This window comes from Polaromonas sp. DSP2-3-2b2 (assembly GCF_049895905.1).
Lineage (GTDB): Bacteria > Pseudomonadota > Gammaproteobacteria > Burkholderiales > Burkholderiaceae_C > Polaromonas.
Window position 1 is genome coordinate 229245 of record NZ_JAFCTH010000001.1, and the last position, 174663, is coordinate 403907.

The following is a 174663-nucleotide window of genomic DNA, read 5'->3' on the forward strand; positions in this document are numbered from 1 at the left end:
GTGTCGATTCAGCCCATATTTTTCCGCCTTGCCGTCGGATGACGCGACTGACGGTGGTCAGTCCAATGCCCGTCCCCGGAAACTCCGAGACTGCATGCAAACGCTGGAACGGCTTGAACAGCTGATCTGCATAGGCCATGTCAAAGCCAATGCCATTGTCACGCACGAAAAAGACAGGTGGTTTTCCAGGTTCTGATTGTTGGCCAACCCTGATCTGGGCCTGGATTTTTTGCGAGCTAAACTTCCACGCATTTTCCAGCAGGTTTTCCATCACCACCCTGAGGAGCCGTGCATCGCCATACGCCTGCAGGCCGCTTTCAATGTGAGTTGTAACCTGGCGCTCAGGTTCGCGCGCCTGGCGCTCGTCCAGAATACTGCGGGCCATCAGCGACAGGTCTACGGTCTCGCTACGCATCAGCGTCTGCGACACCTGGGCGAGTGCCAACAGGACTTCAATCGTTTGCTCTATCTGTGCCGCACTGGCCTGGATACTTGCCAAGTAGCGCTGTGCCTTTTCACTCGCGTTGCCAGCCAGGTCTTTGGCCAGCAAATTGCTGTATCCGCTAATGGTGCTGAGCGGTGAGCGTAAATCATGAGAAACCGAATACGAAAAAGCTTGGAGTTCCTGATTTGACAGACGCAGAGCCATCTCGGTCACCTTGATTTCCGTGATGTCTTGCAAAACGCCGAAAAGACGCACCACCTTGCCGTTCTCCAGCGTGGCACGGCCCTGGGTGCGCACCCAAATCTGCTGCCCTTTTGCTGTGATCAGCGGCAGTTCCAAATCCCAGGGGGTGGCATTTTGAAGCGCGGCTTTTATCGCAGCCTTGACAACAGGCTGAGCCTCAGGCGCGTAAAAACTCACAGGATCTTCAAGCCCTGTGCCCCCCATCGAGGCGTCAAGCTCATGGATATGGTAAATCTCTTCAGAGTAGTACGGCGCCTTGGTCTGCATATCCATTTCCCAGCCGCCCACCCTGGCCAGAGCCCCGGTGCGGTTGAGCAAGTCGACCTGACGGGTAATGACCTGTTCGGAACGCTTGCGGTTCGTGATCTCCCTCACTATGCCGGTGCGGCGATGGGTTATATCATCCGACCCGTTGTCTTCAACCCAACCGAGCAGTTGAATCCATCGCACTTTGTCGCACGACGTGATGACCCGGAACTCGGCTTCCAGCGGCATGCCAGCCAGAACGGCAGCGTCGCGCTCGAGTACAAACGCCTGGCGGTCGTCCGGATGGATTCGTTGGAGAAATTCATTAAAGGTACCGTTAAGCATGGCACGCTCCAGGCCCATCATGTGGTGGGCCTCATCGCACCACCACATTCGCTGAGTAGCGAGGTCGATCTGCCAGTAGGCGATGCGCGCCACGCGCTGCGCCACCTGGAGCCTGCGGTGGCTCTCGCGCAACTGGGCTTCATTTCTCGCCTGCTCGTGCTGCAGCCGATGCATTTCTGTAACGTCGCGAATAATCACTGTGAACAGCTTGCCTTGGGGCGTGTCGAGCAGTGAGATCGAGGCGTCCAAGGGAAACTCTTCGCCGTTACGGCGCAGCCCATAGACCACCCTGTTAATGCCCATGCGCCGGGAGGACACGCCGGTGTTGCCGTACCGCTCGACATGCTGGGCATGCGCTTGGCGAAAATGCACGGGAATCAGTTTTTCGAGGGGTTGACCCACAACTTCCAGGCTGGGCCAGCCGAATATTTCCTCGGCTGCATGGTTGTAAGCAACTATTCTTTGCTGACCGTCGACTGTGATGATCGCATCCATGGCTGAGTGCAACACGCCTGCCAAAAGTTCTGCCGCGTTGCCCCGGTCGTTGCTTTCCGGATCACGGCGGTCGATGGAGGTAAAGAGCATGGTTCTTTCTTATTACTGATAGAGGGCCGGACTTGCTTGAACCCCGTTTTTCCGCCAGTTGCTGACCGGCGCCTGGTGATGAGGTTTGTTTGCGTTCTGCCCCACGAACATTCAAACCGTGGGGTAATCAGTCACCTTTAAAAGGTTTCCCAGTCCCCGCCACAAGCCAGTGGCCTGGCACTGGCCAGAGGCTGATAGTGGCGTGCAGCAATGCCGTGCCTGGCTGGTGGCGGTTGCCCCGGCCCCGGACGTTTGACACTTGGCCTGCGCTGGGGTGCAGTCAAGTGGTGGGGTTTCCCGTTGTCCGACTTGTACACATTGACCCCATCCAACAACTCGGTGGCCTGCTCCTGCAGTGACTGCGCGGCCGCCGCCGCCTCTTCCACCAGCGCGGCGTTTTGCTGCGTCACCTGGTCCATCTGCGTGATCGCCTGGTTGATCTGCTCGATACCTGAGGTCTGCTCCTGGCTCGCTGCAGTGATCTCGGCCATGATGTCGGTCACGCGCTTGACGCTGTCCACGATCTCGTCCATCGTCTTGCCCGCTTCCACGACCTGCTTGCCGCCGTCCTCAACCTTGTCCATGGAGTCGCCGATCAAGGTCTTGATCTCCTTGGCCGCCGCCGCCGAGCGCTGAGCCAGGTTTCGGACCTCCGCCGCCACCACCGCAAAGCCGCGTCCCTGCTCACCGGCCCGGGCCGCTTCCACCGCCGCATTCAAGGCCAGGATGTTGGTCTGAAAGGCGATGCCGTCGATCACGCCGATGATGTCCATGATCTTTCTGGAAGAGGTGTTGATGGCGCCCATGGTCTGCACCACCTGGGACACGACATGGCCGCCCTTGACGGCCACGCCCGAGGCCGAGACCGCCAGCTGGTTGGCCTGGCGGGCGTTGTCGGCGTTTTGCTTGACGGTGGAGGTGAGTTCCTCCATCGAAGCGGCGGTTTCTTCAAGCGAACTGGCCTGCTGCTCGGTGCGGGAAGACAGATCAAGGTTGCCCTGGGCAATTTCATTGCTGGCCATGGACACGCTCATTGCTCGCTCGCCCACATCATCCACCAGAGCCCGCAGGTTCAGACCTGCTTGGTTGACAGCGCGCAACAACATGCCGATTTCATCAACTCGGTTTAGATTAATGTTGCTGCCAGCTTGCCCGCTGGCAACTTTTTGAGCCTGCTCCAGGATGGCCGCCAGCGGGGATGCCACCTGCATCACCAGCAGCTTGGTGCCGAGCAAAGCGCCCGCAAGCAGGCCCACTGTCAACACCGCCAACGGTACGCCAGAGACTCCGCCCCCCAGAGCGGCAACCCCCGGTATCGCCACCATCAGCGCTGCGGCCAGCCGGATACGCCAGCGGACCGGCATCACCTGAAACAGCGAGGCCCAAGCCATCAATCCTTTTCTGACAATGATGCCTTTGTGAAAGGTAAGTCCGCGCGCGCGTCCCTCGCGAAGTCGCCGGTATAGGTCTTCGGCTGCGCTCACTTCATGTGCCTCGGGTTTCGTGCGCACCGACATGTAGCCGGTGACCACGCCAGCTCGCTGAACAGGGGTTGCGTTTGCCCGAACCCAATAGTGGTCTCCGTTCTTGCGCCGGTTCTTGACCAGCGCCGTCCACGACTCGCCCGCCTTGAGTGTGGCCCACATGTCGGCAAAGGCCTCGGCTGGCATGTCCGGGTGCCGGACAGTGTTATGAGGTAGACCCATGATTTCTTCACGACTGAATCCACTGACTTCAATGAATGCCGCATTGGCATAAGTGATGTGACTTTGTGTATCGGTCGTGGACATCAACGTCACTCCGTCCGAAAACGGATAGTCGCGCTGCGTGACGGGCTGGTTGTTATTCATCGGTCTTTTTGTTTCAGGATTTCAGGGGCAATTTCAAAATATCAGACTGCGCTTGATGCGCATGTCAATGAGGGGAACGATGATCTGCACAAGATCAAAACCTCCCTTTTGGAGCGCTGTAGCCTTGGGGTTTTTATTCACCCTGTCGGCTCTGCGCACTTGTGGTGTCAAAAATTCATAGTTTCCTTACCCTTCGCTACCTTGCTTGAATACCTTCGGTGCGGTTTTTTCATGGCTGGTGCGCGGGCATCTAGCGCTATTTGACTTCGTCTCTTTAGGTCTAGGCGGCAGGGCATCTTGATTTAAAGAACTGACCACCTCAGTTTTTTGTAACTTTAAATATTTTGTACTACTAATGGTAACTACCTATAGCTATTTTAGCTAGGACAAAAAATGAAAAAACACCTATTTGACTATTTCCGCCGTCTCTGAGGAGACAGGAATCGCCAAGGAAGTCTTGAGGAAATGGGAAGAACGCTATGGATTTCCAATCCCTGACAGGAATGGTGCTGGTGTGCGTCTGTACCGGATTGAGCACACCAGGCGTCTCAAACTCATCAAAACACTGTTGGAAGAAGGTATGCGGCCCGGAAAAATCGTACCGCTGGACGAAGTGCATTTGAAAGAGCTCATCGCAACCCACGGCCTCCCAGTCGTTCAGCGGCCAATCTCCGTTGAAATGGGATGCGTTGTGCAATGGCTGCAGGCCCATGATCCCGGTTTGCTAAAGGATCAACTCCACGGTGAAATTGTGCGGCGCGGATTACGCGATTTCATCCAAAACGCCATGCCGGCCCTGAACACGGCAGTTGGTAATGCGTGGGTTAACGGTGACATTTCCATCAAGGATGAGCATCTCTACACTGAAACCGTGCAGGCGTTGGTCCGAAAAGGTCTCTCAGTCCACACCAGTTCGGCAGGGTCGCCGCGCATCCTGCTCACTACGGCTACCGGTGAATTGCATACTTTGGGTCTGCTGATGATTGAAGGTTTGATGACGCTCGAAGGCGCGACCTGTATCGCGCTGGGCGCGCAGCTTCCCTTGGGAGAAATAGCGTCGGCAAGTCAGGCGTATCAGGTCGATATTGTTTGCCTGTCATTCAGTCTGGCATTTCCGCGAAAGAAATTTGGTTCCGTCCTGCGAGAGTTGCGCATGCTTTGTCCTGGAGACATTGAGGTCTGGGCCGGTGGTGCAGGTGTTGCCAGAATTGAGAAAGTACCCAGAGGCGTTTCGGTCATCCCGACCTTAGGAGGTGCACTTGAGGCTTTAAAAAGTTATCACAGGCGACAACTCGCTTGACATTCACCGATTTGAGGCCTGTGCGCTCAGCGGCCCAGCCTTGGCGGACGCACCATTGAGCCTCCAAATACCCCAAAACCAGATCAAACCATCTCTGCCCCAATCCACCCGCGCAGGCTGTTCAAGAACGCCCAGCCCTGCACGCGCGGCACATCGTCCAGCCGCACCACCGATTCGACCAGCTGGCCCTCGCGCAGCGCCAGCGCCCGGCCGATACCGGACAACAGGCCGCAGACCAGCGGCGGCGTGACCCAGCGACCATTGATCAGCATCGCCACGTTGCCGCGCGTGCATTCGGTGATTTCGCCTTCTGCGTTCCAGAGCACGGTGTCGAACACGCCGGGCGCGATGGGCGTGAAGGCGTCGTAATGCGCGCGGTGGGTGGTCTTGAAGCGCACGAACTCGCCGTGGGCTTCCAGCAACGGACGGTCGGCCAATTGCAGGCGAACCTGATCGGGCGATGCGTCCATGGCAAACGCTTCGGCGCGTGGCCGGCCCTGCGCATTGAGGAGCAGGCGCACGCGCCACAAGCCTTGCACGTGCGCTTGCGCCAGTTCGCGCAGGCAGCTTTCGACCTGGACCGCATTCCACGCGTAGCCGAAATGCGCGGCAGCGCTGGCCAGTCGCTCCAGGTGCTCGGCGGCGTGGCGCAGCTGGCCGCCGTCCAGCGCCAGGGTTTCCAGAAGGTCGAACGGCATGCTGGCGCGCTCCAGAAATTGTCGTTTGTTGCGCCATTCCTGCCATTCGGCGTCAGGCATTGCGCTAGACGTGATACCGCTGCCAATACCGCAGCGCAGCACGCCCGACTTGACGGTGACGGTGCGAATCGGCACGTTGAAGGTGGCGTGGATGCCCTGCCCCGGCTCACCTGGCTCACTCGGCCGCACCACGCCAATCGCGCCGCAGTACACGCCGCGCGGCCCGGCTTCCAGCGCGCGGATCATCTGCATGGCGCGCACCTTGGGCGCGCCGGTGACCGAGCCGCAGGGAAACAGCGCGCCGAACACGTCGGCCAGCGTGGTGCCGGCGCGGGTTCTCGCCTGCACGTCTGACGTCATCTGCCACACGGTGGGCAGCGCCTCGGCGTGGAACAAAACGGGCACCCGCACGCTGAAAGGCTCGGCGATGCGCGAAATGTCGTTGCGCAGCAGGTCGACGATCATGACGTTTTCGGCGCGTTCCTTGGGCGATGCGCGCAGGGCGTCGGCCTGCGCGGCGTCGGCTGGCAGCGTGGCGCCGCGCGCGGCCGTGCCTTTCATGGGCCGGGCCAGGATGCTGCCCTCCCGCCAGTCGAAAAACAGTTCGGGCGACACCGACAGCAGCTGTTCATCGCCGGTGTCGATGAAGGCCGCGTAGCCGCCCGGCTGGGCGCGCTGCAGCGCGGCGAACAGGGCTTGCGCCGCGCCCGCTTCGGGTTCGCCAAACCACTCGCCCCGCAGCGGCGCGGTCAGGTTCACCTGGTACAGCTCGCCGGCGGCAATGGCTTGCTGGATGTGCGCCACGGCCGCGCCAAACGCCGGACGCGGGCAGGTGTCGAGCCATTCGACGCGGGCGGCTGCGGCGCTGTCATCTTCAGGCCAGGGCAAGGGCACGTCATGCACGGCAAACCAGGCCAGCGGGCCATCGGCGGGATGCACGATCAGCGCGGCGTCAAAAGCCGGGGCGGCTTCATAGCGCACAAAGCCAACGCACCAGCATCCCTGCTCCGCAGCGGCCTGAACCGCATCGAGCACGGCGCGCACCTCGTGCGGTTCATGCGCCACCAGCACGGCGCGCGGCATGCCAAAGGCATGGCGCAGGCGCGGCGCGGCGCTGTCCTGCGGATCGGAAAAGTCGATGCGTGCGGAAATAATGGTCAAATCAGCCTTCTGCGCTTGCCTGGTATGCGCAAGCAGCTATTAAAACAGGAGTTCCACGTGCTTATGCTGCGCCGATATGGGGCACCAGCCCGGCGGTCGGCTGGCCGTTCCTGAGCGCCGCCGTGAAGGCCAGCATGCGGTCAATCGGCAGGCGCGCGTGCAGGCCGAGCGCCGGGTCGATGTGGACTTCATTGCTTCCGGTTTCCAGCACCTGCGCCAGCCCGGCTAGAGAGTTCATCGCCATCCACGGGCAATGCGCGCAGCTTTTGCAGGTGGCGCTGTTGCCGGCTGTGGGCGCTTCGATGAAGACCTTGCCGGGGTTGAGCGTGCGCAGCTTGTGCATCATGCCGTTGTCGGTGGCGACGATGAACTCGGGCGCGTCCATATCTCGCGCGGCCTTCAGGATGGCCGAGGTCGAGCCGACCGTATCGGCCAGCGCCACCACGTCGGCGGGCGACTCGGGATGCACCAGCACCTTGGCCAGCGGGTGCTCCTTCATCAGCGCCTGCAACTCGAAGGCCTTGAATTCGTCGTGCACGATGCAGGCGCCGTTCCACATCACCATGTCGGCGCCGGTCTCAACCTGGATATAGCCGCCCAGGTGCCGGTCGGGCGCCCAGAGGATTTTCTGGCCTTGTTCCTTCAGCGCACGCACGATGTCCAGCGCGCAGCTCGACGTGACCACCCAGTCGGCCCGCGCCTTGACCGCTGCGCTGGTGTTGGCATAGACCACCACCGCGCGGTCGGGATGCTCGTCACAAAAGGCGCTGAACTCGTCAATCGGGCAGCCCAGGTCGAGCGAGCAGGTGGCGTCCAGGTCGGGCATCAGCACGCGCTTTTCGGGCGACAGGATCTTGGCGGTTTCGCCCATGAAGCGCACGCCCGACACCACCAGCGTCTGCGCGGCGTGGTCGCGGCCGAAGCGCGCCATTTCGAGCGAATCCGAGACGATGCCGCCGGTTTCCTCGGCCAGGTCCTGCAGGTCGGGATGGACGTAGTAATGCGACACCATGACGGCGTTTTTGGCTTTGAGCAGGCTGCGGATGCGGTCTTTCAGCGCGGTGCGCTCGGCTTGAGACGGCTCGACCGGCACGCGCGCCCAGGCGTGGCGGGTCGAGCAGGCGCCCGCGCCGGGCGTCAAAGGCTGCTCGTAATTGACGTCAATGCGGGACAAAACGGCACTCATCAATTTCCTCCTTGCGGCGCATCAAAGCGCATCGAAAAATCTATGGCCTGCACATCCTTGGTCAAGGTGCCGATGGAAATGCGGTCCACGCCGGTCTCGGCCAGCTCGCGCAGGCCGGCCAGCGTGACGCCGCCTGAAATCTCCAGCACCGCCCGCCCGGCGTTGAGGCGCACGGCTTCGCGCAGCGTGGGTAAATTCATGTTGTCGAGCAGAACCATCGTCGCACCGGCGTCCAGCGCTTCATGCAGCTGCGCCAGCGTTTCCACCTCGATCTCGACAAAATCAGCCTGCGCGGCGATTTTTGCGGCTTGCTGCAGTACCTGCGCAATGCCGCCGGCGGCTGCAATGTGGTTTTCCTTGATCAGCACCGCGTCGTACAGGCCGACCCGGTGGTTGGTGCCGCCTCCAGTCAGCACCGCGTATTTTTGCGCCAGGCGCAGGCCCGGCAGCGTCTTGCGGGTATCGACGATGCGCGCCTTCGTGCCCTCGACCTCGGCGACATACGTGGCCGTCTTGGTGGCCACGGCGCTCAGCAGTTGCAGGAAATTGAGCGCCGTGCGTTCGGCCGACAGCAGCGCCCGGGCCTGGCCGCGCATTTCAACCACCACCTGATTGGGCGCGCAACGCTCGCCGTCGCGCACATGCCAGACCACGGCGGCCTCGGGATCAAGCTGCCTGAGCGCCGACTCGAACCAGGCCGTGCCGCAAAGCACCGCGCTTTCGCGGGCCAGCACATGAGCGGACGCCTGGCTTGTCGGGTCAATCAGGGCGGCCGTCAAATCGCCGGCGCCCACATCCTCGGCCAGCGCGCGCATGACATCGGACCTAGCCAGCAAGGCCAGCACCTCGGCATCGAAAACAAACGACTTTTTCATAAACATTTCAGGTAAAAGCTTGCACAAAGCGGTGTATTAAAATAATTATTAATTAAAAAATACTGTATTTCCCGCCCAAAGCGTACAGCCCCATGGCGATGGGCATTGCAGCAAATACCTGCCAGCACGTCTTTTGCGGTTTTTTTGATCGCTTAACTTTACTCCTGCCATCCTCCATGTTCAGAACCCTGCTCAAATCGAAAATCCACCGCGCCGCCGTGACCCACTGCGAGCTGAACTACGAAGGCTCGTGCGCCATCGACGAAGACCTGCTGGACGCCGCCAACCTGGGCGAGAACGAACAGGTCCACATCTGGAACATCAACAACGGCGAGCGCTTCATCACCTACGCGATACGCGCCGAACGCGGCAGCCGCATCATCTCGGTCAATGGCTCGGCGGCGCGGCGCGCAGCCGTGGGCGACCTGGTCATCATTGCCGCCTTTGCCCAGCTTGAAGAAAAGGAAGTGGCGGGATTCCAGCCCAAGCTGGTGTTCGTCACCCCGGACAACCGCATCCAGGAAGAGCGCTCGACCATCCCGGTGCAGATGGCTTGACCCAGCTGCCCACCCAGGAGCCCCGGATGGACAACCCGTCAATGATCGCGCGCAGCCTGCGCCATGTGTGGCACCCGTGCACGCAGATGAAGCTGCACGAGTCGCAACCCCCGGTGCCGATTGCCCGGGCCGAAGGCGTGTGGCTGTACGACTTTGAGGGCAAGCGTTACCTTGACGGCATCAGCTCCTGGTGGGTCAACCTGTTTGGCCACAACCACCCGCACATCAAGGCCGCACTGGTTGACCAGCTGGACCGGCTCGACCACGTGATGCTGGCGGGTTTCACGCACCAGCCGGTGGTCGAGCTGTCGGAGCGGCTGGGCATGCTGACCGGCCTGGGCCATGCCTTCTACGGCAGCGACGGCGCCAGCGCCACTGAAATTGCGCTGAAGATGAGCGCGCATTACTGGCGCAACACTGGCCGTCCGGAAAAATGCCGCTTCATCGGCCTGGCCGGCGGCTACCACGGCGAAACCGTGGGCGCGCTGGCCGTGACCGACATCGCAATTTTCCGCGAAGCCTACGCGCCGCTGGTGCGGCTGGCCGCCACCGTGCCGAGTCCCGATGCCCGAAACGCCCAGTCGGGCGAAAGCGCCGCCGATACCGCCCGGCGCGCGGCCACCGGCCTGCAACACTGGCTGGAGCAGCACCATGCGCAGACCGCCGCGCTGATCGTCGAGCCGATGGTGCAGTGCGCCACCGGCATGGTGATGTACGACGCCGCCTACCTGCGCGAGGCGCGCGCGCTGTGCGACCGCTACGAGGTGCACCTGATCGCCGACGAAATCGCCACCGGCTTTGGCCGCACCGGAACGATGTTCGCGCACCAGCAGGCCGGCATCCTGCCCGACTTCATCTGCCTGTCCAAAGGGCTGACCGGCGGCACCCTGCCGCTGTCGGCGGTGCTGACCACCGACACGGTCTATGGCGCGTTCTACGACGACGACATGGCGCGCGGCTTTTTGCATTCGCATTCCTACACCGGCAACCCGCTAGCCTGCCGCGCTGCGCTGGCCACGCTCGAATTGTTTGAACAAACCGACGTGCTGGCGCGCAACGCCGAACTGGCGCTGCTGCTGGACCTGGCGTTTGCGCCGCTGACGCAACATCCCTCGGTGCGGCACGCGCGCCGGCTCGGCATGGTCTGGGCCTGGGACATTGATGAAACGGCCGTCGGCCACGCACCGCTGCCCCACTTTGCGCGCCGCTATGCCCGGCACGCCCTGGCGCACGGCGTCGTGCTGCGCCCGATTGGTCACACGCTGTACGCCATGCCGCCCTATGCGATGGATGCAGGCACGGCGGCCCATCTGGCGCACGGCGCACTGGCGGCGCTTGAGGCCACGCTGGCGGAAACATGACGCGCTTGATCCCATCCACGCCTGAAACGCTGTCCCTGTTTGTCACCGGCACCGACACCGGCGTAGGCAAGACGCTGGTCAGCGCCGCCTTGCTGCACGCCTTGTCGAAACACCATGCGCGGGTGGTTGGCATGAAGCCGGTGGCGGCGGGAACGCAGTGCATCAACGGCGTGCCCGCCAACGACGATGTGCTGGCCCTGCGCGCCGCCTCCAGCCTGGCCGTGCCGCCCGAACTAGACAACCCGGTGCTGCTGCCCGACCCGGTGTCGCCGCACATCGCCGCCGCGCGCGCCGGCGTGCAGATCGACATTGCCCACCTGGTCGCCTGTCACCGCGTGCTGGCGACGCTGGCCGACGCCGTGGTGGTCGAGGGCGCGGGCGGCTTTCAGGTGCCGCTCTCGGCGACCGAAACCGGCGCCGACCTGGCGCAGGCACTGGGCCTGCCGGTGGTGCTGGTGGTCGGCCTGCGGCTCGGCTGCCTGAACCATGCGCTGTTGACCGCCGAAGCGATTCGCGCCCGGGGGCTCACACTGGCCGGCTGGGTCGCCAATCACGTCGATCCCGCCATGCTGGCGCAGGAAGACAACATCGCCTTTTTGCGCCAGCGGCTCCAGGCGCCCCTGATCGCCAGCATTCCCCACCAGTCCGCGCCTGATCCGCGCGCTGTGGCTTTTCAGCTTCCTGCTGCGTGGCAATAAAGCCATGGCTTCTATGACAACTTCCTGGCTTGACGAATTTCCGGCCCGCATCAAGGAACTCGACGCTGCCCACCTGCGCCGCCAGCGCCGGGTGGTCACGCCCGACGGCGGCGCCCGCCTGAAGGTGAACGGGCAAATCATGCTGGCCTTTTGCAGCAACGACTACCTCGGCCTGGCCACGCATCCGGCGCTGGTGCGGGCGGCCTGCGACGCGGCCAATGCCTGTGGCGTGGGATCGGGCGGCTCGCCGCTGGTCAGCGGCCACAGCGCCGCCAACGCGGCGCTGGAGCACGAACTGGCCGCCTTTGTGGGCCTGGAGCGCGCGCTGTATTTCTATGCCGGTTACGCCACCAACATCGGCATCATTCCGGCGCTGGTGGGCGCCGGCGACGCGATTTTTTCGGACGCGCTGAACCATGCCTGCCTGATTGACGGCGCCCGGCTCGCGCGCGCCGAGGTTCACCGCTACGCGCACGCCGACCTGGCCGCGCTGGACCGCGAAATGGCGCAAAGCGTCGCCCGCCGTAAGCTAGTCATCAGCGATGCGGTGTTCAGCATGGACGGCGACAGCGCGGACATTGCCGGCCTGCTGGCGCTGTGCGAGCGCCACGACGCCCTGCTGCTGCTCGACGATGCGCACGGCTTTGGCGTGCTGGGTCCGCAAGGCCGTGGAAGCCTGGCGGCGGCGGGCCTGCATGGCGCCCACGCATCTTGCCGCGTGCTCTACATGGCCACGCTGGGCAAGGCCGCTGGCGTGGCGGGCGCCTTTGTGGCGGGCGACGACGCGCTTGTCGAATGGCTGCTGCAAAAAACCCGCAGCTACACCTTCGCCACCGCCGCCCCGGCGATGCTGGCAAGCGCCTTGCGCGCAAGCTTACAAATTATTGAGCAGGACGATTGGCGGCGCGCACATTTGCAGCGCCTCATTGCGCGCCTGCGCAGCGGCTTGACGGCCGGCCTGCGGGGCAGCCACTGGCGGCTGTCCGACTCGCAAACCGCCATCCAGCCGCTGTTGATCGGCCGCAACGACGAGGCCCTGGCGGCGATGGAGGGCCTGCGCCTGGGCGGCATCTGGGTGCCCGCGATTCGACCGCCGACCGTGCCCGAAGGCACGGCGCGCCTGCGTATTGCCTTGTCAGCGGCGCATACCGAGGCCGATATCGACTTGTTGATCGACGCCGTGGCCGTATTGGCCAGGGCCTCCCGTTGACAGCGGGATGACGCCCTTTTCAACCAGACCTCACAACCATTTCGAACCAAGGAATTCTTCCATGTCCACCGCTGTAGAACAGACCATCACCCTGCACCGCGCCCCTGCCTCGCCAGCGCCAAAAACCGGCGACGAACGCTGGAGCATCGACGCGATTGAAGCGCTGTTCAACCTGCCCTTTCCCGAACTGATGCACCAGGCGCAAACCGTGCACCGCGAGAATTTCGACCCCACGCGCGTTGAATTCGCCACGCTGCTGTCGGTCAAGACCGGCGGCTGCGCCGAGGACTGCGGCTACTGCCCGCAGGCCGCCCGTTACGACACCGGCGTGGAGGCCAGCAAGCTGATGGAGCCGGCCGAAGTGCTGGCCGCCGCCAAGCTGGCGCAAGCCGCCGGCGCCACGCGCTTTTGCATGGGCGCGGCCTGGCGCTCGCCCAAGGAGCGCGACATTGAAAAAGTCGCCGAGCTGATCCGCACCGTCAAGGCGCTGGGGCTGGAAACCTGCGCCACGCTGGGCATGCTCGAAGACGGCCAGGCGCAAACGCTGCAGGACGCCGGCCTGGACTACTACAACCACAACCTCGACAGCGCGCCTGATTTTTACAGCGACATCATCACCACGCGCCAGTACCAGGACCGGCTCGACACGCTGGCGCGCGTGCGCAGCGCTGGCGTCAAGGTCTGCTGCGGCGGCATTGTCGGCATGGGCGAAACCCGCCGCCAGCGCGCCGGCCTGGTAGCCGAGCTGGCCAACCTCACGCCCTACCCGGAATCGGTGCCGATTAACAACCTGGTCAAGGTTGAAGGTACGCCGCTGGCGGACCAGGCCGACTTGGACCCGTTCGAGTTTGTCCGCACCATTGCGGTGGCGCGCATCACCATGCCAACGGCGCGCGTGCGCCTGTCGGCCGGACGCCAGCAGATGGGCGACGCGGTGCAGGCACTGTGCTTTCTGGCTGGCGCCAATTCAATCTTCTACGGCGACAAACTGCTGGTCACCGGCAACCCCGACACCGACGCCGACCTCCAGCTGCTGAAGCGGCTGGGCATGACACGCGCGGCGCCGCAGGCGGCGTGATGTACCGGGCGGGCCTCGTCTCTTGAGACCCGCCCTGATTACCCTGCCAGCGGATTAAACTCCCGCTCATTCAGGAGAGTGCCCATGATTTCAGACAACGCAGCCGCCCCCGTTTCCGCATCGCCCGGCGCTACGCCCTACGGCACGCTGCCACCCGCCTCCACGCCGTCCGCGCGCAAGCCCATGAGCCTGCCGCGCCTGCGCGAAATGCACATGCACGGCGACAAGATCACCATGCTGACCGCCTACGACGCCACCTTTGCCGCCGTGGCCGATGCCGCCGGCGTCGAATGCATCCTGGTGGGCGACTCGCTCGGCATGGTCTGCCAGGGCTTGAGCAGCACAGTCGGCGTGACGCTGGAGGCCATGCGCCACCACACCGAATGCGTGGCCAACGGCCTGCGCCGTGCGCACGCCACGGCCTGGCTGATTGGCGACCTGCCCTTTGGCAGCTACCATGAATCGAAAGAGCAGGCGCTGCGCAGCGCGGTCGTGCTGATGCAGGCCGGCGCGCACATGGTCAAGCTAGAGGGCGGCGGCTGGACGACGGACACCGTGCGCTTTCTGGTCGAGCGCGGTATTCCGGTCTGCGCCCACCTCGGGCTGACACCGCAAACCGTGCATGCGCTGGGCGGCTACCGCGTGCAGGGCAAGACCGAAGAATCGGCCGCGCTGCTGCGCCGCGAAGCCAGCGCGCTGCAGGATGCGGGCGCGTCCATGCTGGTGCTGGAAATGGTGCCGGCGGCGCTGTCGGCCGAGGTCACGCAACTGCTCACGCGCTGCCCGACCATCGGCATTGGCGCGGGCAATGGCACGTCGGGCCAGGTGCTGGTGCTGCACGACATGCTGGGCATGAACCTGGGCAAGATGGCCAAGTTTGTCCACAACTTCATGGACGGCGCGCCCAGCGTGCGCGGCGCCATGGAGGCCTATGTGCGCGCCGTGAAGGACGGCAGCTTTCCGGTGAACGCCACCCACGCGTGGTAGCCGCCCGCCCCTGCACCTGCTTGCTCACGCTTTCAACCCGCCTTCATCCAGACCGGCCGCCCGAGGCCTTTTCCAGGGAACATAAAAAATGCACATCGTCCACACCATTGCAGAACTGCGCCAGCAGCTGAGCGGCTTCAGGCGCCCGGCCTTCATCCCCACCATGGGCAATCTGCACGAAGGCCATATCGCGCTCGTCAAGCAGGCCAAGCCGCTGGGCGACGTGACGGTGTCGAGCATTTTTGTCAACCGCCTGCAGTTCGCTCCGCACGAAGACTTTGACAGCTACCCGCGCACGCTCGATGCCGATGCCCAGCGGCTGGAGTCGGCGGGCTGCGACGTGGTGTTCGCCCCGCGCGAGAAAGACCTGTATCCCGAGCCGCAAACCTTCAAAGTGCATCCGGCAACCGACCTGAGCGACATCCTGGAGGGCCATTTCAGGCCCGGTTTCTTCATTGGCGTGAGCACCGTGGTGATGAAGCTGTTTTCCTGCGTCTTTGCCGGCATGCCGGGCGGCGTCGCGGCCTTCGGCAAGAAGGACTACCAGCAGGTGATGGTGGTGCGCCGCATGGTGCAACAGTTTGCATTGCCCATCGAGATTCTGGCCGGCGAGACGCAGCGCGCCGACGACGGGCTGGCCCTGTCATCGCGCAACAGCTACCTCACACCCGAGCAGCGCCAGGAAGCGGTGCATCTTTCGCAAGCCTTGCGCGCGCTGGGCGAAGCCGCGCGCGCGGCACCCGGCCTGCCCGACCTGGCCGCGCTGGAAGCCCAGGCCATGCAGGCGCTGGCCCGGCGCGGCTGGAAGCCCGACTACCTGACGGTGCGCCGGCGTGCCGACCTGATGCCGCCGCACGGCCTGCTGGCCGGCAAACCGCTCGTCGTGCTGGGCGCGGCCAAGCTGGGCAACACCCGGCTGATCGACAACCTGGAGATTTGAGGCGGGGCGGTAAGCTTAGAACCGCCACAATTGATTTTTTTTGATAGCTGCTTGCACATACGCCATAAGCGCTGAAAGCACTTTTACCTGGGTTTCTTCGAGCCGCCTCCAATCACCGCACCTGCTACGCCAGTAAACGCTTGCACATGTATCGGCAACTGGCACTGATGTATAAAACGCCTCAAGGCATTCCCGCCGCTTTCATGGAGTTTCACTATGGCCATTGCACATGCCGCCCCCGGACAACTCGTTGATGTCCAGCCCCTGGGCAACAAGCTGTCCGAATCACGCAATGTCGCCTTGTTCAAGACCGATGAGCTCGAAGTTATTCGCCTGGTCATGCCGGCGGGCAAAACCATGCCGTCGCACTGGGTCAAGGGCGAAGTCACGATTCACTGCCTGGAGGGCGCGATCGCCCTGACGGCAGGCGGGCATACGCGGCAGATGAAGGCGGGCCAGCTGGTCTGGCTGGAAGGCGGTGTTGACCATGCACTGGCAGCGGTGCAGGATTCGTCGCTGCTGCTGACCATCGCGCTTCGAAAATAATGATCAAATAGGCCTTATCCGCAATAGGGACTAGCGCTAGCAGCTATATATTTAGGGGCTTAGGAAGCAGAGGCGATTAAAGCGGGTTGCTTCTGAGCAAGGCCAGCAGGGCATGATAAAGGCTTTGATGGCGGTGATTGAAGCGGTACTCCGTCTCTTTCAGATGCAGATAGAACGTATGCCGGGGCACGCCGTTGAACTGCACCAGACGACGCTTGGCGTAGCTCCAGAAGCTCTCGATGCCGTTGACGTGAACACTGCCCCGAGCAAACTCGTTGTTGCCGTGGTTGACCCGCAAGTGTTTGTCAAAGCCCACATCGACCAGGCCGTCATAGCCGCGCCAGCGGTCTGTGTGAATCACGCTGGCAATATCGGCCTTGCCCCGGATGATGGCTTGAAGCACGGCTTTGGAGGCGTTGGGCACGATCTCGGTGTATACGTTCTGGCCCCGCTTGAGCAGCCCAAAAACCACTGTTTTGCCCCCCGCGCCCCGACCCCGCAGGCCACGCACTCGGCGAGGACCGAAGTACGACTCATCGGCTTCGAGTTCTCCGCCCAGCGGTGAAACCTGCTCGCAGTGCTCGGCCAGGCGGCGTCGCACGCGCAGGTAAATGGTGTTGACTGAGCGCACTGACACGCCGCTGAGTTCGGCGCAATCGGTGGCCGTCAAGTCCATGGCGAAATAGCGCATTACTTGACGGAATTTGGCTTCACTGATTTTGGAATGCCTGAAATACCGGTTTTTCTGAATCACGATAGGAACTTAGCTTAGCTGTCGATAAGCTCTGGTTCCTAAGCCCCTAAATAGATAGCTGACAGCACCCACTACTCAAACCGTTTCAGGCATTTCAGACGCGTTCGGCGACCCAGGACTGCACGGACTTGAGTGCCGCTTCCAGACCGGACGGGTCGGTGCCGCCGGCCATGGCCATGTCGGCTTTGCCGCCGCCCTTGCCGCCAACCTGGCTGGCCACGAAGTTGACCAGTTCGCCGGCCTTGACCTTGCCCGTACTGTCGCTGGTCACGCCGGCAGCAATCTGCACCTTGTTGCCATCGACCGCCGCCAGCACGATGACGGCTGTTTTCAGCTTGTCCTTGAGCTTGTCCATGGTTTCGCGCAGCGTCTTGGCATCGGCGCCTTCGAGTCTGGCAGCCAGCACCTTCAGACCGTTCACATCGACGGCTTGCAGCATCAGCTCGTCGCCCTGCGATGAAGCGAGCTTGCCCTTGAGCGCGGCAACCTCCTTTTCGAGCGACCTGACCTGCTCCAGCACCTGGCCGATGCGATTCTGCAACTCGGACGGGCTGGCCTTGAGCGTTCCAGCTGCCGACTCCACGGTCGATTCGAGCGACTGCAAATAGGCCAGCGCGTTCTGGCCGGTGACGGCTTCGACACGGCGCACGCCCGAGGCCACGCCGCTTTCGGACACGATCTTGAACAGGCCAATGTCGCCGGTGCGGCCGACGTGCGTGCCGCCGCACAGTTCCTTGCTCGAGCCGATGCTAAGCACACGCACGGTGTCGCCATACTTTTCACCGAACAGCATCATCGCGCCCGATTGCTGGGCCGCTTCCATGTCCATTTCGCTGGCGTCGGTGGCGATGTTGGCGAGGATTTCGGCATTAACCAGGGCTTCGACCTCGCGGATCTGCGCGTCGGTCATGGGCGCGTTGTGCGCGAAGTCAAAACGCGTGCGTTCGGCATTGACCAGGCTGCCCTTTTGCTGCACATGGGTGCCCAGCACTTCGCGCAAGGCCTTGTGCATCAAATGGGTCGCGCTGTGGTTGCGCACCGTGGCGGCGCGCACGGCCGCATTGACCCGTGCATTCACATGGTCGCCCACGGCCAGCGTGCCTTCGGCCTGCGTGCCGTGGTGGCCGTACACATCGGCCTTGATCTTGAGCGTGTCGCTGACAGCAAAGCGGGCCGAGCCGCTGATGAGTTCGCCCTCGTCGCCGGCCTGGCCGCCGCTTTCAGAATAGAAAGGCGTCGAATCCAGCACCACCACGCCTTCTTGACCGGCTTTCAGGGCTGCCACGCTGGTGCCGTCTGCATAGATAGCTATGATTTTTGAGGTCTCTTCGAGGTGTTCGTAGCCGGTGAAAATGTTGCCCGTGCCGGTGTAGTCGAGCGCCTTGTCCATCTTGAACTTGCCGGCGGCTCTGGCCTGGGCTTTTTGTTGGTTCATGGCCACGGCAAAGCCAAGCTCGTCCACGCTCAGGCCACGCTCGCGGCACACGTCGGCCGACAAGTCCAGCGGAAAGCCATAGGTGTCGTGCAGCTTGAAGGCGACTTCGCCCGGCAGCACCTTGACGCCATCGGCCAGCGCGGCGTCCAGAATCTGCATGCCGGTTTCCAGCGTCTCGAAAAAGCGCTCTTCCTCGGCCTTGAGCACGGCGGTGATGCGCGGCGCATCGGCCGCCAGGCGCGGATACGCATCGCCCATCAGCCCGGCCAGGTCGGCCACCAGCTTGTGGAAGAACGGCGTCTTCTTGCCCAGCAGATAGCCGTGGCGAATCGCGCGGCGGATGATGCGGCGCTGCACATAGCCGCGTCCTTCGTTCGACGGGTTCACGCCGTCGCTCACCAGGAAGGACGTGGCGCGGATGTGGTCGGCAATCACGCGCAGGCTCTTGTGGCCCAGGTCAGCCTCGCCGGTTTCGCGGGCGGCGGCCTTGACCAGCACGTCGAAAATGTCGATTTCGTAGTTGCTGTGGACATGCTGCAGGATGGCGGCCAGGCGCTCCAGCCCCATGCCGGTATCGACACAAGGAGCCGGCAGCGGCGTGACCGAGCCAGTTTCGTCCATGTTGAACTGCATGAACACGTTGTTCCAGATCTCGATGAAGCGGTCGCCGTCTTCGTCCGGGCTGCCCGGCGGGCCGCCGGGGATGTGGTCGCCATGGTCGTAGAAGATTTCCGAGCACGGGCCGCACGGGCCGGTGTCGGCCATCATCCAGAAGTTGTCGGACTTGTAGCGCCCGCCCTTGTTGTCGCCAATGCGGATCACGCGCTCGGGTGGCAAGCCGATTTCCTTGGTCCAGATGTCGTAGGCTTCGTCGTCTTCTTCATAGACCGTGGCCAGCAGGCGGTCGGCAGGCAGCTTGTACACCTCGGTCAGCAATTCCCAGGCCCATTTCAGCGACTCGCGCTTGAAGTAGTCGCCAAAGCTCCAGTTGCCCAGCATCTCGAAAAAGGTGTGGTGGCGCGCGGTGTAGCCGACGTTTTCCAGGTCGTTGTGCTTGCCGCCGGCGCGCAGGCAGGCCTGCACCGAGGTGGCGCGCACATACGGGCGCTTGTCGGTGCCCAGGAACACGTCCTTGAACTGGACCATGCCCGAGTTGGTGAACATCAGCGTCGGGTCGTTGCCCGGCACCAGCGAGCTGGACGGCACGACGGTATGACCCTTGGAGGCGAAGAAGTCGAGGAAGGTCTTGCGGATGTCGGCAACGGTGAAAACAGGTGTGCTCATGGGGTGGGATCAATTCTCAGGAAATAGCGTTCGATGGGTCTCAGGCAGCTGCGATTGCAGGCAAGCTACTGATTTTAGGCGGCTTTGAGGGTCACGAGGAAACGCAGCAAGGCATCGTCGTCGGACCAGGCCACGTTGAAGCGCAGCCACGGGCTGGGCTCCAGATCGACCGAAAACAGATGGCCCGGCCCGAGCAAAATATCTTGCTCGACCGCCTTGTAGGCCAGCTCGCCGGCGTTCTGGATGGCCGGGTGGCGCGCCCACAAAAACATGCCGGCCTTGGGTTCGCAGAACAGCTCGAAGCCAATTGCCAGCAACAGGCTGGCCAGGCGCCGCTGGCCCAGCGCCAGCCGGTCACGCAGCGTCTTGATGTGCTTGCGCCAGCGGCCGTCCACCAGCGCGCCGTAGGCCAAGCGCTCGGTGAACTCGGACGAGGTCAGGCCCGAGACCATCTTCAGCCGCGCCAGGTCTTCCAGCAGTTCGGGGGCGGCCGCGAGGTAGCCGGCGCGGATGTTGGGCGAAATGGTCTTGGAAAAGCTGCTGATGTAGATCACCCGCTTCAACTGGTCGAGGCTGGCCAGCGACGGGCGCGACTCGGGATCAAGATCGGCGTAAATGTCGTTTTCCACCACCATGAAGTCGTATTTTTCAGCCAGCTGCAGCACCCGGTGCAGATGCGACAGCACGGCGGTCGAGCCGGTCGGGCTTTGCAGGCGCGGCTGGGTGAAAAACACCCTGGGCCGGTGCTGGATGATGCGCGCCTCTAACGTCTCCAGGTCGTAGCCCGCCGGGGTGCGCGGCGCGCCCACCAGCCGGGCGCCCAGAAAGCGCAGCGAGAACAGCAAGTTGGCGTAACCCGGCTCATCGACCAGCACGGCGTCGCCCGGCCGCACCAGCTGGCGCGCAGCCAGGTCCAGGCCCTGGCTGGAACCCTGGGTCAGCAGCACCTGCTCGGCATTGACCACGATCTCGCGGCTGGCCAGCAGGTCGCGCACCACCTGGCGCAGCGGAGAATAGCCCTTGGGCTCGCCGTAGCCGCCCAAGTCCACATCCTCGGCGGCCAGGTTGCGCAGGCTGCGGCGCATGCCTTCGGTGAACAGCCAGTCGCCGGGCAGCCAGCCGCAGCCCGGCTTGCTGCGCAGCGCGCGGTTTTCAAAAATGCGCCGCAGGTACCACATCGAGTCAAAGCTGTACTGGCTTGATGCGCCCAAGGGCAGCGCGGCCGGGCTGACGCGGCTGCGCACGAAAAAGCCGGAATTGGCCTGCGACTGGAAATAGCCGAGCGCCACCAGCCGGTCGTAGGCATCGACCACGGTGTAAACGCTCACGCCGTGGGCATGGGCAAACTGGCGGATGGACGGCAGCTTGGCGCCGGGGCGCAATGCACCATCATCGACCATCTGGCGGAATCCCCCGACGATCTGGGTGACCAGCGCGACGGTTGACTGGGGATCAAGAACGAACATGGAAGGGGCTAGCCCCAACAAAGGGCAAAGGGTTTGTATGTACAGGTGGTGCTGGCAGCACAGTACACCGCGAAGCAGGGGTTATCTGTATATGTTAACGCCGGGCAGCCGTCACTAAAGTACAGGCATACGCTCGGCAGCCGATGGCGAGCCCGGATTTCAACCACCGAAAAGGATGTTTCCCATGCACCGTGAACCTCATTTGACCAACGCCGCCCTGTTTGCCCGCCGCGAGGCCGCTATTGCACGCGGCGTGGGCCACAGCCACCAGATCTTCATCGCCAAGGGCGAGAACGCGGAAATCTGGGACGTCGAAGGCCGGCGTTTCGTTGATTTTGCCGGCGGCATTGCAGTGCTGAACACCGGGCACCGCCACCCGGCCGTCATCCAGGCGGTGAAGGACCAGCTCGACAAGTACACGCACACCTGCTTTCAGGTGCTGGCCTACGAGCCGTATGTGGAACTGGCCGAGCGCATCAACGCCAAGGCGCCGGGCGACTTCACCAAAAAAACGCTGTTTTTGACCACCGGCTCCGAAGCGGTCGAAAACGCCATCAAGATCGCCCGCGCCTTCACCGGCCGCTCGGGCGTCATCTGCTTTTCCGGCGGCTACCACGGCCGCACCCTGCTGACGCTGGCCATGACCGGCAAGGTCGTTCCGTACAAGACCGGTTTCGGCCCTTTTCCGGCAGAAGTCTTTCACGCCACCTTCCCAAACGCGCTGCACGGCGTGACGGTCGATGACTCCATCGCGTCGGTCGAAGCGATTTTCAAGAACGACATCGAGGCCAAACGCGTGGCCGCCATCATCATCGAGCCGGTGCAGGGCGAAGGCGGCTTCACCGTGGCACCGCCCGAAATGCTGCAGCGCCTGCGCGCTTTGTGCGACCAGCACGGCATTTTGCTGATCTGCGACGAGGTGCAGACCGGTGCCGGACGCACCGGCACCTGGTTTGCGGTGGAGCAAAGCGGCGTGGCGCCCGACCTGATCACCATGGCCAAGTCGATGGCCGGCGGCTTCCCGATTTCCGCCGTGGTCGGCCGCGCTGAAGTCATGGATGCGGCAGCGCCCGGCGGCTTGGGCGGCACCTACGCCGGCAGCCCGATTGCCTGCGCCGCCGCACTGGCCGTGCTGGACGTGTTCGACAAGGAAAACCTGCTCCAGCGCAGCCGCGATGTTGGCGAGCGCCTGACCAAGGCCCTCAAGGCCATGGCCGAACGCCACGCCTGCATCGGCGACGTGCGCGGCATGGGCGCCATGGTGGCCGTTGAGCTGTTCAAGAATGGTGACGTGAAGCAGCCCGACGCCGACCTGGCCAAGCGCATCACGGCCGAGGCCACGGCACGCGGCCTGATCTTGCTGACCTGCGGCACCTACGGCAACGTCATCCGCATCCTGGTGCCGCTGACCGCCAGCGATGCGCTGCTCGACGAAGGCCTGGGCATCATGGCCGACTGCTTTGACGCCGTCGCCTGATCGGTCCATGATTGATGCTGCATACCGTTCGGCTGACGTCGCCAGTCGTTCTGGCTTGCAAGTTGCTCTCATGTTTTCGGCACGGCAACCGCCTTTAGTCCTCCAGAACCAGGCCTTACACGAATGACAAGCAACTCCACACTGGTAAGTTTCACCGGCGTCCAGAAAACCTACGACGGCATCAACCTCGTCGTGCGCGACCTGAACCTGGACATCCGCCAGGGCGAATTCCTGTCGCTGCTCGGCCCCTCGGGCTCGGGCAAGACCACCACCTTGATGATGCTGGCCGGGTTCGAGTCGCCCACGGCGGGCGACATCATGCTCAACGGCCGGCAGATCACCGGCACGCCGCCGCACAAGCGCAACTTTGGCATGGTGTTTCAGAACTACGCCTTGTTTCCGCACATGACGCTGGCCGAGAACATCGCCTATCCGCTGACGGTGCGCAAGCTGCCGAAGGCCGAGAGCGAAGCCAAGGTGCTGCAGGCGCTGGACATGGTGCAGCTGGGCCGCATGGGCAGCCGCTACCCCGGCCAGCTTTCGGGCGGCCAGCAACAGCGCGTGGCCCTGGCGCGCGCGCTGGTGTTTGATCCGCAGCTGGTGCTGATGGACGAGCCGCTGGGCGCGCTGGACAAGCAGCTGCGCGAGCACATGCAGATCGAACTCAAAGCATTGCATCGTCGGCTGGGCGTGACCTTTGTCTATGTGACCCACGACCAGACCGAAGCGCTGACCATGTCCGACCGGGTGGCGGTGTTCAACGACGGCGCGATCCAGCAGATCGACGTGGTGGGCAGCCTGTATGAAGCGCCTAGCAACCGCTTTGTGGCCGGCTTTGTCGGCGACAGCACAGTGCTGCAGGCCGAGGTGACGCGGCTCGACGGCGCGCACTGCGAGGTTCGCCTGCCCAGCGGCGTGGTGCTGCGCGGCCTGAACGTCAACGCCTGCGGCGTCGGCGACACGGTGCAGTGCGGCACCCGCCCTGAACGCCTGAAGATTGCCGAAGCCGCTGGCAGCAACACCTTCCAGAGCAAGGTGCTCGACGTGATCTATTTCGGCGACCACCTGCGCCTGCGCTGCGAGCTGCCCGGCCAGCCGGACGCGACCATCAAGATGCCGCTGGGCCATGAACAGCTGCCCGAGCCCGGCCAAAGCATCCATGTCCATGCGCCGGTCGAGCACCTGCGCATGTACCGCTGAGCTGCTTGCCTGCCTGATTCCCCTTCCCGATTTTTTTCACCCTGCCAACCTGTCACCAAAGGAATTCCCGATGAAACTCAAGCCCCTGATCATTGCCATTGCAGCCGGTGTCTGCCTGCCGGCCATGGCCCAAAGCCAGCTGACCGTGGTCAATTTTGGCGGCGCCAATGGTGCGGCGCAGAAAAAAGCCTATTTCGAAGCCTTCGAGAAATCGGGCGCCGGCAAGATTCAACAGGTCGAATACAACGGCGAGCAGGCCAAGATCAAGGCCATGGTCGAAACCAAGAAAATCACCTGGGACGTGGTTGAGGTCGAAAGTCCGGACGTGAACCGCGGCTGCGACGAAGGCCTGTTCGAGAAGATCGACTGGTCCAAGGTCGGCAGCAAGGCCGACTTCCAGCCTGCGGCGGTGCATGAATGCGGCGTCGGCACCTTCATCTGGTCCACCGTCATGGCCTACAACGCCGACAAGCTCAAAACCGCGCCCGGCACCTGGGCCGACTTCTGGGACACCCAGAAATTCCCCGGCAAGCGCGGCATGCGCAAGGGCGCGCGCTACAACCTGGAATTCGCCCTGATGGCCGACGGCGTGAAGACCGCCGACGTGTACAAGGTGCTGGCCACCAAGGACGGCGCCGACCGCGCCTTCAAGAAAATGACCGAACTCAAGCCCAGCATCCAGTTCTGGGAAGCCGGCGCGCAGCCGCCGCAGTTCCTGGTCGCCGGCGACGTGACCATGACCACCGCCTACAACGGCCGCATCGACGCCGCCCAGCGCGAAGGCAAAAACCTGGCCATCACCTGGACCGGCGGCATCTACGACCTGGACTACTGGGTCATGCCCAAGGGCGGCGCGAACAAGGACCTGGCGCTCAAATTCATCAGCATGGCTTCCAGCCCCGATGCACAGGCCGAATATGCCCGCAACATCTCCTACGGCCCGACCAACAACAAGGCCCTGGCCAAGCTCGATGCCAAGGTGCTGGCGCTGCTGCCGACGTCGCCCGCCAACAGCAAGGACGCGCTGCAGTTCAACATCGCGTTCTGGGCCGACCAGGGTGAAGCGCTTGAAAAGCGTTTTGCCGCGTGGTCCGCACAGTAAGCGCCGGGTAGCGGACAAAGAAGGACACATGCAATGAACGCAACGGCTTCCCTTCCCATGATGCCCATGGCAGCCGATGGCAACACCGGGCCGGCGCTGGCCGCCCAGCTGCGCCGGGTGGAGCGCCGCAAGCGGATGCGCGCCATTGCCATGACCCTTCCGCTGCTGATTTTCCTGGCGGTTACCTTCCTGGTGCCGCTGGGCGCCCTGCTCGTCAGGGCGGTTGAAAACCCGGAAGTCGCCGGCACCCTGAGCCGGACCGGCGATGCGCTGGCCGGCTGGGACCGCGAGGCGGCGCCGCCCGATGCCGCCTATGCCGCATTGCTGGCCGACCTGGCGGCCATTCCCGAAACCGCGCAGGCCGGCGTGCTGGCCCGGCGCCTGAACAGCGAAGTCAGCGGCGCCCGCTCGCTGATCATGGGCACCTACCGCGCCCTGCCGCTGGGCGAGAACCTGAGCCCGCTGCAGGCGAAAGAAAAACTGCTGGCCCACGACCCGCGCTGGGCCGAGCTGCCCTATTGGTGGGCGATTGCCAAGAACAGCTCGCGCTGGACACCCGACTACCTGCTGGCATCGGTCGATCTGAAACGCGATGCGCAAGGCCATGTGGTGCGCGTCGGCGCCGAGGAAGCCGCGTTCAGCGACATCCTGGTGCGCACCTTTTCCATCAGCGCGGTGGTCACGCTGATCTGCATTTTGCTGGGCTATCCGCTGGCCTACTGGCTGGCCACGCTGAACGAGCGCAAGGCCAACCTGATGATGATCCTGGTGCTGCTGCCGTTCTGGACCTCGGTGCTGGTGCGCATTGCCGCCTGGATCGTGCTGCTGCAGACCAACGGGCTGGTCAACCGCTTTTTGATGTTCACCGGCCTGACCGGCGAGCCGGTGCCGCTGCTGTTCAACCGGCTGGGCGTCATTATTGCCATGGTGCACATCCTGCTGCCCTTCATGATCCTGCCGCTCTACAGCGTGATGAAGTCGGTGCCTGGCAACTACATGCGCGCCGCCGTGTCGCTGGGCAGCACGCCGCTGGCCGCGTTTTTCCGGGTGTATGTGCCGCAGACCTACCCCGGCGTGGCCGCCGGCGGCTTGCTGGTGTTCATCACCTCGATCGGCTACTACGTCACGCCGGCCCTGCTGGGTGGCCCGGGCGACCAGATGCTGAGCTACTACGTGGCCCAGTACACCAATGTGGACGTGAACTGGGGCATGGCCTGCGCGCTGGGCTCGGTGCTGCTGGCCACCACCTTGATTTTGTATGCGGTGTACCGCCGCTTTGCCAAAGCCGAACTGAGCCTGGGCTGAACACACCATGAAAATCTCAACCTTCCCGGCCTATTACACCCTGCTCGACAAGCTTGGCTGGTATGGCCTGCGCGTGCTGTGCGGCGCAGTGCTGCTGTTCCTGCTGCTGCCGATCATCGTCATCATTCCGCTGTCGTTCAGCAACTCGTCCTTCCTGTCGTACCCGATTCCGGGCTGGTCGCTGCGCTGGTACGAAGAACTGTTTGCCTCCCAGGACTGGGCGCGGGCCACGCGCAACAGCTTCATCGTGGCTCCGCTGGCCACCTTACTGGCCACGGCGCTGGGCACGATGGCCGCCGTCGGCCTGGCGCGGGCGCAGTTTGCCGGCAAGGGCCTTCTGACCGCCCTGCTGATCTCGCCGATGGTCGTGCCCATTGTGGTGGTGGGCGTCAGCACCTACCTGTTCTTTGCACAGATCGGCCTGTCCGATTCCTACACCGGCCTGGTGCTGGTGCATGCGGCGCTGGGCGCGCCGTTTGTCGTCACCACCGTGATGGCGACGCTGCAGGGCTTCAACCAGAACCTGGTCAAAGCGAGCCTGAGCCTGGGCGCCGGGCCGCTGCAGACCTTCTTTCGCATCACGCTGCCGGTGATTGCACCCGGCGTGATCTCGGGCGCGCTGTTTGCCTTTGCCACGTCATTCGACGAGGTGGTGGTCACGCTGTTCCTGGCCGGCCCGACGCAAACGACGCTGCCGCGCCAGATGTTCACCGGCATCCGCGAGAACATCTCGCCAACGATTGCCGCCGTGGCGACCTTGCTGATCCTGTTCACCGCCTGCCTGATGATGACGCTCGAATGGCTGCGCGGACGCGTGAAGAAATGACGAAACAGGGCGGAATCCGCTCGGCGGTTTTTTGCTGCTGAATCAATAGCTGCTTGCGCTTACTGCGTAAGCGCAAGAGGCGTATTTGATGCTTAAAAGTTGTTCGCCGGTCAACCCAGGCACCCTGACCTTCACTTTTTTTTGAAAACGACCCTCCATGACCTTCAACCAACCCTTGAGCGGCAACGCCATGCCGCGCTTCGGCGGCTGGGCCAGCATGATGCGCCTGCCGATGCGCAACGAGGCGAACGGCCTGAACGCGGGCTTCATCGGCGTGCCGCTGGACATCGGCACCAGCCACCGGCCCGGCGCGCGCTTCGGGCCCCGGCAGATCCGCGCCGAATCGAGCCTGATCCGCCCCTACAACATGGCCACCGGCGCCGCGCCTTTCGATGCGCTGCAGGTGGCCGACCTGGGCGACGTGGCGATCAACACCTACAACCTGCAAAAGTCGGTCGAGATCATCGAGGCGCATTACCGGCCTGTCATCGACACCGGCTGCATTCCGCTGACGCTCGGTGGCGACCACACCATCGTGCTGCCCATCCTGCGGGCTCTGGCTCGCCGGCACGGGCCAGTGGCGCTGGTGCATGTCGATGCGCATGCCGATGTGAACGACGACATGTTCGGCGAGCCCATCGCCCACGGCACGCCGTTTCGCCGGGCGGTGGAAGAAGGCCTGCTGCAAGGGAATAAAGTCTGGCAGATCGGCCTGCGCGGCACCGGCTATGGCATGGATGATTTCGACTGGCCGCGCCAGCAGGGCTTCACCGTGGTGCCGGCGCACGATGTCTGGTACCAGTCGCTGGCGCCGCTGATGGCCCGGGTGCGCGAGTCCATCGGCCAGGCGCCCTGTTACCTGAGCTTTGACATCGACGGCATCGACCCGTCTTTTGCCGGCGGCACCGGGACGCCCGAGATCGGCGGGCTGAGCGTGCCGCAGGCGCTGGAGATCATTCGCGGCTGCCGTGGTTTGAACCTGGTCGGCGCCGACCTGGTCGAGGTGTCGCCGCCCTATGACACGTCCGGCAACACCGCTTTGCTGGGCGCCAACCTGCTGTATGAAATGCTGTGCGTGCTGCCCGGTGTTCACTACCGGTAACACCCTCCAGCCACGCAAACCAGCGCCGCGCTGTATCCTTGCGGGCTGATTTCGACTCCCGGCCGCTTCGCTTTTGCCGCATCGGCCAGCTCCTTAGAAAGAACATCCATGGACATGAAAACTTCCCCCCTTGCGCTGCTCAACGACCCCAGCCTGCTCAAGACCGATTCACTGGTCAACGGCCAGTGGCTGGCCGGCGCTTCGCGTTTTGAAGTCTACGACCCGTCCAATGGCCAGAAGCTGGCCGATGTGGCCAATCTCGGCACAGCGGACGCCGAAGCGGCGATTGCCGCCGCCAATGCCGCCTGGCCCGCCTGGCGCAACAAGACCGGCAAGGAGCGCCACGCTGTCCTGATGAAGTGGTATCAGTTGCTCATGGCCAACCAGGAAGACCTGGCCCGCATCATGACCGCCGAGCAGGGCAAGCCGTTTGCCGAAGCCAAAGGTGAAGTGGCCTACGGCGCCAGCTTTGTCGAATGGTTTGCCGAGGAAGCCAAGCGCGTCAACGGCGAAACCCTGCCGCAGTTTGACAACAGCCGCCGCCTGATGGTGCTCAAGCAGCCCATCGGCGTGTGCGTGGCCATCACGCCCTGGAACTTCCCGCTGGCCATGATCACCCGCAAGGTCGCGCCCGCGCTGGCCGCTGGCTGCACGGTCGTCATCAAGCCGGCCGAACTCACGCCGCTGACCGCGCTGGCGGCGGCAGAGTTGGCGGTACGCGCCGGCATTCCTTCGGGCGTGCTTAACATCCTAACGACCGACGACAGCGCGGCAGTCGGCAAGGTGTTCTGCGCCAGCGACGTGGTGCGCCACATCAGCTTCACCGGCTCGACTGAGGTCGGCCGCATCCTGATGGCCCAGAGCGCGCCGTCGATCAAGAAGCTGTCGCTCGAACTTGGCGGCAATGCGCCCTTCATCGTGTTCGACGATGCCGACATCGACTCGGCCGTCGAGGGCGCCATGGCCAGTAAATACCGCAATGCCGGCCAGACCTGCGTCTGCGCCAACCGCATCTATGTGCAGGAAGGCGTGTACGACCAATTCGTGCACAAGTTCGCCGAGAAGGTGAAACTGCTCAAAGTCGGCAACGGCTTTGAGGACGGCGTCGGCCAGGGCCCGCTGATCGAGGACGCAGCGATTGAAAAAGTGCAGCGCCATGTGCAGGATGCGCTGGCCAAGGGCGGCAAGCTGCTGGCCGGCGGCCACAAGCTCGAAGGCCAGTTCTTCGAGCCGACGGTGATTTCCGAGGCCACCAGCGACATGCTGTGCGCCAGGGAAGAAACCTTCGGCCCGTTCGCGCCGGTGTTCCGCTTCAAGCTGGAACAGGAAGCGATTGACGCGGCCAACAACACCGAATTCGGCCTGGCCAGCTATTTCTACAGCCGCGACATCGGCCGCATCTACCGCGTGGCCGAAGCGCTCGAATATGGCATGGTCGGCATCAACGCCGGCGTGATCGCCACCGAGCATGTGCCCTTCGGCGGCGTGAAACAGTCCGGCCTGGGCCGCGAAGGCTCCAGCCACGGCATGGAAGAGTATTTGGAGATGAAATACCTGTGCATGGGCGACATGCACAAGTAAAAAGGCAGGCCGCAGTTCAAGCGCTGCGTCCTGCACAGGCAACTTCAAACGTCATGGCGCTACTGATTTAATAGCTAATTGCGCAAGCGCATTATGCGCAAAAGCCCTATTTTCATAAAAAAGGCTTGCGAGGCGCTGGCGGCTTGCTCCTATAATCCGAGCTATCGCGGGTGTAGTTCAATGGCAGAACGGCAGCTTCCCAAGCTTCATACGAGGGTTCGATTCCCTTCACCCGCTCCAGACACAAAAAAGGCCCTCACGGGCCTTTTTTACTGGGTGCTGAAATGTTCAGATCAGCGTCACGCCGGTCTTGGCCTGCAGTGCTTCACGGGTCACGCCGGGCGCCAGTTCAATCACCTTCAGACCCAGCGGCGTCACGTCCATCACCGCCAGGTCGGTGATGATGCGGTCCACCACGCCCACGCCGGTCAGCGGCAGCGTGCATTGCGGCAGGATTTTCAGGTCCACGGTGCCGTCTTTCTTTTTGGCGACGTGTTCCATCAGCACGATCACGCGCTTGACGCCGGCGACCAGGTCCATTGCGCCGCCCATGCCCTTGACCATCTTGCCAGGAATCATCCAGTTGGCCAGGTCGCCCTGCTCGCTGACCTGCATCGCACCCAGGATGGAAAGGTTGATCTTGCCGCCGCGAATCATCGCAAAGCTGTCGTGGCTGCCGAAGATCGACGAACCCGGCAGCGTGGTCACGGTCTGCTTGCCGGCGTTGATCAGGTCGGCATCCACCGCATCTTCGGTCGGAAACGGGCCGATGCCGAGCATGCCGTTTTCCGACTGCAGCCAGACTTCCTTGTTGCTGGGAACAAAGTTGGCGACAAGCGTCGGAATGCCGATGCCGAGGTTGACGTAGAAACCGTCTTCGAGTTCCTGGGCAGCGCGGGCTGCCATTTGGTCTTGGGTCCACGGCATGCTTCAGGCTCCTTGTTGGCCGCTGGCGGCCTTGATGGTGGACGGGACGGGTTCGTCTGCGGTGATGACCGCGGCCTGGGCAATGGCCGCCTGGGCCTCGACCTTGGCGGCGGCGGCATCGACGGGTGCTTCGCTCACAGTGCGTTTTTCAATGCGCTTTTCAGGGTTCGGGTTGTGCACGATGCGGTGCACATAGATGCCCGGCAGATGCACCTGATCAGGTTCCATGGCGCCGGTTTCCACGATCTCTTCCACCTCGACGATGCAGATCTTCCCGGCCATGGCCACGGCCGGGTTGAAGTTTCGGGCGGTCAGGCGGAACTGCAGGTTGCCCGACTTGTCGGCCCGGTGCGCCTTGACCAGCGCCACGTCAGGCACCAGGGCGCGTTCCATGACATAGGTTTCGCCGTCGAACTCACGCAGTTCCTTGCCTTCGGCCACCAGGGTGCCAACACCGGTCTTGGTGAAGAAGGCCGGAATGCCGGCACCGCCGGCGCGCAGCTTTTCAGCCAGCGTGCCCTGCGGCGTGAATTCGAGTTCGAGTTCGCCGGCCAGGTACTGGCGTTCGAACTCCTTGTTTTCGCCCACGTAGGACGAGATCATTTTTTTGATCTGGCGTGTCTCCAGCAGCTTGCCCAGGCCGAAACCGTCGACGCCGGCGTTGTTGGAGATCACCGTCAGGTCCTTGACGCCGGAATCGCGCAGCGCATCGATCAGCGCCTCGGGAATTCCGCACAGACCAAAGCCGCCGACAGCGAACAGTTGTCCGTCCTTGACGACGCCCTTGAGGGCTTCTGCGGCAGAGGGAAATAGTTTCTTCACAAAAATGTCTCCTGGTTTCGTTCAGCCTTCAGGACGTGCTCGCACGCCTGTTCCGTCCATTACGATACTACCTATTACGCTACGTAGTTCCTCTTAAAGGTTTGCCCTGATGTCCACCGATTACCAACTGGCTTTCGATCTGGCACCGGTAGGGCTGGTATTGTCCTGCAACCGTTCGATTCTCGATTGCAACCAGCATGTCTGCGAAATGTTCGGCACCACGCGCGAGCAACTGGTGGGCCAGTCCTTCCTCATCCTTTACCCGAGCGCCGATGAATATGAGCGCATCGGCGCGCGCATGCTTCCCATCATGAATGCCACCGGCTTGTATTCGGACAACCGCATCATGAAGCGGGTCGATGGGCGAACAAAAGGCGAAACCTTCTGGTGCCACGTCACGGGTCGGGCGCTGAACCGCCATGCGCCGCACGAATCGGGCATCTGGACATTTGAAGACCTGAGCGCCAGCCGCCCGGTGACGGCCGAACTGACGGCTAGAGAGCGCGAGGTGGCGGCCCATCTGATGCGCGGCCTGACCTCCAAGGAGATCGGCCGCGCCTTGGTCATCAGCCACCGCACGGTGGAAATTTACCGCGCGCGCCTGATGCGAAAGTTCAAGGCATCGACCACGGCCGACCTGGTGCAAAGGTTGATGAGCGGGGATTGAACGCTGTTCCCTGGCAGGCAGTTGCCGCCGGCCAGGGAACAGCGGATTGAGGCGTTCAGGCGTTGTCGAGGTCGGGCTCGTGCCGGATCGATTCGCGGGCGCGGTGGTCGCGCAGCTTGCCCACGGTGTGTTCCAGCACGCGCTTGAGCTTGTCGCTGGCGCCCCGGAACGCTTCGTCCTGGTTGGCGCCATGGTGGTTGACCGCGACAGGCTCGCGGTTGGCCATCCGGGCTTCGATCATGCAGCGTGTGTGGTCGGGGCTGACCTTTTCGCCGTTTTCGTCGCTCATGTGCACTTCGATGCGGGTGATGTCGTCCTTGAAACGGCTGAAGGATGCATTCAGTTCGGCGCTGGCCCAGCGTTCAAACGATTCGCCCGTGTCAATGCTGTTGTTGGAGTTGATCTGAATTTGCATCTGCTTGTTTCCTTTTCTGGAGAAAGCGCAGCCTCTGGCCAGGTGGCCGTGCTGCGGGGTGACACCGCCAAAAAGGCGGAAGAGAAAAACCATTATGTTCCCGCAGGCCGAGGTGGCCTGTAGTCCACATTCTCCGCCGGGATGTTGGGCCAGGATGACGCCACGGGAAAGGGCTTTGCGCCGAAGCTGCTAGCCTTTCAATAGCTTGAAAAGCACATGGGCATTGCGCAGGAGCACTAAAACTCTTGAAACCCCAGCGTTGCGATACGACCGGGAAAGCTTGATCCGCCGTCAAGCTTTCTTCGGGGCTTCCACCACTTCGGCGGCCGTGCGAAAGGCTTCGACCGCCGTCGGCACACCGCAGTAGATGGCCGCGTGCAGCAGCACTTCCTGCAACTCGGCCGGTGTGGCGCCGTTGTTAAGCGCGCCGCGCAGATGGCCCTTGAGTTCGTTCTGCTTGCCCAGCGCCGTCAGCATGGCCACGGTGATCAGGCTGCGGGTCTTGAGGTCCAGGCCGGGCCGCTGCCAGACATCGCCCCAGGCCTTGGCGGTGATGTGCTCCTGAATAGGCCGGGTGAAGTCGGTCATGCTTGACAAGGCGCGGTCGACAAAGTCTTCGCCCATGACCTGCTTGCGGGTGGCCAGGCCTTTGTCGTAATCGCTGTTTTGGGGTGCGTTCATGCGGGAGGCTCCTTGCAAAAAAGCCTCCAGCATAGCGGCAGCGGCTACAGGCCGCGCTGGCGCTTGACGTTGGCTTGTGCTTGCCGACCAAGTCCCAAATCCTGGTGGGTTGAAAAGCTGCGATAGGATTCATCGTGCAAGCCTTGTTCAATCAAGTAAATCCAATTGAAACGACTTGAGCGCTCGTTATTTAAAACCAGAACTGGAGAACCGCATGCCTCGTTACCCCGCCCCCGACCTCAATCAACTGCCCGACGACATCAAGGCCAAGGTGCTGGAGGTGCAGGAAAAAGCCGGTTTCGTGCCCAACGTCTTTCTGGCGCTGGCGCGCCGGCCGGCCGAATGGCGGGCCTTTTTTGCCTACCACGATGCGCTGATGCTCAAGGAGGAAAGCGGCAACCCGAACGGCTCGCTGACCAAGGGCGAGCGCGAGATGATCGTGACCGCCACCAGCGCTGCCAACCATTGCCTGTACTGCGTGGTGGCGCACGGCGCGATTTTGCGGATTTATGAAAAAAAGCCCATGGTGGCCGACCAGGTGGCAGTCAATTACCGCAAGGCCGACATTTCACCGCGCCAGCGCGCGATGCTCGACTTTGCCATGAAGGTCTGCCTGCAGTCCGACCAGATCGAGGATGCCGACTTCGCTGCCTTGCAGGCCCACGGCTTTGACGACGAGGACGCCTGGGACATTGCGGCGATCACCGCGTTTTTCGGCCTGTCCAACCGCATGGCGAGCTTCAGCGGCATGCAGCCGAACCCAGAGTTCTACCTGATGGGCCGTTTACCGAAAGCGCCGAAGGCGGCTTGATTGCTACTGAATCAATAGCTGGCAGCGCATACCCGTATTGCGCAAACTGCCTGTTTGACTATATTTTTCAACCCACGGCCCGCAACGCCAGCACCGCATTCGTTCCGCCAAAGGCGAACGAGCTCGACAGCATGCTGCGCACCGCAACGCCCTCGCGGGCGGCGTTGGGCACATAGTCCAGATCGCACTGCGGATCGGCCTGCTGCAGGTGCATCGTCGGCAGCGCGACCGAATGCTGCATTGCCATCAGCGACAGCACGCATTCGAGCGCCGACGTGGCGCCGAGCAGATGGCCGTGCAGCGCCTTGGTCGCGCTGATCGGAATGCGGGCCGCGCGGCTGCCGAACACCGCCTTGATGGCGGCGGTTTCGATGCCGTCATTGGCCGGGGTGCCGGTGCCGTGCGCATTGATCGCATCGACCTCGTCCGCCGCCATGCCGGCCGATTGCAGGGCGGCGCGCATCGCCGCTGCCTGGCCCTCCACGCTGGGCCGGGTGATGTGACCGGCGTCGGTGAACAGGCCATAACCGGCCAGTTCGCCGTGAATCAATGCGCCGCGCGCCAGCGCATGGTCCCACGGCTCTAACACCAGCAGGGCCGCGCCCTCGCCTAGCACCATGCCGCTGCGGTTTTTGGAAAAAGGCTTGCACGATGCCGACGGGTCGTCCGGGTCGATGCTGGCCACGGTCCGCAGCGCCTCCCAGGCTTTCAGGGAACCGAAGCACAGCGGCGCTTCGGCGCCTCCGGCCAGCGCGAGGTCGATGTCGCCACGCGCCAGCCGAAGCCAGGCCTCGCCAATGGCCACGGCCGACGACGAGCAGGCAGTCGAATAGCTCAGGTTCGGCCCGCTCCAGTTGTGCTCGATGCCGATCCAGGCGGCCGGCGCATTGTGCATTCCCGTCAAGACCATGAAGGGCTTGATGCGGTCGGAATTTTCGCCATACAGCGTCTGGTAGCCGTCGTCGATGCTGCCGATGCCGCCCATGCCGGTGCCGACGAAAACGCCGGCGCGGTGACGCTCCGCCTCTGACAGCCCAAGCCGCGCATCGGCCAGCGCCTGACGGGCCGCCACCAGGGCGAACTGGCTGACGCGGTCCAGCATGCGCAGCTGGGGCGGGTCGAAATGCTTGGCGCCATTGAAGACCACCGTGGCGCCCAGCGGCGCGGCCAGCCGGTGGGCAAACGGAACATCGAGCCGGTGAACGGCGGATCGGCCAGCGCGCGCGGCGGCAAACGCCTCTGCCGCGCCGTGGCCCAGCGGCGACACCACGCCCATGCCGGTGACGGCAACCCGCCTCACGGCGCGGCGGAAGAAGTGGCTTGAGGCAAGGCGGCCGGCGGCGCGATGCCCGGCGCGTCATCAGCCAGGCCCCGCTGCCTGGCCACCAGTTCATCAATGAAGCGTGCCACGTCGCCAACGGTGAGCAGTTGCACCGGTTCGGGCGGCAGGCTGATGCCGAACGCGTCTTCGACATTGAACAGCAGGTCGGCAACGCCCAGCGAATCGATGCCCAGGGCTTCAAGCGGCGCGTCTGGCGTGAGCTGCCCGGCTTCGAGCTTGTAGTCCTTCATCAGGATGGCGCAGAGCCGGTCGAACGTCGTGGTGCTTGGCATGTCTTTCCTTTGCTTTATCCGGGGTCACGGTGGACGGGAGTCGCTGCGGTGGGCCTGGCGCAGGATGCGCCGGCGCCTGCCGCCAGCCAGCTGACCGTGGCCGGGCTGACCGCGCAGCGGACCTTGCCACCCCGGCGCGCCCCATGGGTCAGCAGCGCGGGCCAGCGTTCCAGCAGCCCCAGCCATGGCGCTGTCAGGGCGGGCCGCATGGCCAGGTGCGCAAAGCCTGTGGCCAGCCGAAGGCGCGGCGCGAAATGATGGCGCCATTCGGCTGCATAGCGCTGGCGAACGCCGGACTGCCAGGCGGTGTTGGCCAGGCCATCGCACGGCCCATCCGGACACAGCAGCTGCGCGCACAGCAGCCAGGCCGACTGCATGGCCATGCTCATGCCTTCGCCAATGATGGGATGCGCCTCGCCCGCCGCATTGCCGATGCGAAACAGCGTATCGCCCGCGCGCAGCCTGATGCCCGGATCAATCGGCCCGGTGGCCAGCCACGCGCCTTCGCGCCGCGCCGGACCCAGCGCCTGCGCAACGCCAAGGCATGCCTGGGTCAAAAAGGCCTCGACCGCCTCGCCCGCGCTCAAGCCCGGGAACTGGCGGCGGCAGGCTTCCAGCCGGTCCTCGCGGATGCAGCAGGCCAGCGTGGTGATGCCCTGGTCGGCCAGCACCATGCCGCCATAGCCGCCTTCGAACGACAGCACCGGCAGCAGGCCGGGCGCCAGGCGGGCATGGCGGAAATTGGCCTTGAAGGCGAACAGGTCGCCAGGCCGGCGCGCCAGGCGCCGCTCAGCCCGGCCTGTGGGCAGCGGTTCCCAGGAGCCGTGCGCGGCAATCAGCACCGGCGCGTGCAGGCGCTCCCGGTGGTCCGAACCGATGGCGCGGATTTCGCACCAAGGGTCGCCCGCACTGCCGTCGAGCGCCTGCACCGACCAGGGCTGCAGCACTACCGCGCCGCTGGCAAGGGCTTGCGCCAGCAGCAGCGCGTCGAACGTCTCGCGGCCAAGCGCCCTGCCCCACGCGCGATTCGGCTGGTCTGCCGCTGGCAGGTCGGCGATGAGCGTGCGCCGTCCCTGCATCAGCGCAACCTGGCGCAGTTCCGGCCCGGCGCTGGCGTCGAATTCAGCGCCGATGCCCAGGGCATCGAGCAGCGGCAGGTTGCTGGCCGCCAGGCATTCCCCGCAGACCTTGCGGCGCGGAAAACGCTGCTTTTCCACCAGCGCTACCGACCAGCCGGCCCGCGCCAGCAAAATGGCAGCGGTCGAGCCGGCAGGCCCGGCGCCGATGATGATGGCGTCGAAGCGAGTTCTCATGATGGCACTTCAGCCTCGCCCAGACCGCTTCGTTCGGCAAAAAAGCAGTGGCTGAACAGGCCCGCCGGCGATTCGCCGAGGGTCCAGAACGAGCGATGCCCCGGCCACAGCGCGCTGAGTTCCTGATCGCGAAAACCGGCATGAACACTCAGCACGGCGTCCTGGCGCGTCACCGCATTGGCGCCGATCGCGCCAACCAGATGGCTGCCCGCCAGGGCGAGCCGCGCACGGCGCGGCTCGCAGGCCAGAAAACGCCGTGCGCGCGATTCAATCGCCGTCAGCAGCGTGGCCAGCGCAGGGCCTTCGAAATGGTGCAAAAACAGATTGGCGACGATGACATCCCAGCGCGCGCTCGGCTCGCGCACTGCCGGCGAATGGCTCAAAGCCCAGTCGAACACGTCAATGACCTGGGTGCTGGCGATCCAGCCGAGACGGGCATAGCCATCAAGGGTAGAGCGGGTCACCAGGTCCTGCCGGTCCAGCAGCGTGATGTCAACCGCCGGCCGGCGCGCTCCCAGCGTGCGGGCGACGCCGAGCATCAGGCTGCCGTCGCCCGCACCGAGTTCGAGCAAGCGAAGTGGCGCGCCCGCCGGACGCGACGCCAGCAGGCGCCGGAGCGCCCGCGCCATGATGCCGCGCGTGCCCATGAGCCGGTGGATGCGCTGCAGGTCGCGGCGCGAGCGCAAGGCGGCCGGGTCGTCTTCAGCCAGTCCGTCGAGTGCTTCGGCGGCAACGATGCGGGGAAGGGTCATCATGCGCTTTGTACTTCCAGCAAGGCGCCATGACAGCTAAAGCCCGCGCCGAAGGACGACAGCCACCACCAGCCGCCGGGCGCCTTGTCCTGCAGCGCGGCCTGCAACACGAAATAGACGAAGGCGCTGGACAGATTGCCGTATTCGCGCAGCATGGCGGCGCTGTAGCGCAGGTCGGCGGGTGCAAGCTCCAGGCGGCGCTCCAGCGCCAGCAGCACATCGCGCCCGCCCGCATGCATGATCCAGGCGCTGATGTCCTGGCGGCCCAGGCCGGCCCGGTTCAGCACGGTGCCAAGTACCTGCTGCGCATGATCGGCTGCCAGCGCCGGCACCTCCCGCGTCAGGATGTTGCGCAGCATGCCGGCGCGCTGCTCGAATTTCAGCGCATCGCGCCGCGACGGCTCCAGCAGCGATGCGCTGTCCTTCCATTCGACCTGCCGGCCGGCCACGCCAGGCCTGCACGACACCACCGCAGCGCCGGCGCCGTCGCCGAACAGGCAGGCGCTGATCAGCACGCCGGGGTCGTTGTCGAGGAACATCGCGGCACTGCTGACCTCGACGCAGACCGACAGCACCCGTTCGCAGGCAGCCGAACTGAGCAGCGCATTGCCCAGCTGCAGATTGGGCAGCGCCGCCGCGCAGCCCTGGCCGACCAGATCGAAGGCCTGGACATCGCGCCGCAAGCCGAGTCGTTCGGCCACATGACCCGACAGGCCAGGGCACAGATACCCCGTGCAAGTGCTGACCACCACCGCATCGATGTCCTGTGCAAGGCAGCCGGCGCTGGCCAGGGCACGCACCGCTGCCTCGGTGGCCAGCGCCGGCGCATGGTCCAAGAACCGTTTGGATAAGGTATCGGGGTCGATACAGAACACATCGGCCAGTGAATCGACGGCCAGCCAGCGCGCTTCGATGCCGTTGTCGCGCTGCAGCACGGTGCGCGCCACCCAATGCGCCCGGGCATCGAGCCGTTCAAACCAGGCGGAATGCTGGAACGCATCCAGGCACTCGGCCTTCGTGTAGCGCGATGCAGGCGTGGACGTTCCGATTCCGAGAAAAAACATGGGTCAGCGTGCCTTGTTGCGAGACAGGCAAGCAGGATACGACCTTTCAGAAATTCTTCGGGCAGCCATTGGGTGCCTCAGGCGGTAGGACAGTGCCGCCAGGCGCATCAGCGACTGCGCTGGCAATCTGGTCCACGCCGGGCGGCAGGATCAAATGAAGGCATGCCTCAATCCATTGCGCAACGCCTTGGCCTATGGCTGCCAGAACAAGCGCACTCCAATAGAAGTGGCCACCGCCCGGCTTGACTGGAAATGGGCATTCCAGACGTGATTCGGGGCTTCAGGCAATTGCTGCCTGAAGCCCCGAATCACGTCGATCAGATGCGTCTATTGCTGCAGGGGCCTTCGAGCCTTAGCAAGCATACCGGGACCAGAAATAGGTACTGATGGTCGGGTTGTAGCCCGGATTGGCGAAGTTGGCCTTGTACTTGTAGCCGTTTGAATAAGTCACCACGCTTCCGGCGGCATATTGCTTGCCTTGTGTCCAAGTCGAGCTGCCGCATGTCGGTGCGGGTGCCGGAGTGGGCTTCGGGGCTGGCGCCGGTGCAGGGGTTGGCGCCGGAGCGGACGACATCGCGCAAATGTAGTTGGACCAGAAGTAAGTGCTGACCGTCGGGTTGTAGCCGGGATTGGCGACCTTGGCGATGTACTGGCTGCCATTTGAATAGGTCACGATGCTGCCGGCGGCATATTGCTTTCCCTGAACCCAGGCCGAGCTGCTGCACGCGGGAGCTGGCGTTGCCGGGGTTGTTACTGTCGGTGTCGTTACGGCCGGGATCGCTACTGTCGGAGTCGGCGTTGGTGTTGGCGCAACAGAACCACCAGCTGTCTTGAAGATGTTCAGGAACTGGTAGTTGGACTGCGCGACGCCACTGAACGAGGCCAGATCATTCGAGGCGTTCGAGGATTGCGCCTGGTCGCGCTGAAATGACCAATAGGACAGCAGGCCGATTCCATTGGCCTTGACGAAGTCGGCAATCGTTTTCGCATCCACCAGCGAGAAAGTCGAACCGTCATCGTTTTTTCCGATCATCGGCGTCATTCCCATCATGGCGTGCAATTGCGCCTGGGTCTTGTTCGGATAAAGGGTCGCCATCTGACTGACCGTGGCACGGAAGGTCATGATGGACGCCTGCGCCACCGTCGAAGGCACGACCATGGTCCTGAGGTTTTCAAGGCCAAAGCTCATGGTCATCACATTGACCATGCTGATCCGCACGCCCGCGCCAATGGTCGTCTTCAAGAGATTCATCGAATTGGCATCGACACCGCGCAGCCAGCCAGGCAAGGTGAAGGAAGTGTAGAGATCAGGGTACTTGGCCTGAAGGCGGAGCAAGACACGGGTCCTGCGGGCGGTGCCCTCGACATCGAGCAACTGATGGCCCTCGACATCCCAGTCAATCCGGCGGGTTCCCGAATCGACGATCAGCTTGTCCAGCAGGTTGAAAAGCTGGTTGTCATCCTTGCAGGCAATCTCTGCATACACGCCGTTTTGTCCACCGAACGAAATGATGAGCTGCCCACCCGCGCCGACATAAGTGCGCGCATCCGGGAGCTTGTTCAGTAAATCCTGGCCAAGAGCGCAACTTCCCTTGGTGATGGCAAAGGCAAGCGTCGCGCTGTCCAGCCCTGCGACGCGTTTCGCCTCGGTCAGGGTGCCGCCGCTCCATGCATGGAAGTAGGGAGCGATTTCAAGCGCACTGGCTGACTGACCCAGGCTCAGCAAGACTGCGGCAGTTACAGCGCCGGCGACCTTTGAGAAGTTACGTTTTTGCATAAAAATCCATTCAAATGTAAAAGTCGTCGGAATTCCACCGAACAAAAAACCAACTGAGCCGTTTGTTTTCACTTTTTGAAGTGATTTCGATCTACCAAATACGACCCGGACCAACTAGCAATCCACTAGGCTGAAGTGCCAGGTTTTTGAAAACCCTGACTTAAGCCCAAAGCTTGGCTGGATCGTAATAGGTACCCAAGCGACTTTGATTTACATATTTTTGAATGAATTATTCATTTAACCCTACACAAAATGTAGGCTAAATCTTACAAATTTATCAACTTTTAAAGATGTTTTTTGCAATTTTGCGCTTGTCATGCTTCGTTTCGAACTCGGAAGATTGATCTTTAAAAGAACGAATTGAGAGTGAAATTCAGCTCGCCCAGGCGCAGATAAAGTTGTTATGCGCCTAGGAGAATCAAGCAAAGTAGACGCTTTAAGAGCGCTTCTCTAACTCGTTAATAAAAATGCTAAATAACGTTAATTTGTAACTCAGTAACAAATTTTCTTGTCTGCATATAAAGCAAAATATAAATTTAATAAAACAAGTTATTTATTGTTTCAATTAGTAAAATAAACTTATAAAGAAAAACTGATTTTTTACATAAAAGTTTTTAGTTACTAATAAGTCGTATATCTTCTTTAAAAAAATCAATTTTTAAGAAAACAACACCTATTCGTGACAATTTGTATTGTCTTTGCTGCCGCTTGTAGGACAAAACGTCATCGCTTAGGCAAAAGCCGATCAGCCAAGCCTGCTTTTTGAATCAAAAGGTGCGGAAAGTTAGGTTTACGATCTGGCTTATGCCGTAGTGTGAGAGTGCTGACCCGTCAGAAAAAGCCAGTCACCAGCTTGTTGAAGTCCCTGGGGGAAAATCATGCGGGAGGATGTTCTGGCGATATCGAGGGGTAAAGCCCATGTCGCTGATGACGTCAGTGCCTCGCAATGCAAGACCGGGCGTTGATCGACAGGAATGCGGGCAGGCTGGCGCTGAATGGCCAGACGCGCGGCAAGCGGCATGCCATCAGCGAATGAGGCAATGCCGGGTCCGTATTCAAAATGACTTGCCGCATGCCGGGGCAAGCAGCGCAGCGCCAGGCCCACTACAGGCCTTAAGCTATTTTTTTGATAGCTGCAAGTGCCCGTCCAGACTGCGACGAGTGCACTTTTTATGCCTAAACTAGCCCTCGACTCGCTGGCGCATCCAGTCCGGCAGGGTCTTTGCCTTTTGCGCGGGAAAATCCACCCAGATGGTGGTCGCGCCACCGGCTGCACAGATGACGCCGGGTTGTTCCGCGCGTTCCATGGTGGCCCAGCTTTCAAAGGTTGTTCGCCCCGGATCGCTGACGTACATCTTGATCAGCACATCGCCCGGGTATTCGAGTTGCTTGTAGAAGTTGCAAAACGCATTGACGATCACCGGGCCTTCACCTTGCGGATCAGGCTGGCAGCCAATGGCATACATCCAGTCAATGCGGATGGTTTCAATGTAGCGGAAGTAGGTGCCATTGTTCAGGTGCCCCATGGCGTCCATGTCGCCCCAGCGGATGGCAATACGCATTTCATGAACCAGTTTTTTCTTCTCGGGAATTTCAATTTTCATGACTCAGTCTGTGTTGTGAAGCGGCTCAGCGATGCGCCCTGATGGAAGCGAGGATGCCGACGGTGAACAGTGCGCAGGCACCAAACTGCCCCGGCGTTGGCCAGTGCCCATCCCAGGCAAAAGAATACAGCAAGGCAAACAGCGTTTCGCTCACGATGAGCTGGCCGCACAGGCTGGCGCTGAGCTGCTGGCTGGCGACATTCCACAAAATCGTCGCCAGCCAGGTCGAGCCAAAACCAGCAACCACGCACAGCAACACAAAGTGCATCGAGTCGCCGCGCGCAGCCACTGCCTGCATGCCGGAACCGGCGGCGAGCCACATCAGCAGTGCCCCCAGGCCAGTGGCCACGCCCAGCCAGTTGGCCCACTCGGTGGCATTCACTTCAGGATGACGCTTGAGCCAGGCGGAATTCAACAGCGCAAATGCGGTCCAGCTCAGCAGCGACACCAGTGCGTAGCCCATCCCGCGCCAGAAATGCAGGCCCTCGCCATTGGACACACCCGGGGTGGACGCCATCATGAGCAGCAGCCCGGCCCCTGTCAGCGCCAGGCCCGGCAGCAATGCGAACCAGCGCAGGCCGTGCGGCTTGCCCAGCAGCATGAGCCACAGCGGAATCGTACCGATAAGGAGCGAAGGCATTTCGGTGCCGGCATCGCGAATCGCCAGCACCAGAAGAAGGTAGTAGCCGCTGAAGCCCAGCACGCTCATGCCGAGCGCGGCCACCATCTGGCGCATCGTGGGCCAGCGCCGCCGGCCCAGACCAAGCAGCATGCCGAGCACCGCCACCAGGCCATAAACCGCAAAGCGACCGGAAGTCAGGTCCACCGAGGAATAGCCCCCTGCTCCCATTGAAAGCATGCGCGGCGCCACAAAAACCAGGCCCCAGAGCGCACCGGCTGCCAGGCCGGCAAGAATTCCGGTCAGCAATTGAATGCAGCCCTGGTTCTGGCTGGTTGCGTTTCCCAATCATCTTGGGGCAAGCGCGATGTCGCAAGCACTGACGCACCATGGCAAGGCGCAGCAGCCACTGATCGGTTGATCTGAAAATGCAATGAAATCGCGGGTACCTCAGGCGGCAAGATCGCTGTCCGCCGCCATAAAACCGCAGCTCGCTAAAAGGCTTTTATCGAACAGGCTCGTCACTGACGCGACACGGCCTGATAAATTCGTACGCATACTAAATGCCATCGGCAGACACCTCAAAATTCGGGGATTCGACAAGCGGGCAACCCATTTGCAGCGCAATTCACGACATAAAATCGCCGGAAACCACACGGCCTACAACTTTTACTCAATCATTATCAGCGAGTGCCCCCGATGCAAGCCCAAGAAATCCTGACCCAGTTCGGCCCTAGAGAATCGATGGACTACGACGTGGTCGTGGTCGGCGGCGGCCCGGGCGGGCTGTCGGCAGCCATTCGCCTCAAGCAGCTCGCCGCCGAGCACGGCACCGAGCTGTCGGTGGTCGTGCTCGAAAAAGGCTCCGAGCCCGGCGCGCACATCCTGTCGGGCGCGGTCATGGACCCGAAAGCCTTGACCGAGCTGATCCCCGACTGGAAGGCGCTGGGCGCGCCCTTGACGCAGCCGGTCACGGCCGACGAGGTGCTGTTCCTGAGCGAGACCGGCGCGACCAAAACGCCGGCGTTCTTCGTGCCCGACTGCTTTCACAACGACGGCAACTTCGTCATCAGCCTGGGCAACGTCACGCGCTGGCTGGCGACTCAAGCCGAAAGCCTGGGCGTGGAAATCTTTCCCGGCTTTGCCGCCGCCGAAGTGCTGTACAACGACGACGGCTCTGTCCGGGGCGTGGCTACGGGCAACCTGGGCGTGGGCAAGGACGGCGAGCCCACGGACAACTTTCAGCTGGGCATGGAGCTGCTGGGCAAGTACACGGTGTTCGCCGAAGGCGCGCGCGGCCACCTGGGCCGCCAGCTGATCAGCCGCTTCAAGTTAGATGAAGGCCGCGACCCGCAGGCCTACGCGCTGGGCGTGAAGGAGCTGTGGGAGATCGACCCGGCCAAGCACCAACCGGGCCTGGTCGTGCATACCGCCGGCTGGCCGATGACGAGCGACACCTACGGCGGCGGCTTTCTCTACCACCTGGACAACAACCAGGTCACGCTGGGCTTTGTCACCGGGCTGGACTACAGCAATCCCTACCTCAGCCCTTTCGAGGAAATGCAGCGCTGGAAGACGCACCCGGCGATCCGCAAATACCTGGAGGGCGGCAAGCGCATCGGCTACGGCGCGCGGGCACTGACCGCCGGCGGCGCCTTGAGCCTGCCAAAAACCGTGTTTCCCGGCGGCGCGCTGATCGGCTGCGAGGCGGGTTATCTGAACGCGGCGCGCATCAAGGGCAGCCACGCGGCGATCAAGACCGGCATGCTCGCGGCCGACGCGGCGTATGAAGCCGTCACGGCCGGGCGCCAGCACGATGAACTGGGCAGCTACCCCGAGGCGTACGCAGCGAGCTGGCTGGCGCAGGAGCTGAACCAGTCGCGCAACTTCAAGTCGTGGTTCAAGAAGGGCCTGTACGTGGGCGCGTTGATGACGGGCGTGGAGCACTGGCTGCTGCCGCGCATCGGCGTGAAGAGCCCGCCGTGGACGATCCACCGTCACAAGCCCGACTACGCGATGCTCAGGCCGGCATCGGAGTGCCAGCCCATCGTCTATCCCAAGCCGGACAACAAGCTGACTTTTGACCGCCTGACCTCGGTGTTCATCAGCAACACCAACCATGAAGAACACCAGCCCGCGCATCTGACCCTGAAGGACGCCAGCGTGCCGGTCAGCATCAACCTGGCCCGATTCGCCGGCCCCGAGAGCCGCTACTGCCCGGCCGGCGTCTATGAATACGTGAAAAACGCCGATAACACAGACCGCCTGCAGATCAACGCGCAGAACTGCGTGCACTGCAAGACGTGCGACATCAAGGACCCGACGCAAAACATCGTCTGGGTCACGCCCGAGGGCGGCGGCGGGCCGAACTACAGCGGCATGTAACGCTGGACTGGACGGGAGTTTGGACGTTCAGAGCCGTCCCGGCATCCAGTCGCCGTTTCCCGTATCCCGGATTTTTCGGAGGTTTTCTTTGTAAAAACTCTACAATAAAACTGCACAAATGCAGCTTTATGTTTCCCCAAACCGTTGGTTTGTAACCTGAAAATAGTTCGTGGGCCATTCGGACTATTGCAGATTAAAGCCTCGGCCAACAAACTTGAGCTTGTTCAAGTAATGGGAAATTCATGTGCAGAGCACCGTTTTCGACCGTATTCATGGCTGCCCTGCTCGGCGCGTCATTCTCTGTGCCTGCGCACAAGTCGGCGGATGCCAGTATGGCACCCGCAGCGGTTGCCAGCGTCAACGGGCCTTCCGGCATTGAGCATTTGGGTACCGACAAGGCGTCCCGATCAAACACGGTATTGACTCCCAGACAAAATCCGGCTTCAAGCCAGATTACTTTGTCAGCCGATCTGGACGTGGACCGCATTGCGCCCAGCCCTTTGCTTAACCCCACCGCAACTACGCGGACCCATTCCGGATGGCGCTACACAGCGGCCCTGCTTGGCACCCTGGGAATCATCGGCACCATCGCCGTTCGGCGCCGCAAACCGGGAAAGCCCTGGGCATGAGCGGACTCGGCCAGTCTGGCGTCACCGCAGTCAAATGGAGCGCTGTCTCAACGCTGGCACGTTTTGTTCTGCAGCTGGTCGCCCAAGTCATCCTGGCCAGAACCCTGGGTCCAGAGATTTTCGGGATTTTTGCCATCGGCATGGTCGTGCTGACCTTTGCCACTTTTTTTTCAGGATTCGGCTTTAGCTGGAGCCTGCTTCAGCGCACCACGCTGTGCGACGAGGACGTGCGTTTTGCATGGACATGGCAATTGGTCGTCGGCCTGATCACCATGCTGGGCGTCTATCTGCTGGCGCCAACACTTGCCGCTTACTTCAGGGAACCCAGAGCCCAATCGGTCATTGAGTGGCTTTCGGTTGCTTGCCTGCTTTCCGCCGCGGCCGCGCCTGCCACTTACCTGTTGCAGCGCGACCTTAACTTTCGGGCCGGTGGACTGATCCAGGTGGGCAGCTACATGGCGGGCTATGTCGCCGTCGGCGTGCCGATGGCGATTTCAGGCTGGGGCGCTACCTCGCTGGTGGCTGCCTGGCTGGTTCAGGCGGCGGTGGTTCTTGTGGCGAGCTATATCGTCAAGCCGCATGCGGTACGCCCTCTTTTCTGGTATGCCGATGCAGCCTCTGCGGTTGGCACGGGCCGGGCGGTCTTCCTGACCAATATCGTCAACTGGATGCTGAACAACCTGGACCGGGTCATGATCGGCCGTCTGCTCAATGCACAGGCACTGGGTCTGTACAACGTAGCCTACAACCTGGCAGCGATGCCCAACAACTTGCTGCTGGGCGCACTGCAACCTGCATTTCTGGCAGCGGGCGCGCGCCTGCAAACCGAACTCGAACGCCTGGGCCGTGCCTATTTCCAGATGCTCGCGACGATTTTCGTTCTGGTGTTTCCGGTTTTCGTGTTTCTGGCGCTCGTGTCAAATGATGTGGTGCAGCTGCTCTATGGATCGAAGTGGAGCGATGCCGGATCGGTCTTGAGCATCCTTTTCCTGAGCATGCCTGCCTACGTGATCTGGGGTCTTTCCACGCCGGTTCTCTGGAACACAGGTCGCAAGTACTACGAGTCGGTATTGCAGTTGCCGATTCTTGCCATGGGCGCACTGGGTTTTTACTTCTTTGCGAATCAGGGAATTCAAGCCGCAGCGACCGTCGCGGCCTTGGTGCTGGTGCTGCGTGCATTGGTGATTGGCACAACTGCGTTTCGGGCGCTTAAGTTGAGCTGGATTGAATTGCTGCCCAATGTGGGGCGCGGAATGATTCTCTGTGCCTTGTGCGCCATTAGCGTCAAGGCAGGTCAGGCGGCCGTATCGGATTACGCAATGCCGCTTCTCTCACTGACAGCCAGTACGTTCATGGCGCTGTGCATGCTGGCATTGCTGCTGGTTGTTCGTCCACAGTTGCTGGGCATTGAAAGCGCGATCATGGTGATCAGATTTTTTCCAGGACTGGCTCCGTTGTTGAGCCGGGCTGGTCCGGGCATGCAACAGGGTCCGATCATTGGCCCTGCAAGCGAACAGCGTCTCTGAGGTCCGCTCCAATGCAAGAAACCATTTCCCTCTTTATTCTCGTCGCAGCCGGAATTCTGGCAGCACTGGCGGCCACCACAGTCATGGCCGGCACCGTTCAACTGACGTCCCGTCGTTCGCATGGCTACCTGCATCTGATTTTTTATGCGATGGTCGTGATGGTGGCGCTCAGTACATTGTTGTCAGATCGCAATCTGTCTTTCGTCAACCTGAATGTGGAGGATGGTCCCGCAGCACCGCGTCATCCCATCATGCAATGGACTCAGCCGCTGCTTTCGCTGTTGATGCTGACGGTCGCGGGCGAGCGAATTCTCAGCTATTGGCTCCGGCGAGAAAAAGCAGTCCATGTGCCTTTAGCGCTGCTGTTGAGTTACATCGTTTTCTGGCTGGGCACCGTAGCATCACCTGCATTTCTCGGGGCGCATCCCAATATCAGTCACGATTACGCCTATCCCCTGGTCATTGGAATTGCAGCGGTAATGGTGACAGGCGTTGAGCGCAACATGGCATTCAAGGCCGCGCGCAATGTTCTGTTTTTATTCATGGTGGCAAGCTTGCTGCTAATTCCGATCAAGTCGAGCCTGGTGCTCGACACCACTTACACGCAGGGCTTGCTGCCGGGCGTGCCGCGCTTGGCCGGTCTTGCAGCGCACCCGATATCTTTGGCGATCTTTTCCCAACTCGGATTGATATGCCTGTTGACAATTCCTTATGAACAGAGGTGGCTGAATCGGCTGGCTTGGGGAGTCGGACTGACGGTGCTTTTTCTAGCTCAGTCCAAAACCACCTGGATTGCTTTTATCCTGAGCTGGATTTGCATTGTTGCTGTGCGGCAAGGTCCAACCTTCTTGCGCCGTGCCGGTGACCCGGTTCGTCCGGAATTCGGTATCGTTTCAATTTTGATGATGATGCTGGCAGTACTGGCCGTGGGCCTGGTGCTGATGTTCGGCGACCTGGGAACTCGCATCAGTGTTTTCTTCAACAGTGCCGAAGGCGCGCAACTTGCTTCATTGACGGGACGCGACAAGATTTGGGCTATTGCCTATGACGAATGGCAACGCAATCCAATATTTGGTTACGGCCCCTTGATCTGGGCAAGCGACTTCCGGATCAGTATTGGCATGCCCAACGCCACCCATGCACACAACCAGTTCATGGACGCCTTGTCGCGCTCGGGTACCGTGGGTGCAGCGGCACTGTTACTTTATGCATTGGTGTTGCTGGTTCTGTCGGTGGGTTATGCCCGCGAAAGCAAAGGACTGACACTGGCATTGTTTGTTTTGCTGGCCTTGCGTTCTGTCAGCGAGGTTCCGCTTTCCCTCTTTGGCTATGGCCCTGAATTCGTTGCCCACGTTCTCTTGCTGATAGGGCTCGCGGCGAGCGCCAATGATGTTCGTATCCGAACATCCCAGGCAGTTCAAGCACAAAAATATACCGGTGCATTTTCAAAATGTCCTCCAGCAAGAAATCCGCTTAGTGCTGCAAAGACACGTGCATGAAGTTTTCCGTTGTGATTCCGCTCTACAACAAGGCGCCTTACATCTGCTGCGCGGTGCAGTCGGTGCTGGCCCAATCGTTTACGGATTTTGAGGTGATTGTGGTTGATGACGGCTCCAGCGATGGCGGGGCCCAATTGGTCAAGGCCATGACCGACCCTCGCATTCACGTGGTGCACCAGGCCAACGCAGGTGTTTCGGCAGCCAGGAACCGCGGCATCGCAATGGCACGAGGCGAATGGATTGCGTTTCTTGATGCCGATGACTGGCATCATCCGCGTCATCTTGAATGTCTGCTGAACGCCCACAAAGCCTGGCCGGACGCAGATGCAGCAGCTACAGATTTCATCATGGTTGCCGATGCGCAGGGCCCCTGGCCGCCACCTTGGCCGACATGTGCTGAAGTTCCCGAGGTGGAAATCATCACGGATTTACCGCGCCGGTGGATGATCGGGCCGTCGCTGTGCAGCAGTTCCGTGGCGGTGCGAAGACAGCGTCTGCAGCAGATGCAGCCATGCTTTCCGCTTGGCGAATCGAAGGCCGAGGATCTGGACTTCTGGTTCCGTCTGGGCGAGCAGACTCCGATTGCCTTGGCACATGCGCCACTCGTGGCGTATCGCATTGATGTCGATGGAAGCCTGTCAGCCCGGCACACGGTGATCAAGGTGCCCCGCTCCATCGAACGCATGGAGGCTCGCGCTGTATCGGGCGTCATGACGGCGGCACAACGCCATTCGGCCTTATGGTTTGTTGCGCAACACAAGTTAACGCTGGCCCGTCTTGCATTGTCATCCGGTGAGCGCGTTCAGGGCCTGAAATGGCTGATCAGGGGACGCCGTGCCGCCACCAGCAAACGCTGGTGGCTGACAGCCGCGATGGCTTGTTTCTGCCCGCAAGCGCTGGTGACCCATTGGGAGCAGTGGCGCACAAGCCGCAGGTCCCTTCACGCCAGCATCTCGAATGTCGGACACTGATATGAAACCCGAAAATTTCTCCAACAACTTTTCGGCAACGGACTGCCGGGTTTCAATCATCATCAAGTCGCTGAATGAAGAAAAGCGGATTTCAGCCGCCATCGAAAGCGCATTGCGTGCAGTCCGCTGGGTGGGCGGCGAGGTCATTCTGGCCGACTCGTGCTCAACTGACAGAACCGTCGAGCTGGCACTGGCGTATCCCATACGCATTGTGAAGCTTGCCAATGCTGATGATCGCTGCTGCGGTGTCGGCCCGCAGTTGGGTTACCAGCATTCGCGCGGGGAGTTCGTCTATCTTCTCGACGGTGACATGCAGATGCTCGAAGGCTTTCTTGAAGTCGCACTGGACTTCATGCTGGCGCACCCCGATGTCGCTGGCGTGGGAGGCCAGCTGGTTGAACTCAACACCGAAAGCCTTGAATACATTGCCCGCAGCGCGCAGACGCGCGCTCATGTGAAACCTGGCGCTGTCGACCGGCTCGACGGCGGCGGACTGTACCGGCGCAGTGCCATTGAGGCGGCAGGATACTTTTCCGACCGCAATCTGCACAGCTACGAAGAGTTTGACCTGGCCATTCGGCTGCGCAGCCTGGGCTGGAAACTATGGCGCCTTTCCATGGACGTCGTTCATCACACGGGGCATGACGCACCTCCCTACCACTTGCTGATGCGGCGCTGGGATACCCACTACCTTTGGGGTCTGGGGGAACTGGTCAGGGCTTCAACGGGTCAGCTTCGCCTGAAGATGGTACTTGAAGGTCTTCGCGAACTTTGGATTTACCTGGGCATTCTTGGATGGTGGGCGTTTTTGCTCAGCATTGCGTTCTGGCCGCTTTCCGGAATCGCGCAGTTTGCCTGGTTTGGCGCATCACTGGCAGCGCCGTTTGCCCTGATGATCTGGCGCAAGCGTTCGTTCTCCAAGGCACTTTATAGCGTCGTTTCCTGGTGCTTCAATGCCGCAGGGCTGGTGCGTGGTGTTCTGCGGCCGCGGCGTGCTGCCAAAGTACCTATACCGAGCCTGATTCTCAGGGAACCACACGGCTTGTCATCTGTTTCAACGCCGGGTGTTCCGCAATGAAGAACCCCGCCCCTACGGACGGGTATCAGAGGCGGCCAACACCCGGCGACACGCCTGCGTTCGCCTTGCAGTGGGATTGCCGCAAGCGGCGGTAAATTCCCCCGCCACGATTGAAGCAATATCGGAATGCAACAGCCTCTCTGTAAAACTAAATTCCTATGGTGCTGATCGAATCGCCAATGATTGATTTTCTCAAATGAGCCCTCTTCAAAAGACCAGGTTTTTCTTTATAAAGCTCTAAAGCAAAGATGCAAATCGAATCCATGCAACGCGCAGTTTTTAGCGAACAGAGGAGCAATTACATTTATATTGCCTGCCCCTGGACGCCCAAGGGCGGAGGCATGTTCAAGGTCGCGGACTATTTGATCCAGGCACAAGACCATAACGCTCTTGGTGCGGCCGCATTGCGACCGCTCGATACACGCGGCGGGGGAAATGCGCTTTATTCGTTCTGGATTCTGGCGACAGCCCTGGCGAAGCTGGTGCGCGGTCGATTCAGCGGACAGTTGGCAGGCGTTCACGTCAACATGGCCGAGCGCCTGAGCCTGTTTCGAAAAAGTGTGGTGGTGGTGACATGCCGTGCGCTTGGCATTCCGGTAGTGCTGCACCTTCATGCCGCGCAACTGCACCACTTCTACCGCAAATTGCCAAGTCCCCTGCAGGGTCTCACACGCTGGGTGTTTTCGCTTCCTGCAACCTGCCTGGTGCTTGGTGGCGAAGCGCACCGCTTTGTCACCGGGGAGTTGCTGGTTCCCGGCAATCGCGTGGAGGTCATGATCAATGGGGTTCCCGAGCCCACCCACCATAGGCGCAAGGCAGGCGACAGCCTTGTCCAGCGGGTGCTTTTTCTCGGTAACTTGTCAGAGCGCAAGGGTGTTTCAGACCTTTTGCAGGCGCTCGCCTTGCCAGGATTTGACATTTCCCGGCTTGAAGTCACGCTTGCTGGCGGAGGCGACATTGCGGCTTACCAGGCAGCAGCACTTCAGCTTGGCATTGGCGGTTTTGTGCGTTTTGCTGGCTGGTCAGATCAGCATCAGGTTTCGCAATTAATGGCTCAGGCCGATGTGCTGGTCCTGCCTTCCTATGACGAGGGCTTGCCTCTGGTGATTCTTGAAGCGCTGGCCAATGGCGTGGCTGTCGTGTGTACGCCGGTGGGTGAAATACCGGCCGTTCTCAGCAATGGTGTGAACGCCTGCTTTGTCCAGCCCGGCGATACCTCCGGAATCGCGATGGGGCTGCAGCGCGTCCTGAATGACCCGATATTGAGGCAGACGCTTGAACAAAATGGACGCAAGCTTTATGAAGAAAAATTCTCCCTCAACCGGTTTTTTGTCAGCCTGGCAAGAATTCATCAACGCCACTTTGGCGCGGCAGGTCAAGTGCGGATAGACAGCACGTTGGCTCAAAAGGAAGCTCTGTGATCGCCAATGCCGACAGCATTCCCAACGAAGCATGCCTTCAGGCTGATGTCTGCATTATTGGGGCTGGTCCTGCAGGCATAGCGCTTGCGCTGGACCTTTCAGAACGCGGATTTTCAGTCCTGATGCTGGAGTCAGGGTTCATGAAAGAAGACAGCAGGACACAGCAGCTTTACGAGGGTGAGGTTGTGGATGACAGACTCCACAGTCCGCCCGACAAATACCGCCAACGCCGTTTTGGTGGCTCTAGCGCCATCTGGGGGGGGCGCTGCATGCCCTTCGATCCTCTTGATTTTGAAACCCGCGACCATGTGCCCCACAGCGGATGGCCCATTTCTTACGGAGACTTGCTGCCTTACTACCCTCGCGCCAACGAACTGTCGGAGGCGGGCCGCTTCAGCTACCGCGCAGAAGATGCGCTCGGGTCCGATGCGCTGCCCCTCATTCGCGGTTTTGACAGCCAGCGCGTCCTTACCAATGGACTGGAGCGCTTTTCCTGCCCGACCCACTTCGGCAGCCGTTACGCAAAGCAGCTTAGCCTGGCGCCCCATGTCCAGGTATTGTTGGGCGCAAATTGCACAGGAATTCGACTGCAGCCGCAGGGCAATGCGGTTCGCACTGTCGAGGTGACCACACTCGCAGGCACTCGCTTTTCAGCAATATGCCGTGCCACCGTTCTGGCCGTTGGCGGCCTTGAAACGGCCAGACTGCTGCTGGCTTCGCGTGATGTGGCACCAAGAGGTATCGGTAATTTTCATGATGTGGTCGGTCGGTACTACATGTGCCACATGGCAGGCAATGTTGGCCGGCTCACAATTTCAGGACCTCCGCAGAATGTGCGGCATGGTTACGAGTTAACGCCCGAAGGAATCTATTGCCGTCGCAGGCTGGCGGTGGCGCCTGCCGAGCAGCGACGCCTGGGATTGGCCAATGCGGTGGCCCGTCTTCATTTTCCGCGCATCACCGACCCGGTCCACCGCAACGGAGTGCTCTCAGGACTCTTTCTGGCGCGCAGGCTGATCAGTTACGAGTATGGCAAACGACTCAATGATGGCAACCGTGCAACAACCGCTGCCGACTACGTCCGACACTTGCTCAATGTGGCCACCGACCCTGTGGACACCACGGCTTTCCTGATGCACTGGCTGAGTCACCGTTCGCTTGCTGAACGAAAATATCCATCGGTTATCTTGCGAAATCGCACCAACCGCTTCAGCCTGGAAATGCATGGCGAGCAAATTCCGCAGGCGCAGAGCCGGGTCATGCTCAGCGATAAAGTCGATGCGCTTGGCATGCCGCAACTCCGTGTTGACTGGCGATACAGCCCTGCAGACATTGACTCGATACGCGGCACCCTGGACGTACTGTCACAGGAGTTTGCAGCGAGTGGCGTCGCCCGGTTCGAGTACGACGCTGAAAGCCTGGAAGAGGACCTGACACGCTTTGGCGCTTACGGCGGCCACCATATAGGCACCACGCGAATGGGCACTGACAAGCGTACCAGCGTCGTCAATGCCCAATGCCAGGTCCATTCAGTCAATAACCTCTTTGTCGCTGGTAGCGCCGTTTTTCCCACTTCAAGCCAGGCCAACCCGACACTCACACTCATCGCCCTGTCGCTACGGCTTGGCCACACGCTGGCGCAAAGATTAGGCACGCCTCGCCCGGCAACAGTCATTGAGGAGGCATTCGCATGAAGATACTTGTATTGGGAGGCTCTGGCCACATTGGCAAGCGGCTGCTTGAAACGCTGGCGAGCGCTTCGAGTGACAGGCCAACTGGAGCGTCACGAGGGCTCGCAGTATCTCCCCCACCAGGGGTGGACTGGATAAAGCTCGACACTTGCAACGTTTCCGAGTTGACAACTGCCCTGCAAGGCTTCGACGCCGTCGTGAACTGCGTCGCAGGCGATGCCCGATCTATCTCACAAGGAACTCAGGCGCTGACACAAGCCGCACGGCAGGCAGGGAATCCGCGCATCGTCCACCTGAGCACCATGTCGGTGTACGGACCGGTGGAGGGCAATGTCCAGGAAAATGCGCCGCTCAACCCCGAACTGGGCTGGTATGGGCGTGCCAAGTGCGAGGCCGAACACTGCATTGGCGACTATGCACGCCAGGGGGGTGAAGCCGTGGTGCTGCGGCCAGGCTGTGTATTTGGACCAAACAGTGAACTTTGGGTAGGCCGAATAGCCCGCTGGTTGCAGGCCGGACGGCTGGGCGATCTGGGTGTAGGGGGCGATGGCTGGTCCAACCTGGTCCATGTGGACGATATTTGCCAGGCTGTGATGGCGGCGCTACGGTTGCCGGTCAAGCCAAAGGAATTACCCGTCTTCAATCTGGCGGCTCCTGACAGTCCGCGCTGGAATGCGTATTTTGTAGATTTGGCGCTGGCGCTGCAGTTCACCCCGGTCAGGCGAATCAGGCGGCATCAGCTCCAGTTAGATAGCTGGCTGGCCAGCCCGCCACTCAAGCTGGCCCAAATGCTGTCAAAGCGCTTCCAGTGGCCAGCTTCAGCATTGCCCGATTACATGCCGCCCGGATTGATGGGCCTCTGGGCACAACATATTCACCTTAATGCGACACAGGCAAGCCAGCGACTTGGCCTGGTCTGGACCACCTACGCCGCAGGCTTGCAAAGTTCGGCTGCCTGGGTGGGCGTGCATGATGATTATTTATCAACGAAAGACCGTGCGGCATGCATGCGTTGAGAGCAGATACCTATCGTTTATTTGGGCGCTTCAACTGGTTGCTGGTGGCTAAGGCGGTGGTGTCGAATCAAGCTTTTTTTGTTCTGGCTACCGTACGTTTTTGCCAGTGGGTCCAATGCCAGTCATTTGTCTTGCGCAAACTTTTTCTGCTTCCGGCAAGGCTCCTGCACTTGCTGGCAGGACTCATTTCAGGCATTGAACTCCCTTGGCGGACAGTGATACAACCAGGATTGGCCCTGACCCATGGGCGAGGCATCGTGGTCAATGTGAATACATCTATAGGAAAGAATGTGACGCTGTTCCACGGTGTCACATTAGGCCAGCGCGACTCTATTGCCAAGGATGGAACCAGAAAGACCATCTATCCAGTCATTGAAGACGACGTGTGGATCGGGCCGCATGCCATCGTCGTAGGCGTGAGAATTGGCAAGGGTAGCCGTATCGCAGGTGGCGCCTACGTTTTTGAAGATGTTCCGCCTCATTGCGTAGTGGTTGGCAATCCGGGAAAGGTTGTTAAAACCGACTGCACTCCAGATGTTGTAAACCGCTGGGAAGGCTGATGGGTATTCCAAATCAATCCGGCTTCCGTCAGCGGGCAGACGACTATTGCGGTTTTTTTAACTGCTAAAAAACATCATCACTTAACAGCAGAGGTGGAAGTCTTCGCTTGCTTTTTGATAGCCTGCCGTTCCAAACGCTGGCTGAAAGCGGGGAAAACCATTGCCCGCGCCAGGAAAACCAGATTGCCGATCACGTAGCGCTGAAAGAGTCTTCGTGGCTCCATTTGCAAACGAAACAGCCATTCCAGGCCACTTCGACGCATCCACAAAGGCGCTCGTGATGTTCTGCCACCCCAGAAATCAATGATCGCACCGCCACAAATGATCAGGCACGGGAAAGCAAGCCTTGACCGTAATGCGATGGCGGCCTCCTCCTGCCGCGGCATGCCCATGCCCAGAACAATCAATGCCGGACGGCACTCAGCAGCTAGCGAGATGTAGGCACTGTCATCAAGAAAGCCGTCTGCGCGTACACATCTGCTTTGGGGTGCAAGGTTCTGCTTAACAAATTCCACTCCAGATTCCAGGTAAGGCTCCTGGGTACCTAAAAAGGCAATGCAGCGACCGTTGAATTGACCCACCACCTCTGGAATCAAGTCGGTACCGTTGAGATTAAGACCTGGCGGTATGTTCAGCTGGTTAAATAGAGTTTCCATACCTGAACCATCGCGAAGTACAGTGTCGGCAGCGCAAAGCGACTCAAAAAAAGATTCGGATTTGGTGAGCAAATTCATTGCATGCGCATTGGCAAACGCCAGAATCAGAGGTTTTTCCGGATGACTCAATTTTTCAAGCAATCCTTGCTTGTTGCCAGGCGTGTGTATTCTCTCGATTTTTTGAACCAGCTTTGACCAACGCCACTTCCAGTTATTGCTACGCTCCATGAAAATTCCTAAATAAACGTAGTATCAAAAATGCGCGTTGAATGTTGAATCCGCTTTCAAATTTGATCGCTGAAAATCAGACTTGGCGTCAATGACAGGTAAAGCTTGGGGAAAGGCATAGAGAAGCGCATAGTTGTCAAACTAGAGCGCATTCGATTTGGCCAGAAAACAATTTTATGCATCAGATATGCCTCTTGCGCAAACGCAGTCTGCACAAGCAGCTATAAATTTCGTAGCAAAAATCGCCGAATTCCCTGAAAGGGGGGTCGGAAGGTCAGGGTGATTCCACGCTTGCATGGCATTGCCGCAACCTTGGACTCAAGTATCGTTAAGTACCGATCCCACCAGAGTGACACCAAATTCGCGCAAACTATGGGTGAACTGCCCGAGCTGCGCCATGGAACTTTTGTCCTGCCGCGCCACGATCAATGCAGCGCCTGTGCGAACCGCGACCGTATGTGCATCGGCACAGGCGCTGGCCGGCGGCGTGTCAATAATCATCACATCAAAATCTTCACCTAGTGCAAGCAACAATGTTGAAAAACTCTGGCGGCCAAGCAGTTCTTGAGGATTGGGAGGAATTGCACCTGCCGTCAGAACCGACAAATTCGGCAATGCATCGACACTCACAATAGCGTCTAATCCGGCCCGTCCCACAAGAATATCCGACAGACCAGCCCGTTGTTTTCCAAGACTGAAAAGCATGTGCTGACGGGGAACCCGCATATCCGCATCGATGAGCAAGGTTCTCTCGCCGAGTTGCGAGAAGACAATAGCCAGATTGGCGGCAATGTAGCTGCGGCCGTCACCAGGACCTGCGCTGACTACGGCCAGACCTTTGTGGTCGACACCGTTGTTAAACCAGCGCAGCATCAACTGACTTCGAAGCATGCGCAACTCCTCGACCTGAGGACTGTCAGGCTGGTACGCCGCTATAAGTTCGTGACTCAGGCTGCTGCCCGAAGGAACATAGGAATAGTGAAACTGGACAGACAAGGCAAACCGCACATCGTCTTCGGTCAGCAGGCCCAAAGCCCTGCCCGCTTCACCAAAGCGCACACCATTTTCCCGCTGATATGTCAATATTTTGTCGGCATTTCCAATGGAAAGCCTGCCCGAATCAATCAATATCGACCCCATGGGTCTCGCATGACCTGTTTCAGCCAGTGAATTGCTACTAATTTTCGCCAAAGGGATAGATCTGACGGTCTGCGAATTTTGCGTTGTCATGCGGGACTTCCATTAGGCAATGCCAGATGGCCTGGACCGCCCGTCGTGCGGCGTTTTCCGCCGTTTGAAGAAATGCTTGCAAGCACGGGAAGGTCTAGCATCTGCATGAGATCCTCGCTTGATCTGATACGACGGTTCATGAGTTCGAGCACCATGGCGTAACCCACGCCAAGCAGGGTTCCTAAAAATGCGGCGATCAGCAGATTCAGCGACAGTTTAGGGCTGGAAGGATCAATCGGAGCCAACGCAGTATTCAATCGAACAACATTCGTCTGATTGGCCAGGCTTTGCAAACGTGTTTGCGACGCACTCTGGCTGACTGTTTCGTAGGCACGTTGGGCGGCTTCCACATCGCGTCGGTAAACGTTAAGCTCATCACGCTGCTTGTTCAGCGCAAGAACCCTTGTCTTTTGCGCGTTGACAGAGGCCTGCAACTCGCGCTCGCGATCTTTACCAACCTGATAGGACGTTTCTATCGATGCAGAAATACGATTAGATTCGCTGGCAAGACGGCTTCTGAGCGATGCAAGTTCGGCTTCAGAACGCTGACGCAAAGGATGATTCACGCCCAAATTTACATTGTTTTCGCTGACTTTTGCTTCGAGACGAGCAATGTCGGCTTTAAGGCCGTTGATCAAAGTGCTCTGCATCACCTCAGCAACCGTGTCGCCGCGCGAATTGCGCTTGCTTTGACTATCAGTGGTTTCACCCTGCACGGCCGTAAGTTGTGTCGAAATTTGAGCTAGCTTGGCAGATTCATAGTCGACTCGCTCATCGGATGAAACGATGCCGGCCTTTTGTTGGTAGTCTGATAAACGGGCTTGAGCATCTTCCAGTTTTGCACGTGAAACCTTGGTCTGTTCGTCAAACCATGTGGCGTACAAGCGCGCAGGTTCAGTTTTCAAGGACAAATTGGTGTCCAGATAAGCTTGCGCAAAGGCATTGGCCACTTGTGCAACATGCTCTGCATTTCCGCCTTTGTAGGTAATGTTGATGACATTGCTTTCCCGTGCAGGTTGAACCAAGAGTCTGCTTTGCAGATCCTTGGCAATCCATGCATCCAGAGAGCCCCTGCCCTCGGTAGCCTCTTGCCAGGCAGCTTTTGTTTCCTCGTCTTCGTCAAGTTTGAGCATCTTTACGACCCGCTGAGCGACCAGATCGCCTCCAATGATGTCTACCTGGGTAGCCATATAGCTCGGAGCGATGACACCGGACATTCCAGCGCCAGCTACTGGATCTGGCGTTCTGACGTCAACCAGCAAGGAGGTCTGGGCAATGTATTTACTTCGCATCAACAAGCTGGCAGCCAATGCAGCAGCTAAAGCAATGGCCAATACCAAGAGAATGACCCGGTAACGGGCCCGAAGAATGAGGAAAAACTGGTGAAGGGTCATAACAATTTAAAAGAGGCTTTCGCGGACATAAATGACATCCTCGGCCTGAATTGAATCGGTTAGCTTCGGAGTGGTTTCCACAACATTGCCATTGAGATCACGCCGATGCAAGCGCAACCGGTTTTGGCTACCACGCACCGTAGGCCCGCCGCCCGAAGCCAAGGCTTGCATCATCGACATGCCGCGCTCAATGCGATAAGGACCAGGACGCTGCGCTTCACCATAGATGTAAAAAACTGGCGCCTTGTTGACGTAAAGGGTGTCGCCGCCAGACAACACGATGTCGTTGTCTGATTTGTCGTTCAAAAACAGCGCAGGAATATCGATGACCTTGCGAAAAGGCTTGTTATTACGCTGACCCGTGACGATGAGCACATCGTCGCCCAAGGCGGTCGTGCCTCCCGCAGCCGCAAGCATATCGCTTACGCGGGTATTGAGTGTTTCCAAAGGAAAGCGGCCTGGTTTGCTGACTTGCCCCAGAACCGCCACCTGACTACCCCGGACCTGCCGGAGAACGATGTTCACTTGCGGAACCTTGACGAAACCGCCGGTGCGCAAGGCATCGGCGATTTTTTTCTCTGCTTCGGAAATAGTTAACCCACCAAGCTGGAGGGTTCCTACTAGGGGATAGCTGATGACTCCGGTTTCTGAGACACGGGCGTCCACGGAAAGGTCAGGACTCTGGTACACCTGAACGCCAATTGAATCGCCCGCACCCAAGCGGTAATCTTGCTGGGTTTGCGCTGCCGCAGCTACCGCCGCCCCCCCCGCTGGAGAAGGCTGGCTCGACTGTGAAAATGCAGTCAAGGCAAAAAGGAAGAAAAAAACCGAAGCAAGAGAGCGAATGAAGATATTCATCGTTGCGCCTTTGGATGAACTATGAAAATGAAGTTACATCTTAAGTTGGCAGGTGAAACATCTGCAATAGCCCTTTCTTCCTAATGCTTCAGCTGTTTACAGAAAAAGCAGCATAAAACGTTCTCAATAATTCTTTGCAAAAAACCAATTTTTACCTGTAATCATTTATATGATAAAACTGATAAAATTTAAAACAGTTTCTTTTGCTACAAACAGCCTATAACTTTAATCATTGAATCAAATCTAAAAACAGGTTCAATTTTTAATTAATTAATCGCCAGAAAACTTTTAAGACAAGTTCAGTCTCTTCAAATGGGCAAGATACATTAAAAAAGCTTCCCGCTCTTTTTTGCAGGAACCTTTGTTTTTAATGGTGGCTAAAAGATGCTTTGCATTCGCCCGCTTCATCCATGGCTTTTGAGGTCCGACAAAATGAACAACATGCACGTCTTTTAAGTTGTTATCAACCTCGCCAGACATCTGGTAACCATGTCGATCAATATAAGCATCAAGATCAGAGAAAAAAAGATTGTAGCCACCATCAAGATGGAGATCCTTACGATCAGGCCAGTCGGAATAGTAAGCATTGATAATATCCTGATCACCTATTTTATTACTGCCAAGTGCGCTCACCTCCTGTAAAGCACGATCTACCACTCCAGTCATTTTTTCGGGAAGTTGATTCTCGGGCTCAATTACCATGAGACCTGAATTGAGTCGTGTCCAGTCAGGATGCTCCAGCTGACCAGCGGCCACAGCAGAGAGATGAGATTTTTCAAATAGCTCATCAATATTTTTCAGGACGATCATGTCGCTGTCAAGGTAAACGAGCTTGGCAAAGCTTGTTAGTCCAAAAAGATGAATCTTGTCAAAAGTATTCCCCCAATGCCCAGAGTTTTCCTTGAAAGTCAGCGGTATTTTTACAGGCAAGGGAAGCCTCACAACATACATGCCTCTGTCTCTCAATTTAGCATCGACCTCCGGAGGAATACTCGAAGAAATTGCAACCCAAAAAGGATAGGAAGAATTGGTACGCTTCACCGAATCGTGCAACACAATCACACCCGGCAAATAGCTCATGGTACTCAACAAAGTTATATAAGCTTTCATTGTTTGTATGTTGCACGTCAAATTAGAGATTTGACTAAAAAAAATGCAACACCAAGCAACAGGAGAAAATATTAAATTCGTGATAGGTAACAATCTTCAGTCCAAAAATGACTATTGCCTGGAACTGTCAGTCTTAGACTAAGACTGACAGTTCCAGGCAATTAATAATTATTGGTTGAAAAATGCAGGTGAATAATTATGAATCGAGCAGAAAGTTAAAAGCTTGCCAGAACTGAAAGGTTAGCACCGTGACTTTTGTAGTCAGCCCCGGACTCATTGGATTTACGCCGGTCTGTGAATACAGAAGTCGTAACTTTGACTGCGCGAATCACTTCCCACTCAAATCCCAGTATGGCTAAATCGGTGGTATCGCGACGATTCGTTGCAACAAAGCCAGGCAAAGGGCCTTTGTAATTTCGCACGCCATGGTCATAACGGAATTTGACTGCTGTTTTTTCTGTAGGCTTCCAGGTTGGAGCGATAAAAAATCGATTCCCCTGAAAGTAACTTATATTGTTGGTTTGGTAATCTCCCAACTCCCGCACCACCCCCCCATTAACAGTGGTCTTTCCGGTTGCCATCCAGGTGGCTTCAAGCTGGCCAACGAATCCAGAAAAATCTCTGGCTGCAAGTCCATCATGCGCCCGGTCGAAATAAGCAAGCCGGGATTGAATAGTCGTTTTCCCAGTGATTGGCCAGACAAGCTTGAACTCATGCTCGCGGTCCTTGAATTCGCTGGCAAATGTAGAAGATGAAACCCGGTTTGGATATTCACCTTGCCCCTGCTTCAGGCGATAGGCGAACGAACTGTCTGACGCAAACACGTATCTGACGCCAGCTTCTACTCCGCGGACCTTTGAATCACCTTCAAACGTAAAAGCCTGGCTGTTCGAACTGCTGCGCTCGAAAACACCCCCCAGAACACGCCATGGACCGTCAATTGCATATTCAGCATCCAGCAAGGTCAAGCGATCGGTTCGGCGATTGAGCTGTCCCTGATTTTGCACATCGGCGGTATTGTCGGTGTACTCCTGCCGATCTGTTGTTAAATTTCCATACAACGCTGGCGTGACACTCCAACGCCATGCGGCTGCATAATTTACGGCCGTAAAGTCAAGCCTTGAGAAATTCTTGTAGCTATAACGGTTGGCATTAACATCAAGCTCAAACCGCTGCAAACCGTAGCTCTTGTCGATTTTCGCGCCAATTGTTGTGACGCCAAAATGATCTGAACGCGAAGGCGAGCCAATGACTGCCTGGCTATCAACGGAATCAGACAAACGAAACACGTTGCTGTCGTATTGCCAGGTTTGGCCGACCCTGAACTGGAATGTGTCCAATTCATCAGCTTGCACGTCTAAAGTCATTACGCCTGCCAGAGCCAAATTCAATACCAGCAATTTACGAATCAACATTAATAGCATCCTATTTCAGGAGAAATTTAAGAAAACTCAAGACAAGCCAGAGTGCAACCGAGTTGTCGCATAGTTACACCTATTACGATCTTAACCTTAATTTAATGATCTCAGCAATAGTTCTTTTGATCCATTGAAAATTATTCTTCAATACGCTGCACTGTCCTTGAAGACCAGCCGGATGGTCTTCAGGACAATGAAAAGATCCAGTTGCAAGGACCAGTTTCTCAAATATTCGAGATCATAATCAATTCGCGCTTGCATCTTGTCCAATGTCTCGGTTTCTCCGCGATACCCGTTTACCTGAGCCCAGCCGGTAATCCCCGGCTTGACTTTGTGCCGCACCATATAACCCTTGATGAGGGTTCTGTACATCTCGTTATGCGCGACTGCATGGGGTCGCGGACCCACGATGCTCATTCGTCCTTGCAACACGTTGAAAAACTGCGGCAATTCGTCCAGAGAAGTCCTTCGCAGGATCGCACCCAGCTTTGTGATGCGTTGGTCATTTTTTTTCGCCTGCTGAATGACACCGCCGTCTTCCGCCACGGCCATTGACCGAAACTTAAAGACGAGGATTTGCTCACCATCAAGGCCATACCGGCGTTGCTTGAAGATAGCGGGTCCTGGGGAACCCAGCTTGACCATGATGGCAATAAGAATCATGACCGGAGAAACAAGCACAAGAATGAGCAAGGACAGGACGATGTCGCTTGCACGCTTCAAAATCCCATTGAGACCCCTGAATGGTGTATCACAGACAGAGATCACGTTGACACCGCATACCGAGTCGCTTCGCCCTTGAATCAGGTCCGTGATGAACATGTCCGGAACAAAATAAATAGAAGCTGTGGTGTCCTTGAGGTCATCAAGAATTTGCAAAACCCGTGGACGTGCAATCATGGGCAGGGACAGGTAGATGTACTGAATCCGGTACTTTTTGACATAACCGGCAAGCTCATCTATTTTTCCCAAAAGCTTGTAGTTGCCCTGTTCGTCCCGCCTTACTTCACTGCGATCGTCAAAAAAGCCTCGTATTTCCATACCCGAATAAGCAGAGTCGCTGATATTCTCGGCTAGCGAAACGCCCTGAGTGTTCATGCCGACGATAACGACCCTCTGGGCAGGGCCTTGCATTTTCAACAGTTTGGCGGTGGTTGCACGAAGCGTCAGGTTTCCAGCGATCTGGGCAAGCGGGGCAATCCATAACCAGTTAATGGTGGCACCTACCGGAAATCTGAAAAGATAATCGGTTGCAAACCCCACCAGAATCAAAAGCCCGGCGATCCAGAACCAGTGGAACAAAATATTGAAAATCATCCGCTCCACGGACAATCTCAATCGCGAGGCACCAGGAAATGTCAGGGAAAAAACAACCACCGAAAGAATCAGATAGGGCGGATTGATCGATCCCTCAAAATAAAATGCCAGAACCCAGAGCGATAAAATTAAAATAGCTGGATCAAGAGCGCTTTCAATCATTCTAAAAAGATAGCTTCTGCCCAGACCCGAGCGTGGCTCCCGGTTATTTTTCCAGGCAGCAGCCGACTTTGTCCCATGAATTTCAACCATTAAAGGTTACCCCGTTAATTTTTGAAACGGCCTGGGCACGATTGAATACATTTAATTTCTGAAAAATCCTCTGCATGTGATTTTTTACCGTAAACCCACTGATATTCAAAATACTTCCAATTTCGGAATTAGTTTTTCCCATGGCGACCCAGTCCATGATCTGGATTTCACGATCGCTCAGGCCAAAGGCTTCGTCCTGGCCGACCCGAAGGGATTTCGGAAAGGGTTTTTGCTGCTGCGGCAGCTGGGTCACCTGGCGCAATGCGCTGTCGATCACCGGCATCAGCACTTTAATGGCGGTGCTGGCAGGCTCCGGCGGAATGGCCTGGCTGCTGAGCAGGACGTAGAGGCACTCACACTGAGCGCGTTCGTCGCGCATGCCGTGAATCAGTCCCCAACGCATGTTGCGCAAGGCGCTGCTGAATGAACCGGGCAGGCTGGCGTTGCCCAGAAGGTATTCAAAGTTGCGAAAGTCCAAGCTGCTTGGCTGCCTGCCTCCGAAAACCCAGCTTTCGTGGAATTTTCCCAACAAAAACGGCAATCCATCAGTGCCAACGGCGTAGGAACGCACGCCCGGCAGCCTAGACACGATGTCGTGCCGGATTGAGCCTTCCTGAAAATTTCCCCATCCCGCAAGCAAAATCTCGTGGGGCATGCATTGCTGAACGTCGCCCTGCAACCATTGAAGTAGGTCGATGTGTCGTCGAATGGCCGCGGCACCTTCGATCAGCTTGAGATAGTGCCCGGAATCGCCAGACACAGGAGTCATATGACTCTGCATTTTTTCTTCCCCTTGAGTATGTTTCGTCGTCTGCGATGCCGATAGCATCGATGAAATGCGGAGCCTTGAGGCGACTTTATATCAAGCCTGCGCACAGGACGTACAACAATTTACAAGGCGTCAAGCATGCCGCAACGGGCCGGGAAACTTCTCCCGAATTGTCCACGTTACTTGTCATCCAAAATCTGCAGATGCATGTAACAACATTGGAACGACTCCATTTGCAGGGCATCAACTGCTTGCGTAACCACGAAATTAGCGGGTTTTTGAGCGAAAACCTGCGCGCGTCAGGACAAGGCCTGCAGCAAGAATGAAAATTCTTGCGGCGCATTGTCGTAATCGAAAAACTTTTGCGACCCATCACCAGCACATCATTCTTGGCGACATTTACGGCGGCATTTTCACGCCGACCGAAGCCGCAACCGTCACGGTGTTTTATGCCATGGTGGTCGGCTTAGTGATTTACCGCGAAATTTCGTGCTGGTGATTCTGGCCTGCCTGATGGTGATAGCCTATGTGCCGCAGTTGTTGCTGGCATTGCGTGACCTGTTGTAGGCCAAATAGAACCTTCGAAAGCGCGGCGTTGCTCGGCTACACTTAAAAGCGTCAGGAGAGAGTTTTCCCAGAGAAAACCGCCGAAGGCGCATGCGCCACCCCCAATGGTGGACTGAACGCTCAGGCAAAAGGACTGGCAACCGCCCCGCTGTATCGACACTGCAGGGCGTTCCCTACTGGAGAGAGGCCGTTGTCAAGGCGGTCCACCGAAGGAGCAAACCTGCATCGCCAGGCGAATCTCTCAGGTAAAGAGGACAGCAGGGGCAGCCCATGGTTTTTGGCCATGGATTCATGTTTGCCCCTGGAGAATGCCATGTCCGTTGCCCCGTCAGCCCCCTTGCTCAACACGCCGCTGAATGATTTGCATGTGGAACTTGGCGCCCGCATGGTGCCGTTTGCAGGTTATTCCATGCCGGTGCAATACCCGGCCGGCCTGATGGCCGAGCACCTGCACACCCGCAACGCCGCCGGCCTGTTCGACGTGTCGCACATGGGCCAGTTGCGGCTGGTAGGGCCGGACGCAGCCGCCGCCTTTGAAAGCTTGACGCCGGTGGACGTGATCGGGCTGGCGCCGGGCAAGCAGCGCTACGGCCTGCTGCTGAACGACGACGGCGGCATCATCGACGACCTGATGTTCTTCAACCGCGATTACGCCAACGGCGGCGACATCTTCGTCATCGTCAACGGCGCCTGCAAGGCGGGCGACATCGCCCATATCCAGGCCAACATCGGCCAGCGCTGCGATGTAATTCCCATGCCCGAGATGGCGCTGCTGGCGCTGCAGGGGCCGCAGGCGGTCACCGCCCTGCAGCGCCTGGCGCCCGGTGTTGAGCAGTTGGTGTTCATGACCGGAGGCCGCTTCAACGTCGCGGGCTGCGACTGCTTTTTGACCCGCAGCGGCTACACCGGCGAGGACGGCTTTGAAATCTCTGTGCATGCCTCAGAGGCCGATACGTTGGCGCGCGCGCTGCTGGCCCAGCCTGAAGTCAAGCCGGTCGGCTTGGGGGCGCGCAACTCGCTGCGGCTCGAAGCCGGCCTGTGCCTGTACGGCAACGACATCGACACCACGACCACGCCGGTCGAAGCCAGCCTGAACTGGGCAATTCAGAAAGTCCGGCGCAGCAACGGCGCGCGGGCGGGCGGATTTCCCGGTGCCGACAAAATCCTGTCCCAGCTGGACAACCCGGCCACCTTGACGCGAAAACGCGTCGGTTTGACGGCGCTGGAACGCATTCCGGTGCGCGACCACACGGCTCTGCACAGCCTGGATGGCGCGCCCATAGGCGAAGTCACCAGCGGCCTGTTGGGCCCCACGATCAACCAGCCTGTCGCCATGGGCTACCTGCAGCCCGATCTGGCGGCCATCGGAACGCGCGTGAATGCCATGGTGCGCGGCAAGCCGGTGCCGATGGAAGTCACGGCGATGCCCTTCGTGCCCACCCGTTATCACCGCGGCTGATTTATCCTTTCCCTTCCTTTTTTCATACACCCTCCTGGAGAACCCGCATGACCGTCAAGTACACCGAAGACCACGAATGGCTCAAGCTTGATGCCGACATTGCCACCGTCGGCATCACCGTTCACGCGCAGGATGCGCTGGGCGATGTGGTGTTTGTCGAACTGCCCGAAGTCGGCGCGACCTTTGCCCAGAAAGACACCGCCGGCGTGGTCGAGTCGGTCAAGGCTGCCGCCGATGTGTACATGCCGGTCAGCGGCGAAGTCATCGAAGTCAACGAAGCCCTGCGCGGCGACCCGTCGCTGGCCAATTCAGACCCGCTGGGCGCCGGCTGGTTTTTCAAGGTCAAGCTTTCAGACGCGTCGCAGCTCGATGCCCTGATGGACGAAACCAGCTATACCGCTTTCTCCGAAAACGCCTGACCCAGGGATCCTGCCATGTTGAAGCCATCCGCCACGCCGCTGGGCGCGCTTGAAAATCCTTCCGAATTCATTGCCCGCCATATCGGCATTGACGATGCCGATGAAGTCCACATGCTCGGCGTGGTCGGCTCGGCCTCGCTGCGCTCGCTGATCGACGGCATCGTGCCGCCCTCGATTGCGCGCAGCAGCCCGATGGCAATTCCGCCGCCTGTGACAGAAGCGGCCGCGCTCAAGCAGCTCAAGGCGATGGCGGCCAAGAACAAGGTGTTCAAGAGCTTCATCGGCCAGGGCTATTACGGCACTTACACGCCCGGCGTGATTCTGCGCAACGTGCTGGAAAACCCCGCCTGGTACACCGCCTACACGCCTTACCAGGCCGAGATTTCGCAGGGCCGCATGGAGGCACTGATCAATTTCCAGACCATGGTCTGCGACCTGACCGGCATGCCGATGGCCAATGCGTCGATGCTCGACGAAGCCACCGCCGCAGCCGAAGCCATGACGCTGGCCAAGCGCAGCGTGAAAAGCAAAAGCAACGTCTTCATCGTCGCCGGCGACTGCCATCCGCAAACCATCGAAGTGATCCAGACGCGCGCCCGGCCGCTGGGCATCGAGGTCAAGGTCAGCAGCCTGTCAAACACCGTGCCGCAGCTCATGGCGCAAGGCAACTACTTCGGCGTGCTGGCTCAGTACCCAGCCACCAGCGGCACCATCCACGACCTGCGGCCGCTGGCGGGCGTGGCGCATGCCAATGGCGCGGCCCTGTGCGTAGCCGCCGACCTGCTGGCGCTGACGCTGCTGGCGCCGCCCGGCGAATGGGATGCCGACATTGTGCTGGGCAGCACCCAGCGCTTTGGCATGCCGATGGGCAATGGCGGCCCGCATGCGGCCTACCTGGCCTGCCGCGACGAATTCAAGCGCTCGCTGCCCGGCCGGCTGGTTGGCGTCAGTGTCGATACCCATGGCCACCCGACCTACCGGCTGGCGCTGCAAACGCGCGAGCAGCACATCCGCCGCGAGAAAGCCACGTCCAACATCTGCACCGCGCAGGTGCTGCCCGCCGTGATGGCCAGCATGTACGCGGTCTACCACGGCCCGCAAGGCTTGAGGCGGATTGCCGAGCGCGTGGCCACCTACACCGCGATTTTTGTCCATGGCCTGCGCGAAATGGGCTATGACATCACCAACAAGGGCGCTTTTGACTCAGTGACGGTCAAGACCGGCGACGCTACTAATTCAATAGCTGATCGCGCCCGCCAGTCGGGCGCAAACCTGCGTTTTCGCTTAAAAAATCACCTTGGCGTGTCGCTCGACGAGACCACCAGCCGCAGCGACATCGAACTGCTCTGGTCGTTTTTTGCCAAGCCCGGCCAGACCGTGCCGGTGGTGAGCCGCTTCGAGCCGGGCATCGCGACCCTGATCCCGGCCGAGCTGCGCCGCACCAGCGACTTCCTGACGCATCCGGTGTTCAACACCCACCACAGCGAAACCAGCATGCTGCGCTACATCCGCAAGCTCTCGGACAAGGACCTGGCGCTGGACCGCAGCATGATTCCGCTGGGCAGCTGCACCATGAAGCTCAATGCCACCAGCGAGATGATTCCCATCACCTGGCCCGAATTCGCCAACATCCACCCGTTCGCGCCGCAAGAGCAGTTGCAGGGCTATGCAGAACTCGACCAGCAGCTGCGCGACTGGCTGTGCCAGGCCACCGGGTATGCCGGCATCAGCCTGCAGCCCAACGCCGGCTCGCAGGGCGAATACGCCGGGCTGCTGGTCATCAAGGCCTACCTTGAAGCCAACGGCCAGGGCCACCGCAACATCTGCCTGATTCCGTCGTCGGCCCACGGCACCAACCCGGCCAGCGCCCAGATGGCCGGAATGACGGTGGTCGTGACGGCCTGCGATGCACAGGGCAACGTGGACATGGCCGACCTGAAGGCCAAGTGCGAGAAGCACAGTGCCAACCTGGCCTGCGTGATGATCACCTACCCCAGCACCCACGGCGTGTTTGAAGTCCACGTCAAGGAACTGTGCCAGCTGGTGCATTCGCACGGCGGGCGCGTCTATGTCGATGGCGCCAACATGAACGCGCTGGTCGGCACGGCCGCGCCGGGCGAATTCGGCGGCGACGTGAGCCACCTTAATTTGCACAAGACCTTCTGCATTCCGCACGGCGGCGGCGGACCCGGCGTCGGTCCGGTCTGCGTCGTGGCCGATCTGGTTCCTTACCTGCCCGGCCATGCCACGGCGGGTATTCATGTCAACGGCGTCGGCGCGATTTCAGCCGCGCCGCTGGGCAATGCCGCCGTGTTGCCAATCAGCTGGATGTACTGCCGCATGATGGGACCCGAAGGACTAAAGCAGGCGACCGAAGTGGCGATTTTGAGCGCCAACTACATCAGCGCGCGCCTGAAAGACCACTACCCGACGCTGTACGCCAGCGAAAACGGCCATGTCGCGCACGAGTGCATCCTGGACCTGCGCCCGCTGAAAGATACCAGCGGCGTAACGGCCGAAGACGTCGCCAAGCGCTTGATGGACTACGGCTTTCATGCGCCGACGCTGAGCTTTCCGGTGCCCGGCACGCTGATGGTCGAGCCGACCGAAAGCGAAAGCCTGGCCGAGCTGGACCGCTTCATCAACGCCATGATCGCCATTCGCGAAGAAATTCGCCAGGTCGAAAACGGCCACTGGCCGCAGGATAACAACCCCTTGAAGCATGCGCCACACACGGCGGCCAGCCTGCTGGGCGCCGACTGGGACCGGCCGTATTCCCGCGAAACCGGCGCCTTCCCGCTGGCCAGCCTGAAGGCGGTGAAATACTGGCCGCCGGTCGGTCGGGTGGACAATGTCTATGGCGACCGCAACCTGTCGTGCAGTTGCATTCCGGTGGCCGACTACGCCTGAACCCGCATGCCTCCCTCTCCTTCTGGGAGAGGGCCGGGGTGAGGGCCAGCGGTGGCCGCAACGGCAATTCCACCTCACTCCATCCACCCTTCACAGAAAACTCCCATGAAATCAACACTCTCCCTGCTCGCCCTCGCCGCTTTTGCCGCCAGCGCCTTCGCCGTCGCACCGCCCGAAACCCTGCCTTCGGGCGTGAAGATCGTCCACACGGTTGATGGCACGGGAGCTCAACCCAAGGCCTCAGACACGGTCAAGGTTCACTACCGCGGCACGCTGGCCGACGGCAAGGAATTCGACAGCTCGATCAAGCGTGGCACGCCCGCCTCGTTCCCGCTAAACCGCGTGGTGCCGTGCTGGACCGAAGGCATGCAAAAGATCAAGGTCGGCGGCAAGGCGACACTGACCTGCCCACCCGCCACGGCCTATGGTGATCGCGGCGCGGGCAATGCGGTGCCGCCCAATGCCACGCTGACGTTTGAAGTCGAACTGCTGGCCATCGAAAAATAAGCTCCGGGCAGCTGTTCAGTCCTGATGGAGCGCGGCCAGCAGCGCCGCGTCAAAAGCTTCGGCCCGCTCGAACTGGACCCAGTGCCCTGCCCCTTCAACCAGCGTCAGCGCCCTGAAACCGGGCGCCAGCCGCAGAGCCGGCTCCAGCGCCTCCATCTTTCCCCGGTACAGCGCATCTTCAGCGCCGTAAATGGCCTGCACCGGGCATTGCACCTGCGCCAGTGACCGGGCCAGCGCATCGGTGCGTGACAGGCTGCGGCCCTTCATGCGGTCGCGCAGCACATTCGCCACATGCAGGCGCAAGGCCGTTTCGGTGATGGATTCGGGATGCAGCAGCATCAGCGCGGACAGGTTGCTTCGGTGCACTTCATCGCGCTCACCCGCATCGTCAAGATGCCGCCAGGCACGCAGCCGGATGGCTTTTTGCGGCGCAATGCCCAGGCCCGGCGCGCCTACCAGCACCAGCCGCGCCACCCGTGCCGCAAACTTCTCGGCGATGAAACCGGCCACCATGCCGCCAAACGAAAAGCCGACCAGATCGCCAGCCGCATCGCCCAACAGGCACTTCAGGCCTTGCTCCACCAGCTCGGGAAGCGCATCGGCATCCGTGCCGTGCAAGGGCGCGGCAGAATCGCCAAAACCCGGCAAATCAGGCACCAGCACCCAGCGTCTGGCGTCAACGAGCGGCGTAATATTGCGCAGCCAGTGTGTCCAGCTGCCGCTGCCGCCATGCAGCAACACCAGTGGCGCCAGGGCCGGATGGCAAGTGTCCTTGCCCCACAGGTGCCAGACCATGGTGCCCGTACCACAAGGGGTTCGCGCGCGGGTTGCGCTTGTCAGGAGGGCTTGCGCCTCAAGGGGTAGTTCAACAGGCGGTTCAGGCGTCATCGCTGGTTTATACCTGCGCGCCAGCGCCTCAATCGAACAGGCTATCAAAGCCATCGCCGGGTTCAAAGCGCTGGTTGCGGTAATACAGCCGCGTCGGGCCGGGCATGGCCAGCTCGCGTACCGGGTGGCGCACATCGCCCGGATAGCAAATCACCCGGCCCCCTTCCAGATCAAACGGCTCGGGCTGGATAAGCGGCGGCAGGCGGCTGCGCGCCTGTGTCAGCACGCTGTCCACGCTGGCATGGCGCGACAGGTGCGCCAGGCTCATGATCTGCGGCGGCGCCAGCGCGATCTGGCCATCCCAGTACTGCTGCAGCGCCATACGCGGACTGAGCCAGATGCTGTCGGTGGTTTCATGGTTGTCATGCACCGCCACCTGCCCGGCGGGAACAGCCGACACGAAAAAGCGGGTGTCGAAGCGCTTGCTCATGACCGAGGGCGCTGTCGGCGTGATCCAGCGCGACCAGGGCACCAGGCTGCGGGTTTGCAGGCGCAGCGACATCCGGGCCAGCACCGCGTTGAAACCGTGGCCTTCGCGCAGCAGCGCGGCCACCCGCGCCGTGTCAATGTCCTGCGCGCCCAAGCCCTGCGCAAACAGCACGCCCGACTCTTCAAAAGCTTCCCGCATGGCCGCCACGTACAGCCCGCCCGCCGTGCGCTCGTCGATGTCGGCCTCGTTCAGGCCGGCATGCAGCACCGGCAAAGGCTGGTCCAGATGCGCGATATCCAGTTCGGCATCAGCCGCATCGACCTTGCCGCCCGGAAACACATAGGCGCCACCCAGCACGTCGGACAAGGTGTGGCGTTTCATCAAAAACACCTCCAGGCCCGCAGCCGCATCGCGCAGCAGGACCACCGTGGCGGCCGGGCGCAGGGGCGTGGTGACGACTTCCAGATTCAATTCCATGCGCTGCTTTCATTGGGACGCCGCACGGTCCAGTCCGTGCGGCCAGGCTGCAGAGGCTATCAGAAGCGCAAGGGAATCAGTCGCGCCCGGCCTGGAAACAGGCGCGGTCCATGAGGCCCAAGTGGGCGACGACCAGCGGCGCCAACTCCATCGGGTCCGGCTTATCGCGCGGCAGGTCGATGTGGCCGCAGACATCACGCAGGCAAAGGCCGCACGAACGGAGTCAATTTTATTTGATCAAATATGCCTCTAGCGCATATATATCGGGCACCTGCAGCTATCAAATAAATAGCTTTCATCTCCACTATTCCTTGTTCACCTTGCCACGCAGTTCCTTGGTGGCCGAGCGCTGGCTCTTGCCTTCGAGCCGGCGCTGACGGGAACCATAGGTGGGTTTGGTGGCGCGCCGGGCTTTGGGCGGGTTGGAAACGCCATCGATCACCTGCTGCAGGCGCGCCAGCGCATCGGCGCGGTTCATTTCCTGGGTGCGGTGCTGCTGCGCCTTGAGCACCAGCACGCCTTCCTGGGTGATGCGGCTGTCGCTCAGGCACAGCAGGCGTTCCTTGATCCCGTCGGGCAGCGACGAGGCCTTGATGTCAAAGCGCAAATGCACGGCGCTGGAGACTTTATTGACGTTCTGCCCGCCCGCGCCCTGCGCCCGGATGGCGCTGAGCTCGACTTCGCGCTCATCAATCAGAAACTTGTGAATCACGGGCATGCAGGTTTTCTTCCGGTGGTTACGTCAACGCCTGCACGGCGACGGTCTGGTCGCTGGCTATCGAGCGCCGCACGGCTTGGACGGTGCGCAGGCGTTGCAGGGCGTCGGCCACGGTGATTATCGGCGCAGCCTGACCGACGATCAGATCGCAAAAATGACCGCGTTGCGCGGTCAGCGGATCGACACCCTTACACGCCAGTCGGTCTGAATGGCAAGCCATGTCGCTACTTATTTAATAGCTGCTTACGCTTTCCAGTAGTGCGCAAACGGCCTATTTCATCACTAATTCATGGTTTTCAGCGCTCAAGCGCCCACGCTGCCGGTCACCGGCAGCACGATGCCGGTGATGTAGCTGGCGCACACCGGCGAGGCCAGGAACACATAGGCGGGCGACAGTTCCTCGGGCTGCGCCGGGCGCTTCATGTCGGTGGCCGCGCCGAATTTCTGGATCGATTCAGCATCCTTGTCCGCCGGGTTCAGCGGCGTCCAGACCGGGCCGGGCGCCACCGCATTGACGCGAATCCCCTTCTCGATCAGGTTGCTGGCCAGCGCCTTGGTGAAGGCATGGATCGCGCCTTTAGTCGCCGAATAATCGAGCAGCTGTGCGCTGCCCTCCAGCCCCGTGACCGAGCCGGTGTTGATGATGCACGACCCGCGTTGAAGGTGCGGCAGCGCGGCCTTGGCCATGTGGAAATAGCCGTAGACGTTGGTGCGCAGGGTTTCGTCGAAGCGCTCTTCGGTGATGTCTTCAAGCGAATCGGCATGCGCCTGGAAGGCGGCGTTGTTCACCAGGATGTCGAGCTTGCCGAATTCGCTGACGGTTTTTTCGACCACCTTGCGGCAGAAGGCCGCGTCCTTCACATCGCCGGCCATCAGCAGGCAGCGCCGGCCCTCGGCCTCGATGCAGCGTTTGGTTTCCTCGGCATCGGCATGTTCGTTCAGGTAAAAAATCGCCACGTCGGCGCCTTCCCGGGCAAACAGCACCGCCACCGCCCGGCCAATGCCCGAGTCGCCGCCGGTCACCAGCGCGGTCAGCCCTTCGAGCTTGCCGCTGCCCTTGTAGCCTTCGGCCATGAACCGGGGCTGCAACTGCATGTCGGCTTCAAGCCCCGGTTTTTCGAGATGCTGCGCGGGGAGCGGCGGCTCGGGCTGCTGGGTCGGGCCGGCCTGGACGGGTGGCTTCTTGCTTTCTGCGCCACCGTCTTTTTCGGATTTCGCGGCGTCCTTGCCGTCTTGTTGCTGCTGGATGCTGCGCTGCTTATAAACGACGGCCTGGGCGCCGTCGTCCGGCAGTGAGCGCGATGGGGTGTTTGCCATGAATGCCTCCTGAATGATCAGAAGGCTCAGTCTACGGCGCTGATTTTTTCCGTGCTGTAGGCAAATTCCCCGCTTCGGCCCCAGAACCGCCAGCGTGGGCGGGTGCGCAGCCCGCCCGCTCAGGCCTGGGGGCGCATGATGTCCGGCGTGCCGACCTTCACATCGCCGCACTGCGCGCGCTGGCGCAGCGCATGCTCCATGACGACCAGCGCCAGCATGGCCTCGGCAGTTGTTTCAAACGCCCGCATAGGAATGTTTGATTGGGCGACTGATTGGCAGTCCTACAGGGAAGCGAAAATGAGCGAACAAAGCCCTATTTGCTGACTTTAGCTGGCGTTTTTTTTTCAGTTTTGGCTGCTTTCTTAAAGTCTTCGGCACTGGGCGCGTCTTTACTGCCTGACTTGTTCATATGCTCGCCACTGCCGCTGGCAATGCGTTCTTGTTTTGCGTGAATATTGGCGTAAAGGCCGGATTTTTTAGCGGTCATGAAATACTGCTGATTCCAGTTACGGGTGGCTGCGATAGCAACCTATAACCCGTCACAAATTAAATGCCGCAAACCACATGCACGGCCGTGGTCGTAGTGGCTGTCGCGGTGTAGGTGAACGCCTTGTGCGTCCTTGCGCTGGGGCAATTGTTGCGGTAACTTGGCAAGCATGAAGCCCGGCTCTGCCTTGCAATCCATCGACATGCCCGAGGGCTTGCTGTATGCCAGCGACCAAATGCCCGGCTTTACCCGCACAAAGCGCGGTAAAAATTTTGTTTATCGGCAGGCCAATGGCCAACAGCTGCGCGACGTCAAACATCTGGCGCGGATCCAGAAACTGGCGATTCCGCCGGCCTACACCGCGGTCTGGATTTGCCCACACCCGCAAGGCCATATTCAGGCCACGGGGCGTGATGCGCGGGGCCGCAAACAGTACCGCTACCACGCCGATTGGCGACTGGTCAAAAGTGAAACCAAGTTTGACCGCCTGCCCGAATTCGGTGCTGCATTGCCGAGCATTCGGGCCAAAGTCAAACGCGACCTGGCTGCTAGTACGGGCGCGGACGCCCAGCGCGGTACCGTTTTAGCCGCAATAGTGCGCTTACTCGACACAACTTTAGTGCGGGTGGGCAACGACGCATACGCCCGCAGCAACGGCTCTTTTGGCTTGACCACACTGCGCAAACGCCATGTTGATGTTCAAGGCAGCCAGTTGCGCCTGCGCTTTCGCGGTAAAAGCGGTGTCCAGCACGACGTAACGCTTGCGGACCCGCGTGTCGCACGTATCGTACGCCGCTGCCAGGCGCTGCCCGGGCAGGAATTGTTCCACTGTGTAGATGATAAAGGCGAGGTGCAAAGCGTCGGCTCATCGGATGTCAACGCTTACCTGGAGGCCGCTTGCAAAGGAAAATTTACCGCTAAAGACTTCCGCACTTGGCACGGCAGCGTGCTGGCTTTGCGGCTGTGGCGCAAGCTTGGAGAAGCGGAGCAGCTACAGCCCACCGCTGCCCAGGCAAACCGGCTGCTGGCTGAAGTGGCTGACCTGCTCGGCAACACGCTAGCGGTATGCCGAAAATCGTATGTGCATCCGCGCGTGTTGGCGTTACTTGCGGGCGAACCTGAAAGTCGTAAAACTTCAGCAGGCGCGACCAAACGCAAGGCGGGGCTGACGGCAAGTGAACAAGATTTTTTAGCGCTGCTGGCGGGTAGCAATTAATTTGCATGTGGTCTCTGAGGTACTTTTCTGCAACTCGATGCGGCGGTGCGGAACATAAGCAAGCCGGGGAGCAGGTCTCCGTTGGCAGATTTGTTACATGGTGAAATCACCCCCGGGGCCCATGCCACATCGGATGCTGCCCTGAGGGTCGCTATTCGGGCGACCAGTGGCAGCGTATGGCACCCGGTGGGAACTTGCCGAATGGGGCTGGGCGCCGATGCGGCGGTGGACGCGGCGTTCAGAGTTCACGGCCTGCGCAACCTGCGTGTGATGGACGCGTCGGTGATGCCGCAGATCACCTCGGCCAACACAAACTTGCCAACCATCATGCTGGCGGAAAAAGCGGCTGACATGGTTTCAGGCCGGTCTGCCGCCCGCTGAGTAAACCATTCCCAGCCCCATGTTTGAATCCCTTCGCAGTCACGCCTATGTTTACCCCATGCGTCTTGTTGCTGCTGGATGCTGCGTTGCTTGTCAACGACGGCCTGGGCGCCGTCGTCCGGCAGTGAGCGCGATGGGGTGTTTGCCATGAATGCCTCCTGAATGATCAGAAGGCTCAGTCTACGGCGCTGATTTTTTCCGTGCTGTAGGCAAATTCCCCGCTTCGGCCCCAGAACCGCCAGCGTGGGCGGGTGCGCAGCCCGCCCGCTCAGGCCTGGGGGCGCATGATGTCCGGCGTGCCGACCTTCACATCGCCGCACTGCGCGCGCTGGCGCAGCGCATGCTCCATGACGACCAGCGCCAGCATGGCCTCGGCAATCGGCGTGGCACGAATACCGACGCAGGGGTCGTGCCGGCCCCGGGTAGCCACTTCGGCCGGCTGGCCGTGGATGTCGATGGACTGGCGCGGCGTGATGATGGAACTGGTCGGCTTGATGGCGATCGACACTTCCAGGTCCTGGCCGGTGCTGATCCCGCCGAGCACGCCGCCGGCATTGTTCGACAGGAAGCCTTCGGGCGTCAGCGAATCGCCGTGGGTGGTGCCGCGCTGCGTCACGCTCGCAAAACCGGCGCCAATCTCCACGCCCTTGACGGCGTTGATGCCCATCATGGCAAAGGCGATGTCGGCATCCAGCTTGTCAAACAGCGGCTCGCCCAGGCCGACCGGCACGCCAGAGGCCACCACGCGGATGCGCGCGCCGCAGGAATCGCCGGCCTTGCGCAGGGCGTCCATGTAGTTTTCAAGGTAGGACACGTCGGCCATGGGGGCAAAAAAAGGGTTGCGGGCTACAAAATCCCAGGACTCGAACGGAATCACGGCCTCGCCGATCTGCGCCATGCAGCCGCGAAAAGTGGTGCCGTATTGCTCCAGCAGCCACTTCTTGGCCACCGCGCCGGCCGCCACCATGGGCGCCGTCAGCCGCGCGGACGAGCGGCCACCGCCGCGCGGGTCGCGCAGGCCGTACTTGTGCAGGTAGGTGTAGTCGGCATGGCCGGGCCGGAAGGTTTCCAGGATGTTGCCGTAGTCCTTGCTGCGCTGGTCGGTGTTTTTGATCAGCAGGCAGATCGGCGTGCCAGTGGTCTTGCCTTCGTAAACACCCGACAAAATTTCGACCGCGTCAGGCTCGTTGCGCTGCGTGACGTGGCGGCTGGTGCCGGGCCGGCGCCGGTCCAGGTCGCCCTGAATGTCGGCTTCGCTGAGCAGCATGCCCGGCGGGCAGCCGTCGATCACGCAGCCAATGGCCGGGCCGTGGGATTCACCAAAGTTGGTGACTGCGAAAAGATTTCCAAAGGTATTGCCGCTCATGGCGGGCATTATCCTTTATGGGTTTGGGTAGGTTCAGCCGGAGCATCAGAAAGGCAGCAGCCTGTTCTAAGCATAGGGACGAGCCGGCATGGCTGACTGGCTGTATTGCAGCGTGAGCGGTCGTTGGTGCTTAGACAATGAACTTCCGGTATCGGCCAGAAGCTGCCGATCGCTTCAGGAAGAAGCGGACACACAACATTCGAGCTAACGGTCTGCGGAGGCAAGCGCCGTAAAGTCCGGGCTGCAATGATGCGCCATGTGCCTCAACCTGGGTTTACGGCGCGGCTCCAGTGGAGCGAGAGATTAGGCGTCACAGTGGACTACCATTCCATATTCGCCGCCCGATCAACCTGACGGATGAGCCCATTGACGAAGGACTCCATTTCGGCAGCAGATCTCATCGCATTTGTGTACGTTCCGTCGGCCGCATGCGTCAGGATGCTCGGAAGGCCGCTTGACAGGTAGTGTTGTGCTGGTGCGCAAGGGCCTGACCACAAAAACTGCAAGAACTGTTCGATTTGGTCAATGGCAGTTCTTTCTTCGAACGGCGGGCGGCCACTTAGACTGAATTTATGGCGATGTTCGCTGGTAAGGAGCACTGGTACAGCTCCGGCCCCAGTATGAAAGCTGAAGGCCTCGCCGCGCTTCCCGAAGGCGCCATGGGCTACAAAGTTTCGCACCTGAGCGCGAAGATCTAGAAGAGTGTCGTAATGCAACTTTGTTTGATCTTCGGCGACATTCAGCGCGGCTTTGAACTTTGTTTTCCAGTCTGCTGCTGCGAGCCGAGCAACATCGCTACCAGTCTTCAGCTTACCCTGCAGAACCGACAAGTGGATGAACGCATGCTCCGTCCAACTAAAAAAGGCCTCGATTGCCGCTTGAGCGTTCCATCTTGCTTCGCTGAGTAGGGCCTGCGAAGGAAAGAACACACTGGTTAACTTCACGTCTGCACTCGGACTACTTTGGTCCACCACTCTTTGGTCCTGTCTCCGAATCGCTTCTTTGACCAGTCTTCGATACGAGTCTCGAAAGTAGATATAGCGATCAAAAAGTACTTCACTCTTGTTGGCCACGTTCAGATCTGAAGTCGCAACAGCCTGTTGAGCTCTCCACTCGAAGTAGGGTTCGGCAGCCGCGACTGCAATTTTGATTTGATCGGCGATGGCACTTGCGTCTTGCTCCGCTTGATCGGTAGGCGTTCCACTGCTTCTGGCGCTTGGCTCAAGGTTCGGGGCGAAGATTCCGAGCCCCATTTTTCGGTGTTCGATTCCAAACAGTCTTCCGCGGTACCTGATGGGCACAGTCCAAGCAGACTTCTCCCACTGCCCAAGTCTTGGAAACCTGAGCGCGTCAACAAAAAGGAAATAGACGAGATAGTAGGCTGGTAGCTTGTGGCTCGCTTTGGTCCTCGCAGACAGAATCAGGCCCGTTCCTTCATTTTTTGTTTGTGGTGTACCAGCTGGTTCAACGTCGACCAGTGCTCGCTTGGCGGCGTCTATCGCGCGGACAACTTGGGGCGGCAATGCTGGGTTCGGTGTGTTCAATGAGTGGACTTCTGGTAAGCAGGCTGTGCGAATATTTAGGTGCAAATAATCTGCAATCGCAGCACGTTTGCACGGGAGAAACTATAGCCTGCGAACCGGTGGAACTGGTGCACTCGACGGGTAAATCCGGGCTATTGGCTAGCTGAGGAGCGTGCGCCACCGACCGCTTTGGGATGTTATGCCCACCGTCGCCTTCGGGTCGGGAACTGCCGACACTCCAAAAACCTGAAGGACTCTTGCCAGTCTGAAGCCGACCCTGCCAACCGAATACCCGAAAGCAACAGGTTTTCCAGCAGCAGCCTGCCCCGCATAGCAAAAAATTAACTGGAACATTTCCTGCTTTGTGCAGCGCAGCATTCCTTGCTTTAACTTGACCGAACAGGAGCTTCCCATGCTGGACCGCACTGCCACCACGTTTTCGCATGTCAAACCCGGTGACACGCCCTTTTTGCCGGGCGGCCTGCGTAATTTTTTTCTCTATCGCGACCTCGGTATTGCTGGAGCGACCCACGGAAAGGTAATAGCGCACCTTGTCAAGGCGAACATGGCACCAGAAAGCGGCACGGGCTGGCACCGCCATGAGGCGGATTTCCAGATTGTCATCATGATGAAGGGCTTGGCGCGCTTCATGTATGGCGACCAGGACACGCTGGTCGAAGCGGGCGATGTGGTGCATCAGCGGCCCGGCATCAGCCACTACCTGTTCGACTATTCGCCCGACATGGAATACCTTGAAATCGTCTCGCCGGCCGACTTCAAGTCGATTGACGTGGAGCCGGTGTGCCCGATTCCGGCGCCCACGCCGTGGACAAGCTGAAGCGCCAGCCTGCCACCGCCCTGAAGCGGATTCGTTTTAACCAGCAAACGGTTTGATGAGCATCAGCTATTTTGATCTGCTGTCATCCCGGACTTGATCCGGGATCCATCTGCCATGGCTTACTTTTCATGCTACGGAGTCATGGATTGCGGGTCGAGCCCGCAATGACAAACGGGTGTCTGAGCCACATATAACACCACGTAAATATGCCTCTATCGCAGAGCCTGCTTGCATAAGCAGCTATATATTCAATAGCAAGTAATTTCCAGCACCTTGCGCGTCATGGTTGCCAGCCGGGGCACGCTAGAACTCCGCGTCCAGCTCGTCGATGTCCTCGGGCTCTTCCTTGGCCTCGGCCACCCACTCCTTCATGGCCGGCAATGCCATGATGCGCTTGCAGTAGGCGGCGCAGACCTTGTCGATGGCCACGTCGTAGGTCAGGAAGCGCGTGACGACTGGCGCGTACATGGCGTCGGCCAGGCACGGTTTCTTGCCGAACAGGTAGGGGCCGCCGTAGGTGACCAGGCAGTCCTTCCAGATTTCCAGCACCCGGTCGATGTCGCCCTGCGCGCGCGACCAGACCTTGAACCCCGGGAAGTGCGCCTTGAGGTTCATCGGCAACGATGACCTCAGCGAGGCAAAGCCGGAGTGCATTTCGCCGCAGATGGCGCGGCAATGCGAACGCGCCTTGATGTCGGGCGGTAAAAGCTGCGCTTCGGGCCTGATTTCATGCAGGTATTCGCCGATGGCCAGTGTGTCCCACACCTTCAGGCCACGGTGCTCCAGCGAAGGCACGAGCATGCTTGACGACAGCAGCAGCATCTCGGCGCGCATGGCCGGATCGTCGAGCGGGATCACCTTTTCCGTGAACTCCAGCCCCGCCAGCCGGGCCATCAGCCAGCCGCGCAAGGACCAGGAACCATAGTTTTTACTGCTGATCGTGAGGACGGCTTGGGCCATGAAACGCTCCTAAAACAAAGGGTGGGCCGAATTTCTTTGCAAAGGTTGTGCCAGTTGCCTTGCGCGGCCGGCCCAGGCCCAAACCGCTCTGGCGCGCAAATTGCCTGCAAATCAAACATCTCTCAGACAAAACCAGGACACCCACATGCTTTACCAGGCCTACCAGCTCCAGTCCGATCTGATGTCGCCATTTCGCCTGCTGGCCCAAAGCACCAGCGCCGCGATGTGGCTGAACAAGACCGAGGGCAGTTTTTTGCGCAAGTGGTCGGCATCGATGGAGGTGTTCTCGCGCATGCGGCTGACGCATTCACGGCCGGCCTACAACCTTGACTCGGTGAACGTGGACGGCCAGGATGTGCCGGTCACCGAGGAAGCGGTCATGACCATGCCCTTCGGCACGCTGCTGCGCTTCAGGAAGGATGCGTCCATCGACCTGCCCTTCCAGCCGCCGATGCTGCTGGTGGCGCCGCTGTCAGGCCACTTTGCCACGCTGCTGCGCGAAACCGTCCGCACGCTGCTGCAGGACCATGACGTGTACATCACTGACTGGCACAACGCGCGCGATGTGCCGCTGGGCGAAGGCGCCTTTGCGCTGGATGACTACATCGACCACATGATCCGCTTCATTCAGACCATCGGTCCGGGGACGCACGTGATCGCCGTGTGCCAGCCGTGCGTGGCGGCGCTGGCGGCCACGGCCCTGATGGCCGAGGACGATGACCCGGCCCAGCCGCGCAGCCTGACGCTGATGGCGGGCCCGGTCGATTGCCGGGTCAACCCCACCGGCGTCAACACGCTGGCCACCAGCAAGCCGATCGAATGGTTCGAGAAAAACCTGATCAGCCGCGTGCCCCTGCCGCACGCCGGCCAGGGGCGCCGCGTGTACCCCGGCTTTGTGCAGCTCAGCGCATTTTTGGGCATGAACCTGGAACGCCACAAGAAGTCCTTCAAGGACCTGTACCGGCACCTGGTCGAGGGCGATGTGGAAAAGGCCGACGTGATCCGGCTGTTTTATGACGAATACCTGGCCGTGAACGACCTGCCGGCCGAGTTCTACCTGGAAACCGTCGAAAAGGTGTTCCAGACCTACGACCTGCCACTGGGCAAGCTCAGCTACCGGGGGCGGCTGGTCAATCCGGGCGCCATTCGCCATACGGCGCTGATGACGGTCGAGGGCGAGCGCGACGACATCTGCGCCGTCGGCCAGACGGTGGCAGCGCAGGACCTGTGCCCGAACATTCCCCTGCACCGGCGCGTCCACCATGTGCAGATCGGCGTCGGGCATTACGGCGTGTTCAGCGGGCGCAGGTGGAACCAGCAGATTTATCCGCGCGTTCGGGAAATGATCCACGCCAGCACGGCCTGACAGGAAACCAGAAGGCGTCAGGACGGGCGGTTGCGGCCCGCCTCCGGCCATCAGTCGCGGTCGGCGCCCTCTTCGGCAGGCCAGTCGCGGATGTAGGCCTTGAGCATCTTGTTTTCAAAATTCTGGCTGTCCACCACGGCCTTGGCCACGTCGTAAAAGCTGATCACGCCCATCAGCATGCGCTGGCTCATCACCGGCATGTAGCGCGCGTGGCGCTCGAGCATCATGCGGCGCACTTCGTCGATCTCAGTGTCGGGCGTGCAGGTCATCGGATGGTCGTCCATCGCCTTGCGCACCAGCGTGCGGCCGATTTCACCGCCATTGTTCACAATGCAGACAATCACCTCGCGAAAGGTCAGCATGCCGACCAGGTCTCCATGCTCCATGACGACCAGCGATCCGATGTCTTTCTCGGCCATGATGTCGGCGGCCTTGGCCAGCGGCTCGTCAGGCTGGACGGTGTAGAGCGTGTTGCCTTTTACCCGCAGGATGTCTGCTACCTTCATCGTTTTTCCTAGGTGGTCTGACAGCAGCGTCTGCCAGCGTGTGTTGCAGGGGTTCCCACCGCGACGCGGTACGGGTATTCAGCGTGTAAGTCGGCTTTAAATATAGCCCACAATGCCTTCGCCAAGGAGAATGATCATCTCGACTTTATCGGTCCTCGATCCGGCGCATTTCCCCGTGGCCCGAACGCAGCCGCAGGCGCTTGATAAATCAGCTTTTTTGCACTGGAGACTTCACTCATGCCCGGTTACTCAGACCCCGGTTTCGACACCCTGGCGCTGCACGCAGGCGCCAGCCCCGACCCGGCCACCGGCGCGCGCGCCGTGCCGATCCACCTCACCACGTCCTTTGTCTTTGAATCGAGCGACCACGCGGCCAGCCTGTTCAACCTGGAGCGCGCCGGCCATGTCTATTCGCGCATCAGCAACCCGACCAACGCGGTGCTGGAAGAACGCATCGCGGCGCTGGAAGGCGGCATCGGCGCGATTGCCACAGCCAGTGGCCAGGCGGCGCTGCACCTGAGCATTGCGACCTTGATGGGCGCCGGATCGCACATCGTCGCCAGCACCGCGCTGTACGGCGGCAGCCAGAACCTGCTGCACTACACGATGCGCCGCTTCGGCATCGACACCACCTTTGTCAAGCCGGGCGACATCGACGGCTGGCGCGCGGCGGTGCGGCCGAACACCAAATTGTTCTTCGGCGAAACCGTCGGCAATCCGGGCCTGGAAGTGCTGGACATCGGGGCGGTCGCGGCCATGGCCCATGAAGCGCAGGTGCCGCTGCTGGTCGATTCGACGCTGACCTCGCCCTGGCTGATCAAGCCCTTCGAGCACGGCGCCGACCTGGTCTACCACTCGGCGACCAAGTTCCTGAGCGGCCACGGCACGGTGATCGGCGGGCTGGTCGTCGATGGCGGCAGCTTTGACTGGGACCAATCCGGCAAGTTCGCCGAACTGACCGAGGCCTATGACGGCTTTCACAACATGGTGTTCAGCGAGGAAAGCACCGTCGGCGCCTTCCTGCTGCGCGCCCGCCGCGAAGGCCTGCGCGACTTCGGCGCCTGCATGAGCCCGCACACCGCGTGGCTGATCCTGCAGGGGATCGAAACGCTGGGCTTGCGCATGGCGCGGCACATGGGCAACACCGAAAAAATCGTCGCTTTCCTCGCCAGCCATCCCCTGGTGTCGCGCGTCGGCCATCCGATGCTCGAATCGCATGCCAGCCATGCGCTGGCGAAAAAGCTGCTGCCGCGCGGCGCGGGCTCGGTGTTCAGCTTTGACCTGAAAGGCAGCCGAGAACAGGGCAAGGCCTTTGTCGAAGCGCTCAAGGTCTTCAGCCACCTGGCCAATGTCGGCGACTGCCGCAGCCTGGTGATCCACCCGGCTAGCACCACGCATTTCCGCATGAGCGACGAGGCGCTGGCGGGCGCCGGCATCACGCAGGGAACGATCCGCCTGTCCATCGGACTGGAAGACCCGGACGACCTGATCGACGACCTCAAACGCGCGCTGAAAGCCGCTGAAAAGGCAGGTGCGTGATGGAACTCAGCATCAACGGCCACAGCACTTATTGCTACACCGGCGGCAAGGCGTTCGATGCCGCGCAGCCGACCGTCGTCTTCATCCACGGCGTACTGAACGACCACAGCGTCTGGATTTTGCAAAGCCGCTACCTGGCACACCACGGCTGGAATGTGCTGGCCGTGGACCTGCCCGGCCATTGCCGGAGCAGCGGCGACGCGCCCTCTTCTGTCGAGGAAGCGGCCGATTTCATCGCCGCGCTGCTCAATGCGGCGGGCGTGCAGCGCGCCGCGCTGGTCGGCCACAGCTGGGGCTCGCTGATTGCGCTCGAAGCCGCGTCAAGGCTGAAAGAGCGCATCAGCCACCTGGTGCTGGTCGGCACGGCCTTTCCGATGAAGGTCTCACCCGCACTGCTGGACGCGTCGCTGAACGAGCCGATGAAGGCGCTCAAGCTGGTCAACGTGTTTTCGCGCAGCACGCTGGCGCCACCGCCCTCGGCGCTCGGCCCCGGCACTTGGGTGTATGGCGCCAGCATGGCGCTGGGCCGCCGCGTGCTGGCCAGCAACACGAAGGTGAACGTGTTTCACCGGGGTTTCCAGGCCTGCGACCGCTATGCCAATGGCGAAGCGGCAATTAGAGCCATCGCCTGCCCGGTGCTGTTCGTGCTCGGCGCGCAGGACCAGATGACGCAGCCCAAGGCGGCGCAAGGGCTGATCGCTGCGGCGCGCAACGCCGGCAAGAACGTTAAACTGGCCAGCTTGCCCGTCGGCCATCACCAGATGACCGAAGCGCCTGACCAGACGCTGTTCGCGATCCGGGATTTTTTGAAAGCATGAACATGCCCCCGGTCCAAGACACTTCGCCAGACGCGGCCGACATTTCCCGCATCATTGAAATGGCGTGGGAAGACCGCACACCCTTCGAATCCATCGCCATGCAGTTTGGCCTGAACGAGGCGGCGGTCATCATCTTGATGCGCCGCCAGCTCAAGCGCTCGTCGTTCAAGATGTGGCGCGAACGGGTGACGGGCCGGGCGACCAAGCACGCAGCCCTGCGCAGCCCGGACATCACGCGGCACCGCGCACGTCATACCCGCCAGGCATGAACGCCTATGCCCGCAGAAGGGAAAATCAGGATTTTTGCTATTGAATAAATAGCTAGTTACGACCTTCTCATAAGCGCAAAAAGGCTTTTTAATGCATAAAACAGGTCTTTGCCGGCCTGCCAGTGCGCCTCAAGCCATATTGCCCAGGATGGCGTTCATTTCGTCTTTTGAAAACGCCCGCAGCATCTCGGTCCGGATATTGCCGGCAGCGCCTATGCTCAGGCCGAATGCGTTGGCGGACTCCTCGTCGTCGGCTTCGATGACCGCCACAAGGTCATACCGGCCCGATGTCCAGTAGAGCTGGCTCATGCTGGCGCCGAATTTTTTGGCCAGTTCCCTGACGGCATCGGCACGCTTGGTGGTGTCTTTGACGTTGCGGATTCCCTGGTCGGTGAAATGGCAAAGGGCAATATAGGTTTTCATGGTTTTTCTTCCTGTCAGCGAGACCTCCGGCATCCATGGGCCGGCAGCGGTCCCGAAACGCCGGCCTGGGTACATCTTCAAGGAATGGTCTCATTGCCCGAAGCAAGCATTGATGAGTCGGTTGCGCGAGCAGATTCGCCGCTCACAGGTTTAGCACTGCCCCCGGCCCGACGCAAGGCCTGCTGCCAATCGGAAAACAGCCTTACCTTGATTTACACGTCCGCAGCCTTGATCCAGTGTTCGGGCGCGGCTTGCAGGGCGCCCAGCAATTGCCGTGTCGCCGGTGCCAGGGGCGCCACTTGCAGGCTGGCGCTTTGCAGTGAATCGAGCAGCCGCGCCAGGGTGTTGGCCTGCGGCGTCAAGGGACCGAAAAACCGCGCGCCCTGCGCATCGGCCATCAGCACCGTCGGGAAGGTTTCCACGTCGATGTCGCCTACCAGGTCGGCCTGGTCTTCAATGTCCAGCCAGGCAAAGCGGAACGCCGGATAGCGCGCCGCCATGAGCGCAAAAACCGCTGCATAGTCGCGGCACAGGCCGCACCAGTCGGCGCACAGGCAGACCACCCAGGTCACGTCGGTTGTTGGCAAGGGCTGGGCGGCAGATGAATCGTTCATGCATTAAATCGGGTTGGAATGAGGCAGCAAGCCAAAAATCGGCACACTCATGTTTTCATAGCGCATCGCGCAGGCGCAGCGTGCGCCAGCTGGCTTTTTCCCATAAATTATGGACGGAAGGCGCGCGATCGAGCAGCAATTGCTGCATCAACGGCGCCAGCGGCGTGCTGTCCGGATCGACCAGCAGCAGGTAGCGCGATGCGGCGTTTCCCTCGGCATCGTTGAGCTGGCCAATCCAGTCGAGTTCAAGCAGGGTTTCCAGCACCGGTTCCAGCTGGGGTCCATTGACTTCGAGCCCTTCGCCAAGTTCGGCGATGTTCAGGCCCATGCGCGCCGTGCCGCGCGCCTGGTGCAGATGCTGCAGCACTTCGATGGCCAGCTGAAACTGCCAGCCATGCGCGCTGCCGCGCCGCGAGACACCGGCCATCAGGCTGGGCAGGCAGGCAGCGATGACCGCGCCCATCAGCACGATCACCCAGGAGACATAAATCCACACCAGCAGGATCGGCAAGGCTGCAAAGGCGCCATAGACCAGCGAGTAAGTCGGCACCGCCGTCAGGTAGGCGCCCAGGACTTTCTTGCCGATTTCCAGCCCAGCCGCCACGAACAGGCCGCCGGCAAAGGCGTGACCCCACTTGACATAAGTGTTGGGCACATAGCGGTAGAGCGCCGCAATGCCGCCGGCCACCAGGAAAAACTGCGCCACGTCGAGCACGAAGCGCAGGCTGACTGGCAAGGCGCCGACCAGCCCGCGGGAGGCCGACACCACATAAGACGTGACCGCCAGGCTGGCCCCCAGCACCAGCGGCCCGAGCGTAACGGCCGCCCAGTAAACCAGCACGCGCTGCGCCAGCGGCCGGGGCTTGCGCACGCGCCAGATGCTGTTCAGCGTGCGGTCAATCGTCAAGATCAGCGCAATCGCCGTGACCAGCAGCACCGCCAGGCCGGCGCCGCCGAGCTTGCTGGCCTGGCCGCTGAACTGCGTCAGGTAGCCCAGCACCTGGCGCGAGATGTTGTCGGGAATCAGGCTCCTGACCAGCCAGGCCTGCAGCGCCGCCTGCAGCGTGGAAAACATCGGAAAGGCGGTGAAGACGGCGAGCGCCACGGTGAAAAAAGGCACCAGCGCAATCGAGGTGGTGAAGGTCAGGCTGCCGGCGGTCAGCCCCATGCGGTCTTCACGAAAGCGGTTGCGCAGGGTGATGGCGGTGCCCCGCCACGGAAAATGGGACAGATCGACGAGCAAAGCCTCAAGCGAGGGCGGAAATTTCATCCCCGGTATCATGCCACTGCCCTCAAAAGACCCAAATGAACAAAGCAAACCAAATTGAAATGACACGCCTGCTGGCCCTGGGCAGCCTGGCCGGACTGATTGTGCTGGGCCTGGCCTGGGAAATGTGGCTCGCGCCGATACGCCCCGGCGGCTCGCTGCTGGCCCTGAAAGTGCTGCCGCTGGTCATCCCGCTGGCCGGCATCTGGAAGAACCGCATGTACACCTACCGCTGGGTCAGCCTGATGGTCTGGCTGTACTTCACCGAGGGCGTGGTGCGCGCCTGGAGCGACCGCGCGCCGGGCAACTACCTGGCCATGGTCGAGGTGCTGCTGTGCCTGATGCTGTTCATCGCCTGCGCGCAGCATGTGCGCGTGCGCTTCAAAAACCTGCCCACCGCCGCCGTTGCTGGCGACACCGCACCATGACCGCTTACACCGACCTGCTCGACACCCTGCGCCAGATCACCGGAGCGCCGCACGTGCTGTGTGACGGCGACCTGAGCGCCTACACCCAGGACTGGCGCAAGCGCGCGCAGGGCAAGGCGCTGGCCGTGGTGCGCCCGGCGAACGTCGATGAAGTGGCGGCCATCGTCAAGGCCTGCGCCGCCGCTGGCGTGAGCCTGGTGCCGCAGGGCGGCAACACCGGCCTGGCGGTCGGTTCGGTGCCTGACGAATCGGGCACGCAGGTGGTGCTGAGCCTGCAGCGCATGCACGCGGTGCGCGCCCTCGACGCGGCCAACCTGACCGTCACCGTCGAGGCCGGCTGCATCCTTCAAAACCTGCAGCAAGCTGCTGAAAAAGCCGGCTTCCTGTTTCCGCTGAGCCTGGCCGCCGAGGGCAGCTGCACCATTGGCGGCAACCTGGCCAGCAATGCCGGCGGCACGCAGGTGCTGCGCTACGGCAATGCGCGCGACCTGTGCCTGGGGCTCGAAGTGGTCACTGCGCAGGGCGACATCTGGCACGGCCTGTCCGGCCTGCGCAAGGACAACACCGGCTACGACCTGCGCGACCTGTTCGTTGGCAGCGAAGGAACGCTCGGCATCATCACCGCCGCCACGCTCAAGCTCTACCCGCAGCCGGCCGCGCGCCTGACTGCCTGGGCGGCGGTGCCGTCGATGCAAGCAGCTGTGGCGCTGCTCGGCCTGGCGCACCAGCACCTGGGCGCCGGCCTGACCGGTTTAGAGGTGATGGGCCAGTTTGCCCTGAGCCTGGTGGACAAGCACTTTGCGCAGTTGCGCGTGCCGCTGTTCAGGGATGCGCCCTGGTGCGTGCTGCTGGAAAACTCTGACAGCGAATCCGAAGCGCACGCCCGCGAACGCTTCGAGCGCCTGCTCGAAACCGCTTTTGATCAAGGCTGCGTGATTGACGCCGTGGTTGCAGAAAACCTGTCGCAGGCCAAGGGCCTGTGGCACATCCGCGAAAGCATTCCGCTGGCGCAGGCCGAAGAAGGCCTGAACATCAAGCACGACATTTCAATTGCGGTGTCGCGCATTCCCGAATTTGTGGAGGCGACCGACGCGCTGCTGCGCCAGCACATCGAGGGCGTACGGCTGGTGAACTTTGGCCACCTGGGTGACGGGAACCTGCACTACAACGTGCAGGCGCCCGAGGGCGGCGATGCAAAGGCCTTCCTGCGCGACCGCGAGGACGAGGTCAACACGCTGGTCTATGACTCTGTGGCGCGGTTTGACGGCTCGATCTCAGCCGAGCACGGCGTCGGCAGCCTCAAGACCGACAAGCTGCCGGTTTACAAGTCGCCGGTCGCGCTGTCGATGATGCGGGCCATCAAGCTAGGGCTGGACCCGCAAAACATCATGAATCCGGGGCGGATCGTCAAGCTTTAGCGGGTAGCAAACGGTGACCGACGTTTAGCTGCTACGGGCATAATCAAGCCCTTTTTTGTTTAGTTTCCCATGACTCGCCCCATCCGCCACCAGTACGAAGACCTCATGCGCCTTGTGGCCACGCAAGGCACTTTCAAGCCCGACCGCACCGGCACCGGCACGACCAGCGTGTTCGGCCACCAGATGCGTTTTGACCTGAACGAAGGCTTTCCGCTGGTGACGACCAAGAAGGTCCACGTCAAGTCCATCGTGCAGGAACTGCTGTGGTTCCTGACCGGTTCGAGCAGCAATCACTGGTTGACAGAACGCGGCGTGACCATCTGGAACGAATGGGCACGCGCAGATGGCGAGCTCGGCCCGGTATACGGCGTGCAGTGGCGCAGCTGGCCCACGCCGGGCGGCGGCCATATCGACCAGATCGCCGAAGTCATCAAGACCCTCAAGACTAACCCGGACTCGCGCCGCATCATCGTCAGCGCATGGAACGTCGCCGAGCTGGACAAGATGGCGCTGATGCCCTGCCACGCGCTGTTCCAGTTCTACGTCGCGCCGGCCCTTGATGCCGGCAGCAAGGGAAAACTCAGCTGCCAGCTGTACCAGCGCAGCGCCGACATTTTTCTGGGCGTGCCCTTCAACATCGCCAGCTATGCGCTGCTGACGCACATGGTGGCGCAGCAGTGCGACCTCGACGTCGGCGACTTCATCTGGACCGGCGGCGACTGCCACATCTACAGCAACCACGCCGAACAGGTGGCGCTGCAACTGGGCCGCGCGCCCCTTCCCTACCCCACGCTCCATATCAGGCGCAAGCCTGATTCGATTTTTGACTACCAGTTCGAGGACTTCGAATTCCTGGATTACCAGCACCACCCGGCCATCAAGGCGCCAGTGGCGGTGTGAGCGGCATGACTACCCTGCCCCGCATCAACCTAATCTATGCGCGCGCGGCCAATGGCGTGATCGGCAAGGACAATGCCATGCTCTGGCACCTGCCCGAAGACCTGGCGCACTTTAAGCGCCTGACGCAAGGCTGCCCCGTCATCATGGGCCGCAAGACCTGGGATTCGCTGCCTGCCCGGTTTCGCCCCCTGCCCGGCCGGACCAATGTCGTCATCACGCGGCAGCCGGATTGGCAGGCGCCGGGCGCGCTGCCGGTTGCCAGCCTGGCCGACGCGCTGGCGCAATGCAGCGCATCGGAAGAAGTCTGGGTCATCGGCGGCGCGCAAATCTATGCGCAAGCCGAGCCACTGGCCGGGCGCATCGAGGTCACCGAGATTGCCCGGGATTTTGACGGCGATGCGTTTGCGCCATCGCTGGGCGCCCACTGGATCGAGACAGCGCGTGAAGCCCATGTCGCCGCCAGCGGACTGAAGTTCAGTTTTGTCAGTTATCAAAAAGAAACAAAGAAATAAGCATGTCAGGACAAGGATTTCACGTACACGGCCCCCACGACCACGAACTAGAGCATGCCGCGCAGGGTGACCACGAGAGCGGCGGCGGCATGATTGCGCAGATCGCCGTCGTCACGGCCATCATCGCCACGGTGGGAGCCCTCTTTTCCTACATGGGCGGCGCCACGCAGGCCAATGCCGGCCTGTACAAGAACAACGCCGCCATCAAGAAAACCGAAGCGGCCAACCAGTGGAGCTACTTCCAGTCCAAAAGTACCAAGCAGTCGCTGGCCGAGTTTGCGCGCGACTTGGCGCCGGAAGATAAAAAATTGGGCTATCAAGGCAGGATCGACCGCTACGAAAGCGAAAAGACGGCCATCAAGGCGGGGGCCGATCGGCTCGAAGCCGAGTCCCTGGCCTGGGACAAATCCTCCGACGAGCAGTTGCACCAGCACCACCGCTGGGCGCAGGCCACCACCGTTCTGCAGGTGTCGATCGCCCTAGCGGCGATGGCGCTGCTGACGCGCAAGAAATGGCTGGAGTACGGCATGTTTGGCCTGGCAGCGGTGGGCCTGGTGCTTGGCGGCCTGGCTGCGCTACATGTTTAATAGCAGATGATGCCCTGTCTGATTACGCTGGAGCACTGAAAACCATGAAAATTGCTACTTGGAATGTCAACTCCCTGACCGTCCGGCTGCCGCAGGTGCTCGACTGGCTGGCGGCCAATCCGGTCGATGTGCTGTGCCTGCAGGAGCTCAAGCTCAGCGACGACAAGTTCCCCTTGGCCGCGCTTGAAGCCGCCGGCTACCAAAGCGCCGTGTTCGGCCAGAAAACGTACAACGGCGTCGCCATCCTGAGCCGTACGCCAGCGCGCAACATCGTCAAAAACATCGTCGGGTTCACCGACGATCAGTCACGCGTCATTGCCGCCACGGTAGACATGCCTACGGGCGAAATCCGGGTTGTCAACGGCTACTTCGTCAACGGCCAGTCGCCGGGCAGCGAAAAGTTCGACTACAAGATGAAATGGTTAGAGAGCCTGCGCGGCTGGCTGCGCGAAGAACTGGCCGCGCATCCGAACCTGGTGCTGCTGGGCGACTTCAACATCACCGCCGACGACCGCGACACCTTCGACCCCGAAGGCCTTCGCGAGACCATCCACCACACGACCGAGGAACGGCTGCACTTCCAGGCGCTGGTCAAGCTCGGGCTGACGGATGCCTTTCGCATGTTCGACCAGCCCGAGAAAAGCTTTTCCTGGTGGGACTACCGCGAAATGGCCTTCAGGCGCAACCGGGGCCTGCGGATCGACCATATCCTGGTCAGCGAGCCGCTCAAGCCGCTGGTCCGCAGTTGCGTGATCGACAAGCTGCCGCGCAAGAACGAGCGGCCCAGTGACCATGTGCCGGTAGTGGTGGAACTCGCTCCACTATAAAAAATATAGCTGCTTGCGCCCGTCCAGCGTGCGCAATCACCCTTATTTACTCAAGATTTAGTTCCTGGATCTTGCGCGTGATGGTGTTGCGGCCAATGCCGAGCTTGTGCGCCGCCTCGATGCGCCGGCCGTGGGTGCTGGCCAGCGCGGTCATGATCAGGCGGGATTCGAAGCGGCGCGTCAGCACATCCCAGACATCGCTGCGCCCCGACACCAGCAAGGCCAGCGCCTCGGCCTCCAGCCCGGTTTCCCATGGCGATGGCAGTGCGCCGCTTTCGGCGCCTGTTGCGCTCGCCATTTGCGCTGGCAGCCCGGACGATTCGGACGGGCACACGGCGGCGGGCAGCCTGTCGGCATCACCGGTCCATTCCTGCCGGGGCAGGTCGGGTTTTTCGGCTGGCTGCGCGCTGGATTTCCACTCGGGCGTCGAGCCGAGCACTTCGGGCGGCAGGTCCTTGGGCTCGATCACCTGGGCCGGCGCCATGACAGTCAGCCAGTGGCAGATGTTCTCTAACTGGCGCACGTTGCCGGGAAAAGCGAACAGGCTCAGCTGCTGGAGCGCCGCTTCTGAAATGCGCTTGGGCTCGACACCGAGCTGCTTGGCGCTTTGCTGCAGGAAGTGGCGCGTCAGCATGAACACATCCTCACGCCGCTCGCGCAGCGCCGGCAGGCGCAGTCGGATCACGTTGAGGCGGTGGAACAGGTCTTCGCGAAAGCTCCCTTCCTTGACATGCTGCTCCAGGTCCTGGTGCGTGGCGGCAATCACCCGCACATTGGCCTTGACGGCGTTGTGACCGCCGACGCGGTAAAAGTGGCCGTCGCTGAGCACCCGCAGCAGCCGGGTCTGCAAATCAAACGGCATGTCGCCGATTTCATCAAGGAACAGCGTGCCGCCGTCGGCCTGCTCGAAGCGGCCACGGCGCAACGTCTGCGCGCCGGTGAAGGCGCCGCGCTCATGGCCGAACAGTTCGCTTTCCAGCAAATCCTTCGGGATCGCGGCGGTGTTGATGGCGATGAACGGCCCGTTGGCGCGGGGCGAATGCTTGTGCAGCGCGCGCGCCACCAGTTCCTTGCCCGAGCCCGATTCGCCAGTGATCATCACCGTGACCATGCTCTGGCTCAGCCGGCCAATGGCGCGGAACACGTCCTGCATGGCGGGCGCCTGGCCGAGCATCTCGGGCGCGTTGGTCATGCGCTCCTCGGCGACTTCCTCGCGCTGGCTTTCCTCGACGGCGCGGCGGATCAGTTCGACCGCCTTGTGCAGGTCGAAGGGCTTGGGCAGGTATTCGAACGCCCCGCCCTGGAAGGCCGACACGGCGCTGTCCAGGTCGGAAAACGCCGTCATGATGATGACCGGCAGGCCGGGCAGCTTGGCCTTGACCTTTTCAAGAAGGTCCAGCCCCGAACCGCCGGGCATGCGGATGTCGCTGACCAGGATTTGCGGGCCGTCGCCTTCGGTGGCAATATCGAGCGCCGCCAGGACTTCGCGCGGATTGGTAAAGCTGCGGGTGGGCAGGCCTTCGCGCAGCAGCGCTTTTTCCAGAACAAACCGGATGGACTGGTCATCGTCAACAATCCAGATCGGTTTCATGCTTTGTTGTCCCTTTGCTTGGAGCGTGGTTATCTTTGAAATGAAAGACAGCAGACTTCAGGGCAGCGGTATCAGCAGCTTGAAGTCTGTGTGGCCGGGCCGGCTTTCGCACTCAATCAAGCCGTGGTGTTGCTGGACAAAGGTTTGCGCCAGTGTCAGCCCCAGCCCCGAACCTCCTTCGCGCCCTGAAACCAGGGGATAGAAAATACGGTCCTTGATGGAGTCCGGAACGCCCGGCCCATTGTCAATCACATGCAATTCCAGTGCCAGGCGATAGCGCTTCTTGCCAAAAGTTACCTGCCGGGCAATACGTGTCCTGAAAGTGATTTGCGCATTGCCCGCCGCGATGCGCTCGGTCAGTTCCTGGGCGGCATTGTGGGCAATGTTCAGCACTGCCTGGATCAGTTGCTCTCGGTCGCCGCGAAACTCGGGAATCGACGTGTCGTAGTCGCGAACCACCTGCAGCCCTTTGGGAAACTCGGCCTGGATGAGCGAGCGCACCCGCTCGCAGACCTCGTGGATGTTCACGTCGCCCACCAGGTGCGGCCGACGGTGCGGTGCCAGCAGGCGGTCCACCAGCGTCTGCAGGCGGTCGGCCTCGTGGATGATCACCTGCGTGTATTCGGTCAGGTCCTTGCCGATTTCCATCTGCAGCAGTTGCGCCGCGCCGCGAATGCCGCCCAGCGGATTCTTGATCTCGTGCGCCAGGTTGCGGATCAGTTCCTTGTTGGCCTGCGCCTGGTCGATCAACCGCTCTTCGCGGTCCTGCTTGGCCTGCTGCTCCAATGGCAGCATTTCCACGATGGCTTCGCCGGGCGTGTCGGTTTGCGCGACCACCACATGCACCGGCATCGGCTCATGGTTCAGGCGCCTTAACCAGGCGTCGTAGCGCAGGGCGGCGAATTCATTGCTGCCCGCGCCCTCCAGCGCGTGCTTGAGGATGTGCGGCTCGGTGAAGCATTCGGGCAGTTGCGAGCCCTCGATGGTCCGGCGCGAGGTGCCAAGGGCGTCTTCGAGCGCGGCATTGGCAAACACCACGCAGCCATTGGTGCGGACCACCGCAATCAGGGTGGCCAGCAGGTCGAAGGCCTGGAAGCGGATGGTTCCTGAAGCCGGGAAGGTGGGGATGGATGGCTTTTTCAAGCGCCCCATTTTCATCCAGAAGCGGGGGAAAATCCGGCTTAATTTACGGCCGGCAGGCGGGAAATTTCGCGCTTCAGGCCGGTGATGTCGCTCTGGCTGCGCGCAATGCTGTCTTTCAGGTCACTGACGCGGTCGAGGTAGCGCTGGTAGTTGCGCCCCTCGATGCCCTGCTTTTCGGGCTCGCCGTTGTTGTATTCCTTTTGCAGTTCAGCCAGCCGGGCTTCGGACTTCCTGAGTTCGGACTCCAGGATGACGCGCGAATCGCTGTCGCGCGCCCGCTGGTCGGGGCTGCTGTCGGCACGCGAAGTGCTTGAGGTCGGGGCTGGACTGGCAGCCCGCGCCGGCGCCTTCTGGATAGGCGTGCCCTGCACCACCGTGACGTTGCCGCCGGACACCGCCTTGCAATTGCGCGACTGCGCATCCTTGACGTTGTTGATGTATTCAGGCGCCGCGCCGCCGACGCCGGCGCAGCGGAAAATCTGTTGCGCCCAGGCGCTGGTTCCCGGGCCAAGCAGCAGCACGCAAGCCAGCGACAGGGAGGAAAGGGATGGCAGGAAATGCGGAAATGAGGTGTTTTTCATTGGAAAGTGCCCAGCGTCTGGAGCCGCTTGCGTGCAAGTGTGCAGGGTGGAGACAGGAATCGCCTGAGAGTATCCGTCAAAGCGGAAAAAATGCGAAATCCGCAGCGCATCTATCCCACACGCGCATAAAAAAAGGATGGCAGATGCCATCCTTTTTTATGCGCCGTTGGCCTTCCTGCTTGCCAGGCAATCCAACGGCCGGGCCGTGCTTACAGCGAGTAGTACATGTCGTATTCGACCGGCGAGACTTCAACGCGGGTACGGTTGACTTCGCCCATCTTCAGTTCGATGTAGGCATCGAGCATGCTGTCGGTGAACACGCCGCCCTTGGTCAGGAAGGCGCGGTCCTTGTCGAGTTCTTCCAGCGCCTGGTCCAGGCTGTGGCAGACGGTGGGCACCAGCTTGTCTTCTTCGGGCGGCAGATGGTACAGGTCCTTGGTGGCGGCTTCGCCGGGGTGGATCTTGTTTTCCACGCCGTCCATGCCGGCCATCAACAGGGCCGCAAAGCCCAGGTAAGGGTTCATCAGCGGATCGGGGAAGCGCGCTTCGACGCGGCGGCCCTTGGGGTTGGCCACGTAGGGAATGCGGATCGATGCCGAGCGGTTCTTGGCCGAGTAAGCCAGCTTGACCGGAGCTTCGAAGTGCGGGACCAGGCGGCGGTAGCTGTTGGTGCCGGGGTTGGTGATGGCGTTCAGGGCACGGGCGTGCTTGATGATGCCGCCGATGTAGTGCAGCGCAAAGTCGCTCAGGCCGGCATAGCCGTCGCCGGCAAACAGGTTCTTTCCGTCTTTCCACACCGACTGATGCACATGCATACCCGAGCCGTTGTCGCCCGCATAAGGCTTGGGCATGAAGGTGGCGGTCTTGCCGTAGGCGTTGGCCACGTTGTGAACCACGTACTTTTGCATGATGGTCCAGTCAGCGCGCTCGACCAGCGTCGAGAAACGCGTGCCGAGTTCGTTCTGGCCGGCGGCCACTTCGTGGTGGATCACTTCGACAGGAATACCCAGCGATTCGAGAATCAGCGACATTTCAGCGCGCATGTCGTGCGTGCTGTCCACGGGTGGCACGGGGAAATAACCGCCCTTGACGGTGGGACGGTGGCCGCGGTTGCCGCCTTCGAGCTTTGTGCCGGTGTTCCATGGCGCTTCATACTCTTCGATTTCGTAGAAGCTGTGGCCCGGCTCGGTGCTCCAGCGCACGCCGTCGAAGATGAAGAATTCTGGCTCTGGTCCGAAATAGGCGGTGTCGCCCAGGCCGGTGGACTTCAGATAGGCTTCGGCGCGCTTGGCGATGGAGCGCGGATCACGCTCGTAAGCCTTGCCGTCGGTTGGCTCGATCACGTCGCACGTCATGATCAGCGTCGTTTCCTCAAAGAACGGATCAATGTTGGCCGTGTTCGGATCGGGGATCAGCTGCATGTCCGAGGCTTCGATGCCCTTCCAGCCGGCGATGGACGAACCGTCGAATGCATGGCCGTCGGTGAATTTGTTTTCATCAAAGTGAGACACGGGCACCGTGGTGTGGTGCTGTTTGCCCCGGGTGTCGGTAAAACGGAAGTCAACGAACTTGACTTCGTTTTCCTTGACCATGTTCATGACGTCTGCGACGGTCTTTGCCATTCAAGAATCTCCTGTACTGGATGGTGGTTTAAAAATTCGGCTCAGTTTTTGTTGAATGCACTTTTTGTGCCAAAGCCGGGAACACCGGGGTTTTGGCCAAACCCGTCATTGTGCCGCCGCTATTGTCGCTACGGAATGGCAATTGACTTGTTTTGAAACAGCAGTTTTGAAAATTAACCCAGAAATGCACTATTAAGGTGCAAATATTTGCTTAATTTGGCAACTTTTTTGTTAGCGCACCAATTCAGGGCCAAGCTGAAGATTGAATTGGTGCAAGCCTGCCAGCAGAGCGGGATAAGCCCGGTTGATGGCCTCCGCCGGGCCCTTGACGCCGAGTTCAATATGGCGGCCATATTGCGGATGGTCGACGCTGGGCAGGCTGAACACCTTCACGCCGGCATGTTCGGCTTCAATCGCCAGCATCAAGGGCGTCAGCGTGGCTTCCATCGACCCCATCACGATGACCGATTTTTCGACAGCGCCCGAGGTGCTGTGCAAGTGGGCGTAGCGGTTGTCCAGCACCCACTCGACCATGGGCCAGGCCATGACTGGAAAACCCGGCAAGAAGTGGATGCCCCCACGGTCGCTCACTTCGTGTAGCTCCCTGCCCCCCGAGGGGGCCGCTGCGCCTGCGGTCTGGCAAAGCCGGTCCTGCGGCCCTGGCTGGCCTGCAAGCACGGCCGGTTGTGCGCCGCCCTCTTCTCCACGCTCGACAAAGCAGCTGAAGCCCGGAATCTTGTTGTACGGATTTGGGATGATTTGCGCGCCTACCGGAAACACGCCCATGTTCAGGCGGTGCAGGTTGTCATGGCGGTCGGGCTCGTAGGCGGCGCCCTGCTCTTTTGCCGTGTCGCGTATGCGTTCCTCGATCAGCCGTTTGGCTTCAGGGTGCAGCGCCAGCTCAACGCCAAGGGCTTTGGCTGCGCACTGGCGCGTGTGGTCGTCCGGCGTGGCACCAATGCCGCCGGTGCTGAACACCACATCGCCCGAATCACGCGCAGCCGCAAAGGCGCGCTTCAGCGTGGCGGTGATGCGCGCCGGATCGTCGCCGACATACTCGGCATAGGCCAGCGGCAGACCGCGTGCAGCCAGCAGTTCGATGATTTTGGGCAGGTGCTTGTCGGCACGCTTGCCCGAAAGTATTTCATCGCCAATGATGATGAGTCCGAATTGAGGGGTCATGCGAAAGGGTCCTGAAGTTAGGCCAATGAATCGGACGAGCCGCCTGCCGACCTGGGCGCCATAGGCGGTGGTGACTCGTCAACTATTAATTCGGTAGCAGCTTGTGCAGACGGCGCCTGCGCAAAAGCACTATTTCGCTTGCGAAGCTGCTCCAGCGCGGCCAGGCAGAAATGGGCAAACCACAGCGACGAAAAGGCAAACACCAGCGTGTAGATCCAGATCGCCAGCGGCACCAGGATGGGCGCCATGGCGATGAACATGGCGCCCGAGGCCCAGAGCAGGCTGGGCGCGGCGCCAAGGTAGCCGCTAAGCACGCCGATGCCCAGCAGCGGCAGGCGGTTTTCCCGGAACAGTTGCTCGCGTTCCTCGCGGCTGGCATGGTCGGCCAGGGCATCGTAAGACATGACGCGGTAGGTCAGCCAGCCCCAGATCAGCGGCGGCAGGATCAGGATCAGCGGCGGCACCAGCCAGAGCGGAACCGTCGCCACCAGCGCCACGATGGCCAGCAAGGTCGAGCCCAGCGACCAGACAATGCTGGCGAGCATCGAGCCGCCTTTTTTTCGCTCCAGTTGCGGAAACCGCCGGCTCGCCACCAGCGCGACCATGCTGGGCGTCATGAACACGGCCACCAGCAGCAAGGTCGCGATGACGATCACCGGAATGGCAAGAAAAAGCACCAGCGCCGGCGCCAGCACCAGGCGCAGGCTGCCCAGTCCGATGCCGTCGAGCCAGTGCACCATGGCATTGACCAGCTCATAGCTTTCCAGACTGGCGCGCACCGCGATCAGCGCGCTTTCCCAGTAAAGGTAGCCCAGCGTCAGCGACAGCACGCCCATGATGACGACCGGCAGGATCGACAGGACGATGACGCGGGGATGCAGGCAGTACATCACCGCCCGCCAGAAGGAATCAAGCATCGTGTTCATGCGCGCTTCAGGCCCGGCCGAACAGCCGCTTCATGCCCAGCCACTGCTGAGACCAGAAGCCGCTGCCGTAGTCGCGCTGCTTCTCGACCTGGTCACGAATGCCGGTGGGGTCAAAGCGAAGCTCGAAATTGGCCGTGCCGAACAGCATGTCCCACCACGGCAGCAATACCCCAAAATTTTGCCCGCCGAGTTTATAAGCCCCCACGCTCCCCACTTCGTGTGGTTCGCTGCCCCCCGGGGGGGCGCTGCGCCTGCGGCCCGGCGAAGCCGGTTCCGCGGCCCCGGCTGGTGAAGATGGGGACGACGACTCCCGCAGGCTTGGCGTTGCGTTATACCTTGTTTGTACCGGCGTTTCATGGCCAATGCCGATGCTGTGGTGCAGCCGGTGAAAGCGCGGGCTGACCCACAGGCGCTCGCCCACCCGGCCGAACCACAGCCGCACGTTGGCGTGCTGAAAGCTTTCGCTCAGCTGCGTCAGCGCGACGATGACGATGAACTGGTCAGACGCCACGCCGATCAGCTGCGCGACGACCACGACGACGCTGTCAACCAAGATACTGTCGAGCAGGTGGTTGCGGTTGTCGCTCCACATCGTCATCTGCCGCTGCGAATGGTGCAGCGAATGCAGCCGCCACCACCACTCCAGCTGATGCTGGCCACGGTGCGTCCAGTAGGCGACAAAGTCGAACACCAGCAAATAGATGAACAGGCTCACGACGGCCTTGTCGGTCACGCCGGGCCACAGCTGGTCCAGGTGAAAGGTTCCGTAGCCGGCAGTGCGCAGCGCGCCAAAGGCGATGTCAAACCACGGCTCAAGCGTAAAAAACAGCGCCAGCCGGAACAGCCCGAGCCGGTGGATCAGCGTGTAGAGCACGTCGATGCGTATGCTCGCCCGGTCAGCGGGCGAGTCCATCGCCTCGACCGGTCGCCAGCGCTGCAGCGGGCCAATCACCGCCAGCAGGACGACGACCTGCAGGACGCCCATCATGAACCAGGCCGTCGCCGCATAGGCATCCTCGAACAGGCTGCCCATGTCGAGCGCAAACAGGGCGGGCTGCACCAGCGTCTGGAACAGCCAGCCCTGAACACCCGCGAAAACTCCAGTCAACCAGTCCATCGGGCTTATTTTCCAGTCAGGTTTGTCAAGGCAAGCGGCTGCGCTTCAATCCAGGTCTTGTACTGTGGATGCTCACGCAGCGTCCTGAAGCAAAAGCCCTGCGACTGCAGGCCGGTGATCAAGGGCTCCAGCACCGCTGGCGCCCACGGCTCCTGGCGCGACCAGATGCCCAGGTGCGCCACCAATACATCGCCCGAACGGACGCTTTGCAGCGCCTTGTTCAGCAGCCCGGCGTTCGGGTATTTGTCGCTGGGCAACTCGTCACCCAGAAAGCCGACCGGCGACCAGCCCACATGCGCATAGCCACACGACCGGGCGGCGGCCAGAAGCTGCGGCGAGGTTTTGCCACCGGGTGCGCGGAACAGCGGCAAGGGCTTCTTGCCGGTGATGTGCTGCAGGCGCGCGCTGGCACGGCCGATTTCCTCGCAGTATTGGGCAGACGACCAGGTCGATTCCTTGCCCTGCGAAGGGCCGGCCGAAGGACGTATCCTGAACTGCGGCGGCGCGCCCGGCGCGGCTGGCACGTCGCCGCGCCAGTAAGCATGATCAAAGGTGTGCGAGGCAAACTCGTGGCCTTCCGCCGCACGGGCCTTCCACCAAGGCGCCCAATGCACGCCCAGGCTGCCATCGCCGGTCTTGGTGCGCTCGTTGGCGGCGAAAAACGTCACCTTGACCTGATGGCGCCTGAGCACGTCGGCGATCAGCGGCGCCACCTCCATGTGGCCGGTGTCCAGCGTCAGGTAGACCGGCTTGCAGGAAGCGTTTTCAGCCGAATTTTTAGCATCAAACTGGCCGTCTGCACTTGCAGCGTAAGCGCAATTAGCTATTAATAAAATAGCAAACCATGCTTGGCTACCTCGGTGAGTGATCGAGCGTCCAAACGCCATGGGGACTCCTGCCAACGTTGATTTGACGCACCACTTGGCGACTGGCCACGTCGATGAAGGTGAGCTTGCGAATCCAGCGCGACGTCACCATGATCTGGCTCAAGTCGCGGCTCACGTCCATGCAGTCGGGGCCGCCGGGCGCCGGGAAACTGTTCACCACTTCGAGTGTCTGCAGGTCGATCATGCTGATGGTGTTGGCCACCCGGTTGCTGACCAGCACATGGCGCTTGTCGCCGAACGCGCGAAAGGCATGGGCGCCCATCGCCGTCTTGATGAACTTGACGCGCTTAGGCTCCTTGCCGCTCACGTCATACACCTCGACGCCGTCACCACCGGTCAGGGCAACCAGCACGAATTTGTCGTTGGCCGTGCCAATCAGGTCGGCGGGCGTCGAGCCGGTGTTGGTGCGCCACTTGACGGTCTGCGTGGCCAGATCGATGGCGATCAGTTCGTCGCTTTCCTGCATGGTCGAATAAATCGTGCTGCTCTTGCTGTCGATCCACAAATGGCTGGGCGTCTTGCCGGTGGCGATGCGCTTGGCAAGCGTCATGTCCTTGCCGTCCCAATGGAAGATGTCGATATGGTTGAGGCGGTTGGCAGCCGTCACAAACCACTTCATGTCGGGCGAAAACCGCAGGTGGTAAGGATCGATGATGCCGCGCACGGTACGCTGGACTTCGGCCGTTTTCGGATCGATGAAGGTCAGTGAATCGGACAGCGCGTTGGCCACGATCACCGACTTTTCGTCGGGCGTGAGGTAGAGGTGATGCGGCTGCTTGCCGGTCTCGATGCGCTTGATCTCCGTCCAGTTCGCCGGATTGATCACGCTGACGCTGTCTTCCAGCGAATTGAGCACGAACACGGGCGTGGTGATGACGGCCGTTGGCGGCGCGACTGCTTGGACCCTGGCAGTTTGCCCTGAGGCGGACAGGCACAGCATGGCCAAGAAAGCAGCCACGCAGACAGCCGGAAAACGGGAATAAGCATTCACAAAACGGTTCTTTCCAAGGTCAATCAGTTAGTGTAGCGGCCGACCGCGAACCGCGCGGACTGTACTGCGCCGAAGGCCTTATCGGCAATGCAAGGCCGTTGGTCTTTTCGTCAGAAAACGCCGGTGCCGCTAGTTCGCAGCGGTGCCGGCAATGCAGGCAAGATCTTGCGCCGTCAGCCAGCGCCATTCGCCGGGCTTGAGGTCTTCTGGCAACGCCAGCGAGCCGATGCAGGAACGGTGCAGTCCGCCCACGTCTTCCACCCGGTTGCCCACGGCAGCGATCATGCGCTTGACCTGATGGTATTTTCCCTCGGTCAGCGTCAGGTTCAGCTGCGATTCGCCAGTCTGCTCACAGGCGGCTGCCCGAACCGGCTTGGGGTCGTCGTCCAGCACCACGCCGGCCAGCAGCTTGCTGATCTGTTGTTCGTCCACCGGATGCTTCGCCCTGACCTGGTAGATCTTGGGCACATGGTGCTTGGGCGAACTCATGCGGTGAATGAACTTGCCGTCATCCGACAGCAGCAGCAGCCCGGTCGTGTCCTGGTCGAGCCGCCCGACCGCCTGCACGCCCGCCGCCGCGCCGCCGCCGCGCTGGCGGATCGGCGCTGGCAGCAGCGTGTAGATGCTGGGATAGGTGCTCGGTTTTTGCGAGCATTCGTAGCCGGCGGGCTTGTGCAGCATCAGGTAGGCTTTTTCATGGTATTGCCAAGCCACGCCCTGAACCGTGAACTGCAGGCCATCCACTACGAAATCCATAGCCGGTTCAGTGCACGGAGCGCCCGCTACCGTCACAAAACCCTGCTGAACCAACCCCGCGCAGACGCGCCGCGTACCAAAACCCTGGGAAAAAAGAATTTCCTGCAATTGCATGTGTGTTTTTGCCATGGCGCTATTGTCGCCCGGCGAATCAGGCTGCCGGACTACCCGCCTGCAGGGAATCGGCTTTCGACAAAATGGCCCGCCTGTCAAATAATGCTGAGCTTGAACTTGTGCAGACGGGTTCAGGCATTTCATCTTCCACCTGATATTTTTGCCATTTCACGATGATTAAAAAGAAACGCCTTGCCTTGGCGATTGCCACCACGTTTTTGCTGACGCTGATCGGCATGCTGCTGGTGGTGAACTTCAGCAGCGGTGAAAAAGACATCAGCCGCGAACTGCCTCGCCTTTATTCGACCCACGATCCCCAGTTTCGCCGCGCCATCGGCACGCTGCTGGGCCCGCCGCTGGTGGGCGGCAACCGGGCCCAGGAGCTGATCAATGGCGACCAAATTTTCCCGGCCTTGCTGACGGCAATCCGCAGCGCGCAGCAGAGCATCACCTTCGAAACCTATATCTACTGGTCGGGCGACATCGGCCGCGAGTTTGCCGATGCGCTGGCAGAGCGTGCCAGGGCGGGGGTGAAGGTGCATGTGCTGCTGGACTGGGTCGGCAGCGCCAAGATCGACGAAGGCTTTTTGCAAGAAATGCAGACCGCTGGCGTGCAGATCCGCAAGTTTCACAAACCGAACTGGTACAACCTGCACCGGCTCAACAACCGCACCCACCGCAAGCTGCTGGTGGTCGACGGCAAGACCGGATTCACCGGCGGCGTCGGCATTGCCCCCCAATGGACCGGCAACGGCCAGGATCCCGACCACTGGCGGGACTCCCATTTCCGCATCGAAGGCCCGGCTGTCGCCCAGATGCAAGCCGTGTTCATGGACAACTGGCTCAAGGTCACCGGCGAGGTCATGCATGGAGAGAATTACTTTCCGGCACTGCAAGCCGTTGGGAACAGCGACGCCCAGGTTTTCTCAAGCTCGCCTTCGGGCGGCAGCGAAAGCATGCAGCTGATGTACCAGTTGTCCATCACCGCCGCCAAGGATGCGATTGACCTGTCCAGCGCCTATTTTGTCCCCGATGAACTCACCACCAAGATTCTGGTCGATGCGCTCAGGCGCGGCGTAAAAATCCGCATCATCACACCCGGAGAAATCATCGACACCGACACGGTGCGCGCGGCGTCTCGGGGCACCTGGGGCCCGCTGCTCAAGGCCGGCGCCGCAATCTACGAATACGTGCCCAGCATGTACCACTGCAAGGTGATGATTGTTGACAACCTGCTGGTGTCGGTCGGTTCAACCAATTTTGACAACCGGTCGTTTCGCCTGAACGACGAGGCCAACCTGAACATCTACGACACGGCTTTTGCCGAGCGCCAGACCCGGATTTTCGAAGACGATCTAAGAAATTCCCGCCAGGTGACTTACGACCAATGGGCAGCCCGGCCCTTGAAGGAAAAACTGATGGAGCGGCTGGCCTTGCTGCTGGAATCCCAGTTGTGACGGGTTGTCAACCTGGCTGCAGAAAAAAAACCGTCATAGCGATTGGCACAGCGTAAATAGACCTTGCAGGATACAAAGAAAAAGGCCGCTAACTGTATGTCGTTAGCGGCCTTTATCGGGTCGTATGGTGGAGCTGGGGGGATTTGAACCCCCGTCCGCAAGCCTTGTTCGGGCAGATCTACATGTTTAGCGGTCTGATTTAAGTCTCGCCACCTGTAGCGCGCAGTCGCACGCTCTACAGAACGCCAGCACCCTATTTTCTTGTCTCGGGTTAAGGTACCCAGCCCGAGACCAGCCGATGAAATTATCTTTACAGCCTGGAACCCTCAACTTGCGTTAAAAATCCCTTGCCCAGCCCATCGGCCTGCTGTTGTAAAGCTCACAGGCAATTAAGCTGCGAGTGCGAAACGTTCGTCGTTTGCAGTTAGTTTGTTTGAATCAGTTTTACGAGCACACTCAGCTCGACATGCACCACACCGCGTCCGAACCCACGTCGAAACCAATGCAGCCCCAAGCCAGCTATCTTAAGCCATTTTCAATAAATTCAAGAGTGCTGAAGGTTTGATGATCGTAAAGTCAGCATTCCAGCTTTTCGTATCGCTGACATTTCCCAGATAGCCGTAGGCCGCAGCCACTGTCGGCATGCCAGCCGCACGACCTGCCAGGATGTCGCGTTCGTCATCGCCGACGTAAACACAGCGCCCCGGAGGCAATTCAAGTTGGCGCGCCGCTTCAAGCAAGGGGCCAGGATGTGGCTTTGCGTGAGCCGTGGTGTCGCCACTGATGATGGTCTGGGCTGTCGTGAAAAGTGACATTGCCTGGGTCAGTGGAAGTGTAAATCGGACTGACTTGTTGGTAACAACGCCCCATTTTAATCCGGAATCACAAAGGCGAGTAATCAGTTCGGCTACTCCATCAAACACGTAAGTACTCTTTACCAGCCGTGCTTCATAGTTGAAAAAAAACTCCTCCTTCAACGCTTCGAATGCTGTGTCTTGAGGCGTCAAGCCGAAAGCCACGGCAATCATCCCTCTGGCGCCAGCGCCCGCCATTGGACGATAAAGGGACAAAGGGAGTGACTCAAGGGATCTGTCGGTGCGCATTTTGTCAGCTGCTGCGCCCAGATCAGGGGCGCTGTCGATGAGCGTACCGTCCAGGTCAAACAGTACTGCGCTTACGTTGTTCAACATGCTACTGTCAATTCATCTTCCACATGACTTGATGCCAGTTTGGGCATTTGGGTAGCCACTAGATAATTCACACTGGTATTGGCACTCAGCCAGTAATGTCGCGTCAGCGGGTTGTATTCAAGGCCCTTGGTCTGCATGTAATCGAGACCGGCCGCCCCGTAATAACGGGAAAGCTCGCTGGGTTTGATCAGCTTTGAATATTCATGCGTACCGCGCGGTAGCATATTGAGCACGTATTCTGCACCGACGATAGCAAAGAGAAATGCTTTGGCATTACGATTTATTGTTGAAAAAAACACGTAACCACCCGGCTTGACCAAAACAGCGCAGGCTTTTACCACAGCGGCCGGATCAGGCACATGCTCAAGCATTTCCATGCAAGTGACCATATCAAAAGTGCCAGGCTGCTCTGCCGCAAGAGACTCGGCACTTATTTCACGGTACTCAACACCCTGGGTCTGAGCCTCAAGCGCGTGAAGTTGAGCAACTTTCAAAGCCTTGCTTGCCAGATCTATTCCAAGCACTCTGGCACCCCTGCGTGCCATCGAATCTGCCAGAATGCCGCCGCCGCAACCTACATCAAGTACGCGTAAACCGTTCAGTGGCACTAAGCTTGCGATCCAGTCAAGCCTCAGCGGATTGATTTCGTGCAGTGGTCGAAACTCACTTTCTTTGTCCCACCAGCGATGGGCAAGGTCAGAAAATTTGGCCAGCTCGGCAGGGTCAAAATTTTGGGATGTAGTCATCTGACAATTATCGTTGAAGCATAAAAAAACCGCGCCGATGCGCGGTTTTTTGAGTAATTTCAAAAAAATTACTTGTTGGCGCGGGTACCAACGACTTCAATTTCGACACGGCGGTTTTTCGCGCGGCCTTCGGCAGTTTTATTGTCAGCAACAGGCTGTTTTTCGCCTTTGCCTTCGGTGTAAACGCGGTTTTTCTCAATGCCCTTTGACACCAAATAAGCCTTCACAGCCTCTGAACGGCGAACCGACAGTTTTTGGTTGTACGAGTCGCTGCCGACAGAGTCAGTGTGACCAACGGCAATAATCACTTCCAGGTTGATGTCCTTGATCTTGCCAATGAGATCGTCCAGCTTTTCTTTACCTGCTGGCTTTATCACCGACTTGTCGAAGTCAAAGAAAGCATCAGCAGCGTATGTAACTTTTGTAGCAGCAGGTGGAGCTACAGGAACAACAGCAGGAGCAGCTACGGGAGGAGCAACAGCCACAGGAGCGGGAGCAACAACAGGAACAATGGCGCCGTCGCAACCTGGAGCAGCAGTTGCTGGGGTCCAGAAATTGTCACGCCAGCACAGTTCATTAGTACCGTTTTTCCAGACCAACTCGTTGTTGCCGTTTTTCCAGTTGTCGATTGTTTGCGCACCAGCGGCGGTAACAAGCGCTGCGGAAGCAAACAACATTGCCACTTTGTTGAGTTTGTTCATGATTCTCCTCTAGAGAAAAGCCGCAGACTTGCTGCGATTATTAAGATTACACGCCTCAAGTGACCATCACTCAAGGAGTTACATTGATTGTGCCACACACATTCTGGCCTTCAAGCGCGCTGAAGCCTTCGTCCGACACAGAGCGGCGTTTCTTCCAAATATGTTGCTGACCTGCCACAAACAAGCCGCTTTAAACTCGAGCCTTAAAATCAAAGCACTTTTCGCCCATACCTTGACACTTCCCAAACCAGGCTTTTCATGACCCAGTTCGCAAAAGAAACCCTGCCCATCAGCCTAGAAGAGGAAATGCGAAGAAGCTACCTCGACTATGCAATGAGCGTTATCGTGGGCCGGGCACTTCCCGATGCCCGCGATGGACTCAAGCCGGTACACCGGCGTGTCCTGTTTGCCATGCACGAGCTGAACAACGACTGGAACCGGCCATACAAGAAATCTGCCCGTATCGTCGGTGACGTCATTGGCAAATACCATCCGCACGGTGACCAGTCAGTCTATGACACCATAGTGCGCATGGCCCAAGACTTTTCACTGCGCCACTTGCTAGTGGATGGCCAGGGCAACTTCGGCTCGGTCGATGGTGACAGCGCTGCAGCGATGCGTTACACCGAAATTCGGCTTTCCAAGATCGCTCACGAACTGCTGGCCGATCTGGACAAGGAAACGGTTGACTTCGGCCCCAACTACGATGGCAGTGAACAGGAACCGCTGGTCATGCCGACCCGCCTGCCCAACCTGCTGGTCAATGGCTCCGGCGGCATTGCTGTAGGCATGGCAACCAACATTCCACCGCATAACCTGAATGAAGTGGTGGATGCCTGCCTGCATCTACTGAAACATCCGGAAGCGTCTATTGATGAACTGATGGAGATCATTCCCGCGCCAGACTTTCCCACGGGCGGAATTATTTATGGCATCAATGGCGTAAAAGATGGCTATCGCACCGGCCGCGGCCGGGTTGTCATGCGCGCCAAGTGCCACTTCGAGGATATCGACAAGGGTCAGCGCCAGTCCATCATTGTCGATGAGCTTCCCTACCAGGTGAATAAAAAGACGCTTCAGGAGCGCATGGCAGAACTGGTCCACGAAAAGAAGATCGAGGGTATCAGCCACATCCAGGACGAAAGCGACAAGTCCGGAATGCGCCTGGTCATTGACCTCAAACGGGGTGAAGTGCCCGAAGTCGTTCTGAACAATCTGTACAAGCAGACCCAGTTGCAGGACACCTTCGGCATCAACATGGTGGCGCTGATCAACGGCCAGCCCAAGCTGTGCAACATCAAGGACCTGATCCAGGTATTCATCTCCCACCGCCGCGAAGTGGTGACGCGCCGCACCGTGTTCACGCTGCGCAAAGCGCGCGAGCGCGGCCATGTGCTGGAAGGTCTGGCCGTCGCACTGGCGAATATTGACGAGTTCATCGCCATCATCCGCAATGCGCCGACACCGCCCGTGGCAAAAGCCGAACTGATGACCCGGGCATGGGACAGCAGCCTGGTGCGTGAAATGCTGACCCGAGCGCGAACCGATGGCGGCATGGTCAATGCCGACGATTACCGCCCTGACGGTCTTGAGGAATCATTCGGCATGGGTGGCGACGGTCTCTACCGGCTGTCAGAAACCCAGACGCAAGAAATCCTGCAGATGCGCCTTCAGCGCCTGACTGGCCTGGAGCAGGACAAGATCGTTGCTGAATACAAGGAAGTCATGGCCGAGATTGACGACCTGCTCGACATTCTGGCCAAGCCGGAGCGGGTCTCAACCATCATTGGTGAAGAACTGGCGGCGATCAAGCTGGAATTCGGCCAGACAAAGCTGGGCGCCCGTCGCAGCCATATCGAGCACAGTTCGTTTGATTTGAGCACCGAAGATTTGATCACGCCTACCGACATGGTGGTCACGCTCTCGCACACCGGCTATATCAAGAGCCAGCCGCTGTCTGAATACCGGGCGCAAAAGCGCGGCGGGCGCGGCAAGCAGGCCACGGCGACCAAGGAAGACGACTGGGTCGACCAGCTATTCATCGCCAATACGCATGACTACATTCTTTGCTTTTCAGACCGTGGCCGGCTCTACTGGCTGAAGGTCTGGGAGGTGCCGGCAGGTTCGCGCGGTTCGCGCGGCCGGCCGATTGTCAACATGTTTCCGCTGCAGGAGGGTGAAAAAATCACGGTGGTCTTGGCATTGACGGGGGAAAAACGCAGCTTTCCGGCGGACCGTTATGTGTTCATGGCCACGTCCATGGGAACGGTCAAAAAAACCCCGTTAGACGACTTCAACAATCCTCGCAAGGGCGGCATCATTGCCGTGGCGCTCGATGAAGGGGATTACCTGATCGGCGCTGCCCTGACCGACGGAAAGCATGACGTGATGCTGTTCAGCGACGGCGGCAAGGCGGTTCGTTTTGATGAAAACGATGTGCGCCCGATGGGACGCAATGCGCGAGGTGTCCGGGGCATGAATCTGGAGGATGGCCAAGGGGTCATTGCCATGCTGGTCGCCGAAGATGGGGAACAAAGCGTGCTGACAGCCACCCAAAAGGGTTTTGGCAAGCGCACGTCCATCACCGAATACACGCGGCATGGTCGGGGCACCAAGGGAATGATTGCCATCCAGCAAAGCGAGCGCAACGGTAAGGTCGTCGCGGCAACACTGGTTCATGCTGACGACGAGATCATGCTGATCACTGACAGGGGCGTACTGGTGCGCACACGCGTCAGCGAGATTCGTGAAATGGGACGCGCCACTCAGGGTGTTACGCTGATAGGTCTGGATGAAGGTTCGCAACTCAGCGGCCTCCAGCGCATTGTTGAAAACGATGCGGCGCTGGAAGATGCAGACGAAAGCCTTGATACTGATACTGAAAACGACGCAGGCAGCGATGCCGTCAACCCGGAACAAAATTGATGAAAAAATTGATCACTACGCTGGCTTTTGCCAGCCTTGCCCTCAGCACGGGCCTGCACGCCCAAACCATAAACGCCAAAACCGAATTAGCAGCCAAGGTCGTCAAGCTTCAGCAGGGGCCGGAACTTGACCGGCTCATCGCCCAAATGGCAGGCAGCACAACGCAAGAACTGATCGCCAACTGGGGACCCCGGCTGGAAACGAATGTGGCCAAAGCCAACCAGCAAAAAGCATCGGAAGCACTGAATGCCGAACTCAAGAAGTATTCCGACGACACCAACCAGCTGATTGCCAAACAGGTCAGCAAGGTCAGCACCGATGTTCTGGTGCCAGCCTATGCCGAGCGTTTCACGCTGGAGGAGTTGCAGCAAATTGCCGCTTTCTTCGAATCACCCGCCATCAAGAAATACCAGGCCAATTCACCTGAACTGGGCAATATGTTTGTCCAGAAACTGATTGACGCCTCAAGGGTCGATGTACTCGCCCGGGCCAAGCAGTTTGATGCAGCTGCTCTGAAAATCGTGGGCGGGCCTGCATCGGCGCCCAAGGCCAGCCCGCCCGCCAAGAAATGACCCGGCCCTTCAACTTCTCGGCCGGTCCTGCCAATTTGCCAGAAGCTGTGTTGCAGCAGGCGGCCGCCGAAATGCTCGACTGGCATGGCAGCGGCATGAGCGTGATGGAAATGAGTCACAGGGGCAAGGAATTCATTTCGATTTACGAAAACGCTGAAGCGGACTTCCGCGAACTGATGGCAGTTCCCAAGAACTTCAAAATACTTTTCATGCAAGGCGGCGGACTCGCGGAAAACGCTATCGTTCCGCTGAACCTGTCGCGCGGTGGCTCGGCTGATTTTGTGGTGACCGGCAGTTGGAGTGACAAGTCGCAAAAGGAAGCGCGCAAATACTGCGATGTCCAGATTGCCGCCACGACTGAAAGCGGCGCCTTCACCAGCCTGCCGCCCCTGGCATCCTGGCAGTTGCGCCGTGATGCAAGCTATGTGCATGTCTGCACCAACGAAACCATTCACGGCGTCGAGTTCCAGGAGTTGCCCGACCTGAAGGCCTTGGGCAGCGAAGCACCGCTGGTGATCGACTTCTCGTCGCACGTGGCTTCACGGCCCGTTGACTGGTCCAGGGTCGGCCTGGCGTTTGGCGGCGCGCAAAAGAACTTGGGGCCTGCTGGCGTGACGCTGGTGGTGGTGCGCGAAGACTTGCTGGGACATGCCTTGCCGGTCTGCCCGAGCGCCTTCAACTACAAGACGGTGGCAGACAACGATTCGATGTACAACACGCCGCCAACCTACGCCATCTATATTGCGGGGCTTACCTTTCAGTGGCTCAAGCGGCAACGGGAAGGTGAGGCAACTGGCATCGAAGCCATTGAAAACCACAATCTGGCCAAGGCGCAGTTGCTGTACGACGCCATCGACAGTTCTGCGCTGTTTATCAATAAGGTCAGCAAGGACTGCCGCTCCCGGATGAACGTACCGTTCTTTTTGCGCGACGAGTCACGCAACGATGCCTTTCTGGCTGGCGCAAAAGCACGCGGCTTATTGCAACTGAAAGGCCATAAATCCGTGGGCGGCATGCGCGCGAGTATCTACAACGCCATGCCATTGGCCGGTGTTCAGGCGCTGGTGAGCTACCTGCAAGAATTCGAACAAAAACACGCCTGATATGACTGCCAACCTTGCTGATTTGCGCATCCAGATTGACGCGCTCGACAAACAACTGCTGACCCTCCTGAACCAACGCGCACTGGTTGCGGAACAGGTCGGAGAAGTCAAAAAGCGCGAAGGAACGCCTTTTTTCCGGCCCGACCGGGTTGCCCAAGTCATTGAAAAGATCCAGCAGACCAACAAGGGGCCGCTTAAAAATGAACACGTGGCGGCCGTCTGGCGCGAAATCATGTCGGCCTGCCTCGCGCTTGAGTCACCGGTACGAGTCGCTTATCTGGGCCCTGCCGGAACGTTCAGCGAAGAAGCCGCCGTGCAGTTTTTTGGCTCCAGCATTGAACACGTTCCCTGCACCAGCTTTGATGAAGTGTTTCGGTCAGCCACGGCAGGCACGGCAGAATTTGGCGTGGTGCCGGTTGAAAACTCGACCGAGGGCGTCGTGTCACGCTCGCTCGACCTGCTGCTGAACTCACCGCTGCACATCGTGGGAGAAGTCAGCCTGATGGTGCGGCACAACCTGCTGCGGCTTTCAGACTCGCTCGAGGGCATCGAAGTTGTCTATGCGCACCCGCAAGCCCTGGCCCAATGCCAGGGATGGCTGACCACGCATTTACCTCATGTCGAACGCCGCGCCGCTTCCAGCAATGCAGAAGGTGCACGCCTGGCAACCACCCATCCGGCCTGGGCCGGCATTGCCAGCGCCAGAGCAGCCACGCAGTTTGCACTGCACACGGCAGCGCATGCCATCCAGGACGACGCCTTTAACCGCACCCGCTTTGCAGTGGTTTGCCTACCGCAGACGCTTCCAGCCCCGTCCGCCTCGGGCAAGGATTGCACCAGCCTGGTGGTTTCAGTACCCAACCAGCCGGGTGCCGTGCATGACATCCTGGTGCCGCTGAAAACCCATGGCGTTTCCATGACGCGCTTTGAATCGCGTCCCGCCCGCTCGGGTCAGTGGGAATACTATTTTTATATCGACCTCCAGGGCCATCCGTCCCAGGACCACGTGAAAGCTGCACTGGCGGACCTGCAGCAGCTTTGCGCGTTTTACAAGGTTCTGGGCACCTACCCCGTCAGCGACTGATGCGGGATTCAAGGCGGGGCGCAGTAGCACCAAACAAAAAAAACAATTTCAGGGGTGTGGCATGTTCGAACAATTAGGCCTCATCGGCTGCGGCCTGATGGGCAGTTCCTTTGCACTGGCGCTTAAGCGTGCCGGTCTGGTCAAGCGCGTTGTTGGTTACAGCAAATCCCCCTCCACCACCGAGCGGGCTCGCCAGATGGGAGTGATCGACGTGGAAGCACCATCGGCGCTTTTGGCTGTCTCTGGTGCAGACATCGTCTTGCTAGCCATCCCCGTGTCGGCCACGGAAGCCACTTTCAAAGCCATCCGGCATCTTGTCGGACCCACGACGCTGGTGATGGATGTCGGCTCCACCAAGCGCGACGTTGTGGACGCGGCACGTCGGGTGCTGCGCGAGCAGGTCGGCTCATTTGTTCCCTGCCATCCGATCACCGGCAAGGAAGTCTCGGGGGTCGAAAATGCGGACGTGAATCTCTACGCAGGCAAGCAGGTCATCCTCACGCCGATCGAACGTACCTTGAGCGCGCAGTTGCAACAGGCAACGGATGTGTGGACGGCCTTGGGCTGTCAGGTATTGCGCATGTCACCCCAGGCGCACGACGCGGCTTATGCAGCTGTCAGCCACTTGCCGCACCTGATCGCTTTTGCCATGATCAATGGCATTACGTCCCAGGCGCAGGGCCGTGACTACATGGCGCTGGCCGGACCGGGATTTCGTGATTTCACCCGCATCGCCGCGAGCGACCCGGAGGTCTGGCGCGACATCCTCATGGCCAACCGCGAAGAGTTGCTCACGCAGTCCAGAATTTTCCAGCAATCCCTGCAATCGCTTGAACAGCTGATTTCAAGCGGCAGCGGGGAGGCACTTGAATCACAAATCGGGCAAGCCAGTGAAGCGCGCGCCAACTGGCGCATTTCCTCGCACAACGCTCCCAAGTAAAGCACCGTTCATGTACGACATTGAGTTTCTCGACCTTCCGCCGCTGGCCTGCGTCGCAGGTGAGGTCCGCCTGCCCGGCTCCAAAAGCATTTCCAACCGCGTCTTGCTGCTGGCCGCGTTGAGCAGCGGCCAGACCACGGTTCATGACTTGCTCGCTTCCGACGATACCGCTGTGATGCTCACCGCTCTTAAGCAACTCGGCTGCACGGTGGTCCAAGACGGCGACACCGCCGTGATCGGCGGACTGGGTGGCCAGCTCATCGAGCGCAAAGCCACACTGTTTATGGGCAATGCGGGCACCGCCATGCGACCCCTGACCGCTGCACTGGCGCTGCTGGGCGGCGAGTTTGAACTGTCGGGCGTGCCGCGCATGCACGAACGGCCCATTGGCGATCTGGTCAATGCCCTCAGGCAACTGGGATGCGCCATTGACTACCTCGGGGGCGAGGGCTTCCCCCCTTTGCGGCTGCGTCCAGGGGTGTTGAAGCTCGACCAGCCGATTCGGGTCCGGGGCGACGTTTCCAGCCAGTTTCTCACCGCCCTGTTGATGGCCCTGCCGCTGGTGGCAAAGCAAGCCATCTGCATCGAAGTCGTCGGTGAATTGATTTCACGGCCCTACATCGAGATCACGCTCAACCTGCTCAGGCGCTTCGGCATTCAGGTCGAGCGCGAAGGCTGGCAACGTTTCACGATTCCGGCTGGCAGCACCTACCAGTCGCCCGGTGCAATCCATATCGAAGCCGACGCCTCATCTGCTAGTTATTTCATAGCACTTGGTGCAATAGCAGCAAGCGCAAAAGGCCAAAATAGCTTAAAAATTCTGGGAGTAGGCGCGGACTCCATCCAGGGCGACATCAGGTTTATCGAAGCGGCTCGCCTCATGGGCGCCCGCATCGACAGCACGCCCAACTCCCTGCAGGTGTCGCGCGGCGCGTGGCCGCTCAAGGCGGTTGACATGGACTGCAACCACATCCCCGACGCCGCCATGACGCTTGCCGTGATGGCGCTGTATGCCGACGGAACCACCGTGCTGCGCAACATCGCCAGCTGGCGCGTGAAGGAAACCGACCGCATTGCCGCCATGGCCTGCGAATTGCGAAAGCTTGGCGCGACCGTCGAGGAAGGCGCGGATTATTTGAAAGTGACCCCGCCCGGGCAGGCCGGCGCGTGGAAGCCCGCAGTCATTCATACCTACGACGATCACCGCATCGCCATGTGTTTTTCACTGGCGGCCTTCAACCCGGCCGAGCTGCCGGTCCGGATTCTGGACCCCAAGTGCGTTGCCAAGACCTTTCCGGACTATTTTGAAACGCTGTTCTCGGTCACCGAAGCACGGGACGGCCAGATACCCGTGATCTGCGTGGACGGTCCCACCGCCTCCGGGAAGGGAACGTTGGCGGCGCTGACGGCGCATCACTTGGGTTATCACTACCTGGACTCGGGCGCCCTATACCGCTTGAGCGCTTTCGCTGCCTTGCGCGCCGGCCTGTCACTCGATGACGGCGACGCGATTGCCGAAATTGCACGCAGCTTGCCGGTCCGGTTCAAGGGCGACCGCATTTTTCTATCCACCGGCGACGCCGAAGAAGACGTTTCCGAGGAAATTCGCACCGAACTCGCCGGCATGGCCGCTTCCCGGGTTTCAGCCCATCCGCAGGTCCGCAATGCCTTGCTGGACTTGCAGCGCAGTTTCCGGCAACTCCCCGGTCTGGTGGCCGACGGCAGGGACATGGGAACGGTCGTATTCCCCGACGCGCCACTCAAGATTTTCCTGACCGCCAGCGCTTTGCATCGTGCCGAACGCCGGTACAAGCAATTGATCGCAAAAGGAAACGCGATTACAATCGCCGCCATTCAACAGGATTTGGAAGCGCGCGACCAACGGGACATGTCCCGCAAAGCCGCACCGTTAAGACCTGCTGATAATGCTAAGTTACTGGACAACTCCGACCTGACGATTGATGAATCGCTGAATCTGGTGATGGACTGGTGGCAAGGCACCCGGCCCTTCTGACCCTCGACGCGCATCCTTCTTATGGGGCGCAGGGTTCGCAGGAACATTTTAAGCAACCTGCGGTCTTACCTGTCGTTTGATCGCAAAACCTCACCAAACCGCCGCAAGCAGCCCTAAAAACAGTAGCAATTCCGCTATTGGAAACCTGTTGTGTGGATTAGGAAATTCATGTCTGAATCTTTTGCCGACCTGTTTAACGAATCACTTGAACGCTCTGAAATGCGCTCCGGTGAAGTCATCACCGCTGAAGTAGTGCGCATCGATCACAACCATGTGGTTGTGAACGCCGGCCTCAAGTCAGAGGCTTACATTCCTCTCGAAGAATTCAAGAACGACCAGGGCGAAGTTGAAGTCCAGGTCGGCGACTTTGTCTCCGTCGCCATCGACTCCGTCGAAAACGGCTACGGCGACACCCTGCTGAGCCGCGACAAGGCCAAGCGCCTGGCATCGTGGATGAGCCTGGAAAAAGCCCTGGAATCCGGCGAATTCGTCACCGGCCAGACCAGCGGCAAGGTCAAGGGCGGCCTGACCGTTCTGGTCAACGGCATCCGTGCTTTCCTGCCCGGCTCGCTGATCGACACCCGCCCTATCAAGGACTTGTCTCCGTACGAGAACAAGACCATGGAATTCAAGGTCATCAAGCTCGATCGCAAGCGCAACAACGTCGTGCTGTCACGCCGCGCCGTGGTCGAAGCCAGCATGGGCGAAGAGCGCGCCAAGCTGATGGAAACCCTGAAAGAAGGCTCTGCCGTCAAGGGCATCGTCAAGAACATCACCGAATACGGTGCATTCGTTGACCTGGGCGGCATCGACGGGCTGCTGCACATCACCGACATGGCATGGCGCCGCGTGCGTCACCCAAGCGAAGTGGTGACGGCTGGCCAGGAAATCGTGGCCAAGATCCTGAAGTTCGACACCGAGAAAAACCGCGTGTCGCTGGGTCTGAAGCAAATGGGCGACGACCCATGGATGGGCGTGAACCGCCGCTACCCGCAAAGCACCCGCCTGTTTGGCAAGATCACCAATATTGCCGACTACGGCGCGTTCGTGGAACTCGAGCCAGGCATCGAAGGCTTGGTCCATGTTTCCGAAATGGACTGGACCAACAAGAACGTGGCGCCAAGCAAGCTCGTGGCCTTGGGCGATGAAGTCGAAGTCATGGTTCTGGAAATCGACGAAGACAAGCGCCGCATCAGCCTGGGCATGAAGCAGTGCAAGGCCAACCCATGGCAAGAGTTCGCCGTGGAAACCAAGCGCGGCGATCGCGTCAAGGGCCCGATCAAGTCGATCACCGACTTCGGCGTGTTCGTGGGCTTGGCTGCCGGCATTGACGGTCTGGTGCATTTGTCCGACCTCTCGTGGAACGAGCCCGGCGAAGCCGCAGTTCGCAACTACAAAAAGGGCCAGGAAGTCGAAGCCATCGTGCTGGCTGTCGATGTCGACCGCGAGCGCATCTCCCTGGGCATCAAGCAGCTTGATTCCGATCCGTTCACGACCTTCGTGTCGATCAACGACAAGGGCGCGATTGTGACCGGCAAGGTCAAGACGGTTGACGCCAAGGGTGCAGAGATCGATCTGGGCGAAGACATCATTGGCTACCTGCGTGCCAGTGAAATCAGCCGTGACCGCGTTGAAGATGCGCGTAACGTGCTGAAAGAAGGCGACGAAGTATCGGCTGTCGTGGTGAACGTGGATCGCAAGACCCGCAACATCCAGCTGTCGGTCAAGGCTAAAGACAATGCTGATCAGCAGGAAGCCATGGCAACGCTCAGCCAGCAGTCGTCGCGTGAAAGCGCCGGCCTGACCAGCCTGGGCGCCCTGCTGCGCGCCAAGCTGGACAGCAACGAGTCCAAGTAATCTTGTCGGACAGAATCCATGACGCGGTTTGCCGTGCATGGTTTCTGCCACCAACCAGATAATTACGGATGACCCGAAGCGATTTAGTCGAAGAGCTCGCTGCCCGATTCAGCCAATTGACGCACCGTGATGCCGAGTTGGCGGTTAAGAAACTTCTTGATGCCATGGGCGATACCTTGGTGCGCGGCAACCGTATTGAAATCAGGGGTTTTGGCAGTTTTTCCATCAACCGGCGCCCTCCTCGCATGGGACGCAACCCTCGGTCTGGAGAAAGCGTGGCGATTCCTGAAAAGCGGGTGCCGCATTTCAAACCGGGTAAGGCCTTGCGCGAAGCAGTCGATGCTCGAACGGAAGAATTGCTGAAGGTTCCGCTTCCGAGTTAACTCTTGGGGCTTTCTCGCCCGGTGGGCTGGCTACAATTGTCAGACCACTCCGGGGATTACCAGTGAAATACCTGACGTGGCTGCTCAAGGCAGCCATTTTTTTTACGCTTTTTGCTTTTGCGCTGAACAACCAGCAAACGGTTGCAGTGCATTTCTTTTTTGGTACCTTGTGGCAAGCGCCTCTGGTGCTCGTGGTGCTGGCCACCTTTGCCTGCGGTCTTTCAATGGGTATTTTGGTCATGATGCCGCGCTGGTGGAAGAAACGCAAAGCTGCTTTGGCTCCTGTATCGGCTGCGCCTCTGGAAGAAGCCGAGAACAACCCTGTCCCGCTTCAACATGGAATTTGACTTCACCTGGGTTCTGCTCGGATTTCCGATTGCCTTTACGCTGGGCTGGCTGGCCTCCCGGCTGGACTTGCGGCAACTGCGCATCGAGAATCGCCAAGCGCCCAAAGCCTACTTCAAGGGACTGAACTTCCTGCTCAACGAGCAGCAGGACCAGGCCATTGATGCCTTTATTGAAGCTGTTCAGAACGACCCCGACACGTCAGAGTTGCACTTTGCTTTGGGCAACCTGTTTCGCCGCCGTGGCGAATACGAGCGCGCCGTAAGGGTTCATGAGCATCTGATGTCGCGCGGCGACTTGACCCAGCCTGAACGCGAGCGCGCCCAGCATGCACTGGCACTGGATTTTCTGAAAGCCGGTTTGCTTGATCGCGCCGAGGCTGCGCTTCGAAAGCTCGAAGGCACAGCGTTTGAAGAAGAAGCCCGGCTGGCGCTGCTGTCGATTTACGAGCGCTCGCGTGACTGGGCCAATGCCACCGAAATTGCCGCCCGGCTTGGCAATTCCAGCCACGGCAGTTTCAGTACGCGGCAATCGCATTATTTGTGCGAGCAGGCGAGTGCCTCCATTGCCACGGGCGACACTGGCGTGGCGCTTGGCGCCCTGATGCAAGCCGTGGCCATGGCGCCAGCTTCCGCCAGGCCATTGATCGATCTGGCCAAGCTCCAGAGCCAGCTAGGCCGGGGTCACGATGCGTTTCTGACACTGCGCACGCTCACCGCGGTTGCTCCGCATGCCTTGCCACTGGCCGCCAACCTGTTGGCCAATGTGGCGAAAAGTAGTAGCGAACAGCAAGCCGCACTGGCGCTGCTCAAGGCCGGCTATGCCCAGACACCTTCGATTGACCTGATCGAGGCTATTGTCAAGCTTGAAAAAGATTCCATGTCCGCGCGTAACTGGTACGTAACGCACATGGAGCGTGAAATTTCCCTGGTGGCGGCCAGCAAATGGATTGCGGGGGAAAAACTTGAAGACGAACATCACCACATGCTGGTGCAGCGGGCGATGGATCAGGCCACCAAACCCTTGATGCGCTACCGCTGCGCTGCCTGCGGTTTTGAAGCAAGCCAGCATTTTTGGCATTGCCCCGGCTGCCAGGCGTGGGACAGTTACCCCGGGCGCCGCATTGAAGAGCTGTAACGCTGTCGATCTTAAAAAAAATGAATCTAACCATAACTCCCGAAAAAATTGCATTGGCCCGCGTCTTGGTGGTTGGCGATGCCATGCTGGACCGCTATTGGTACGGTGCCGTCGACCGCATTTCACCCGAGGCACCAGTTCCCGTAGTGCGCGTGACCCGCACCGAAGAACGGATTGGCGCGGCCGCCAATGTGGCTTACAACATCGTGAAGCTGGGGGCACGAGCATCCCTGTTGACGGTGGTGGGCGAGGATGAAGCAAGCCATACCCTGGAAGACCTGGTGGCGAAAACCGGGATCACGCCCTACTTCGGCCGTGATGTAAACCTTAAAACCACGGTTAAATTGCGCGTGATCGGGCGCCAGCAGCAATTGCTGCGGCTCGACTTTGAAAACACGCCTGAGCATGAAGTGCTGGCATCCCAGTCAGCCACCTTTGAAACCCTTTACCCAGAGCATCATGCGGTGCTGTTTTCTGATTACGGCAAGGGCGGCCTGGCGCACATCGTGACCATGATTGCCCAGGCGCGCGCTGCCGGCAAGGTGGTTCTGGTAGACCCCAAGGGTTCGGATTTCGAACGCTACAGGAATGCCAGCGTCATCACGCCCAACCGCGCGGAACTGGAGCAAGTCATTGGTCCCTGGAGCAGTGAAAACGAATTACGCACCAAGACCCACAATCTGCGCTCGGTGCTCAATCTTCAAGCATTGCTGGTCACTCGAAGCGAGGAAGGCATGACCCTGTTCGATGCGCAAGGGGAACTGCATGTTCCCACGGTGGCCAGAGAGGTGTTTGACGTCACCGGCGCTGGTGATACCGTGATTGCCACGCTGGCCACCATGACGGCGGCCGGCCTGAGCCTGCGCGATGCCGTACCGATTGCCAACCGTGCTGCGGGCATCGTGGTGGGGAAATTTGGCACGGCCACTGTCAACTACAGCGAGCTTTTTGCGGCTTCCTGAGCGCTGCGGCTCCCTGCACATTCTAGGAATTTTCATGAAAATCGTAGTCACCGGCGCTGCCGGCTTCATTGGCAGCAACCTCATCAAGGGGCTGAACGCCCGCGGCATTGATGACATCATCGCGGTGGATGACCTGACGCAGGGCGACAAATTTCGCAACTTGGCCGATCTGAAAATTGCCGACTATATCGATGTCGCCGATTTCTATGGCCAGTTTGCCGACGAGGCCTTCGGACACATCGAGGCAGTATTTCATGAGGGCGCCTGCAGTGACACCATGGAGTCGGACGGCAAATACATGATGGCCAACAACTACACGCTGTCGTGCGATTTGTTTCGCGCCTGCCGTAACCAGAACATCCGCCTGCTGTACGCCTCGTCCGCCGCCACTTACGGCGGCTCGGACACCTTCAGCGAATCACCCGAGTTCGAGCGGCCGCTCAATGTGTACGGCTATTCCAAACTGCTGTTTGACCAGCATATGCGGCGAGAACTGGGCATGTGTTTTAAAAATGCAAAAACGCAAGTCGCCGGCTTTCGCTATTTCAATGTCTATGGTCCCCGCGAGCAGCACAAAGGACGCATGGCCAGCGTGGCCTTTCACCAGTTCAACCAGTTCCAGACTGAAGGCAAAGTCAAACTGTTTGGCGACTACGGCGGCTATGGTCCAGGCGGCCAGATGCGTGACTTTGTCTTCATCGACGACGTGGTAGCGGTGAACCTCTGGTTTTTCGACCATCCTGAAAAATCCGGAATTTTCAACCTGGGCACGGGTCGCGCGCAACCCTTCAATGATGTCGCCCTTGCCGTTGTCAACAATTTGCGCCAGGTTCAGAACGCAGCACCATTGAGTCTTGAAGACGCCGCACGTGGGGGCTTGATTGATTACATCGGCTTTCCGGAAGCACTCATCGGCAAATACCAGAGCTACACCCAAGCGGACCTAAACGCCTTGCGTGCAGCGGGCTGTCAGCATGCATTTGCCGACGTTCAATCGGGTGTGACGGCGTATATGCGCTGGCTGCGCGACGCCACCAATTGAACTCCTGTCGAGTTACAAAAGGTTTTTTGGAAAAAACTTTACTGGCGAGTCAACCCGGCTGAGTTGAAGACGTTAAGAAAGTGTATCTTTTTTATTACAAGATGCAACAATGGTTTCACTCACTCCATGTTCAAGGAACTTACTCAAAAAATTACTGCTGTTTTTCGCTGCCATGTCTCTTACTGCAGCCTTTGCTGCGGTTGATGTCAACAAAGCCAGCGAAGCTGAACTCGACGGCATCAAAGGCGTTGGTCCTGCGACCAGCCAGCTGATTGTTACCGAGCGCAAAAAAGCCGAGTTCAAGAGTTGGGACGACTTCATCGCCCGTGTGAAGGGCGTGGGCGAAAAAAGCGCCGCCAAGTTCTCGGCAGAAGGCATGACGGTGGGCGGCTTGCCTTATCAGATCGCTACCAAGTCCGATGCCAAGACAGCCAAAAAAGATGAGAAGGCTGTCGCCACCAAACCCGAAGCCAGTGCAGCAAAAAAGTAGGCTGAACCGAGCATAAAAAAAACCCGCATCAGGTGCGGGTTTTTTTATGCCTGGAGCCGTATCGGCCCGGATACCTTAACCCATGTGCAGGCCACCATTGAGCGAGAAGTCAGCGCCCGTGGCATAGCCGCCTTCTTCGGACGCGATCCAGGAGATGATGGAAGCAATCTCTTCCGGTTTGCCCAGACGCTTGGCGGGCACGCCGGCCACGATTTTCTCCAGCACCTCAGGACGGATCGCATTGACCATGTCGGTGCCGATGTATCCCGGGCTGACCGTGTTCACTGTCACGCCTTTGGCGGCCACTTCCTGCGCCAGCGCCATGGTGAAACCATGCAGGCCGGCCTTGGCGGTGGAATAGTTCACCTGACCAAACTGGCCTTTCTGGCCATTGACCGACGAGATGTTGATGACGCGGCCAAAACCCGCTGTCACCATGTCTTCAATCACCTGCTTGGTCACATTGAACATGCTGTCAAGGTTGGTCGAGATCACGGCGTCCCAGTCCGCCTTGCTCATCTTGCGGAACTGGCCGTCGCGGGTAATGCCTGCGTTGTTCACCAGTACGCTGACCGGGCCGTGCTCTGCCTTGACCTTCTCGAAGGCCGCCACCGTGGACTCCCAGTCGCCCACGTTGCCGACCGAGGCGTAAAAGGTGTGGCCCAGGGCTTTTTGCTCATCAATCCACTTGGTGAAATCCCGCGTGGGACCGCAGCCGGCAATGACCGTGAAGCCATCTTTGGCCAGCCGCTGGCAAATGGCCGTTCCAATGCCACCCATGCCACCTGTTACATACGCTACTTTTTGGCTCATTGTCTTCTCCTTGTATCGTTAGATTTATGTAAAACTCTTGCTATTACTCTAATAGCTGCTCACGCCCTGCTGGTAAGCGCGCATGACACTTTTACCTGATATTCAGCGTTCCAGTGTGAGGGCAACCCCCATGCCGCCGCCGATACACAGGCTGGCTATGCCTTTTTTGGCATCGCGCCGCACCATCTCGTGCAGCAGCGTGACCAGAATGCGACAGCCGGACGCGCCAATCGGGTGGCCAATGGCAATCGCGCCGCCGTTGACATTCACCTTGCTGGTGTCCCAGCCCATTTCCTGGTTGACCGCGCAGGCCTGGGCGGCAAACGCCTCATTGATTTCGAGCAGGTCAAGATCCTGCGCCTTCCAGCCTGCGCGCTGCAAGGCCTTGGTTGAGGCCGGCACGGGGCCCATGCCCATGTAGGCGGGATCCAGGCCGGCCGTGGCATAGCTGGCGATGCGGGCCAAGGGCGTCAGTCCCAGGGCTGCAGCCTTTTTGGCGGTCATGACCATGACGGCGGCAGCGCCATCGTTCAGTCCGGATGCATTGCCTGCGGTGACGCCGCCCGCCTTGTCGAATGCAGGGCGCAATCCGGCCAGGCCTTCAGCACTGGTCTTTCGGTTCAGGAACTCGTCAGACGAAAACACCACCGGATCACCCTTTTTCTGGGGAATCGAGATGGGGATAATTTCATCCTTGAACTTGCCCGCATCCTGGGCCGCCGCCGCTTTCATCTGGCTGGCAAGGGCCAGCGCATCCTGGGCTTCCCGGCTGATGCTGTACTTCTTGGCGACGTTTTCAGCGGTGATGCCCATGTGGTACTGGTTGTACACGTCCCACAGACCGTCCACGATCATGGTGTCGACCATTTTCCAGTCGCCCATGCGCTGGCCATCGCGCGAGCCGTTCAAGACATGCGGCGAAGCACTCATGTTTTCCTGGCCGCCTGCAATCACGATCTCGCTGTCGCCGGTGGCCACGGCCTGTGCCGCGAGCATGACGGATTTCAGGCCGGAACCGCAAACGGCATTGATGGTCAGGCCCGGAATGCCGTGGGGGAATCCAGCCTTGAGCACGGATTGGCGCGCAGGGTTCTGGCCTACACCGGCGGCCAGCACCTGGCCCATGATGACTTCGCCAATCTGTTCAGCATTCAAGCCCGAGCGCTCCAGCACGGCCTTGATCACGGCAGCGCCCAGTTCAGTAGCAGGTATTTTTGCCAGCGAGCCGCCGAATTTTCCGACAGCGGTGCGGCCTGCTGAAACGATAACGATATCTTCCATGTTGTCTCCTTGATAAAACTTGAGATGCACTTCGGTGCAGTTGAACAAAAACAATAAAAAATTATGAGACCTGTCCAGACCTGAAACCTGGAACAGTTTTCAAGTCTGATTCAGGCCTTGACCTTGACGTAGCTGCCGGGCGCGGGTTCGATGGCCTTGAACTTGCGGCTGCCATAGGTTTTGGGTGCCGCAATCTGCTTGCCGGCGTGGCTCTGCAGCCAGTCGGACCAGTCGGGCCACCAGCTTCCGACATGCTCGGTGGCATTTTTTTGCCAGTCTTCCTGCGATGCGGGGTATTGATCGCCAAAAGTACGACTCGATGCCAGCTGGTCATTGATCCAGTAGCTGCGTTTCTTTTTGGCTGGCGGATTGATCACGCCGGCAATGTGGCCGGACGCCCCCATCACGAAGCGCTTCTTGCCCGGCAGAACCTGGGTTGACGCATAGGCGCCGCCAATCGGCACGATATGGTCCTCGCGCGAGCCATAGAGGTAAAACGGCATGTCGAGCTTGCCGAGATCGACCTTTTCGCCGCAAACCACCATTTTTCCGGGCTTGATCAGGTTGTTTTCAAAATAGGTGTTGCGCAGGTACCAAGCGTAAAACGGTCCGGGCAGATTGGTCGAGTCGCTGTTCCAGTAGAGCAGGTCAAACGGCGGCGGGGTTTCGCCCTTGAGGTAGTTGCCGACCACATAGTTCCAGACCAGGTCGTTCGGGCGCAAAAAGCTGAAGGTGGAAGCCAGGTCCTTGCCCTTGAGCAGGCCGCCCTTGCCCATTTCGGCCTCGCGGTACTTGACCGAGGTTTCGTCAATAAAGATGTCCAGGATGCCGGTGTCGCTGAAGTCGAGCAGCGAGGTCAGCAGCGTGACGCTTTCCACCGGCTTTTCGCCGCGCGCTGCCAGCACCGCCAGCGCCGTGCTCAGAATCGTGCCGCCAACACAGAAACCCAGGGCGTTGATGGTGTCGGAGCCGGTGATCTCGCACACTACTTCAATCGCCTTGATGGGCGCGTTCTCGATGTAGTCGTCCCAGGTTTTCTTCGCCATCGACTGGTCAGGATTGCGCCAGCTCATCACGAAGGTCCGGTGGCCCTGGGCCGTGGCATAGCGAATCAGGGAATTTTCAGGCTGCAGGTCCAGGATGTAGAACTTGTTGATGCAGGGCGGCACCATCAGGAAAGGCTTTTCATAGACCTTGTCCGTCAGCGGCTTGTACTCGAGCAGTTGAAAATACTCGTTCTCGAACACCACGGCGCCTTCGGTGGTGGCGACGTTTTTGCCGACCTCAAAGATGCTTTCGTCGGTCATCGAGACATGGCCCTGCTTCATGTCGTGAAGCATGTTGGCCATGCCTTTGGCAATGCTTTCGCCCCGGGTTTCGATGGCTTTTTTCTGCGCCTCGGCATTGAGCGCCAGAAAGTTGCTGGGTGCCGAAGCAGCCATCCACTGTTCGACCGCGAAACGCAGCCGCGCCTTGGTCTTGGCATCGCTCTCGGCCGCTTCAGCCAGTCCCATCATGGTGGTGGCGTTGAGCTGGTAAGCCGAGGCCAGGAATTTGGATACCGGGCTGGCCTGCCAGGCTGGATCGGAAAAGCGCCTGTCGGCCGGCGTCGCGGCGTCGCCGCCGGCATGCAAGCCCTGGTTCCAGATTGCCGATGCGCCGGCAATGTAACGCTGCTGAAGCTCAAGGAGCTTGGAGGGTTCGAACGTGATGGACGGTTGGGAAGGAGGCGCCAGGGACTTGAAACCCGACAGGTCCATCGCAGGAAAGCCGGGCGCAGTCCCGGACCCAAAGGACGACAGTGCTTGCTTGATCCCTTCTCCAAGGGTTTCCTGCATTTGTTGAGTCGCCTGTGTCCAGTTCAGTTCAGAATTCATCCATGTCTCCTGGGTTATGCAATGTCTGGGCAAACGCCATCTGCTGCTGCCAGTATCCTATCAATTACTTTTCAGATCCTGACAAGAAAGCATGAACTCACTATGTATTTGGTCGTTATAGCGTGGATGTATGTCGTGCTGATGATGAGCGCCGCCGAAGCCGCGAGCAGCAATGGAACCGTCCTGGGCGCATTGGTTACCCTTTTACTCTATGGCGTGGGTCCGGTGATATTGGTGATTTACCTGATGGGCGCTCCTGCGCGCAACAAGGCGATCAAAAAGCGTGAAGCAGAAGCGCGGGCAAATTTTCTGGCCTCCGCAAGCCAGGAGGCGCCTTCGGCCACCGCTTCAGCCGTCGAGCCAGATGCTGGCGGCCATTCGCCCGGTGGTGGCAAAGCCATTGCCCAAGATGCCGGCATCGCGCCGGTGGGAAAAGAATCTTGACGGATTGCCCGCTGTGCACCAAGGCGCGCTGCCGTCGTTTCCATACACCTGCGTGACACCCAGCGCCTGTAGCCGAAGGCAGGCCAGGGCGGGCAGGTCGGCCAGGTATTTGCCCGGCCCGATGGCGGTGAAGCAACGCGCCGCTTGGGGCTGCCGCGCTTCAAACGCAGCCCTCACCTCCTCGCCCACCTCAAACGCCGCAGGCCCGATACACGGACCCAGCCAAGCTATTATTTTTGTAGCTGCCCGCGCAGGCCTGTATTGCGTAAGAGCACTAAAAGACTTAAAAACCGACTCGATGACGCCCTGCCCTGCGGCGTCAGCGTTGCCGGCCAGCCCCCGCCAGCCGGCATGGGCTGCGGCGACCCTTGTGCCGTCCAGGGAAGCCAGCAGCACCGGCAGGCAGTCGGCCACCATGACGGTGCAGGCCAGCTTGCGATGCTCCGTCATGCAGGCATCCGCAGGCTGGCCGTCGGGAGTGGCCGGGTCAAGCAGTTCCACCCGGGTGCCATGCACCTGGTTGAGGAAAACTGCGCGCTTGGTTCCCGTGGCCGCCTTCAGCAGATGACGGTTGGCGTTTACCGATGCGGGCAGGTCGCCCACATGGCTGCCCAGGTTCATGGTGTCGAACGGCACGGCCGAAACGCCACCGGCGCGAGTGGTGAACACCGCCTTGATGCCGGCCGGCGCGGGCCAGTCCGGAACCAGCCAGTCGGGATGAAAATGGCCGGACATTTTCAAGCCTGACTGCCAGGACAGGCTGACGGCTGCGCCGGTGCCCGCACCCTGGCGCGGCCCAGTGCGTTGGCGGAAAGCGCCGCACAGGGCGCTTTCCGGTGCTCGCACCGGGTGATCTGGACCGGGGCATGGTCGTAGGCCAGGCCCTTGAGTTCCAGCGCGATGCGCACGCGAAACGACTTCGAAGAACGGAAATGGTTAAGCAGCTTCATGGCAGAAAGCATAAACCGGGATCGCGTTTCCTGGCTTTTCCTTCAGCGCCGATGGTGTGGAGACAGGCCGGCCGGTCAGCCGATGGCGGCAAAGCGTGTTCCTGCCTGCTTGATGCTCCAGAACAATTCGACCAGCGCCGGATTGTTCAGCAGGGGTTCGCCCATCAGGATCAGCCAGTAGCCGGCGCCGTCCACCCAAAAGGGCAGAAAGGCCTGGTCTGGCAGCAAAAATTCCGGGTCACTGTGAAATGACACATAGCGCGTGGCGCCATCCCAGCCGCGCCGTGCCTGCCGCGCCGCAAAATCCGAGTAGTCGGCAGCGGCAGCGCAGAGCAGTTCGGCCTCGTCCTGGCCGACGCCAGCGCGGCCCAGGCAAAATCCGCCTTCAGACGCCAAGACCGCGCGGCGTTCGCCCGACAGCGAGGCAATCACATGCTGCAAAAAATCGTCCAGCCGGGCATCGGGCCCCTGAAGCGATCCAGGCAGCGCCTGCACCCAGCCGTTTTCCAGCGCGCCCGCCAGCAGATCGGGCGCCGCTGGCTCGAAAGCGGTCCAAGCGGCCAGGCTCAATGAATGCTCGCCGGTCAGCAGGCTTTGCAGGGCGGCGGCGGTGTCATCGGGTGTCTTGTGGGCAAACGCATGCAGCGCGCCGGCAGGCGTCAGCATGAAGCATTCGGATGCAGTCAGGGTCATGGCATTTGCTCGACAAAGAGGTTGGTTTAAAAAAGTTTCCCGGCAAGCCGGCGGCAGGTTCAGACTTTTTGGCCGGGAAGGTGGTGCGCCAGCTTCCACAGCAAGGCTTGGAGCGGCTGCGCGGGGATGTCCAGTCGCGCAGCTCGCGCCTGGGCATCCTGGCCGTCGATCGCGTCGATCTCGATGCTTGATGCCAGGTCGTCGTCCTGGCACAGCTGTTCCAGCACCGACGCGGGCGTATTGCTTGCTGCCCATTGCTCGCCGGGATGAAAGATCATCCGTTTGATGAACGATATCCGCAACTCGAAAGGACGCTGCCGCGCCAGCGATTCGGCCAGTCTGCGCAGAAAAAGCGGGGCTCCGGGCAAGGCAGCCATGCGTGCCTGGAATTCGCTAAAAGCCAGCGTGCCTTCCATCAGGGCAGGTGCAGCCAATGGCGGCCGTTCAGCGGCGGCTGGCAGCGACACGGCACCAGCCGGCAAGGTCTGGGCGGGCTCAATAGAGAGCGATGGCCGCGAAGCCGGGCGGGCTTGGGCTGTGAGCGCCCCGCCAGGCGCTGCTGGCTTGATGGCCCGCGAGGCCGCTGCTCGTGCAGGAGCGGACCGGCCTGCTACCGCCTGCTGGAGCGCAGTCCGCATGGCTTCGACGCCGTAGGGCTTGTGCAGCAGCACCAACGGCTGGCTTTGCGTGAAAGATGCGTCCAGCGCTGACCAGGTCTGGTCAAAAGCGGGCGCCACCAGCACGGCAGGCGCGCCGCCGAGCGCCTTGAGCAATTCGCCTTGCGCCGCATCGGACCAGCGCGCCATTCCCCTGCCCGCCAGATCGACCACGTACAGGTCTGCTGGCGGCAGGGGCGCCCTGGGTCCGTCCGTGGCCGGCAGGCACTGCCAGCCGGGCAATGACTTGCCCACCAGCATGCCAAAGGCCACTTCTTCGCGGGCCGTCAGGCCGGCCAATGCAATGTTCATGTCGTCTCCCGGGGGTGTTCAAGCTGCAGGCTGACCGCTTCCCAGTCGTCGGGCAGGGCCGTACCCGACTTGCGCAATGCGCGCCGCGCCAGCATGAAGGCCAGGTTGTCATGACAGGTCACGCAGTGGTGCAGGAATTCGTTTTGAGCCGTCTGGTCCCCGGCCTCGAAAGCCAGCACCGCCTGCCCGGCCAGCAGGCGTGAATCGTCCGTACTGCAACGCCGCGCGCGGGTGGAAATGCCGGCCAAAGGATGGGCCAGCACGCTCCATCGCGTGGCCAGGGGATTGATGGCGGGCAAAGGCGCCTGGTCAAGCTTCGCCTCGAACCAGCGGGCCGCATGGGCCGAAAGCCGCCCTTTCGCCAGTTGCAGGGCGGTGTGCTTGAGCGCCACGTGTGATGCGCCAAAACTGCTGAACAGATCGGCCAGCGCCCCCTGCACCGGTTCGGCGCCGGGCAGTTCCAGCGCGGACTGCAGGCGCGCCATGTGGGCGTTCGGGTCACCCGGAACGTGCAGCAGGCGCCGCGCATGCCGGCGCACCGCGAGCCGGGCAGTTCGCAGGCAAGGTGCCGCGCCAGCCGTTTGCGCATGCTCAGTCAAGAAGCGTGTCCATCAGATCGATCATGAATTCCGCGTCTTCCTGGCTCATGGGCTCGAACCCCTTGGGAAGGCCCAGCGCGTCGAGCACATCACGGTCGGCAGGCTCGCTGCCGATGCCGAGCAAGGCCTGGCTGATGCGCGGCAGATCGCCGGCCATGCGCGGATGGGCCAGCACCACATGCGAGATGTCGCTGATGCGGCTTTCGACCAGCACGCGCAGCTGGCTGCGGGTCATGCGCGTGAGCGACGCATAGGCTTCGGCCAGGAAAAATCCGGCCTGCACCTCGCCCTTGAGGGTCAGGCGTGCGGCCGCCTGGAAATTTTCCACCGGCACCCATTCGATCAGGGACTCCGTCAGGTCAGCCGGTTCCAGCAGGCGCAGGCCGATCAGCTTGACGTCCTTGTTGTCTGTCAGTGCAATGCGGCTGCCGGGCCGGATGTCCTCCAGCCGCTGCAAGGCCGATCCAGCAGCGGTGGCGATCACCATCTCGTCAGACTTCCCGGCTGGCCGGGCGAACGGCATGTAACCCTGCTGGCGGATCATGTCGACGGCGTCGAACGGGTTGGCATAGACGAGGTCAACGTTGCCCCCGGCAAGCAGGCTGGACTGTTCCGGCGGGCTGGCCGGGGTCAGCAGGTGCAGCTTGATGCCGGAGCGGCGCTGCAGCAGCGTGTTGAGCATGTGCCAGCCGGCAAAACGCTCGGGCGAAAAATCGGGGGCGATCAGGAAATTGAGGGTCATGGTGCGGCTTTCTCTTTGTCCTGGGCCTGTTCCTGCTCCAGCCACTGCCGGTACACCGGAATCAGCTCGTCGATGCGGGTGCGCGAGGGCTTGCGCCGGACCGAGGTATAGCCTGCAATCTGCCCGTTGCGGATGTTGGGAACGGCGGTTGCGTAAACCCAGTAGTAAGAGCCGTCCTTGCGCAGGTTCTTGACATAGCCATGCCATTTCTTGCCCTCTGCGACCGTGTCCCACAGCCCCTTGAACGCAGCCTTGGGCATGTCGGGATGGCGCAGGATGTGGTGCGGCGCGCCGATCAGCTCGCCCCGATCCCAGCCGCTCAATTCGACAAACGCGTCGTTGGCATGGGTGATGAGGCCTTCCAGGTCAGTGCGGGAAACAATCAGCCGCCCTTCGGGAAACGGCACTTCCATACCGCTGGTGAACACCGTACGGGAGGTTCCGTCGGTGTAGGTCAGCCTGGACTCGAAGGCATTTGCGTTCGGCCGGGTCATGTCGGAAAGTTGCATGGCGACTCCTTTAGATCAGCTTGGACAGCGTTTCGGCGGCCCGCTTGATGTCCAGAAAGATCAGGCCAAGCTTGGCATTTGACTTGGCCAGCACCGTCAACACGGCCTCGGGGCCTGCCGAACTCATGATGACGTAGCCGCGCTCGCCCTGGATCAGCACCCGCGCCAACGTGCCGCGCGCCAGTTCGCGGGCGGTGCGCTCGCCCAGCGACAGCAAGGCGGCCGACATGGCGCCAATGCGGTCCTCGTCCATGCCGTGCGGCAGGGCCGAGGCGATCATCAGGCCGTCGGTCGAAATCAGCGCGGAGGCCTCGATGTCGGCGGTCGAGCCGTTCAAGTCGTCCAGCGCCTGCTGAAACATGTCTGTGCGCATCATTTACTCCGTGTTCGTGCATCTAAATTCGTTGAAAACATTAGATATCGAACAAGCGAAGTTACAACTGACACAAATCAACACTGTTTAAAAAAATCGCTGCCAGCGCCGCCGTATTTTTCAGTTTTCAAGACCGGCGCGCGGAATCTTCCTGCGCGCAGGCCATGGCGGACGAAATTTGCGGCTAGAGTTACGCTTTTCCAATCACCCCGCCCACCGGAGCTTTCATGATTCTTGAACTTGCCGACATCCGTATCCACCCCGGCCAGCAGGCGGCTTTTGACGAAGCCATCGAGCGCGGCGTTCGCACCGTGATCGCCCATGCCAGGGGATTTCAGGGCTACCAAGTCTTCAAGGACATTGAAAGCCCCGAGCGCTACCTGCTGCAAATACGCTGGGAAACGCTGGAAAACCACACCATCGATTTCCGCGAGTCGGCTGCGTTTGCCGACTGGCGAGCGATTGTCGGCCCCTTCTTTGCCGGTCCGCCCACGGTGGAACACTTCAGCCTGGTGACGAAATCCGTCTGACGCAAGACAGTGCTGGACGCGCGCGCAAAGCCAGCGGCCAGTTCCCTCGAATGGCAGGCGGCGTTCCCCGGAACCGCAGCCCGTCCATGCAAGCGCTCCTTCGAACCGGCTCAAGCAAAAATGAAAATTCCTGAACTGATACCCAGCCGCCTGCAGCGGCTTGGCGGCGCCTGCTCAGCGCATGCCGCTCGCACTATATTTTTAATAGCTGCATGCGCCCTGTCTATAAGCGCAACAGCACAAAACACTGATAAAAAAGCGGAAACCGCACAGGCCTGGCCGACCCGGCCGGTGCGCATCCTGGTCGGCTTTCCCGGAGGATCGACGCCCGACATGTCAGCCCGAACGCTGGCAGAGCCCCTGTCCAGGGCCTTGGGCCAGCCGGTCATTGTCGAGAACCGGATCGGCGCTTCGGGCAACATCGCAGCGGACCTGGTCGCCAAGGCCACTGACGATCACACGCTGGGCGTGGTCATCAATGGCAACCTGACCTCCGCCAAGCAGCTTTACGCCAAATTGCCCTACGACCCGGCCAGGGACTTTGCGCCCATCTCGCTGCTCACCACCGCGCCACTGATGCTGGTCGCACCAAGCAGCCTTCCGGGCGGGGCCGAATTCTTCACAGCGGCGCGGCAGGCAGGCAGCCAGTGGAACTACGGATCGGTCGGCAATGGATCGGTCGGGCACCTGGGCATGGAACTGATCAAGCAGCGCTCGTCGGGCATGACGCCGGTCCACATCCCGTATTCGGGCAACCCGCAGGTGGTCACGGCCATGCTGGGCGGCCAGATTCAGATGGCGCTGATACCGCCCGGCATCGCCCTGCCGCACATCCGCTCGGGCAAGCTCAGGGCCATTGGCTTGACCGGCGGGCGCAGCCTGCTCGCACCCGATATACCGCCATTGGCAGAGGCCGGCTTGAGAAATGTCAATCTGGAGGTGTGGACCGCGCTGATCGGCCCGGCTCGCCTGTCCAGCGCAGCCCAGGCGCGGCTGGCCAGGGAGGTGCCGCGCATCGTCCGCGATGCAGACACGCGCCAGAAACTGTTTGCGCAGGGCTGGCAGGCCGTCGGCACATCGCCTGACGGGCTGCGCAGCCGGCTCAGGGACGAAACCGCCCTTCTGGGCAACATCATCCAATCGCGCGGCATCAAGCTTGAATAGCGCCAGGTTCGATGGATGGCTGGCGGCTGAACTGTTAACCCGGGGCCATCGTGGCACACTGCGCAGCTGGCCTGTACGCTTCTCATTTTTCAACCGCCCGGCCCTCTTGTCCGGGCTCAGACCTGTCAAGGAATGCCCGCCATGCGTTTTGTCGTAACTCCGCCTGCCACGGTTTCAGTGCCTGTCGTCGGCACGGAAGACCGCTTTCCGGTCCACCGCATTTATTGCGTCGGCCGCAACTATGAAGAGCATGCGAAGGAAATGGGGTTTACCGGGCGCGAGCCGCCGTTCTTTTTTTTGAAGCCCGCCGATGCCATTGTTCCGGTCGAATCCGGCATGCAGGCTAGCGTACCCTACCCCAGCCTGACCCACAATCTGCACCATGAAATCGAACTGGTCGTGGCGATTGGCAAAGGCGGCAAAGACATCAAGGCGGTTGATGCGCAGCATCACATCTTTGGCTATGCGGTGGGCCTGGACATGACGCGCCGCGACCTGCAAAACGAGATGAAAAAGCAGGGACGTCCCTGGTGCATCGGCAAGGCGTTCGAGCATTCAGCACCTATCGGCCCAATCACCCCCGCAGCCCAGGCCGGCGATGTGAACCATGCGCAAATTCATCTCCAGGTGAATGGCCAGGATCGGCAGCGGAGCCATGTGTCCAAACTCATCTGGTCGGTGGCCGAAACGATCGAGCATCTCTCGGCGGCCTGGGAACTGCAGCCCGGCGACCTGATCTACACCGGCACCCCTGAAGGCGTGGCGGCCGTGGTGAAAGGCGACACCCTGACGGGCGGCGTCGCGGGCCTGGAACCGCTGAGCATCAAAATTTCTTGAGCGATAAAGCCTGTGGCCAGACGCGGCCTGAATGGCGGCCATCCGGGCGCCCAACATGCAGTGTGGTCCCGCTGCATTTTCAGAGTCATTCAGGCCTTTCGCGCTTTACCAGCCTGCCTTTCCAGCTATACTTTTTGAAGTAGCTCAAAGCCCTGAACGCCACCACGAACCGAACATAAACGCCAAAGCCGCTACACTGATTTGATGCATCGCCCACCTCTGAAACACTGCCGCGTCTGCGGCACCGCCGTGGTTTACCGCTTGCCCGATGACGGCGACACCAAGCAGCGGGCAGTCTGCCCGGCCTGCAGCACCGTGCACTATGAAAATCCACTGAACGTCGTCGGCACGGTGCCGGTGTGGGGCCACGACGGCGCGCAGGTGCTGCTGTGCAAACGCAATATCGAACCGCGCTGGGGCAAATGGACATTGCCGGCCGGCTTCATGGAAATGGGCGAAACCACGGCACAAGGCGCAGCCCGCGAGACCGACGAGGAAGCCGGCGCGCAGTATGAACTGCAGGACCTGTTCAGCATCATGAACGTGGTTCGCGTTGGCCAGGTCCATATGTATTACCGCGCCAGGCTGCTGAGCACCAGCTTCAATCCCGGCCACGAAACCATCGAGGCTAGGTTATTCACCGAGTCCGAAATCCCGTGGGACGAACTTGCCTTTCGAACCGTCAAGGAAACGCTGGAGCGCTATTTTGACGACCGGCGCAAGGGCCGCTTCGGCATTCATGTACTTGATGTTTCCTGAGCTTGCAGCCCGCGTCCTATGCGGGCCAAGCGCATTCGGTATTGCTGGCCGGACGTAGAATTTCAGGGTTCTACTCGACTTGTCGCCTGGCTTTTTGCTACGGCTTTCGCCATTGACGCCTCCCCTTTTCACCAGCATCCCCCAACACCGGAACCCCATGTTCAAATCCGCCTCCTTTTTTCGCATTGCCACCGATTTTGTTCTGCCGCCGCTCGAAGCGCTGGAAGAAGTGCTCCAGACCGCCCAGTTCATGCCCTGCGGCGCGACGCAGCCCGAGTCCGTCGGCTGGGTGCCGCCGCGCGGCAAAAAAAGCACAGTGATGGTGGAAACCGTGGGCTCGCAGGTCATCTTGCGCTTGAGCATCGAGCGCCGACCGGTGCCCGCCTCCGCCGTCAAGGCCGAGGTGGAAGCACGCGTCGAAAAGTACAAGCAGGAAACCGGCCGCGAACGCGCCAGCGCCAAGATCAAGAAAGAGTTCAAGGAGGAAGCCATGCAGGCGCTGTTGCCGCGCGCCTTCACCAAGCGCTCCTCGACGACGCTGTGGATCGACCCGGACAACAAGTTCCTGGTGGTCGATTCGGCCAGCCTGGCGGGCGCCGACAAGGTCGTCAGCCAGCTGATCGAGGCGCTGAGCGAGATTCCTGGCTCCCGCCCCGGCCTGATGGCCAAGCCGGTGCAGACCACCATGGCGGCCGGTGCCGCCATGGCGCATTGGCTGGCCAGCCGCGAAGCGCCGGTCGGCTTTACCGTGGACCGCGATTGCGAACTCAAGATGCCTGACGACCAGAAGTCAACGGTCCGCTACTCGCGCCACACGCTGGAGATCGACGAAGTGGCCGCGCACATTGCCTCGGGTAAGGTGCCCACGCAGCTGGCCATGACCTGGAACGAGCGGGTGTCGTTCGTGCTGACCGACATGGCCCAGGTCAGGAAGATCCAGTTGCTCGACGTGGTGCTTGACGGCGTGCAGGAAAACGGCAAGGACGACGACGGCTTTGACACCGACGCCGCCATCGTCACAGGCGAGCTGTCGGCGCTGATTCCGGATCTGCTGGAAGCACTGGGTGGCGAGCTGTCCATGGACGGACCGGCTCAGCCTGCAGCAGCCGGACAACTTCCGGAACGCCTTCGCGCCGCTGCATAAAAACCGCGCAACCATGGGCAAAGGCTATCCACGACGACTGGGTGGAATCTCCAAGCCCATGCCGGGCTGACTGGACTAAGACTTGCAGACTCGCTTCAAGTCGACACCAGCGCAAATTGCACAGCAAGAATACGCGCAGCATCGAAATCAGACCCGCCTGATTGACAAAATCAGGACAGGCCGTTATCAATGGTTCTACAGTCAGGAGAAGAATTTTTCCTGACTGGATTCTGTTTTACCGCCATCAAGCCGCATCTCGACAGGAGGGTGTCATGAGATTTCATTTATTCGGACCACGCACTGAAGCGCACATTCGCAGGTCATTGGAATACCTTGAAGAGGCGAATCTGGCCTGGGTCGAGCACCAGGCAGCAGCAGAACACCATGCGGCACTAGCAAAAATGTATTCCGAAAGAATTGCCCGAATTGAGGCAGAAATCAAAAACGCTCATCCACTTCGATCCATGGTGCCTCGTCAACCACCGGAAGATTCACGCGACGAAATCGAGCGGCCAAAGGCAGAATCCGTCCTGGTTTACCCATCCAGGACTACGCGATGAAGTCAGCATTGGGAAAGCACTGTAGCCGGGGAACGGATTTTCAGTTGGGAAAACAAGGGGAAGGAACGCTTGATTTCTCAGCTTTACTTCCGGTTGTTCCCTGAAACATTCCCCGGTTTGGCCATGCCTGTCAATGTCCAGCTGCTTATGTCGTCGCAACGTAAGCGACTGATTTACCAATGAAAAAGGCCGCTAACTATATATCGTTAGCGGCCTCTGCCAGTAGTCGTGGTCGGTGTGAAAGGATTCGAACCTTCGACCCCTTGCACCCCATCTAATTATTTTAAAACTTTCCTGCACCTTGGCGGACACAAATTGGTAAAAATATCCATACAAAACAACCACTTATAAAAATAATCCCTTAAACAGGGTCCAGCAAGATACACTGGCAGCCAGCAGTTTGTTTACCCCTTTGTTTACCCCTTTGTTTACCCCTCCACTGAGATCGCATGACTCGATACCCAAGATCTGGAAAAGGCAGCAAGTGGACCATCAAGGCGCTGCAAGCCATTCCTGAGTCTTGGCACGCAGACACATTGAGTGATGGGGAAGGACTTTCCGGCGAAGTTCGGACTGCCCACGATGGCAGCAGTTCAGTGCGATTCAAATACGCCTATCGATGGGACGGAAAAACCTGCTGGTTCCAATGCGGAACGTGGCCCAAGGTCTCGCTGGAGGCCATCCGTAGCAATCGCGATCGTGCACGAAATGACGTGAAGTCGGGAATCAATCCCACCGACAAAAAGAAGGCCGTCATCATTGAAAAACAGGCTCAGGTCAAGGCCACCATTGCTTTGGCGGAACAGGAGGCCAACGAGAACAAAACGTTCCAGGAAATGTACGACGGCTGGCTTGTGGATGGGGTTGATCGCGACGACAACAACGCAGAAATCATCCGTTCCTTCAAGAAAGACGTGCTGCCAGATCTCGAACATATCCCGGTCAGGGAAATAACCGAGCATCACTTGCGCGCCCTCCTTCGAAAAATCGTTGACAGGGGTGCTTTCCGATCGGCTGAGTGCAGGTTCAACGATCTGGTTCAGCTTTTTGCCTGGTCTGAGAAACGCCAGCCATGGCGAAAGCTGTTGATCGAAGGAAATCCTGCCGACTTGATCGAGATTGAAAAGATTCTTCCAAGGAACTATGTCTTCTCCAAGGTCAGGGAAAGGGTGCTCAAAGACTACGATATACGGGAGTTCGGCGGTATTTTTGAGACCATGGAAAATGCCTACGAAACGACTCCAGCCGGATCCAAATATTCCGTGCCCCGGCCCTTGAAAAAAGAGGTGCAACTCGCTTTGTGGATAAGCTTGTCGACCATGTGCCGCATCGGCGAATTGCTGATGTCCGAGTGGAGGGAAGTTGATCTCGAAAAAGGAGTCTGGGCGATTCCCGTCACCAACACCAAAGGCAAGATCCAGCCCTTGACCGTCTATCTCTCACCTTTCGCATTGACCCAGTTCAGGGCACTGCACGCCCTGACGGGAAGTACACGTTATTGCTTTCCCAACAGGTCTAAAGACGGTCATGTTGACGTCAAGTCCGTATCGAAACTGGTGGGGGATTGCCAGACGCAATTCAAAAAATGTGGTGTCAAAGGGCGTCGCAATGACAACAGCTTGGTCCTGAACTCCGGCAAAGATGGTCAATGGACCCCGCACGACCTGCGCCGCACAGGGTCCACATTTTTGCAGGGGCTGAAAGTGGATCTCAACGTGATTGATCGGTGTCAAAACCACGTACTCGAAGGCCCAAAAACCCGTCGCAGCTATCAACATCATGAGTATCTGGATGAAATGCGCGAAGCCTGGATGACTCTGGGCAGCCACTTGGAAATGTTTCTTGGACGTATTCCTAACGGACCCATGTAGTCCCCGGAGCATTCCCGGAATCGAGGGTAATTATCGGTAGTTAGTTAAAGCTGAAGGTAGCGGTTGATACAGTGGCAGGCGTTCAAGGCTCCGAACAGCGCGGCGAGTTTGGCTGGTAGAACAGTGTCTGCAAAAGCGGTCCAGCAACGCGCCAGCGAGTAGCCCGTATGTTGACGCCAATGTCAATTGAACCACCCCTGCCAATTTCGACTGACCAGAGGCAATTTAAAGGGTTTAAACAAATTTTGAATTGCTGCTGCCGGGCAACGCGCTCGTTCATCCCACCGATTCGGTTTACATCGTTGAGGCTTCTCAAAACCGGTAGCCCGCTTCAATGGCAAATACGAAGCCGCCGGATTTTTGCGCGGGGCCTAGGCGGGCGGTGACACTGTAGCGGTTTGCCTGGTAGCGTATGACCGCGCCGCCAACGAACTCTGTCTTGTGTTTTGATGACCTTGCCCCGGCAAACCCGCCAGCCTGCAGGCCAAGTCCTTGAAATGGGGTGTAGTCCAGCAAGCCATAGGCGGTCGTATGAAACATGCTGTCGCGGTACGCACCCAATTGCCAAGACAATTTCTCGCTGGGGACATGCCTCCAGGCCAAACCCCAGTTGGTTTGGTTCCAATCTTTGCCGTTTGGGCGATCTTTGGAGTGGTAGCTCAGCCCGTGGAATACGGCCTCATCTTGGGGGAACTCCTGGGCCGGCACACTGATTGGTATCGCGAGTAAAAATGGCATACATAGCACTGCCGTGAATGCAGGCAGGCGTGCTTTCTGGCTGGGTTGGCACATGTTTTCCCCTCCCTTTTCATTGATGTTCTGGAATGCAAAACGACCGATGCCTGCTCACCTTGAGTACGCTCACGCGGTAACACTTTCTCGCATCAGTCGATAGAGCCGCGTGCGCTATGTGATAGGTTTTAACGAAGGTTTCTGCATAAAGAAATCACCTGTTCTGCCCATGACAGCAGCAACAGAGATTGATGTGCAAAGGTGCGAGGCTGCGCGTTGAACGACTGCCGTCGACTCAGTTGCCCACAACGCTACTATTGATCCAGCCCTTGGAAGTTTGAACACTCCTGGCTTGTTGCCGAGAGAGGGCTGTTGTGACAATTAAAACTTCCGAAGGCCGGATTGATAATCTGACTGAGCCCGCTTGCCCTTTCTGGTTTTGCCACCTGGTCTAGATCTGGGCTGCGCAGGTTCCGGTGATGAATGCAAGTTGGCCAAGTCCAAATGCAGCGCTTTAACTTAGCGCAAGAATTTGCAGCTTTATTTGATACACAACAGTTTGTAAAAAATGCAAAAATATCTGTTCGAACGTTAATAACGTCTGAAATAGCTGCAGTTGCCAGCGTTTCCGGGCTATCCCAATCATTCGGACTTCGCCTCTGTTATTGGATTGTTCGAAAAAACCATGATGGGTGGCTACAAATAACTTTCCAAAGTTATTCGTCTACTGGGATGACGCCGTAGCTCCAGAGGGTGAAAAAGCTTTGTGTAAACAGTCTTTTGGCAGAAAACTGCCATCTTGAATGGTGCAAGGATGACCGTTGAAGAGAGACCCTTGCCGATTTCAAATCTGCTTGGGGGTGAATCTTTCCACCTTTGGGCACCAGTCACATTGGCGCACCCTGACAAGGCTGTTAGGAAAAAAGCAGAAAACATTCCCAAGGAGGTCTTGTTGGCGAGCGAAAGCATCCGGCGGAACGACGGCAGATCCGATTGACATGTCACAAAGGGCGGTTATAGCTCAGACATTCAGCATGACCGCTTCCCGCTTGGCCCTCGTCAAAGTCTCATAGACCAGCTTGCGCTGGTTTTCGGTTTCGAGCGGTTCGCTCAAGTAAGCTTGCGGTGCCACGACGAGCACTTGGTAAAAATCCAGACCTTTGGTGCAGCGCGTCGTTGCAAACTGTACATTCCCTGGTTCTGATACAGATGTTTTCTGGCGACTATCACTTGCGGGCCAATGCTGGCGGACGAACACAGCCTGGAGACCGTATTCCGGTCCAAATTCATTATTTGGTTAGGCCCCGCGCAGGGCTACCAATCCGACCTTCGTCTTGAACTCCGGCAAGATACGCTTTCGTAATGTTACTAGTTACTACTCTTACAATGTCACAAGCTCATCCGCTGAGTGACCGAGCCGCAGTGCGGGCAGTGGCCCAAGGCGCGAATGAGCTTAATGTGCAGCGCCGTGATGGAGTCGGGCACATGGCGCTGGGCGCGCCGGGCTTCCACGATGGTGGCGGTGACAACAAGCTCACGGCTAGCTGGCAGTTGTCCTGCTTGCCCAACTGCCAGCAATACTGGCGCGCCACGCCCACCGAATGTTTGCCCTTCTTGAGAAAGCCCGTGTCGTCCACGATCCAGTAGCACCTGCCTTTCAGGCCCAGAGCAGGCGTCACCCAGTCGCGCACGCGCTCCATGATGGCCACATCCGACCACTCGGACTTGGCCAAGAAGTGGTGTTCCGCCTAATGGCGCGCGCTCATGTGCAGCGGTTCAAGCCCTCCTGCCATAGGCTCGACGCTCTTGCGCGCCAAGGGCAGCATCAAGCCAGTGCAGTAACCCTTCTAGCCGGCGTGGCGGTCAGCATGTCTGAGCCCTTCGGACAGGCGCGCACTGTAGCGCTCGAACGTCTCGAATGCTTCCATGACGCCTCCGTTTCAGCTCCTATCGAAGAAAATCATCACAATAATTTACTGTCGAACAAAGAATTTTTACTAAAAATACAATTTAACGCAAATTACAATAGTGAAGAATGTAAGTAAATGACACTAAAATCAATTGTCTAGATTGCGGAAAAAGTTTCAGCTTTAACCTGACAAAACTAAGTAAGTTAATGAAATTGATCCCCATAATTTTGTGCGGCGGTGCCGGCTCACGTCTTTGGCCTGTCTCTCGCGAGTTGCACCCAAAGCCCTTCATTCGCCTGGCAGATGGTCAAAGTCTTCTGCAAAAAGCTTTTTTGCGCGGCGCAGCACTTCCCGGCGTCAAAGAAATCCTCACGGTTACCAACCGTGAACTATTCTTCAAGACTGAAGACGAGTTTCGTGAAATCAACACCGCCAAGCTGGCCACTTCATTCATTCTTGAGCCCTTTGGCCGCAACACATCTGCCGCAATTGCTGCTGCGGCACTGCATACAGCCAAAGCGCACGGGCCCGACACGTTCATGCTTGTGCTGGCCGCTGATCACCTGATTGCCGACCAAGCAGCGTTTGCCGAGGCTGTGGGCTCCGCCATCAACCTGGCGCAACAGGGTAACCTGGTCACCTTCGGCATACAACCTGATGCGCCTGAAACTGGGTACGGCTATATCGAGGCACAAGGCAGCAAGGTGCTGCGTTTTGTGGAAAAACCCACGCTTGAAAAAGCGCAGGAATACCTAGCATCTGGCAACTTCCTGTGGAATTCAGGCATGTTCTGCTTCAAGGCCAGCACCATGCTTCACGCCATGGAGCAACACTGCCCCGACATTCTTTCTGCTACCAAAGCCTGCATGGCCAAGTCACGCTTGGCCACAGGCAAAGCCTTTGCAGAGCTCACGCTTGACCCTGAAAGCTTTGCCGAAATCCCCGACAACTCCATCGACTACAGCGTGATGGAACCATCGACCGAAGTGGCCGTGGTGCCTTGCAACATTGGCTGGAGCGATATTGGCTCGTGGAGCGCACTGGGCAACTTGTCATTGCCTGATGCCAGCGGCAACCGCATTGAAGGCACGGCCCTGCTGCACGACGTGACCAACTGCTACATCCAGAGCAACAACCGCGTCGTGGGCGCCGTTGGTCTCGACAACCTCATCATTGTTGACACGCCCGACGCCTTGCTGGTGGTCGACAAATCACGCGCCCAGGACGTCAAGCACCTTTATGCCGCGCTGAAAGCCAAAGGGCACGACGCTCATAAACACCACCTGACCATACACCGCCCATGGGGCACCTACACGGTGCTGCAAGAAAATCCCGACTTCAAAATCAAACGCGTTGAAGTCAAGCCCGGCGGAACCCTGTCGCTGCAAATGCACCACCACCGCAGCGAGCACTGGATTGTAGTTAGCGGCATTGCCAAAGTGGTGAATGGCGATGCCGAGCTGTTTGTCAGAACCAACGAATCCACCTACATCCCGGCGGGCTTCAAGCACAGGCTTGAGAACCCTGGCCTGCTGAACCTGGTGATGATTGAAGTGCAAAGCGGCGACTACCTTGGCGAAGACGACATCGTGCGCTTTGAAGACAACTACGGCCGCCTCTAGATGATTTTCATGACTAAATTCATGAAAAATCATCTACAAAAAGCACGTAAAGGCTTCACCAAGCAATCTTTTTCGGCTGTTCCTTTCGTGAACTATGCCTCCCACGGGTTTGATCCTGGATGTCGGCGCAGATGTTCGGCACACGAACGAAACCTGGAAGCTGGCAACTTGGCAGAAGCCCGATCAACCTTTAAGCGAAATTTAGAAATACCCCTTGAAAATGCAATCAGCCCTAGAGTTAAAAGCCCCCTCCAGCACATGGAGCCAGGCCGTGAAACAACGCCTTTCCCGCATCAATCGCCTGTTTCTTCTGGCAGTGTTGGCGCCAACTACGATCTCGATCATTTACTTTGGCCTGATCACGTCGGATGTCTACATCTCTGAATCCCGATTTGTTGTTCGTAGCCCAAAGCAGCAGACGCCTACCGGCTTAGGCGCGCTTTTACAGGGCGCAGGCTTTTCCCGATCAGAAGATGACACCAATAGCGTGCACGACTTCATGCTGTCCAGGGACGCACTGCAAAAGCTCAACAGCAAACTACAGCTAGACAAAGCGTTCAGCAGCCCTGACATTGATTTATTCAGCCGCTTTGCGGCCCTCGACATTGACAATAATTTTGAAGCACTACACCGCTATTACCAAAAGCACATCGCCGTCGACACCGACTCGACATCCGCAATTTCAGTGCTCAAAGTCAAAGCCTACAAGGCCGAAGACGCGTACCAAATTAATGCCATGTTGCTGGAAATGGGCGAAAGCCTGATCAACCAGCTAAATGAACGCGGGCGGCAGGACATGATTCGTTTTGCGTCGTCCGAAGTGGAAATCGCAGAGAAAAAAGCCAAATCGGCCGCCTTGGCCCTGTCGAGTTACCGCAATGAAAAATCTGTGTTTGACCCGGAGCGCCAGTCTGCAATCCAACTGCAACTGGTCTCCAAGCTGCAAGACGAACTGATTGCCACCAAGACGCAGCTTGACCAGGTGCGCACCTTCACACCTGACAACCCACAGATTCCTGCCCTGCAAAAACGCGCCAGCAGCGTGCAGGCTGAAATGGATGTTCAAATGGCCAAGGTAGCCGGCGGCAGCACATCACTCACCAACAAGGCGGCAGATTACGAACGTCTTGCACTTGACCGCACCTTCGCCGACAAACAGCTGGGCGCCGCCTTTGCCTCTTTGGAGCAGGCGCGCAACGACGCGCAACGCAAGCAGCTCTACTTGGAACGCATCGTTCAGCCCAACACGCCAGACGTGGCGGTCGAACCGCGCCGCTTGCGGGCAATTTTGGCCACGTTCATTCTTGGGCTCATCAGTTGGGGCGTCTTGACCATCCTGGTCGCTGGCGTCCGTGAGCACAAGGATTAAGCGCTGACCATGAGCATTCCTGACACCCCCTTGCGGCGCTCTTTTGCTATCCAGGTACGGGTAACGAGTGCCTTGATCCTGCGTGAAGTCATCACCCGCTACGGGCGTCACAACATTGGATTTTTGTGGTTGTTTTTGGAACCCATGCTGTTTACTTTGGGCGTGACCACGCTATGGACACTCATCAAGGCTACGCACGGAACCAACCTGCCCATTACTGCGTTTGCAGTTACAGGCTATTCCTCTATTTTGCTGTGGCGCAATTGCAGCAACCGTGTCGTCAAGGCCATTGAAGCCAATCACAGTTTGATGTACCACCGCAATGTGCGTGTTTTTGATGTTCTATCTGCAAGGCTTATTCTGGAAATCGCCGGCGCCACCGTTTCAATCATCACGTTAACGATTATTTTCAGCGCAATGGAGTGGATGAGCCTGCCTGACGACATTCTTACGGTAATGGTGGGCTGGGCACTTCTTGCCTGGTTTGCCTTTGCACTAAGTTTGGTGATTGGAGCGGCGTCAGAGCGATCAGAACTGATTGAGCGGGTATGGCACATCTTCACCTACCTGCTCTTTCCACTGTCAGGCGCGGCTTTCCTGGTTGACTGGTTACCCAAAGTAGCCCAGGAATATATTTTGTGGGTGCCCATGGTGCATGCCACAGAAATGATCAGGCACGGCTACTTTGGCGCTGCAGTGCGCACCCATGAAGACCCTGTTTATTTAATTTTGTTCAATTCGGTGTTAACGCTTATTGGGCTTGCCCTAGTAAGAGAAACCGGACGTAGGGTAGAGCCCGAATGATTACCCTACACAACGTGGGTAAAACCTATGCTACGCGCCAAGGCCCACGCACGGTGCTTGACGGCATTCATCTGAATATTGCCAAGGGCGAAAAGCTTGGAATACTGGGCCGCAACGGTGCGGGTAAATCTACGCTGATACGCCTTATCAGCGGTGCCGAGTTGCCTACGCGTGGACATATTCACAGAGGCATCAGCGTTTCGTGGCCCCTGGCCTTTGGCGGGGCCTTTCAGGGCAGCTTGAGCGGGCTAGACAACGTTCGCTTTATCTGCCGTGTTTACGGTGCCCCTATTGAGCCCGCCATGGCTTTTGTTGAGGAGTTTTCAGAACTTGGAAGCTATTTGCGTGAACCCGTCAAAAAATACTCATCAGGCATGCGGGCGCGGCTAGCGTTTGCCATTTCCATGGCGGTTGAGTTTGATTGTTTTTTGATTGATGAAATCGTGGCCGTGGGTGACAGCCGTTTTCATGAAAAGTGCCACACCGAACTTTTTGAAAAACGCAGTGACCGGGCCATGATTATTGTGTCGCACAGCGCCGACTACATCCGCCAACACTGCCAGCACGCCGCCGTATTGGTGGCAGGCAAATTGCACAGCTTTGATCAGGTTGAAGACGCCTTCACTTTTTACCAAACGCACGCAGGGTGATTTGAAGTGAATTTAATTTAACTTATCGCATTTTTTAAAAGGAACTTTATGATTTTGGTGACGGGTGGAGCTGGCTTTATTGGGTCAAATTTTGTGCTTGACTGGTTAAGCCAATCAAATGAGCCAGTATTGAATCTTGACAATCTGACGTATGCCGGCAATCTTCAAAATCTTGCATCGCTAGACGGTAACTCGCGTCATATTTTCGCGCATGGCGACATTGGTGACAGCGCAATGGTTTCATCACTGTTACGCCAACACAAGCCACGTGCCGTGCTTAACTTTGCCGCCGAAAGCCATGTGGACCGTTCGATTCATGGGCCTGAAGACTTCATTGAAACCAACATAGTTGGCACCTTTCGTTTGCTTGAAGAAGTTCGCACTTACTGGAACCAGCTTGAAGGTGACGACAAGCAAAACTTCCGCTTTTTGCATGTTTCCACTGACGAGGTATACGGATCTTTAGGCAAGGACGACCCCGCGTTTACAGAAACCCACCGCTACGAGCCCAACAGCCCGTATTCAGCCAGCAAAGCCGCCAGCGACCACTTGGTGCGTGCCTACCACCACACCTACGGCTTGCCCGTGCTGACGACCAATTGCTCAAACAACTACGGGCCGTATCACTTTCCTGAAAAGCTGATTCCGCTCATGATCGTCAATGCGCTGGCCGGAAAAGCTTTACCCGTGTACGGCGACGGGCAGCAAGTGCGTGACTGGCTCTACGTGAAAGACCACTGCAGCGCCATTCGCCGGGTACTTGAGGCAGGCACCGTGGGCGAGGTGTACAACGTCGGCGGGTGGAACGAAAAGGCCAACCTCAGCATTGTTCACTCCGTGTGCGCATTGCTCAATGAACTGCAACCCCGTGCCGATGGACAAAACTACAGCGAGCAAATCACCTACGTCAAAGACCGTCCCGGCCACGACCGCCGCTACGCCATTGACGCCAGCAAAATCGAGCGCGAGCTGGGCTGGAAGCCAGAGGAAACCTTTGAAACTGGCATACGCAAAACCGTCAAGTGGTACCTGGACAACCCCGATTGGGTCGCCCATGTGCAAAGCGGTGCCTACCGCGACTGGGTGCAAAACCACTACGCAGGTGAAGCGCAATGACGCCGCCACTCAAGGTTTTGTTGTTTGGCAAGGGTGGACAAGTCGGCTGGGAACTCCAGCGCAGCCTGAGCCCTTTAGGTGAATTGATTGCGCTGGACTTTGACAGCACCGACTATTGCGGCGACTTTTCCAACCTGCAGGGCCTGGCTGACACGGTGCAAAGGGTGCGCCCAGACGTGATCGTCAATGCCGCTGCCCACACTGCGGTGGACAAAGCCGAAAGCGAGCCCGATCTGGCCCGCACGCTCAACGCCCTGGCGCCCGGCGTGCTGGCGCAAGAAGCCGCCAGGCTCGGCGCCTGGCTCGTGCACTACAGCACTGACTACGTGTTTGACGGCAGCGGAACCCGCCCCTGGTTGGAAACCGATGTACCCGCGCCGCTCAGCGTCTACGGCCAGACCAAGCTTGAAGGCGAGAAATTGATTCAGGGGGCCTGCCCCCGTCACCTGATTTTTCGCACCAGTTGGGTCTATGCCGCACGCGGCGGCAACTTCGCCAAGACCATGCTGCGCCTGGCGCAAGAGCGCGAGCGCCTGACCGTGATTGACGACCAGTTTGGCGCGCCAACCGGCGCCGACTTGCTGGCCGACGTAACAGCGCACGCCATTCGCCAGGTGCTGCAGCGCCCCAGCGACGCTGGCCTATACCACCTCGTGGCAGGCAGCGAAACCAGCTGGCATGGGTATGCAAAACACGTAATAGCCCATGCGGAACGGACACATTCAGCTATCAAGCTAGTAGCAAAAACAGTGGAGCCTGTTACCACCAGCGCCTTCCCTACCCCCGCCAAACGCCCGCACAACTCCCGGCTCGACACCACCAAACTGCAAGCCACCTTTGGTTTGCGCCTGCCCAACTGGCAGCACGGTGTCGATCGCATGCTTCACGAAATTATTTAACCTTCAAGAATAACCATGACCCAACGCAAAGGCATCATTCTTGCCGGTGGATCCGGCACCCGCCTCCACCCCGCAACACTGTCGATCAGCAAACAACTGCTGCCGGTCTATGACAAGCCCATGATTTATTACCCGCTCAGCACTCTCATGCTGGCGGGCATACGAGACGTGCTGATCATCAGCACGCCCCAAGACACGCCGCGTTTTGAGCAACTGCTGGGCGACGGCGCAAAGTGGGGCATGAATCTGCAATATGCCGTGCAACCCAGCCCCGATGGCCTGGCCCAGGCCTTCATCATCGGCGAGCGGTTTGTGGGCAACGCACCCAGCGCCTTGGTGCTGGGCGACAACATCTTTCATGGTCACGATTTTGCGCACCTGATGGCTGGCGCCGATGCCAAAACGCAAGGTGCCACCGTCTTTGCTTACCACGTACGCGACCCTGAGCGTTATGGCGTGGTCGCTTTTGATGCGCAAGGCAAAGCCAGCAGCATTGAAGAAAAACCGACCCAGCCCAAGAGCAACTACGCGGTGACCGGCCTGTACTTCTATGACAACCAGGTCATAGAAATCGCCAAGTCCATCAAGCCAAGCGCCCGCGGCGAACTTGAAATTACCACCGTCAATGAGGTGTACCTGAAACAAGGGAGCCTGAATGTGCAAATCATGCAGCGAGGTTATGCCTGGCTTGACACCGGCACCCACGACAGTCTGCTTGAAGCCAGCTCATTTATTGCCACGCTGGAGCACCGCCAGGGCCTGAAGGTTGCCTGCCCTGAAGAAATTGCATGGCGTCAACAATGGATTACCTCAGGGCAACTTGAAATACTGGCCCAACCGCTGGCAAAGAATGGTTATGGGCAGTACCTAAAGCGAATTCTGAACGAAAAAATTCTTTAAGTCGTTACAAGCGACTGAGAAGAACGTCCTTAATCTATTCCAAGTAACAAAAATGCAATTCACACGGCTTTCCATCCCCGACGTCATTCTTTTTGAACCCAAAGTGTTTGGCGATGATCGCGGCTTCTTTTTTGAGAGCTTTAATCAGAAAGCCTTTAACGAAGCCACCGGTTTAAACCTGAACTTTATGCAAGACAACCATAGCCGCAGCACCAAAGGCGTGCTGCGCGGCTTGCACTACCAGACTCAGCAACCCCAGGGCAAGCTGGTTCGAGTAGTGCGCGGCGCCGTGTTTGACGTGGCGGTAGACATTCGGAAAGGATCGCCAACATTCGGGAAATGGGAGGGCATTGAACTAAGCGAATATAACCAAAAACAATTTTGGGTACCTGCAGGGTTTGCGCACGGGTTTATGGTGCTCAGCGACTCGGCTGACTTCTTGTACAAAACAACAGACTATTACGCACCAGCTCATGAGCGTTGTATTGCCTGGAATGACCCAACTATTGGTATTGACTGGCCTCTGACGCAGCATGGTATAGATAAACCGCAGCTTTCCGCCAAGGATTTAGCTGGGTTGAGTCTGGCCGCAGCGAGTGAATTGCAGTAATTTTCTCTCTAATTCAGTCGTTTGAAAAACTTATCAATGCCCACGATATTACTCAGTAACAATACTATTAAAGGTTATGCGGGTTCAGAGTTGGTAACACTCGACCTGGCAACTGAATTCAAACACCGTGGGTATGACGTTACCATTGCGACCTTTGGAAAAGACACGGACGTTGTGAAGGGCCTCGACGAGTTGGATGTCAAGTGGCTCGACCTGAATATTCAGCAACCAAATGTGGAAAACATTGTTTTTGACCTGATTTGGGCACATCACTTCACGACGCTTGACGCAATTTTGATGGATATGGAGATATCGGCCAAGGCGATTATTTTCTCATCAATGTCACCCTATGAGCCACTCGAATCACCGCCAACCTATGCATCGCAACTTTCCTTAGTGCTCGCAAACTCCGAAGAAACAAGAAATCAGTTGTTGCATTACGGATTACCGTTGAGCATGCTACACGTGTTTCCAAATCCCGTGGCGAGAGAATGGTTTGCCATCGCCAAGACAGCCTCCAATTTGCCCTTACGCAAGGTAGCTGTTGTGTCGAATCATGTGGTGGACGAACTACAAGGTGCCATCAAACACTTGCAGACATTGGGTGTTTTGGTAGAAATATTCGGAGTCGAATACGACTTCAAACTGGTAACGCCCACATTACTGGCAAGTTTCGACTGTGTCTTAACGATAGGTCGTACAGTTCAACAGGCAATGGTCTTGGGTTTACCGGTTTACTGTTACGACAGGTTTGGCGGACCCGGCTATCTCCGAACGGATAACTTTGAAAAGGCTGGGCTGTTTAACTATTCTGGGCGGTGTTGTGGGGTTTTTAAAACCGCAGAAGAAATAGCTACGGAGCTTGTCGATGGTTACCAATCGGCAGTAATTTCGGCATCTGAATTACAGTTAATTGCGCACGAAAAATATCGACTAGACTTTGCAGTCAGTCAGGTTTTGGAACTTATTGCTGACAATACCCTCGACTTATCAATAGTCTCAACAGCCTTGAAGCTACCGCTGAGAATGCGGAAGCACGCAAAAAACTTGGAACCTAATCAGTTATTTGCGCAGTTGTTTTTGGACAATGGCTCAGGATTTTTGGAATCGACGTCAATTCGAATACCTCTCAGCGGCATCCAAGCCTCGCAGAGTTCTCGCGATCTCGTTTTTGATCTCCCTGATAATCACAGTCTGGTCAATATTCGTTTAGACCCATTAAATGCATGTGCTGTGATCACAATACACAGAGTTGAATTATTAGGACCAGAAGGGTGTGTCGATTTAACTGATTGCATTAAGACCAATGCAAAAGCTAGCACGAATAATACTCACTTTTTCATTGATGATGATCCGCAGATATTTTTTGAAGATACGACTTTCATCAGAGCGACGCATCTTAAATTTTCTTTAGCATATCAGGCTACTGGAAGCGAAGCTTTAAAAGAATTCATTACGCAGCATGAAGCGCGCTTCCCGAGTTCGACGAATATTGCAGACTCCGAACAGAGTTACAACCAAATATCGCAGCGACTTATCGAGCAGCAGGCAAAGTCATTTACTCCCATCAAAGAGGAATTAATAGCGAGAATTCATGAAATTGCCAGCCTCAACCAACAAGCAAGCAAACGTGACGAAGAAATTAGCAATATCAATCAAGCAAACACTGAGCGCGAACAGGTTCACCTTACGCAGTTAAGCCAGGCACGGCAGCAAATTGAGGATCAGTTGCTTCAACTTGTGGAGCGCGAAAAAGCCTCTTCAGAACAACTGCAGCAAATGCAACTGGCGCATGAGCAACAAAAAAGCGAGCAAAGCCACAAGCACGCAGAGCGCGAGCAAGCCCACCTGGCACAGCTAGGCCAAGCACGCCAGCAAATTGAAGCCCAGTTGCTTCAGCTTGTAAAGCGTGAAGAGGCGTTCTCAGAAAAGTTGCAATACATGCAGCTAGTCCAAGAACAGCAAGTGAACGAACAGCGACGAGAGCTAGCAGAACACGAGCAAGCCCACCAGGTACAACTAGACCAAGCGCGGCAACAGATTGAAAACAAGTTGCATCAACTTGCAGTGCGCGAAAAAGAATTTACTGAACAGCTTTTTAAAATCCAGTATGCGCATGATCAGCAAAGAATCGAACAAAGCCGCGAACACGCCGAGCGAGAGAAAACGCTGCTTTCGGAACTCAAAATAGCCAGACAGCAGATCGACGTTTATTTACTTGATCTGGCCAAGTGCGAAAAGACATACTCGCAGCAGCTGCAAGAAAGCCAGCAAAGGCACGAGCAGCAAAAGCTCGAATTGATTTACAAGCACGCAGAACAGGAGAAGTCATATCTTGCGCAACTTGCACTAGCTCGACAGAAACTTAAAGCGCATCTGTTGAAGCTAGCGGATCGTGAAAAAAAGTTCTCTCAGCAGCTACAGGCCATTCGGCAAACGAGCGACCAACGCAAGCGCGAACATACCGGCAATCTCGCCGAACGCGACAAGACGTTCTCACGACAACTGCAGGAAATTCAGCAAGCGCACGAGCATCAAAAAAGCGAGCAGAGCCGCGAACACGCCGCGCGTGAGCTGGTCCATCTTGCGCAACTAGACCAGGCTAGGGAGCAAATTGAAGCCCATTTGCTTGAGCTTGCAGAGCGCGAAAAGGCATTCTCTACCCAACTGCAGGCAATGCACCTGGCACATGAGCAGCAAAAAAATGCACAAAGCCAACAGCACGCCGAGCGCGAGCAGGCACATATTGCACAACTCACGCTAGCCCGGCAGCAGATTGAAGCCCATTTGCTACAACTGGCTGAGCGCGAAAAAGTTTTTTCTGAACAGCTGCAAAAAATACAGCAAACGTACGAGCACCAAACAAGCACGCAGAGCCAGCAGCATGCCGAGCGCGAGCAGGCACTTAACGAACAGTTAACCGCCAGGAAAGACGAGTTACGTAACCAGCTAAATCACTGGGCTGAAACAGAAAAGGCGCACGCGCTTGCTGTTAACGAACTGCATCGCGAATTGAATGCCATACGCAGCACTTTCTCCTGGCGCTGGACCGCCCCGCTACGCAGTCTGGCAGCCGCGTTGAGGCAGCAGAACTCAGAAAAGCCCCAAATGGCGCCAGCACCGGTGGCAAATGAAGTGCTAACACCAGGTTACAGACCTAGCGACTCATGCGATTGAGACGCCAACACTTTCCTCTCACCCTTCTTAAAATACAGATCACAGGATATTTGACATGACTTTTAGCCATACCGGCGTCGCGGCAAGCACATTAGAGGAGTTGCTGTCTTACCACGACGAACGCTTCATTCACAGCGCCTACCAAACACTATTGGGTCGTGCCCCCGATTCAGAAGGCATGCGTTATTACCTTGCGCGAGTGCGAGCGGGCATTAGCAAAGTGGAGATATTTACCCAACTACATCTGAGCGCAGAAGGGAAATCGCGGCAGGTAGAAATCGCCGGATTGAATGAAGCGATTAGGCGTCAAAAATGGCTAAAAACGCCTCTGCTTGGAGCGTTGTTGCGGCTAGCTGGAGTGAATCAAGTCAGAGAGGCTTCTTTAAAAAATTTACGCGCAATCGAAAATAAACTTCATGCGATTGATGTGCAAATGAGGCAACGTTTAGTCAACATTGAGATTTCACTCGCTAATCTTCAAAAGAACGTTACGACACAAGCGAAAAATAATTCTTTGAACACAATTCAAATGAATAACGTGATGGATTATTTGGCCAATCTTCAAAATGAAGTTGCGATTCAAACACAGAATAATTCTTTGAACACAATTCAAATGAATAATGTGATGGATTATTTGGCCAATCTTCAAAATGAAGTTGCGATTCAAGCACAGAACAATTCTTTGAGCTCAATTCAAATGAATAGCGTTATCGATTATTTGCCAGAAGGCGAGGAAAAAGAAGTCGAAACCGATTCAGTCCGGCTCAATGATCACCATGCTTCCATGGAAGACGGAAAAGATGATAGCTTGCAAGATGAAAGAATTCGACATTCTGACTATATACAAATAATTAAGAATTCAAACTTATTTGATGCTGATTTTTATTTGTCAAACTATTCGATTGATCAAGTATTTCAGAATGAGCCGATACTGCATTATATTTTGTTTGGCGAGACGGAAGGGTTGCAACCTAATTCCGGTTTTTGGCCTAAAAATTATCTGAAATTTAATACGGATGTCGCTGACGCTGGCATAAAACCTTTCTCGCATTTTTTACAGATCGGCATGCGTGAAGGACGCACTTCTCTTCCATTGCCACCTATTGAAGGTGGGCTTAAATTTACTGCAATACCAAGCCTTAGGGGGAGAGCATTCGCTAATCCGCAAAGAGTAGCAATATGTCTGCACATCTATTATGACGATTTATGGGATGAGTTCGAACTGATTCTAAACCGGCTTACCCATTCCTTTGATCTTTTTGTAAGCATTATCGACCGTGGATATTCTCTTGAGTCGATTAAGGAAAAGATCAATCTCGGCTATCCTGACGCACGCGTCTTTGTATTTCCAAACCATGGCCGAGACATTTTTCCATTTGTATCCATGGCTGCGGCAGGTTTATTTGATTCCTATGATGCGGTGTGCAAAATGCATACGAAAAAGAGTCCGCATAGGGAGGACGGCGAAGATTGGCGAAATCACCTTGTCAACGGAGTTATACCAACGCAACAGACCGACAATTTAGTAGAGGAATTTCTTTCTGACGATGAATTTGGAATTTTAGTTGCGGATGGACAAATTTTTGAGGGAAATCAATGGTGGGGATCGAACAAAAATCGGGTACCCGAACTGCTGCATCGTGTAGAAATACAGCATTCAATGGACAGGTTGCGCTTTCCTGCCGGATCGATATATTGGGTAAAAAAATCTATTGTTAATCTGATAAGAGGCATGCAGTTAACAGTGGAAGATTTTGAAATCGAAGATAGCCAACTTGATGGCACAACAGCACACGCATTTGAGCGTACCTTGGGGTATTTAACTGAATCGGCAAATTTAAAGGTGGTTCAAACTTCAGATGTGTTGAGCCAAATTTCATCTTCTCGGCGCAAATCAGCCGACAATAACAGAAACAAACCATTCGTTTCAGCCTTTTATCTTCCTCAGTTTCATTCGATCCCAGAGAACAATGCATGGTGGGGTGTTGGTTATACGGAATGGGTCGGTTCAGCTAAGGCTAAACCGCAATATAGCGGTCATTACCAGCCAATAACTCCAGTAGGTACAGGTTTTTATGACTTGAGGCTGCCGGAAGTTATCGGGGAGCAATTCAAGTTGGCGAAATCCCATGGAATTGATGCATTTTGTATTTATTACTATTGGTTTGATAATGGTAGAAGACTATTAGAAGCACCTGTAGATAATCTCTTGGCAAGACCAGATATTGATGCTTGTTTTTACCTTTGCTGGGCTAATGAGTCTTGGACGCGTAATTGGGACGGTCTGAGTGGAGAGGTTTTGATGTCGCAAACCTATCAACCAGGATTTGAAAATGATATTGCTAAAGATAGCGCGAAGTATTTCTCAGACTCCCGGTATTATCGTTTCAATGGAGTTGAGCCTAGATTCGTCATTTATCGCCCTGAAGATATTCCTGATTTACCTGGATTCATTGAAAGACTGCACAATGCATGGAAAATATTAGGCTTTACTAAAGTGAATTTGGGTGCAGTTCTTTTTCACTTAAATAGTGAGGCGGGTGAGAATATTGCCAATCTATTTGACTTCTTTATCGAAATGCCGCCTCACGGCTTGGTCGGAGCGGATGGCTGGATAGTAAATAAAGACGCTAGTAATCATGACGTCAACTTTCCGGTGAATAAAAATTTTAAAGGGCTTATTTATTCTTACGATAAATTAATTGAAAAAAGCCTTGCTCGGGAATTTCCAGATTTTGTAACGAAGAAAGTAATCCGTGGCGTAATGCCATCTTGGGATAACACGGCTAGGCGTGGAAATAATGCTCATATTTGCTATGGCGCTAACCCTGCAAGGTTCGGAGTGTGGATCGATGGCCTACTAAAACTGAACGCTAATTCGGGAGAGCTAATGATCAACTCTTGGAACGAATGGGGCGAAAAGGCCATGATTGAACCAAGCTGTCAGTACGGCAGCGGATATCTTGCTGCCTTAAAGAATTGCTTAAAGAATTAGCTTGAAGGGTAACCCAATTTTCAGAAGCGATTGTGGCATCTCATGCACGTAACTAAAATCATTGGCGAGCTCCGTTTGCAATGGTGGATAAGATTTGTTCTGCAAATTATCGGAGTTCGGCGTATCGGCATCGGAAGCCTCAAGTCTACTGAATCGAGTGTTTTCTTAACTTTAGAAGGTGGACTTCTGGCGGGTTGGTACATGCTAGAAACACAGATCGTATTACACACTGTCCGGGTGAACGGGCGCGTGTATTTAGATGCTGGCAATAAAGAAGGCCATGTTCAGTCTCTGGGTTTGCCTATTTATTCTGGTCGTATGAGCAAACGCCTCATTTACCTGACCGCTAGTGGGTGTATACGCATTGATCTGCAATTGGCACAGAAAAACTTTGAACTGCGGCACTTCCGTCTGGTACAAGTTACTAAGGATTTTTCCCGCTCGCGAATGCTAACCAAGTTGAAAGCACTACACCCTTGCTATAAACAGAGACAAAGACTGCTTGGGCATAACGAAGTGGTGGCCGACCTTGCGAACACAGCTGATCTACCGACCCTTTGGCTAGATTACTGTACCCTATTTGATGACACTACCGAAATCGTACCCTATCCGAGATGGATACGAGAATTTGACACGCTCTCTGATGAAGTACGTACTGCCATGCGTACCCATACCGAAAACTTTGCTTACAAGGTGTTGGTATCCATAGTGATGCGGGTCCACAACCCCGATACGGCGTTGCTTGACAGGGCGATTGCATCCGTCCGCACACAAATCTATCCGAACTGGGAGCTTTGTATTGCCGATGATGCGTCAACCGATGCCGCTATTCGCCCCTTGCTTGAACGCTATGCGCTGAATGACGCCCGCATCAAAGTATTTTTTCGTGAAGAAAATGGGCATATCTCGGTGGCGTCGAACAGCGCATTAGCTTTGGCTGGTGGTGAATGGATAGCTTTGCTAGACTATGATGATGTATTTGCAGAACACGCGCTGTTTTGGGTCGTAGATGCCATTAATAAGCATCCGACGTGCCTTTTGATCTATTCTGACGAAGACAAGATTGATGAAGTAAACGTGCGCTCAGACCCGCACTTCAAATGCGATTGGAACGCAGACCTGTTTTATTCAAAAAACATGTTCTCGCACCTGGGGGTTTACCAGACAAATCTTGTGCGTGAGGTGGGTGGTTTTCGCACCGGTCTGGAAGGCTCGCAAGACTACGACTTGGCGTTGCGCTGTATAGAGCGGATTAGCCCTTCGCAAATACACCACATACCGCGTGTGCTGTACCACTGGCGCATTCATGCAGGTAGCACGGCTCACACGCCTGATGCAAAGCCTTATGCCATGGTGGCGGGTGAGCGGGCCCTTAATGAGCATCTGGCTCGTTGCGGTGTAGCGGCCACAGCCGAATCTGTTGGTGACGGCTATCGCGTACGTTATGCCTTGCCGGAGCAGTTGCCCTTGGTCAGCCTGATCATTCCGACCCGGAACAGCCTGAAACTGCTGCGGCAATGCGTTGAGTCAATTTTGACCAAAACCACGTATTTCAACTACGAAATCATCATTGTTGACAACGGCTCTGACGACCGTGCCACGCTGCGCTACCTGGAAGAACTTGACGCCAGGCCTGGCGTTCGCGTGCTGCGCGACGCCCAGCCCTTTAACTACTCCGCGCTAAACAATGCAGCGGTGAAAGTGGCACGGGGTGAGGTAGTGGGGCTGATTAATAACGATGTTGAGGTTATCAACGGCGATTGGCTGACAGAAATGGTCAGCCACGCGATGCGTCCGGAAATAGGTGCAGTGGGTGCGCGGCTCTGGTACAGCGACGACACGCTGCAGCATGCGGGTGTGGTGCTGGGCATTCATGGCGTAGCTGGCCATGTGCATCGCTTCTTGCCACGCGGCAATGTGGGTTATTGCGGCCGTGCTGCGCTGATCCAGTCGTTTTCAGCGGTAACGGGTGCTTGCCTGGTGGTCCGCAAGTCGAGCTATGAAGCTGTTGGCGGGCTGAACGAGGTGGAACTGCAGGTAGCTTGCAATGACATCGATTTTTGCCTGAAGCTGCGCGAAGCTGGTTTTCGCAACCTGTGGACGCCTTATGCCGAGCTGTACCACCACGAATCGTCCAGCCGCGGCCACGACGACACGCCTGAAAAGCTGGCCCGTTCGGCGCGTGAGGTGGCGTACATGAAGGCGCGTTGGGGCGCGTTGTTGCTCAATGACCCCGCCTACAGCCCCAACCTGACGCTTGATGCCGAAGATTTCAGCCTGGCGTGGCCGCCAAGGTTGCCGGAGTTTGACCACACTTCTGAAGTTCAGACTGCGGCTGCAGGCCAAGCGACGGCGCACGCTGCATGAGTGATAACGTCTTGCAAAAAAAACAGACGGTGTTGCTGGAGATGCGGCCCGCGATGGATGGCTTTGCCGGCATTCCGCAAGAGACCCGCCTTCTGTTCAAGGGCCTGTGCCTGCTAAACAATGTCGAAGTGGAAGGGCTGCTGCAGACATCGCTGCGCTTTTTGCCCCACGGCATGCGGACCCGGCGCAACGCCGGCCAGGGTGCTGACACGGTGCTAGAGAGCGACCGGATGAATTGCTATTCACGCTTTATCCTCTCGCTCGAAAACAAACCGTCGAAAAAGCTTATCGACGTAGTGAGCCTTTATTTCAAACGGCGTGAAGAAGTTTTCAAGCAGACCTTTAAGACCTTGCTGATGCCGAAGAAGCGCATTGGCACAACTGTTTTTGAACCGAAGTTTTTTGAATCAGTGGTCTGGCAGACGCTGTTTTCAAAAACGTTGGCTGCAGCTGATTTTGCGCTGGTCACCAGCCGAAATTTCCGCATTTGCACGGTGCCGTGGAACATCATGCAGTCGGTCGGGCTGGCCTCGCTGAAGTTTGGCGCTAGGGTGCGAACTCCCAGGTATCCGCGGCTGGACACGCGCGGTGTGGACGTCTTCATCGCGCAGACTCCGTACCCGGCTCGGGTAGATATACAGACTGCGCTGGTGGTGCGTTACCACGACGCCTTACCGGTTTTCATGTCGCACGCGTTCGCGAACAAGCACCGGCACCAGGCCACACACTTCAATGCGTTGCAGGCCAACGTGCGCGATGGCGCTTACTTTGCCTGCGTGTCGGAGTCGACACGCCAGGATTTGCTCAAGATTTTTCCGGACCTTGGTACCCGTGCCGTGACCATCCACAACATGGTGTCGCCGCACTTTTTCATGGAGCCTTCGCTGGCAACCAGGGTGCCGCAGATTGTGCGCAGCCGTATCAACACGCAGTCGCCGCTGTCGCGGCCTAACTTCAAAAGCTTGACTGAACAGGAAAGCTTTTACGACCGGCACTTGGGGCAGGGAACAGAGCCCCTGCGCTATCTGCTGATGGTTTCGACCATCGAGCCGCGCAAGAACCACACCCAGCTGATTGCGGCTTGGGAAGCGGTGCGGGCCGTGGAAGACCCTTCGCTAAAGCTGGTACTGGTGGGCAGCATGGGCTGGGACGTGGAGCCGATCATGCGCGAGATGCGAAGCTTGATAGACCAGGGTCAGCTCTACGTATTGTCAGGCGTGCCGGCTGCCGACCTGCGTGTGCTGTACCGCCATGCGGCGGCCACGGTGTGCCCCAGCCTGGCTGAAGGTTTTGATTTTTCCGGGGTTGAGTCCATGTGCAGTGGCGGTATTGCCATTGCCTCAGACATTGCGGTGCACCGGGAGGTCTATGCCCATGCGGCGGAATACTTTGATCCTTATGCCCCAGAAAGCCTGGTTGGCGCAATCAAACGGGTGCTTTACGACCCCTGCGCACCAAAAGTACAAGAAGAAATGCGCGCACTTGGAAAAGAAGTGTCTTTGCGCTATTTGCCAGCGGCGATCTTGCCGCAGTGGGAAAAATTTTTAAACCGCATTGCTGGCGATGAAGAGGTTGTCGTCAACCCCTCCCCTTTAATAAAGAAATGAAAAAATGAAATCAAAAGCCAATGGCGTTGTTCGCCAATCTGTTCCGGCATTGCTCTACTCACTTGCGTTTAGCGTTTTGGGTGGCTGCGCCACTTACCCCGCAGGGCTACCTTCAGCAGGCCCCAGCTCACAGCAGGTACAACAAACGCCCGACACGCCAGGCGGCTCAGGCATTCAGATTGTGGATGTCAATGATGTAGTAGCGCGCAAGCTGCTGGCCAGCCAGAAGTTGGCCCTGTTTTCTGAAACCTTCAGCGCATCTGCACAGCCAGGCTCTGTAATTGGTGCAGGTGACGTGATTGAAGTGTCGGTGTGGGAGGCGCCGCCTGCAGCCTTGTTTGGCAGTGGCGCCATAGACCCGCGCTCGGGGCCAGCCACGACGCGCGTCACCGCCCTGCCCGAGCAAATGGTCAATAGCGACGGACGCATCAACATTCCGTTTGCCGGGCAAATAACGGCAGCCGGGCGCAATCCGCAGCAGATTGAGGCCGACATTGTGCAGCGCCTGAAGGGCAAGGCCAACCAGCCGCAGGTGCTGGTGCGGGTGATTCGCAACAACACAGCCAACGTGACGGTGGTGGGTGAAGTCACTACCAGCACACGCATGCCGCTGACAGCGCGCGGCGAAAGGCTGCTCGATGCCTTGGCTGCGGCCGGCGGTACACGCCAGCCCGTCAACAAAATGACGCTGCAGGTCACGCGCGGCAACCAGGTGCAGGCCTTGCCACTCGACACGATTATTCGGGACCCACGGCAAAACATTGTGCTGCTGCCTGGCGATGTGGTGACCTCGCTGTTTCAGCCGCTCAGTTTTACCGTGCTGGGCGCCACGGGTAAAAACGAAGAGCTGAATTTTGAAGCACAAGGAATTTCCTTGGCACAGGCGCTGGCCCGCTCGGGTGGCCTGCAAGATGCGCGTGCCGATGCGCAAGGCGTGTTTGTTTTCAGGTTCGAGTCGCCTGCAGCGTTGGAGCTGAACGGCAAAACAGTGCCCACCACGCCCGAGGGAAAGATACCGGTGATCTACCGCGTCAACCTCAAGGACCCGGCCACTTTCTTTGTGGCGCAGAGCTTTCCGGTGCAAAACAAGGATGTGCTCTATGTGTCTAATGCGCCGGCGGCCGAGTTGCAGAAGTTTTTGAACATTGTGGTTTCCGCCATATTGCCTGTTGCCACCGTTCTCAGCGCGACCCGGTAAATAGGCTTACGTGGAATTCATACGTGACAGACATCCTGATTGACATCACCCGTTTGCTCGATCGCTTCATGAAAAAGCGCTTGCCCACCGGGGTAGACAGGGTGAGCCTGGCCTACATACGGCACTACGGCCCCAAGGCACGCGCTGTGGTGCGGTACAACGGTGGCAAATTTGTTTTTCGCCGTGCTGAATCTGCAGCCCTGTTCAACTGGGTTCTGACCTTGGGCGCAACGGGCAGCCCCCTGCCCACGATTTACAAAGGGCTGGTCACGGGTTGCCTGGCGCAGGGCGTGGCGGGCCGTTTTTTGTTTAACACCGGGCACAACGGCCTGGAGTCTGATGACTACGTGGCCATGCTTCGCCAGCAAAAGGTCAGGCCCATTTTCATGGTGCATGACCTGATTCCACTCACGCACCCGCAGTTTTGCCGTGTGGGCGAAGAGGCCAGGCACCTCCAACGCATGCGCAATGCCATGCGGGTGGCCAGCGGTATTGTTTGCAACTCTCTGGCCACCATGGACAGCCTGGTCACTCTGTGCAGAAAAAACGGCTGGCTGATGCCGCCCACCACGGTTGCACTGCTGGCCCCCGAACTCCCTGCCGCTGGGCAACAAGTCAGGCCGGTTGAAGCGCCCTATTTTGTGTTCGTCAGCACCATTGAGCCGCGCAAAAACCATTTAATGATTTTGAAGGTGTGGCAACAACTGGCGAAGCAGCTGGGCAGTGCTGCGCCACGCTTGCTGATGATTGGGCAGCGCGGCTGGGACTACGGAGAAGTCACCGATTTGCTCGCGCATTCGAGCGTGCTGCAAGCACTGGTGACAGAAATACCGAAGTGTTCAGACGTGGAGTTGGTGAAGTATCTTCAGCACGCGCAAGCGCTGCTGTTTCCAACATTCACCGAGGGCTATGGCATGCCGGTGGCAGAAGCCCTGGCCGTGGGCACACCGGTCATTGCCAGCGATCTGGCAGTGTTCAAAGAGTTCGCCGGCGACATTCCCGACTACCTGGACGTGACCGATACGGCCCTGTGGATACAAACGATTGTGGCGTACACCCAGCCGCACAGTCCACCAAGACTGGCGCAACTCGAACGCATGAAACGCTTTGTCACCCCCACCTGGAAAAGGCATTTTGTGCCGGTCGACGCCTTGCTTGAAGAACTGGGGCGGGCGCAGGCAGCCCCGCAGGTCCGGCATGCGTAGAACCTTGCCACCGGTAATTTATGCGCTGGGTTTTTCATGGCGCAAGCGGGCGTTGGTGCGCCAGTTTTTGGGCGCGAGCAGGGTCAGGTTTGTTCGTCGGCCCTCGTCAATACCCGATGGCGCAACCGTGGCAGTTTGGGCCAGTGGCCCGTTTGCGGACCGTTCTGCTGCTGCCGGGTGGAGCAGCCGTTTTACACGGTTGTTTGTAGAAGATGGTTTTTTGCGCTCGGTGGGCCTGGGCGCAGATTTGGTGCGGCCGCTGTCGTGGGTGATTGATGGCCGGGGCATTTATTACGACGCATCGGGGCCGAGCGATCTGGAACATCTTTTGCAGACACAAGCGCATGATTTTGATACGCCTACGGTGCAAAGGGCGTCTGCCTTGCGGCAAAAGCTCGTGTCAACCGGCCTGACCAAGTACAACGTGGGGCCAAAGCTGTGGAGCCGGCCCGCGCTGGCGGATGGCTTGCAGGTGGTGCTGGTACCGGGCCAAGTAGAGACTGATGCGGCCATTCGTTGCGGTGCGCCGGGCATCGCCACCAACCTGGCGTTGCTGAAGGCGGCGCGTCATGCCCACCCGGACGCTTGGCTGCTTTATAAGCCGCATCCGGACGTGGTGGCGGGGCTCAGAAGCTCTGGCGCACAGGAAGACCTGGCGGCGCAGTGGTGCGACGAAGTGGTCACCGATGCGGCCATGGGCGCGCTGCTTGAGGCTGTGGATGTGGTGCATGTGCTGACCTCGCTGGCCGGTTTTGAGGCCTTGCTGCGGGGCAAGCAGGTGGTGTGTCACGGACTGCCTTTTTATGCCGGATGGGGGCTGACGCAAGATGCCCTACCGGCCCAGCGGCGTTCCAGAAAGCTTGATATTGACCAATTGGTGGCGGGCGTGTTGCTTGCATATCCCACGTATGTGAGCCGGGTCACGGGCCAGGTTTGCGAAGCGGAGCAAGCGCTGGCCGAGCTGCTCTTGTGGCGATCGGCTTCGCCAGGTGACTTGCCGTTTTGGCGAAAAATGTTGCGCCCGTTGCTAAAACATCAATAAAACGCATCGAGCACATGGAAGGATGAGAATAAATGATCAGTGACGGTTTGAATGAGTTCCAGGGCAAGCGGGTGCTGATGCTGCAGGGCCCTGTAGGCCCGTTTTTTGCGCGCTTTGCCACCGACCTGAACGTGGTCGGCGCGGTGGTGTTCAAGGTGAACTTCAATGGCGGTGACTGGCTTTTCTCAAAAAGCGCCTCTTTTGCCCGAGTTTTTAACTTCAGGGATGAATTGGCCGCGTGGCCTGCCTATTTCAGTAACTTGTTGACGCGATTGAACATTGATACGGTTTTTCTTTTTGGCGATTGCCGCCCGATGCATGTGGCCGCCATGGCGGTAATCCAGAAGCGCGGTCTTCATGTGGGCGTGTTTGAAGAAGGCTACATCAGGCCGGACTACATCACGCTCGAACGTGACGGTGTCAATAACAATTCTTCATTGCCGAGCAATCCGGCGTTTTATCTGGCGCAGCCCAAGCGGCTGTTGCCTTCTTCCGAGCCTTTGGGCAGTACCTATGGGCAGGCGACCCAATGGGGGGGTCTGTATTTTGCGGCGGCCAGCCTGATGCGGTTCAGGTTTCGCCACTACCAGCATCACCGGCGCCTTGGCTTCGCAGACTTTCCATTCTGGATGCATTCATACTGGCGCAAGTTCTTTTACCGATGGTCAGAGCGTCATGTATTGCCCAAACTGGTGGCGCACAACTCGGGCAATTTCTTTCTGGTGTCGCTTCAGACCCGTGGGGATGCACAAATGTCGGTGCATTCGGATTTTGAATCCGTGGAGCACTTCATTGAAGAGACGATGGCCTCCTTCGCGCAACATGCGCCCGCGGGCAGCCTGCTCGCAATCAAGCATCACCCCCTGGATCGCGGCTATTCAGATTACACCCGGCTGATACAGCGCCTGACACGGGAGTACCAGCTTGAGGGTCGGTGTCACTATATTCATGACCAGCATTTGCCCACGCTGTTGCAGCATGCAAGCGGCGTGGTGGTGGTGAACAGCACGGTCGGTTTGAGCGCCGTGGGGGAAGGAGTACCGGTGAAGGTCTGCGGGGAATCCATCTATGACATTGATGGTTTGACGTTTCAAGGGTCTCTCGATAATTTCTGGAAAAACGCCCCTCTGGCCGTCCCCAATGCTGCGCTGTACCAGGCATTCAAAACCTACCTGATTTCACATACCCAGCATCAGGGAAGTTTTTACAAGCGATTGCCCGGCGTTTTTTATCAAAGCGGTGTCATGTGGACAGATCACGGCTTCAGTGCCACGCATGACTATGGTCACGACCGCATGCGGGAGAGTAAGCTTGCGAAACTCGCCCTGGCACAGCCCAACACGCCATGAAAGTCTTGTTGCCGACCTTGGGTAGTTCCGGTGACATACACCCGTTTTTGGCTATTGGCCGGGCGGCGCAAGCGCGGGGCCATGAAGTCGAGGTGATGACGAACCCGGTGTTTGCCGACATGGTTCAGCATGCAGGACTCAAGTTTTACCCTGTGGGCACAGCAGAACACTATGCCGATGCCATGAAGAGTCCCAAACTTTGGCACTCTATTGACGGCTTTGGCGTGTTGTGGCGGCGCATGGCACGCTACGCCATCGAGCCGGTTTACCACCGTATTGCCAACCATGCAGCCCATGGCGCTTGTGTGGTGCTGGCGACGCCGTTGATATTCGGCGCGCGACTGGCCAACGAGAAATTAAGAGTCCCGTTGGTCACTGCATACACCGCAGCCACCATGCTGCGCTCCTGCGAGAACCCGCTGACCATGGCCCACTGGCGGGTACCGCGCTGGATACCCAAAACAGTTCGTGCTGCGGCCTGGACAGCGCTGGACAAATACAAACTTGATCCCATGGTGGCCGACGACTTGCCACTGGTGCGGCAGCGGCTGGGTTTGCCCCCCATAAATCAAAGCATATTCGGGCAATGGGTGCATTCGCCGCAAGCCGGGGTGACTTTATTTCCCGCCTGGTTTGCCCCATCGCCTGGCGATTGGCCCAGACAAGTCAGGCAAGCTGGATTCCCGTTGTATGACGGTGATGCGGCGCAGGGGCTGGATGCCGATTTATCTCGTTTTCTGGATGCGGGCGATCCGCCTGTTGTGTTTACTCCGGGTTCCGCCATGGGTCACGGTCATGCTTTTTTCAAAGCTGCGGTGCGCAGTTGCCTGGAACTGGACCGACGTGGTGTGTTACTGACAAGAGACGCCAGCCAGATACCCGGAGGGATACCCCCGACTGTTCATCACTCCGCGTATGCCCCCTTCAGTCTGCTGTTGCACCGCGCTGCGGCGCTGGTGCACCACGGCGGCATTGGCAACAGCGCGCAGGCCCTGCGGGCCGGCCTGCCGCAACTGCTGACACCCATGGGTTTTGACCAGTTTGACAACGCCATGCGGCTTGAACGGTTGGGCGTGGCGGCTTGCGTCAAACGGCACGACCCTCTGTATGCCGACATGGCATTGCGTTTGCGTGAACTGCTGGGCAGTGCGCAGGTGGCCAGCGCCTGCCGTGACGCCGCCGAAAAAGTGCTGCACGACAGGGCTTTGGAAAGCATTTGCGATGTGCTGGAGGCGGCAAAATGACGCCCCCCGTTCAGCCTCCAATCCAAAGCGTTTGGCGCAGACACGTTTTTTTTATAAGCGGTTTCGACCCCAAAGGGGCATCGTATTACTACGCCCTGTATCAAGCACAAGCGTTGAAGCAGTCCGCCGTCAATGGAATGACGGTGCAAGTGGGTCCAAGGCGGCGCGAACCCGATGGCAGCAGCAGTTGGACGGCCAGCGCCGTATCGCCCGAAGCCAGGGCTTGCGAGACCAGGTACGAATTTGTGCGCTGGGACGACATCGTTCGGCAGCACTGGCCGCGAAGTACCTGGCGACTTTTGCTGGATTTGCTTTTAGCGTATGCGTTGATGATCAGCAGCGGTGGGATTCCAACGGTCTGGAGGCTGTCGCGCAAAACCCTGGTGGGCCTGGCTTATCCCCTTGTCGTTCTGGGTGGCGGTCTGGCGCTTGGCATGATCTTAGGTTTGAGTGCGGCGGCTGCCTTGCGAGAAAGTGGCGCGAGCTGGCTCGTTGCCACGGTAGCGGGATGGCTGCTGTTGGTGCTTGCGTTATGGTGCATTCGCCAACTCGAAAACAAGCTGAACACCACATGGCTGGTTCGCATCTTCAGCTTTGCAGGCAAGCAAGCGCTTGGTCGGCTTCCTGATCTGGAGGCGCGGCTCGACGCCATGACTGCACGCATCGAAAAGAAAATCTGCGCTAACGACGTTGATGAAGTTCTTATTGTCGGATTTAGCGTGGGCAGCATCCTGGCCGTCAGCGCAGCGGCCAGAGCCCTTCGCGCGGTCGAGAAAAAGGCGCCAAAACGCAATCAGCCCACGCTTTCTCTTCTGACGCTGGGGCATTGCATCCCCATGCTCGGGCTCTTTCCACAGGCTGAAGTCTTCCGTGAAGAACTCGGCGCGCTGGCCCAAAGCGAAGCCTTGAACTGGATGGATTTTTCTTCACCCACGGACTGGGGAAGTTTTGCACTGGTTGATCCCGTTACGGCCTGCAAAGCGCTGCCACCCGGCCAGCCCGTATGCAACCCGGTGATGCGGTCACCGCGCTTTCATACTCTTTTCACATCCCACACGTATGCACTACTGCGGCGGAACAAACGGCGCATGCATTTGCAGTATTTGATGGCTGGCGAATTACCAGCCGAATACGACTACTTTGCGATCACAGCGGGTGCTTGCACCCTTTTTGAACGTTACCACGATAGATAATCTGCACTGCCATGAGCTCTTTCTGCCCCGCTTACCCACAACCCAAAAAAACCAAGGCGTCTCGTTTACTGATGTTTTTCAGTGTTCGCCGCTCGTGGCTCGACAGCCTGTATGAGCGCAGTTATCGCATGCAAATGGGTGAAGTTCACTTGCCCGGACTCGATCTGTACATGGTGAACGAGCCCGCTTTGGTAAAGCAGGTGCTGACCGAACAATCTGCAGCCTTCCCGAAAAGCGAACTTCTAGGCGATGCCCTTCGCCCTTTGCTGGGTGACAGCATTTTCACGACCAATGGAAGCCAGTGGGCACGCCATCGCTCCATGATGGAGCCCGCATTTGCCCAGGCCCGTGTTCAGGTGGCTTTTCCGGTGATGCGCGAGGCGGTGCAGGACATGCTGGTGCGCTTGAACAGCTTGCCGGATGCATCTGAGCACGATGTTGAAATTGAAATGACGCATGTCACCGCCGACATCATCTTTCGCACCATCTTTTCAGTGCCGCTTGAGGGCACAGCAGCGCACCGTATATTCGCTGCTTTTACGCGTTTTCAATCACTGGCACCCCGACTGCTGTTGCCTTCGATGTATGGCATGCGCTGGCTGGTGATGCCGTGGGATGTGTGGCGCAGTCGCAGGGCTGCCACAGAGATTCGCAGCTTGTTGGAAACGCTGGTCAAGCCCAGGTTTGAAGCGCATCGCGCTGGCCGTGATGCGCAGCATTCGGACATTCTGGAGTCCTTTCTGAATGCGAAGGATCAGGCCAGCAATGCGCCATTTACGTTTGATGAATTGGTCGACCAAGTGGCCATGCTATTTCTCGCCGGGCATGAAACTTCGGCCAGCGCATTGACGTGGGCCTTATACCTGGTAGCGCAGTCGCCCGATATTCAGGAGCGTATGCACGCCGAAGTCACCGGGCTGCGGCCTGATGGCGAGGTGAACTCGTCTGACATGAAACAGCTGGAGTTGACCTGGAATGTATTTCGCGAAACCTTGCGCTTATTTCCCCCGGTGGGCTTCATGGTGCGTCAGTCGGCGAAAACTTGCCCCATGCGGGACAAGACAGTTGTGAAAGGGGCTTCGGTGGTGATATCTCCGTGGTTGATCCACCGACACCGGGACTTGTGGCAACAGCCCGATGCCTTCAACCCGGACCGCTACAAAGACGATCAGTCTCGGGAGTCCTTGCAAAAAGCCTATCTGCCGTTTGGCATGGGCCCCAGGGTGTGCATAGGCGCTGCATTCGCTTTACAAGAGGCCGTGCTTATTTTGTCGACCGTGGTACGCCACTATCGTTTGCAGGCAGTGCTGGGACATGTGCCGCAACCGGTGGGACGACTCACCATCCGCTCGGCCAACGGGGTACGGCTGACGCTGCATCGACGCGTCCCAGGGAGCGCCGCAGAAAATCCTGTGAAAGAGACCCCGTGAAAGAGCGACTGGCTGGTTTTTCCCTGATGACCGTGGTGGTGCCATTGGCGCTGCTGGGTTACCTGATTTTGTGGTGGGTGGGCATCTTTGGCCGTACAGAGCGCGGCCGTTCGGGCGTGCGGGCACTGGATCATTTTGTCAATGCGACCGTGTTTAACGGCTATGCATGGGAGTCTGTGTCCTCACACGCCTGGCGTGTTCGACATCGCCACTGGGCTCGCGCGGTCATATGGCTGACCGACCTGGCACAGAAAGACCATTGCAAGCGCGCCAACAAACGCGAGCAGCCGGTGCTTGACCTGGTACTTGAAAAAGGTCTTGAAAAGAAAACCATTTTTTAAACCCATGCAAGCCCAGCCAATTTCCGCCCTTAGCGGCCAGGTGCGCCGGCGAAGTGTTTTTTACCTCAGCGGCTTCGACCCTAAAGGGGCAGCGCATTACCACGCACTTTATCGCGATGAAGCGGGCAAGCAGGCCCGGGTGTCCGGCATGTCGATTGAGGTAGGGCGCCGCCAAAAAACGACCCAGGGCAACTCCTTCTGGCAAGTCACCGCTCACAACCCAGAAAACCCGGAAGATGATGATGACCCGGTAGAGACTCGCTACGAGTTTTTGCGCTGGGACGACATTGTGCGCGAACACTGGCCGCGCAATCAGGTGCGACTGCGCTGGGTTATCGTGACCACCACTTGGCTAAACCTTTACCATGGTGCGCTCTGGAGCATGCTGAAGCTGGCCTGGCCGCCTGTAGTCGCCTTGTTTTTACCCTTTGTCCTGTTGTTCTCCATGGTGCTGGGTCTGCCGCTTCTGGCGGCACTGGTTTTTTCAGGGACATCGGCATTACTAGGGGCCTGGGGCGCTGGCGCGTTGACCTGTATCGCTGTCGCTGCTGGGGTTCATGCGGGGCGCCGGCTGGAGAAAAAGTACAGTATGTTCTGGCTGATGCGCAGCTATGCCTTCACTGCCCAACAGGCGCAAGGACGAGTGCCTGCGCTTGATGCCCGGCTAACTCAGCACGCCAACACGCTGTTAAACCGTCTGGCGAGTAACGAAGACGATGAAATTCTGGTGGTGGCGCACAGTTCAGGAACCATGATGGCAGTATCAACCCTAGCAAAAGCTTTGCGCCTGGACCCGCAACTCGGGGCACGCGGACCGGTCGTTTCTTTACTCACATTGGGGCAATGTATGCCACTGCTTGGCTGCCTACCTCAGGCACAAGCCTTTCGTGATGACTTGCAACTGCTGGCGACAGCCCGGGGCATTGATTGGATTGACTTCACGGCGCCACCTGATGGGTGCTGTTTTGCCCTGGTTGACCCGGTTGCGGCCTGTGGCATCAGCGATGCGGCTCAGCAAGAAAACAGACCCAAGCTGCTGTCGCCCCGATTTGCCGAAATGTTTGAGCCTTTAGGCTATGCCGCGATTAGCAGCGACAAGTTTAAAATTCATTTTCAGTACCTGATGGCAAGCAACAAACCCGTGCTCTACGATTATTTTTCGATAACTGCGGGCAACACGACATTGGCCAAACGGTTCAGCGAGCAAACAAGCATCACTGACTACAAGGGTTTGAAGCTTATCAAGTCTGACGATAAGCGTCCGGCAAAATCATCTTGAGCCGCAAGCTGAACGCTATGACACCATTTCCGGGCCTGAACATCTGTTGACTCCGATGCAGAATTGATCTTGGCGGCCGAAAATCGTTGGACCCATCCGACATACCCAAAAAACTTAAGCACGCCATGGGATCTTGCTGGTTTCGCATGGGTCAGTTGAAATAGGTCGCAGACCCTTGGCTCCAAACCGCGCCAGCGCCCCGGTGCGGCCAAAACCCTACAAGCTTCCCAGCCGCTCGATAGGAGGGAAAAATTCTCAATGAGGTGGTTGGCGGGGGTTGAAAAATCTAAAGGTGCGGGAACTGCTTAGAGCCGTCGGGCTGCTGTGATCTTGGTTCAAAGGTGTGTGGTTCGATGGCACCAAGGCAATAACTGGCCGAATAGGGTCACACCGCGTCAGCCCCCTTCAACATTTCAAGGTTCATGTGCTCGGCGACTTCCGCCCTGCCCTTGTACTCATCGCGCTGTCTCTGGGCCAAGTGAAAGTCCTCGCGCAGTCGGTGAATTTCCCCCTGCTGCACCCGATCCAGGTCGGACATGACCTTTGCGGTGTCCTTCAGGTCGCTGATCTGATCGCCTTGCACCTGGTTGACGGCCCTGAGCGTGGGCACCTCCGCCGCAGCTTCCTCGCCTTTCTGAAGCCGCTCCTTGTCCAGTTGCAGGGAAAGGGATTTTTGTTCAAGCATCGCGATCCGCTCCCTGCTGGCCGACTGTTCGCGCTCGGACTGGTGTCGAGCGTCGCGCTCTGCCTTGAGCTCCGTTTTGAGATCGTCCAGGGTAGCTTCGTTGGCCTTGCGCTCGCGCTCGATGCCAGCAAGTTCGGCTTTCCCTACCGCCACGGCCCTATCCCTTTCTACCTCCGCTACCCTGCGTACCTCCTGGTGCTCAGTGCATTGCGCCCGTAGCCGGTCGATTTCAAGTCCCCGCTCCTCCGCCTGGATAATGGCGCGGCGGGTCTGATCGCGCTCATTCTCCAGGGCCTCGGCATGCGCGCGCGCGTGTTCTTCGATCTGGGTTTCAATGCCTTCGAAGTCCGTTTTGCATTCCTCTCTTTCGGCGCGGAGCGTCTCGTTCACGTCGGCTACCGCGAGGTTTCGGACGTCGTCCATTTCCGCTTGTATCGCCCTGGCAAGCGAGGGCTTCATGACTAGGGCCTGGGGAGCGGTGTCCTCTTCAAGAAGAAGCGTGGTCCGGTACATGCCCAGCAGTGCGGGGCTTCCCTTTCCCAGCTTTTTTTGCATATCCTTCACGGTCGGCGGTTTTTTGTGCAGTGCCGTGAGTGCCTTGAAGGCCTCCTTGTACTGATCAAACGAAACGGTAGGTTTTCCGCTCATGGCGACCTCCTTGGTAGTGAGTATTTTTAAAGGCTTTCAGCCGGACAAGCGGCTGCACGGGTTTCAGGCTGCAATCCGAAATGCTCGTTTCGGATTGACCATTTCGGTTTACGCATTTCGGATTGCACATTCCGGATTGCCTGTTTCTGATTGCGCAGTGCCATGGCGCCGGCAGACAATACGGCGTATCGGCGGTGCATACGGATGCACCACGGCCGTTCATGACCTGGGTGGCCATCGCGGTCACGGCTTCACTTCTCCGGATTTTTTGGCTGCTCTTGCTGCTCCTGCGGGTCCTGCTGGTTTTTTCGCTCCAGTGCTGTCAAGCGTTGCTCGAGCAATTGCATTGAGCGCTTCGTTTCCCTTGCTGTGTCTTCCCAGCCGTCCAGCAGCTTGGCCAATTGCGCGTGCAAGGCGGTCAACCCCGCGTCGAATTCCCCGGACAAGGTTTTCAAGCATTTCGCGAAGTACAAGTGGAGTTCGGTCATGGGGCAATGCTCCTTGGGCAGCGTGGGTTTCAGGTAAGAATGAGGCTGGAATCGCGGGTTCGCTTGGCGGCGGCCCGGTGCCGGACAAGTCCAACAAGGGCTCGGGTGCTGCATCAGTGGCAGCCCGTGTCAGTTCGGTGGTGCGGTTGCGGGCGGCACGCCGGGCAGTCAGGCGGTACCGGTGCTCGTTCACGGCAGCGCGACGGGCAATCGCGGCGGTGAAGCGCTTGCGGGCGGCTTCTTCCTCCTCGGGATTGATGTCCGCTTCGCGGTCCTTGTCGGTGCGTACCGGCGACGGCGCTGGACGCACAAAGGTGGAGGCATCGAAGTCCTTGTGAAACAGGGCACCCCGCAGCCGCACGGCCTTGGCCAAGTTGGGCGGCTTGACGGAAATGAAGTCGTCGCCGGCACGCGTGATTTCGCCGAATTCCTTGAGCGCGGCCAGCACTTCCGCCCGGTTTTTCACCACGCCCCGGACCACGCGGTCGAGCAGCATTTCACCGAGCACCTTCTTCGTGTCAGGCTCGACCTCCAGACCGGCACGGACGCGGGCCGCGCTGATGCTGGATCGCTTGCCGGGCTGCCATGGGCGGGCGCGAAGCGGATCGTCGGGACGCGCCCAGCCCATGCGGTGATTCCAGATGTCCCTCAGAGGGTCGAAATCCTTCTGCCAGCCGGGAGGCGCGATGTTGAAGTGCTTGCCCGTGCCCAAATCCACGTTGGCCACCAGGATGTGCAAATCCATCTTGTGCGGGGCCACGTGCAGAAAGGCCGTCCAGCAGAAGCGGGTGGGCTCCAGGCCGGCAAAGCTGACCTCGGCGAAGTCGTCCAGCAACTGCTGCAGTTCGGCTTCGGTGGGGATGTCGCCGGGCGCCCAGGCAATGACAGCCGACTTGTACTTTTCGGTGAACGGCAGCGCGGCGGCAACGTCTTCGACCATTTTGGGTGAGCCCCGCAGCACCCGCACCTCGTCGCGCGCCATACCGTTGGCGTCAATGTCGCCCGCACAATAGCGCACGGCCAGATGGATGTTTCCCCTGCCCTGCGCCAGAAAGGTAATCATCATGGCGCGGTCTCCTTCGGCGGAATTTCCAGCGATGGCCGGGCGAGCGACTCGCTTTCGTGCTGAATGATCAAGAGCACCGCCAGCACTTGGACCATGTCGAGCGCGCTGCCGTTTCGACGGCATTCGTTGGCACTGCGGGCAACTTGGTTGAGGAGGTTGCCGATCCTGGCGATCTGCAGCAGCAGCGCCGGATCCGCGGCGGGGGGCGGTGACGCCGCGAGCGCGCGCTTGCGTTTGGGCGGCGCGGGCAAGGCGGCGGGGCTGCCCGCCTCGCGCCGCAGCAGCCAGCGCAGGTAGGCGGCGTCGGAGATGCCGGCCGCCTCAGAGAATTTGTCGAGCAGCGCAAAGTCGTCCAGCGACATGCGAAATGCCCGGCGCGGCATCGCTGGCGCCTTGGGCGCGCGAGGCGCGCTCATGGCGCGGACCCCACCCGTGCGCAGGCATGGACGCGCTCAAATGCGGCGAATGCAGGGGGGATCGAAGGGGGGCGGCACGCACCCCTCGACAGCCGTCGTCTGGGAAAAACGCGCAGCGGTTTTGTCAGACGACGTAAGCTGGCTGCATCCAAACCCGGGAAAATGCAGCTCTCCTGCCGTTGTGAAAGCAACGAAATCGTGTGGTTAACGGGAGTCAGATTCGGTGTTTCCCATGCCCTGTCCGGACACCTCCAGGCAGACGAACAAGACTGTATTATTTCCAGCCATTGCCGAACTTGGCCCGCTGCGGCACTGTGTATGGATGACGCTTCGTGTCCGTTTTCGGATGGAAAAGGCGTGATCCAAAAGGTTTTCGCAAGGGAAATATCGTTGAAAGAGCTTTCGCTTTCGCAGGGAAGTAGCGACTTCAGGCCGATAAAGGACATGTGAAATGCGGCTGAAACCCAGACGATTTCGTCATGAAAAATCGAAACTAAAGGATCAAACGTGATCAAAAAATACTTCGAATCTGGAAAATTTACGCTGACGAAGTATTCTCCAGCAACGAAATCGCCTCGGATTTCGATGGCAATCACGCATGAATTTACGTTGCAGTGATCCGAAAAAGCACTATGAATTCGTGAATTTTTTGTGCGCTTCTGACTCAACAGAACACAATAAATCAACGGAAAGTTTGAAGATTTAAGGCCTGCAACTGCCGCTTTGGCACGCTTTCGTGAAACAAAATCGATCACGAATCTTTTCAGGATCGAGACGAAAAACATTCCGTATTCCACTCTTGGACCGGCATTAACAGCAAAGTACGAAAGCGAAATTTCTCGTTTGAACACGATTTCCATCCCGGATTGGGTGGATATGCAGCCAGCCTTCATTTCACAGAGTCGCTGCAAAACAAGGGAAGAACGGTCGGCAGCAGCATGGTTTTGACAAAAATAACTGGCTAGTTTTGGTCTGCCGCCATCAGTATGGGAAATTTTGGACGTATTCATCCGAGCTCCTAAAACTAGAAACGCTGGTCAATTAGCCCCCCGTGTCAGACTAGTTGCCGCTCCCCCGTGATTGCGGATGATCCGCATTGGAGCGCTATTCATGACAACAAATCGACATTCAACTGAATTCCAAGAACAGGCCCTGAGCAAAGCCAGGCAACGAGGCACACGCGGTAGTGCAACATTCGTTCTGTAATTTCCCCGACCATTGAAACTGAACCTGTTTGAAGGTTTTTGGTTTTGGGATTTTTCAATCAGGCCCCTGCCAAGCCGCCGGAGGCACCCTCCCATGACAGTCTGGCAAGCCTGGACCAATACAGAAAGAACCTATTTGCATGGCCCAACGAACCCAACTCGATGACGGCAATCACCCGTTGCATGAAGCTTATGCCTGCCTGCTCGCCAATGGCCTGGACGGCGCCGGTGAAGCCTTGCGCATTCTGGTCAACGAAGCCTCGCGCATTGAGCGCGCGCAGCACCTGCAG

159 protein-coding genes, 1 tRNA gene, 1 other RNA gene, 3 pseudogenes and 2 riboswitches (1 of these 166 cut by a window edge) are annotated in these 174663 nt (G+C 58.9%); of the genes and pseudogenes, 91 read left to right on the forward strand and 73 right to left on the reverse strand.

Annotated elements, in window-relative coordinates; translation table 11 throughout:
* A protein-coding gene (locus ACP7AD_RS01110; RefSeq protein WP_426145225.1) for a PAS domain S-box protein crosses the window boundary here: on the reverse strand, nt 1–1864 show its 5' portion. The gene continues 41 nt to the left of window position 1, outside the view; 1864 of the gene's 1905 nt are visible here — the first part of the coding sequence; its start codon is at nt 1862–1864; the stop codon falls past the left edge of the window.
* A 137-nt stretch (nt 1865–2001) separates the two neighbouring features.
* Nucleotides 2002–3714: a methyl-accepting chemotaxis protein gene (locus ACP7AD_RS01115; RefSeq protein ID WP_426145227.1), complete on the reverse strand. Its 1713-nt coding sequence runs from the start codon at nt 3712–3714 to the stop codon at nt 2002–2004.
* 409 nt (nt 3715–4123) lie between these two features.
* Here ACP7AD_RS01115 and ACP7AD_RS01120 point away from each other — a divergent pair, with 409 nt between their 5' ends.
* The gene (locus ACP7AD_RS01120) at nt 4124–5014 is read left to right on the forward strand and encodes a MerR family transcriptional regulator (RefSeq protein ID WP_426145228.1); all 891 of its coding nucleotides are present in this window, start codon (nt 4124–4126) and stop codon (nt 5012–5014) included.
* Nucleotides 5015–5097: 83 nt separating this feature from the next.
* Here ACP7AD_RS01120 and ACP7AD_RS01125 read toward each other — a convergent pair whose 3' ends face one another.
* The 3 genes from ACP7AD_RS01125 to nadC all read right to left on the reverse strand — a co-directional run bounded on the left by ACP7AD_RS01125 (nt 5098) and on the right by nadC (nt 8934).
* Nucleotides 5098–6873, reverse strand: a complete 1776-nt coding sequence (locus ACP7AD_RS01125) for a chorismate-binding protein (RefSeq protein WP_426145230.1) — start codon at nt 6871–6873, stop codon at nt 5098–5100.
* 61 nt (nt 6874–6934) lie between these two features.
* Nucleotides 6935–8059 (reverse strand): quinolinate synthase NadA, encoded by a 1125-nt coding sequence (nadA, locus tag ACP7AD_RS01130; RefSeq protein ID WP_426145231.1) that lies wholly within the window; start codon nt 8057–8059, stop codon nt 6935–6937.
* On the reverse strand, nt 8059–8934 hold the full coding sequence (gene nadC / locus ACP7AD_RS01135) for a carboxylating nicotinate-nucleotide diphosphorylase (RefSeq protein WP_426145233.1): 876 nt from the start codon (nt 8932–8934) through the stop codon (nt 8059–8061). Before nadC ends, nadA begins: the two co-directional genes overlap by 1 nt.
* A gap of 176 nt (nt 8935–9110) precedes the next feature.
* Here nadC and panD point away from each other — a divergent pair, with 176 nt between their 5' ends.
* The 8 genes from panD to ACP7AD_RS01175 all read left to right on the forward strand — a co-directional run bounded on the left by panD (nt 9111) and on the right by ACP7AD_RS01175 (nt 16311).
* Nucleotides 9111–9491: an aspartate 1-decarboxylase gene (gene panD, locus ACP7AD_RS01140; protein ID WP_426145234.1), complete on the forward strand. Its 381-nt coding sequence runs from the start codon at nt 9111–9113 to the stop codon at nt 9489–9491.
* A gap of 26 nt (nt 9492–9517) precedes the next feature.
* Entirely contained in the window at nt 9518–10852 is a 1335-nt protein-coding gene (bioA, locus tag ACP7AD_RS01145; RefSeq protein ID WP_426145236.1) for an adenosylmethionine--8-amino-7-oxononanoate transaminase, read from the forward strand.
* On the forward strand, nt 10849–11550 hold the full coding sequence (gene bioD, locus ACP7AD_RS01150; protein WP_426145238.1) for a dethiobiotin synthase: 702 nt from the start codon (nt 10849–10851) through the stop codon (nt 11548–11550). Before bioA ends, bioD begins: the two co-directional genes overlap by 4 nt.
* A gap of 13 nt (nt 11551–11563) precedes the next feature.
* Nucleotides 11564–12760, forward strand: coding sequence for an 8-amino-7-oxononanoate synthase (gene bioF / locus ACP7AD_RS01155; protein WP_426145240.1), 1197 nt, complete (start codon nt 11564–11566; stop codon nt 12758–12760).
* Between the two features lie 7 nt (nt 12761–12767).
* On the forward strand, nt 12768–13838 hold the full coding sequence (bioB, locus tag ACP7AD_RS01160) for a biotin synthase BioB (RefSeq protein WP_426145241.1): 1071 nt from the start codon (nt 12768–12770) through the stop codon (nt 13836–13838).
* Between the two features lie 84 nt (nt 13839–13922).
* On the forward strand, nt 13923–14825 hold the full coding sequence (panB, locus tag ACP7AD_RS01165; protein WP_426145242.1) for a 3-methyl-2-oxobutanoate hydroxymethyltransferase: 903 nt from the start codon (nt 13923–13925) through the stop codon (nt 14823–14825).
* An 88-nt stretch (nt 14826–14913) separates the two neighbouring features.
* The gene (gene panC, locus ACP7AD_RS01170) at nt 14914–15765 is read left to right on the forward strand and encodes a pantoate--beta-alanine ligase (protein ID WP_426145244.1); all 852 of its coding nucleotides are present in this window, start codon (nt 14914–14916) and stop codon (nt 15763–15765) included.
* 216 nt (nt 15766–15981) lie between these two features.
* Nucleotides 15982–16311, forward strand: coding sequence for a cupin domain-containing protein (locus tag ACP7AD_RS01175; RefSeq protein WP_426145246.1), 330 nt, complete (start codon nt 15982–15984; stop codon nt 16309–16311).
* 76 nt (nt 16312–16387) lie between these two features.
* On the opposite strand, the gene ACP7AD_RS01180 is transcribed toward ACP7AD_RS01175, so the two are convergent.
* From ACP7AD_RS01180 to ACP7AD_RS01190, 3 genes are all read right to left on the reverse strand, one after another.
* Nucleotides 16388–17065, reverse strand: coding sequence for an IS1595 family transposase (locus ACP7AD_RS01180; RefSeq protein WP_426165941.1), 678 nt, complete (start codon nt 17063–17065; stop codon nt 16388–16390).
* Between the two features lie 94 nt (nt 17066–17159).
* On the reverse strand, nt 17160–19784 hold the full coding sequence (alaS, locus tag ACP7AD_RS01185) for an alanine--tRNA ligase (protein ID WP_426146836.1): 2625 nt from the start codon (nt 19782–19784) through the stop codon (nt 17160–17162).
* Nucleotides 19785–19858: 74 nt separating this feature from the next.
* Complete coding sequence (locus ACP7AD_RS01190; protein WP_426146835.1) at nt 19859–21250, reverse strand: PLP-dependent aminotransferase family protein; 1392 nt, start codon at nt 21248–21250, stop codon at nt 19859–19861.
* Between the two features lie 184 nt (nt 21251–21434).
* On the opposite strand from ACP7AD_RS01190, the gene gabT reads away from it, so the two are divergent.
* From gabT to ACP7AD_RS01230, 8 genes are all read left to right on the forward strand, one after another.
* Nucleotides 21435–22727 carry a 4-aminobutyrate--2-oxoglutarate transaminase gene (gabT, locus tag ACP7AD_RS01195; protein WP_426146833.1) on the forward strand — a complete coding sequence of 431 codons (1293 nt, stop codon included), beginning with the start codon at nt 21435–21437 and terminating at the stop codon, nt 22725–22727.
* 123 nt (nt 22728–22850) lie between these two features.
* A complete protein-coding gene (locus tag ACP7AD_RS01200; RefSeq protein ID WP_426146832.1) occupies nt 22851–23927 on the forward strand; it encodes an ABC transporter ATP-binding protein in 1077 nt (358 codons plus the stop codon).
* 70 nt (nt 23928–23997) lie between these two features.
* A complete protein-coding gene (locus tag ACP7AD_RS01205; protein ID WP_426146830.1) occupies nt 23998–25029 on the forward strand; it encodes an ABC transporter substrate-binding protein in 1032 nt (343 codons plus the stop codon).
* 33 nt (nt 25030–25062) lie between these two features.
* The gene (locus ACP7AD_RS01210; RefSeq protein ID WP_426146828.1) at nt 25063–26334 is read left to right on the forward strand and encodes an ABC transporter permease; all 1272 of its coding nucleotides are present in this window, start codon (nt 25063–25065) and stop codon (nt 26332–26334) included.
* A 7-nt stretch (nt 26335–26341) separates the two neighbouring features.
* Complete coding sequence (locus tag ACP7AD_RS01215; protein ID WP_426146826.1) at nt 26342–27160, forward strand: ABC transporter permease; 819 nt, start codon at nt 26342–26344, stop codon at nt 27158–27160.
* Between the two features lie 157 nt (nt 27161–27317).
* Entirely contained in the window at nt 27318–28262 is a 945-nt protein-coding gene (gene speB / locus ACP7AD_RS01220; protein WP_426146825.1) for an agmatinase, read from the forward strand.
* 108 nt (nt 28263–28370) lie between these two features.
* Nucleotides 28371–29843, forward strand: a complete 1473-nt coding sequence (locus ACP7AD_RS01225) for an NAD-dependent succinate-semialdehyde dehydrogenase (protein WP_426146823.1) — start codon at nt 28371–28373, stop codon at nt 29841–29843.
* A gap of 166 nt (nt 29844–30009) precedes the next feature.
* Nucleotides 30010–30083 (forward strand) — tRNA-Gly (locus ACP7AD_RS01230).
* 48 nt (nt 30084–30131) lie between these two features.
* Here ACP7AD_RS01230 and ACP7AD_RS01235 read toward each other — a convergent pair.
* Nucleotides 30132–30770 (reverse strand): CoA transferase subunit B, encoded by a 639-nt coding sequence (locus ACP7AD_RS01235; protein WP_426146821.1) that lies wholly within the window; start codon nt 30768–30770, stop codon nt 30132–30134.
* Nucleotides 30771–30773: 3 nt separating this feature from the next.
* Entirely contained in the window at nt 30774–31592 is an 819-nt protein-coding gene (locus ACP7AD_RS01240; protein ID WP_426146820.1) for a CoA transferase subunit A, read from the reverse strand.
* Between the two features lie 109 nt (nt 31593–31701).
* Between ACP7AD_RS01240 and ACP7AD_RS01245 the strand changes: the two genes are divergently transcribed.
* Entirely contained in the window at nt 31702–32259 is a 558-nt protein-coding gene (locus ACP7AD_RS01245) for a LuxR C-terminal-related transcriptional regulator (protein ID WP_426146818.1), read from the forward strand.
* Nucleotides 32260–32314: 55 nt separating this feature from the next.
* Here ACP7AD_RS01245 and ACP7AD_RS01250 read toward each other — a convergent pair whose 3' ends face one another.
* Both ACP7AD_RS01250 and pcaC read right to left on the reverse strand, forming a co-directional pair.
* Nucleotides 32315–32674, reverse strand: a complete 360-nt coding sequence (locus tag ACP7AD_RS01250) for an HPF/RaiA family ribosome-associated protein (protein ID WP_426146817.1) — start codon at nt 32672–32674, stop codon at nt 32315–32317.
* Nucleotides 32675–32965: 291 nt separating this feature from the next.
* On the reverse strand, nt 32966–33355 hold the full coding sequence (gene pcaC / locus ACP7AD_RS01255; protein ID WP_426146815.1) for a 4-carboxymuconolactone decarboxylase: 390 nt from the start codon (nt 33353–33355) through the stop codon (nt 32966–32968).
* Between the two features lie 214 nt (nt 33356–33569).
* Here pcaC and ACP7AD_RS01260 point away from each other — a divergent pair, with 214 nt between their 5' ends.
* A complete protein-coding gene (locus tag ACP7AD_RS01260) occupies nt 33570–34166 on the forward strand; it encodes a peroxidase-related enzyme (protein WP_426146813.1) in 597 nt (198 codons plus the stop codon).
* Between the two features lie 67 nt (nt 34167–34233).
* On the opposite strand, the gene ACP7AD_RS01265 is transcribed toward ACP7AD_RS01260, so the two are convergent.
* From ACP7AD_RS01265 to ACP7AD_RS01300, 8 genes are all read right to left on the reverse strand, one after another.
* On the reverse strand, nt 34234–35466 hold the full coding sequence (locus ACP7AD_RS01265; protein ID WP_426146811.1) for a beta-ketoacyl-[acyl-carrier-protein] synthase family protein: 1233 nt from the start codon (nt 35464–35466) through the stop codon (nt 34234–34236).
* Complete coding sequence (locus ACP7AD_RS01270; RefSeq protein WP_426146810.1) at nt 35463–35780, reverse strand: acyl carrier protein; 318 nt, start codon at nt 35778–35780, stop codon at nt 35463–35465. The genes ACP7AD_RS01265 and ACP7AD_RS01270 overlap by 4 nt, the downstream gene beginning before the upstream one ends.
* A 14-nt stretch (nt 35781–35794) precedes the next feature.
* A complete protein-coding gene (locus ACP7AD_RS01275) occupies nt 35795–37093 on the reverse strand; it encodes an NAD(P)/FAD-dependent oxidoreductase (protein WP_426146808.1) in 1299 nt (432 codons plus the stop codon).
* On the reverse strand, nt 37090–37848 hold the full coding sequence (locus ACP7AD_RS01280; RefSeq protein WP_426146806.1) for a methyltransferase domain-containing protein: 759 nt from the start codon (nt 37846–37848) through the stop codon (nt 37090–37092). Before ACP7AD_RS01280 ends, ACP7AD_RS01275 begins: the two co-directional genes overlap by 4 nt.
* Nucleotides 37845–38909 (reverse strand): type III polyketide synthase, encoded by a 1065-nt coding sequence (locus tag ACP7AD_RS01285; protein WP_426146804.1) that lies wholly within the window; start codon nt 38907–38909, stop codon nt 37845–37847. The genes ACP7AD_RS01280 and ACP7AD_RS01285 overlap by 4 nt, the downstream gene beginning before the upstream one ends.
* Nucleotides 38910–39261: 352 nt before the next feature.
* On the reverse strand, nt 39262–40758 hold the full coding sequence (locus ACP7AD_RS01290; RefSeq protein WP_426146802.1) for a hypothetical protein: 1497 nt from the start codon (nt 40756–40758) through the stop codon (nt 39262–39264).
* Between the two features lie 1109 nt (nt 40759–41867).
* Nucleotides 41868–42290: an acyl-CoA thioesterase gene (locus tag ACP7AD_RS01295; RefSeq protein WP_426146800.1), complete on the reverse strand. Its 423-nt coding sequence runs from the start codon at nt 42288–42290 to the stop codon at nt 41868–41870.
* Between the two features lie 25 nt (nt 42291–42315).
* Nucleotides 42316–43218 (reverse strand): DMT family transporter, encoded by a 903-nt coding sequence (locus ACP7AD_RS01300; RefSeq protein ID WP_426146845.1) that lies wholly within the window; start codon nt 43216–43218, stop codon nt 42316–42318.
* A gap of 390 nt (nt 43219–43608) precedes the next feature.
* Here ACP7AD_RS01300 and ACP7AD_RS01305 point away from each other — a divergent pair, with 390 nt between their 5' ends.
* The 10 genes from ACP7AD_RS01305 to ACP7AD_RS01350 all read left to right on the forward strand — a co-directional run bounded on the left by ACP7AD_RS01305 (nt 43609) and on the right by ACP7AD_RS01350 (nt 55685).
* Complete coding sequence (locus ACP7AD_RS01305; protein WP_426146799.1) at nt 43609–45294, forward strand: electron transfer flavoprotein-ubiquinone oxidoreductase; 1686 nt, start codon at nt 43609–43611, stop codon at nt 45292–45294.
* A gap of 272 nt (nt 45295–45566) precedes the next feature.
* A complete protein-coding gene (locus ACP7AD_RS01310; protein ID WP_426146797.1) occupies nt 45567–45923 on the forward strand; it encodes a hypothetical protein in 357 nt (118 codons plus the stop codon).
* Nucleotides 45920–47449 (forward strand): lipopolysaccharide biosynthesis protein, encoded by a 1530-nt coding sequence (locus ACP7AD_RS01315; protein WP_426146795.1) that lies wholly within the window; start codon nt 45920–45922, stop codon nt 47447–47449. The genes ACP7AD_RS01310 and ACP7AD_RS01315 overlap by 4 nt, the downstream gene beginning before the upstream one ends.
* A gap of 11 nt (nt 47450–47460) precedes the next feature.
* The gene (locus ACP7AD_RS01320; RefSeq protein WP_426146793.1) at nt 47461–48948 is read left to right on the forward strand and encodes an O-antigen ligase family protein; all 1488 of its coding nucleotides are present in this window, start codon (nt 47461–47463) and stop codon (nt 48946–48948) included.
* Nucleotides 48945–49919, forward strand: a complete 975-nt coding sequence (locus ACP7AD_RS01325) for a glycosyltransferase family 2 protein (protein ID WP_426146791.1) — start codon at nt 48945–48947, stop codon at nt 49917–49919. Before ACP7AD_RS01320 ends, ACP7AD_RS01325 begins: the two co-directional genes overlap by 4 nt.
* Nucleotide 49920: 1 nt before the next feature.
* The gene (locus ACP7AD_RS01330; protein WP_426146790.1) at nt 49921–50997 is read left to right on the forward strand and encodes a glycosyltransferase family 2 protein; all 1077 of its coding nucleotides are present in this window, start codon (nt 49921–49923) and stop codon (nt 50995–50997) included.
* Nucleotides 50998–51245: 248 nt separating this feature from the next.
* On the forward strand, nt 51246–52418 hold the full coding sequence (locus tag ACP7AD_RS01335) for a glycosyltransferase family 4 protein (protein ID WP_426146788.1): 1173 nt from the start codon (nt 51246–51248) through the stop codon (nt 52416–52418).
* Nucleotides 52415–54112 (forward strand): FAD-dependent oxidoreductase, encoded by a 1698-nt coding sequence (locus tag ACP7AD_RS01340; RefSeq protein WP_426146786.1) that lies wholly within the window; start codon nt 52415–52417, stop codon nt 54110–54112. The genes ACP7AD_RS01335 and ACP7AD_RS01340 overlap by 4 nt, the downstream gene beginning before the upstream one ends.
* Nucleotides 54109–55125, forward strand: a complete 1017-nt coding sequence (locus ACP7AD_RS01345) for an NAD-dependent epimerase/dehydratase family protein (protein WP_426146784.1) — start codon at nt 54109–54111, stop codon at nt 55123–55125. Before ACP7AD_RS01340 ends, ACP7AD_RS01345 begins: the two co-directional genes overlap by 4 nt.
* Nucleotides 55113–55685 carry a serine acetyltransferase gene (locus ACP7AD_RS01350; protein ID WP_426146782.1) on the forward strand — a complete coding sequence of 191 codons (573 nt, stop codon included), beginning with the start codon at nt 55113–55115 and terminating at the stop codon, nt 55683–55685. Before ACP7AD_RS01345 ends, ACP7AD_RS01350 begins: the two co-directional genes overlap by 13 nt.
* A gap of 77 nt (nt 55686–55762) precedes the next feature.
* Here ACP7AD_RS01350 and ACP7AD_RS01355 read toward each other — a convergent pair whose 3' ends face one another.
* The 8 genes from ACP7AD_RS01355 to epsA form a co-directional block, all read right to left on the reverse strand.
* A complete protein-coding gene (locus tag ACP7AD_RS01355) occupies nt 55763–56569 on the reverse strand; it encodes a WecB/TagA/CpsF family glycosyltransferase (RefSeq protein WP_426146780.1) in 807 nt (268 codons plus the stop codon).
* Between the two features lie 318 nt (nt 56570–56887).
* On the reverse strand, nt 56888–57799 hold the full coding sequence (gene epsG, locus ACP7AD_RS01360) for a chain length determinant protein tyrosine kinase EpsG (RefSeq protein WP_426146779.1): 912 nt from the start codon (nt 57797–57799) through the stop codon (nt 56888–56890).
* Nucleotides 57796–59193, reverse strand: coding sequence for a chain length determinant protein EpsF (epsF, locus tag ACP7AD_RS01365; RefSeq protein ID WP_426146777.1), 1398 nt, complete (start codon nt 59191–59193; stop codon nt 57796–57798). Before epsF ends, epsG begins: the two co-directional genes overlap by 4 nt.
* 6 nt (nt 59194–59199) lie before the next feature.
* On the reverse strand, nt 59200–60051 hold the full coding sequence (gene epsE / locus ACP7AD_RS01370) for a polysaccharide export protein EpsE (RefSeq protein WP_426146775.1): 852 nt from the start codon (nt 60049–60051) through the stop codon (nt 59200–59202).
* Nucleotides 60052–60339: 288 nt separating this feature from the next.
* The gene (locus tag ACP7AD_RS01375) at nt 60340–61161 is read right to left on the reverse strand and encodes a glycosyltransferase (protein ID WP_426146773.1); all 822 of its coding nucleotides are present in this window, start codon (nt 61159–61161) and stop codon (nt 60340–60342) included.
* Nucleotides 61162–61376: 215 nt separating this feature from the next.
* Nucleotides 61377–62576, reverse strand: coding sequence for an XrtB/PEP-CTERM-associated polysaccharide biosynthesis outer membrane protein EpsL (gene epsL, locus ACP7AD_RS01380; RefSeq protein WP_426146772.1), 1200 nt, complete (start codon nt 62574–62576; stop codon nt 61377–61379).
* A gap of 147 nt (nt 62577–62723) precedes the next feature.
* Nucleotides 62724–64148 carry an undecaprenyl-phosphate glucose phosphotransferase gene (locus ACP7AD_RS01385; protein ID WP_426146770.1) on the reverse strand — a complete coding sequence of 475 codons (1425 nt, stop codon included), beginning with the start codon at nt 64146–64148 and terminating at the stop codon, nt 62724–62726.
* Nucleotides 64141–64929 carry an XrtB/PEP-CTERM-associated transcriptional regulator EpsA gene (epsA, locus tag ACP7AD_RS01390; RefSeq protein ID WP_426146769.1) on the reverse strand — a complete coding sequence of 263 codons (789 nt, stop codon included), beginning with the start codon at nt 64927–64929 and terminating at the stop codon, nt 64141–64143. Before epsA ends, ACP7AD_RS01385 begins: the two co-directional genes overlap by 8 nt.
* A gap of 370 nt (nt 64930–65299) precedes the next feature.
* On the opposite strand from epsA, the pseudogene ACP7AD_RS01395 reads away from it, so the two are divergent.
* The 5 genes and pseudogenes from ACP7AD_RS01395 to ACP7AD_RS01415 form a co-directional block, all read left to right on the forward strand.
* A pseudogene (locus ACP7AD_RS01395) lies at nt 65300–65404 on the forward strand (TRAP transporter large permease subunit); the annotation flags it as partial.
* A gap of 122 nt (nt 65405–65526) precedes the next feature.
* A riboswitch (glycine riboswitch) is annotated at nt 65527–65630 on the forward strand.
* A gap of 20 nt (nt 65631–65650) precedes the next feature.
* Nucleotides 65651–65752, forward strand: a riboswitch (glycine riboswitch).
* 45 nt (nt 65753–65797) lie between these two features.
* Nucleotides 65798–66943, forward strand: coding sequence for a glycine cleavage system aminomethyltransferase GcvT (gcvT, locus tag ACP7AD_RS01400; protein ID WP_426146767.1), 1146 nt, complete (start codon nt 65798–65800; stop codon nt 66941–66943).
* A gap of 47 nt (nt 66944–66990) precedes the next feature.
* Nucleotides 66991–67362 (forward strand): glycine cleavage system protein GcvH, encoded by a 372-nt coding sequence (gcvH, locus tag ACP7AD_RS01405; RefSeq protein WP_426146765.1) that lies wholly within the window; start codon nt 66991–66993, stop codon nt 67360–67362.
* A gap of 15 nt (nt 67363–67377) precedes the next feature.
* Entirely contained in the window at nt 67378–70272 is a 2895-nt protein-coding gene (gene gcvP / locus ACP7AD_RS01410; RefSeq protein ID WP_426146763.1) for an aminomethyl-transferring glycine dehydrogenase, read from the forward strand.
* Between the two features lie 105 nt (nt 70273–70377).
* Nucleotides 70378–70779 (forward strand): FKBP-type peptidyl-prolyl cis-trans isomerase, encoded by a 402-nt coding sequence (locus ACP7AD_RS01415; protein ID WP_426146762.1) that lies wholly within the window; start codon nt 70378–70380, stop codon nt 70777–70779.
* Nucleotides 70780–70794: 15 nt separating this feature from the next.
* On the opposite strand, the gene ACP7AD_RS01420 is transcribed toward ACP7AD_RS01415, so the two are convergent.
* The 3 genes from ACP7AD_RS01420 to arfB form a co-directional block, all read right to left on the reverse strand.
* Nucleotides 70795–71667 carry an alpha/beta fold hydrolase gene (locus tag ACP7AD_RS01420; RefSeq protein ID WP_426146761.1) on the reverse strand — a complete coding sequence of 291 codons (873 nt, stop codon included), beginning with the start codon at nt 71665–71667 and terminating at the stop codon, nt 70795–70797.
* Between the two features lie 28 nt (nt 71668–71695).
* The gene (locus tag ACP7AD_RS01425; RefSeq protein WP_426146759.1) at nt 71696–72574 is read right to left on the reverse strand and encodes an NUDIX hydrolase; all 879 of its coding nucleotides are present in this window, start codon (nt 72572–72574) and stop codon (nt 71696–71698) included.
* Nucleotides 72575–72878: 304 nt separating this feature from the next.
* Nucleotides 72879–73292 carry an alternative ribosome rescue aminoacyl-tRNA hydrolase ArfB gene (gene arfB / locus ACP7AD_RS01430; protein ID WP_426146757.1) on the reverse strand — a complete coding sequence of 138 codons (414 nt, stop codon included), beginning with the start codon at nt 73290–73292 and terminating at the stop codon, nt 72879–72881.
* Between arfB and ACP7AD_RS01435 the strand changes: the two genes are divergently transcribed.
* Nucleotides 73291–73500, forward strand: coding sequence for a hypothetical protein (locus tag ACP7AD_RS01435; RefSeq protein WP_426165946.1), 210 nt, complete (start codon nt 73291–73293; stop codon nt 73498–73500). The two genes, arfB and ACP7AD_RS01435, sit on opposite strands and share 2 nt — an antisense overlap.
* A 95-nt stretch (nt 73501–73595) precedes the next feature.
* On the opposite strand, the gene ACP7AD_RS01440 is transcribed toward ACP7AD_RS01435, so the two are convergent.
* The 3 genes from ACP7AD_RS01440 to ACP7AD_RS01450 all read right to left on the reverse strand — a co-directional run bounded on the left by ACP7AD_RS01440 (nt 73596) and on the right by ACP7AD_RS01450 (nt 75096).
* On the reverse strand, nt 73596–74609 hold the full coding sequence (locus ACP7AD_RS01440; protein WP_426146754.1) for an SDR family oxidoreductase: 1014 nt from the start codon (nt 74607–74609) through the stop codon (nt 73596–73598).
* A gap of 119 nt (nt 74610–74728) precedes the next feature.
* Nucleotides 74729–74857: a hypothetical protein gene (locus tag ACP7AD_RS01445; protein WP_426146752.1), complete on the reverse strand. Its 129-nt coding sequence runs from the start codon at nt 74855–74857 to the stop codon at nt 74729–74731.
* Between the two features lie 65 nt (nt 74858–74922).
* Entirely contained in the window at nt 74923–75096 is a 174-nt protein-coding gene (locus ACP7AD_RS01450) for a hypothetical protein (RefSeq protein WP_426146750.1), read from the reverse strand.
* 169 nt (nt 75097–75265) lie between these two features.
* Between ACP7AD_RS01450 and ACP7AD_RS01455 the strand changes: the two genes are divergently transcribed.
* Together ACP7AD_RS01455 and ACP7AD_RS01460 are read left to right on the forward strand one after the other, a co-directional pair.
* Entirely contained in the window at nt 75266–76312 is a 1047-nt protein-coding gene (locus tag ACP7AD_RS01455; RefSeq protein WP_426146748.1) for a DNA topoisomerase IB, read from the forward strand.
* Nucleotides 76313–76357: 45 nt separating this feature from the next.
* Entirely contained in the window at nt 76358–76693 is a 336-nt protein-coding gene (locus ACP7AD_RS01460) for a GMC oxidoreductase (protein WP_426146746.1), read from the forward strand.
* Nucleotides 76694–76961: 268 nt separating this feature from the next.
* On the opposite strand, the gene aroC is transcribed toward ACP7AD_RS01460, so the two are convergent.
* Both aroC and ACP7AD_RS01470 read right to left on the reverse strand, forming a co-directional pair.
* Entirely contained in the window at nt 76962–78059 is a 1098-nt protein-coding gene (gene aroC / locus ACP7AD_RS01465; protein WP_426146744.1) for a chorismate synthase, read from the reverse strand.
* Nucleotides 78060–78379: 320 nt separating this feature from the next.
* Nucleotides 78380–79603, reverse strand: a complete 1224-nt coding sequence (locus ACP7AD_RS01470) for a hypothetical protein (RefSeq protein WP_426146742.1) — start codon at nt 79601–79603, stop codon at nt 78380–78382.
* Between the two features lie 391 nt (nt 79604–79994).
* Between ACP7AD_RS01470 and ACP7AD_RS01475 the strand changes: the two genes are divergently transcribed.
* Complete coding sequence (locus ACP7AD_RS01475) at nt 79995–80420, forward strand: cupin domain-containing protein (RefSeq protein WP_426146740.1); 426 nt, start codon at nt 79995–79997, stop codon at nt 80418–80420.
* Nucleotides 80421–80723: 303 nt separating this feature from the next.
* Here the strand turns inward: ACP7AD_RS01475 and ACP7AD_RS01480 are convergent, their stop codons facing one another.
* Nucleotides 80724–81380 carry a glutathione S-transferase family protein gene (locus ACP7AD_RS01480; protein ID WP_426146738.1) on the reverse strand — a complete coding sequence of 219 codons (657 nt, stop codon included), beginning with the start codon at nt 81378–81380 and terminating at the stop codon, nt 80724–80726.
* A 145-nt stretch (nt 81381–81525) separates the two neighbouring features.
* Between ACP7AD_RS01480 and ACP7AD_RS01485 the strand changes: the two genes are divergently transcribed.
* On the forward strand, nt 81526–82746 hold the full coding sequence (locus ACP7AD_RS01485; protein ID WP_426146737.1) for a polyhydroxyalkanoate depolymerase: 1221 nt from the start codon (nt 81526–81528) through the stop codon (nt 82744–82746).
* 50 nt (nt 82747–82796) lie between these two features.
* Here ACP7AD_RS01485 and ACP7AD_RS01490 read toward each other — a convergent pair whose 3' ends face one another.
* Nucleotides 82797–83252 (reverse strand): CBS domain-containing protein, encoded by a 456-nt coding sequence (locus ACP7AD_RS01490; RefSeq protein ID WP_426146735.1) that lies wholly within the window; start codon nt 83250–83252, stop codon nt 82797–82799.
* A gap of 237 nt (nt 83253–83489) precedes the next feature.
* Between ACP7AD_RS01490 and ACP7AD_RS01495 the strand changes: the two genes are divergently transcribed.
* Genes ACP7AD_RS01495 through ACP7AD_RS01505 form a run of 3 tightly spaced genes read left to right on the forward strand, consistent with a single transcriptional unit; the run spans nt 83490 to nt 85878 of the window.
* Nucleotides 83490–84791 (forward strand): O-acetylhomoserine aminocarboxypropyltransferase, encoded by a 1302-nt coding sequence (locus ACP7AD_RS01495; RefSeq protein ID WP_426146734.1) that lies wholly within the window; start codon nt 83490–83492, stop codon nt 84789–84791.
* Nucleotides 84791–85609, forward strand: a complete 819-nt coding sequence (locus tag ACP7AD_RS01500; RefSeq protein WP_426146732.1) for an alpha/beta fold hydrolase — start codon at nt 84791–84793, stop codon at nt 85607–85609. Before ACP7AD_RS01495 ends, ACP7AD_RS01500 begins: the two co-directional genes overlap by 1 nt.
* Before the next feature lie 2 nt (nt 85610–85611).
* Nucleotides 85612–85878, forward strand: a complete 267-nt coding sequence (locus ACP7AD_RS01505) for a TIGR03643 family protein (protein ID WP_426146730.1) — start codon at nt 85612–85614, stop codon at nt 85876–85878.
* A gap of 129 nt (nt 85879–86007) precedes the next feature.
* Here ACP7AD_RS01505 and ACP7AD_RS01510 read toward each other — a convergent pair whose 3' ends face one another.
* From ACP7AD_RS01510 to ACP7AD_RS01520, 3 genes are all read right to left on the reverse strand, one after another.
* Nucleotides 86008–86301: a GYD domain-containing protein gene (locus tag ACP7AD_RS01510; RefSeq protein ID WP_426146728.1), complete on the reverse strand. Its 294-nt coding sequence runs from the start codon at nt 86299–86301 to the stop codon at nt 86008–86010.
* A 212-nt stretch (nt 86302–86513) separates the two neighbouring features.
* Nucleotides 86514–86915, reverse strand: a complete 402-nt coding sequence (locus ACP7AD_RS01515; RefSeq protein ID WP_426146726.1) for a thioredoxin family protein — start codon at nt 86913–86915, stop codon at nt 86514–86516.
* Nucleotides 86916–86970: 55 nt separating this feature from the next.
* A complete protein-coding gene (locus ACP7AD_RS01520) occupies nt 86971–88185 on the reverse strand; it encodes a YihY family inner membrane protein (protein WP_426146724.1) in 1215 nt (404 codons plus the stop codon).
* Between the two features lie 35 nt (nt 88186–88220).
* Between ACP7AD_RS01520 and ACP7AD_RS01525 the strand changes: the two genes are divergently transcribed.
* The 6 genes from ACP7AD_RS01525 to xth all read left to right on the forward strand — a co-directional run bounded on the left by ACP7AD_RS01525 (nt 88221) and on the right by xth (nt 92854).
* Nucleotides 88221–88610 (forward strand): DUF2069 domain-containing protein, encoded by a 390-nt coding sequence (locus ACP7AD_RS01525; RefSeq protein ID WP_426146723.1) that lies wholly within the window; start codon nt 88221–88223, stop codon nt 88608–88610.
* A complete protein-coding gene (locus tag ACP7AD_RS01530; protein ID WP_426146721.1) occupies nt 88607–90028 on the forward strand; it encodes an FAD-binding oxidoreductase in 1422 nt (473 codons plus the stop codon). The genes ACP7AD_RS01525 and ACP7AD_RS01530 overlap by 4 nt, the downstream gene beginning before the upstream one ends.
* Nucleotides 90029–90097: 69 nt before the next feature.
* Nucleotides 90098–90928, forward strand: coding sequence for a thymidylate synthase (locus ACP7AD_RS01535; RefSeq protein WP_426146720.1), 831 nt, complete (start codon nt 90098–90100; stop codon nt 90926–90928).
* Nucleotides 90929–90933: 5 nt separating this feature from the next.
* Entirely contained in the window at nt 90934–91440 is a 507-nt protein-coding gene (locus tag ACP7AD_RS01540) for a dihydrofolate reductase (RefSeq protein WP_426146718.1), read from the forward strand.
* A 2-nt stretch (nt 91441–91442) separates the two neighbouring features.
* Nucleotides 91443–92027, forward strand: coding sequence for a DUF4337 domain-containing protein (locus ACP7AD_RS01545; protein WP_426146716.1), 585 nt, complete (start codon nt 91443–91445; stop codon nt 92025–92027).
* Nucleotides 92028–92071: 44 nt separating this feature from the next.
* Nucleotides 92072–92854, forward strand: a complete 783-nt coding sequence (gene xth / locus ACP7AD_RS01550) for an exodeoxyribonuclease III (protein WP_426146714.1) — start codon at nt 92072–92074, stop codon at nt 92852–92854.
* A gap of 46 nt (nt 92855–92900) precedes the next feature.
* Here xth and ntrC read toward each other — a convergent pair whose 3' ends face one another.
* The 11 genes from ntrC to ACP7AD_RS01605 all read right to left on the reverse strand — a co-directional run bounded on the left by ntrC (nt 92901) and on the right by ACP7AD_RS01605 (nt 103975).
* Entirely contained in the window at nt 92901–94445 is a 1545-nt protein-coding gene (ntrC, locus tag ACP7AD_RS01555) for a nitrogen regulation protein NR(I) (RefSeq protein ID WP_426146712.1), read from the reverse strand.
* 57 nt (nt 94446–94502) lie between these two features.
* Nucleotides 94503–95597, reverse strand: coding sequence for a nitrogen regulation protein NR(II) (gene glnL, locus ACP7AD_RS01560; protein ID WP_426146710.1), 1095 nt, complete (start codon nt 95595–95597; stop codon nt 94503–94505).
* 29 nt (nt 95598–95626) lie between these two features.
* Complete coding sequence (locus tag ACP7AD_RS01565) at nt 95627–96169, reverse strand: hypothetical protein (protein WP_426146709.1); 543 nt, start codon at nt 96167–96169, stop codon at nt 95627–95629.
* Nucleotides 96170–96378: 209 nt separating this feature from the next.
* Nucleotides 96379–97791, reverse strand: coding sequence for a type I glutamate--ammonia ligase (gene glnA / locus ACP7AD_RS01570; protein ID WP_426146707.1), 1413 nt, complete (start codon nt 97789–97791; stop codon nt 96379–96381).
* Between the two features lie 231 nt (nt 97792–98022).
* Nucleotides 98023–98973, reverse strand: coding sequence for a competence/damage-inducible protein A (locus tag ACP7AD_RS01575; protein WP_426146705.1), 951 nt, complete (start codon nt 98971–98973; stop codon nt 98023–98025).
* A gap of 17 nt (nt 98974–98990) precedes the next feature.
* Nucleotides 98991–99899, reverse strand: coding sequence for an EI24 domain-containing protein (locus ACP7AD_RS01580; RefSeq protein ID WP_426146703.1), 909 nt, complete (start codon nt 99897–99899; stop codon nt 98991–98993).
* A gap of 7 nt (nt 99900–99906) precedes the next feature.
* Entirely contained in the window at nt 99907–101016 is a 1110-nt protein-coding gene (locus ACP7AD_RS01585; protein WP_426146701.1) for a sterol desaturase family protein, read from the reverse strand.
* Between the two features lie 5 nt (nt 101017–101021).
* Nucleotides 101022–101903, reverse strand: coding sequence for a polysaccharide deacetylase family protein (locus tag ACP7AD_RS01590; RefSeq protein WP_426146699.1), 882 nt, complete (start codon nt 101901–101903; stop codon nt 101022–101024).
* Entirely contained in the window at nt 101869–102894 is a 1026-nt protein-coding gene (locus ACP7AD_RS01595) for a YncE family protein (protein WP_426146697.1), read from the reverse strand. Before ACP7AD_RS01595 ends, ACP7AD_RS01590 begins: the two co-directional genes overlap by 35 nt.
* 129 nt (nt 102895–103023) lie before the next feature.
* On the reverse strand, nt 103024–103764 hold the full coding sequence (locus ACP7AD_RS01600) for a pseudouridine synthase (RefSeq protein WP_426146843.1): 741 nt from the start codon (nt 103762–103764) through the stop codon (nt 103024–103026).
* 37 nt (nt 103765–103801) lie between these two features.
* On the reverse strand, nt 103802–103975 hold the full coding sequence (locus tag ACP7AD_RS01605; protein ID WP_426146849.1) for a hypothetical protein: 174 nt from the start codon (nt 103973–103975) through the stop codon (nt 103802–103804).
* On the opposite strand from ACP7AD_RS01605, the gene ACP7AD_RS01610 reads away from it, so the two are divergent.
* Nucleotides 103938–105221, forward strand: coding sequence for a phospholipase D-like domain-containing protein (locus tag ACP7AD_RS01610; protein WP_426146695.1), 1284 nt, complete (start codon nt 103938–103940; stop codon nt 105219–105221). The two genes, ACP7AD_RS01605 and ACP7AD_RS01610, sit on opposite strands and share 38 nt — an antisense overlap.
* 125 nt (nt 105222–105346) lie before the next feature.
* Here the strand turns inward: ACP7AD_RS01610 and ssrA are convergent.
* The 4 genes from ssrA to ompA all read right to left on the reverse strand — a co-directional run bounded on the left by ssrA (nt 105347) and on the right by ompA (nt 107858).
* Nucleotides 105347–105733: a transfer-messenger RNA gene (gene ssrA, locus ACP7AD_RS01615) on the reverse strand.
* 12 nt (nt 105734–105745) lie between these two features.
* A complete protein-coding gene (locus ACP7AD_RS01620) occupies nt 105746–106411 on the reverse strand; it encodes an HAD family hydrolase (RefSeq protein ID WP_426146693.1) in 666 nt (221 codons plus the stop codon).
* Complete coding sequence (ubiG, locus tag ACP7AD_RS01625; RefSeq protein ID WP_426146841.1) at nt 106405–107157, reverse strand: bifunctional 2-polyprenyl-6-hydroxyphenol methylase/3-demethylubiquinol 3-O-methyltransferase UbiG; 753 nt, start codon at nt 107155–107157, stop codon at nt 106405–106407. Before ubiG ends, ACP7AD_RS01620 begins: the two co-directional genes overlap by 7 nt.
* Before the next feature lie 68 nt (nt 107158–107225).
* Entirely contained in the window at nt 107226–107858 is a 633-nt protein-coding gene (ompA, locus tag ACP7AD_RS01630; RefSeq protein ID WP_293636815.1) for an outer membrane protein OmpA, read from the reverse strand.
* A gap of 258 nt (nt 107859–108116) precedes the next feature.
* Here ompA and gyrA point away from each other — a divergent pair, with 258 nt between their 5' ends.
* The 13 genes from gyrA to ACP7AD_RS01695 all read left to right on the forward strand — a co-directional run bounded on the left by gyrA (nt 108117) and on the right by ACP7AD_RS01695 (nt 122712).
* Complete coding sequence (gene gyrA / locus ACP7AD_RS01635) at nt 108117–110783, forward strand: DNA gyrase subunit A (protein WP_426146691.1); 2667 nt, start codon at nt 108117–108119, stop codon at nt 110781–110783.
* On the forward strand, nt 110783–111355 hold the full coding sequence (locus tag ACP7AD_RS01640) for a DUF2059 domain-containing protein (RefSeq protein WP_426146689.1): 573 nt from the start codon (nt 110783–110785) through the stop codon (nt 111353–111355). Before gyrA ends, ACP7AD_RS01640 begins: the two co-directional genes overlap by 1 nt.
* Complete coding sequence (serC, locus tag ACP7AD_RS01645) at nt 111352–112458, forward strand: 3-phosphoserine/phosphohydroxythreonine transaminase (protein WP_426146687.1); 1107 nt, start codon at nt 111352–111354, stop codon at nt 112456–112458. The genes ACP7AD_RS01640 and serC overlap by 4 nt, the downstream gene beginning before the upstream one ends.
* 1 nt (nt 112459) lies before the next feature.
* On the forward strand, nt 112460–113542 hold the full coding sequence (gene pheA, locus ACP7AD_RS01650; protein ID WP_426146685.1) for a prephenate dehydratase: 1083 nt from the start codon (nt 112460–112462) through the stop codon (nt 113540–113542).
* A 61-nt stretch (nt 113543–113603) separates the two neighbouring features.
* Nucleotides 113604–114482, forward strand: coding sequence for a prephenate dehydrogenase (locus tag ACP7AD_RS01655; protein WP_426146683.1), 879 nt, complete (start codon nt 113604–113606; stop codon nt 114480–114482).
* Nucleotides 114483–114492: 10 nt separating this feature from the next.
* Nucleotides 114493–116496: a bifunctional 3-phosphoshikimate 1-carboxyvinyltransferase/cytidylate kinase gene (locus tag ACP7AD_RS01660; protein ID WP_426146681.1), complete on the forward strand. Its 2004-nt coding sequence runs from the start codon at nt 114493–114495 to the stop codon at nt 116494–116496.
* A 168-nt stretch (nt 116497–116664) separates the two neighbouring features.
* A complete protein-coding gene (rpsA, locus tag ACP7AD_RS01665) occupies nt 116665–118353 on the forward strand; it encodes a 30S ribosomal protein S1 (RefSeq protein WP_426146679.1) in 1689 nt (562 codons plus the stop codon).
* 68 nt (nt 118354–118421) lie between these two features.
* Nucleotides 118422–118736, forward strand: coding sequence for an integration host factor subunit beta (locus ACP7AD_RS01670; RefSeq protein ID WP_426146677.1), 315 nt, complete (start codon nt 118422–118424; stop codon nt 118734–118736).
* Nucleotides 118737–118798: 62 nt separating this feature from the next.
* The gene (locus ACP7AD_RS01675; RefSeq protein WP_426146675.1) at nt 118799–119083 is read left to right on the forward strand and encodes a LapA family protein; all 285 of its coding nucleotides are present in this window, start codon (nt 118799–118801) and stop codon (nt 119081–119083) included.
* Complete coding sequence (lapB, locus tag ACP7AD_RS01680; protein ID WP_426146674.1) at nt 119073–120218, forward strand: lipopolysaccharide assembly protein LapB; 1146 nt, start codon at nt 119073–119075, stop codon at nt 120216–120218. The genes ACP7AD_RS01675 and lapB overlap by 11 nt, the downstream gene beginning before the upstream one ends.
* A 20-nt stretch (nt 120219–120238) precedes the next feature.
* Nucleotides 120239–121180, forward strand: coding sequence for a D-glycero-beta-D-manno-heptose-7-phosphate kinase (gene rfaE1 / locus ACP7AD_RS01685; RefSeq protein ID WP_426146672.1), 942 nt, complete (start codon nt 120239–120241; stop codon nt 121178–121180).
* Between the two features lie 34 nt (nt 121181–121214).
* Nucleotides 121215–122222 carry an ADP-glyceromanno-heptose 6-epimerase gene (rfaD, locus tag ACP7AD_RS01690; protein ID WP_426146670.1) on the forward strand — a complete coding sequence of 336 codons (1008 nt, stop codon included), beginning with the start codon at nt 121215–121217 and terminating at the stop codon, nt 122220–122222.
* 109 nt (nt 122223–122331) lie between these two features.
* A complete protein-coding gene (locus tag ACP7AD_RS01695) occupies nt 122332–122712 on the forward strand; it encodes a ComEA family DNA-binding protein (protein ID WP_426146669.1) in 381 nt (126 codons plus the stop codon).
* A gap of 75 nt (nt 122713–122787) precedes the next feature.
* On the opposite strand, the gene phbB is transcribed toward ACP7AD_RS01695, so the two are convergent.
* The 3 genes from phbB to ACP7AD_RS01710 form a co-directional block, all read right to left on the reverse strand.
* Entirely contained in the window at nt 122788–123525 is a 738-nt protein-coding gene (phbB, locus tag ACP7AD_RS01700; RefSeq protein ID WP_426146667.1) for an acetoacetyl-CoA reductase, read from the reverse strand.
* A 102-nt stretch (nt 123526–123627) separates the two neighbouring features.
* Nucleotides 123628–124806, reverse strand: coding sequence for an acetyl-CoA C-acetyltransferase (locus ACP7AD_RS01705; RefSeq protein ID WP_426146665.1), 1179 nt, complete (start codon nt 124804–124806; stop codon nt 123628–123630).
* Nucleotides 124807–124916: 110 nt separating this feature from the next.
* On the reverse strand, nt 124917–126683 hold the full coding sequence (locus tag ACP7AD_RS01710) for a PHA/PHB synthase family protein (protein ID WP_426146663.1): 1767 nt from the start codon (nt 126681–126683) through the stop codon (nt 124917–124919).
* Between the two features lie 102 nt (nt 126684–126785).
* Here ACP7AD_RS01710 and ACP7AD_RS01715 point away from each other — a divergent pair, with 102 nt between their 5' ends.
* Nucleotides 126786–127127 (forward strand): hypothetical protein, encoded by a 342-nt coding sequence (locus ACP7AD_RS01715; RefSeq protein ID WP_426165956.1) that lies wholly within the window; start codon nt 126786–126788, stop codon nt 127125–127127.
* Here ACP7AD_RS01715 and pgeF read toward each other — a convergent pair.
* The 8 genes from pgeF to ACP7AD_RS01755 all read right to left on the reverse strand — a co-directional run bounded on the left by pgeF (nt 127032) and on the right by ACP7AD_RS01755 (nt 131961).
* Nucleotides 127032–127862, reverse strand: a complete 831-nt coding sequence (gene pgeF, locus ACP7AD_RS01720; RefSeq protein ID WP_426146661.1) for a peptidoglycan editing factor PgeF — start codon at nt 127860–127862, stop codon at nt 127032–127034. The genes ACP7AD_RS01715 and pgeF overlap by 96 nt on opposite strands.
* Nucleotides 127863–127864: 2 nt before the next feature.
* On the reverse strand, nt 127865–128077 hold the full coding sequence (locus ACP7AD_RS01725; protein WP_426146659.1) for a hypothetical protein: 213 nt from the start codon (nt 128075–128077) through the stop codon (nt 127865–127867).
* A gap of 75 nt (nt 128078–128152) precedes the next feature.
* Nucleotides 128153–128770: a hypothetical protein gene (locus tag ACP7AD_RS01730; RefSeq protein WP_426146657.1), complete on the reverse strand. Its 618-nt coding sequence runs from the start codon at nt 128768–128770 to the stop codon at nt 128153–128155.
* A 59-nt stretch (nt 128771–128829) separates the two neighbouring features.
* On the reverse strand, nt 128830–129738 hold the full coding sequence (locus tag ACP7AD_RS01735; RefSeq protein WP_426146655.1) for a hypothetical protein: 909 nt from the start codon (nt 129736–129738) through the stop codon (nt 128830–128832).
* The gene (locus tag ACP7AD_RS01740; protein ID WP_426146653.1) at nt 129735–130337 is read right to left on the reverse strand and encodes a hypothetical protein; all 603 of its coding nucleotides are present in this window, start codon (nt 130335–130337) and stop codon (nt 129735–129737) included. Before ACP7AD_RS01740 ends, ACP7AD_RS01735 begins: the two co-directional genes overlap by 4 nt.
* Nucleotides 130330–131079, reverse strand: coding sequence for a phosphate/phosphite/phosphonate ABC transporter substrate-binding protein (locus tag ACP7AD_RS01745; RefSeq protein ID WP_426146651.1), 750 nt, complete (start codon nt 131077–131079; stop codon nt 130330–130332). Before ACP7AD_RS01745 ends, ACP7AD_RS01740 begins: the two co-directional genes overlap by 8 nt.
* Nucleotides 131076–131588 (reverse strand): PAS domain-containing protein, encoded by a 513-nt coding sequence (locus tag ACP7AD_RS01750; protein WP_426146649.1) that lies wholly within the window; start codon nt 131586–131588, stop codon nt 131076–131078. Before ACP7AD_RS01750 ends, ACP7AD_RS01745 begins: the two co-directional genes overlap by 4 nt.
* A 10-nt stretch (nt 131589–131598) precedes the next feature.
* The gene (locus ACP7AD_RS01755; protein ID WP_426146647.1) at nt 131599–131961 is read right to left on the reverse strand and encodes a roadblock/LC7 domain-containing protein; all 363 of its coding nucleotides are present in this window, start codon (nt 131959–131961) and stop codon (nt 131599–131601) included.
* A 227-nt stretch (nt 131962–132188) separates the two neighbouring features.
* Between ACP7AD_RS01755 and ACP7AD_RS01760 the strand changes: the two genes are divergently transcribed.
* The 6 genes from ACP7AD_RS01760 to ACP7AD_RS01785 all read left to right on the forward strand — a co-directional run bounded on the left by ACP7AD_RS01760 (nt 132189) and on the right by ACP7AD_RS01785 (nt 138826).
* Entirely contained in the window at nt 132189–132491 is a 303-nt protein-coding gene (locus ACP7AD_RS01760; protein ID WP_426146646.1) for an antibiotic biosynthesis monooxygenase family protein, read from the forward strand.
* 120 nt (nt 132492–132611) lie between these two features.
* The gene (locus ACP7AD_RS01765; protein ID WP_426146644.1) at nt 132612–133655 is read left to right on the forward strand and encodes a Bug family tripartite tricarboxylate transporter substrate binding protein; all 1044 of its coding nucleotides are present in this window, start codon (nt 132612–132614) and stop codon (nt 133653–133655) included.
* 141 nt (nt 133656–133796) lie between these two features.
* Nucleotides 133797–134492, forward strand: coding sequence for a fumarylacetoacetate hydrolase family protein (locus tag ACP7AD_RS01770; protein WP_426146642.1), 696 nt, complete (start codon nt 133797–133799; stop codon nt 134490–134492).
* A 204-nt stretch (nt 134493–134696) separates the two neighbouring features.
* Nucleotides 134697–135251 carry an NUDIX hydrolase gene (locus tag ACP7AD_RS01775; protein WP_426146640.1) on the forward strand — a complete coding sequence of 185 codons (555 nt, stop codon included), beginning with the start codon at nt 134697–134699 and terminating at the stop codon, nt 135249–135251.
* 157 nt (nt 135252–135408) lie between these two features.
* Complete coding sequence (locus ACP7AD_RS01780) at nt 135409–136395, forward strand: recombination-associated protein RdgC (RefSeq protein WP_426146638.1); 987 nt, start codon at nt 135409–135411, stop codon at nt 136393–136395.
* A gap of 1009 nt (nt 136396–137404) precedes the next feature.
* The gene (locus ACP7AD_RS01785; RefSeq protein ID WP_426146636.1) at nt 137405–138826 is read left to right on the forward strand and encodes a tyrosine-type recombinase/integrase; all 1422 of its coding nucleotides are present in this window, start codon (nt 137405–137407) and stop codon (nt 138824–138826) included.
* A gap of 312 nt (nt 138827–139138) precedes the next feature.
* Here ACP7AD_RS01785 and ACP7AD_RS01790 read toward each other — a convergent pair whose 3' ends face one another.
* Nucleotides 139139–139618: a hypothetical protein gene (locus tag ACP7AD_RS01790; protein WP_426146634.1), complete on the reverse strand. Its 480-nt coding sequence runs from the start codon at nt 139616–139618 to the stop codon at nt 139139–139141.
* A gap of 1469 nt (nt 139619–141087) precedes the next feature.
* Nucleotides 141088–141486: pseudogene (locus ACP7AD_RS01795) on the reverse strand (transposase); the annotation flags it as partial.
* A gap of 188 nt (nt 141487–141674) precedes the next feature.
* On the opposite strand from ACP7AD_RS01795, the gene ACP7AD_RS01800 reads away from it, so the two are divergent.
* The 21 genes from ACP7AD_RS01800 to ACP7AD_RS01900 all read left to right on the forward strand — a co-directional run bounded on the left by ACP7AD_RS01800 (nt 141675) and on the right by ACP7AD_RS01900 (nt 169865).
* Complete coding sequence (locus ACP7AD_RS01800) at nt 141675–143090, forward strand: mannose-1-phosphate guanylyltransferase/mannose-6-phosphate isomerase (RefSeq protein ID WP_426146632.1); 1416 nt, start codon at nt 141675–141677, stop codon at nt 143088–143090.
* 271 nt (nt 143091–143361) lie between these two features.
* The gene (locus ACP7AD_RS01805) at nt 143362–144459 is read left to right on the forward strand and encodes a hypothetical protein (protein ID WP_426165950.1); all 1098 of its coding nucleotides are present in this window, start codon (nt 143362–143364) and stop codon (nt 144457–144459) included.
* A gap of 9 nt (nt 144460–144468) precedes the next feature.
* The gene (locus tag ACP7AD_RS01810) at nt 144469–145263 is read left to right on the forward strand and encodes an ABC transporter permease (RefSeq protein ID WP_426146630.1); all 795 of its coding nucleotides are present in this window, start codon (nt 144469–144471) and stop codon (nt 145261–145263) included.
* Nucleotides 145260–145913: an ABC transporter ATP-binding protein gene (locus tag ACP7AD_RS01815; RefSeq protein WP_426146628.1), complete on the forward strand. Its 654-nt coding sequence runs from the start codon at nt 145260–145262 to the stop codon at nt 145911–145913. Before ACP7AD_RS01810 ends, ACP7AD_RS01815 begins: the two co-directional genes overlap by 4 nt.
* Before the next feature lie 48 nt (nt 145914–145961).
* Nucleotides 145962–147029, forward strand: coding sequence for a dTDP-glucose 4,6-dehydratase (gene rfbB / locus ACP7AD_RS01820; protein WP_426146626.1), 1068 nt, complete (start codon nt 145962–145964; stop codon nt 147027–147029).
* On the forward strand, nt 147026–147928 hold the full coding sequence (gene rfbD / locus ACP7AD_RS01825) for a dTDP-4-dehydrorhamnose reductase (RefSeq protein ID WP_426146625.1): 903 nt from the start codon (nt 147026–147028) through the stop codon (nt 147926–147928). The genes rfbB and rfbD overlap by 4 nt, the downstream gene beginning before the upstream one ends.
* 15 nt (nt 147929–147943) lie before the next feature.
* On the forward strand, nt 147944–148828 hold the full coding sequence (gene rfbA / locus ACP7AD_RS01830; RefSeq protein WP_426146624.1) for a glucose-1-phosphate thymidylyltransferase RfbA: 885 nt from the start codon (nt 147944–147946) through the stop codon (nt 148826–148828).
* A gap of 52 nt (nt 148829–148880) precedes the next feature.
* Entirely contained in the window at nt 148881–149438 is a 558-nt protein-coding gene (gene rfbC, locus ACP7AD_RS01835; RefSeq protein ID WP_426146622.1) for a dTDP-4-dehydrorhamnose 3,5-epimerase, read from the forward strand.
* Between the two features lie 36 nt (nt 149439–149474).
* Nucleotides 149475–152615 carry a hypothetical protein gene (locus ACP7AD_RS01840; RefSeq protein ID WP_426146620.1) on the forward strand — a complete coding sequence of 1047 codons (3141 nt, stop codon included), beginning with the start codon at nt 149475–149477 and terminating at the stop codon, nt 152613–152615.
* A gap of 55 nt (nt 152616–152670) precedes the next feature.
* Nucleotides 152671–155610, forward strand: a complete 2940-nt coding sequence (locus tag ACP7AD_RS01845) for a glycoside hydrolase family 99-like domain-containing protein (protein ID WP_426146619.1) — start codon at nt 152671–152673, stop codon at nt 155608–155610.
* 660 nt (nt 155611–156270) lie between these two features.
* Nucleotides 156271–157977, forward strand: a complete 1707-nt coding sequence (locus tag ACP7AD_RS01850; RefSeq protein WP_426146837.1) for a glycosyltransferase family 2 protein — start codon at nt 156271–156273, stop codon at nt 157975–157977.
* Nucleotides 157974–159584, forward strand: coding sequence for a glycosyltransferase family 4 protein (locus tag ACP7AD_RS01855; protein WP_426146618.1), 1611 nt, complete (start codon nt 157974–157976; stop codon nt 159582–159584). The genes ACP7AD_RS01850 and ACP7AD_RS01855 overlap by 4 nt, the downstream gene beginning before the upstream one ends.
* Nucleotides 159585–159588: 4 nt before the next feature.
* Nucleotides 159589–160782 (forward strand): polysaccharide biosynthesis/export family protein, encoded by a 1194-nt coding sequence (locus tag ACP7AD_RS01860; RefSeq protein WP_426146617.1) that lies wholly within the window; start codon nt 159589–159591, stop codon nt 160780–160782.
* Nucleotides 160783–160805: 23 nt separating this feature from the next.
* On the forward strand, nt 160806–161987 hold the full coding sequence (locus ACP7AD_RS01865; RefSeq protein ID WP_426146615.1) for a glycosyltransferase family 4 protein: 1182 nt from the start codon (nt 160806–160808) through the stop codon (nt 161985–161987).
* 199 nt (nt 161988–162186) lie between these two features.
* On the forward strand, nt 162187–163029 hold the full coding sequence (locus tag ACP7AD_RS01870; RefSeq protein ID WP_426146613.1) for a beta-3-deoxy-D-manno-oct-2-ulosonic acid transferase: 843 nt from the start codon (nt 162187–162189) through the stop codon (nt 163027–163029).
* Nucleotides 163030–163061: 32 nt separating this feature from the next.
* Nucleotides 163062–164378 carry a capsule biosynthesis protein gene (locus ACP7AD_RS01875; RefSeq protein WP_426146611.1) on the forward strand — a complete coding sequence of 439 codons (1317 nt, stop codon included), beginning with the start codon at nt 163062–163064 and terminating at the stop codon, nt 164376–164378.
* Nucleotides 164375–165622, forward strand: coding sequence for a glycosyltransferase (locus ACP7AD_RS01880; protein ID WP_426146609.1), 1248 nt, complete (start codon nt 164375–164377; stop codon nt 165620–165622). Before ACP7AD_RS01875 ends, ACP7AD_RS01880 begins: the two co-directional genes overlap by 4 nt.
* Entirely contained in the window at nt 165619–166815 is a 1197-nt protein-coding gene (locus ACP7AD_RS01885; protein WP_426146607.1) for a hypothetical protein, read from the forward strand. The genes ACP7AD_RS01880 and ACP7AD_RS01885 overlap by 4 nt, the downstream gene beginning before the upstream one ends.
* 11 nt (nt 166816–166826) lie before the next feature.
* Complete coding sequence (locus tag ACP7AD_RS01890) at nt 166827–168245, forward strand: cytochrome P450 (protein WP_426146605.1); 1419 nt, start codon at nt 166827–166829, stop codon at nt 168243–168245.
* On the forward strand, nt 168242–168586 hold the full coding sequence (locus ACP7AD_RS01895; protein ID WP_426146604.1) for a hypothetical protein: 345 nt from the start codon (nt 168242–168244) through the stop codon (nt 168584–168586). The genes ACP7AD_RS01890 and ACP7AD_RS01895 overlap by 4 nt, the downstream gene beginning before the upstream one ends.
* Nucleotides 168540–169865: a hypothetical protein gene (locus ACP7AD_RS01900; protein WP_426146603.1), complete on the forward strand. Its 1326-nt coding sequence runs from the start codon at nt 168540–168542 to the stop codon at nt 169863–169865. Before ACP7AD_RS01895 ends, ACP7AD_RS01900 begins: the two co-directional genes overlap by 47 nt.
* Before the next feature lie 385 nt (nt 169866–170250).
* Here the strand turns inward: ACP7AD_RS01900 and ACP7AD_RS01905 are convergent, their stop codons facing one another.
* The 4 genes from ACP7AD_RS01905 to ACP7AD_RS01920 form a co-directional block, all read right to left on the reverse strand.
* Nucleotides 170251–171198: a hypothetical protein gene (locus ACP7AD_RS01905; protein ID WP_426146601.1), complete on the reverse strand. Its 948-nt coding sequence runs from the start codon at nt 171196–171198 to the stop codon at nt 170251–170253.
* 243 nt (nt 171199–171441) lie between these two features.
* Nucleotides 171442–172752: a hypothetical protein gene (locus ACP7AD_RS01910; RefSeq protein WP_426146599.1), complete on the reverse strand. Its 1311-nt coding sequence runs from the start codon at nt 172750–172752 to the stop codon at nt 171442–171444.
* Nucleotides 172749–173114 carry a hypothetical protein gene (locus tag ACP7AD_RS01915; protein WP_426165953.1) on the reverse strand — a complete coding sequence of 122 codons (366 nt, stop codon included), beginning with the start codon at nt 173112–173114 and terminating at the stop codon, nt 172749–172751. Before ACP7AD_RS01915 ends, ACP7AD_RS01910 begins: the two co-directional genes overlap by 4 nt.
* Nucleotides 173115–173164: 50 nt before the next feature.
* Nucleotides 173165–174178 carry a hypothetical protein gene (locus ACP7AD_RS01920; RefSeq protein ID WP_426146597.1) on the reverse strand — a complete coding sequence of 338 codons (1014 nt, stop codon included), beginning with the start codon at nt 174176–174178 and terminating at the stop codon, nt 173165–173167.
* 335 nt (nt 174179–174513) lie between these two features.
* Here ACP7AD_RS01920 and ACP7AD_RS01925 point away from each other — a divergent pair.
* Nucleotides 174514–174663, forward strand: a pseudogene (locus ACP7AD_RS01925) (IS256 family transposase); the annotation flags it as partial.

Coding starts and splice junctions, on each gene's coding strand:
- ACP7AD_RS01115 (WP_426145227.1), bottom strand. CDS start 3,714: ATGAATAACAACCAGCCCGTCACGCAGCGCGACTATCCGTTTTCGGAC.
- nadA (WP_426145231.1), bottom strand. CDS start 8,059: ATGAGTGCCGTTTTGTCCCGCATTGACGTCAATTACGAGCAGCCTTTG.
- nadC (WP_426145233.1), bottom strand. CDS start 8,934: ATGAAAAAGTCGTTTGTTTTCGATGCCGAGGTGCTGGCCTTGCTGGCT.
- panD (WP_426145234.1), top strand. CDS start 9,111: ATGTTCAGAACCCTGCTCAAATCGAAAATCCACCGCGCCGCCGTGACC.
- bioA (WP_426145236.1), top strand. CDS start 9,518: ATGGACAACCCGTCAATGATCGCGCGCAGCCTGCGCCATGTGTGGCAC.
- bioD (WP_426145238.1), top strand. CDS start 10,849: ATGACGCGCTTGATCCCATCCACGCCTGAAACGCTGTCCCTGTTTGTC.
- bioF (WP_426145240.1), top strand. CDS start 11,564: ATGACAACTTCCTGGCTTGACGAATTTCCGGCCCGCATCAAGGAACTC.
- bioB (WP_426145241.1), top strand. CDS start 12,768: ATGACGCCCTTTTCAACCAGACCTCACAACCATTTCGAACCAAGGAAT.
- panB (WP_426145242.1), top strand. CDS start 13,923: ATGATTTCAGACAACGCAGCCGCCCCCGTTTCCGCATCGCCCGGCGCT.
- panC (WP_426145244.1), top strand. CDS start 14,914: ATGCACATCGTCCACACCATTGCAGAACTGCGCCAGCAGCTGAGCGGC.
- ACP7AD_RS01175 (WP_426145246.1), top strand. CDS start 15,982: ATGGCCATTGCACATGCCGCCCCCGGACAACTCGTTGATGTCCAGCCC.
- alaS (WP_426146836.1), bottom strand. CDS start 19,784: ATGAGCACACCTGTTTTCACCGTTGCCGACATCCGCAAGACCTTCCTC.
- ACP7AD_RS01190 (WP_426146835.1), bottom strand. CDS start 21,250: ATGTTCGTTCTTGATCCCCAGTCAACCGTCGCGCTGGTCACCCAGATC.
- gabT (WP_426146833.1), top strand. CDS start 21,435: ATGCACCGTGAACCTCATTTGACCAACGCCGCCCTGTTTGCCCGCCGC.
- ACP7AD_RS01200 (WP_426146832.1), top strand. CDS start 22,851: ATGACAAGCAACTCCACACTGGTAAGTTTCACCGGCGTCCAGAAAACC.
- ACP7AD_RS01205 (WP_426146830.1), top strand. CDS start 23,998: ATGAAACTCAAGCCCCTGATCATTGCCATTGCAGCCGGTGTCTGCCTG.
- ACP7AD_RS01210 (WP_426146828.1), top strand. CDS start 25,063: ATGAACGCAACGGCTTCCCTTCCCATGATGCCCATGGCAGCCGATGGC.
- ACP7AD_RS01215 (WP_426146826.1), top strand. CDS start 26,342: ATGAAAATCTCAACCTTCCCGGCCTATTACACCCTGCTCGACAAGCTT.
- speB (WP_426146825.1), top strand. CDS start 27,318: ATGACCTTCAACCAACCCTTGAGCGGCAACGCCATGCCGCGCTTCGGC.
- ACP7AD_RS01225 (WP_426146823.1), top strand. CDS start 28,371: ATGGACATGAAAACTTCCCCCCTTGCGCTGCTCAACGACCCCAGCCTG.
- ACP7AD_RS01235 (WP_426146821.1), bottom strand. CDS start 30,770: ATGCCGTGGACCCAAGACCAAATGGCAGCCCGCGCTGCCCAGGAACTC.
- ACP7AD_RS01245 (WP_426146818.1), top strand. CDS start 31,702: ATGTCCACCGATTACCAACTGGCTTTCGATCTGGCACCGGTAGGGCTG.
- ACP7AD_RS01250 (WP_426146817.1), bottom strand. CDS start 32,674: ATGCAAATTCAGATCAACTCCAACAACAGCATTGACACGGGCGAATCG.
- pcaC (WP_426146815.1), bottom strand. CDS start 33,355: ATGAACGCACCCCAAAACAGCGATTACGACAAAGGCCTGGCCACCCGC.
- ACP7AD_RS01260 (WP_426146813.1), top strand. CDS start 33,570: ATGCCTCGTTACCCCGCCCCCGACCTCAATCAACTGCCCGACGACATC.
- ACP7AD_RS01270 (WP_426146810.1), bottom strand. CDS start 35,780: ATGCCAAGCACCACGACGTTCGACCGGCTCTGCGCCATCCTGATGAAG.
- ACP7AD_RS01275 (WP_426146808.1), bottom strand. CDS start 37,093: ATGAGAACTCGCTTCGACGCCATCATCATCGGCGCCGGGCCTGCCGGC.
- ACP7AD_RS01280 (WP_426146806.1), bottom strand. CDS start 37,848: ATGATGACCCTTCCCCGCATCGTTGCCGCCGAAGCACTCGACGGACTG.
- ACP7AD_RS01285 (WP_426146804.1), bottom strand. CDS start 38,909: ATGTTTTTTCTCGGAATCGGAACGTCCACGCCTGCATCGCGCTACACG.
- ACP7AD_RS01295 (WP_426146800.1), bottom strand. CDS start 42,290: ATGAAAATTGAAATTCCCGAGAAGAAAAAACTGGTTCATGAAATGCGT.
- ACP7AD_RS01305 (WP_426146799.1), top strand. CDS start 43,609: ATGCAAGCCCAAGAAATCCTGACCCAGTTCGGCCCTAGAGAATCGATG.
- ACP7AD_RS01310 (WP_426146797.1), top strand. CDS start 45,567: ATGGCTGCCCTGCTCGGCGCGTCATTCTCTGTGCCTGCGCACAAGTCG.
- ACP7AD_RS01315 (WP_426146795.1), top strand. CDS start 45,920: ATGAGCGGACTCGGCCAGTCTGGCGTCACCGCAGTCAAATGGAGCGCT.
- ACP7AD_RS01320 (WP_426146793.1), top strand. CDS start 47,461: ATGCAAGAAACCATTTCCCTCTTTATTCTCGTCGCAGCCGGAATTCTG.
- ACP7AD_RS01325 (WP_426146791.1), top strand. CDS start 48,945: ATGAAGTTTTCCGTTGTGATTCCGCTCTACAACAAGGCGCCTTACATC.
- ACP7AD_RS01330 (WP_426146790.1), top strand. CDS start 49,921: ATGAAACCCGAAAATTTCTCCAACAACTTTTCGGCAACGGACTGCCGG.
- ACP7AD_RS01335 (WP_426146788.1), top strand. CDS start 51,246: ATGCAAATCGAATCCATGCAACGCGCAGTTTTTAGCGAACAGAGGAGC.
- ACP7AD_RS01345 (WP_426146784.1), top strand. CDS start 54,109: ATGAAGATACTTGTATTGGGAGGCTCTGGCCACATTGGCAAGCGGCTG.
- ACP7AD_RS01350 (WP_426146782.1), top strand. CDS start 55,113: ATGCATGCGTTGAGAGCAGATACCTATCGTTTATTTGGGCGCTTCAAC.
- ACP7AD_RS01355 (WP_426146780.1), bottom strand. CDS start 56,569: ATGGAGCGTAGCAATAACTGGAAGTGGCGTTGGTCAAAGCTGGTTCAA.
- epsG (WP_426146779.1), bottom strand. CDS start 57,799: ATGACAACGCAAAATTCGCAGACCGTCAGATCTATCCCTTTGGCGAAA.
- epsF (WP_426146777.1), bottom strand. CDS start 59,193: ATGACCCTTCACCAGTTTTTCCTCATTCTTCGGGCCCGTTACCGGGTC.
- epsE (WP_426146775.1), bottom strand. CDS start 60,051: ATGAATATCTTCATTCGCTCTCTTGCTTCGGTTTTTTTCTTCCTTTTT.
- ACP7AD_RS01375 (WP_426146773.1), bottom strand. CDS start 61,161: ATGAAAGCTTATATAACTTTGTTGAGTACCATGAGCTATTTGCCGGGT.
- epsL (WP_426146772.1), bottom strand. CDS start 62,576: ATGTTGATTCGTAAATTGCTGGTATTGAATTTGGCTCTGGCAGGCGTA.
- ACP7AD_RS01385 (WP_426146770.1), bottom strand. CDS start 64,148: ATGGTTGAAATTCATGGGACAAAGTCGGCTGCTGCCTGGAAAAATAAC.
- epsA (WP_426146769.1), bottom strand. CDS start 64,929: ATGCAGAGTCATATGACTCCTGTGTCTGGCGATTCCGGGCACTATCTC.
- gcvT (WP_426146767.1), top strand. CDS start 65,798: ATGTCCGTTGCCCCGTCAGCCCCCTTGCTCAACACGCCGCTGAATGAT.
- gcvH (WP_426146765.1), top strand. CDS start 66,991: ATGACCGTCAAGTACACCGAAGACCACGAATGGCTCAAGCTTGATGCC.
- gcvP (WP_426146763.1), top strand. CDS start 67,378: ATGTTGAAGCCATCCGCCACGCCGCTGGGCGCGCTTGAAAATCCTTCC.
- ACP7AD_RS01415 (WP_426146762.1), top strand. CDS start 70,378: ATGAAATCAACACTCTCCCTGCTCGCCCTCGCCGCTTTTGCCGCCAGC.
- ACP7AD_RS01420 (WP_426146761.1), bottom strand. CDS start 71,667: ATGACGCCTGAACCGCCTGTTGAACTACCCCTTGAGGCGCAAGCCCTC.
- ACP7AD_RS01425 (WP_426146759.1), bottom strand. CDS start 72,574: ATGGAATTGAATCTGGAAGTCGTCACCACGCCCCTGCGCCCGGCCGCC.
- ACP7AD_RS01435 (WP_426165946.1), top strand. CDS start 73,291: ATGCAGGTTTTCTTCCGGTGGTTACGTCAACGCCTGCACGGCGACGGT.
- arfB (WP_426146757.1), bottom strand. CDS start 73,292: ATGCCCGTGATTCACAAGTTTCTGATTGATGAGCGCGAAGTCGAGCTC.
- ACP7AD_RS01440 (WP_426146754.1), bottom strand. CDS start 74,609: ATGGCAAACACCCCATCGCGCTCACTGCCGGACGACGGCGCCCAGGCC.
- ACP7AD_RS01445 (WP_426146752.1), bottom strand. CDS start 74,857: ATGCGGGCGTTTGAAACAACTGCCGAGGCCATGCTGGCGCTGGTCGTC.
- ACP7AD_RS01450 (WP_426146750.1), bottom strand. CDS start 75,096: ATGACCGCTAAAAAATCCGGCCTTTACGCCAATATTCACGCAAAACAA.
- ACP7AD_RS01455 (WP_426146748.1), top strand. CDS start 75,266: ATGAAGCCCGGCTCTGCCTTGCAATCCATCGACATGCCCGAGGGCTTG.
- aroC (WP_426146744.1), bottom strand. CDS start 78,059: ATGAGCGGCAATACCTTTGGAAATCTTTTCGCAGTCACCAACTTTGGT.
- ACP7AD_RS01475 (WP_426146740.1), top strand. CDS start 79,995: ATGCTGGACCGCACTGCCACCACGTTTTCGCATGTCAAACCCGGTGAC.
- ACP7AD_RS01480 (WP_426146738.1), bottom strand. CDS start 81,380: ATGGCCCAAGCCGTCCTCACGATCAGCAGTAAAAACTATGGTTCCTGG.
- ACP7AD_RS01485 (WP_426146737.1), top strand. CDS start 81,526: ATGCTTTACCAGGCCTACCAGCTCCAGTCCGATCTGATGTCGCCATTT.
- ACP7AD_RS01490 (WP_426146735.1), bottom strand. CDS start 83,252: ATGAAGGTAGCAGACATCCTGCGGGTAAAAGGCAACACGCTCTACACC.
- ACP7AD_RS01495 (WP_426146734.1), top strand. CDS start 83,490: ATGCCCGGTTACTCAGACCCCGGTTTCGACACCCTGGCGCTGCACGCA.
- ACP7AD_RS01500 (WP_426146732.1), top strand. CDS start 84,791: ATGGAACTCAGCATCAACGGCCACAGCACTTATTGCTACACCGGCGGC.
- ACP7AD_RS01505 (WP_426146730.1), top strand. CDS start 85,612: ATGCCCCCGGTCCAAGACACTTCGCCAGACGCGGCCGACATTTCCCGC.
- ACP7AD_RS01510 (WP_426146728.1), bottom strand. CDS start 86,301: ATGAAAACCTATATTGCCCTTTGCCATTTCACCGACCAGGGAATCCGC.
- ACP7AD_RS01515 (WP_426146726.1), bottom strand. CDS start 86,915: ATGAACGATTCATCTGCCGCCCAGCCCTTGCCAACAACCGACGTGACC.
- ACP7AD_RS01520 (WP_426146724.1), bottom strand. CDS start 88,185: ATGAAATTTCCGCCCTCGCTTGAGGCTTTGCTCGTCGATCTGTCCCAT.
- ACP7AD_RS01525 (WP_426146723.1), top strand. CDS start 88,221: ATGAACAAAGCAAACCAAATTGAAATGACACGCCTGCTGGCCCTGGGC.
- ACP7AD_RS01530 (WP_426146721.1), top strand. CDS start 88,607: ATGACCGCTTACACCGACCTGCTCGACACCCTGCGCCAGATCACCGGA.
- ACP7AD_RS01535 (WP_426146720.1), top strand. CDS start 90,098: ATGACTCGCCCCATCCGCCACCAGTACGAAGACCTCATGCGCCTTGTG.
- ACP7AD_RS01540 (WP_426146718.1), top strand. CDS start 90,934: ATGACTACCCTGCCCCGCATCAACCTAATCTATGCGCGCGCGGCCAAT.
- ACP7AD_RS01545 (WP_426146716.1), top strand. CDS start 91,443: ATGTCAGGACAAGGATTTCACGTACACGGCCCCCACGACCACGAACTA.
- xth (WP_426146714.1), top strand. CDS start 92,072: ATGAAAATTGCTACTTGGAATGTCAACTCCCTGACCGTCCGGCTGCCG.
- ntrC (WP_426146712.1), bottom strand. CDS start 94,445: ATGAAACCGATCTGGATTGTTGACGATGACCAGTCCATCCGGTTTGTT.
- glnL (WP_426146710.1), bottom strand. CDS start 95,597: ATGGGGCGCTTGAAAAAGCCATCCATCCCCACCTTCCCGGCTTCAGGA.
- ACP7AD_RS01565 (WP_426146709.1), bottom strand. CDS start 96,169: ATGAAAAACACCTCATTTCCGCATTTCCTGCCATCCCTTTCCTCCCTG.
- glnA (WP_426146707.1), bottom strand. CDS start 97,791: ATGGCAAAGACCGTCGCAGACGTCATGAACATGGTCAAGGAAAACGAA.
- ACP7AD_RS01575 (WP_426146705.1), bottom strand. CDS start 98,973: ATGACCCCTCAATTCGGACTCATCATCATTGGCGATGAAATACTTTCG.
- ACP7AD_RS01580 (WP_426146703.1), bottom strand. CDS start 99,899: ATGAACACGATGCTTGATTCCTTCTGGCGGGCGGTGATGTACTGCCTG.
- ACP7AD_RS01585 (WP_426146701.1), bottom strand. CDS start 101,016: ATGGACTGGTTGACTGGAGTTTTCGCGGGTGTTCAGGGCTGGCTGTTC.
- ACP7AD_RS01590 (WP_426146699.1), bottom strand. CDS start 101,903: ATGGCGTTTGGACGCTCGATCACTCACCGAGGTAGCCAAGCATGGTTT.
- ACP7AD_RS01600 (WP_426146843.1), bottom strand. CDS start 103,764: ATGCAATTGCAGGAAATTCTTTTTTCCCAGGGTTTTGGTACGCGGCGC.
- ACP7AD_RS01610 (WP_426146695.1), top strand. CDS start 103,938: ATGATTAAAAAGAAACGCCTTGCCTTGGCGATTGCCACCACGTTTTTG.
- ACP7AD_RS01620 (WP_426146693.1), bottom strand. CDS start 106,411: ATGTTGAACAACGTAAGCGCAGTACTGTTTGACCTGGACGGTACGCTC.
- ubiG (WP_426146841.1), bottom strand. CDS start 107,157: ATGACTACATCCCAAAATTTTGACCCTGCCGAGCTGGCCAAATTTTCT.
- ompA (WP_293636815.1), bottom strand. CDS start 107,858: ATGAACAAACTCAACAAAGTGGCAATGTTGTTTGCTTCCGCAGCGCTT.
- gyrA (WP_426146691.1), top strand. CDS start 108,117: ATGACCCAGTTCGCAAAAGAAACCCTGCCCATCAGCCTAGAAGAGGAA.
- ACP7AD_RS01640 (WP_426146689.1), top strand. CDS start 110,783: ATGAAAAAATTGATCACTACGCTGGCTTTTGCCAGCCTTGCCCTCAGC.
- serC (WP_426146687.1), top strand. CDS start 111,352: ATGACCCGGCCCTTCAACTTCTCGGCCGGTCCTGCCAATTTGCCAGAA.
- pheA (WP_426146685.1), top strand. CDS start 112,460: ATGACTGCCAACCTTGCTGATTTGCGCATCCAGATTGACGCGCTCGAC.
- ACP7AD_RS01655 (WP_426146683.1), top strand. CDS start 113,604: ATGTTCGAACAATTAGGCCTCATCGGCTGCGGCCTGATGGGCAGTTCC.
- ACP7AD_RS01660 (WP_426146681.1), top strand. CDS start 114,493: ATGTACGACATTGAGTTTCTCGACCTTCCGCCGCTGGCCTGCGTCGCA.
- rpsA (WP_426146679.1), top strand. CDS start 116,665: ATGTCTGAATCTTTTGCCGACCTGTTTAACGAATCACTTGAACGCTCT.
- ACP7AD_RS01670 (WP_426146677.1), top strand. CDS start 118,422: ATGACCCGAAGCGATTTAGTCGAAGAGCTCGCTGCCCGATTCAGCCAA.
- lapB (WP_426146674.1), top strand. CDS start 119,073: ATGGAATTTGACTTCACCTGGGTTCTGCTCGGATTTCCGATTGCCTTT.
- rfaE1 (WP_426146672.1), top strand. CDS start 120,239: ATGAATCTAACCATAACTCCCGAAAAAATTGCATTGGCCCGCGTCTTG.
- rfaD (WP_426146670.1), top strand. CDS start 121,215: ATGAAAATCGTAGTCACCGGCGCTGCCGGCTTCATTGGCAGCAACCTC.
- ACP7AD_RS01695 (WP_426146669.1), top strand. CDS start 122,332: ATGGTTTCACTCACTCCATGTTCAAGGAACTTACTCAAAAAATTACTG.
- phbB (WP_426146667.1), bottom strand. CDS start 123,525: ATGAGCCAAAAAGTAGCGTATGTAACAGGTGGCATGGGTGGCATTGGA.
- ACP7AD_RS01705 (WP_426146665.1), bottom strand. CDS start 124,806: ATGGAAGATATCGTTATCGTTTCAGCAGGCCGCACCGCTGTCGGAAAA.
- ACP7AD_RS01710 (WP_426146663.1), bottom strand. CDS start 126,683: ATGAATTCTGAACTGAACTGGACACAGGCGACTCAACAAATGCAGGAA.
- ACP7AD_RS01715 (WP_426165956.1), top strand. CDS start 126,786: ATGTATTTGGTCGTTATAGCGTGGATGTATGTCGTGCTGATGATGAGC.
- pgeF (WP_426146661.1), bottom strand. CDS start 127,862: ATGTCCGGCCATTTTCATCCCGACTGGCTGGTTCCGGACTGGCCCGCG.
- ACP7AD_RS01725 (WP_426146659.1), bottom strand. CDS start 128,077: ATGAAGCTGCTTAACCATTTCCGTTCTTCGAAGTCGTTTCGCGTGCGC.
- ACP7AD_RS01730 (WP_426146657.1), bottom strand. CDS start 128,770: ATGACCCTGACTGCATCCGAATGCTTCATGCTGACGCCTGCCGGCGCG.
- ACP7AD_RS01735 (WP_426146655.1), bottom strand. CDS start 129,738: ATGAACATTGCATTGGCCGGCCTGACGGCCCGCGAAGAAGTGGCCTTT.
- ACP7AD_RS01745 (WP_426146651.1), bottom strand. CDS start 131,079: ATGACCCTCAATTTCCTGATCGCCCCCGATTTTTCGCCCGAGCGTTTT.
- ACP7AD_RS01750 (WP_426146649.1), bottom strand. CDS start 131,588: ATGCAACTTTCCGACATGACCCGGCCGAACGCAAATGCCTTCGAGTCC.
- ACP7AD_RS01755 (WP_426146647.1), bottom strand. CDS start 131,961: ATGCGCACAGACATGTTTCAGCAGGCGCTGGACGACTTGAACGGCTCG.
- ACP7AD_RS01760 (WP_426146646.1), top strand. CDS start 132,189: ATGATTCTTGAACTTGCCGACATCCGTATCCACCCCGGCCAGCAGGCG.
- ACP7AD_RS01765 (WP_426146644.1), top strand. CDS start 132,612: ATGAAAATTCCTGAACTGATACCCAGCCGCCTGCAGCGGCTTGGCGGC.
- ACP7AD_RS01770 (WP_426146642.1), top strand. CDS start 133,797: ATGCGTTTTGTCGTAACTCCGCCTGCCACGGTTTCAGTGCCTGTCGTC.
- ACP7AD_RS01775 (WP_426146640.1), top strand. CDS start 134,697: ATGCATCGCCCACCTCTGAAACACTGCCGCGTCTGCGGCACCGCCGTG.
- ACP7AD_RS01780 (WP_426146638.1), top strand. CDS start 135,409: ATGTTCAAATCCGCCTCCTTTTTTCGCATTGCCACCGATTTTGTTCTG.
- ACP7AD_RS01785 (WP_426146636.1), top strand. CDS start 137,405: ATGACTCGATACCCAAGATCTGGAAAAGGCAGCAAGTGGACCATCAAG.
- ACP7AD_RS01790 (WP_426146634.1), bottom strand. CDS start 139,618: ATGTGCCAACCCAGCCAGAAAGCACGCCTGCCTGCATTCACGGCAGTG.
- ACP7AD_RS01800 (WP_426146632.1), top strand. CDS start 141,675: ATGAAATTGATCCCCATAATTTTGTGCGGCGGTGCCGGCTCACGTCTT.
- ACP7AD_RS01810 (WP_426146630.1), top strand. CDS start 144,469: ATGAGCATTCCTGACACCCCCTTGCGGCGCTCTTTTGCTATCCAGGTA.
- ACP7AD_RS01815 (WP_426146628.1), top strand. CDS start 145,260: ATGATTACCCTACACAACGTGGGTAAAACCTATGCTACGCGCCAAGGC.
- rfbB (WP_426146626.1), top strand. CDS start 145,962: ATGATTTTGGTGACGGGTGGAGCTGGCTTTATTGGGTCAAATTTTGTG.
- rfbD (WP_426146625.1), top strand. CDS start 147,026: ATGACGCCGCCACTCAAGGTTTTGTTGTTTGGCAAGGGTGGACAAGTC.
- rfbA (WP_426146624.1), top strand. CDS start 147,944: ATGACCCAACGCAAAGGCATCATTCTTGCCGGTGGATCCGGCACCCGC.
- rfbC (WP_426146622.1), top strand. CDS start 148,881: ATGCAATTCACACGGCTTTCCATCCCCGACGTCATTCTTTTTGAACCC.
- ACP7AD_RS01840 (WP_426146620.1), top strand. CDS start 149,475: ATGCCCACGATATTACTCAGTAACAATACTATTAAAGGTTATGCGGGT.
- ACP7AD_RS01845 (WP_426146619.1), top strand. CDS start 152,671: ATGACTTTTAGCCATACCGGCGTCGCGGCAAGCACATTAGAGGAGTTG.
- ACP7AD_RS01850 (WP_426146837.1), top strand. CDS start 156,271: ATGCGTACCCATACCGAAAACTTTGCTTACAAGGTGTTGGTATCCATA.
- ACP7AD_RS01855 (WP_426146618.1), top strand. CDS start 157,974: ATGAGTGATAACGTCTTGCAAAAAAAACAGACGGTGTTGCTGGAGATG.
- ACP7AD_RS01860 (WP_426146617.1), top strand. CDS start 159,589: ATGAAATCAAAAGCCAATGGCGTTGTTCGCCAATCTGTTCCGGCATTG.
- ACP7AD_RS01875 (WP_426146611.1), top strand. CDS start 163,062: ATGATCAGTGACGGTTTGAATGAGTTCCAGGGCAAGCGGGTGCTGATG.
- ACP7AD_RS01880 (WP_426146609.1), top strand. CDS start 164,375: ATGAAAGTCTTGTTGCCGACCTTGGGTAGTTCCGGTGACATACACCCG.
- ACP7AD_RS01885 (WP_426146607.1), top strand. CDS start 165,619: ATGACGCCCCCCGTTCAGCCTCCAATCCAAAGCGTTTGGCGCAGACAC.
- ACP7AD_RS01890 (WP_426146605.1), top strand. CDS start 166,827: ATGAGCTCTTTCTGCCCCGCTTACCCACAACCCAAAAAAACCAAGGCG.
- ACP7AD_RS01905 (WP_426146601.1), bottom strand. CDS start 171,198: ATGAGCGGAAAACCTACCGTTTCGTTTGATCAGTACAAGGAGGCCTTC.
- ACP7AD_RS01910 (WP_426146599.1), bottom strand. CDS start 172,752: ATGATGATTACCTTTCTGGCGCAGGGCAGGGGAAACATCCATCTGGCC.
- ACP7AD_RS01915 (WP_426165953.1), bottom strand. CDS start 173,114: ATGTCGCTGGACGACTTTGCGCTGCTCGACAAATTCTCTGAGGCGGCC.
- ACP7AD_RS01920 (WP_426146597.1), bottom strand. CDS start 174,178: ATGAATACGTCCAAAATTTCCCATACTGATGGCGGCAGACCAAAACTA.